Source organism: Neobacillus sp. S1227 (assembly GCF_055385255.1).
Genome location: NZ_AP038276.1, coordinates 1,577,008 through 1,807,693, shown reverse-complemented (window position 1 = coordinate 1,807,693; position 230,686 = coordinate 1,577,008). Strand labels below are relative to the sequence as shown.

Here is a 230,686-nt window from a genome sequence, read left to right as displayed (position 1 = left end):
GACTCTTTGCCCGTTGGTATTCATCCATTGTCTTATGATAATCGAGGTGATCTTGAGTGAGGTTGGTAAATACAGCTACGTCAAAGTCGCACCCATGGACCCTTCCTAAATCTAAAGCATGTGAAGAGACCTCCATGACAGCTGTTTCAACCCCATTATCCACCATTTGTTTAAAGGTTCTTTGCAGGGTTAAGCTTTCAGGTGTTGTATTTTTAGTTTCAATCAGCGTATCAGCTATTTTTGTATACATCGTGCCAATTAATCCGGTAGTCCGCCCATAATCAGCAAAAATCTTTTCAATCATGTGGCTGGTTGTTGTTTTTCCGTTTGTACCTGTAATTCCAATCAGTTGCAGTTTCTTTGAAGGCTGTTCAAAAAAGGTATCAGCCAGAACTGCCATTGCTCTAGTTGTATCATTCACAACGATAACAGGAACATCAAGCTTAAGCGGACGTTCCGCGAGAACAGCAGCGGCACCGCTCGCAGCGGCCGATTCAGCAAAATCGTGACCGTCCACGGTGTAGCCTTTGATGCAAATAAATAAGCTCCCGTTTTGCACCTTACGGTTGTCATTTTCTATTGAAGTGATTTCCCGGTCTTCTCCTTCATAGGAAGTTATCAGATGCAAACTCTCAAGCAGCTTTTTCAGCTTCATGGTTATCTCAAATCCTCTCATTACCTTACCTCTGCTTTTGCCGATGCCCCTTTAGAAGAGACAATTGGGCGAAAGTTTCACTTTATTTTACATGAAAATAAATTTTTTTGCCATTTTGTTCTTTGCATCGGCAAAAACTTGAGGTGAAAAATAATTTAAGGCTTATGATTAATCTCCACTGCCGAAGTATAGTCTAATTTTTGATCCCTCTTTTACTTTCGTTCCAGGTGCAGGAGATTGTCTCACAACAACATCGCCATCGCCGCTTGCATCAACTTTAAGGTTCAAGATTTGTTCCATAAGTTCAACTTTTGTCATGCCGACAAAATCAGGTAATTCGATTGGTGCAGTATCAGGCCATTTGATTTCTTTTTCAATTTGATCTTTTCTTGGTTCTACTCCCATTGCACTTAAACTGTCCTTCATGATATTCCCTACAATTGGAGCACTTACAGTACCCCCAAATGCGGTTACGCCTTTCGGATTATCAACAGCCACATAAACAACAATTTGCGGGTCATCTGCAGGAGCAAAGCCAATAAATGAGACGATAAAGTTATTTTCCAAGTATCTGCCGCCCTGGGCTTTTTGGGCTGTCCCAGTTTTGCCGCCAATCCGATATGAATCAACAAATGCTTTACCTCCGGTTCCTTGGGCAACGACGCTTTCAAGGGCATGGCGAATTTCCTTAGATGTTTCCTCAGAAATAACCCGGCGCTTTTCAACTGGAGTATTTCTCATTACGATTTCTTTTGTTACGGGATCGATTAATTCCTTAGCAATAAAAGGTTTATATAAGATTCCTCCATTTACGGCAGCAGACACTGCAGTAACCTGCTGAATTGGCGTAACAGATACCCCTTGTCCGAACGCAGTTGTTGCCAATTCAACAGGACCGACGCGGTTCATATTAAATAAAATCCCGGTTCCTTCACCCTGTAAATCAATTCCAGTCTTTTGGCCAAAACCAAAATCCTTTACATATTGGAAAAGCTTTTCCTTTCCAAGCCGTTGACCGAGCTCCACGAATCCGGGGTTGCAAGAATTTTGCACAACTTCTAAGAAGGTTTGATCTCCATGTCCGCCTCGTTTCCAGCATTTCAACCTGGCACCGGCTACCTGGACTGAACCGGAATCATGAAAATGTTCTGTCTCTAAGTCTACCTTTCCCTCGTTTAAGGCAGCAGCCAGCGTAATAATTTTAAAAGTCGACCCCGGCTCATACGTCATCCAGACAGGTAAATTCCGGTTGTAAACCTCCTGCGGAACGTTGCGAAAATTTGCAGGGTCAAAGGACGGTCTGCTTGACATCGCTAATATTTCCCCGCTGTTCGGGTTCATCGCGATAGCAATAATTCCATCCGGATTATACTTGGCTTCAGCAATATCCAGCTCTCTTTCGACAATCGTCTGGACCTTTGTGTCAATCGTTAATTTTAGGTCAAGACCATTGACGGGCTTCTCATAATCATCAGCCATATCATTCATTCGTTCACCTTTGGCATTTGCATAAAATTTAACAGAGCCTCTTTCCCCGCTCAGTTCTTTATCATAATATTTTTCAAGGCCCATCAATCCCTGGTTGTCCACTCCTGCAAAGCCAAGAACATGGGCTAGATAGCTGCCATAAGGATAATGCCGTTTAGAGTCTTCCCCGATGTAGACACCTTCAAGACCTAATGCCCGGATCTCCTTTGCTTTTTCATGGGAGATCTTTCGTCCTTCTTTTATCCGGACAATTCTCTCTTTTTGTGTTATCTCGCGATAGGCTGTTTCTTTAGGCATATTTAATACTGAGGCCAGTTTTTCAGCGGTTGCAGCGGGGTCTTTAACCTGCCTTGGGACAACCCAGACAGTTGGGGCACTCATATTTGTCGCTAACGGAACACCATTGCGGTCAACAATTTCGCCTCGCTGGGGCTCAAATGGAATATTCCGGCTCCAAGAATCCTTTGCACGTCCAGTCAACATGTCTCCGAGATAAAATTGTACATAACCTAGCCTGACATCAATAATCAAAAAGATCAAAATTCCGATGATTAGTGCAAGTATTAACCGTTTACGGACCGTTACATTTGAAACGCGCATATTTGAACAATGCCTCCTACTCCTTTACGTTATCGTTCATTTATATGCTTGTACTTCCTTGATTAGAACGGGGTTAAACGGTTTAAACCGCGGAAAAGAGGCTGCCCAATTACAGCCTCTTCCCCTCGTTAATCCTGCACTTTTTCTTCCTGATTGTCCTCTTGATTTGTTCCCTCTTCTTGCTTCTGCCCATTTATTTCCTCTGTCCATTGCTCTTCGGGCGTTTTAAGTTCGACAATTAAGAAATCATCTTTATGCAATAACGCTTGTGGTTGAATGTTTTGACTAACAACATATCCTTTTCCTTTTGGGTTCAAATTTAATCCAGCCAAACTGGCGACCTTCACGACATCCCTTAGTGACCACCCGGTTAGATCTGGAGCAGTCAATTCACCATTTGTTCGAATAACTACCTTTTCACCCTCAAGTATCTCCGTTCCAGCTTTAGGCAGCTGCTTGTCCACCTCGGTCCCGGTTCCGAGAACCACTGCCTCAATTCCCTTGTCTTTTAGACTTTTTACCGCGTCATTTACGTTCAGTCCCTGTAAATCAGGCAATTCGCTGACATTCGTTTTTTCCGTAGTGGACGGCTGAATATTTAAGTAATGCAAGCTGTTTTGCATGACAGGGTTAAAAACGGCCGACACCGGAATGGCGCCTTGGCCTGCATCAAGTCCTTTTAGATCCGGCTGCTGTACGGCCACATAGACAATTAGTCTCGGGTCATCCTTTGGAGCCATACCTAAAAAAGAGAACATGTAGTTGTTTACCCCGCTTAAGTATCTTCCATCCGGACCGGGAATATTAGCTGTTCCCGTTTTCCCTGCCACACTGTAGCCGTCAATTTTATAACGCCCTCCGGTTCCTTTTGGAGAAGAGACCACCGTTTCTAGGTAATCGCGAACCTTGCTGGCTGTTTCAGCAGAAATCGGGTTAGAAACAACCTCGGCAGTTTCTTCTTTTACCGTTTCGCCAGAATCATGATTGACAATTTTCTTAACCACATGCGGCTTTACCATTTTCCCGCCATTGGCAATAGCCGTAGCTGCCTGGATTTGCTGAATTGGTGTTATCGCTGTACCTTGGCCATATGCGGTGGTAATTTTTTCTATTGGATAAGTGTATTGAATTTTCCCAGATGTTTCATTTGGCAATTCAATGCCTGTCGGCTTATCAAAACCAAATTTCGTTAAATATTCTCTGAATTTTTCAAAGCCCAATTTTTCCTTCGCAATTTTTGCAAATGCCACGTTCGAGGAGCGCTGTACACCTTCAAGATAAGTAATGCTTCCCCAGCCAGACCCGTTGTGGTCATGGATGGCTTTATCCTTATCTGTCACCCGATAGGACCCGGACTGATAGAGTTCATTTGGATCGAACTCATTTTCTTGAACGGCTGCAGCAAGTGTAAAGATTTTCATCGTCGAACCTGGCTCAAACGAAGTTTCAATCGCTTCGTTATGCCAGCTTTTATCAATCCCGTCTTTTGTCTTTGGATCAAAGGACGGCCGCTGGCCCATTGCTAATATCTCCCCTGTTTTCGGATCGGCCACAATCGCAATAATTTTCTTAGGCTTATAATCCTTAACCACTTTGTCCATGGCATCCTCTAAAAATGTCTGGATTTTCTTATCAATCGTTAAATAGACATCGTTTCCATCTTTTGCGGGGGTGACTTTTTCCTTTCCAGTAGGAAGAATATACCCCCACTTATCGCTTTCATATTGTATTTTTCCGTCCTGTCCAGTCAAGGCATCATTATACGATTTTTCAACTCCCATTATCCCTTCATATTTGAACGTATCATCCTTTTGTTTAACGCTGTCCGTATACCCTACTAAATGAGAGGCAAAGGTACCATTTGGATAAAACCTTTTCGAATCACGAATAAATGTAATTCCTGGCAGTTTCAATGCCTCTATCTTTGTTTTTGTGTCATGGGAAATATCTTTTCCTGCCTTTCCAAACTCCACCTGAAACCTGCCTTTTATCGATAGTCTGCTGTAAATCTCCGATTCATCCATTTTTATATATTTGGCCAGCGCTTTTGCCGTTTTCTTCGGGTCCTTTACATGCATTGGTTTCTTCGGGTCAGTCGTCATTTTCTTATCAAGAATTGCAACTAACGTATAAGATGCAGTGTCCTCCGCAACCACCTCACCATTTCTATCGTAAATAACTCCCCGGACAGCAGGGATGGTTCCATTTCGGTTATATTTTTCCTGAGCAAGTGCTGATAGCTTCTGGCCTGCTGCTTCACCAGTAACTTGAATATAAAGAAATCTGCACAATAAGACAAAAAAGAGCAGACTGAATATTATAAACAATATCGCTGCTCCGGAATTTATATATGGCTGTTTCTTAATCATTTCTGCTGCACAACCTTGACGTTATTTTCGTTTAAAATTAATCCCATTTGTTTCGCTTTTTCATAAATCCGCTCGTACGTACTTAATTCGCTAACTTGTACCTGCAGGTCACTATTAACTTTCTGCTGTTCCTTCACCTTGGCATCAACCGTTTGAATCTCTTTATTTACGTCATAGATTTTTGCCTGATTATTCAGGAGATGTGCCGCCCCAAAGCAAACAACACCTGCAAAAACAACTCCGATTATTTTTTCCCCTGGAGTTAGCCAGGATTTTTTTATTTTTACCTGTCTTTCGTCGCGTACTGTTTGTTCTGTGCGCTGCTGCTCTTGAACTTTCCTGGCAAGATTACTCAATCTTTTTCCCCTCCGGTTTGATTATTTATTTTCTATATTTTTTCAGCAATACGTAGCTTTGCCGACCGTGCACGATTGTTGTGTTCTACTTCTTCTTCAGATGGAAGAATCGGTTTCCTTGTGATTAATTTTAAAATAGGCTTGTACTCATCCGGAATGACAGGCAAACCTGGCGGCAGCGGTGGTGTTTCACTTGCCTTTTTAAATGTTGCTTTACAAATTCTGTCTTCAAGCGAATGGAAAGTGATGCAGCTGATTCTTCCGCCTTTATTCAGCAAAGAAATCGCCTGGTTTAAAGACTTCTCAAACACACCCAGTTCATCGTTAACTGCAATTCTAACCGCTTGAAAAATTCGTTTGGCTGGGTGACCTCCTTTTCTCCTTGCAGGTGCTGGAATGGCTTCCTTAATCAAATCAACCAATTCAAAGGTCGTTTCAATCGGTTTGACCGCTCTCGCTGCTTCAATCTTACGAGTGATTTGTTTCGAAAATTTTTCCTCACCATAGTGAAAAAAGATTCGAACTAATTCCTCATAAGACCAATGGTTAATGACATCATAGGCAGAGATTGGTGCACCCGTATCCATCCTCATATCGAGAGGGGCATCATGATGATAACTAAAGCCTCTCTCAGGAGTATCAAGCTGCGGGGAGGACACGCCCAAGTCATACAGAACTCCATCAACTTTCTCAATTCCTTGTTTTTCAAGCTCTTCTTTTAAATGTAAAAAATTACTTTTAATAATGGTTAAGCGGTCTCCATATTCGGCTAATTTCTGCTCCGCATTTCGAATGGCTGTATCGTCCTGGTCAAATGCAAACAATTTGCCTTCTGTCCCAAGTTTCGAGAGGATTAAAGAGCTATGCCCTGCCCCCCCCAATGTACAATCGACATAAATACCATCAGGCTTAATATTCAAGCCTTCAACCGCTTCATCCAATAACACAGTTGTATGTTTAAACATTTACGAACCACCTTTTCCAATCTATCGCAAAACATTTGTATACAGAAAATATATTAAGATAACTTATCCATTATATATCAAAGCCAATCATATTTTCTGCAATTTCCGCAAAAGATTCTTCAGACTGTGAAAAATAGTCTTCCCAAATCTGCTTGCTCCAAATTTCGATTCGATTGGAAACACCCAAAATCACACATTCTTTATCTAATTTTGCAAATTGCAATAATGGTGTGGGGATGTTAATTCTTCCTTGCTTATCCAGTTCACTCTCTGTCGCCCCGGAAAAGAAGAATCGTGTAAAGGCACGGGCATCTTTTTTTGTCAGCGGCAAGCCTTTTAATTTTTCTTCAATCAGCTTCCATTCTGACAATGGGTAACCAAACAAACATTGATCCAAACCCCTAGTGATGATGAACATCTCGCCGAGTTCATCGCGGAATTTGGAGGGAACAATCAGTCGGCCTTTGTTATCAATGCTGTGATGGTATTCACCCATGAACATACCCACTACCCCCACTTTCTATTAAAAATGTACCACATTCCCCCACTTTCCACCACCTATTTTTTAACTATTCTTCTTAAAATCCAAAAACCCTTTCAAAATTGGTTATTTTTACAAAAAAAAGAAAACCCCACATAGGCGAAGTTTTCTCGAATTGGAGAAATGGAATTTTTTTAATCAATTGTCCCTGCTCATAGGCCTGTTGATTGGAGCGGAAGGGGCGATACTCCTGCGGGAGTACGGTACAATGGAGACACCGCAGGAGCGAAGCGATGAGGAGGCTCCACTTAACGCCCGCGGAAAGCGAGTCCCTGGAGCGGAAATCAACAGACTCATTTACACAGTCAAATAAAATAAAGAGGGGCTTCCAAAAGTCAGTTACCTGACTTTTTGGAAAGCCCCTAGATTTTGATAACCTTGTGCAGACCGTCAAATTCGAATGGTAATATCATGAGATCTTTGATAAAGGTTAATCCATATTGATTTAAGTAATAGAAAATATTCCAGACTCTTTCCTGTGGGGATCCGTCTGGTCTTAAGGCGAGATTGATCCGGCTGAATTTTTTTAGTTGGATGTCGTGTCTCTGCTTTACTGCATCTTCGAGCTTTGTTTCCATGAATCCAATCTCTTTAAGAAGATAGCTTTCATTTTTCTTTAGCAGCGGCAGGAGACCCCGGTCAATCACAGCTGTTTTTGCTTCAATAAACTGATATTGTTTAAGCAATTCTTCTTTAACTGTAGAAAATAACGCTTCAACTTCCTTATCCTTCACGGTTTCAAGAAATTGTTCTTTTTCTTGATTCGTTCCCCTTTGTAAAACTTCCTCTAGCTTTAAATTTAATTGTGTCACTTCCGCTTCCACTGAGCGGTCCAAAAACGTAATATTTAAACGAGGAACAATCGGCGGCATTTTCATGTTAAAATGTTCAAAGACAAGCTTTAGTTCCGCCCAATATGATATCTCCCCTGGACCCGCAATAAAGGCAAGGGTAGGAAAGAGCCATTCCTGCATGAGCGGCCTGGTCACCACATTATTGCTAAATTTTTCAGGATATTGTACTGCCATCTCCACTAATTCCTGTTGGGTAAAGGTCACTCTTCCACTTTTCCCCACAAAGCGATTGGCGCCCCGGTCATATTCCAGCAAAATGCGTTCATTTAATTTTAGATCATAATAAAATAAATTAGCAGCATATTCCCCGGCTTCAATGGTGATTGGAAATCCTTTCTCTGCTATCTGCTTTTGCTGTTCCAATAGTGAAAAGGTGATTACCTCATGATTGACAATTTGCTCCGTTAGAAAATCCTTTTGAAGCTGCCGGAAGCTTTTATCGCCTGAGTCGACAAGTAATAAACCATAATCCTTAAACAACTCCATGATTATATAAGCGAAAAAATCAACAAAGGTGGCCGATTTTTCAATCTGCCTTTCAGCAAACTCTAATAGCCGCTTCGTATGCTCCGATTCTCCGAAATTCTCAATAATATTCCGAACCCATTCTCGGCAGATTTCCTGATCCAATGGAATATCAGTTACCATAGGTTTGCTATGAACCCTTTTCGGATAGGTCCATTTATCAAGCTTTTCTTCCATCGGAACATAGACATGATTCACTTCTTGATAATCATGGTCTTCACCTGCAATCCAAAACACAGGCACAACCGGAATCCCAAGAAGCTTTTCCTTTTGTTCTGCCAATTTAATGATTGAAATAACCTTATGTATCGAATAAAGCGGACCTGTTAGGATTCCTGCCTGCTGTCCCCCGATTACGACTGCACTGTCCTCACGCTTTAGCTTCTCAAGGGAGTTTTTCACCGCTTCCGAGGTGCCAAATCGCTCCATAAAGCTTTCTATATGCCTGGCAGTCTCAATGCGCGGAAAGCTTCTCTCCTTTAATTCAGCCATCCTCTTTAAATCTTCGTTTAAATCATTGAAGTGATAATGAAAAAAAGGCATAATATCCTTTGATTGTGCCAAGTAATTTGAAGCGAACCGGTTGGCCGCTGGTAAAGAGAGATTTAAAATCTCCATTCATAAACTCCCTTTCTGTAAACCCAAATTATTCTTTTAAGAGTATACCACTCCCCAGCCTATATAAAAAAAACATATGCCTCAATTTTTTTAAGATGCTAACGAAAAGATTATAGCCCGATGAATTAAACCAAATAGTGTCAGGGATATATAGGCAAGAAAAAACAGAAGAAAATTAAACCGCCAAAAACCTTTCATCACCTTAGTTAAAATAATCTCATCTTTTACCTTCCAATGGACAACAACAAAAATAATCGCAATGAAAATCATTATTAGTAGTATTATCCAAAAAAATGAATTCCCCCAAATTGTTTTTACTAAAAAATGAACAGAAATAATAAATAATATGGTTGAATAATCAAGGGCATGATGCACTGATTTCCGAGTATCATTTGTGATGAGTTTAAAGACTAGAAAAACCAATAGAAAGCCTAGGAACGGCATAATGAACAACAGCGTTAACAAAGTCGATAGGATGGCGCTCAAAACTGCTCACTCCTTCCTTCTTGTTCTTTTCCTTTAATAAGAAAATATAGCCCCTGTATTTGCGCAGCCTTTTTATGAAGCCTCTCAGCCTCCTCTATGAGAAACCCTAAAATTGCGTCCACTTCGGTCATTCTGCCCGCTTCCAAATCTTTTAGCATGGACGAACGATTTTCGGCTGTTGATTGACAAACATAATAAATATGCTGCAAATAGGCTTCCTTATCCTCTAAACTAAGCACGTCCGAAATTTCCGCGAATAAGTTGTTCAATGCCTGCAGGTAATATGGATTTTGGATCAAGTCTCCATTTTTGACGCGAAGAATGGCCGTCAGAGGGTTAATGGCTGCATTGACAATTAATTTCTTTAGCAGCATATCAAAATAATTTTCTCTTATTGCAATCGGAAAATCATTCGGTACTTTAGCAGCAAGAAGATACAGCCAATCCGCCATTCCTTTATAAATAGCAGCATTCGTGATTCCTTTGCCATTATGATAAACCGTGTAGGCATTTTCTCTTAAGGCGCCGTGTTCCACAGAGCCTACCGCAATATTTTTTCCCTCAATCGCTTCGAGCAGCTTTAAATGCCCCATACCGTTTTGAATAAAAAGTATATTAGCTGGTGCCGCTAAGCTGTTTACTTTTTCAATAATCGTTTGTAGATGATATTGTTTTACAGCAACAACCGTAACAGTTTCATTCCCTTTCCATTCACTAATTGGCAAGGCTTGTACGATGGTGCTCGTTACAGTATTTCCTATTTTTAGCACGATTCCATTATTGTTAATTTGCTCAGCTTGTGCCGGGGTTCTTGTGTAAATAATAGTTTCAAAAGCCCGGCTCAAATAGGCAGCAAATAATAAACCTAATGAACCCGCTCCAATAATTCCAACCTTCATCGCTATCCCTTCTTTAAATCGTCTTACCCGTATTTTACCAAATGCAATTAATTGTTTGTAAAAAAATAAACCCTTTTCGACAGAAAGTTCGAAAAGGGATATTTTTTTTAGACTGGGTAGACAGGATGTTTCCTGACACAGAAATTCAATTCTTTTGTTTCATAGTAATCAAAGCGCTGGATGAGTACGCTCCTTAATTCGGATGGGGCAACAATTTCATCAACAATAAGCTCAGACGCTAGCTTATAAATGTCAATAGCTTCTTTATATTCCTTTTGCTTCGCCTGAACATAAGCGATTCTTTCTTTTGGATCGTTGATTTCATTTATTTTATTGGAGTAGACAGCATTAACCGCCGCTTCAGGACCCATTACAGCGATTTGCGCGGTAGGCAGTGCGATGCAGCAATCCGGTTCAAAGGCAGGGCCTGCCATCGCATAAAGCCCAGCGCCGTATGCCTTGCGAACAATGACTGAGATTTTTGGCACTGTGGCAGAACTCATGGCAGCAATTAATTTAGCCCCATGGCGGATGATGCCCGCACGCTCGACCTTTGTTCCAATCATAAAGCCCGGCACATCTGCCAAGAACAATAATGGAATATGAAAGGCATCACAAAGCTGAATAAATTTTGCGGCTTTATCCGCGGAATCGACAAACAGGACCCCGCCCTTTACCTTCGGCTGGTTGGCAATGATGCCAACCGGTCTTCCATCTATTCTAGCAAGTCCAGTTATTAACTCAGGTGCAAATAATTTCTTAATTTCATAGAAGCTGCCGGCATCAACCAGTCTATCCATACACTCATACATATCAAATGGGGCATTTTGGTTTTCCGGAATAATCGCTTCTAATTCTCTTCCTTCCTTAGCCGCAGAACCAGCAATCTTTTTTGGCTTTTCTTTAAAATTGGCTGGAAAAAAGCTGATATATCTTTTGGCAGACTCAATTGCTTCCTCCTCGCTGAAAGCTAGAACATCCCCACAGCCCGAAATTGTACAATGCATGCGAGCCCCGCCCATTTCCTCCAGCGTCACTTTTTCGCCGATGACCTTTTCCGCCATTCGTGGCGACCCTAAGTACATGGAGGCATTTTGGTCGACCATGATGACAATATCGCAAAAAGCTGGGATATAAGCCCCGCCTGCTGCGGATGGCCCAAACAAGATACAAACCTGCGGAATCATGCCGGAAAGCTTTACCTGATTATAAAAAATTCTTCCGGCCCCGCGGCGGTTTGGAAACATCTCTAATTGGTCGGTAATTCGCGCCCCTGCCGAATCCACCAAATACAATAAGGGCACCTGCAATTTCTCAGCTGTTTCTTGAATACGAATGATTTTTTCGACGGTCCGAGCTCCCCAGGAGCCTGCCTTAATGGTGGAGTCATTTGCCATTACACAGACAGTCTGGCCATTTATTTTGCCAATTGCTGTTACTACGCCATCAGCAGGCAGGTCACCGGCCGCGAAGTTGGCAAACTTGCCGTCTTCTTCATATTTTCCATCATCAAATATTAACCTTAAGCGGTCACGGACAAACAGCTTATTCTGCTCTTTGGCCTTTTCATGATATTTTGGATGCCCGCCGGCTTCGATTTGTTTCCGATATTCGTTTAATCGGTCATTTAATGTGTTCGTCTGTGCCATAATGCACCTCCTAAACTAGAACAACCAGCACATCGCCTTCATTTACGAAGTCTCCGATGTTAACCTTTACTTCCTTGACCACACCTTCGATACTGCTTTCAATTGGAATTTCCATTTTCATGGATTCGAGCATTAATACCTCTTGACCCATGTTTATTGATTCGCCTGCTGCTGTGAAAATATTAAGTACGGTTCCTGCCATTGACGCTGTAATTTCTTTCATCTTTAAAACACTCCTTAATTTACTAATGTTTTTGTTAAAAAGCTTGTGGTATAATTTCCATTTTGAAAATCTCTATTAGCAAGAATATTTAAGAATAACGGGGCATTCGTTTTAATCCCCTCAATTTTAATTTCCTGGAAGAAATCCTCAGCCGCTTCCAATGCTTTTTGTCGGTTTGCACCATAAAAAATGCATTTTGCTATCATCGGATCATAAAATGGGGTGACCGTTCCGCCTTCTTCATATCCTGAATCGATCCGAACACCTTCTTTTTCTTCCCACCTCAAGGTAGTGATTTTGCCAGGTGAAGGCAAAAAGCGTACAGGATCTTCCGCATACAGACGAAATTCCACAGCATGGCCGGAAGAATGGACTTCTGGCTGCAACAGCGGCAGCCTTTCTCCCCGCGCAACGAGAATCTGCCATTTTACTAAATCAAGACCTGTAATACACTCAGTTACTGGATGTTCAACTTGCAGTCTCGTATTCATTTCTAGAAAATAAAAATTCTCGTTCTCATCAACAATAAATTCAATCGTTCCCGCATTTGTATAATTGACGGCACGAGCCGCTTTAACTGCCGTTTCATACATTTGCTGACGGACTGAATCGGAAAGAAACGGGGATGGAGATTCTTCGATAACCTTCTGGTGCCTTCTTTGGACCGAACAGTCCCGTTCAAATAAGTGAATGATGTTGCCCAATTCATCACCGAAAACTTGAACCTCAATATGTCTGGCATCCGCGATGTATTTTTCAATAAATACCTCATCCGACCCAAAATAGGCTAGCGCCCTTGCTTTGGTGGATGCGTACGACTTAGCGAGCGCTTGCTCATTTTCACATAACACCATCCCGATTCCGCCGCCGCCGCCGCTCGCCTTCAACATAATCGGATAGCCTATTTTTTCTGCTAAGGCAAGGGCCGCTTCAACCGTTTTTAAACCGTTGCCGCTGCCTGGGACGACCGGAACTCCCGCTTTTTCCATTGTTTGCCGGGAAACAATTTTATCTCCCATTAATTCGATTGTTTCGGGCTTCGGTCCGATAAAGATTATGCCTTCGTTTCTGGCTTGCTGTGCAAAGGCTGCATTTTCTGATAAAAAGCCATAACCAGGATGGATGGCATCCACTTTTTCTGCTTTTGCTACCTCTAATATTTTCTCTGCCAGCAAATAAGACTTGTTAACTTGGGCTTCCCCAATATATACCGCCCTCGTAGCAGCCTTTACAAAAGGCATCTCCCTATCTGCCTCGGAATAAACAGCAATTGTCTCAATTCCCATCGCTTGGCACGTTCTAATAATACGAAGGGCAATTTCTCCCCGATTGGCAATTAAAATTTTTTGCACATTTCTTCCCCTTTCCTATCCCAATGTCACTTTCACTATTAAGTTTCTACATCATTCTTCGAATTTCCTGCAATTTTTTGAAACCGCTTCCGATTATTCAATGAGGAAATTTAAGTTTTTTTGTATTATAATGATAGTAATTCAATTGAATAATGAAAAAATAATCCATAACATGTTATTCAGTAAAAAAAAATATATACAATAATACAGAATATAATTTCTAGGAGGAAGAACATGGGGACTAAAGTGGAAAAATTAAAAGTTAATTTCAAAACTCTAGAAGAATTTAAAAAGTTTAAAGAATATGGTCTTCAAGAGCTTTCAATGTTTGAGGATCTAGAAGCCAATATGATAGATAATGATATCGATTCACCGTTTTATGGTATTTACTATGGAGATAAGCTAGTTGCCCGGATGAGCTTATACCAAATTGAAGCTAAATTCGATCGATATTTTTATCCTCCACAAAGTTATTTGGAATTATGGAAACTGGAAGTATTACAAGACTATCAGGGAAAAGACTTTGGTAGACAACTTGTAGATTTCGCAAAAAGCTTTGGACTTCCTATTAAGACAAATGCAAGAATGCAATCTCGCGGCTTTTGGGAAAAGATGGGCTTTACAAGTGTTGAGTACGATATGGAACGAGACCGCGGGGAAAATCCGCTTGTCTGGTATCCAGAAGGTGTGGAAGCACAACCATAAAAATGAAAAAAGCGGACCGGATGTCCGCTTTTTCTATTTCTCTACTCTTTCCAGGTTGCCGTTTTTATCCATCTGGAATCTAACTTTCGATTGACGGTCTTCATCCTGAAGGACAACCATTTTTCGAGCTCTTTCCATAATTTCCAGTAATGAACGGTAGTCCTCTTCGATGGCCTTTAGGTTCTCAGTAAGTCTTTCATTCTCTGCTGCTAAATAATAAGTTTGCTTTTCTAATTCTTTTATTTTTTCGGAAGACTTCCTGCTTCCCTCTTCAAGCTCAGCAAAATTCTCCACTTGTTTATAAATTCCTTCTAAGAATTGAATAACAGTCGGAAATGTCAATGTCCCACCTGGTTCAGTCGAGACAGCTTCCTTTTGGATTATTTCAGAGGCTGAGCCAGCTTCAGCAGGAGCGATATGTTTTTTCAATTCTTTACGCTGCTTCTTCGCAAGCTCTATTCCAGACTTGTATTGCTTTCTTACATAAGAATTCCATCGGAATCCACAGGCCGCAGGTGTCCGCGATAGCTGTTTCCCTACCTCCTCAAATGCTTGAAGCTGTGTCCCGCCTTCTCGAATATGCCTTAATACTACTTCAGCAAGCAGTAAATCCTCATCTTGGCTCCAAGCATCTTGTCGAGTTGGTGACATCATATCCCCTCCTAGTAGTGTTTTTATAAACATATGCATCTACTAGAAAAGATAGACTTAATCTGGAGCTGTGAATTCATCTTATCTGGTGTTTTTCTTAATAAAATTTTTTACATATTGATGATGGGCATCACTTTCCCAAAGGATGGCACAATTTTTAACCTCTTCCTCTATTCTTTCACGTAGACCTGCTTGCTTCCACTTGTTAATCCAGATTCTTTTATAGGATTTGAGAACCTCTAAATCATTGGATAGCATTTTTTCAAGAAAATCTTCACATTGTTGAAGGGAATCTCCGTCGAATAGGTGATGAATAAAGCCGGTTTCCGTTAAATATTCTGCAGTTTCGAGCTCTGCTTCCATCAAAAGCTTCATGGCAGATGGGGATGGAAACTTTTCGACAAGAATAGAGCCTCCACCCCAACCCGTCGTAATGGCTTGTTTCCCTTGAACAAACCCTGCTTTAACGCCTTTTCTAGCGAGCCGGAAATCACAGGCAACTGCAAGCTCACAGCCCCCGCCAACCGCTGGACCGTTCATTAATGCAACGGTAGGAATGGGCAAGGTTAATAAGGAATACAGTATATTGGACATTTTCGAAAGCATTGGATACGCATCCTCTTTGGTGTGCAGGAGATGAAAAACGGATAAGTCTCCGCCAGAGCAAAACGCACTTTCACCGCTCCCGGTAATAACAAGAGCTTTTATGTCGGGTTCACTAGCTTTTTCTAACGCTTCCACTAACCCTTCCATAACATCGTAGTTAATGGCGTTTCGCTTTTCGCTTCTTTCAATAGTAAATAATAAATATCCTGGGTCCCGCTTTTCAATCGAAAAAGCCATTTTTTCTCACCCTCTCAATTAAAAAAGTATGTATGGTTTTGAAATGACAAAAGCACAAGGGCGTTTGCTCCTTGTGCTTTATCTAAGTAGAAATTAGTCGTTTACTACTTCTTTTCCTTTGTATGTTCCGCAAGATTTGCATACGCGGTGAGCAAGTTTCATTTCACCACAGTTTGGGCATGCTACCATACCAGGAACGTTTAATTTAAAATGAGTACGACGCTTTCTCTTCGCAGTTTTAGAAGTTCTTCTAAAAGGTACAGCCATTCTTCCCACCTCCTTATAAGAAATGCGCAGGAGCGCTTGAAGTCAGATCATTTCGATTAGCTTTCCGAAGAATTGTTTTTGTCAAAAAACTTAGCTAGCCCTGCAAGACGTGGATCAATCTTTTTAGATTGTTCCTCCTCCTGAATAACCTCCCAATCCTTTCCGGATTGCGGTGCTGCATCTTCAGAATGGACATCATCGCAGAATACTTGCATTGGAACCTCAAGCAAGAGAATTTCTCTTAAGATTGGTTTTAAATCAATCATATCTCCTTTTACCTGATGGGCTTCCTCTTCAGTTTGGAAAACTGAATTTTGCAAGAGGAAAGTTTCCGTTGTTTCGACATTAATTGGAAATTTGACATCCACTAAGGTTCGCGAACATGGAAGAATCAGATACCCCTCAATTTTTAAATGAAAGGTAACTTTTGATGAATCAATATCCCCACGTCCGGTAATTTGCATTGGAGACACTTCACGAATGGTTGGGTCATCCAGTTTAAGCTCGTCAACCCGAATGGTATCGTCAATCGAAAATTCCTTATTTCGATATTTTTGCAATTGATTTATTGTCCATTTCAATTGAATCACCCCAAGGCAACAAAGGTAATTATAGCTTTCGATAAAATTTTTGTCAATATTTTTTCTTTACACTTCACCTTGTGCTGCATAAATAAAAAATTTTTTCCATTATAGTGTATCCATAAATACCTTTTGCAAACACATGTATCATCATATCATATATTTCGATTGGAAAACGGAATAAATTGCTATAATGATACTAATAAAATTTTCAAGGAGAGAGTTATGAGAGCAGTTGGTGTTATCGTTGAGTACAACCCATTTCATAATGGACATGCCTTTCATTTGCAGGCATCCCGCGAGGCGGCCCAAGCGGATGTGGTTATTGCGGTGATGAGCGGAAATTTTCTGCAAAGGGGGGAGCCTGCACTTGTTTCCAAATGGCAAAGAACGAAAATGGCCTTATTAAATGGCGTGGACATCGTTTTTGAACTTCCCTATCGATTTGCCACACAAAAAGCCGAAACCTTTGCAAATGGGGCAGTGTCCATCCTTGCTGCTGCAGGTTGTCAGTACCTTTGTTTTGGCAGTGAAAGCGGGGATATTGAAGCTTTTCAACAAACGATTCATTTTTTGAAAAGTCAGCAGGATTCCCATGAAAAAAATATAAAGCATTTTATGGAGTCAGGTGTCAGCTATCCGAGGGCTTTAGCATTATCATACAATCAGCTGTCAAATTCGGAAAATTATTTAGATTTGGCCAAGCCGAACAACATACTAGGCTTTCACTACATAAAAGCAATCCACGAGCAAAGAAGCGAGATTACTCCCTTAACTGTTGTACGCAAAAATGCCGACTATCATGATGAACATTTTGCCTCCGAAACCATTGCCAGTGCAACCAGCATCAGGAAAGCGCTTTTCGCCGATATTAACCGACCATCTGAAATTAATCAGTATGTACCAGAACCTACTAGACAATTATTACATGAATATCTAACACAACATGGTCTTTACCACCGCTGGGAAAATTATTGGCCATTTCTTCAGCTTCGTCTCCTCCATTCCTCCCGGGAAGAATTAGAAGAAATATATGAGGCTGAAGAGGGACTTGAGAACAGGTTACAACATGCCGCTATAGAAGCGGAAAGCTTTCAGGATTTTATGGAAAGTATAAAAACAAAACGTTATACTTGGACGAGGCTGCAGCGATTATGTGTTCACATATTGACCAATAGCAAAAAAATAGACATGGAAGGAAGCAAACGAGCGGGCTATTTAAGGCTGCTTGGGATGTCTGAGAGAGGACAAGAATATCTAAATAAAAGGAAAAAGGAATTTGCTTTGCCTCTGGTTGCTAAATTGTCTTCATTTAAGGACGATAAGATTAACCTCGACCTAAAGGCTGCTAGGGTATATGCAATGGGAATCCCGGGCCCAGCAAAAAAATTTTTGATGGAACAGGAATTCAAACAGCCTCCCATTATAGTAAAGAAATAGGACGGCGGCCTCTTCGGCACCATCCTATTTCTTTTTTGGCAATTTTTCTAAATATTTTACAGCATCGTCAAAGTTATCCACCGGAACAATTTTCATCATTGTTTTGATATCTTGTGCTGCCTTTAATGCTGCCCGATAATTGGAGTCCTTCGCACCCTTTTCGTTCGGTGCAAAAAAGATTTCTGCACCGGCATTATCAGCGGCAACAATTTTTTGTTCGATACCGCCAATCGGCCCAACTGTGCCCTCTGGGTCAATCGTTCCCGTTCCGGCAATTTGGTAGCCTTTCGTAAGGTCATTCTTGGTTAACTGGTTATATATCTCCAAGGTAAACATTAAACCCGCAGAAGGCCCGCCGATTTCATCTGTTCTGACCTTTACCTTGGGATCGACGGAGATTTCTTTATCATCCACAAGTGAAATGCCGATGCCTGCCTTCCCAGGCTGATCTTTAAAGGGCTTAAGGATAAGCTCCACACTTTTTTCCTCGTTATTTCTTGAATAGGTTAATATCACTTGATCGCCGGCACTTTTTTTTCCTAAATATTCTATGAAATCTTTTGAAGAGGGAAATGTGTGTCCATCTATTTTAAAAACACGGTCGCCAGCCTGGAGTTGCCCTTCTGCAGGCATTCCCGGAAGGACCTGCATCACATAAATCCCCTTATATTTATAATTTACTGGCAGCCCTGCTTTATGGTATGCTGCCTCAATTGCATTAAGTTTTGATGCTGCCATCAAATGCAGCTGCCTGACATTATACTCTTTTTCCGTTTCCTGTTCATTTAATACCATATCAAGCGGATAGATTTCCTCATATTTCCTCATTTTGGCTTCTATATATGAGTAGATATTAGCCCTTCCCATCCGGACAGTTGTCAGCATAAAATTTCCCTTTTCGGGATAACCGCCTTCAACTGTTATGATTGGAGCAAGTTCTTTTGCCATCCCTGGTTTTGAAACATAATAAGGTAATGAATAATACATTCCGCCAATCAAAAACACTGCAAGGATAAAGAAAATACCAATTGATAGTTTTTTTCGCAAGCTGCCATCACCCCTTCCAATTCTCAATTTCCTTCTTAATTTGCTCCAGATATTTTTTTGCCTCGTCTTCGCCAATTTTAATGATTTCTTCAATGTTAGTAAATGCCCGCGAACTATAGCCCTCGACAGGGGGGCGAATCATTACATTTGCAGATGTTTCGTGGAAATTGATAATCTCAGTCTGCATAATATCAATACTTTGCATGATGACATCATAAATCGAGGTAATTTCAGCGTTTCGCTTAACCCGAGAGACGTCCACGGCAATCACAATATCCGCCCCCATCTCTTGCACAACAGAAATGGGAACACGGTCAGCAACTCCTCCATCCACGAGGATTCTTCCCGCATACTTCTCGGGTACAAAAATTCCGGGTATGGAAATGCTTGCCCTGACAGCCTCTGCCACTGGTCCCTCTTTAAAAACCACTTTTTCTCCGGTTAATAAATCTGTTGCCACAATCCCAAGTGGTATTGACATGTCCTCGATATTTTTCCCATGGGTAAAAATACGAATAAAGTCCTTTACTTTCTTGCCTGTAATAAATCCCATTTTCGGAACAGTAAAATCAAGAAAATACTTTCTCCTAAAAGCAGTTGAATATTTATATAGAAGGTCTAGATCAATCCCTGCTCCATAAAAACAGGCGACCAGGGCTCCCATGCTGCTGCCTGCAATCATATGAATCGGGATGCCGGCATCCTTTAAAACCTTAATAACTCCTAAATGAGCAAACCCGCGGGCCCCTCCAGAGCCAAGCGCCAAGCCAATCTTAGGGTGCTCCATATTAGAACCCTCCTGATATGCATCTAATAAATCCTGTTCAATCTTATGGTCTAAATCAACATTCTATGAGTATATTTATTTTATATTAGGACATGCAGAAAGAAAAGCGGAAGGCGCCCGTCTATCGGAGATATAGGGCGGCTTGTCACTTGCAATCGCAGCGAAGACAGGGATTAGTCGCCCTTAATGTAAAGAAAGCGAAAGCTTTCTGTAGCCAAGCACATGACAAGCCGGCCGAAAGGTTGTTCTTTAGCCTTTTGGACAGACCCGCTTGTGACTCGAGCCGATGGCGCCTGCAGCTGGACAGCTTCACAAGGAAGGAGAACTCTTCGATGTTTCGGTCAAAGCTCAAAACGCTTGCTTTAGCCATCACTGGCATCGTTTTAGCGGCGTCACTTATTTTCTATCCAAAAGAATCATTTGAAGGCTCTGTCCGTGGCCTTAATATGTGGTGGGAAATCGTATTCCCTTCCCTCCTGCCTTTTTTTATTGTTTCAGAAATGTTGATCGGGTTTGGAGTGGTCAAGTTCATAGGAGTTCTTCTTGAGCCTTTAATGAGACCACTTTTCAAAGTTCCCGGTGTTGGGGGCTTTGTTTGGGCCATGGGAATGGCCTCAGGATTCCCGGCAGGAGCAAAATTTACCGCAAGAATGCGGCAAGAAGGACACATAACACAAATTGAAGCTGAGAGACTCGTCTCTTTCACCAATTCCTCTAATCCCTTATTCATCTTTGGAGCAGTAGCTGTCGGTTTTTTTCACAATACCCAATTAGGAATTCTCTTGGCCGTTGCTCATTATTTGGGAAACATATGTGTTGGCATTATGATGCGTTTCCACGGAAAGGAGTCGCCTAATAAAGCGAAAAATACCAAAAAATTTAAAATTCGGGAAGCCTTATCAGCTTTGCACCGCACAAGGATAAAGGATAACCGCCCGATTGGAAAGCTTCTCGGCGATGCTGTTACCTCATCGATTCAAACATTATTGATGGTCGGTGGTTTTATCATCCTATTTTCTGTTATTAATCAACTTCTTTACCATCTACATATAACAGCTGTGCTGGCAAAATTCGTGGAAATGATTTTTTCTGTTTTTAGATTTCCGGAAATGTTAAGCATACCATTTATTTCCGGACTGTTTGAAATCACTCTTGGCAGCGATTTGACCAGTCGAGTAGATGATGCCATACTTCTGCAGAAAGCGATCATAACAAGCTTTATTTTAGCCTTCAGCGGTTTTAGTGTCCAAGCACAGGTTGCTAGTATCTTAGCCCAGACTGATATCCGCTTTCGGCCATTCTTTATTGCGCGAATCTTCCAAGGCATTTTTGCCGGCCTCTTTACGCTTCTATTATGGAATCCCATTTATGTGCGCTTCCAAAGCCATAATCAGCCTGCAGGCGCCCTGCCGGTATTTGGAGATGGCATATGGACAAAGGATATTTATCATAAACTCCTCGAATTGGGTCCGCTCATAACGATATGCTCATTATCATTGTATGTCTTAATCTTATTTGTCAGGCTAAAAGAAACTAATATAAAAAAGAGCTAAAATTAGCTCTTTTTTTATCTGTATTTTTTTTTCAATTCTATTTCTACTGGAGGCGGAACAAGCCCGGAAATATCCCCTTTGTACTTTGCCGCTTCTTTCACAATGCTGGAGCTCAAGAAGGAATATTGATTATTAGTCATCATAAAAAAGGTTTCCACATGATCGTTTAAAAACCTATTCATCGAGGTAATCTGCATTTCATATTCAAAATCGGAAACAGCCCTAAGTCCCCGAAGGATTGCATTTGCGTTCACAGTCTTGGCATAATCGACAAGCAGCCCGGAAAATTGATCGACCGTCACGTTCGGGATGTCCTTTGTAACTTCCTTTATCAGGTCAAGCCTTTCTTCAACAGTAAAGAGTGAATTTTTTGCGACATTATTTAATACCACAACATAAACCTTATCGAAAACCTTAGCACCTCTGCGGATGATATCTAAATGGCCATATGTAATTGGATCAAAACTCCCCGGACAAACGGCTATACTTGCCAACTTGACTCCCCCTTATTCCCCATTAGATTTTAAATATATGGTTATAGCAATAATTCCGTATTTCTCATGTTTTATCTGCGAAAACTGCCCAACAGATGGAGGTAAATCGACATCAAAACTATGTTCACAGACAATAATTCCTTGGTCTTTGACCACATTCTCTTTATCCATCTTTTCCATTAACCGGACCAGCTCTTGAAGCTTGTACGGCGGGTCCAAGAAAATATAGTCAAACATAATTTCTCGTTTAATTAAAGCCTTAAGCGCCCTGTCAGCATCATTCCTGAATACCTCAGTTTTGTCTTCAAACCTGCATGCACTGATATTGTCATGGATTGTCTGAATTGCTTTGGCGTCCCTGTCGATAAATATCACTTTATCCAAGCCTCTGCTAAGTGCTTCCAAACCTAAACCTCCGCTCCCAGCAAAAAGGTCAAGCCCTATACCCCCGTCAAAATAAGGGCCAATCATATTAAAAAGGGCTTCCTTTACCTTATCTGTTGTCGGTCTAGTTGAATTACCAGGGACTGCTTTAAGAGGACGGCCTTTACAGATGCCAGAAACTACTCTCACGTGTTCACCACCACATTTTATCCAAAATCACCTTTTTTTACATCCTACCATAGGCTGCAAAATATAAACAAATTTGTCATAATAATTTTTTCTTTTCTTACATTTTATAAAAAATTTGCGAAAAAAGGAAATTTTAAATTTCGACGTATAAGCTTTTGGGTTGTGGAAATAATGTAAGTAACAACATCAATTCGAGGATGTTGTTGCCAACCGCGGAGAAGACTTACGTTTCCCCATAAGTTCTTCCTCCGGTTTCTCCTCTCCCTTTGCCTTCTGTCCTATATCAGGATTTAGAAGGACCCTGCAAAATTTTTGCAGGGTTTTTTTCTTTTTAAGGCAAAAAAAAAGATGAGATGGTTCTCACCTTTTTATATTCCCATTTTATAGTCATATTCTTTTGCCTTGTCAGGTGCTGAATTTTCGTATTCCATTTTTAAAAAGGGCTTGTATGAAGGCTCTACTTTTTTCACAAACGAAAAGGATTGGAGCTTTTCCATAATTTCCTCAGCGTCGTCTTGGTTACAGTACAACACAACATATTTGAGCTTTTTTGACACAAAATGGACATTTCCAAAACGTCTGAGCATTTTGGCCTGTTTTAATGAATACAGCCAAACAACTAATCCTTGTCTTTGAACAAACATAATTTTTTCCCCTTCATTGCAGGCTTCTTTTAAAATAAGTCTAGCACATGAAAAGGTTTTATTTCAATCCTTACCATTTAGCCCGCATGCTCATTTTTTTAACTGCAGCCGCAGCTTCCTCCGCCACCGCAGCCGCTTGAATGACCGTTATCAAAAAACGGGTTGCCCGTCGGGACTTTTATATGCTCGGAGACGGACCGGCCAACGTGGAGACTGATTTCATCCAACAAGCTTTGCAAATCATTTTCCGCCAATTTAAATTCGGCTACATTTGCGTCCAAGTCCATTTCCCGTTTGTATTGACGAATTTGAGTCATAACATTTTTATAATCAGGATGGTACTTACCAAACCTTTGTACCTCTTCATAAAGGTCTTTAAGCTTCGCAAAACGTTGTATCTTTTGCTGCGTTTCGCGGCTGCTTTGCATTTTATATAAACAACTCCGATAATGTTCAGCAATGTCAGATTCGAGAACCATTTTTGCCAGCTGTTCAGCGCAATCCAGTAATTCAACTCTTTCTGATGTAGCAAGCATGTACGCTCACCTCCACTGACATTTTACCATGAAATCCTCCCGAAAGCGAAAAAATCCATTTTATTAGGGGATATTTACCACAAACTCCTTTTTTAAACCGTAGGAGTTATTTTTTAAATCAACCACTTCCAGCTTCACCTTGTGGTTCCCTGGAGAAAGATCCCTGATAATGAATACGGCCGAGGGGGCTTCGGATTTTTTCTGTCCGTCCACCCAAATGACAATTTTACCGGTTTGTTGTTTTGAATCCTCTGCCTCCCTAAAACTAATTCCCGTTAAAATGCATTCTACCAGCACTTGATTTGCTTTTGTTTCATGATGAACAATCAGCTCGGGTATTTCGTTTGAGATTGCCTTTGCATCGTGAAGCATGGAAGCTCCTAATGACCAGAACAAAATAAAACCAATGAGGATATATTTTTTCACCAATATCACTCCCTCTCATGATTGTATTGTTCGCCTTCTCAATATTTTTTAATCCAAATCGAGTAGAGGGAAAATAACTTAAATTATTTTCGCCCCTCTCACAACACCGTACGTACGGTTCGCGTATACGGCGTTTCAATTTATATTACAGTGTGTACTTTTAAGTAGCGTTCTAAAGCAGAGGGGACTCCCCTCTGCTTTAGTCTTTTGTTTGAGATTGCTCTTTGGACAACTTTCGATAATCCGATATACCGATAACCTTTTCGGCAGAAGGTTAATCCTTTCGCTTCTTCTTCAGGTATCCCTAGTTGAATTAGCGACTTGATTTGTTTTCTAGGAACTTTCCATTGTTTCCAAATGATTACTCTTATTCTTGAGCGTAGCTTCATATCTATTTGGGTCAATACTTTTTTCATGTTTGCGATTCTAAAGTAGTTCACCCAACCGAAGATGACTTGTTTTAGCTTAAGAATTCTGAAATCTAAAGAGACGCTCCCGTTTCGTTTTGTGAGTTGTCGTAGTTTTCTTTGAAATTTTTGTACTGATTTTGGGTGTGGTTTCACTTTGTATTTCTCAGTTTTAAAATCATAGTAAAATCCAAATCCTAAGAATTTTAACTCTTTCGGGCGGGAGATTTTACTCTTTTCTGCATTAACTATTAACCCTAATTTTCCTTCAATAAATCTCACGATTGACTTCATCACTCTGTTCGCTGCTTTCTCGCTCTTCACAAAGATTAGGGAGTCATCAGCGTATCTAACGAAACGCAATCCTCTACTTTCTAGTTCCTTATCTAGTTCGTTTAACATAATATTACTCAATAATGGACTGAGGTTCCCTCCTTGCGGAGTCCCAACGGGAGTGTCTTCATAATTCCCATTTACCATAACTCCACTTACTAAGTATTTTCTGATTAACGAGATGACATCACCATCATCAATCGTGTTGGCAATAATCCGCATTAGTTTATCGTGATTGACTGTATCGAAGAATCTTTCAAGGTCAATGTCTACCACCCAATAGTGTCCATCATTCAGAAATTCCAAGCTTTTTATAATAGCCATCTCACAGCTTCTTTTTGGTCTAAAGCCGTAACTGAATTCGCTGAATTGCTTTTCAAATATCGGACTGAGAACTTGATGAATGGCTTGTTGAACTACTCTATCCACTACTGTTGGTATTCCCAACTTGCGCATCTTGCCATTTTCTTTTGGGATCTCCACTCTTAAGGCAGCTTGTGGTTCGTATTTTCTTGTTCTAATGCGCTGGCGAAGTTCATCCTTGTTCTCTTTTAGATATTGTTTTAGTTCACCGACTGTCACTCCATCGACTCCACTCGCACCTTTATTTCTAAAGACACGCAAGTAAGCTTCGTTCATATTTTGGTTACTTAGAATCCGTTCTAAAAGTTCCACACTCGTTTCTCCTTTCCTCTCACGTAGTAAGTGATATCTCTCATTTTGGTTATCCTTTGAGGTACGCTCATACTTTCCCATTAACACATTCGGAGTACGTCACTTACGCATTCGCGGTGTTGAAACACTATAAATTGTTCAGCCCTTCATGAATTAATTTCACTACTATGGCTTCTGCTGACTTCTTGCGGCTAACCTTTTTCGACTGTACTTATGTACATCCGCAAGACCTCCCAGGGTAAGACAACTATCTTTCCTCTTTTACTCGCCTAATTTACTCTACAAAGTTACGCACATCTTTTTGGACTTTGACTTGTTGTGGAGCCTCATCCCTTTGTAAGGCCTTAGTATCAGGTTTCTGTACGTCGAGCCAAGATTTTATTCCACGCTTCCTCCAACCCTTATCTCACGATAAGTACCTTGCGCTTCCTTAGTGGTTGGTCGATGTGTACCCCCACAGTGGACTTTCACCACCTAGATAGTTGCCATGCCTGGCACACACAAAAAAGGGCCACATCCATTTATGTGTGCCCCTTGTTAATTTTGGTTTTTCATGGCTTGGAACATGGAATACATCATTGAGGCCATTTGCACTCCATTTGTGAATTTCTCCACTTGATCGGGAATGGTTTTTTTGTAATAGTGTAGTGCTGCAATTTCTAGCGATTGAATATCATAAGGATTTCTTGACAGTTTCCGGTACCAAAGTGGCTGCTCCCGAATAAACCGTTTTAAATCCTTTTGTCCTTCTACATATTCTAATATTTCCTTGCGCATATCCCCCACCCTTTAATTTAGTCTTGTCTAAATGAAAATGGATGTTTTGGCCCTTCAGGAGGTTTTACAGGGTTATTAGGTGCATTACCCCCTTGAAACTGGGAAACAAGGCCTTGGATGGCCCCAATCGCCTGGCTGATATTCTGTAGATGGGACTGCATTTGATTGGGATCCATTTTTTTGAAAATGCCCATCACATTGGACATTAAGTCCCCTTTGGTTTCTTTCTCATCTGTTATCTCAGCAGCTTCACCATCCAAACCAATTTTCTCCCAGCGCTGGTCTTCTTCCCCTAATAAGTACCAGTCCTCGTATAATTCCTGCCAGGTGGCGTTCCCCTTGCGGACCTCCTTAATAATTTTGGGATTGTTTTTAACAAATTCTTTAAATTTTTCAACGGATGGGTGCAATTTCTTTTGCGTCATTATCCTCACCTCTGCCCCTATTCATTCCAATAATAAAGTATGAAAAATCATTAGAAATGTGAAACAGCATATTAGGTTCAAAATCATTTATTATTAGGCACACAAGTGGTAAGATGGTCAAAGAAAGAAAGTAAATGAGAACTCGCCGATTGGCGAGTACGATAGGATGGTTCATGAGGCATAGTTGAATTTATCCGTTAGGAAAGTATAAATTGGTGAAAATTTATACTTTCCTATTAGCCAAAAAGAAAGAGGTAAAAAAATGAAACAAGAGTTAAGACACCTTATAGAGGATTGTATCAAGAATGGCTCAGAAACTGATTTGGAATGTCTAGCTTCCCTATTACGGGGGGTTCAACAAAAGATTGATAAGAACAGTGATACCTATATTGGCCATCTTCTCCATATGGACAGAAAAATGGACAAAAATACGTGTGAAATTACCATCCCCATTAATCCAATCATTAACAATAATTTAGACATTGTTCATGGCGGAATAACGGCCACAGTTTTGGATACTGCAATGGGTTCACTAGCAAACTATGTTTTGCCGGAAGGTTTGGGGGCTGTAACCAATCAGCTTAACATCCACTATATTGCCCCTGGAATCGGGGACACTTTGCGCTGCAAGGCCGATATCATTCATCGTGGTACGAAAACAATCGTCGTCTCAGGCACTGCCTACCGAAATGACGGCAAAAAAATAGCCTATGCCACCGGCACATTTTTTATTATAAATAAATAAGAAGGGGGTTAATGATAATGGTTACTGCCATTCTTATCCCGATTATTTGTTTATATTTCTACCTGCTGACAAAAAAAGAGATGAAAGAACACGATGAAAAATGGCTTGCTGCCGGGAATGTAAAAGAAGAAGCGATATTATCAGGTGAAATTAAAAGCATCGAAGAAAGCAAGGAACGATATTATTATCACCGATTTCTTTTAGTTCAGACAATTAAACTTCAAACTGATGCTAAAATAATCACCGCCAAAAGAATGACTCCTGTTACGAAAAACATGGAAAAATGCTTATTTACACCAGGCCAGTTTATTCGTCTATATGGGGGCTGGGAAGGAAGTACGTTTTTATTTAACCAATTTGATTCGAAAACTCCGAAGGGCTAATTGATAAGAAATAAATGAAAACTCGCCGATTGGCAAGTCCGTTTAGTACGAAGGAAGGGCATAGTTGAATATGTACTTTCTTATAAGCTAAAACTAAAAAAAGGGAGAAAAATGCAGGTCCTGCTTCTTCTCCCTTTTATTGTTCTGTTTTTTGGATAAAGTTTTGCGTATAATATTTTTGATACACACCTACGCCAAGATGGGTGAATTCCTTATTTAATAACGAATCCCTGTGGCCCTTGCTGTTCAGCCACCCTTCAACCGCTGCAGGCCCGTCCGTATAATTGGCTGCGATATTCTCACCAGCCGTTTTATAGGCAACTTCAGCTTTATTTAATCGATCGGCAAGATTGCCAAATTTTTTAGATGTATGTGAAAAATCATTATTCAATGCCATATCCTTACTATGGCCAAATGCTGCTTCCGCCGTACTATCGTCCCATTTTAATGGATTTAATTTGTACCTTTGCCTTAACACATTTGAAATATCAAAAATTTCTTGTTCTGCTCCTGTTTCGATTTTTTCCCACATTTCTTCGTCAGGCAAAGGCTGTTCGATCAATTCACCGCGGTACACGAGCTCATATGGGCGCTGTTTGATAAACGTCTCAGCATTTAAAATGCGCACGCTTGAAAGAGTCCCCGTGAATTTATCAATATAAAGCTGAAAAAAAACATCACCCAGCTGAATGATTGGACGAAGGTTTAAATCAGTATCATTTAATTCAAACCGATAGTTATTACCATTCCAATCGATATTGATATTCGTTTCAAAAAATTGCGTGTTAAATATTTCTTCCACCGGCTGCCCGATCTCAAAAGGCGATATATTCAAATTTTCACCAAGGATGAAAATCGTGGCTACATGACTATTTTCAATCCCAACTTGAACATAACGTTTAAAGTCTAAGTTATAAATATACCATTGATAGCCGTATGGAGTTTCATCAATTCGCTGTGGTTCCCCTAGTTCTTTGACAATGTCCGCAGCATTTTTGCCTATCAATAATGACAAACCTTCTTCAGGTTTTTTCAATTTATTGTTTGATTGCAAATCGGGATTTTGCTGATAAGTTTGTTCCATTTCTGATGTACTGTCTTTCTTTATTAAAACCTTATCCTGATTTTTATCATTTATGCCAACATAAAAGCCAATTGTGACGATTACCGCAGAAAGCACTAATATTCTTAAAAGCGTCTTCAGAGGCTCCACCCTCTCTATTACTATTTCAACCATTATATGTACTATTAGAATAATTATAGCATTTATACCTTTTTTAGTAATAGCCGGTTTTCCTAAAATGTCTTAAAATGCTTAATTAAAAAAGAAAACAGGCACCGGGGCGCCTGTTTAGAAATGTATGTCCTATAATAAATTACTATTTTAATGTTGCGCACTATTATAATTTTGTTCAGAAATTTGTGTTAATGCCTGCTTCGCTTGATCATCAGATAGTTCACGGATTGCAAAATCCCCAAGTGATACAATACCGATCAACTTACCACCCTCTACAACCGGCAAACGACGAATCTGATGCTGTGCCATTAGTTTTGCCGCCTCTCTGGTAGAAGCCTCTGGAGAAACTGCAATCAGATCATTGCTCATGATTTCCTCCACTTTGGTTGAGCCGGGATGCTTTTCTGCCACACCTCTAATTACAATATCACGATCAGTAATCATGCCAACAATTTTTTCTTTATCGACAATTGGAATAGCACCGACATTTAATTCTTTCATTTTAACGGCTACTTCATAGATATTATCTAATAGAGTACAACAATCCACATCATCAGTCATAATGTCACGGATTTTTTCCATAAAATCGCCTCCAAAATTTATAGCTCTTTTCGTAAATTAGAATATCCAGCCATTATGTATTTATTCGTGAATGATTTCGTTGCAAGTTACAGAAATTTCATCTATTATTAAAAATGAATTAATCTTGCTTTATTACCAAATAATGAATACAGGCAAGCGTTTCTAGGAGGGATTTATTTATGAAATTCGAAAATACTGGAATTGAGGAGTTCAAAGCAGACATTAACCGGCTTGATGATGTAATGCATCAGCATGGTTTAGTGCGCGCAGGACAATGGGACTATGAACGCGTTACATACGACAAAAAGTTTGAACTAAGAGAGGGAGTATTTTACCTTCGGATTCAAGGCTATTCGGTTGAAGGAGATGTAGATACCTTCAAAGCGGTCATTCAATTGATGACTCCTCTGTTAGGTAAACATTATTACCCACACGGTGTAGAATATGGTGAAGGCGAAAACTTCCCTGCATCGCTTGTGAATCAATGCAAAAAGATTATCGAAGAAGTAAAAAATGAAATCAGCAAATTTGCTGTATAATGCCAAAAAAGCCGCATGAATATGAATCATGCGGCTTTTTTAATCTTAAAAACCTAAAATTGCTTTTATCATGGAAGTCGTTTCCCCGCCTCGGTAAAATACATATAGGAGCAAATAGACAACTACTCCCGTAGCGGCTGAAAAAAACCAGACGATGCTGGTAAAGGGGCCAAGGCGGCGATGGAAGGAGAGTTTATTTTTATATCCTGAAAATAGAGACAATATCCCCAAAACTGCTCCTAACGTGGCCAAGGTAATATGAAAAATCAAAAATACAGTGTAATATATTTTTATATTATCCGGTCCTCCAAAGGATGTGTTCCCAATGAATATAGTTCTAGATGCATAAATAATAAAGAAAATAAGAGCAAAAATAGCAGCAAAAAACATAGTCCGTTTGTGAGCTTCCAATTTTCTTTGTTTAATTTGCCACCAGCCGATGGCAACTGTAATCCCGCTTAAAACGATAAAAGTGGTACTAATCGTGGGTAAAATTGGTATCGAATCCATGCATAAATCCTCTCTTTTTGTGTATTCTCCTCTTATAGTAGAATAAAGCTTCCTAAACTTCAACCAAAAGAAAAAGAGGATGTCATTCGGACAGCCTCTATTTAATAAATGATGGATTTAATTTTTGATTTAAATCACGCTCTGTTTCTGCTTGGTCCTTACGATACCATTCAAAAAAGACGCGGAAAAGGATTACTCCATAAATGATTTCCTGCATGATTTTCATCAATACGCCGCCAAGCTGCTGGTCATGAATTAAGGACATCGAACTAAACAGCTCCGGACCGCTCAAATTTAAGCTGTTAAAATTAGCGGTACCAACACACAGGCTCATCACTTTGCCCCATACATGAGGGTCAGAATAGGTGGCATAAATAGGTGTGTCAGCAAAGATAATCAAAGCACAGGCCGGTGTTAGAAGAATGCCATCTGCAAAAATATACCCCACCTTCTTTAAACCACTAAGGGTCTGATGCTCAGGAAGCTGATTAATTAATGGCCACCACATAAAAATGGCAACTACAAACAATAGAATAGAGTATCCTGCGTGCAGCCAAACATTTTGCATGACATGATCAAAAATGATAGGAACATGGTAAAACGAGAATAACCCATTAAAGATTATTAAAGCCATAAGCGGTTTAGTGAAAAACTTAAAGAGAGACTTAAAAACTCTGATGCGCAAAATCGATCTCCAAAGCCATGAAGGTACACCCAAAATGAATAAAGGCGGGACAATCAAGACAAGTGCAGCCATCTGCATCATATGAACATAAAACATTAGATGGGCCATTAAGTCCAATGGAGATCCTTTAATAGCATACAAAAGGATCATTGAGGTTAGAAATAAAGCCCCTTGCTGCTTTGTTAAGGGATCACTGTCCTGGAAACGGTGCCTAAATCTTGTGGTAAGAAGAAAAAATCCTCCTGTCAAAACAATCATAATCAATAAAAAATACGGGCTCCATAGCGCTTGAAAACCAAATATATCCAAGGTAAGCACTGCAATATCACCTCTAAATTAGTTAAAAGAATTATCTACCTTATTATACCCTTGGCCTTTCGGATAGGCAAAGAAATGATGCTGCATTTGTTTCCCAATTACTAAAAAAGAAAATCGGCTAATAAGCCGATTTTCTTTTTAAATCCTACCACCAGATAATGGTCGAAAATGCCCAAATCATAACCAAGCCAACAAATAATCCTGAAAATAGGAATAAAGTTGGGGCCTCATGACCTTTATGACTCATATGCATAAAATAAAACAATTGGAAAACCACTTGCACGAACGCTAAAAGAACGATAAATGGTATTGTAAACCACGCTGTAAATCCTTTAGCAGCTACAGCAGCAAAAGCAATCAATGTTAAGAAAATCATCAAAGCAAATGAAACGACTTGATATCTCATCTCCTCCGCACTTTTACGGCGGCGATATTCAAGGTCAACTCTTGGGTTCCCTGAATTTAATTGTTGATTTGCCATCAGTTTATCCCACCATTCCCATTAAATATACAACAGTAAAGATGAATACCCATACAACATCAATAAAATGCCAATACAAACTAAATACATAGAATTTTGGCGCGTTGTATAAGTCTAAACCGCGTTTTGAATTACGTAACATTAACGATAAGCACCAAGCTAACCCGAAAGCAACGTGAGCTCCGTGGAAGCCAACAAGTGTGTAGAAAGCCGATCCAAAGGCACTGCTTGTAAATTTATGCCCTTCATGAACATAATGAGTGAACTCATAAACTTCAAGTCCTAAGAAACCAAGTCCTAATAAAACAGTAAGACCTAACCACACCATCATTTTTTTGAAGGCAAAATTTTTCATGTGGTAAATAGCGTAAACACTTGTTAATGAGCTTGTCAATAACAGCATTGTTGCTACAAAGGTCAACGGAAGCTCAAATAAATCCTTTGCCAGAGGCTGAGATGTATTTGGAACCTTATCCTTTAACGAAAGGTAAGTGGCGAAGAGAGAGGCAAAAAGCACAGTCTCTCCCCCTAAGAATAACCAAAAACCTAAAAACTTATTTTTCGCTTCAAGGGTTGATTTCTCCGGCTCTGCAGGCCAAGTTTCATAAGTTAATTTTTCTTCAGCGTGCATTATGCCTTAACCCCCTTATTATCATCATCATTCATTAATTCTTCTTTATGAATATGGAAACCATGGTCGTCTTTAACGGAGCGTAATAACATGGAACCGAATGTCACAAGCAGACCAATAAACAAGACTGGTAATGCCCATCCCTTATCATCCACATGGTACATAGCACCGAAAGCAGCGATGAAAAGACCAAGCGATGTTGTAAATGGCAAGAAAGAAGCGTTTGGCATATGAATATCACCAAGCGGCTCAGCAGGAGTCATTTCTTGCTTTCCTTCCATTTTTTCTATCCAATAAGCATCCAAACCGCGAACAAGCGGAAGCTGTTTAAAGTTATAGAATGGCGGTGGAGATGGAATAGACCACTCTAAAGTACGGCCGTCACCCCAAGGGTCATTTCCAACTCTAACATTTTTAACAGATGTCACAATGATGTTAATCAACAGTACAATAACACCAACAGACATGAAGGCAGCTCCAATAGAACTAATCATATTAGAGGTTTCAAAGCCCTGACCTGGCAGATAGGTAAATACGCGGCGAGGCATACCCCATAAACCAAGGAAGTGTTGGATAAAGAATGTCATATGGAATCCGATAAAGAAAGTCCAGAATGTAATCTTACCCATTGTTTCATTTAACATTGTTCCAAACATTTTTGGCCAATAAAGATGTGTACCAGCTAAAAGCGCTAAGACAACCCCACCAACAATAACATAGTGGAAGTGGGCAACAACGAAATACGTGTCATGGTATTGATAGTCAGCGGCAGCAGAAGCAAGCATAACACCAGTTACTCCACCCATAACAAATGTCGGGATAAAAGCAAACGCATAATGCATTGGTGTTGTAAATTTAACACTTCCGCCCCACATGGTGAACAGCCAGTTGAAAATCTTAATACCTGTCGGAACCCCAATTGCCATCGTAGCGACAGCAAAGATAGCATTAGCCACTGGACCAAGACCAGTTGTAAACATATGGTGGGCCCAAACCATGAATCCTAAGAAACCAATTAACACGGTTGCGAACACCATTGATGAATAACCAAATAGACGTTTTCTTGAGAACATTGCAAAGATTTCCGAGAAAATACCGAAAGCTGGCAAGATCAAGATATATACTTCTGGGTGACCAAAAATCCAGAATAAGTGCTCCCAAATTACGGTATTACCACCTTGAGCAACTTCAAAGAAATTGGCTCCAAATAAACGGTCAAACATCATTAATACTAATCCCACTGTTAATGGAGGGAAAGCAAACAGAATAAGTGCTGATGTAACAAATGTAGTCCAAGTAAACAACGGCATCCGCATATACGTCATTCCAGGTGCACGCATGTTAATGATGGTTACAAGGAAGTTAATACCACCAATCAACGTACCTAAACCAGAAATCTGTAAACCTAGAACATAGAAATCAACACCATGTCCTTTTGAGTGAATAGCGAGAGATGCATAAGAAGTCCAACCAGCATCTGGTGCTCCTCCTAAGAACCATGAAAGGTTTAGAAAAATCCCACCAAAGAAGAACAACCAAAATCCCAATGCGTTAACATAAGGAAAAGCTACGTCCCGAGCTCCTATCTGGAGTGGCATAACGGCATTCATGAACGCGAACACAAGCGGCATGGCAGCTAAGAAAATCATTGTTGTTCCGTGCATTGTAATGATTTCATTAAATGCACCGGCGCTTACAAAATCATTGTTAGGAACTGCAAGCTGGATACGGATGAAGACAGCTTCAATACCGCCAATTAAGAAGAAAAATCCACCTGCAATCAGATATAGGATGGCGATCTTTTTATGGTCAACAGTTGTTAAAAAGTCCCATAAAGTTGCACCAAACCCCTTTTTTTGAGCATAGGTACTCACGTTTTTACCTCCCTTTCAACCAAATCCCCTATTAGTCCTGAACCTTTAAGCCCATCAGATAATCAGCTAAAGCATTCAGCTGGTCTTCTGACATTTCAGGATACTTACCTGTCATTAAGTTCCCTGGCTTATAGGTTTCTGGATTACGAATCCAATTTTTTACTTCTTCCTTATTATGATCCAAAATACCAGCAACACGTGATCTTTCGCCAAAGTTTGAAAGGTTTGGCGCGATACGGGCTGTTTCCGGCATTTTGTTTTCAGGTGTTACAGCATGACAGCCAATACAGCTTTTATTGAAGATATCCTGACCTTGCTGTGCTGAAGCAGTTTGCGCCTTTTCAGGTGCTTTGACGCTTTGCATATCTTTCACCCATGCATTGAAATCGTCTTTGCTCATTGCTTTTACTTTAAAGTCCATTAAAGCATGGGATGGTCCGCAAAGTTCGGCACATTTCCCGTAGAAGAGATTTCCTGCTTCATTAGCCTTTTCTGCATCAAACTCTAACCAAAATTTATTAATATTGTCTGTATTAGTATCAAGCTTTCCGCCTACAGCCGGAATCCAGAAGGAGTGTTTAACGTCCATGGATTTCAAACTAAAATATACCTTTTCATTAGTTGGTACAACCAGTTCTTGGCTGGTTACAATTTTTTGTTTAGGATATTCGAAATCCCACCAATATAAATGGGAACGAACATTAACTACAACTGCTTTAGAGTCTTTGTCATCCATTGTTTTAACATCCGCAAGCTTAAATGTTGCAGAAACAGTTGGAACGGCTAGAACCAAAAGCAAAAGAATCGGAATAACGGTCCAAATAATTTCTAATTTATGACTTCCTTCTACCTGTTTTGGAACACGATCATCCTTCCTTCTAAAACGGAAAAAGACGATAACAAAAATTAACAAAACTACAATAATAACGCCAACCATAATTATCGTACTTAGCCCCATCAAATCGTACTGGATGTCAGCAACTTCACCGGCTGGAGTTAATGTGGATAAATATGGTTTACCACAACCGGAAAGTACTAGCGCTATCATCGCAAACAGCGAGAATAAACGCCAATTTGCAAGCCTTTTCATGCTTAATCAAACCCCTCTTTCACTTTTAGTTTATTAAATTTTAATGATTGACCAAAGAAGTATGTACGACTCATTTCCAGCAAAGAAATTTTCTTTAGGAAAGAAACGTCAGCAAAACTAGATTAATGTAACTATAACCATCGCCACAAAAATAATAGTTAAATATTGCAATGAGTAAACAAACATTAGTTTTGCCCACTTTATGTCGTCTTTGATCTTATATCCATAAATCCCTAATGCAAGCCAGCCAAGATTTAACAAGGTGGCAAGAATTAGAAATGGGATTCCTAATTTAGTAAGAAAAAATGGGATTGGCAAAAGTGCTGCAACCCAGAGTGAAATGTGAATTTTTGTGGTTTTAAACCCTTTTACTACCGGAAGCATTGGGATGTTTGCAGCTTTATACTCCTTCACCCTTCTCATCGCCAAAGCATAGAAATGAGGCGGCTGCCAAACAAACATTAATGCAAATAATGCCCATGCCATGACATCAAGATTTGCGTCTACTGCGGCCCATCCAATCAACGGCGGCACCGCGCCGGAAATACTGCCAATAATGGTATTAGAGACTAGTTGTCTTTTTGACCACAATGTATATAAGAAAACATAACTAAAAACTCCAAGCAGCCCAATTACTGTTGCAGTTATCGTTGTAAACAATAAAAACAGTGTTCCCAGTCCTATAAGTAAAATACCTAATCCTAAAACTTTTACCGGCACCACTTTCCCGGTAACAGTAGGTCTTGATTTTGTTCTTTCCATTAAGTGATCGATATCCCGGTCAACGTAATTGTTTATTGCACAGGAACCGGCAACGATTAAGGCTGAACCTGCCACTGTATAGAAGACAATATCTAAATTATTCAAAAAACTAAGGCCGGAATAATGCAATGCGAGCCAAAGACCTGTAAAGACGGTGATCAGATTGGAATTAACGATTCCAATTTTGATAAGGGCCATAAAGTCTTTCCAAACGGATGTTTTTTCTGAAACAGAATCCAGGCTTGTCGCACCATTTCCAATGGCAGCCTTTGAGTTGGACATTTAATTTCTCCTCCTGATTCTTTATACTGACCTCTATCACTTGTTGAAGCATATTTTCATTATGTATACCGTGATTTATACAACACTTTCTCTGTATATTAAATCACACTTTCAGGAATTTTTGTGAACTTTTTTTGAATAATTTTTGACTAATTTGTGACTAAATAGAATTTCTTCTTATTTTTCCCTTGTTAAGACCATTAAAGTTTTGTAAAAAAATAATAAAGGAGTCTTTTATGTATTTATTTCAACAAGCAGAACACGGGAATGTTGGGATTGGTACAACAGTATACAACCTTTGCCGCTTTCTTGAAAAATTCATCCCTCTATAGTTCTAACAGACTACACCTTAAGTTTCAACGTTTTTCACTATAATAATAGTGATAAATTAACATTATCCATTTTCATGAAAAATCCTTAAAGAAACTAGGCTGAAATTCTGTTCTTTTTTTTGATAATTCGTTATGATGTATAAGTACTTTTAATCTTGCTTCTTTTTTTATCCATTATACTGTCAAGATTTTTTTTTGACAAATTATTGAACTATAGTTAGAGGTGAAATTTTTTGCGACGCTCTTTGAAGTGGCTGGCTGTTGCCACTACCATTGGAATGATACTTATTTTACTTGGCGGGGCACTCGTTACCAAAACGGGTTCTGGAATGGGCTGTGGCAGATCTTGGCCATTATGCCACGGCAAAATTCTGCCTTCGGACATTACTCCGGAACTTATTATTGAACTTGCCCACCGGCTTGTTTCAGGTGCTGTTGGCATCATGGTATTAATATTGTCCGTTTGGTCTTGGAAGGCAATCGGGCATATAAGGGAAACCAAATTTCTTTCCTTCTTGTCTTTTTTCTTTTTGATGCTCCAGGGGTTAATTGGGGCTGCTGCAGTAAAATGGGGACAATCTGATTTCGTCCTTGCTTTGCATTTCGGCATTTCTCTCATTTCATTTGCGGCTGTTTTCTTATTAACGCTGCTCATTTTTGAAATAGATAAAAAGTTCGCCGCCGAGAAACTTTTTATTGATAAACGGATGGGTTTCCATATTATTGGCGTTACCATTTATAGCTATATCGTTATTTATACTGGCGCTCTTGTCCGTCATACAAAATCGAGTCTTGTCTGCAGGGATTGGCCATTTTGTCTAAACGATGCTCCCGGACTTCCAAGCAATCTTTATGAGTGGGTGCAAATGGGCCACCGAACGGCCGCGGGTTTGATTTTCCTCTGGATACTTTACATTACCGTTCTTGCTGTACGCCGTTATAAACACCAAAGAGTCCTCTATTGGGGCTGGATTATTTCGTTAATATTGGTATCATTGCAAGTAACCGCAGGCGCATTTATCATTTTCAGCCGCCTAAACCTTTATATTGCCTTGCTGCATGCTTTTTTTATTACTTGTTTATTTGGTGTCCTAAGCTATTTTGTCCTTTTATATTCAAGATCAAAACGGAATTTTCATTAAAAAGAGGCTGTCTCAAGTTGAGACAGCCTCTTTTTCTTATGCTTTAACTAATTCAATCAATAAGTCACCGGTTTGGATAGAGTCGCCATTTAATGCGTAGATGTCTTTTACGACACCGGAAAATGGCGCTTGAACGGTCGTTTCCATCTTCATCGCTTCCGTAATCATCAAATGATCCCCACGTTCGACCTTTTCACCCTTCTCAACCAATACTTTTATAACTGTTCCTGGCATCGAGGCGGAAATATGGTTTTCATTTTTCGGATCTCCTTTAAGTCTAGAGACAACCTTTGCTTTGATACTTTCATCTTTTATAACCACTTCACGAGGCTGGCCATTTAATTCAAAATAGATGACTCTTGTCCCGTCTGCCTGCGGCTGACCAATCGAAACTAGTTTCACAATTAGCGTTTTCCCTGTTTCGATTTCTACTTCAATTTCTTCGCCCAAGCGCATTCCATACAAGAAGGTTGGAGTATCCAGAACGGAAATATCCCCATATAGCTCTTTTATTTTAGCATATTCCATAAACACTTTTGGATAAAGAGCATACGAAATGACTTCAAAATCCGTTACCTGTCTGCCCAATTCCTGATAAAGCTCTTCTTGTAACGCATCAAAGTCAATTGGTTCTAGCAGTTCTCCAGGTCGCACCTCCAAAGGCTTCTTGCCCTTTAATATCACCTTTTGCAGCTCCTCCGGGAATCCGCCATGCGGTTGACCTAAATAACCTTCAAACAATTCAACAACTGAATCAGGGAAATCAAGCGAATTTCCTTTTAATAATACGTCTTCCTCGTTTAAGTCATTTTGCACCATGAACAACGCCATATCGCCAACAACCTTTGAGGATGGGGTTACCTTGACAATATCACCAAACATTTGGTTAACGCGGGAGTACATTTCTTTTACTTCATCCCAGCGCTCGCCAAGCCCGACTGCCTTTGCCTGCTGCTGAAGGTTGCTGTATTGTCCTCCCGGCATTTCATGCTGATAGATCTCCGAATGCGGTGACACCATACCGGACTCAAAATCTTGATAATATTTACGTACATCCTCCCAATAATGGGAAAGCTTTTCTAGAGCATTGATGTTTACATCAGGCTTTCGCTGATTACCTTCTAAAGCGTAATACAGGGAGTTACCACTCGGTTGGGACGTTAACCCTGCCATTGTACTCATGGCAACATCGACAATATCTACACCTCCGTCGATTGCACGGGCATAAGTATAAATCCCATTACCACTAGTATCATGAGTATGAAGGTGGATTGGTATGTCGATTGTTGCTTTTAATTCTGACACCAGCCTGTAAGCAGCTTCCGGCTTCAATAAGCCTGCCATATCCTTTATGCCAAGAATATGGGCACCTTGATTTTCAAGCTCTTTAGCGAGGTTTTTATAGTATTCAAGATTGTATTTCGTTTTCGTTGGATCCAATATATCCCCCGTATAACAAATTGATGCTTCGGCGATCTTTCCGGTCTGCCTTACAGCGTCAATAGCTACTTCCATTCCCTTAATCCAGTTTAAGCTGTCAAAGATACGAAACACGTCAATCCCAGCTGACGCTGATTGAGTAACAAATTCCCTAATCAGATTGTCAGGATAGTTTTTATACCCCACAGCATTGGCTCCACGAATTAACATTTGGAACAGAACATTCGGAATCTTTTCACGAAGATTTAAGAGTCGTTCCCAAGGGTCTTCCTTAAGGAAGCGGTATGCCACGTCAAACGTAGCTCCTCCCCACATTTCAAATGAAAATAGCTCCGGCAATAGCTTTGCTGTTGGTTCGGCGATATGAGCGATATCAGTTGTGCGCATCCGTGTTGCCAGCAATGATTGATGGGCGTCTCGGAAGGTGGTGTCAGTTAACAACACCTGCTTTTGGTCTTTCACCCACTGGACAAGACCTTCTGCTCCATGCTTTTCTAAAATTTGTTTAGTCCCTTCTTTGTAAGCTAAATCGTATGGCAATGATGGGATTCGCGGTTTAGAAAAAACGGGTCTTTTCTTTTTTTCGATGCCTGGAAAACCATTTACTGTGACAGTGCCAATATAGGACAGCATTTTTGTTCCCCTGTCTTTACGGACTGGGAAAATAAACAGCTCGGGTGTTGTATCAATAAAGGAGGTATCATACTTTCCGTTTAGGAACAATTCATGTTTCACAACGTTTTCTAAAAATGGAATATTCGTTTTGATTCCTCTTATCCTGAATTCCTGCAAATTACGAACCATTTTTGCAGCGGCCTGTTCAAACGTTAACGCCCATGTGGAAAGCTTCACTAATAAAGAATCATAGTATGGTGTAATAACGGCGCCTTGAAACCCATTCCCAGCATCCAATCGTACACCAAAACCACCACCAGAACGGTACGCCATAATTTTGCCGGTATCAGGCATAAAGTTATTTAACGGGTCTTCTGTTGTAACCCTGGATTGAATAGCAAATCCATATAAAAGAATCTTTTCTTGCTCCGGTATCCCAATTAAAGGCCCATGCAGTTCATGTCCCTCTGCAACCAAAATCTGTGTCTGGACAATATCGATACCTGTTACCATTTCTGTAATGGTATGTTCCACTTGAACACGAGGGTTTACCTCTATAAAATAAAAATCATTCTCCGAAACTAGAAATTCCACCGTTCCTGCATTGATGTAATTGACATTTTTCATTAATTTAACAGCGGCATCACAAATCCGCTTTCTTAACTCAGCAGTAAGGGAGACACTTGGAGCAATCTCGACCACCTTTTGGTGGCGCCGCTGAACAGAGCAATCCCTGTCATAAAGATGAACGATATTTCCTTCTTTATCTCCAATAATCTGAACCTCTATATGTTTAGGTTTTTCAATTAATTTTTCTAAATAAACATCATCGTTTCCGAAGGCTGCCTTAGCTTCTGATTTAGCCCGTTCAAAGGCTTCACTAACTTCTTCGCGGCTTCTGACAATTCGCATTCCTCGTCCACCGCCGCCAAGTGCTGCTTTGATGATGATAGGGAAGCTGTGTTCTTCGGCAAATTCCAGCACTTCCTCTATACTGTTTACAGGTCCGCCGCTCCCTGGAATAACTGGTATTCCCGCTAGTTCAGCCTGGTAGCGTGCTTTTACCTTATCGCCAAACATATCTAAATGTTTAGATGCAGGACCGATAAACACGATCCCCTCTTCTTCGCACCGTTTGGCAAAGTGGATATTTTCCGACAAAAACCCATAGCCCGGATGAATGGCGTCTGCACCACTTCTTTTAGCAATCCCAATGATTCCTTCAATATCAAGATAGGCATCAATTGGTTTCTTCCCTTCCCCTACTAAATATGCCTCATCGGCTTTATAGCGATGATAAGAGCCGGAATCCTCCTTTGAATAAATCGCAACAGTTCGAATATTCAGTTCAGTACAGGCGCGAAAAACCCTGATTGCAATTTCCCCACGGTTCGCAACCAATATTTTATTTATTTGTCTTGCCACATAAAACACCTCAATCATGTATTTTTAAAAATGTGGGAGGCTGATGAACAGCCCCCTCATTTTTATTTCATATAAATAATTTTTCCAGTGCCGCTTTGTACTTTAGTATCCACTGTTTGTTTTTTATGTTTATATTTTTTCTCATATTTAACAAACATAGAAACGTTCACAAGGATTCCCATCGCGGCAGCGAGCATTAACAGGGAGGAACCCCCATAGCTGATAAACGGGAGCGGTACACCTGTTAACGGAATAACCCCGGAGATCCCACCAAGATTAATAAATGTTTGAATCCCAACCATACTTGAAATCCCAATCGCAAGGAGACTGCCGAAAGGGTCTTTGCATTGTAAGCCGATATAAATGCCCCGCAAAACAATATAAGCTAGCAGCAGAATAACAAAGCCTACACCCCAGATTCCTAATTCCTCGGCAATTACCGCCATAATAAAGTCAGTATGAGATTCCGGTAAATAGCCTAGCTTTTGAATACTTTTACCTAAGCCCAAACCATTTATTCCGCCCTGTCCAATCGCAATAAAGGAATTTGCAAGGTGAAATCCAGCATTTTGGACATCAGCAAACGGGTCACCCCAGGATGAGAATCGTTCAAGCCGTTTATCAGAAAAGATAACCCCCTTAGCTGCAATAAATAGAGGGAGGATAATGATTAAAGCCATCACAAGCAATTTCCCAATTGTTTTATAATTCATTCCAGAACTAAAAATGACCATGCCGGCAATGAGAGCAATGATGCTTGCTGTTCCGTAGTCAGGCTGAAGAGCAATTAATACACAAACAATAAAAAGAAAGAAAATTGGAGGAAGTACCCCTTTGTTAAATTGGTTGATATAATCTTGCTTTTTCGAATAAACAGCTGCCAAATAAACGATAACAGCCAGTTTCACAAATTCAGAAGGCTGAAATTTAAAGCCGCCAATCTGATACCAGCTTTGTGCACCACCTGCGACTGTACCAAATACGAAAAGTCCCAATAATGTGATAAGGGAGGTCAGAACAATAAATACCATTACTTGCGTAAACTTCATAATTTTATACGGAATGATAGCTGTAAAAAGGAAGATGAAAGCAAACAATAGCAGCCACATTTTTTGCTTTTGATAAAAATAATCACTTGGCACATCATACCTCTGGACAGCCCAAGCCATGCTGGAGCTATAGATCATGATTAATCCAAAAGTACATAAAAGTATAATGGCAATGATTAGAGAATAATCATATGATTTTAATATTTTCTTTACCATGCTTACATCCTCGTTTTCAATTTAGGTTTATACCATTCTATTATAATCGAAATTTCATGTTATGACTTGGGGAATCAATTATTTGTTACAAGATTTTAATAGAGAAAATTCAGAAAAGCACGGTAAAAAATATTAACTCTATATATAACAAAAAACTCAAACAATCGCAAGCATTGTTTGAGTCCATTTGCATTATTTTTTTATGGATGCATCGTGAAGCGCAGATAGTTCTCTTTCTAATTGATCTAAAATCGCTTTCCCATCCTTGCTATCTATTAAGCCCAATCTTACCGCAAAGTCTATTTCTCTAGATAGGCCAAACATTTGAGTATCCAACACCTCTTCATAAAGAGGGCATTGAGGCATCGTGAGATTGTCCATTTGCACTTTGATAAGCTTTAATATTTTTTCAGCGTCTGCCTGCAATAAGGCATAAGCTTTTTCCTGATGATTCACGATCATTTCAGACGCCAACATTGATCCCCCCATTTCAGAGCGAATATTCAACTTATCTATAAATTTTACCTTTTGCAGCGGAAAATTGCAAGAACAATGAGGCTTAGCTGCCGCTCGATTGAATAATTATGACTTTCAAGCAAAAAAAGGCTATACTTAATAATGTAAATGGAAACTCGCCGATTGGCGAGTCCGTTAGGACAAAGACAGGGGCGCAGTTGAATTTATGCGTTAGGAAAGCATAAATTCCGGTGAAATTTTATGCTTTCTTATTAGCTACAAAGGAGGATTGACAATGGAACGCGTTATCAATATAACAGGTAAAGTAAAATATCCAATTACACTTGACCCAAGTGTTTGGATTTTCGATGATCGCCGGCTTGATTTAACTACTTATTTTTCAACTGAAAAAGATAGGACCGATTTAACGGAGGCATATACGAAAGCCGTGTCAAAGCATTGGGACCGTGAAATTATGGAAGGAGCAGTCTTCCCTCCGACATTAAAAACAGAGCGTATATATGAAAAACAAAAGATGCTTACCGGAACCTTCGGTATTTTATTTAAACCATTTCTGAAAAATTCCGAGCCAGCAAGCACTGCCAGTACGCTTGTAATTGAAACAGCAGATGATAATTATGAGCTTCCCTTAAATGAGGCCTATGAATTGATTTTGGGATTCTCATATAAAGGCAAGCAGCTATCCGCTGATGGCCCTGTTCACGTTTATTTTGGCGACGGCTCAAACCAGCAAAACCCTATTAAAAGAGTAACAGGTTTTATCGTAAAATAGGACGGGCTTCTTGCCCGTTTCTCCTTACAATAAATCCGCTGCCAGCCGAGCCAATCCCGACCTTTCCCCTTTTAATAGTTTCACATGACCGGAAATGACTTGATTTTTAAATTTCTCCACGACATAGGTTAAACCGTTATTATAAGCATCAAGATATGGATGATCAATCTGCTCCGGATCCCCCATTAGAACTATTTTACTGTCTTCTCCAACCCTGGTTATAATCGTTTTCACTTCATGTTTGGTCAAATTCTGCGCCTCATCGATAATAATAAATTGCTTAGGGAGACTCCTTCCACGTATATAAGTTAGTGCCTCCACCTCAATGGATCCCATACCGGCTAAGATTGCATCCAGTTCACCAGGTTTTTTTGTATTAAAAAGAAATTCCAAATTATCGTAAATTGGCTGCATCCACGGCCGCAACTTTTCCTGTTTTTCACCCGGCAAAAAGCCTAAATCCTTGCCGACCGGAACAATCGGCCGGGCAACGAGCAACTTTTTATATTCGTGAAAATCTTCTGTCTGCATAAGGCCAGAGGCTAATGCCAGCAAGGTTTTTCCTGTTCCTGCTTTGCCGATTAAAGTTACTAGCGGTATATCCTTTCGCAGCAGCAATTCGATTGCCATTGTTTGCTGTACATTCCGCGAATGAATTCCCCAAACATGTTCTTGGTTCAGCGCTAGCTTCTTGACCTTTTTGGCCGTTATATTTACCATCCCAATCGCCGAGGCCGAGCTTCCGAGAGCATCCTTTAATATCAGAAATTGGTTTGGATAAAAGGTATAATTAGCAATTTCTGCAAGAAGAAGTTCTCCTTTCTCATAATAACGATTTAACTGGTCTTTTGGGATAAAGACCTCAAGAAATCCTGTATATAAAGAATCAACTTCCACCACCCTGTCATTTAGAAAATCCTCTGCAGATAGTCCGATGGCATCCGCTTTTACTCTTACTAATGCATCCTTGCTGACTAGAATAACGGGTTTCCCATTCTCCTTTGTTTGTTCTTCTAAAAACAAATTCTTCGCAACCGCAAGAATTCGATTATCATTCGTTTTTTCAACAAAAATATCCTGAAGCTCATGAAATGATCGGTGATTTAGCTCAATTCTGATGGTCCCCCCATTTTCAAGCGGGATTCTTTCATGGAGCTTCCCCGAGGCTCTGAGACCATCAATTAATCTTGATACATGCCTAGCATTTCTACCGATTTCATCCATGTACCTTTTCTTTGAGTCCACTTCTTCAAGTACGACTGCAGGAATAACTACTTCATTATCTTGAAAGGAATAAATGGAATACGGGTCTTGTAATAAGACGTTTGTATCTAACACGTATATTTTACTCAAAGCGACGCCTCCTGCTTTACTTGGTGTAATGGTTGTTTAACGTTACTATACATGCCATTTTGCCGGTTAGACTTTGGTAAAATATATGTTTATTGGAATAAAGATAGAAGGTGTTCCGCACAATAATTGTTAGTTGGGACCTTCATATCAAAAAGAATATCATGTGAATTTTCCCAGTCTTTTAATTAGTTTTTTGGGAGGGTTTTTTTATGAAGAAGACTTTAGTGACAGCTGCCATTTTCTTATTATTAACGGGATGTAATACGAATCAAGATAACGAGACAGCAAAAAATCAACAAAATAAATTAGTAAATGTAAAAAACAGCTACATAGAAAGTGTTGACCGAAAAACAGGCCAAGAAATATCAAAGCGGTTAGTGGAGTTGGCGACAAGTGTACCGAATGTAAATGATGCTACTGCGGTGGTTTTAGGCCGTTACGCAATCGTTGGTATCGATGTAAATGCCAAAATTGACCGTTCTCAGGTGGGGACTATAAAATATTCCGTGGCAGAAAGCCTCAAAAAGGACCGGTATGGTGCCAATGCCATTGTTGTAGCAGATGCCGATACCACTGAGCGGCTCAAAGAAATACAGGCAGATATAAACAATGGGCGTCCGATCCAAGGGATTATGGAGGAGCTTGCTGATGTTGCCGGGAGGTTAATGCCGGAAATACCTGGAGATTTAATAACCCCTAATCCGAAAAACGCAACGGAAGAACCCGATAAAAAGCTCCCTGCAAAACATGAAAAACAGCTTGAAAAACAGCAGGAAAAACAGTCTAATTATCATAAATGAGAAAAAAGCTTAGCTGCAGGCTAAGCTTTTCTCATTGCATCCATGACCTGCCTGTCCAATCTTTCAGCGGCATTTTTATCATAGGTCTTGTCATATTGGACTTCCTGAACAATTTTAGAGCCATAAAACATGACATCCCTTACTTCCTTAATTTTCACTTCAATAAGGGCTAGTTTTAACGGAACGTCTTTAAGTCTTTCTTCTTTAAGATTAGCTTCTCCCTGGATGGAGTATGTAGACTCATTTGCAATAATATTAATAACGACTTGGTTATTTTTATTTATATTTTCGATGATTCTGGAACGGTTATCAACCGCAAAATAGATGATATCTTCATTTTTTGCAAGCACCCAGGATATAGCACTTACATTTGGTCCTCCTGTTTCATAATCAACGGTAGCCAGCGTAACAAACCTTTCTTTTTGCAATTCGTCATATAATGGTTTAATTAATCTTGGTTCGACTTGATTGACCATTTCTATTTTCAACTCCTATTTCTTCATGCTGTCTTAAAACAGATATTCCCATATTACTACTATCTCTTTTTTTCTTCAACTAATACAACGTCCCCCTACAGACAGCCCTGATACTATAGTATAATAAGTAGTAATCAAGAAATATAAAGAGGTGCATAATGAGAGTTAAATGCGTGCTTTGTGATAAAATTGAAACGATTGATGACGAATCTCTAGAGGCAAAACGTTTAAGAAATCGTCCAATCCATACATATATGTGCGATCCCTGTCAGGAACGGATTACGAATAAAACGAACAACCGGCTGGAAACCGGAAATTTCCGTTTTCTCAGGCCCAAATCAGATAGGGATGAATGGTAAAGAGGCTGACTTTTTGGGTCAGCCTCTTTTTTTAATCTGCAATAGGAAAGTTTTCGTATTTCTCTGGTTCTCTACTGATTTGGTCCAGCATGACTTCAATTAATTCCCGTGGGAAACGTGTTTTCTTACAATCTTCACCCTGCTGATAGGCAACATAATACATTACTTCATCGTGCGTAATTTCAATAATGGTAATATGGTATTCATCCTTGAGCATTCGTTCGAAATGCTTTAGGGTCTCTATCGCAGCAGTATCCTCTGGACGGGCATCACTAACTACTTTGATGGTCAGCCAATTATATAAAACATCCTGAACGGAATTCATCGTATCCCCCCATTACTTTGCCTCAGACTGCTGCTTTTTCGATTGATGCAGCCGGATTTTATATATGATTAAGATTAGCGCAGATACTGCTAATGCTTCGGCTACTGGCAATGCATAAGAAAGGATCAGCAAAACTAAGCATCCAATTACGAGACATGTATAAATGACAACGTTTTTTAAAAGAGGCAGCTTCTTCGCATATCCTAACTTATATACCACGACAGCTAAAATCACGATATATATAAACTGTAGCCAAACAGCCGTTTTAACATCTGTAAGCTGCATGAAAAATCTTAGAGTGGGGGAGAATCCTTCCATTTAAATTGCACTCCTTTTATTAACTCATTTCAGCATATTTTTTCTTTTTAGCCAAACGTTCCCGTTCGTTTTTATCAAGAATTTTCTTACGAAGACGAATTGATTGTGGAGTCACTTCACAAAATTCATCGTCATTTAAATACTCCAAAGATTCCTCCAATGTCAAGAGACGAGGTTTTTTAATAACAGAAGTCTGATCTTTATTAGCAGAACGAACGTTTGTTGCCTGCTTAACCTTCGTAATATTAACTGTCAAGTCATTTTCTCGAGTATGTTCGCCTACGATCATACCTTCGTAAATTTCCGTTCCCGGCTCAACAAAAATGGTTCCGCGGTCTTCCACTTGCATTATGCCATAAGTGGATGCTTTACCCGACTCCATTGAGACAAGAACACCTTGTCTTCTTCCGCCAACCTGCCCCGTAGCCATTGGCTGGTAGCTGTCAAATGTATGATTGATGATTCCGTACCCTCTGGTCAGCGTCAAAAATTCTGTTGTGTAGCCAATTAAGCCGCGGGCAGGAACATTAAATATTAACCGAACCTGACCTGTTCCATTATTAATCATATCAAGCATTTCACCTTTGCGGGCTCCAAGAGATTCCATGACAGAACCGGTATGCTCCTCAGGAACATCAATTTGTACCCTCTCGATCGGCTCACAGCGTACTCCATCAATTTCCTTAACTATAACCTCCGGTTTGGATACTTGAAGCTCATATCCTTCACGGCGCATGTTTTCAATTAAGATGGAAAGGTGAAGTTCTCCGCGTCCGGAAACAATCCATGCATCTGGCGAGTCTGTATTTTCGACACGTAAACTGACGTCTGTTTGCAATTGGGCTTGAAGTCTTTCTTCAATCTTTCTGGATGTTAAATATTTTCCTTCACGGCCGGCAAATGGGCTGTTATTGACAGCAAAAGTCATTTGCAGGGTAGGTTCATCAATCCTTAGCACCGGCAGGGCTTCCTGATGTTCGACTGGACAGACAGTTTCCCCGACATTAATATCCTCCATACCGGAAACAGCCACTAAGTCACCGGCAACTGCTTCTTGAACTTCCTCGCGCTTTAATCCAAAGAAGCCAAAAATTTTCGTAACTCTGAACTGTTTGACTGAGCCATCAAGCTTCATTAAGGCAACTTGCTGTCCTACTTTCATCGTACCGCGGAATACACGGCCAATACCGATTCTTCCTACATAATCGTTATAATCCAGAAGGGCTACTTGGAATTGCAGTGGTTCCTCTCTGTTATCGACTGGAGTAGGAATGTGTTCAATAATTGACTCGTACAATGACTGCATGTTTTCATCCTGTTTATCAGGATCCAAACTTGCTGTACCATTGATGGCTGATGCATAAATAACAGGGAATTCCAATTGTTCCTCGTTTGCATCCAATTCGATGAACAAGTCAAGCACTTCATCTACAACCTCAGCCGGCCTGGCAAAGTCACGGTCGATTTTATTCACTACAACGATTGGAGTCAGATTTTGTTCCAACGCTTTTTTTAACACAAATCTTGTTTGCGGCATAGTGCCTTCATAGGCGTCTACCACGAGTAAAACACCATCGACCATTCTCATGATTCGCTCTACTTCCCCGCCAAAGTCTGCGTGTCCTGGAGTATCGAGGATATTGATTCGTGTATCTTTATATTCAATGGCAGTATTTTTAGCAAGAATTGTTATGCCGCGTTCTCTTTCCAAATCATTGGAATCCATGGCACGTTCTTCAACATGCTCATTTGTACGGAACGTTCCTGCCTGTTTTAATAACTGGTCCACCAAGGTGGTTTTTCCGTGGTCAACGTGCGCAATAATCGCAATATTTCTTATATTATCTCTTTTCTTCAAAGAAGTTCCACTCCTGACTATTTTCGGGTAAAATCTATTTATAGTTTCATTTACAACTAAAACATTATACCATAATAGAAGTGGAAACCTAAAAGTATTTTATTGTAAAATGAAAAATAAAGTTTTGTTAAAGGAGTAAAGATCATGAAAGATGTGAAATGGCCGTTCCTCATTTATGCAATCCTTGCTGCAGCATGCATTATGGGAATAGGTATTGCGATAGCCGAAAAAAGCCTGCTAGGGATAATAGGGTGTATTATTGCTGTTATCGTTATCATGGGACTTGGTTTTAAAACAAGAAAGAAAATGCGTGAAAACGGTACGTTATAAATGAAAACCCGCCGATTGTCGAGTCCATTAGGACGGTTCATGAGGCGTAGTTGAATTTATACATTCTTATTAGCAAAAAAAGAGGCTGACCTTATAAAGTCAGCCTCTTACCATTTTCCGCCCTTTAAATATTCTTGAAGAATTGTTTGATGCAGACCCGGCTTTGCGACAAAAAGGGAGTTCTGTGTAAGGTAATCCAGCTTTTCTCCCCTTAAATTAGAGACAACTCCACCAAGCTCCTCAATAATCACGGCCCCTGCAGCATAATCCCAAGGAGACAAACGCATGGAGATATAAGCGTCTACTCTGCCAGTAGCCACAAATACCATTTCTAAAGCCGCTGATCCATAGGACCTTGTCCCTCTTGCATCCCTAACCAATGGGATTAACAAATTATGATCTATTCGGTGATTTTTCATTACCCATGTTGCGTTCAAGGCAATAATAGACTTATTCACTGAAGTCTCGCTTAAATTCGCAATGGGAGTTTCATTCAGATAGGCACCCTTGCCGGAAAAAGCATGGTACAATTCATCATGAACGACATCATAAACTAATCCAATTCTGCCAACACCGTCCTCATAGACCCCGATAGAAATCGCAAAATTCCTTTGCTGATGAATAAAGTTCATCGTTCCATCAATTGGATCTATCATCCAGACGATTCCTTCAAGGCTGTCCAATTTATCTCCGAAACCTTCTTCACCCATGATTTTATGATGAGGGTAAGCTTCTTTTATTTTTTTGATAAAAAACTGTTCTGTTTCTTTATCAATATTTGTTACCAAATCATTGGCATTTGATTTGGTTTGAATACTTAAGCGCTGATTAAAGGATTGCCGAATACGGTCTCCTGCTTCGTTTACCCATTGTTTCGCCTGGGAATAAAGACTTTCCCAATTCATCCTTCTTCACTCCAATTTATCTTTATTTCTTGTGAGCTTTTGATTTATGTAGTATGAGATTCGGAAAGAATTTCATGTATCTATAGCTTAATCAAAGATAAGCCAATCATCAACTTTTAACCGCCTTTTATTATTTTTCCAGCGTTTTCCCACACAATAATAAACGAACTCCCCCGTCCACATTGGAGTTCGTTTAGAGTATGAAAACTTTTCTTTTCATTCTATTTTGTATCCCCTTAAATTATTAATACAAATTTATATTATAAAACTTTTAGCCGCATTAATTCTAAACGGATTCTTTCAAGCTTCTGTTTGCATTCTTTGATTTTTTTCTCATCTTTTTCTTCAATCGCTTCAAATAAAACTGCTAATTCATAGTCCATTTCCAATCTTAGAACTGCTGCTTTTTGCTTTTCGCCAACTTTTTTAAGAGATGTATTCATCAACTGCTTCACTTTTTCTCCTCCCTTATTGAGTTATTTCGAATTATTTTTTACTGTATAATATGAGGCAGTTTGAAATGTTGGCACAAATATGTGCTTTAACCCAGAATGCTATTCATTTTATCTCGGTTAAGGCATTATGCTACAATGTTTGGGGAAATGCTTGCAGGAGGTATAGGATGGAATTTAAAGGATTTACCGAAAAAGATTTTAATGTGTTTTTAGTCGACGGATTAGAGAATAGAATGGAAGCCTTAAAAACGTCCATTCGTCCAAAATTAGAGCAATTGGGCAATCATTTTGCCCCAGCCCTGAATGTATTAACAGGAGATGAAATGTTTGTTCATATTGCCAAACATGCAAGGCGGACAGTTAACCCTCCAAAGGATACCTGGGTGGCTTTTGCGGGTAATCCGCGCGGTTATAAAATGCTGCCTCATTTTCAAATTGGCTTGTGGCACACCCATTTATTTATTTGGTTTGCGGTTATTTACGAAGCACCACAAAAAGAAGTAATCGCAGAGCGCCTGTCAAAAAAGTTGAATAAGATATATAAAGAAATACCAAAAGAATATGCCTGGTCTGCCGATCATACGAAGCCAGACACTATCACACACAGGGAAATGTCTAAGGAAGAATTAAAGGGGCTAATCGACCGTTTGCGAACAGTAAAAAAAGCAGAACTATTATGCGGCTATACGATAGATAGAGAAGCTGCTATCGCGCTTGGCTCTGAAGGCTTGATAAATGAAATCGAAAATGTTTTTCAAACGGTTGCACCATTATATAAAATTGCTTGTAATTTGAAATAAACAAAGGAGACAATAATTGTCCCCTTTGTTTATTTCATCTTAATCTGGTCACCAGGGGAAGCTTCTTTTGCTTTTTTAATGACCCGATAGGATGAATATCCGCTGATTTCTTCAAATTCACCACAAACGGTCTTTTCCTCTGCTTTACTTGGGACAATTTCCTTAAATCTGCGGTAAAAAGACATCAGCTGATCTCGTTCAATTCCAGACTCATACGCTTTTTCAATGGCTTCAAAGAAATGAATGACATCGACAATCTCCTGAGTCGACCATCTGTAGTCTATTGGATACTGATATTCCATGTGTGATCACCTGCTGTTTTCTCTTGTATTGTTTTTTATTCTTTCCACTTCCGGCGAATTTGTTCAGCTTCAAGGATAATCCGATCAAAAAGCTCAGCAGTAGACGGTACGTCTTTAATGAGTCCCATTACCTGTCCCGCCCAAGCGAAACCTTCATCAACTTCTCCATTATAAATGTACCTTTGATTTGCTTTGCCACTGATAAAATTCTTTAGCTCTTCATAACCACCATGATTCTTTTCAATTTCAAGAATTTTATCTGTCCATGTGTTCGCAATTGCTCTTGCTGGTGCACCGAGCGAGCGCTTAATCACCACTGTATCAGTTTCAGTGCCTTCAATCAATGCATTTTTATACACATCATTAGCATGAACACATTCCTTAGTGGCAATAAATCGTGTACCCATCTCAATTCCTTCAGCACCTAAACTGAGTGCAGCCATCAGCCCTCTTCCATCACCAATTCCACCTGAAGCAATAACAGGTATTGACACTGAATCGACAACCTGAGGAATTAACACCATAGTACCTATATCATCACGGCCGAGATGCCCTCCTCCTTCTTGCCCAACCACCATTACAGCATCTGCGCCAAGTTCCTCTGCTTTCACTGCCTGCCTCCTGGCGGCAACAAGGACAAGCTTTTTAATGGATGTACCCTTTAATTGATCAAAGATAGGAGCTGGATTTCCGCCAGTCATCGAAATAACAGGTACCTCTTCGTCGATAGCAACCTGCAAAAAGTCAGCAAACGGCCTTCCGGTTTGTCCGATTGCAAAGTTTACTCCAAAAGGATTATCGGTTAACTCTCTAACCTTCTTGATTTCTTCCCTAAGAAGCTCAGGACTTGCCAATGACATGGCCGTTATTTGCCCAAGTCCGCCGCTATTGGATACAGCAGCGGCTAAATCTGAATAAGCTAAATACGCAAGACCGCCTTGAATAATTGGATAGCGGATATTTAATATTTCTGTTACTCGTGTCTGCCAATTCATTTGAAAAATCACTCCTTAATTAGTCGTTATTTGTTATTTCGTTTCAAACGGGTAAATTTCCTTTTCTTTTGGGAAACTAAATTTTATAAATCCATACAGATAAAAATTTACAGAATTCCTATGCAGACCACATATTTAATGCTATAATTCAATTTGTTTTTTTGAATTTTTATTTATAAGAGATCTTTAATAAGAGGTGTGTATAAATTGTCCCAAAATCAAACACCGCTCTTTAGCGGTTTATTAGCACATGCCAATAGAAATCCAATTCAATTTCATATACCTGGACATAAAAAAGGAGCCGGTATGGATCCGGAATTCAGAGAGTTCATTGGTGAGAATGCTCTTTCCATTGACTTAATCAATATTGGACCACTTGATGACCTGCATTCACCTAAAGGAATGATCAAGCAGGCCCAGGAATTGGCAGCAGAAGCTTTTGGTGCCGACCATACCTTCTTTTCCGTACAAGGCACCAGCGGAGCCATTATGACAATGGTTATGGCTGTTTGCGGCCCTGGAGATAAAATCATTGTGCCTCGAAATGTCCATAAATCAGTCATGTCGGCGATTGTCTTTTCAGGTGCAATTCCTGTATTTATCCATCCGGAAATTGACATGGAGCTGGGGATTTCCCATGGCATTACACCTGAATCAGTAGAAAAAGCACTTGCACAACACTCTGATGCCAAAGGGGTATTAGTCATTAACCCGACTTACTTTGGAGTTTCCGCCGACTTAAAAAGAATCGTGGAAATTGCTCACTCTTATGAAGTTCCTGTCCTTGTAGACGAGGCCCACGGAGTTCATATTCATTTCCATGAAGACCTTCCAATATCAGCAATGCAGGCAGGTGCGGATATGGCTGCAACCAGCGTTCATAAGCTTGGCGGTTCGATGACGCAAAGCTCCATTTTAAATGTCAAAGAAGGTCTTGTTTCGGTTAAACATGTTCAATCAATCCTCAGCATGCTAACGACAACTTCCACTTCTTATTTATTATTGGCTTCGCTGGATGTTGCCAGGAAACAACTGGTGATGAATGGAAGAGAATTAATTGATAAAACAATTCGCCTTGCTCAGTCCATCCGTCAAAGAGTGAACGAAATTGAACATCTTTATTGCCCTGGTGAAGAAATTTTAGATTCCAAAGCCATATTTGATTATGACCCGACAAAACTGATTATATCCGTCAAAGATTTAGGGCTTACGGGCTATGAAGTAGAAAAATGGCTCCGGGAAAAACACAATATCGAAGTGGAAATGTCTGATCTATACAATATCCTCTGTATAATTACATTAGGAGATACGGAAAATGAGGGGGATCTTTTAGTAACCGCTCTAAAAGAGCTTTCTAAGGAGTTTGAACATCGTTCTGAAAAGATTGAGCCTGTTGAGGTTCTCCTGCCAGAAATTCCTTTGCTTGCCTTAACTCCGAGGGATGCGTTTTACTCTGAAACGGAAATAGTTGCTCTGGAGGAATCTGAAGGCAGAATAATTGCTGAATTCATTATGGTATACCCTCCAGGAATCCCAATTTTTATTCCTGGTGAGATTATTACAAAAGAAAACCTCCACTATATAAAGAAAAACTTGGAGGCCGGACTGCCTGTCCAAGGACCAGAGGACGATGAACTGAAAACGATCCGGGTTATTAAAGAATATAAGGCAATTCAATAGCAAATAAAAAATACAGGATTCCGAATGGAATCCTGTTTATTTTTAAGTAATTATATTTATTTTGCTTCTTTTTCTCCATGGCTTTCGCCGCAGCAGCAGCCGCATTTTGAATAGAGAACCGTTACTTTTTCATCTTCAAAGTGATCAATTGTTGAATTACAAGTTTGGCATACAATTGTACCCATGCTTATTAGTCCCCTTTTTTATGGAATTATCACTAAATTGAAAGCGATTTACTATCCTTGAAACCATAATAATATATCATATTAAAAATTTCAAGCCTAAATTGTATGTCACATTTAAAAAATAATAATTTTAATTAGAAGTTAAAAATGTCCCAATAACAAACATTTTTGCTTCGAACTGAACAAATAAGGAAAAGTTTATAAATATTCCTATTTAAGTTGTCATTATTTTTTATTCAATGCTAGAATAAAAGAGGTGATATTACAGGTATATAAGGGGGATAATGATGGCTTTAAATGCATATATAAAGCTCGTGCCTTCATCAGCGAAGCAAACGATTACAATCGATGAAGTAAAGGATTTATTTCACTACTATAAAGACATAACAAGCAAAACAGGCGATCAGCTGAATTGGCAATTTGAGGATGCAGCACTACCTTATGAGATAAAAGAACCGAATGATGGAAAAGAAAACTGGTTCTATTTACATTCAGACCATGAGCGTTACTTTGCCATTTTAATAGGTGTTGATAAAGAAGTTGTCAAAACAGAAGAAGGCGGGGAATATGAGCAGACATATATTCAGGTAACCCTGCCGGAACAATCTACATACGGAGATAAAGGAAAAGCAAATGAATTTTGCAAATTCCTAGCAAAAAAGCTTCAAGGTGAGCTTCACCTCTTTAACGAAAGAATTATGTACTTTTACCCAAGAAAATAAGCTCCCAAAGGCGCTTCAGATTGTCGAGAAAGTATATTTTTCTCGTCAATTTTTTATTTTATCAGAATCCGGAATTCATTTTTATGAAAAATTGTTCCTGCTAATGGGCCTGTTGATTTCCGCTCCAGATGCTTCGCTTTCCGCGGGCGGTTCGGGGAGCCTCCTCAGCGCGTTCCGCGCCTGCGGGGTCTCCCCTGTCCCGTACTCCCGCAGGAGTCTGCGCACCTTCCGCTCCAATCAACAGGGAGATTATCAACCTAAAGAATTGCAACACACTTTTTCCAGTCTGAATAAGTGTGTTGCAATCTTTTTCATGTTCTGGCAAGCTGCAGTAAGAAGGGCCTGCTCACTTGCTTTTTTTATCCCCTTAAACGGCAGTAGAGAAGCCCGTGCAGCTCTTTTGAGTCTGCGAAGCTTCGCTCAATTTTTTCCTTTCTAAATTTATAAAGCTCTTTTCCTGATTTAGATAATCGATTTATTCTTACCTTCTCTTTGTGCTCCTCCCATACATGACGGGTGATAACTTTCACTTTATTTTTTGATCGTGTGCATTGGGATAAAAACGGACAGCTTTCACATTTCTTTGAATCCGATTTGTAATCTCTATAGCCCTCTCGGGTTGTTGTCTTGTAGGGTAATTCTTGGTTATTAGGACAAATGCAAAGATCCCGTTCTTGTCATATGTAAATTTCCATTTAGGGAATAAGCCGGTAGTAGGATGGAATCTTCTATGGGCAATAACACCAAATATATTACGATCCGAAAGTCCCTTACAAATAGGATTAGTGAGATAGCCTGAATCTAAAGCAACAGCTTCAACCATAAAACCAAACCGTTGGACCTGACGGTCCAATCGATTCAGGTAAGGAACGGAATCATGAACATTACCGGGAGTGACATAGACATCAGTAATGACATTGAATTTCATGTCTGTAGTCCGATGATCAAGATAACAGAACATTTCCTGCTTATTTTCACGGGACATAAAACCACATTCAGGATCTGTTGTGCTTACTCGAATTTCTTTTGTCTCTTTCACTTCCTCTTTTTCCTTTAACGGCTTTTTTCCATGATTAATTCTATCCTCTTCTATAGCTTTATTAAGATCCTCAATATATTCGCGAGTTTCTACTTCTACCTCTTCCTTTGTAAACTTATGTTTATTGGCGTTTGCCTTTAAATGAGTTGAATCCGTAAATAAAACTCGTGCTCCAACCATTTTATGATTCATTGCCTGCAGAACAATCTCATCAAATATTTCCTGAAATATATCGGTATCAATTTCCGTATTGATAACTTTGAAACGATGTTGGCGATTCCAACTGATCGTAGAATGATGTGGAACTGGATCGTGGAATTTTAAACCTAAAAACCAACGGTAGGCAATGTTCATTTTAATTTCTCTTTCTAGTTGTCTTTCAGATCGAATACCAAATAGGTATCCAATAAACATCATTTTAAAAAGAATTAATGGATCAGAGGGGCGGCCGTTATCCTCACTATAAAATGGACGAACTTTTTCTAAAAGAAATGAAAAATCTATATATTTATCAATCAAGCGATGAAGGTGGTTGTCACATTGATTTCACCACTTATTTTATTATTTATTGGTTGAGTTACAGGTCTTTTGATTAACACCTGTTGATTTGCGCGGAAGGCACGAAGACTCCTGCGGGAGTACGGGGCGGGGGGAGACCCCACAGGCGCTTGCGCCGAGGAGGCTCCCCGGCACGCCCGCGGAAAGCGAAGTGCCTGGAGCGCAAATCAACAGACATGTTGAAAAGTCTATGTAAGTAATATTATAACAAATTAACGCGGTGAGTTATTAAAGAATACGAATAAAAATAGAGGCTGTCGAGGGTTTCTCGACAGCCTGAAGCTCCCAAAGGAGCTTTTTTAAATTTTCTTGGTAAATAAATTTACCGAAATTTAAAATGCTAATTTTTAAGATTTGATTTTCCATACTATATGTCCTGTTGAAAAGCTATCGAATCTTTTTTGACAATCTAAGTTCCTTAAAGATCTTTATTAATGTATATAACGTGCCATGGTGTAATGGATGGATGTATAGACTACTAGGCTTAATGTGGTAATAAAAAGTGTTTTGCGGAAGGAATTGGTGATTTTGTTGCCGATAATGAAAGCCAAATAAAAAAAGACGAAAAACATAATAACTTTAAATAGAAGCTGATCATGTTTTGACAGCCATTCGATTAGTGTATAGCCACTCCAAATAATAAATTGCAGCATCATGACGATATAAACCCTCATCTTTGTCACCACGCAGTTACATTTATTAAAATAATTATATTATATGTACAGCAAATTATTTGTAAAATTTTGCGATTCAAACTGCGATATTTGATTTTCCCCAAAAAAAAGTCCCTTTCGTGTTTATGTACGAAAGGGACTTTTTTATTATTTAAGGATGTGAATCGGACTTCCTAGAGCTACTTCTGCTGCTTCCATAGTGATTTCACCGAGGGTTGGGTGAGCATGGATGGTCATGGCCAAATCTTCGGCAGTCATTCCTGCTTCAATTGCAAGGCCAAGCTCAGCGATCATATCAGAAGCGTTTGCACCGGCAATTTGTGCTCCGATTACAAGGCCGTCCTCTTTCCGAGTAACTAATCGTAAGAAACCATCACTAGAGTCAAGCGATAAAGCACGGCCATTTGCTGCAAATGGGAACTTAGCAACCGTTACTTCAATTCCTTCTTCCTTCGCCTCCGCTTCAGTATATCCGACTGCAGCCAACTCAGGCTCAGAGAAGACAACGGCTGGAATTCCTAAATAATCAATTTCAGAAGGATGTCCCGCAATTGCCTCTGCCGCAATTTTAGCCTCATATGATGCCTTGTGGGCTAATTGAGGACCTGCCACGACATCACCGATAGCGTAAATATTACTAATATTAGTTCGACATTGTTTGTCGATTTCAATCAATCCGCGATCTGATAATTTCACACCAGCTTGTTCAAGACCCATTTCATCGGTATTCGGCCGACGTCCAACCATGACAAAAACGTAATCCGCTTCGATTTTCTTTTCTTCACCTTTTGTTTCAAAGGTTACCACAACGCCATTTTCTGTCTCTTCCACACCTTTAGCCAAGGCTTTCGTATAAAACTCGGCACCTTTTTTCTTCATGTTGCGCTTAACCAAGGACGCCATTTGCTTATCAAAAACGCCCATGCCTAAAATTTCCTCGGCACCTTCCAAAATCGTCACCTGACTGCCAAAGTTTGCATAAGCGCCGCCAAGTTCAATCCCGATAACACCGCCGCCAATCACGACAATTTTCTCAGGAATTTCGTTTAGATTAAGGGCACCAGTCGAATTTAAAACACGCTTTGAATATTTAAATGCAGGCAGTTCAATAGGACGGGAACCAGTTGCAATAATAGCATTATTAAATGTATAAGTCTGAGCAGAATCTTCATTGATTACACGAAGCGTATTAGCATCCACAAAGTATGCCTCTCCGCGTACAATGTTCACTTTATTCCCTTTTAATAAGCCTTCAACACCGCCGGTTAATTTTTTTACGATACCAGCTTTAAATTCTTGAACTTTCGAGAAGTCAACTTTTACATTTTCAGCTGTAATTCCGAATCCCTCGGAATGAAGGGCAGTTTCGTAACGATGACCTGCAGCGATTAAAGCCTTCGAAGGAATACAGCCGACATTTAAACATACTCCGCCTACATATTCCTTTTCTACAATTGTTACTTTTTGTCCTAATTGGGCCGCACGGATAGCTGCCACATATCCACCAGGACCAGAGCCGATGACTATAGTTTCTGTTTCAATTGGGAAATCTCCAACTACCATTTTTTTTACGCCTCCATTAACAATAGTTCTGGGTCGTTCAATAATCGCTTGATATGATTTAGTGCATTCTGAGCAGTTGCACCGTCAATCATGCGATGGTCGAAACTTAAGCTGATGGCTAATACAGGGGCTGCAACGATTTCGCCATTCCTTACAATTGGTTTCTCGGCAATTCGGCCAATTCCTAAAATAGCCACTTCAGGATGGTTAATCACTGGAGTAAACCATTGTCCTCCAGCAGAACCGATATTACTGATTGTGCATGAACCGCCTTTCATTTCATCAGGAGCCAGCTTTCCGTTTCTAGCCTTGTCAGCCAATTCATTAATTTCTTGTGAGATTGAGAAAACGGATTTACGGTCTGCATCCTTAACAACTGGAACCAATAGACCTTTTTCAGTATCAGCAGCAATACCAATATTGAAGTAGTGCTTATGAACAATTTCCCCCGCAGCATCGTCAATTGATGTATTTAAAACAGGATATTCACGCAATGCACTTGTTAAAGCTTTTACTACATATGGAAGGAAGGTTAACTTGATGCCTTTTTGGGCAGCAACTTCCTTGAATTTTTTACGGTGTGCAACAAGCTTTGTTACATCCACTTCATCCATTAATGTGACATGCGGAGCAGTATGTTTGGAATTGACCATCGCCTTAGCAATAGCTTTACGGATTCCGCTTAATTTCTCGCGAGTTTCCGGATATTGCCCTTGCGGAATTTGTGCTGCTGTTTTAGGCGCTTCAGCCGTTTCGGCAACTTCAGCTGCAGGTGCTGCTGCTTGAGGTGCTGCTGCTTGTTGTGCACCGCCGTTTATGAATGCATCAATATCTGCTTTTAGAATCCGGCCATTTTTCCCAGATCCAGCCACTAAAGTGATTTCTACACCTTTATCACGTGCATATTTACGAACAGATGGCATGGCAATAATGCGTCTATTAGGATCCACATCAGCCTGGGGTTGTGCCGATGCAGCTTCTTGAGGCTGTACAGGCTGAGCTGGCGCTTCTGCAGGTTTCGTATCTGAAGAAGGTGCCGGCTGAGGAGCTGCTTGTACCTCTGGCTGCGGCTGTTCTTCTGCATGGTCTCCTTTAAATTGTAAGTCTTCGTATCCCGGTGCATCAAAAGTCACAAGAACTTGTCCTACAGTTGCTACCGTTCCTTCACCAACTAATACTTCAATTACTGTTCCTTCAACAGGGGAAGGAATTTCAACTACAGCTTTATCGTTTTGGATTTCACAAAGGACGTCATCTTCTTTTACCTGATCCCCAGGTTTGATAAACCATTTAACAATTTCCCCTTCGTGAATACCTTCACCGATGTCAGGCATTTTAAATTGAAATGACACTGGTATTCATCCTCCTATTTCGCTTATGGTTTGCTTTTAGTTCAAGGACAATAGGGAAACAGTTAAGCCCTATTTCCCTTTTCATTAAAATGTTAATACTTTTTTAGCTGTTTCAATTACATCTTTGTAATTTGGAAGCCAAACAGACTCGGCTTGTGAGAAAGGATAAATAGTATCCGGCGCAGCCACGCGCAGTACTGGTGCTTCCAGGCTTAAAATTGCGCGATCATTGATTTCAGCCACTACATTGGCAGCAACACCGGCCATTTTTTGTGCTTCTTGAACGACAATCGCACGGCCTGTTTTTTCAACTGATGCAATAATCGTGTCGATATCAAGAGGGCTGATTGTACGCAAATCGACTACTTCAACAGAATGTCCTTCCTTCGCTAACTCATCTGCCGCTTTTAAAGATTCATGCACCATTGCACCATAAGTAATAATAGATAAATCAGTACCTTCTCGTTTTACATCAGCTTTACCAAGCGGGATGGTATACTCTTCCTCTGGCACCTCTTGACGGAACGCACGATAAAGCTTTAAATGTTCAAGGAAAATGACAGGGTCATTATCACGGATTGCTGAGAGCAATAATCCCTTTGCATCATATGGAGTAGAAGGAACAACGACTTTTAACCCTGGAGTTTGTGCCATCAAGCCTTCTAAACTGTCAGAGTGAAGCTCTGGAGTGTGTACGCCGCCGCCAAATGGAGAACGTACAGTAATCGGCATATGATAACGCCCGCCTGAACGGTAGCGCATACGGGACATTTGTCCAGCAATAGAATCCATTACCTCGAATACAAAGCCAAAGAATTGAATCTCGGGGATAGGGCGGAACCCTGTCATTGCTAGACCAATTGATAACCCGCCGATTCCTGATTCAGCAAGCGGAGTGTCAAATACACGTTCCTCGCCGAATTCTTTCTGAAGGCCTTCAGTAGCACGGAATACACCGCCGTTGACACCGACGTCTTCTCCGAACACTAAAGTTTGAGGGTCATTTTTCAACTCTGTACGAAGTGCATCAGTAATTGCTTGAATCATTGTCATTTGAGCCATGACTTACTTCGACTCCTTTGCTTGATAAATTTCATTTTGTTCTTTTAAATTAACCGGCATTTCCTCAAACATAATGGATATTAAATCGGTAACCTTTTGTTTAGGAGTCGAATCCGCCTTTTTAATTGCCTCTTTAATATCTTCTTTTGCTTGTTCAATTACTTCATTTTCTTTTTCTTCACTCCATAATCCTTTCTTTTCAAGGAATTTACGGAAACGGACAAGCGGGTCTTTCTTTTCCCATTCATTATCAAGATCAGCAGTACGGTAACGTGTTGGATCGTCACCAGCCATCGTATGTGGTCCATAACGATAGGTTAATGTTTCAATTAAGGTAGGCCCTTCGCCGTTGATTGCACGATCACGAGCATCTTTTACGGCAGCATATACAGCAAGCGGGTCCATTCCATCGACTTGGATACCAGGGATTCCAGCCGCCATCGCTTTCTGAGCAATTGTTTTAGCTGCAGATTGCTTTTCAACTGGAGTGGAAATCGCAAATCGGTTGTTTTGAACTATGAAAATAGCTGGCGCCTTGAATGCACCTGCAAAGTTAATTCCTTCATAGAAGTCTCCTTGGGACGCGCCTCCATCACCTGTATAGGTAATCGCAACAGCCTTCGTGCCGCTCTTTTTAAGTCCTAATGCCACACCTGCTGTCTGCACGTATTGGGCACCAATAATAATTTGTGGAGATAAAACATTAACGCCCTCAGGAATTTGGTTACCATGAAAATGTCCGCGTGAAAACAGGAATGCTTGGTAAAGTGGCAGTCCGTGCCAAATTAACTGAGGAACATCCCGATAGCCAGGTAAAATAAAATCTTCTTTCTCTAACGCAAATTGTGATGCCAACTGGGATGCTTCTTGTCCTGCTGTTGGTGCATAGAAACCCAAACGGCCCTGGCGATTTAGGGAAATGGATCTCTGGTCTAAAATTCTTGTGTACACCATCCGACGCATAAGTTCCTGAAGCTGTTCGTCTGTTAATTCTGGCATTCCGCCTTCATTAACAACTTCCCCTTCTTCATTTAAGATTTGGAATGTTTTAAACTGTTCTTCTGCTGCTTGGAGTGACTTAACTGCATCCAACGGCATATTTTTAGTTTTAGAAGCCATCGTGGTCACATCTTCCTTTCGTTATTTAAATACTTATTATTAAAAATAAAATCCACTACGTTAGGTTACCCAAAAAAGCAGGAAAATGGGGTATTCCAAATTTTTTCAGAAAAAATCATAAACCTAACTCTGCATATATCTGTATTAATATTTCCAATTGAAATTATTAATACAATATCTCATTCCATAACCGAGTTTACACCATCCAATCTGAAGCGTCAAATCCTTTACATCATAATTTTTCAACACATCCATATTAGTTATCCTTCTTCCATTAGGATAACCTGTATTAATTCACAACCTGCATCTGTTATATAAAAAACACCGGTTTTCTGGAGTTGTTATAATATAGAAAAAGCCAGCCTTGTTTTTAGGCTGACTTTTTAGTGTCATTTATTAGATGGTTTTATTCCTGCCTGTTTATAGAAAGAAAGCTTTGTCGCATTGTATTCTTCCGTTAACTTGTTAAAACTTTCGTTTGCGGCAAGAACCTTTTTATACGTCTCATTTACTTTTATAACTTGAGCTTCCAGAGCATCTAGCGGGAGCTCTTTGTTTTTAAACATTTCATACAATTCTTTATCATTTATTAATGCCTCGGAATAATTACTGTACAAGACATCATGAGCCCTATATCTTTGTATCATAATATCATACAGTTCATTTGCTAATTTTTTTTGTTCCGTGTCTTTTATCTGATCTTTTATTTTTTTTACCTTTTGAAATTCTTTTTCAGAGTCTTTTAAGCTGTTTGTTTCCTTTTCTAAAAGCTCTTTTCTTTTATCCGCTGACTCTAATGCCTTATCGGATAGCTTAACAATTTGCTCATATTCCTTCATCCCAAGTTTTATGATTTGGTCATAAAGGTCTTTTTCCTTCTTTTCCAGAGAAACGAGTGGTTCTTGTTGTTCTTCAAACCCTTTCTCTTTTGCAACTACCTTTTCTAGGACATCATACATTTCCTTCGTGGGATCTTTTTCATTTGTGCAGCCCGATAATATCAAAATAAGTGCGAAAATAAACAGAAAAAACCGTTTTCTTCCCATCTTAAAGCACCTTACTTTCCTTCTTATCACCCTATACTATATCTTTACTTTGTTTATTTGATAACATACCACATTATTCAAAAAGTCAAGAACCTTCACCATTAACAAATCCCATAATGTTTGATAGACTAATGAGTACACATGATTATATTCAAACTTAGGAGTGAAGATTTATGCTAACGATGGATGATATCATTCGTGATGGACATCCCACTTTAAGGATGGCAGCTGCGGAAGTTTCCATGCCGCCAAGCGAAGAGGATAAACAGATTCTTTCGAGCCTTCTAGAATATGTTATCAACAGCCAGGACCCTGAAATAGCACAAAAATATGGTCTGCGGCCTGGGATAGGACTTGCAGCACCGCAAATAAATGTATCCAAACGGATGATTGCTGTTCACTGCACAGATGACAAAGGACAGCTTATCAGCTATGCTCTATTTAATCCCAAAATCATCAGTCATTCTGTTGAAAAGGCCTATTTACAATCAGGTGAAGGCTGTCTTTCAGTTGATGAATCGATTCCGGGCTTTGTGCCGAGATATGCCCGTGTTACTGTAAAAGGCACAAGTCTAACCGGCGAGGAAATTAAAATCCGCTTAAAAGGTCTGCCTGCTATTTGTTTTCAACATGAAATTGACCATTTAAATGGCATTATGTTTTATGATCATATTGATAAAAAGGACCCTTTAAAGCCAATTGAAGGGGCAAGCGCGATAGAACGATGATGAGGCTGTTTTAAGGACAGCCTTTATTTTATTTTATTTTATGCCATCATCCTCCCTATTCCAAGTTTATCCATGAAAAATCCAGCCCATTTCACCATATAATAATAGTAAAAAAAGGCTCTCCCAAAAAATTTCAATTATCTGCCATCACCACCTTTACATTGGACAAGGATTGTTTAAAATAAGAAGTAAGGAGATGATCCACTATGTTAAAGAAGCTAAGGAAGAAGCTTTTAAAACAGTGGAAAGATTTACTCAGAAAAAAATCGATTGCCTAACAAGAAAAGCACAAGCGCCTTGGTCAGCCCCGACAAGCACAAGACAAGCAGGCCGAAAGGTTGCTTTTTAACCTTTTGGACGGATTGGTTTGTGACCTCGAGGGGCTAGGAGCTTGTGCTGGATAATAATCCTTGCGAGCCCTTCAAAGTTGCGAAGGGCTCCTTCGTTATTGTAAATTAAATAAAAACTCGCCGATTGGCGATTCTGTTAGGACGGTTCATGAGACGAAGTTGAATTTCTTATTAGCTATTAAAACATGCATTTTTACATACATTTCATAATGAAACTAAGTTTTCCACTGAAAATAATGAAAAAGATGAAAATGTTTTATATAATAGAAAAAGTCATGATGAATTAAGGAGCGAGAATAATGTTATTTAAGGTCTATTATCAAGAAAGCATTAACGAAGTCCCAGTTAGAGAAAACACAAAAACCCTTTTCATTGAAGGTGAATCAAAACGGGATGTTCTTTCAAAAATTGCGGAACGGAAATTTAATGTGGAATATGTTCAAAAGGTAACAGGAGCCTATTTAGAATATGAGCAGCAAAACGAAAACTTTAAAGTATTGGAGATATGATAATTTATGAAATTTGTTAAAAATGATCAAGCAGCTGTTTTTGCCCTGGGGGGATTGGGTGAAATTGGCAAAAACACGTACGGAGTACAATTCCAGGATGAAATTATCTTAATTGATGCTGGAATTAAATTTCCCGAGGATGAATTATTAGGAATAGATTATGTCATTCCTGATTACAGTTATTTAGTTAAAAATGAAGACAAAATTAAGGGCTTATTCGTCACCCACGGCCACGAAGACCACATTGGCGGCATACCTTATTTATTGCGCGAAGTCAATATCCCGATTTATGGAGGGAAGCTGGCGCTTGGGTTAATTAAAAATAAGCTGGAAGAGCACGGTCTGCTGCGGAATGCTAAATTAATCGAAATTAAAGAAGAAGATGTGATTAAGTTCCGGAAAACATCGGTTACCTTTTTCAGGACAACCCATAGTATCCCTGATTCCTATGGTATTGTTGTAAAAACGCCTCCGGGTCAGATCGTCCACACAGGTGATTTTAAATTTGATTTCACACCGGTCGGAGAACCAGCAAATTTAACAAAAATGGCGGAAATCGGCAAAGAAGGCGTTCTTTGTTTATTATCTGATAGTACCAATAGTGAAATTCCTGAATTCACTATGTCGGAACGCCGGGTTGGAGAAAGCATTGATGATATTTTCCGCAAGGTAGACGGACGAATCATTTTTGCCACTTTTGCTTCCAATATTCATAGACTTCAGCAGGTAACAGAAGCAGCCGTTACCTACGGCCGCAAAATTGCTGTATTTGGACGGAGCATGGAAGCAGCGATCAATATTGGTCTTGATTTAGGTTATATTAGGGCACCGAAAGATACCTTCGTTGATGCTGGTCAGATTAATCGCCTGCCGGCTGATAAAGTAACCATCCTTTGCACAGGAAGCCAAGGAGAGCCAATGGCAGCGTTATCGAGGATTGCTAATGGCACACATAGACAAATTCAAATTATTCCTGGTGATACTGTGGTCTTTTCCTCATCTCCTATTCCAGGAAACACTATTAGTGTCTCAAGAACGATTAATATGTTGTTTAAAGCAGGCGCTGAGGTAATCCATGGTAAATTAAGTAATATTCATACATCTGGTCATGGCGGACAAGAAGAACAAAAGTTAATGCTTCGATTAATCAAGCCGAAATTCTTTATGCCAATTCATGGCGAATATAGGATGCAAAAAATGCATGCTAAACTTGCTGTCGATTGCGGTGTGCAAGAAGAAAATTGCTTCATTATGGACAACGGCGAAGTCCTTGCATTATCAGAAAATACTGCCCAGGTTGCCGGAAAGATTCCATCAGGGAATGTATATATTGATGGGAGCGGTGTGGGTGATATCGGCAATATCGTTTTAAGAGACAGAAGAATTTTATCTGAAGAGGGCTTAGTAGTGGTTGTTGTGAGCATCAACATGAAGGAATTTAAAATTGCTTCCGGTCCAGATTTAATTTCACGCGGATTTGTTTATATGCGTGAGTCAGGGGACTTAATCAATGATGCACAAAGTTTAATTACCAAGCATCTTAACAAGATAATGGAGCGGAAAACAAGCCAATGGTCAGAGATTAAAAACGAAATTACCGATACACTGGCTCCATTCCTATATGAAAAAACAAAAAGAAGACCAATGATTTTACCAATTATAATGGAAGTATAAGAAAGGAACCGCTAGCGGTTCCTTTCTTTTCTACCTGTACATCCTCTTTGGCCACTTCTTCTATTGATAAAAGAATTTGATGGAACTTCTCATCCAACTTTTTATCATACTTCTCGATAGACTTTCTCCAGACAAAGGTAACTTTTATGGGCAGCCCCTTTTTTATGTATAGCTCTATTAAATTTGGTTGTTGATTTCCGCTCCAGGGGCGAGCGGTTCGCGGGCGTGCCGGGAAGCCTCCTCAGCGCTAAAGCGCCTGCGGGGTCTCCCCAGCCCCGTACTCCCGCAGGAGTCTTGGCCCCTTCCGCTCCAATCAACAGAGCGTAAAAATTAACGGACTTTCTTCTCAATTGTCGATTTACTTTGCCAAGAAGGACTTCTTAAGCTGGAAGATACTTTTGGGACAGCCTCTTTTTACATCACCTTATGTTCAAATCGGTCTATATCATTGTCAGTGCCAATAACGATCAAGACGTCATTAACATTGATCATCTCTCCTGCTTGCGGAGATACAATGATATCCTCTCCTCTTTTGATTGCCACAATATTTAAACCGTATTTTTTCCGTATATCCAAATCCATAATGGTATGTCCGCCGATTTTACCGTTTGCGACGATTTCGACGATGCTATGCTCATCCGATAACTCAAGATAATCAACAACATTACTGGAGGTCATATTATGGGCGATTCTCCGCCCCATATCCCTTTCAGGATGCACAACATGGTCTGCGCCGATTTTTCTTAAAACTTTTTCGTGATAATCATTCTGCGCTTTTGCGGTTACGCGGCTCACCCCTAATTCTTTTAGAATTAAAGTGGTTAAAATACTTGATTGAATATCATCGCCAATCGCGACAATGACATGGTCAAAATTTCGAATTCCTAAACTTTTTAAGACAGTTTCATCGGTAGAGTCACCGACAACCGCATGTGATGCTATCATTGAAAATTCATTGACCCGTTCCTCGTTTACGTCAATTGCTAATACTTCCATTCCATCATCTGTTAAGGTCCGGCAGATACTGCCGCCAAATCGTCCAAGACCAATGACAGCAAAACTTTTCTTCACAAATAATTCCCCCAGGAAATTCAATTAGTTAACTGGTATTATTTTAACATCCATCATAATTTTTATATAGATAAAGATATCAGGCATTTAATCACGGTTTCTCTGCAGCTTTCTTTTTTTATAAATAACTATGCCAGCTGCCGCTAGGATGATGAATAGTATTATTATCGGTAGATTGCCAAGAATAAAAACGACCACCCCCGAAAAGAAGGATAACAGCATATTGGTACTCTTCATAAACTGTTTTTTCGTTTTTTCCCAAGTATTTAGTTTATCCTTTTCAAGGTCTGGAACAACTATTTTATTTTCGTAGAGAGTAATATTCACAGTAGAAAATGATGTTTGATTTTCGAGATATTTCATCTTCCCTTCAATTGTTTCGATTTCCTCTTGAACAGCCGCTAAATCTGCAGAGATTTTTAAAAGTTCTTCTGTCTTAACTGCCCCATTCATAAAAGAAAGCAGACGCTCCTCCACAACCCGTTTGGATTTTAGCCTTGATTCAAGATCAACATATTCCTCGGTTACATCCTGCCCAGCAATATTTCGCTGTAGGACTTCAACTGCTTGCCCTTCTGCATCGTGTAAAAAATCTTGAAAATGTTTTTGCGGAATTCTTATCATCATGTGTCCGCTAATTTGTTCTTTTCCGGCTCTCGTAACATTCGACTCGGCAATATAACCTCCATATTGGGCTGCTTTTTCTTCAAAAGACCGGACAGTCAAGTCAAATTTCCTTACTCGGAGCTCGAGGTCCGCCTGATAGATAACCATTTTATTTTGAACCTTGAGGCTGCCCGTTTCGGCAGTCTTATTTGCGGTAGAATTATCATTAGCAGATAAAGTTGGTTTCTCTACACTCTCCGCACCTGCTGAGTCCATTTCTGCCATGTTTTCCACATTCATTTTCGCACTTTCACTTTTGCTATTGTTTGAGCTGCAGCCAGACAGGATAACCGTCAATGTCATAATAAAAATGGTGAAAAGTTTCATGACCTTTTTCATAACTTACGACACCCCTTTTCTATCAAATAGTCCATTTATTACACTGACGATTTTATAAGGGGATGGTTACATCTTTTCCTTCTGATAAAAAATAAAATATGCACTTGGTTTAAAACGATGAGACAACATTCAATTTGTCCTTGTATTGGCCCGAAATTGATTAATCTGCAGCATAGCCTCTTTACAAAGATGACAACTGATGGACCAAAAATGAACAAAGTTCGGCATTTCACCAACTAACTCATCTTAAGTTGCTTGACCATTTAAACTCAACCGTCCCCACTAACGTGAGCGTTTCCTTCCAATGAAATAGACCTAACACGAAGGTTAGGTCTAACTAAGCATGCTTTATGAATTATTACCCTTTAAGGCAATATATTTTGTAATCACTCTTACCGCAACATCGATTGCCGCTTCACTTGGTGTTAATTTGGCATGATGCAATCCGTAGGGGGAATCGACACCGAGCCAAAACATAAATCCAGGAATTTCTTTCAGCATGTATCCAAAATCTTCTCCAGTCATGGCTTCTTTACATTCTACCAATTGAACTGCATCATCCTCTTTTATAAAATTTATGAATTCCCTGGTCATTTCCTCGTTATTATACACCTGATGGTACATAGAGCCGTAGTCAATTACCGCCTCACATTCAAAACCGGCTTCAATTCCTTTTACAATCGCTTCAATCCGATGCTTAACCTTTTTCATCGATTCCGGTGACAACGTTCGGATTGTCCCCTCTAACCTTGCTTTCTCGGCAATAATGTTTTGAACAGTTCCTCCGGTGATTTTTCCAATTGTTATGACCGCACTGTCTAATGGGTTAACATTTCGGGAAACAATGGTTTGCAGTTGATTGACAAGCTGACAAGCTGCAATAACCATATCATTGGTTTGATGCGGGTAGGCAGCATGACCTCCCTTTCCCTTCAAATCAATAAACAGTTCAGATGTATTTGCGAATAATAGTCCTTCTTTCACAGCGATGGTTCCGACTGGATATTCAGGTGCAATATGAAGCGCGAGAATCATATCTGGCATCCATTCCTGCATTTCCTCAGACCTTAACATCGGTTCGGCACCGCCAGGACCTTCCTCAGCAGGCTGAAAAATAAATAATAAATCGTCTTCAATTGGGTTCTCTACAAAAAAGGTCAACACTCCAAGTGCAATACTCATGTGAAAATCATGTCCACAAGCATGCATTTGCTCGCTGTGCTGTGAAGAGAATGGAAGGCCCGTTTCCTCAGTAATGGGAAGTCCATCAATGTCGGTCCTATAACCAATTGTTTTTTTCGGGTTCACCCCTGAAACCTTGACAAAGAGGCCAGTTTTCCATTTTTTTATGGCAACCCGTTCTTGGGGTAATGAATGTATGTAAGCTAATAAATATGCTTGAGTTTTGTATTCCTGAAACCCAAGTTCAGGAATTTGATGAAGATCACGTCGGATTTTAACAAACGGATTCATGAATACCACTCCAATCTATACAGAAAGCGTGGAACAATTCCACGCTTTTTTGTCTTAATTATAATTGACGAAGTGCATCTAAAATCTCTGTTTTGGATTTTGTTTGCTCGTCAATATCTTTAATTTTTCTTGCTGGCGTTCCTGCGACCACTGTAAATGGCGGAACGTCTTGAGTAACGATTGCTCCGGCAGCGACAACCGAGCCTTTTCCTACTGTTACTCCTTCAAGAACAACGGCGTTGGCGCCAATTAATACATCATCTTCAATAATAACCGGTTTTGCTGACGGCGGCTCGATTACTCCAGCCAAAACAGCACCTGCACCAATATGACATTTCTTACCTACTGTAGCCCTGCCGCCAAGAACTGCGTTCATGTCAATCATCGTTCCTTCACCAATTACAGCCCCAATATTGATGACGGCCCCCATCATGATAATGGCATTATCGCCAATCTCTACTTGATCACGAATAAAAGCACCTGGTTCAATACGTGCATTAATATGCTTCATATCCAATAAAGGAATGGCTGAATTACGGCGGTCGTTTTCAACAACAAAATCTTCAATTTTTGCCTGATTTGATTCAAGAGCAGCGTTGATTTCAGACCATTCACCGAAGACAACCCCGGTATTACCGTTAATGAATGCTTTTGCATTGGCACCAAAGTCAATGCTTTCAAGCTCGCCTTTTACATAAACCTTTACTGGTGTTGATTTTTTGCTATTTTGGATAAAGGATATAATTTCATGCGCATCCATCATTTTCATTTTCAAAATCCCCCTATACTTGTACTAAAAAATACTTTAGCAAACAAAAGCGCTGAAAACAAGAAAAACATATGCTTTATTTAAGATTCCGTAACATATTCTTTAATCAACTCTACAAACGCTTGTACTTGTTTTAATTGAAAAGCCGACTCATAGCCAAGAAGCCATGTATCACGGCTTAAAGGTTCATTTTTTTCATTCACAAGGGGAATTTTGCTAATATCACTTTCTGCCTTTGTTAAGGTTATTCCAGGCAGGATCGCATAGCCAATCCCATTAAAAGCCATTTGCTTACAGGTTTCAATTTGGTCAACAACAACGGTCCTTTTCGGTGTGGTTTTAAAGTTCCGCATCCACCAATCCTGTATCTCTTGATAATAATTAGAGTCACTCTTAAATTGAATAAACGGGCGGTCTGTTTCAAGGATTTGATCCGGATTGGTGATTTCTCTATCCACCAAATACAGCGGATCGTAAAACAGGTGTACCTTAACCCCCTTCCAATCAGGTGTACCGCGAATAATGCCAACATGGACCTGGTCGTCATACAAACAGTTTAAAATTTCACTGCTCCAGCCTGTCACTAGTGAAAGTTTTACTTGGGGATATTTATCGATAAATTTCTTCAGAACTTGCGGCAGCCAGTTTTGCCCGACAATAGAGGCTACAGCAATTTTTAACGTACCCGATACGCCCTCTTGCAGGGAGTAAATTGTTTCCCGCACCTTTTCCTCCTTTTTCAGGACCTCGTTTACAAATGCTATCACATGTTCACCGGCAGAGGTCAGCGCTAATCCTTTTTGTGAGCGGATAAAAAGCTTAGTTCCCCAATCCTTCTCGATGGTTTGCAGACGCTGTGAGAGGGCCGGTTGGGAAACAAACAGCCGTTCCGAGGCTTTGCGCATATTCATTTCCTGTGCCAAAACAGACAGTAATTGAAATTCCGACAATGATGACACTGTTTTTTCCCCTCCTCTTTTACCTGCAAAAAATAGCCCCCAAAAAGGGGGCCTTGCTTTCCATAAGTTATCTATTACCGCGCTTGATAAACAAATTTAATTGATTTAATACCGTGCTTCTTGGTAAAATCCCCTCAAAAAACCCATCTTCTGTCTCAACGCATAGAAATGGGTGAGTAACGAGCAAATCTAAACATTTATTAAATGGGGAGGATATTGTGACTCTAGGTATAGACTTTTTCATAACTTCTTCTACCCGTCTTTGTTCAAGCTTTTCAAATTCAATTCTTTCAAGACCTAAAATGGAATCCATTATAATGGGTGTACTAATTAAACCTTGAAGCTTATAGGATGGATCCAAAACAGGAATAGCCGTGTAGCCGCTTTTCGTTAAAACCAACAAAGCATGTTCCACACTATTTCCGATTTGTACATGTGCTACCCGCTCAGATGGAATAATCAAGTCCTTTATCATTAATTCCAGAAATTCCCCGCTGGGAAGATTAATCATCACCGAAAACTCCTCATGTTTGTTTTTCTACAGACTTATTTTATCATAGTTTTCGGACCTCATGTTACAATTTAAAACTAGTTAAAAAAGGAACCATTCAGGTTCCTATTGAATCAAGTCAAAAATTTCGATTGTAATCATATCAATATTATCAAATTGATATCGTTTTGGCTTTTCCTTCTCAAGATAGACCTCTAACTCAAATGTTTCTGTTTTTGGATGGAAAGTGACTTGACATTTCCTTTCTCCATTTACCTCAAAATAACGTTGCGCCGGCTCTCCACTAGCGGATTGTTCTTGAAGATTTTTTAATCTTGTTAATATACCTTGAAGCTGTGACATGGGCTTATCTCCTTTCAAACACAAACAAGCATTTCTATAAATTTAGGTTTTGCATTTGACATGTTTCTATCCTAATGAATTATTTTTATCAATAAAAAAGTCATCTTTTAAACATGCCAATATTAAAAGAATAAAATAACGACATCTATTTGTCCAAATAAAAATGAAAAAATTGGCTAAAAAATTTTAAAAACGGAAAAAGAAGGCCCTCATTGACTGAGACCTTCTCAAAAAAATCTGATTGCTATAAAAAGTATGATAAACAAAGCCAGTGCAAAGAAGATGCCGTAGGATAATAAAATAGGGTTTTTAACATATACATTTTTTTGAATTCCTTTGTCTAACTGGGTATCAAATTCACCCTCCACAGCTTTTTGCTGCCTGCCAAGTGCAAGTGTATAAATGAGGGAAACAGCCAAAATACCAACAATAAGAACGGCAACCGTCATTTCAAAAAGAGTCATTGAGCATTTCTCCTTTAAAGATAAACTATATCTTTAAATTGCCACTCCATGACACATTCTATTCTTACAGCAATTGATCGTGTTCAAACAAATATTGGTATGAAATATCTATAAATAAGTATTCACTTCCATTGATGGGAAACGAAAAGGTTCGAATCGGCTCACCGGTTTCAATATCACTATAAAGGTCCGACAAAATGCCTTTTCTTTCATTTCGCATTTTGATGATGTTCTCTAGAAAATACGGTCTCCAGCTCCAGTTTTTATTGATATATTCAGTCTGGATGCTCCAGCCTCCGGCTTCCTTAAAAAGATTGGCCGACTTTTGAAAGCCGTCTTCATCACAAATATATAACCGAAAAACAATGTGATCCATTTCTTTTCCAAGGGCATGCAGGAGCTCTTCATAGCCGGACTTCCGGTTCTTCGTTACAATTTCCTGAACCTTTGCTTGAAAATATTCAGCAGTTGTATAAACAGCTTCCAATTTTCTTTTTTCATATACAATAAAGTCATGGAATTTTTCCTTTAATCGGGGTTTTAAGAAATCCCGGCTGATAAATTCCGCGGCTGGAGGGTGCAAATAGAAACCCTGATAAAAACGGCCGCCATTTTTCCAAGCAAACTGCAGTTGGTAGCTCATCTCAATATTTTCAAACAAGAGCGTTGCTCCAATTTTTCTAGCAAGGATCGACACGGAGAATAAAACATCATTGAAATTGGTACCAGTTGAGGTTGATTTTAACGCTTCTAAGTTAATTTTTAAAATATCCGGTTCAAGCTCCCCGATTCGTTCAAAAAAATGGTTTTCACTGCCAAGGTTTGCAATGGCAATTTTAATTCCATAGGTCCGATAATATTGCAAAAGATTATCAAATTGGTCTAAATCTCCTGAATAGTTATGATCAGAAATTTCAAGGACAATTCGACTTAACTTAAAACCCTTGCTTTCAAATTCTAAAAGCTCCTGCAGAAATGGTTCACCATGTCCATACATAAGCAACTCAGCATTCCGGTTAAGGAATATGCTGACATCTTCATCCAGATCCTCTGCCTTTTCCAGCGCTTTTCGAACTAAAAGCAAATCAACTTCGAATTTATATTCTTCAGGAATTTGTTCATCACAAAAAAAGGGACCTAAGCTTATAACATTTTCTGCTGATTTATATCTTCCTAACACTTCATAGGCGATTACACGCTGTTCATCGGCACTAAAAATCGGCTGGAAATAAGGAAAAACATCATTTAAATTTGAGAGTATTTCCAGTGCATCCATCCAAAGTACCTCCAAAAAATTGTTAATTTTATTATACCATACGCTAATAAATTACCGTCTGTTCTTTGCCAAAAGGATACCATTATAACCCCAAAGAAACAATCAAACAATATGGTTAGCTCTTCAAAAAAGAGGAGGTAAGGATGTGAAAAAGCTATGTCTATTCGCTTTAATCCTTCCATTGCTTGGGTGCAGCCATTTTGATGAAAATAACAAAGTGAGTTCTAAGCAAAACAATATTAAGCAAGAACCTCCGATCATTGAGGATGACAAATCCAAGAACGTCTCTTCTACAAAAGAGGAAAATCGCTCCTATAATTTAAATGACCTAAACAGTCAGATAATAAATATAAACCAAGAAAAAGAAGCAGTAAAACCCTTTGTAAAAAAGGAATCCACTTTATTGGATGTTATCTTGATCCGGCAAACACCAGAGCTTAGAAACGGATGTGAAGTGACCAGCCTAGCGATGATGCTAAACTATGCCGGGGTTCAAACAAACAAAATGGAGTTGTACCGGTTGATAAAAAAAGACCCCGATCCGCTCATCAAATCACCAAAAGGTGATTTCTTGCATTGGGGGAATCCCGATCACGGATTTGTTGGTGATATGACCGGGAAACAACCAGGGTATGCTGCCTTTGAGCAGCCAATGATTGATTTAATAAATCAAAAGCTACCGGGCAGAGCGGTTAATTTGACCAAGCAGCCATTTGAAAAAATATTGGAACATGTTTCAAGTGGGTTTCCTGTCGTAATCTGGACAACAGGTGATTATCGTCTCCCAGATAGGTGGGAAGCCTGGAATCATGGAAAAGAATATATAAAAACACCGCTTGATTTGCACGTCGTCTTGCTCGTCGGCTATGACGCGGGTAATGTTTATCTGAATGATCCACTTTCAGGAAGGAAACAAGTCAAAGTAAACAAAGAGCAATTCATTGCTTCATGGAATGCCCTAGAAAATCGGGCCGTTAGTTATAAATAAACAACAAAGAGCAGCCAACAGGCTGCTTTTTTGTTGGTATCTTTTATGACTTTTCAGAATAAACACTAACATGAGCCTTTATTCTTGCAATAAGCTTTATTTTTTCCGAAATTACATAAGGGACTCTAATAAAACAATAGGCTGGTAATAAAAAATGTTTCATAATCTAACTCGGAGGACATTTATTAAAAGAACTTTTGGTTCCCTGCTAACAGTCTTTGGAATAGGTGCAGGGGGATATTATTATGCAAATCGAATTGAACCATCTCTTCTTGAAATTAAACAATTGGAAATCATCCATGAACGAATACCCAGCAGCTTTAACGGAAAAAAAATAGTCCAATTCAGTGACACCCATCTCGGCTTTCAATATTCCTTGGAAAAGTTTACAGGTTTAGTTGATACCATAAATGACCTCCAGCCGGACATTATTGTATTTACGGGCGATTTAATGGACGAGCCAAATAAATATTTGAAAACGAATCAGCTCGGGCCAATTCTAAAGAAATTACATGCGCCATTAGGAAAGTATTGTATATATGGGAACCATGATCATGGGGGATACGGCTCAGAAATATATCGGGAAATTATGAACACAGCGGAGTTTACTATCCTGTTAAATTCATCAGTTTCAGTTGCCTTAGAGGATAACAGTTTTATCAACCTGCTTGGGATTGATGACCGCATGCTAGGCAGACCTGATATAACCACTGCCATAAAAAATGTTCCAAAAACTTGTTTTAAAATATTATTATCACACGCGCCAGATATGGCCGATACAGCAAGTGAATACCCTATTGAATGGCAGCTGAGCGGACACAGTCACGGCGGTCAGGTTAAACTTCCGTTTATCGGCGCTCTAGTTATTCCACCTTTTGCAAAGATTTATCAGGAAGGTCATTACATTGTCCGCGGCCGCCATGAGCTAAATCTTTATGTAAATAGGGGAATCGGCACAACACGCCTGCCTTTCCGATTTATGGCCAAGCCAGAGCTTACCGTGTTTACTTTAAAAAATTAAAAAGCGCTCTTCCAGCAAGGCTGGCGGGATAGGCTCAGAATAATAAAAACCCTGAATTTTGTGGCAGCCCGCCTGAATTAAAAATTCAGCCTGTTCTTTCCTTTCAACGCCCTCGGCAATCACTTCAAGGCCAAGACTCCTGCCAAGATGGATAATAGTCGATGTGATTGCTGCATCCTTATTATCGTCTAATATTTCCTTGATGAACGATTGGTCGATTTTCAGACAATCAAGCGGGAACCTTTTCAAATAGTTTAACGATGAATACTCTGTTCCAAAATCATCAACTGAAATTAAAAGACCCAAGTCCTTCAGCTTTCTTAGAAGGGGGATTGTTTCCTTCATGTCCCGCATAATACCTTCGGTAATTTCAATTTCTAATGACGAAGGCTGAACTGAATATTTATTAATCATCGATTGAATAAAAGAAACCAAATTAGGCTGTTGAAATTGTTTCGGTGAAATATTTAAAGCAATCCGTATACCCATGATTCCTTTATCATTCCAGCTTTTAATTTGTTTACAGGCATTTTCTATTACCCAGTTCCCTATTGAAACAATGAGGCCTGTATCTTCAGCGATTGGAATAAAAACCCCTGGGGCAATCCAGCCGAACTCTGTATTCTTCCAGCGCAGAAGCGCCTCAAAAGATGCAGCTTTTCCGGTCAAGACATCTATTTGAGGCTGATAATACAATGTAAGCTCGCCTTTGTCTATCGCTCTTCTTAGATGAGTTTCCAAAGTTACAATATTGGAAAATAACGAATTCATATCTGATCGATAAAATTGGTAATGTGCCCTGCCTCTCTCTTTTACGCGAAAAAGCGCTTCATCCGCATTCTTAATTAACATTTCTGCATCTTTCCCATCATTTGGGTACATGCTGATTCCAATGCTTGGAGAGATAAAATACTCATGAGAATTAAAATAAAAAGATTGAGAAAAGGAAGTAAGCAGCTTTCCTATAAATAAATTAGCCCCAGAGCGATTTGTGTTAAGCAATAGAATAGTAAATTCATCCCCACCAACCCGATAAATAAAACAGCATTCATTTTGGAATTGTAATAACCGATTGGAAACCTGCTTTAAAATTTCATCCCCAGCCAAATGCCCAAGAGTATCGTTCAAATATTTAAATCTGTCTAAGTCGATTGAGATTAAAGCAAACTCCTCAGCCTGATAATGATAATGGTCAGCCGGGATACGTTCATTTAAATGATCGAGCAGGGCCCGGCGGTTATATAATCCCGTTAATTGATCATGAAATGCCATGAATTTTATCATTTCCATGTTTTTTGCCTGCTCTGACAAATCTCTTAAAATTATGTAGACCCCGTTTATTTCTCCGTATACGGCAATTGGTACTGTTTTTATATGTACAATGAGCCGTTTCCCTTTATTGTTCAAAATTTTACAATCCAGGGACTCAAGAGAAAAACCGGAACACGTTTTTTCGATAAGACTTTTAAAATTTTCCAAATCATGGTCATCAATTAAATCATAAATCGACCGATTTGAAAGATGCCTTTGCAATGCCCCCGTCAAAACAGCAGCCGCAGGGTTGGCTTCGATTATCTTTCCTTCCGGGCTAATGATAATAATCGCATCCAAGTTATGGTCAACTATAGACCGGTAACGCTGCTCACTTTCGCGGATTCTTTTTCTCTCAAGGGACCATTCTGTAATATCTCTTGTTACTGCTATAATATAACGGATGACGCTATCCTCATCATAGATTGGAGTTAAAATGGATTCCCCGTAAACCTCTTTCCCGTTATCGCCATAAAATACATCGTCAAAAGTAATGATTTCCCTTTTTTTTAATAGTTTCTCATACATTCGCTGAAGCGATTTGGCAAAATCCTTTGGCAGAACATCCTGAAAGGTTCTCCCTATTGCCTCCACATTTAGGTTTGCCTTTCTCATTCCTGCCTCATTGATAAACAAGTATCGAAAGCTAGGGCCTTCTTCCACTTTCACGACAAATACCAAATCCTGTATATATTGAAAAATAATATCGAAGATGATTTCCTGTATTTTTGGCCCGGCTTTCCCGGATTCAATTTCACTTATAAAAAACTGATTGAATTGGGTCATATCATCATCCTCACGAAAAAATAAATTTTTTCATTATCTATACCATATTTCTAAATTTATTTTACAACGAAATAATTTGTTTGGAACTAATTTATAGAAAATAATGACTATTCTACGAAAATTTTTCCTCTTTTACTTATTGTATTTCTATTTTCCTTAAAAAAACGGTATAATATAATTGTCTAATAAAGAAAGGAGATATGATTTTGAATCCCGACCAGAAACCCCCCCATAAAAAAGTAAACCTAACCATCGAAAACCTCTCACAAGCTGTCTTTATCGTGAATCGACATGCAAAGACAGCGCCAAATCCCAAGTTTTTGTATAAACTAAAACAAGAATCATTAAAGAAATTGATTGAAGAAGGTAAAGCAAAAAAAGTCGGTCTTCACTTTTCCGAACATCCAAGAAATAGTCAGCAGCAATCCGATGTTTTAGTAAAATGCGGAAATTACCTATTCCACATTCCGCCTACCAAGAGTGACTTTATGGATCTTCCTCATTTAGGAAAATTGGACGGACATATCCGAAATCCAAAGGCAGTACTGTCCCTTAATGCAGCAAAAGCCCTGTTGCAGGCCTATACTGGGATAACTGAGCTAGATCCTCCGCCAGGCAGCCCTAGAAAAAGGCCTCGGACCTACCAAAAACCGATCTTTAAAAAATTGGGTGAAAGATATTCATAGTGGATTAAAAGCCGGACTTTTCCGGCCTTTTTCATTTGTTCTAAATAGTAGCAACAACTCTAGTATTTATTCTATAATTAAGCAAAAATAACTTTTATTGATTTTATCGCGGGAAGGACGGACAATTTTGGAGCATTTACTTAATAAACGTGTAAAAAATATTGAAATTTCAGGGATTCGAAGGTTTTCCAATATGGTTTCCCATGTTGAGGACGTAATTTCCTTAACAATCGGACAGCCTGATTTCCCTACTCCTGAGCATGTAAAAAAAGCAGGTATCGAAGCAATTACTGATAATTTTACCTCTTATACACATAATGCTGGAACAATAGAATTAAGAAAGGCTGCTTGTGAATTTGTAAAGAAAAAGTATCATTTGGACTACCAGCCGGAATCGGAAGTAATAGTCACTATGGGAGCAAGTGAAGCAATTGATATTGCCTTAAGGACCATCTTAACAGAAGGCACTGAGGTTATTTTACCCGGACCGATATACCCAGGTTACGAACCGGTGATCCGAATGATGGGGGCGCATCCGGTCTATAGCGATATTCGCAAAAATCAGTTTCGGTTCACTCTGGATATGATAAAACCATACATAACAGAAAAGACTCGCTGTATCGTCCTCCCTTATCCATCAAATCCTACCGGGGTAAGTCTAAACGAAGGTGAGTTAAGGGAAATAGCGGATTATTTAAGGGATAAAGATATATTCATTCTTGCTGACGAAATATACAGCGAGCTTTCCTATAACCAGACGCATTATTCGATCGCAAGCTTTCTTAAAGAACAAACAATAGTCATTAATGGATTATCTAAGTCCCATTCGATGACGGGCTGGCGAATCGGCTTTTTGTTTGCTCCTGAAAATATTGCAAAGCATATCTTAAAGGTTCATCAATATAATGTTTCATGTGCAAATTCCATCGCTCAAAAAGCTGCATATGAGGCGCTTACAGCAGGATTTGATGACGCTCTTTCGATGAAACAGGAATATGAAAAGCGTCGTGATTATGTCTATCAGCGCCTTGTGATGATGGGTTTTGAAGTGGTAAAGCCAGACGGTGCCTTTTACTTCTTTGTAAAAATCCCCAGCACAATTGCTTTAAATAGCTTCGATTTTGCATATAAACTTGTGAATGACGCAAAAGTAGCAGTAGTGCCCGGTAGTGCTTTTTCTGAATACGGAGAAGGGTTTTTCCGTTTATCCTTTGCCTGCTCAAGGAATACTCTTGAAGAAGGGCTCAATCGAATCGAACAGTTCCTGAAAAAGTAAAAGAGGCCATCGGCCTCTTTTACTTTTTTAGGGATCTCACCCCTTATATTTTCCGTTGTTTTTCGCTGCTTTTACCTTTTTAGCCTTATCATGATGAATTTTATTTGTATCGGTCGAGCCCATTTCGTGGGCAAATTCTTCATTTAATACTGCAGAATCAAAACCTTTTTTGTTTTTTTGCTGCGGATCGTTTTTCTTTGTTCGCTTTGCCATCAAGCATTCCTCCTATTTTAGTTTCTAGAATAGTTTCATGTAGGCAGGAGGAATTTATGCCTGGCAGTTTGTGGCCGGTCTGCTACTTTTTCCAGTACTTATATAAAGCTTGTGTGCCACTATTTTCTTCACCAAGTAAAGCTAATTTATCATACATGGATTTTGCCAAAGCCAATCCTGGCACTTCCATATCCATACGTTCAGCCTCATCCAAGGCTATTTTCATATCTTTAATAAAATGCTTTATGTAAAATCCAGGCTCAAAATCCCCTTTTAACATTCTTGGCGCCAAATTGCTCAATGACCAGCTTCCAGCAGCACCTGCAGTGATACTTTTTAAAACAGTATCTGGATCAAGTCCCGCCTTTTCTGCATAAATAATGGCTTCACAAACACCTATCATATTAGAAGCAATCGCAATTTGGTTGCACATCTTGGTATGCTGTCCTGCTCCTGCCTTTCCTTGGTAAACAATATTGGTTCCCAACAATTTTAATAGCGGGTGAACAGCTTCAAAGGCATCATAGTCTCCGCCAATCATAATGGAGAGCTTTGCATCCCTGGCACCAATATCACCGCCGGAAACAGGAGCATCAATCGCATGGATGTCTCTTTTTTTAGCCTCATTGTATATTTTTTCAGCGAGAGAAGGTGAAGAAGTCGTCATATCAATATAATAGCTGCCCGGAATTCCTCTTGGAATTAATCCGTTTTCACCCAAATAGACCTCCTCATCATCGTTTGGATACCCTACCATCGTAATGACCACGTTCGCCTTTTCAGCAACGGCCCCCGGGGATTCTGCCCAGAAAGCTCCTTTTTCGATTAATCCTGCAGCTTTTTCTTTTGTTCTCGAATAAACCATTACAGGAAATCCGGCAGCGAGCAGATGACCTGCCATGCTTTTCCCCATCACACCTATTCCAATAAAACCGATTACTGTATTATCTGGTGTTAACAAAAAAATCTCTCCTCTCATCTATTTGTTATTATTTTAGCATTTTCCTTCAATATTATCGTAATAAAAAAGACCGAACTAGTTTATTCCGGTCTTACAGTTCAGACGAAAAATTTGTTAAAAAGGCTCTGCCAAAGACCTTTTTGTTATTGAACACTTCGATAGAGACAGCGTTATTCTGTTCAATCATATTTTGAAGTTCTTGGATATGCAAATCCTTTTGCAGCGGAATCGGTTCCATAAAAATATATTTCTCCTTGTTTCCTTTAACGTCTATATATTCTCCGTTAATAACCTGCTCCTCACCATAGACAATTTCCCGCCTTCCGATGGCAGCCGCCAAGCAGTCATCATGGATGGTTACTTTCACCTTATATAATTGGTGTCCCTCTAAAATTTCATTGTTTATTCGAAAGCGAAATTGGATTTCGTTATTTTTCGTTAGCAGCGCATCCGCATAACGGTTTGCAATTAATTCATTGGAAGTCAGTACTCCACATCCGCCTAATAAAAAAGACCCAATAATGATATAGAGGCCTAAAATAACTTTAAACTTTTTATTCATTTTGACCACTCCTTTATATCTAACACCATCGCCAAAATTTTTTGGTGTTAAACATAAGGAGAAGCATAAATTCTTTCTATCAATTACCGTGTTATTTATTTAGTAATATAGACCTCACAACAGGCCTGTTATCAGAGACAATCAATTCATAATATTATATCCATTCAAAAAAGAGGCTGCCCCTAAAGGATAAACTCTTGGGACGCCTCTGTCATACTTTGCTTTAAAATGTATGGGCTAAATCCTTTGCGCGCGCAATTGCTTTTTCTTTGATTTCCTGAGCCTTGTCAGGCATGGCATTATGCCCTTCCACAAACAGTCCTTCGAAGGAAGGTACACCGAAGAAACTCATCATGACACTAATATAACGGTGCCCCATTTCCATTTCTGCAGCAGGACCTGAGGAATAAAAACCACCTCTTGCTTGGATATGCAAGGCTTTCTTATCAGTTAATAGACCAATTGGACCTTTCTCTGTATATTTAAATGTTTTGCCTGCAACCGCAACCGAATCAAGATATGCCTTCATTACCGGCGGAAATGAGAAATTCCATAAAGGGGTAACAAAAACATACTTGTCTGCAGCAATAAATTGCTCACTTAACTCATTTAAACGTCCTACTTTTGCCTTTTCGTCTGCTGATAAATCATCAAAGGACTGTCCGGAACGAAGCTTACCCCATCCGCTGAACACATCCACATCAATCTGTGGGATTTGTTCGGAATACAAATCCAAATGAATTACTTCATCATTAGGATTAACTTGTTTGTACGTATCGATAAATTCCTTTGCTACTGCCATACTGTATGATTGTGTCTCATCGTGAGGGTGTGCTGTGATGTATAAAACCTGTGTCATATTAGTCACCTTTCTTGTTGAATTCATATGTTTATTGTGAATCAAAATTATTTTTTTAACCAAAAAATATATCTTGGATTAAAATAATTGTAATTCAGGAAAACTTTAAAATAAAAACCTGTACGTATCAAATATTCTGCTTGGATAAAAAAAATGAATTTGTCATTTTTGACAAATCCATTAGTAATTATTATTCATTTACTTCCATTGAATAAGGATTTTTACCTATATTCTTTCTCATTTCTTCGGTCATAAAGAAAGGTTCGTTTCCCACAGCTTCATTTACTGATTGATCAAGATGAAAACTGCCGTCATAATGCACTGGTTTTTGCTCCATAAATTTATCCACCCCTAAAAAGATTTACACTTAAGATGCCCAAATTTCGATCGTATTACTTAGGAGGCCTTTGAATTTTCACCATACTATAGTCACGCTATTCAGGTCTTTATAACTATTATTATAACTGAAAATTCTTGGAAAGAATAGAATTAATTAAAAATAAAAACAGTTAAAAAGGACTAGCCATAAATTAGCCAGTCCTTAAAAATTGTTTTGTTTTAATTTACTTTACAGCAGCATTTACTGCTTCAATTACCTGATCAGTTGTCTGCATGTTCAAGACCTGCTGTGCAAGCTTTTCCATATCAGATTTTTGTAGATTTTTAATCAATGAGCGTGCTTTAAGAATAGAAGTGGCGCTCATTGAGAATTCGTCAAGTCCAAGACCGAGCAGAATTGGAATCGCCGTTTCGTCGCCAGCCATTTCACCGCACATACCGGCCCATTTACCTTCTGCGTGAGCAGCATCGATGACCATTTTTACTAATCGTAAAATTGATGGGCTATATGGCTGGTATAGATAGGATACACGCTGATTCATACGGTCGGCTGCCATTGTATATTGAATCAAATCATTCGTACCAATACTGAAGAAATCTACTTCTTTGGCGAATTGATCAGCCAGAACCGCAGTTGATGGAATCTCAACCATGATACCAAGTTCAATTTTATCAGCAACCTTTTGCCCTTCTGAGTTCAACTTTTGCTTTTCCTCTTCAAGAATATTTCTTGCTGACCTGAATTCGTCTAGAGTGGCAATCATCGGAAACATAATTTTCAAGTTCCCGTATACACTTGCGCGTAACAAGGCCCTAAGCTGGGTCCGGAAAATCCCTTGCTCTTCCAGACATAAACGAATCGCTCGGAAGCCTAAGAATGGGTTCATCTCTTTCGGTAATTCCAAGTATGGAAGCTCTTTGTCGCCGCCAATGTCCAATGTCCGAACTACGACTGGCTTTCCTTCCATTCCTACTAGGACTGCCTTATATGCCTCGAACTGTTCTTCCTCTGTTGGCAGCTGGTCTCGTCCCATATAAAGGAATTCAGTACGATACAGGCCAACACCCTCGCCGCCATTTTCTTTGACTCCTTTTAAATCTTTTGGAGTACCGATGTTAGCAGCCAGTTCAACATGATGCCCGTCGGCGGAAACAGTAGGCTCGTTGACAAGCTTGCCCCATTCAGCTTTTTGCATTTCGAACTCTTCATGAACTTTTTTGTACTGCTCCACGAGTTCAGGAGTTGGGTTAATATGTACTTCACCTTTAAGTCCATCGACAATAACTAAATCGCCATTTTGAATTTCTTCGGTAGCTGTCTTGGTTCCAACGACCGCAGGAATTTCCAATGAACGCGCCATAATAGCGGAGTGGGATGTCCGTCCGCCAATATTTGTCGTAAATCCTTTTACAAATTTACGGTTTAATTGAGCTGTATCCGAAGGGGTCAGATCTTCTGAAACGATAATGACTTCCTCTGCAATCATGCTTGGATTTGGCAACTGCACGCCTAATAAATGAGCCAGTACGCGCTTAGTAACGTCGCGGATATCCGCAGCACGCTCCTTCATGTATTCATTATCCATTTGTTCGAACATCATCACAAACATATCAGCAGTTTCTTTAAGCGCCGCTTCTGCATTTATGTTCTCGGACCCGATCTTATCTTCAATCGGATTATTTAATTCAGGATCACTTAAAACTAGGAGATGAGCTTCAAAAATTGCCGCCTTATCTGCTCCAAGGTCAACCTTGGCACGGTCGCGAATAATTTCAAGCTCTGACTTGGCTTTTGCCATTGCATTACTAAAACGAATAAGTTCTGCTGAAACATCATCAACTTTTTTCTGTTCAAATGATAAATCCGGCTCAACAAGACGGTATGCTTTCGCAATTGCAATACCATTTGATGCAGCAATACCATGTAAAAACGCCATTATTCAGCTAATCCTTCTTTTTTCAATGTTTCTTCTAAGCTGCTAAGAGCATCATTTGCATCGCTGCCTTCAGCCGTAATTTTGATTTCGGCTCCCTTGCCGATCCCTAGGGACATTACGCCCATAATTGATTTTAAATTAACTGTTTTGCCTTTATATTCAAGATTAATTTCAGAATCATATCGGCTAGCAGTTTGTACTAATAGTGTCGCGGGTCTTGCATGAATTCCTGTATCAGCTGTTACTGTAAATTGTTTTTCTGTCATCTTTTATCAAACTCCTTTAATATGTAGATAAATAAAAATTAATGCCCACTTTCATAAAATAGCCAAAATACCTTCTTTAGTCAATTAAGACCTTAAAGAAATTAAAGTAAAAGAATTTAATTATATTTTCCCCTGAAAGTTCTTTAAACATGTAATGATTATTTTCTATCAAGGTAATATAGTTATGGTACAAATGGTAGAATAGCATTTTCTTTAAATTCATTCAAATATTTTGAGTTTTAATTCACAAAAACGTCAAAAACATTAAAAACCATCCAAACGGACGGTTTTATTGAGGTTTATTCTTTAGTTTCCACTCACTGCCTCAAGAGGATTATACTATTCATCGACTGGTTTAACTGCGGACATTAAAGCCTCTTCAACCAATAAGGAGTATTTCGAATTCTCATTGTCGGTCCAATCAAATTTGTCAGACATATATTTTATAACTTGTTTTTTATATTTCTGAACTAAATGTATATCAAATAAAATTGTTCCCGTGCGCCGATTTAAGAAATCAAGTGGGGAAGCAACCATTTCCTGCTCGATCGAATAAACTAGTTTGGCGAATAAATCCAATGGAAGCATGTATTTTGCTGCGTCATCCTTATCCCTGCTTAAGAGTTCAAAGACTGTGTCAATATTTGATCCGTACATTCTCGCTAATTTTTCAGCTTCTATACTCGTCAGGCCGATCTCTATCCCTTTCTGGACTTGTTTTGAAACATAAGTATTTAAATTCGCAGAACCCCCTACATTGCCGCCTGATATCGGCATATTTTTTGTCTGACATGTTGGAAGAGTTCTTCCTTCTTCTAATAGAAATTTATTTACCAGTAAATCAACAACTGTCTCCGCCATTTTTCGGTACCCCGTTAATTTACCTCCGTCGATCGTAATCAAGCCAGACTTAGACTCCCAAATTTCATCCTTTCGGGAAATTTCCGACGGGTCTTTTCCTTCCTCATAGATTAGCGGTCGTACACCAGCCCAGCTCGATTCGATATCCTGTTCCGTAATTTTAACGTCTGGAAACATATAATTAATGGCATTTATAATATACGAGCGGTCTGATTTTGTCATTTGTGGATTTACCGCATCTTCATTATAAAAAGTATCAGTCGTACCTACATAAGCTTTCCCATTTCTCGGGATTGCGAAAACCATCCGGCCATCTGGAGTATCAAAATATATTGCTTGCTTTAACGGGAAGCTCGATTGGTCGATAACAACATGAACTCCTTTTGAAAGCTTCAGTGTTTTCCCTTTTTTAGATTTGTCCATCTCGCGGATGTTATCAACCCAAGGGCCGGCAGCATTAACAATTTTTTTCGCTCTGATTTCATATTTTTCACCAGTTATCTGATCCTCAACAACTACTCCGACAAGTTTTCCATTTTCATAAATAAGCTTGGTTACCTTAGTATAATTACAAGCAATTGCTCCATTTTCAACTGCGGCCTTCATTACTTCAATTGTCAGTCTAGCATCATCAGTCCGATATTCAACATAGTAGCCTCCGCCTTTTAAACCCTCCTTTTTCACAAGGGGCTCCTTGGCTAGAGTTTCTTCTACTGATAACATGGTACGTCGTTCAGATTTTTTTACGTCTGCCAAAAAGTCATATACCCGTAGTGCAATCGAAGTGCTGAACGGACCGAAAGTACCACCTTTATGCATAGGCAAAAGCATCCATTCAGGTGTCGTTACATGAGGTCCATTTTCATACACAATGGCCCTTTCCTTACCTACTTCAGCCACCATCTTCACTTCAAATTGTTTTAAATAACGCAGCCCGCCATGGACCAGCTTCGTTGATCTGCTAGAGGTTCCTGCCGCAAAATCCTGCATTTCGACTAAGGCTGTACTCATTCCTCTAGTCGCAGCGTCTAATGCAATTCCTGCACCTGTAATGCCTCCGCCAATTACTAAAATGTCAAATCGTTCACTTTTTAGTTTAGTAGCAATTTCAATACGATTTAAATTTGAAAATTTCATTATCATTTCCTCCAATTTAATTGCCATATTATATGCAAACTTTTTTTGGGGGAAATAAAAAGAGACCACAAAAGCCATTATCAATTTTTCGATAATGTTTTGTGGTCTCTCCATTTCTCCAGACAAATTAACTTGTTATATCATACCATAATTTACTTAATAGGTATGAATTATTTAAAAACCATCGCTGCTTTTACAGCCTTTTTCCAGCCGGCATACAATCCAGTTCGGATTTCTTCTGACATGGTTGGATTGAATTGATCATCAATAGCCCATTGTTTTGAAATTTCCTCTTGGCTTTGCCAGAATCCGACTGCAAGACCTGCCAAATAGGCTGCTCCAAGTGCAGTCGTTTCATTAATGACTGGTCTTTCAACCGGTACATTGAGGATATTGCTTTGGAAATTCATTAAGAGGTTATTCTTTACAGCGCCACCGTCAACTCGTAAGGTTTTCAATTTAATACCTGAATCGGCTTCCATCGCAGATAACACATCTTTTGTTTGGTAAGCCAGTGATTCAAGCGTCGCCCTAATAAAATGTTCTTTTGTTGTACCTCGTGTCAGGCCAAAAACTGCCCCACGGACTTCACTATCCCAATATGGTGTACCTAATCCAACGAATGCCGGTACAATATATACCCCTTCAGTCGATTCCACCTTTTCAGCATAGATCTCGCTGTCCTTTGCATCCTTGAACATCCTTAATCCATCACGCAGCCATTGGATTGCAGATCCAGCAACAAATATACTACCTTCCAGCGCATATTCAACCGTGCCATTCAATCCCCAAGCAATCGTTGTCAGCAGACCATGGTCTGAACGGACAGCCTTTTCCCCAGTATTCATTAACATAAAGCAGCCTGTGCCATACGTATTTTTGGCCATCCCTTTTACGAAGCATGCCTGGCCAAACAAGGCTGCCTGCTGGTCACCTGCAACACCGGCAATCGGTATTTCTTTTCCAAAAAAGTGATAATCGATTGTGTTGGCATAAACCTCAGATGATGGGCGAACTTCAGGCAACATGGACTTTGGAACATATAATATTTCCAATAGTTCATCGTCCCATTGCAGCTCATGGATGTTAAACATCAGCGTACGGGAAGCATTGGAATAATCCGTCACATGGGCCCGCCTGCCGGACAATTTCCAAATCAGCCAAGTGTCAATTGTCCCGAATAACAATTCCCCTGCTTCCGCTCTTTCCCGCGCTCCAACAACATTGTCCAAAATCCATTTTACTTTCGTTCCTGAAAAATAGGCATCAATCAGCAAACCTGTTTTATTTCGAAAGGTCTCCTGATACCCTTTTTCTTTTAACTCATCACAAACTTCGCTCGTTTGTCTAGACTGCCAGACGATTGCGTTATAAACAGGAACTCCTGTTTCTTTATCCCAAATAACAGTTGTTTCCCGCTGATTAGTAATGCCGATTCCGGCAACCTGTTCGGGTTTCACTTCCGATTCCGAGAGGACAGCAGCTATAACGGCAAGAATAGAACCCCAAATTTCATTTGGATTGTGCTCTACCCAGCCCGGTTTCGGAAAATACTGGGTAAATTCCTTCTGTGCGGAATGAATTATTTCGCCACTTTGATTAAAAAGAATTGCACGGGAACTTGTAGTTCCCTGATCAAGTGACAAAATATACTGTTCCATATTTCCACCTCACATTTAAAAAAGGAGAACCACAAATTAGCTGCATTAAACGAGCACTCTGTGTTACTCCTTATCTGATTAGATATTATTCGTTATGGCCATTCCCTCATCTCCCGGAAAGTTTCTTTTAAATAAGTAACCCTTTTATTTTATCAAATTTCCACACTTTTCTAAACATACCAACAAAAAAGAACCCTATAAATAATGGGTTCGTTCATTTAACTTCTTGGCTCTTTTAAATATTGGTAAAGTACATCTCCATTACGCTGAGCAATGCCGCGGAAATGTTTAAAATCTTTTCTTTTTACCAGCACCTGACGGAAATCCATAAATTCTTCAACTTTAACGTAGTATTCGGAAAGCTCTCCGTTCTTAAGACGATCTAAGATATCGTTAATAGTTTCTTCCCTCATTTTTCTGCACCTCTTTCCACTACCATATTTTAACGTAAAAACCGCTTTTAAAGCTAATTTCACTCCTTAATATGAAAACGTTACCATAATCTAATTTTATTTCCAGAATTTTTTTACAAAAACATATAAGAAATTAACTAAATTGTAACATTAACACCTTTACGAATTTGGAAAAATAGTGCAAACTGTTATTTAAATAGTTTTAAAGTTTGCTAGATAAGGGAGAGAGGAAATTTGAAAAAAGCAGAGGTAGGTAATATCATCGAATTTCGTGGCGGACTGCAAGGAGTTGTTGAAAAAGTGAATGAAAATTCTGTAATAGTTGACTTAACATATATGGATAATTATCGTGATCTAGAATTAGATCAGCGTACAGTTGTTAATCATAAAAATTATAAGGTAATCAAAGAAACCGCTTACTAATTATTTGAAAAGGCAGAATGCACACAAAATGCACACTGCCTTTTCTTCTTTTTATATCAGAAAACCGATTATTTTCCTTGGTCCGCTTCTTTTGAAAGTTCTTTAAATGATTTAACCTTGCCATGAGGATTTTGATCCTGCTTTCTGACCGTCCATTCACGTTCCTTTTGACTTTCTGATTTACTCATTCTCTTCACTCCTTTCTCGATTATATTTTTTTCATTTAAAGATATTCTTATCATCGTTATTGGATAAAATGTATATTGAAATCTTTTCCTATACATATTAAGTTTTGATTTTCGAAGGAGCCTATTATGGAATTAAAAAGAACCCTGGATTTACGTCTATTAACCGGATTGATTATCGCCCATGCACTTCTCTTTTTTTCTTTTCATGATAAGGCGATATTTTGGTACATTTTTTCCGGTTCCATCCTAATACTAATCGCCTTTGCCACGTTTCAGGGAGACGTGGCAGATGAGGCCTCTTTTATCAAATATTTATTTATAGGCGTTATCTCCGGTTTATTATTATATTTGCTTTTTTGGATTGGCTATCAGCTTTTCGAAATGGCCAATTCTAGCTTTAAAAGAGATGTAAGACGTTTGTACCGATGGTTTGCCCCTTCGTTATTCTGGCACTATTTTGCCTTGATTTTAGTGGCGGCACCGGGCGAAGAGATGTTCTGGAGAGGGTTTGTCCAAAATAGACTGTTAAAATACCTGAAACCGAACATCGCCATTATTGCTGGCTCTATATTATATGGGTCAGTTCATATTTATTCGGGGTCTTATTTACTAGTGTTCGCTGCATTTGTCTCCGGCCTTGTGTGGGGGGCTTTATACTTTTGGAAAAAAAGCATGCCGCTCGTAATTGTATCTCATATCATTTTTGACATGATGATGTTTATTTTTCGACCACTAATATAAAAAGCAGCTGACCTGATCAGCTGCTTTTTGAGTTTCTTTCTGGCGGCGTAAATGGCTTCATCCAAAGGAGAATAAAAAAACTCATACAAATATAGCCGAACAATGGATATAGATAGGACAAAAGTGTTCCATAATTCACCAGGCTGATCAAGTAAGATACTGTAAAAATAGCTGTTACAGAAACCAGCGTCGGTACAGACATATATTGCTTCAGTTGGCGGTCGAGACCAAAAACATTGCCAATAACTGAAGTAAAAATCTCTCCATAAATGATAAGTACAAAAATCCAATAAAAAAACGGGGCTAAATTTCTCATAATAACTGCCATCGGAATTTCATATAATTCCAGGTTTGGGAGCATGATTAAGGTAAAGTGACTGGCAATTAATATTACCGTTAATGCCACACCACCAAGAATCCCCCCCCATTTGATTGTCCAATCGTCCTTCACTTCTGATGCAATCGGCACTAGTACCGCTTGAGCAAGTCCAAGATTCAAGGCAGCATATGAAAATGGTGCAATAACGCTTTTCCACCCATCCGAAGCATGAGGTATATACAAAAAATGCTCTAAAAAGTTTGGCATTTGCAAAGACAGAAGCATTAAAATCAGACTAAAGCCAATCATTAAGGGAACAACAAAGGTATTGACAGCAAAAAGTCCCTTAGTACCTATAAGGATTACTAAATAAGATAAAAAAATTGTGATAAACACACCTGCACTTTTAGGTAATCCCAGCTGTTCTTCAAAAACAGCCCCTGCTCCTGCCAGCATGACGGCACTTACCCCCAGCAGCATAAATAGCATAAAAAAATTGATGATGCCTCCCGCCCATTTTCCAAATAAATAATCATTAAATTCCTGGTACGATTTTGCATTAATTTGCGCAGCAATCCGCATTAGTTTTGATCCGATCACAACGAAAAGGTAGCCGCTCATTAATATACTTATAAAGCCAAAGAAACCAAACCGTGAGAAAAATTCCACGATTTCTTTTCCTGTGGCGAATCCTGCTCCTACAACGGTCCCCACATAAACTGCCGCTATTTGAAAGGCTTGATTCCAGCTTTTTTTCACATCATCTCCCCCTTATCACAAATATATGACCAAAGGGACAAACAATGACGAGCTTTTTCTCGTACGCATATTTTCCTATCATGGAAAAAATTTCTCCAAGCAAAAGGCTTGAAAGTCAAAAAAGGTCAGAGTATACTATGGTCGTAAGGTCAAATATAGTCAAAGTCAAATTGATAAAAGCAAATAACAGGGAGGTTGTTTACATGCTTTGTCAAAAATGTAATCAAAATCAAGCGAATGTACAATTAAACATGAATGTTAATGGGCAGCATCATGATTTGAAACTTTGCCATGAATGTTATACAAAGGAGAAAAAAGCATTAGGTGCTGGCTTTGGAATGAATATGAACCCATTCAACAGTTTTCCATTTGAAGAGCTGTTTGCAAACAAGAACTTTTCCCAAGGTCACATTCCAAAGGGTCAATATGCTCCTGCAGCTGAAAATAAAAACGGCCGCGGCGGCTTTATCGATCAATTTGGCCGCAACCTTACACAAATGGCTAAAGCCGGTCTAATTGACCCGGTTATTGGCCGTGATCATGAGATAATACGCGTCATTGAGGTATTAAACAGAAGAAATAAAAACAATCCTGTGTTAATTGGTGAACCTGGCGTTGGTAAAACGGCAATAGCGGAAGGGCTCGCCTTAAAAATTGCCAATGGCGATGTACCAAGCAAGTTGCAAAATAAAGAAATCTATTTATTAGATGTAGCTTCTTTAGTTGCCAATACCGGAATCCGCGGTCAATTTGAAGAGCGGATGAAGCAGTTAATTGCAGAATTACAGGAGCGGAAAAACATCATTTTATTTATTGATGAAATCCATCTGCTTGTTGGTGCAGGCTCTGCTGAAGGCTCTATGGATGCCGGCAACATTTTAAAACCTGCTCTTGCCCGCGGTGAACTTCAGGTTGTCGGTGCTACGACATTAAAAGAATATCGCCAAATTGAAAAGGATTCAGCCTTAGAACGCCGCTTCCAGCCTATCCAGGTTCAAGAGCCTGATACAGATGCAGCCATCGCCATCCTTAAAGGAATTCAGAAGAAATACGAGGACTTTCATGAGGTCAATTATTCAGACGAAGCCATCCGCGCTTGTGTGACCTTATCGCAGCGCTATATTCAAGACCGCTTTTTACCTGATAAGGCGATTGATTTACTAGATGAATCAGGATCAAAGCTAAATCTAACTTCAGATTATCGGAATAATGAACAAATCGAGGCACGACTTAAGGCAATTGCGGCAGAAAAGGAAACAGCATTGAAAAAGGAAAATTATGAACTTGCAGCAAAGCTTCGTGATGAAGAAGCTCAACTTGAAAAGGCATTAAATAGTGCCTCAAAGACGGAGCGGCCAGTTGTTACAGTTTCTGATATTCAAAAAATTATTGAAGAAAAAACAGGCATTCCGGTCGGGAAACTTCAAGAAGACGAGCAACTTAAAATGAAATCACTTGAAGAGAATTTGAATAAGAAGGTTATTGGCCAGGAGCAAGCCGTTCAGAAGGTCGCAAAAGCTGTTCGCCGCAGCCGTGCCGGATTAAAAGCAAAAAACCGTCCGATCGGGTCCTTCTTATTTGTCGGTCCAACAGGAGTTGGTAAAACAGAATTATCTAAGACTCTTGCGGAAGAATTATTTGGTACGAAGGATTCGATGATTCGACTTGATATGAGCGAATACATGGAAAAACACAGTGTCTCAAAATTAATCGGGTCTCCTCCAGGGTATGTCGGCCATGAGGAGGCTGGTCAATTAACCGAAAAAGTCCGCCGCAACCCATATAGCATTATTCTCTTGGATGAGATTGAAAAGGCCCATCCGGACGTCATGCATATGTTCCTGCAAATCCTTGAGGACGGACGCCTTACTGACAGCCAAGGGAGAGTGGTAAGCTTTAAAGACACCGTCATCATTATGACAAGTAATGCCGGCGTTGGACACAAAGACATTCGCGTTGGCTTTGGAACAACTGAAGCGGTTGAAGAAGCAAATATTCTTGATTCTCTTGGAAACTTCTTCAAGCCGGAATTTCTAAACCGTTTTGACTGCATCATTGAATTCAAATCACTTGAAAAAGAGCATATCTTAACGATTGTCGACCTAATGGTTGCCGAATTGCAGGAAACTTTAAAAGAACAAAGCATTGAATTAACCATTTCAGCAGAAGTAAAAGAACAATTAGCTGAGATGGGCTATCACCCTGCATTTGGTGCACGCCCATTAAGACGGGTCATTCAAGACCAGCTTGAAGATAAAATAACAGATTTTATTTTGGATCAGCCCGATGCGAAAAAGCTGGCGGCCATTTTAGAAGACGGCCAATTGAAGGTTATTTCAGAAGCGGCAATAATTTATTAAGGCTCTTTTCGTAAAGTTTGTTGTTTTTGGGAATAACTCTGTCCGTTCCTTTCCGCTACAGGCGCTCAGCAAACCCGCGGGGAGGAAGTCGAGCCTCCTCGACGTTCCGTCTGCAGGGTCTCGACCTTTCCTCTATTTCCCGCAGGAGTCAAGCACCTTTCGCTCCAATCCACTCAGTGTTTTCAATATAGTTAAAAGCAACAATCTCTGAGAAAAGAGTCTTTATTAAAGTGCGAAGCCAAACTGGCTTCGCTTTTTTTAACATTTGTTTTAAAACCTTATGATCGCCCTTTTCAAAAAACTCCTACAAATGTAGGGATTAAATAAATGGAAAAAATTGCTATAAAATTACGATGAAGATGTTAATTCTAAAATTTTCGACTCACAAGTACATCAGCAGAATCCATAAAAAAAGAGCGATGACTGATTAGAGGCCATCGCTCTTCTTCTTTTTACAGCTTTTTATCATCAACTGAATTTAACCACTTTTCAATTTCTCCGACCACTGATTCGACACAGCCGTTCTCAAATGGAGAAATTAAATTCGCTGCCTCCACCAGCTTAGTGAAGGACATGCTGCCGCCAAGCTTACACAGTTTGACATAATCTGCCCATGCCACTGGATGATTCTCCCTAGATCTTTTCCAGAATTGGAACGCACAAATTTGCGCAAGCGTATAGTCAATATAATAGAACGGTGAATTATAAATATGTCCCTGGCGCTGCCAAAACCCACCTTTTTCTAGGTACTCATTGCCGTCATAATCCTTATGCGGCAGATATTTTTTCTCAATTTCCCGCCATTTCAGCTTTCTCTCTTTTGGAGAAGCCCCGGGATTTTCATATACCCAATGCTGGAACTCATCAACAGAAACCCCATACGGCAGGAACAAGAGCGCATCACTAAGATGAGAAAACTTATATTTATCGGTGTCTTCTTTAAAGAACAGCTCCATCCATGGCCAGGTGAAAAACTCCATACTCATCGAATGAATTTCACATGCCTCATACGTTGGCCAATTATATTCAGGTATCTCGAATTGACGGCTCGAATATACCTGGAAGGCATGGCCGGCCTCATGTGTCAGGACATCAATATCACCGGATGTGCCATTGAAGTTTGAGAATATAAACGGCGCTTTATAATTTTCGATGTAGGTACAATAGCCCCCGCTTGCTTTCCCCTTCTTGGCAACAAGGTCCATCAAATTATTTTCCATCATAAAGGAAAAAAATTCTCCAGTTTCCTTTGAAAGATCCTGATACATTTTTTGTCCGTTCTCAATAATCCATTCCGGGCTTCCCTTAGGTACAGCATTTCCGGACTCGAACACAAAGCCTTCATCATAGAATTTTAATTTTTCGAGGCCAAGCCGTTCCCGTTGCCGATCTTTTAATTTAGATGCAATTGGGACAATAAAGTCTTTTACTTGCTGACGGAAATTTGCCACCATTTCGGCGTTGTAATCGGTTCTCATCATGCGATGATAACCAAGCTCGACAAAGTTTTTATACCCAAGCTCCTGGGCAATTTCAGTTCTAACCTTTACCAGTTCGTCATAAATCCGGTCAAAATCCGTTTCATGCTCTGCAAAGAAACCAAACTTCGCAGTGCTGGCGCGCTTACGCGTCTCCCGGTCTGTCGATTCAATAAACGGATCGATTTGCGCAAGTGTACGCTCTTCCCCTTCAAAATCGATTTTCGCCGACGCTACAAGCTTTGTGTATTCTGATGATAATCGGTTTTCCCTTTGCAGCAAAGGGACAATTTCCGGTTTAAAGGTCTTTAACTGACTTTCAGCAAGGGCGAAAAGCTGAGTGCCCCACTTGTTTTCCAATTGCGTCCGGAATTTGGATTCCACCAAAGCCTGATAATATTCTGTAATTAAACCTTCCACCTCAGGTTGGATTTCATCCATGTAATCCTGCTCATTTTTATAAAATTCATCATTCGTATCAATGGTATGGCGAATATTACAAAGATTGAACATCGTCCCCAAGTCATTTCTCAGTTGATTGATTTCATTCATGGCCCCGCTTTGCTTTTCCACTGAATCAGCGTATTTGAAGCGCTCTAATGCTTCATTGAATTTTGCCCGAACCTGGTCTAAGTTAGGTCTTATGTAAGTATACTGTTCAAAGCCCATGAAAAAACCCCCTTTTTTCATTTTTTTCGGCTATATTCATTTCGACACTATTGATTAATATTCCTTTTTGCAAAAAAAATACGACTAAAAGTCGTATTAAAATTTTCCTGCAGGCAGGCCTAATTTTTTTAACAAATCAATTGCCTCCAGCTTTTCCGTATCAGATAAACTTGACATAAGCTTATCAATTTGTTGGGCATGTTCAGGAAAAATATCCTGTATCAAATTTTTTCCCTCATCTGTTATTTGCGCAAAAATTACACGTCTATCTGTCGGGCAGGCGCTCCTTCTCAATAATCCCTTTTGTTCAAGCTTATCGACAACATACGTAATACTTCCGCTCGCAAGCAGGATTTTTGCACCTATTTGTTGCAGCGGCTGGTCGCCTTTGTGGTAGAGAAGCTCTAATACAGCAAACTCAGTTGGGTTTAAACCGCTTGCTTGGATAACTTTATTGACGTGTTCATTAATGGCTTTATAGGCTCTTGAGAGAACAATGAAAAGTTTTAGTGAAACGGCTGTTGAATCTTTTTCCATAACAACTCATCCTTTATCTTTATTGGGAAATTGCCCTCAAAGGCAAAACGCTCACAATATCTCGATTTCAAAATTATTATAAAAAAATTTCGAACCGCTGTCAATTACCGGTAAAGTCATATCCCTTAACCTAAATGTTTTATAGGGCAAAAAAAGTAAAAAAGATGGACTCTGCCATCCTTTTTACTTAATTTCTTGAATCCTTTGATATAATTCTGCCTTTTCCTCATCAGAGAGCATTCGCTCGGCCATTGGGAAGAGGACGTTTTCTTCCTTGTTAAAATGCTCCGTTAAAATATAGTAAGCATTTTGGACGTATCCAGCCAATTTTTTAAATTCATCATGTGAAGACGGGCTGGCGGCTGCCTGCTCAAGAAAAGATTTAATATGGGCTTTTGCTTGGTCATGCTCATACTCCATTACCGCGATTGGTCCAGAAGTTGTCCCAATATAAGTTCCCATCATTGGAAACAGCACACCTTCTTCTCTCTCTGAATGCGGGTCAAGCACTGCCAGAAATTCTTCTACCTTAGTAATTAACTCTTGGAAATTAGCTTCTATATCAATATCTTTATCGATTTTTTGGGTTAGACTGAACAAACCTTCCATTTGGCTTCTTAATGGAGGATGTTCTTCCTTCAACTGACTTAATCCCTTACTTCTTAGCTCAGCATTCGGCATCCCGCCGAAACCACTCATACAACTGCTCATTGCATTCACCTCTTTCAATCTTCTGCTTTTAGTATAAAAGCGCAATTACGATTATGTAGTGACAATCGTCACATCTATACCAAATTTACAACTCCACTTGGAATATTATTGACAACTTTTTGAAAACGTTTTATTTTTTTAAAAAATTATAACATTTATCACTCAAAAAAATCCTTATAGTTTCATATAATTAAGGTAGATATTTTGAAAGGGAGGTAACTATATTGAAAACCCCAAATTATCATGATTTTTATCAAACGGCATTCTTACCGATTGGTACAAATGATCTTGTTTCACTTAAGGATACAGATGCCTACATTCCAGAATCCAATTCCACACATTGGCTAATTGCCGTAGAAGGGGTCCAGCTCCCTCAGCCACGGATTTATTTTCATTGGAAAGTCAGTATATATCCAGCCGCAAATGACGGCGACTTCAATTGGAAAAAGCCGTATTATTGCTCAGAAAATATGGAACAAATGGATCATGCCATAGCCCTTGCATCCTCGCTCGCAGCCTTCTGCAATAAAGATGAACTTTCCTCGGCAGCCTTCTTAGAGAAAATAAGCTGACCTTGTAAATACTTACCTTCTAGCTTCACCCTCTTTTTAAAATCCCTTGTGAAAAAATATACATATAGTGTTAAGTGATTTACGATTAAAAGGATAAAAAAAGGTGCTGCCTGCAATAGCAAACAGCACCTTTTTTTATGCTAACCTGAAGACAATTCCATGACCGCCTTTTGGATATTCCCATTTAATATTTTGGTAAGGGCAGCCAATCCGGCAGCTTCCGCATTCGTGACAGCCTTCATAACCTACCTGCATCCGCGTTCCTTCCCACTTATATACCTCAGCTGGGCAAAATACTGTACAAATTTTATCAGGACATTGGGTCATACATACGTCATGATCAAGAACGGTAAGATGGGACTTTGTGTCACACTTAAACCTGAGAAGATACTGTTTTTCCTCAATATTCTTCGTTGACATTATTTCACCGCCTTCCATGCACGATAGAGATCTTGCAATACGCGCAGTGTTCCTCTTTGTGAGGTCATATTTTTAATAATCTGCTTTTGTTTATCACGTTTTGGAGTGCCGTCAACAGTAAAGAATTTGCTAGCTGCCTGATTCATCATTGGAACATACTCTTTAAAATATTGCGGGTATTTTTCGAATGTATGGGCCGCATCTTTGTACTTTTCCAAATCTTTTATGATAAAGCTATTATAAAGGGCCTCGCGGTAGTTATTTAACATTGATTCGCTGAAATTCCCAAAGCGGTGCGCCTCAATTACAGTCTCGGCAGCCAATAAGCCAGAATGCATCGCCATGTTCGAACCTTCACGATGAATAGCGTTAACAAGCTGGGCAGCGTCCCCAACAACAATAACTCCATTGCCAGCCACTTTAGGAACAGAGCGGTAGCCTCCTTCCGGAATGAGGTGGGCAAGATATTCAGCAGACTCGCCGCCGGCAATGAGAGGTTTGACCATTGGATGATTCTTTAAGTAATCCAGCAGTTCATATGGCTTCATTTTTGCTTTTATCATACTCGATAGTGTTGTCCCCACTCCGATATTCAAACTCTCTTTGTTGGTATATAGAAAAGCCGTACCCAGATTTCCTTTTGTGGAATCTCCAAAGATCTCAATCGTACAGCCTTGGTTGTCCTCCAAATTAAAGCGGTCATTTATTTTGTCTTTTGGAAGATTAACCACTTCCATAACCGTCAGCGCCACTTCATCTGGGCGGAACTCCTTATGGAACCCCAGCTGTTTGGATAAAAGCGAGTTAACTCCGTCAGCAAGGACAACTACATCTGCTAATACCACACCATCCGGCCTATCGGTACGGACACCAACAACCTTGCCGTCTTCGACAATACATTCCGTGACAACTGTTTCGTTAATTAGAAGCGCTCCTGCCTCCACAGCTTTCTTTGCGAACCATTGATCAAACTGAGCCCTTAGAACTGTAAAGTTATTATATGGCTCAACTCCCCATTCGAGGCCCTTATATCCGAACGAAAGAACTGATTCTTTGTCCATCATCCAGAACCGCTGTTCAATGACCGGTCTTTCAAGCGGCGCTTCTTTCCAAAATTCAGGAATTAATTCTTCCATTTGCTGGCGGTACAATACTCCGCCCATAACGTTTTTGGCACCTGGATACTCTCCACGTTCAATCAGCAGCACATTTAGACCATTTTTAGCACAAGTGTAAGCACAAGAGGTTCCTGCGGGGCCAGCCCCTACCACAATCACGTCAAACTTCTCAGGCATAGCTCAGTTCACCGCCCTTTTCAGCTTTAAGCTCTTTAAATTGCTCGATTAGTTTTGGAACAATTTTCACTGCGTCTCCTACAATGCCGTACGTTGCCACGTCAAAAATCGGGGCGTTGGGGTCTTTGTTAATGGCAATTATTAACTCAGAATTCTTCATACCGACCACATGCTGAATCGCTCCAGATACTCCAATGGCAAAATAAATTTTCGGAGTGACTGTCTCCCCGGTCTGTCCAACCTGCTGATCATGCGGCAGCCATCCTGCTTCAACGACATCGCGGGTTCCGCCTACGCTTGCGCCGATTGTTTCCGCCAATTCATGGACTAGCTGGAAATTTTGCAGGTCGCCCATCCCTTTACCACCGCATACGATGACATGGGCATCGGCTAATTTAGCCTTTTTTGTTACGTCATTCACAATTTGCAGTACTTTTGTACGCATATCCTCTTCATTCAGAGCTATTTTCTCTTCAATAATTTTTCCTTGTCTAGATGCATCCGGTTCTAGTGCCTTCATTACTTTAGGTCTTACTGTTGCCATTTGCGGGCGATGCTTCTTACAGAGAATCGTTGCCATAATATTACCGCCGAATGCCGGCCGGCTTGCTTCCAGCAATCTATTATCTACGTCCACATCCAACATCGTTGTATCTGCTGTTAATCCCGTAATTAAATCTGTTGCGACAGCGCTCGCCAAGTCCTTTCCGTTTGGTGTTGCACCGTAAAGAATAATTTCCGGCATATATTTTTGCGCTAACAGCATAACACCTTTCATATATGATTCTGTACGATAATCCTTCAAAACTGGATGGTCAATTACGTAGACCTCATCAGCCCCATAAGAAATAATCAGATTGGCTAATGGACTTATTTGATTGCCCAACAAGAATCCCCCTAATGGAACCTCAAGCTTATCTGCCAGCTTCCTGCCAGCACCCAGCAATTCTAGTGAAACATCTTCAATTTTACCGTCATTTTGTTCAATGAATACCCAGACTCCACGGTAATCGTCAAGCTTCATTCAAGACCCCTCCCTGCTCTATACCCTAAAATTTATTAACATTATTTAGTTGACTGTAATGTAAACAGGTCTTTTTTCTCCATCAGAATATCCATTAGCTGACTTACCTGCTCATCGGCCGAACCATCTAGTTTTTTCCCGCCTTCAGGCCTTGGAGGTGTGAACATCTTACCGACAACCGTAGGAGACCCTTTTAGTCCAAGCTGTGAGCGGTCAACATTTTCAAGATCATCCACTGCCCAAATAATCGGTTCATATCTTGCAGCACTTATCATGTTCGGCATTGGTGAATACTCGATATCATTGATTTCTTTTTCAACTGTTAATAGACAAGGCATTTCCGACTGGATCAGTTCGTATCCGTTGGTTAATTTCCGTTTAATTAAGACCGTTTTCTCATGCTTATTCACCTCTGTTACCTCAATCACATTTGTAACAGGAGGAATATCCAATCTCCGTGCGATACCAGGGCCAACCTGGCCGGTATCTCCATCAATGGCATGCTTTCCACAAATAATCATGTCAATCGGGAGTTCCTTGGCAATTCTTTCTAACGCCTTTGATAAGGCGTAACTGGTTGCAAGTGTATCGGCACCTGCAAAAGCACGATCCGATATTAAATACCCCTGGTCTGCGCCAATTTCCACGCTTTTCTTAATGACAGCAGTTGCCTGCGGAGGTCCCATTGATAAAACCGAGATGGTTCCGCCAGTTTTTTCTTTGATTTTTACAGCTTCTTGAACCGCATGGGCATCATATGGGTTCAAAATAGCCGGGGCACTCCTGCGGTCGAGTGTATTTGTTTTCGGATTAATTTTGATGATTTTTGTATCGGGTACTTGTTTGACACATACGACAATGTGCATGTAGGACTTCCCTCCTCCAAATAAGCTAAAAATGATGATAGCGTTTGACTTTCTGGTTGGTTATTAAAAATGCTTTTATTAACGATATATGAATCGCAAACAAAGCATATTACCCAAAATTAATAGATTTCTTTAATTGAATGAAAAGACAGGAAAATTCATATAAGAGAAAATTTGCTACAAATGCTCCAAGTACGGGTGAAGTTCATGGTGTGGGTATTTTTGATAGAAAATAGTACTAATTTAACTATATGAAATATTGAGATATCGACAATGATAAAAATCACAGCACTGTCTTTACATGCAGAAAAATATTTTTCTCGCTGAGAAATATGTTTTTAAAGGAGGCACTAAAAAGAATGGGCCTTCTGCAACAATGTATAATTGTAACGGAAGGCCTTTTATTTTGAGGTTCTTGGCATTTTAAAGTTAAATAATTTCTAAAGTAGTTTTCATTAGAACAGAGATAAGATACTTTTTGGTTAGACTAATACTTTGGGCCAAATCATGATCATTTGCTTTAAGGCGAATTTGATTTCTTCGGGTGGTTTGGAGGCTTGTCCCATCATTCGGTGATACTCATTGATTAACTCGTCCAATTCTTGGCTGTATTTAACGGTTTGTTCGCTTGTAAACCCAAATGTATTTGCACTTTTTATCATAAGTTCTCGTTTTGCTTTTATCTCTTCAATCATTTGACTATGGATCGGACTTTGACTAGTGGTATTACTATACTCGTACAATGTTATCCTCCTACCTCTTACACACTTACTGTAATTCGCTAAAAAATTAGACTACTTGATGAATTATGACAAGAATTTTTTCAAATGTAAATACATTCGCAAAAGTAGACAAAACATTCTAAAACTTTCTGTTTTCGACAGATAATTTGCTGGCTTCCTTGAAAATTCGACACAAATTTCCAATTAACAAGTATCGAAATAAGATTGTTGGAGAAAACCGCTTTGTTTCAATAATGAAAGCGTATTCATCACCCGGGTAGGATTGTAAATTTTTTTAATATATTTTTTTAGTACTAAAGTCCCTAAGTCTAAAATAAAAAAGCTGGCTCTAATAAAATCTAAGCCAGCTTTATAACTGAATAATTTTAGCTTTTTTTAAATATTTCCAACTCACTGATCCGTTCGACTGCCTCTGTAAGCCGCTCATTTGAGGTCAGCAGACCGATTCGGACATATCCTTCCCCATACGAACCAAAACCAACCCCCGGCGCCGCTACTACTTGAGCCTTTTCCAACAAAATGTTGGAAAATTCCTCAGAAGAAAAACCATTTGGCACTTTTAGCCAGGCAAAGAAAGATCCTTTTGGAGCGGTCACGTCCCAGCCTATTGAACGGAGCCCGTCAATAAGGCAATTTCGTCTGTGCTCATACATCTCATTTAATTCCTTCACGCAGTCCTGAGGGCCTGTCAGCGCTTCTGCAGCAGCCTCCTGGACGGCACCAAACAAGCTGACATATAAGTGATCCTGAATGAGCTCTAGTGCGGAAATTACACTTTCATTTCCTACTGCAAAAGCAACGCGCCAGCCTGCCATATTATAAGTTTTGGAGAGCGTGTATATTTCAATTCCGACATCCTTGGCGCCCTGTGTCTGCAGAAAGCTTGGTGGTTTTACACCATCGAAACCGATGCCTCCATAGGCGAAGTCGTGTACAATACAAATATCATGGTCATTTGCAAGCCTTACAGTCTCTTCAAAAAATTCTAGGTCAGCCACAGCCCCGGTCGGATTATTGGGATAGTTGAGGAACATTAATTTTGCCTTCTCAAGATCCTCTATCCCTAGCTCGCTGTAATCAGGAAGAAAACGATTTTCTTCTTTCAAAGGCATAGTGACCATTTTGGCTTTAGCCAGTGCGACCCCGGACCAATAGTCAGGATATCCTGGATCAGGAACCAAAACAGTATCCCCAGGGTTTAATAAACATTGTGGAATCTCCACCAAACCTGCTTTGCCCCCAAAAAGGATTGCGACTTCCTTTTCGGGGTTGAGTTTTACACTATATTCTCGAAAATAAAAATCTGCAACTGCTTTTTTTAAATAAGGAAATCCTTGAAATGGAGAATATTTATGATTTATAGGATTTGCCGCTGCCTCCTGAAGTTTAGCAACAATATGCCTTGGTGTCGGCTGATCTGGATTCCCCTGGCCTAAATTAATCACATCAAATCCCCGTTCTATATATTCACCAGCTTTTTTGACGAGTGATGCAAAAAATTGCTTTGGAAGACTATCCAATATTTCCGAATGAGGAAAATGCTTCATATTTCTCACCTGCTATTTTCTAAATTTTAAGGTTGAAATTCTAGTCACAAATGATATAACTTTTATAACGGCTTGTAAAGGGAAAATTCCGAAATTTCATAAGGGAGAGAGAATAATGAAATTAAAAATTGCTTGTTTGCAGATGAATATTGCCTTTGGCAACCCCGAGAAAAACTATCAGAATGCAGAAAAATTAATCGAAGCAGCTACTAGCGAACAGCCGGATATCATTGTCCTGCCTGAGCTTTGGACAACAGGCTATGATCTGACACGCCTCGATACAATCGCTGATAAAGGAGCGCTACAAACAATAGAATTTTTACAGAATGCCGCCAAAAAGTATAATGTTAACTTTGTCGGCGGTTCTGTCGCCAATCAGGATGACAAGGGAGTAAAAAATACCCTTCTCATCATAAACCGGGAGGGCGAACTTAGTTCCGAATATAGTAAACTGCATTTATTCAAGCTAATGGATGAACACCTTTATTTAGAAGCGGGCAGTAAAAAAGGACTATTTAAGCTTGATAGCCACGCATTTGCCGGGGTCATTTGCTATGATATCCGCTTCCCAGAATGGATTCGTGCCCATACATCTGAGGGGGCAGAAGCGTTATTTGTAGTGGCGGAGTGGCCAGCTCCAAGATTATCACATTGGAGAAATCTATTAATTGCCAGAGCAATCGAAAACCAATGCTTCGTGATTGCCTGCAACCGTTCCGGAAGCGATCCGAATAATGAATTTGCCGGACATTCACTCGTCATTGATCCATGGGGAGAGATTATCGCCGAGGCGGGCGCAGATGAGGAAATTATAACTGCAGAGATTGATTTAAAGCTTGTCGGAGAAATCCGTAAGCAGATTCCGATTTTTGAAGACCGCAGACCGGATTACTATCAATAATTTTTCACAGCAAATAAGAGGCTGCAAGTCAGCCTCTTTCTCATACTCTTTAAGTTTTAGTGCAGCGGGAGGGTGATATAGAATGTAGTCCCTTTTCCTACTTCGCTTTCAATCCGGATTGAACCTTTATGCTCTTCAATAATTTTATAGCTGACCATTAATCCAAGGCCTGTGCCTCTTTCTTTAGTTGTGAAAAAAGCTTCCCCCAGCCTTTGTAATTTCTCCTTGGATATTCCTACTCCTTCATCCTGGATTGAAATAAGAGCTTGATTATTTTCAAAGGCCTCTATAGTAACCGTAATTGTTCCGCCGTCTGGCATGACTTCAATCGCATTTTTGATTAAATTAATAAAAACCTTTTTCAACTCATTGGGTTCACAAAAAATCTGAGAAAGTCTTTCATCAAATTTCGTTGAGAATTGAACATTATGTAAAACAGCCTGGGCATGTAAAATGTCTAAGGATTCCCTCATTATTTGATTCAGATTCCTCTCCTGAAAGCGGATTTCCTGGGGTTTCGCCAATAGTAAAAACTCGTTAATGATGGTTTCAATTCGCTCTAGCTCACTTGTAATGACTTCATAATACATGGAATGTTCTTGTTTGATACTTCCTTCAAGCAGCTGAATAAAGCCTTTTAAAGCGGTCATCGGATTTCTAATTTCGTGGGCAATTCCAGCCGCAAGCTCGCCTATAACCTTTAACGTTTCTGATTTTCGAAGCTGTTCCTCCATATTCACCTTGTCGGTAATATCCTTTAAAGCAGTAAAATTTAAGTTTGCCATAATCCCCGATTTCGAACTGATTTCAATATGCCTATCCTTGCCAGAAATCATTTCATAAACAATTATAGATGTAAAATATCCCTTATCAATTGCATTCTCTAGATGTTTCTTTAAAACTCGTATTTGGTTGTCAAACTTTGTAAATGGCTCAATTAATAATCTTCCTATTAATTTTTCCTTTGGAAGGCCAAAAAACTTTTCTGCTGCAAAATTTATATCCACTATGCGAAATTGGTAATCCCAAAGGATGAGTCCATCAATGGAATCTTCAAAAATGCGTTTATATTTTTGTTCGTGCTCTAGCAAATTTGCATTTTTTGTAAAAACTACATCAGTCTTACTAGGTAAAGTACCATCCTGTTCCAATTTGATTTTCACTAAATGGCCACCCCGCTATCAACCAAAGTTCAGCACTAAATTAAAAATTTATATTCTATATAAAACTTGTTAATCCCTTTTTTCTTCCAATATTTTTTATTTCCTCCTATATAAAGAAAAACGCAAAGCAAAATTAAATGCTTTGCGTTCTTCTTTTTTATAGCCAAGGGTTGTCATGCTTTGCTTTCAGGCGCTGCCACCTTTTTTCTATTTCTCTTTCAAATTCGTCTACTAGATGTTTGTTTTCTTCTTTGAGGAGATGTTTCGTTTTCCCCATATATTTAAACCATTCGATTACCGGAACGCGCTTTTTCTTTTCTTCAGGGTTATAGGTAATCGAGGTAACACCCTGTTCTACTTCATACAGTGGGAAGAAGCAGGAATTGACGGCCTCTTCAAGAATTTTTGTTCCATAACGGTCCTCAGATTTCCAGTTTAATGGACAGGTAATTAAAAGTTTTCCGTACACTGGTCCGACATTTTGTGCGTACCACTGGGCCTTCGCACCTTTTTTCACCAAATCCTGCGGGAATGCTTCTGACCCGGTAAATACATAAGGGATATTTGTCGCAGCCATAATTTGTACTGTGTCCTTGTGGTGGAAGCTTTTCCCTTGCTGTGTTTTTCCAACTCCAGAGGTACTCGTCATATGACCAAGCGGTGTTGAATAAGACATCTGCGATCCAGTATTCATGTAGCCTTCATTATCGTATTCGAGCATAATCAGCTTATGGCCGCGAAGTGCTGTCCCAATTGCAGAGCCCATACCAATGTCCATTCCGCCGTCACCGGTAATCATGACAAAAGTCGCATCATCAGACACTTGAATTTCCCCGCGCCGCTTTAATTCCATGAAGGCTTCAACAGTTCCAGATAGCGTAGCTGCACCATTCTGGAACAGGTTATGCATCATCGTCTGCTTATGCGAACTATATGGATAGGCAGTTGTTGTAACGTAAGCACAGCCTGTCTGGAATAAGGTTACAATATCTCCTTCAATCCCTTTAAAGAACAACTCCAGCCCGCCGAATATGCCGCATCCTGGACAGGCACCATGCCCGGAAGCAATTCGTTTCGGCTTATTTGTCAGCATCCGCAGCGGTGGAATTTTCACTTTTAATTTATTTGTTTCTTCATCCATTTTTACTTCAATTAAACCAGATTTATAGGCATCACCCTGCTGCGGTGTGATGACAGACTTTAGGATTTTTTCCGGATTTCCCGGTACATGCCCGAAATAATCAAATGGTTTTTCCGCATAGCCTTTCTCCATTGCATCAATCGCCATATTAAAGAATTCATGGGCATCACTTGCATAGAAATCCTTACCGCCCATTCCGAATACACGGCTTAATACGATTGTTTGATTATTCTTGTCATCCTGCAGGGCAGACTTGATCTCATGCATTAAATTGGGACCATGTGCACCATAGGAATCAGCACGCTCACCGACTAATAATGCTTTCACATTTTTAAGAGCTTCACGGATTTCTTTAGCGGGAAAAGGACGAATAATATTTGGACTGATTACCCCTGCTTTAATTCCTTGGGCGCGCAGCTGGTCAACAACATCCTTTGCTGATTCGGCTGCAGAGTTTAATAGGAATAACGCAACCTCAGCGTCCTCCATTTTGTATAAGTCCAAAACAGGATATTCTCTTCCTGAAAGTTTTGTGTATTCGGCAGACACTTCCCTGAATACCTCACCGGCATTATACATAGCCTCGGATTGCTGGAAATGATTGTTCATCAAATCTTCGCCATTCATGTGTGCACCAATCGTTACCGGTTTTTGCGGATCTCTAATAAAATTGTAATCAGTCGGGCATTCGCCGACAAATTGTTGCACAACCCGTCGGTCCTTAAAGTATTGAACTCTCCGTTTTTGGTGGGAGGTCCAGAATCCATCATATGCAACAATGACAGGGAGCCGGACTTTAGCGTGTTCGGCAATTTTCAATGCCATAATATTCATGTCATAGACCGCTTGAGGGGTTCTTGCCGTTAAAATAACCCATCCGGTATTTAGACCAAAGTAAAGATCGGAGTGGTCCCCACGGATATCAAGCGGACCACTGACAGCACGAGTGACCAGATTCATGACCATTGGAAACCGTGTGCCTGCCTGGACTGGAAGCTGTTCAATCATATATAAAAAGCCGTTCGCACTTGTTGCATTGAAGACGCGCGCCCCAGTGGCGGCAGCACCGTAGCAAATACCGGCCGAGCCATGCTCGCCATCTGCTGGAATCAGCTTTATATCATGCTCGCCGCGTGCTTTCATTTGATCTAAAAATTGTGCCACCTCTGTAGATGGGGTAATCGGGAAATAACCCATGATATGATAGTTGATTTGCGCTGCCGCCATCGCAGCCATTTCATTGCCAGATTCAAACGTTGAAATCTGCTCGGCTCCAACTTGTGCTGTTAATTTTTCCTCTAAAATAGCCATTATAAATTCCCTCCCACTGCATAAGGAAAGTTTTGCTTCACACGATTTGCGTCAGCATATCCGATCACTTCGCGAAGATCCGTTAAGGCACTTGTCGGACATGCTTCCACGCATTTTAAGCAGCCCTTGCAATATTGATAGTCAATTCCCTTAAGAAACATTTGCTTTCTGCCGCGCTTGTCCTCTCCCTCTTCCCAGACGAAGCAGAAATCTGGACAAACGTTATCGCAGGCTGCACAGTCTATACACTTATCTCGTTCGAATTGTGGCAAGAAGCCCTGTCTTGAGCCGCTCAAATCTTTTAATATACTATTTGCCTGAGTGGTAATAACACCGCCAAGTTCTTGAGTCATATAGCCCAGCTGTGGAAGCGGGCGGGTAAAGGCTTTACCTTGGGCATCCTCCGGAACATGGTAGGTTTTAAATTCAACTTCATTATAGCCGCGGTCAAACGTCCTTAGGTTTGGTTCAACAAGATGCGGGTATTTTTTCTCAAATGTCTTCCGGATAACTTTTCTCATGGCGCCCGGATCCAAAAAATCACATATGCGGAATAATGCCCCAAGCATCGCTGTATTTACTTTCGTTTTTTCCTCGACGGCAATGGTTAAGGAATCTACAATCGCTAATGTTCCATATTCCAGTTTTAAGTCCTTTTTCACATCATCGAAATCCCTTGATGAGTTGACTAAGACGATACCGTCAGCATTTAAACCGCTTACCACATTAATCGTTTTATACAATGCTTCGTGGAAAACGCCCACAATATGAGGCTGCTCAATTGGGCTGTGATCACGAATTTCAATCCCAGGTTCGCAAAAGCGGATAAAGCTTTTAACCGGGGTTCCTTTTTTCTCCGAGCCATAGGACGAAAAGTGGGAGCCATTTAAACCAAGCCCTAATACCCCTGCTTCTGCCAGCATTTTCCCGGCAAGATTTGCTCCAAGACCGCCGATTGATTCGAGGCGGATTTCAAAAAAACCTAGCTCATTTTTTTGCGGTAAAATAGACATAATGTCCCTCTCCTCCTTTGTTCAATAAAACTATCCGAAAAAGACATAAATAATTAACTTATCTCACCGCTATTGTAGGCCATATTATTTTGTAAATCTGTGACAAAAATCAAACATCCAAACATTTTTTTTAAAACACATTTTAATCGATCGAAAGATTTCTTTATTTATAAAGTATCTTCATTGCTTATTAATTATATAACAGGTTTAATATTGTGCTATAACAGATCGATCGCAATTGATAATCAACTTATCAAAAGCTAAAGCGGCACCGGTTTGTCCCCTGTCCTTTTCGGCTAAAATAAGCTATAATAATATTTTGTTTTATTATAAAGAAAACTCGCCGATTGACGGGCCCCTTAGGGCGGTTCATGAAGCGTAGTAGCACTTATGCGTTAAGAAAGTTTACACTTTCTTAATTGCTGAAAAAGGAGCTTTTTTATGAAAGTCATTTGTTCTACGCTGAACGCGAAATATATTCATACAAATCTCGCCATAAGGTGCTTAAAAGCATATGCCGCACCTGATTTTGATATCATTTTAAAGGAATACACCATCAAAGATCCGGTGATGAACATTGTCTCCGACCTCCACCAGCAAAAGCCGGATGTTATCGGTTTCAGCTGTTATATCTGGAATATTGAAGAGACCCTTAAGGTCGTCAATATGCTTAAGAAAATTGACCCTTCCCTTATCATTGTACTAGGAGGCCCTGAGGTTTCCTACGACACGCGCGAGTGGATGGAAAAACATCCGGAAATCGACTTTATCGTAATGGGCGAAGGGGAGCAAACCTTTAAACAATTGCTGACGGAACTTGATACAAATAAAAATATCGAAAATGTTCATGGAGTTGCATATCGCGACAATGGAAAATTAGCCAGCACACCACAGAGAAATAAGCTTGATTTAAAAGAATTACCTTCCCCCTTCCGTTTTGCTGAGGATATCCCCCAGTTAGGGAAACGGGTTACTTATATCGAAACAAGCCGAGGCTGTCCGTTCAGCTGTCAATTTTGCCTATCCTCCATCGAAGTCGGTGTCCGCTATTTTGACCGGGAACGAATTAAAGAGGATATTCGCTATTTAATGGCGAACGGTGCTAAAACAATTAAATTTGTTGACCGGACCTTTAATATTAGCAGAAGCTATGCAATGGAAATGTTCCGCTTCCTTATTGATGAACATCTTCCTGGAACTGTGTTTCAATTTGAAATTACAGCGGATATCATGCGGCCGGAAGTCATTGAATTTCTTAACCAAGAGGCACCAAAAGGACTTTTCCGTTTCGAAATTGGCGTACAGTCAACGAATGACTATACAAATGAGCTTGTGAGAAGAAAGCAAAATTTTGAAAAACTGAAAAGAACAGTGACGATGGTGAAAGATGGAGGGAAAATTGATCAGCATCTTGATCTTATTGCGGGACTGCCTGAAGAAGATTATGCCTCCTTCCGGAAGACCTTCAACGATGTGTTTGAAATGAGGCCGGAAGAACTGCAGTTAGGGTTTTTAAAAATGCTGCGCGGAACTGGGGTCCGAATACGCGCTGCAGAACATGATTATGTATATATGGATCATTCCCCATATGAGATTTTAAGCAACAATGTCCTATCGTTTAACGATATTGTCAAAATAAAGCAAGTGGAAGATGTGTTAGAAAAATATTGGAATGACCACCGCATGGACCACACAGTTGAATATCTGGTGACACATGTTTTCCCTTCACCGTTCGATTTCTTTCAGGATTTTGGTTCCTACTGGGATGAACAGGGTTGGTCAAGAATCGGCCATCAGTTGGAGGATCTATTTCGGCGATTACATTCATTTTTAGTCAAGAGGGGTGTTCCAAACCTTAATGTTATTTCCGGTTTAATGAAATATGATTATTTAAAGCATCATAAATACAAACCGAGAAAACCTTGGTGGGAAGCAGAGTTGGAGAAAAGTGAACGTTCGAAAATCTACAAATATATTTCCGATACTCCTCAACTTTTAGGGCCGGAATTTCTCAAGCTTGAGCTTGATGAAAAAGAACTTTATAAGCATACCATGCTAGAGCTTCTGTCTTTTGACCTGACAAAGTATTTTCTTACCGGTGAAATAGAACACCAGTCCACAGGTTTATTGGCGTATTTTGACCCAACCAACCTAGAGACAATCTTATTTCCTTTTAATATTTAAGAAATATACCGGTGCTACTGGTTTATTAGGCTGTCGAAAAACTTTCGATAGCCTTTTATTTTACACATATTCTTTTTTAATTTGTAATGATGTTTATTAAAATAAAGACACTTCAACAGGTATGTTGATTAGCGCTCAAAGGCGCTTCGCTTTCCGCGGGGTGCAGGGGAGCCTCCTGTCGCTAAAAGCTCCTTCGGGTTCTCCCCTGCCCCGTACTCCCGCAGGAGTCTTCGCGCCTTCCTCGCAAATTAACAGGTGTACTAAATTAGGATCGTCAACTCACACAAAATAAAAACATATGTAGTAGTGTAATCTATTATGAAGAAATGCAAGTAAACAAGCTCTCTATTCTGCAACCTGCCAAAACATAAAAATTGCAACACACTTGCCAGGTTAGACTTAGTGTGTTGCAATACTAGATGTTGTTTTGCCACCCTGTTGATTGGAGCGGAGGGCACTCGACTCCTGCGGGATATAGAGGTCACTGGAGACCCCGCAGGCGCCTAGCGCCGAGGAGGCTTCAGGACCTCCCCGCGGAAAGTGAGTGCCCGGAGCGGAAATCAACAGGCCTGTTTGCATAGCAGTTAAGCAAGTGCTCCCGGCTTATTTTTCTTTTTAGGTGCGTTTTTTCTTAAATTTGTTTTTTATTTTTTCAACCAATGGAATACCGTTTACCTCACCAAATTCGACACTAAAATCTTCAGTTGGTATTCTTGGCGGGGTCTTGCGACGGCCTTTCATTTTAGCTTCTTCCCTTTTTTCCTAGTTTTGAATTGCGGTTTTGAAATCTGATTGCATTATTGTTATCGGTAAATTCAGCGGAAAATTCACTTTCCTGGACATTCTTCTTTGGTGTTTTAGTATACTTTTCAACTGCATCAAATTCAGCCTTCCGCTTAGCCATCTTGGAAAACCTCCTTAAAATTCATGTTACATAGATAGTTTTAAGCAATTTTTGTCGAATCATTCATTTCCTTATTTTTCATAAATAAAAAAAGCGTTTCCGCAAAAAATAAATGAAAACTCATCAATTGGCGAGTCTACTAGGACGAAGACAGAGGAGTAGTTGAATTATGAATTATTCCTTAAGAAAAACAGGGGGAATGCTGGATGAAACAAGATAATAAGAAGAAAATTGAACAGAAACTAAGCATTGATGAAACTTTACCACATCAAATAAATGCACCAAGCTTTGAAGGAACAGGAATTAAAATGAAAGCGCCATTTGTTAATGAGCACGGAGTAGTCATTGGAGATAGCTTATATGCCTCAGAAAATTCTCCACTAGAAAACTGGTCAGAGGATACGGACCCAGCCATAATGTCCGGTGATGAATGGGTTCACCCAACAAACGATATCGGCTGGAACACAACAGAAAATCGGGAACTGCTAGAAAGCAAAAGAAAGCCGCAAGCTTATCCGTTTATGCATCCCACTAAGGATGTAAGTAAAGGGACAGATTGAAAAGCTAACCAGATTCGATAAACATTTCCACTTATGAATAAAGTCAAAGCAATTAATACTACCCTTACAGAGAAAAAAATCTCTGGATAAATTAAGGAGTGAAAATTATGGCTAATAGCAGAAATAAATTATTAGTGCCTGGTATTGAACAATACCTTGACCAAGTTAAGTATGAAATAGCACAAGAATTCGGAGTGAATTTGGGTTCCGATACCGTTTCTAGAGCCAATGGTTCGGTTGGCGGAGAAATAACTAAAAGACTTGTCCAGCAGGCACAGGCACAATTATCAGGTCGTGAATAACTTCATAAAAATGGCAAAGAGGCAGCTCTTCTGGAGCGCCTCTTTTTATCTGGTTCTATGTTGAATTTGGTTGTCATAATATTGGTATTTACCTTTTGGATCGGGATTTCCATGTAAATTTCCTTGTAGATTCGCTTGCTTTTTAGCTTGCCCTGGATTTTGATTTTGTTGGTTATCATCAATCTTTTTTGCCTGCCCCGGATTCTGCTTTTGTTGGTTATCATCAATCTTTTTTGCCTGCCCCGGATTTTGCTTTTGTTGGTTATCATCAATCTTTTTTGCCTGCCCCGGATTTTGCTTTTGTTGGTTATCATCAATCTTTTTTGCCTGTCCAGGTGGTATTTTATCTTTGACTGGAGATTGGCTTACAGCAGCCTGCGGAGTATTTTCAGCAACATGAGGTTCTTGGGTTACATTTCCCTCCATTTGTTTCTTTAATTGCCCAGGCGGTACCTTTCCTTTCGGCTCAGTAGGATTATTTTGATTTTTGTAATTTTTCCAATTATTCTCCACTTTCTCTTTAGCCACCGGATTATTAACTGCCTTATATTTACCAGCAGTGACACCTTTTTCGTGGGCAGTTTCAAGGTCCTTTTCAGTGCCTGATAAAACAGTAAACGCTAGCTGCTGCTCAGAAACAGCTTTGGTAATCTCCACAATATCCGTTTCAAACTTTTGCTCTTCCTTCTTTTCCATTTGACTAGTCGGAACGGTTGAAATTATAACATGCTTATTCGTTTTGAAATACCCTTCTTTACCTATTTCCGACAAAATTTCTTCCGTCACCTTCGTAACATCTTTTTTCTTCCATTCATCCAAATGGGAAATTATCTTTTTACCTTCAGGATTATAGCCTGTCAATTCCACAACCTGCATTTTTTTATTAATCCCAAGTTCAATGCTCGGATTTACATCTATTGACATATAGGCATAAGCTTTATTATTTTGATACATTGGAATAAATGAACCGGAAAATAGTAAAACTGCTGCCGCTGCAGCCCAAACGGTTTTCAATTTGGCAACTTTCTTTATGGACGATAAATATTTTAATTGATTCTTGCCTTCAACGGGATAAAAAATGATTTCCTCTCCAATTGAATAGGATTGTTCTAGTCTTTTAGCCCGTAAGAACTCGCCTTCAGGGGTTAGAAGCGTGAGAAAAACATCATCCATTTCCATTATTATTCCCTTTTTCATGTATCAAGCACCCCCTTTATATAATCCTTCATATACACATAATCACTTGATAAAATTAAAGCAATGGCAATAATATATTTTCGATTTCTTTCCAGGGTTTTTCTAGAGACATTTACCATTTTTTCAAGCTGATTAATAGGCAGCCGCTTTTTTTCGCGTAATGATTTAAATAATTCTTCATTATCAACCAATGTTTTTGCCGTGATGATAGCATTTTTCCTGGCATCCGCATGCTTAGGGGAATTCTCCACTAAATCGCTAAAGGTTAAATCAAATGAAGCTAATAATGATTGAAAATGAATAATTTCCTCTTTTCTTAGTTGTTCGTCAGTCTTTTTCTGATATTCATCGAGGGAAAGTTCATTAACTATTGCGGTTCCGGGTAATTCCTCATCTTGGAGGGCATTCGCTATATCAATACTGATGTGCTGATTTTTTGTTTGCTTTCGAATATAGTCAATAACTCGTCTTTTAATAATCACTTCTGAAAAGCTTAATAAAGAGCTGCCACGGTCTTTTGAGTATTTTTCAACCGCCTCGTTAAAAGCAATGAGGCCAATGCTAAATTCATCATCGGATTCATAAATATACCGGCGGCAAACTGAAGAAACAACTTTAGCGATAAACGGTTTATAGGCCTGGATAAGTTCATTCAGCAATGACTTATCACCCTGCTGAATCAAGGCAACTGTATCTTCTAATGTTCTTTTATTCTTTTTAGCCATAAACAATAAACCTAGCATTTGCTCACCTCTTATTCGACCAATTATAACATACGAAACAAACATTGGTCTTTACTAGGATAAGCACTGGAAAAGACTGCATTTAAGCTGCAAGCCTTCGTTTATTTGTTATTGTTCATGTCTTACTTTCAATAAATGTTACGTATATAGAAATACTCTTTATGGGGGTTTTTTTAAAAATTTCCCAATAAGAAAAGCGAAAGGCCTTGACCTGGGGCGCAAGGCTACAGACGAGCCCTTAGGCGCTGCTGCTAGACATTAAAAAATATTAAAAAAGGCTGCCTCTTTTGAGACAGCCTTAATTTATTGAGTTTAGTTATGTTGATCCATTGGATTGTAAAGCTTTACATTCGGATTTTTCTCCTGGAACCACCGTAATGCAAAATCATTCTCAAATAAAAATACATAATGCTCATAACGATCCTTCACGAGAAGGCTCCTTGAGCTTGACAGGTTTTCATCAATCTCATCCTGATCAATCCAGCGGGCAATTTTTGAACCCAATCGTTCCATTAAAACCTCGGCGTTATATTCATTCCTCATTCTGTGCTCAAATACTTCAAACTGCAGCTGGCCTACAGCCCCTAACAAATACTCGTCTGTTTTAACGGTTTTAAAGAGCTGTATGGCTCCTTCTTGAACAAGCTGGTGTAACCCTTTATAAAATGATTTCTGCTTCATAACGTTCTTGGCTGATACCCTTACGTAAAGCTCCGGGGTAAACTGCGGAAGCCTCTCATATTGGAAATTGTTCTTACCCGTTGTGAGCGTATCGCCGATTTGATAGGTTCCCGTATCATATAAACCGATGATATCTCCACTGACTGCTTCTTCAACAGTGTTTCGTTCTTCTGCCATAAAGGAAGTAGATTGAGAAAGCTTTAATTGCTTATCAAGCCGTGGAACGTTTACCGTCATTCCTCGTTCAAATTTTCCAGAACAAATTCGTACGAAAGCAATCCGGTCCCGGTGGGCGGGATTCATATTCGCTTGAATTTTAAAAATAAAACCGGAAAACTGTTCAGAAAGCGGATCAATAGCCCCAATGGATGAATTTCTCGCCTTAGGAGGCGGTGCGAATTGCAGGTAGGTCTCTAGAAATGTCTGGACCCCGAAATTCGTCAACGCACTTCCGAAGAACACAGGTGTAAGGCTTCCTGCTGCCACTTTTTCTGCAGAAAAAACATTCCCAGCTTCATTTAACAGCATGATTTCCTCTAATGTCTGTTCATAAAGTCCTGAAGATTTCAGCTTGTGATCACCATCAATTTCCCCAGCATCATTCAAGGGAATATAGCGTGCATTTTCATCAACCCGGAATTGTTCTACCCGATTATAATACCTGTCGTAAATTCCCAAGAACTCTTTTCCCATTCCAATTGGCCAATTCATTGGGTAGGATTCAATACCAAGCACTTCTTCCAGTTCTGCCAGCAGCTCAAGCGGTGGTTTTCCTTGGCGGTCCAGCTTATTAATAAATGTAAAAATAGGAATTCCCCGCATCCGACAAACTTTGAAAAGCTTAATGGTCTGATCTTCAATTCCTTTCGCCGAATCGACAATCATGACGGCACTGTCAACTGCCATTAATGTCCGATACGTATCTTCACTAAAATCCTGGTGTCCAGGAGTATCTAAAATATTGACGCGAAAACCGCTATAATCAAATTGCATGACACTGGAGGTAACAGAAATTCCCCGTTGCTTTTCAATATCCATCCAGTCACTAGTCGCAAATTTCCCTGTCTTCTTAGCCTTTACTGTTCCGGCATCGCGGATTGCGCCGCCAAACAACAGCAATTTTTCCGTTAAGGTTGTTTTTCCTGCATCCGGGTGTGAGATAATCGCAAACGTACGGCGCGATAAAACTTCTTTTTTTAAATCGTTTCCCATTATGTCTTCCTCTCTTTTAACAGCCTAAAATTTTCCCATAACTTCAATCTTATCGCTCTAACGGCTACTTTGCAATATTTCAATATTAGACAATTGAGATTTTCTTTAATCGTGCTGAAATAATGACTATAATAAAAATATACATAAACGATTGTTTCGGGAGGATTTATGGAAATTACAAAAATTGATCGACAAACATTAAATTTATTGCAAAAGGCATTTGAAATCGTTCTGGAACAAAACAAGATTCCCTATAAAAAAATCGGGATTGCCGAAGAAGCCGACCAGCTTGTATTGTTATATGAAGGTAAAGATGAAAAGGTTCATGTATTTAAATGGAAAAAGGCATCGAGCATTGGCGTTAGTATCGGTGTTCTGGCGCAAAGCGTTCTCACGCCCATTATTCCGCATCTTCGCTTGCTATCATAATTTGATCTGCACTTCCTGTATTTTATGGGGAGTGCTTTTTCTTCAATCAGCTTCCATCGATTCCCACATCCATTTTATTGAAAATCCCCTTATAATAGAGGTTGTACTTCTGTTAAAGGAGGATTAGCCCATGAATCAAAGCAAAAAAACCGTTTCAAAAAAGTTCTTTCCGCTGTTCGCAGCATTTATTATAGTTATTGCCGGAATTATTTGGTTCGTTCAATCAACAACTAACCAAGTATCTATACCGTTTTCGTCTGTAGAAAAAATTATTCAAGAGCAAAACGGAAAAACAGTCACTATAACAGAACAATCCGATGGAAGTCTCTATATAAAAGCGGGCCAATCTGAATATGTTTCCCAAGTTCCCCCTAATAGCCAAATGGTGGATAAACTGGTTGAGAAATATAATATTAAATATTCCTTTTCATCTAGCAGCCGTTATGGAAAATGGTTCATGGCTGGAGTCCTTCTTTTATTAGGAGGTGCTGTCTATGCTGTCCAAAAGACAAAAGGCGGCATCGGGTTAGGAAATTCCATGAAAAACAGCGTCGCAAAAGCCCGCCCCCTGCCAAACATTAGTTTAAAGGACGTAGGCGGTCTAGGCGACGAAATGAAAGAAGAGATATTGCAAACCCTGACAACTTTAAAGGATAAGGAAAGAGCGTTAAAGCTTGGGATTAAACCGCCGAAAGGAATTCTGTTATTCGGACCTCCTGGAACCGGAAAAACCCTGCTAGCGCAAGCAATTGCCCATGAGCTGAATGCTTCGTTTTTCTCGGCCAGTGGGTCTGCTTTTAATGAATTATTTGTCGGCGTTGGTGCAAGCCGTGTCCGCTCCTTGTTTCAGGCGGCCAGAAAACAACGTCCTGCTGTCATTTTTATCGATGAGGTAGATGCCCTTGCCGGCAGACGTAAAGCCCATGGCGGCGAAGAAGGCGAAAAAACATTAACTGAACTACTTGTTCAGCTTGACGGCGGCCATTCCAATGACGGGATTTTATTTATTGCCGCTACAAACAGAAAAGATATGCTTGATGAAGCATTCTTGCGTCCAGGGAGAATTGATTTCTCCTTCCATGTTCCTCTGCCTGATACAAAAGGACGCAGGGAAATCATTGACATTCATTCAAAAGGAAAAGCAATCGCCGAAGATGTCCTTGCGTCATTAGATGACTTAGCGGAAAGTACTTCCGGGTTTTCCGGAGCAGAGCTGTTTTCATTATTTGAATCAGCCAGCCGTCATGCAGTCCGTAATGGGCGGGATATGATTCAAAAACAGGACCTCGATTATGCTCTTGACCGAACCATTTTAGGTAGTACATCTCGGTCGTTACAGGACCAAGAGACAAAGCGGCGGGTAGCCATCCACGAAGCCGGGCATGCCCTTGTTGCTTCTGTAACAAAACCGGGTTCAGTCAGAAAAGCGACGATAATTCCACGGGGGGAAGCCTTAGGCTATGTAGCTCCAATTCCGAAAGAATTGAATTTATCTACAACGAGCGACCTTCTTGATCGGGTTGCCATGATATTAGCGGGCGGTACCGCCGAAAGGATGTTTCTTGGAGAACATAGTATCGGTGTATCCGGTGATGTGCAGCAGGCTAAACATATTATCGAACAAATGGTTGAAACCGGAATGCTTCAGGACGGCTTTACGTTAACCTTTAGTAAACCGGATAAAGAAATCAAAATGCAAGAACTGTTTGCAGAGGGTATTGAGAAAGCAGAAAAATTAATTGAAAGCCATCAAGAGGAGTATCTGCAATTGGTGGATGCCTTATTAAAAAAAGAAACTTTGGAAGGGCATGAAGTGGAAGAAATTGTTTGGGCGAATATGAATGCAGCCGGATAAATGAAAACTCGCCGATTGGCAAGTCCGATAGGACGAGAAGAGAGGCATAGTTGAATTAATACTTTCCTATTAGCTAATCGGCAAAACCCGCTTGGGAAACCAAGCGGGTTTTTTGAGCTTATTACCCATTCATTTCTTAATAGTAGCAAGCTGCGCCAACGATGATTAATAGAATGAACAACACGACGATTAAAACAAAACTACCGCCGTAGCCGAACCCACCGCCGTAGCCACAGCCTCCAAAGCCGGAACCTCCAAAACCGCCATAACCAAACATACTTTTTACCTCCTTATATTTTTATATAACCCAAGCAGCACCAACAATAATTAATAAAATGAACAGAACCACAATCAGGGCGAAACCTGCCCCGTAGCCACCTGCTACACCAGACATTTAACATTACCTCCTTTTTTGAATTCCATATATCCTATTCACCTAGATAAAAATGTGCAATAGACACTTATCCCTATTACCCAGATTTGTAAAAAAGGAAAAGCCCATTCTTCTTTGAAAAATGGGGCTAGGGTAAGCAGTTATTTAATAATTACTAAACGAATAGCTTTTACGTCAACCTCTGTTCTATTTTGGGCATTTAGTGTTTTCATGATGTTCGAAATATATTCCCTTACCGTAAATTCACTCAAGTATAGTTTTGCAGCTGCTTCCTGTGTCGAATCTCCATCCGCCAGCAGCTTGATTCTTCAATTTTCCGCGGTGATAAAGAATAGGAAGATCCTTTTAAGCTTTCCGGTTGTTTTATATCTGCCCCGATAAATTTTAATAATCACTCACCGGAACTTCGTCCGAATTTCATCAGTGCCGGAAAAAGACTTCTGTCTACTGTAAAGGACTTTCCGGGTCCTTCATCCAGTATGATACCGCCGATAATTTTCCCTTCTTCCGGAACATAAATAGGTACAATGACCAATATATAATTCAACCCAAATTGACAAAATTCTTCTTAGCTCTAAATAAAAAAGCCACAACTCCCGGTAAAATAGAGAGTGCGGCCCTTCTTACGAGTATATAAACATTTCTGTGCTGTTCCTTTGCTGCTGGTATGCTTGTATTTACTTCACTTTTACTAATTCTTTAAAACTGTTCTTCCCGCGTTCAACTAAATCAAGATGGGTATTCCGAGCCAATTTAACGTATTCCTTCCTAACTTGCACCCACGCATTTCTACGCTCGCGAGCATAATCAATTCCTGCTTCAGTATTTTTCACAAAATTGTCTTCGATTTGTTCGACAAATTGGAAAAAGGTTTTAACTGGAGTTAACGCTAATATTTCTATTTGGCTAGAGACCTCTCTAAGCTGTTTTACAAGCTCTTCCCGATCGTTATTTGGCACAGCCTTTGCCTTTGCATCCTCATTACGTAAATTCACCTGCTGGGCAACTTCAGATACCATTTCTTTATTTGTTTTTCTTGCCTGATCGTATAATTTCGCGACGGATTTTCTATATTGCTTATTAAACTTGATGACTTCCTTTACAGAATTAAGGTAGGCATCCTCCCGGCTCTCCCTTAGCTTCCGTGCCCGATCTTGGGAAAGCTCAAATTGTTCCCAAAAAGTGTTAACAAACGAAACTTCAGTACTAGATTCCTCCGCAGCTTGTGGAACTGTTTTTACGTCTACTTCAGGAATCGCTTCAATCTTCTTCTGCGCCATCGTCCTTCCTCCTCTTACGATTATTTACTTTCTCTATTGCATCCTTCTTTTGGAAAGAAGGAATATAGAGCTCAAGGACACTGGTATACATTTTAAAAAATTGGTCGAGGAGTGATTGATACGTTTCTAGTTGATTAGCATATCCTTTTAAGTATGTAATACCAGCTTTTGTAATGGAATATCTTCTTTTGGCTGGCCCTGCGCCAGTTGTATCCCATTCAGATGAAACCAAATCCTCTTTTTCTAATTGTCTTAACATTCTGTACAGGTTTCCTTGATCCAAAGTTTTAAAGCCAAATGACTCCAGCTTTTGACTCAATTCATACCCGTGCAGAGAAACCCTGCTAAGAAGCAATAAAATAAATGGCAGCACAAAATTTTTTGATGGATTGACTGATTGATTATCTTGGTTTACCATATCTTTATCACCTCACCTATATGTAGTTTACACCTATCAGTAATATTTTGTCAATCTTGTCAATAAATATTACTAAAAGATAAGTAAACCTGTTTACAATTTTACCAACTTGGATATAAACTATTAAAAATGAAAGGTGGTGTAAAATGGAAAAAGCAAAGGTTAGCAAATTTGGTGTTCCTTATTTACATTTAGGTAATGGCGAGCCATTAGTGTTTATTCATGGTCTAGGTGAGATAAAGGAGGGGTGGCAGCACCAATTTGAATTTGCCGATGAATATGAATTAATCATTCCAGACCTGCGAGGCCACGGGGAATGCACCAGGACCGATGGAATCACGATTCAGAATTTTGCTGCAGACATTATTAGCCTATTGAAGGAGTTAAAAATTGAAAACGCTCACATTGTTGGATTATCAATGGGTGGAGCCGTTGCACAGGAAATCTACCGCCAGTCACCCTCTATCTGCCGTTCTCTCATGCTAGTAAGTACATTCCACTACTTCCCAAATAAACTCAAACGCCTATTATTTGAAAATCGAAAAGCGAAGTTTCAAAAAATCTCATCTGCCGGGAAAGAATCAGAATATTTAGCCCGAATGGCCCTGTATTCCTGGGATAATGAAACTGTTGAACAGTTCAACCAACTTTTTCGACCTAAACATGAGGTTTTTATTGAATCTTTGAAAGCTTGCCTAGAAGTGAATAACCTCTCATTACTGCCAACGATTGAAGTGCCGACCCTTATAATTGGCGGACAATATGATTCTGTATTGCCGGTTTGGATACAGGCATGGATGCATAAGTTAATACCAAACTCAAAATTCATTATTTTGAGGAATACCGGTCATCTTGCCAAACTCGAAGCAAAAGACCGGTTTAACCTTGTCTTGCGCGAGTTCCTCTGCCAGCATCGAAATGCCGGATAATTTTTATATTAGCGGGAAGGATGGGGCCCCCCGTTCTTCCCGTTAATAAATTTATTCTCGTCCTCGGAAATTATGAGTGGACTTCTTGTAAATCATGTGAACGAGTGGATAACCATGGGTCCATTATTTCTGCGAAAAGCCCTGTAAGTACAAGAGAAACATGGCCGCCTTCATATACTTCATATGTCTTATCCTCACTTGAAACAAGGTCCATTATCGGTAGACTTTGTTTTTCAGCAATTAAAGTATCGCGTGAGCAAGAGAACACAAACAACGGGCATTTAATATTCTTTAAATCTATTTTTCTGCCATCCATCACTAATTCACCTTTTAACAACTTGTTTTCTTTATAAAAATCATTAAAAAATTGCTTAAAGGCGGCACCCGTAAATGCTTGAGCATCCTTCGTCCACTTGTCCATCCGGCGCCATTTTTCAACATATTTCTCGTCATGGGCGCGGGTAAATAGATTGGCCATTGTGGCCGCGTTTAACGGTGTAATCAGCTTAAACATCAAGTAAAGGAACTCGGATGGAAGGGTTTGATAAGCATTGGCAAAGCGGTCAAAGCTTAGCTCACCATTTTGAATCCCATCCAGCCATTTTTGCGGTACAGTCCCTATGCTAAAATCAATTGGGACTGCTGCTAGGACTAAATTTTTAATTGGCAGACTTGTGATAGAGGCAACAATAGCTGCCATTGTCCCGCCTAAACAATATCCCATTACGGATATTTCTTTTGCACCAGAGTGCCTTATTGCTCGTTTAAGTGCGTTTTCCAAATAATCGATAATATAGTTTTCTATTGTAAGATCAGCATCTTCTAGACCAGGAGTACCCCAATCCAGCAGGTAAACATCATATCCTCTTTCCGTTAATCCACCAACCACGCTGCTGCCTTCTCCTACATCCAAAATGTACACTTTGTTCAAAAGCGAATATACAAGAAAGACCGGTATGGCATGCTTCTTTTCCTTTGCAGGATGATACCATAAAGTCGTTTTGTTTTTTTTCCATACATATTTTCTCGGTGTTGGAATGATATCCGGCTTTGGCTCGGTCATAACTTTATAGAGTTGATTCCATCGTTTCGTTTCCTTCTCAATATTTAAAAGCGGCAAAAAACTTTTTGTCGGAACTCTAACATTCATTTACCAATACCCCCTTCTGTTATTTCGATGTGTTGGCCCCTGGCAGGACTAGCTCTTTTTCCGGTTCCTTTTTTTGTTTTCTATCATTCTCTTTTCCCTTTAATTCCTTTAATGTGGCAATTTCACTTTTGATTTTTGCCAATTGGGCAATCTCCTGCCTTAGTTCTTCCAAAACGCTATCCGTTTTCGGCGGTTCTTGATGGGTAAGAGAATCTTTAAGCTCTGCTTGGACCGCCTTTAATCTTTCAAGTTCCTTGCGCATCTCCTGAATGTTGACCTGGAGGATTTTGATATCAATCATACCCTGTTGTAAATCCTGAAGATCAGTCTTAATTTTTTTCGTTTCAGCAAGCTCTTCTTTTGTTTTCTTTTGTTCATCTTTCATTTGATTGATAATGTTGATTATTTCTTGGAGAAAAGCCAAATTTTCTTTACTAAAACCAGCCAAACCGTCCTGCAAATTCCATACCTGTTCTTCTAAACTATCAAATTTTTCTTCAGCCTGAATCGACATCTTTGCCGCATTTGCAACATCCTTCTTGGTTGGAACGTTCATAAGTGCAGCGACAAACTCCTGGTTTTTTCGCAGCCTTTCCATATATCGCGAATGCAGGTCAAGTCCTATATTTGCCGTGCGGACAAATTCTTTGTTGTCAGTCGCCTTAAATAAAAGATTCATTAATTGCTTTTCCCACATTTCACTTAGCAGCTTATAACCTGCGAATAGATCATATGTTTTTTCTTTTGACATGCTGCCACACTCCTTTGTTTTATGATTTTCTAATCTCACTTGCTGTCTCCAGATATTTGTTCAGCGGAAAGACGAACGTACTGATTTGTTTAGAAAATAAGTTTATAAGCACTTTTTGGTTTTCATAGACTAGATTTCCGGCCTGTTTTATAGTTGTAAGGTATCGGCTTCTTGCCTTATTTTTTAGCGAAATATACTGTTTTATCATTGCAAAATATTTATCTGCTGCCTCCGCATTAGTTATAAACTGGCATGGGCTGTTAAAAAGTGAGAGTGTTTTTTGATGAATGCGATCGAATTGCTCATTTATTTCTTTAAAGGATTGAATCGGAAAAAAGTGTGCTAGACTGGTTGTTGACATAAAAAATTCATCGCGTGCTGTTTTTTCCCATTGTGCAAATTCCTTCGTAAATTTATCGATGATTTCTTTCATATCTGCTTGGCTTCGTCTAACACTATCTGCAAATAGCTTAGCTCTTTTCAAAAATACCTCATCATCGAAATTAGCACGATTTGCCCATTCATCCATTTGCCTAAAAGCTGCACGCCAGATCAGGTCTAGACCGCTGATCTCAAGCTGAATATGTTCTTCCCCTTCAATATTTGATTCCTGTTTATGCTCTATATCCTCCGTCAATATTTTCTCCCTCCCAAGAATGACTTTAATTAGACGCCTTTATATGCCTGAAGATAAATTTCTGCTAATTCACTTACTAGCGGCATTTTTGGATTTGCAATTGTATCCTGATCGTCAAATGCCCGTTCAGCAAGCTCTGATAATTTGTTTTCAAATTCATCTTTTCTAACACCAGATGCTTCGATGCTCATTGGCATATCCAATTCCTCAGCAAGTTTAAAGATTGCTGCGATTAGGCTTTCCACTCCCTCTTCGGTCGTACTTGCAGGCAGGCCAAGCATTTTGGCAATTTCCGCATAACGTACATCTGCAATAAAGTGTTCATATTTAGGGAAAGTCATTAATTTATTTGGCTTCATCGCGTTAAAGCGGATGACATGCGGCAGCATGATGGCATTGGCCCGTCCATGAGGAATATTAAATTCCGCACCGATGACATGAGCAAGGCTGTGATTAATACCTAAGAAAGCATTGCCAAATGCCATACCTGCAATTGTTGCCGCATTATGCATTTTTTCACGGGCAAGTTCATCACTGCCATCCCTGTATGCCCTAGGCAGATATTCAAAGACCAGCTGAATAGCCTTCATTGCAAGTCCATCCGTATAATCATTGGCCAGAACCGAGACATAGGCTTCAATCGCATGTGTTAATACATCCATACCCGTATCAGCTGTTACATAATTAGGAACAGTCATGACAAACTGTGGATCGATAATGGCAACGTCTGGTGTCAGTTGTGCATCAACCATTGGATATTTGATATTTGCCTTTTTATCTGAAATAACGGAAGCGGATGTTACCTCGGATCCTGTACCAGATGTGGTTGGTATTGCAATAAAATTCGCCTTAGTTCGAAGAGCCGGGAATTTAACCACTCGCTTGCTCGGATCAAAGAATTTATGCGTCAGGCTCTTGAAATCTGTGTCGGGGTGTTCATAAAACATCCACATAGCTTTGGCAGCATCCATGACCGAACCTCCGCCAAGGGCGATAATACAATCAGGCTGGAACTTTTTCATCCGTTCTGCACCGGCCATTACTGTTTCAATACTTGGGTCCTGCTCAACCTCCCAGAAAATATCACAAAGAACATTGTTCGGATTCTTTTTTAAATAATATTGCACCTTATCAACGAAGCCATTTTTTAGCGGGCTGGGACTAGTCACAATAAACGCTTTTGAAATACCGGGAACGGCGGCAAGTGTTTGAACCGAATTCTTCTCAAAGAAAATCTGTGATGGAACTTTAAACCACTGAGTCATATTTCTTCTACTGGCTACTTTTTTAATATTGAGTAAATTTGCAGCTCCCACATTTTGTGACACAGAGTTCCCTCCATATGTTCCGCATCCGATGGTTAAGGACGGTAATGATGTATTATAGATGTCGCCGATTGCCCCGTGTGTGGATGGTGTATTGACAATAATCCGGCCGGCTTTCATTCTTAGAGAGAATGTATCAATCACATCCTGATTGGAAGTGTGAATCGCAGCCGAATGCCCGAGTCCGCCATATTCAAGTGTCTCTTCAGCAACAAGGAGTCCTTCCGCAAAACTATCGACTTTGTAGCAGGCTAAAATCGGGCTTAATTTTTCACAGGATAGTGGATACTTCGGTCCCACACCTTCTAACTCGGCAATTAAAATCTTTGTATTGACCGGCACATTGATTCCAGCCATTTTTGCAATTAAATAAGCAGGAAGACCGACAATCATTGGGTTAAGCTCTTTTGTTTTCTGATCGATTGCGGCGCGTTCGAGCAATTGCTTTTCTTCCCCATTGAGAAAATAGCAGTGATTAGCGATCAATTCCCGTCTTACTTCGTCAAAAATTTCTTGATCTATGATAAGAGCTTGTTCGGAAGCACAAATCATACCGTTATCAAAGGTTTTTGACAGAATTAAGTCATTGACTGCACGTTTAATGTTTGCCGTTTTTTCAATATAACAAGGTACATTTCCAGCTCCAACGCCCAGTGCAGGCTTTCCGGAGCTATAGGCTGCCTTCACAAGATTCGGGCCGCCGGTTGCAAGGATGAGTGATATCTTCGGATGTTTCATTAGGGCCTGAAAGGCTTCATGAGAAGGCACCTCTATCCACTGGATTGAATTCTTAGGTGCTCCAGCCCTTTCGGCAGCTTCCCTAAGGAGCTCGGCTGCAATTGTACAGCATTTTTGAGCAAATCGAGGAAATGCAAAGATGATTGGGTTTCTGGTTTTAAGTGAAATCAACGATTTAAAAATGACTGTTGATGTCGGATTAGTAATGGGGATAACACCGGCAATGACACCAACCGGCTCAGCCATTTCGACCATACCTTCATGATCATTTTCGGAAATCACACCAACCGTTTTCATATTTTTAATGTTGTTGTAAATCATTTCAGTTGCAAACATGTTTTTAAAAACTTTGTCTTCGTAAACCCCTCTTTGTGTTTCTTTTACTGCAAGTTTGGCTAAATACTTATGGTTTTCAAGTGCGGCAAGAGCCATCTGTTTAACAATTTCGTCCACCATTTCCTGTGTATAACAGCGGTATTCTTTCAGTGCTTTCGCTCCGTTATTGGCTAATTCGTCAATCATTGCATAAACCTGATTTTTCTCCTGCAAAATTTTTTCTTTTACAGCCATGTAGACATCCCTCCGGTAATATGAATTATGGAATCACTCCTTTTCCCCTCAAAATAAATATAGCACGTGACTTTTTTTGATTTTGTCGAATTTTGCGATAAAATGAATGAACAGCCATTCATTTTATAAAAGTTCACAAAAAATTCAAAAAAGCCACATACCTTAAATAGGTCTGTGGCCCAAAAATCAACCTGTATTACGCAAACCGGCCGAGATCCCGCTAATGGTTAAGAGAACTTCCGTCAAAATAGCAGCGTCAGGCTCGTCCTGTTTTCTAAGTTCTTTTATTAATTCGACCTGAAGGAAATTAAGTGGGTCGACATACGGATTACGGCGGAACACCGATTCTTTTATGTTCGGAGTATGGTCGAGTAATTCTTGGTCCCCTGTAATTTTCAAAAGAATCGCTTTTGTTTTCTCATATTCCTCGAATATATTTGTAAAAATTCTTTCAGCAATCGTTTTATCTTCAACAAGTGTTAAATATTCTTTAGCAGTTGTAATATCAGCCTTCATAAGAGCCATTTGAAGATTATCAATCGTTGATTGGAAGAAAGGCCAGTTCAGATACATTTCCTTTAGGAGCTTTAGGTTTTGCTCACTGCCTGAAGCAAAAGCTTCCAGACCTGTTCCTGCAGCATACCACCCCGGAAGAAGCTGTCTGCTTTGGGTCCAAGCAAAAACCCACGGAATAGCTCGCAAGTCCTCAAAGCGCCCTTGGTTTTTGCGGCTCATTGGTCTTGAGCCGATGTTTAGAGCACCTACTTCCCTTAGTGGTGTTGCAGATTGAAAATAGGTAAGGAAATCAGGATCCTCAAAGACAAGAGATTGATATTTAGCAAGAGCAGCATTTGATATTTCTTCAATTGCTGTTTCCCATGAGACCTCCCGCACTTCTCCCTCTTCCCTAACATGGGCTGCTGCAAGTATCAGGGTCGATACAGCCTGCTCCAAGCTTCTGTAGGCGATGTCCTCAAGCAGGTATCGGGAAGACAAAACCTCACCCTGCTCGGTTATTTTCACGCCGTCACCTATAGTTTCAGCCGGCTGTGATAAAAGGCTCTTATTTAAAGGACCGCCGCCGCGGCCTAAAGAACCACCGCGGCCATGAAAGAATTTCAGGCTGATTTGATATTTTTTCGCCATTTCATGAATTTCAACCTGTGCCTTGTAAAGCTTCCAGTTGGCCGTCAGCGTGCCCCCGTCCTTACTGCCATCTGAATAGCCAAGCATAATCTCCTGCTGATTGCGCAGGCTTTGTAAATGATTGCGGTAAACTGGCATATTGAAAAGTTTCTCCATGATGAGTGAACCAGCGGTTAGATCATCAATAGTCTCCAATAGCGGCGCAACATTTAAATGGCTTGTCAATGTCCCGTCCGCATGAAGACGATATAGTCCAGCTTCTTTCGCTAAAACTAAAACCTCTAATAAATCGCTCGGTGATTGGGTCATGCTTACCAGATATACAGTAATCGCTCTTTGTCCAAATTCCTCATGAGCGTCTTTAATCATCTGAAACACTTTAATCATTTCCTGTGTTTCGATAGAGTAATCCTCATGTAATAATAGGAGCGGCCGAGGATCGAGGAGAATCTTCTGCAGTATTTCCAATTTTTCAGTTTCACTGAGGGCTGCATAGGTTTCAGTTATGCCGACTTTTCCAAGTATTTCAGTTATTGCGGACTCATGCTCTCCGCTATGATTTCGAATATCAAGTGTGGCTAAATGGAAACCAAACAGTTGGACCTGACGAATCAATTTTTCAATGATGCCTAGTTCATGGCGGGCAGGATGATGCTGCTTTAAGCTTCTTTTTATTAAATACAGATCATCAAGCATTTCTTCCGCCCTGCCGTAGCCTATTTCTGATTTCCCGGTTTGCTTTACCCGCTCAATCATAATAGCGAAGGCGCGTCGGTAAACCTCAGCTTGAACAGGCCATTTTTTATCTTCTGTCAAATAGAGATCTTCTTTTTCCCCAATATATTTCAGCAGTTCTTCGCTGACCTTTACCCTTGAGGTGGAATGGCTGTAGCGTTTCATTAAATCTACTAAAACATTTTTATATTTTTTCAAGACAAGACGCCTTTGCCGGCCTAATGTTTCCCAGGTTACATCATGGGTCACATTCGGATTCCCATCCCGATCCCCGCCAATCCATGAGCCGAACCGCAAGAAATTTGGAACATCCCAAGAGGTTTCAGGATAATACTTCTCCAAACTATCTGATACTTCTTTATGGATATCAGGTAGGACCTCAAATAATGTTTGATCAAAATAATACAGCCCATTTCTTACCTCATCCATTACGGTTGGTTTATTTTGCCGCAATTCATCAGTTTGCCAAAGAATGGCGACTTCATTAAACAAGCTTTCTTCGAGCTTTTTTTGCTCTCTGTTTGAAAGCAGTGGATGATCAAGTTTTTTTAGAATTTCAGCAATTCGCTGTTGTATTTCAAGAATGGAGCGCTTTGCAGCCTCTGTTGGATGTGCTGTAATAACAAGTTCAAGTGATATGCTTTGCAGCACGTTTTGGATTGTTTGCAAGTTAATTTTATTTTCTTTCAGTGAAAGGATTGCACTTTCAATCGAAGCAGGTTGGACGATATCGTCACTTTGAAGGTGATATTGTTTACGCCTGCGGATTCTATGGTTTTGCTCTGCGGCGTTGATTAAATGGAAATACATCGAAAATGCTCGAATTACCTGTTTCCGCATCGGCGGGCTCAAGGTAACGATTTCCTGTTTTAACGCTGAATAAGTTTCTTCGTCAAAATGGGTTCTAAGAGATTTGGACATAAGTCTTATTTTTTCCACTTTCTCATATAGTTCCTGACCGCCATGGTTTACCAGAATCTCACCTAGCATTTTGCCAAGTAGTTTAACATCGCGACGTAACGGAAGACTGCTGTCTTTTTTCATCAAATCTGCTGCCATACTCTCACCTTCCCTTTAATCTTATGATGTACTAAAATTTTTATTTATAAATATATCATATTTTCAGAAATTTGTTAAAAAATAAATTTCCTTTTTAATGGGAAAATTCCAGAAAAATAAAAAACCTGCGAATACAGGCTTTTTAGGAAATTTATTTGTCAAAGACAAGTACATAGGTTTTACGGTCACTATCGCTATAGGTGACGACTACGGAAATAATTGTTTTATTATCATTATCAAGCTGGATTGTTTTGTTAGTTCCGCCTTCAATAGTTATTGAGGCACCTTGAGATGCGGCGGCTGGGTGAATCGTTACGGCTGTTGTATCGCTTGGAACAGCAATATGGTATGTATACTCATCAGAAGTAAAAGAACTATCCCATGTGCCTTCGGAGACCCTTAAAGTAGACAATTTAGCCTTGCTTACAGTTTGCGTTGTTCCACTCATTGCTTGTGTGGAAGATTGAGAAACAGGATTTGCATTTGCATTCGTACGTGTAAGGCCTGACTTAAAACTGGAATTAGCGCTGCTCAAAATGGTTGTTTCATTAACACTGCCAGCAGAAATGTCTGACGAATTAGCTGCAACGGCTGGAGATACTGGCGCAACCTTTGCGGACCTTGTTACATAAACAGTATAGGTAGTTTCTATATCATTAGCATCATAGATGATAACCTGAAAAATATTCTCGCCAGACTGAAGTGAAAAAACAGCTGGTGTCCCGCTAAGAACTGATTGACCATTTATAGTGATGGCAGAGGCTGATTCATTCCCTTCTGCTAGCATTTTAATGGTATCAACCTCATTTACAACGGAAGCTGAGTACTCCTTTACATCTGCTGAAAACTCCTTGTCAAACTTTACTCCTTCGATTTCCAGTTTTGTTAATGTAGAAGACGTCTGGGTTTGTTGGGTTGTTTCGGTTGTTTCGGTTGTTTCGGTTGTTTCGGCATAAACAGCAGGTGTAAAATTGACCGAACCCATACCTGCCATGGCGGTAACAAGGAATAGATTTATACCTCTTTTTAGCACTTTGCTTAACATACACTAATCCCCCTGTCTACTATCTGCTTGATAGTGGATTCGGGACTAACTTACCATGCCAAGCTTAAGATTATCTTAACTTTTATATATGGCGAATTCCTTGTTTAATCGAAATGGATGCCTCCATTAAACAGATTTAACTTCCACCAGCTTTTCCGAAATCGCCTCCGCCATTTCTTTCACCGCTTCTGGGAGGGCAGTTTCCAGCTTTGAGTTCAACGCTCCGGCCATCTTCCCAATAACGTTCACTTCAAGAAAGCCTGTTAATCTTGTTCTTTTTACGTTTATTGCCTTCGCTTCGAAAAATCCTTCGCCAGAATATTTTTCACTTTTGCCTTTTAAGGCAAAGCTGACTCTGATTGGTTCTTTCCATTCATTAATATCAATTATTAAGCTGATTTTCTTCTTCATTATGCCAATATCGCTTTTAAACTCCCATGTGGACGTATACTCATTTAGCTTTTCGTGTCGAATATAGTTGGGCACAAGCGGTGCCCAATTGTCCATATCCTTTACAAAGTCCCAAATCACATCAATTGGCAAATCAAGTTCGACCTGATGCATTCCACTAGGCATAATCTCCCTCTTCCCCTTCAAAGTAAAAGACCTTCAGTCTTTTGAAGGCCTTTTGTTAAAGATATATGTTAAGAAAGGTTTAAATAGAATTAATCTTGAGTTTCCCTAAGGAATTCTTGAATGCGCTCTGCCGCCTCGGAAAGCCGTTCAGGAGGCTGAACCAAGGCGATCCGGACATAGCCTTCACCAAGCTTTCCAAACGCATCTCCAGGAATAACCGCTACTCCTTTACTGTCAATCAATTCAAAGGTAAAGCGACGGGATGTCCAGCCTGTTGGAATCTTTGCCCAGACAAACATTGTCGCCGGGGATGTTGATGCCTGCCACCCGCCTTTTGATAAGCCTGATAGCAATGCATCACGGCGCTTCTCGTATTCTCTCACTTGAGATTGCAAAAAGGAGAAATCCGAAGTCAAAGCAGTTATGGCTGCTTTTTGGATTGGATAAAACACACCATAATCGATATGAGATTTTAATGAAGCCAAGGTGGCAAGAGCTTGTTCATTCCCAACCGCATAGCCAATCCGGCAGCCAGCCATATTAAATGTTTTGGAAAGTGAATTAAACTCAATCCCAACCTCCTTTGCTCCCGGAATCGACATGAAACTAATCTGCGGATTGTTATCAAAAATTAACTCAGAATAGGCAAAATCATGCAAAACTAGGATTTCATGCTTTTTGGCAAAACGTACCACCTCTTGGAAAAAGTTTTTGTCTGCGAGAGCCGTAACCGGATTACCTGGATAACTGATAATCATCAATTTGGTTTTCTCTAGAACCACTAAAGGAATTTCCTCTAGTTGAGGAAGAAACCTGTTTTCCTCCAATAACGGCATTGGATAAATATTTCCGCCTGCAATCGTCACACTTGCCTCATAGATTGGATATCCAGGGTCAGGAACCAGAACATAATCGCCAGGGTTAATAACCGCCATCGCTAAATGAGCAAGTCCATCCTGCGAACCCATTAGCTGAATTACTTCAGATGCGGAATTAAGTTCAACACCGTAACGCTGTTTATAAAAATAACTGACTGCTTCATTAAATTCAGGAATCCCTTTTAAAGTGTAACCATATTTACTTCGGTCCATTGCAGCTGCTGATAATGCCTCGGCCACAAAAGCTGGCGGTGCAAAATCGGGACTGCCGACACTCAAATCGATGACATCAATTCCGTTTATTAATGCCTTTTGCTTTTGATCGGACACCTCTTGAAAAATACTCGATGACATTTTTTGAAGTTTATCCGATGCCAAGATATTCATAATCTTCCCCTCAATCTTTATTTATTCAAAATTTTTCGTAAAAATATTTTTTTATATTGTAACATATTTTTTGTTGATCAAGGCCATACCTCGTCAAGTATGTCCCTAAATAGTTCATCCAACATTGGGGAAATGTCCTGTTTTGGTAAAGACGTATTCCTTGCGTATTCTTCAAGACGATTTATTTCATTCTCCAAAAATACATTAATTAAAACAACCTTTGGCTCTAAGTTAAGTTCATCGCCCCTTATTTTCCTGTCGAGCAAGATATTAATTACATTTTTAAGAGGGCCGTCCATAATGAGGTCCGCCACTAATGACTGGAATTCAATAGGAGGGACACTATTATATTTTTCAATCCATTTACAGGCTAAAATTGGCCTTAGCACGTAAAAATATTTCTTAATTTTCACTTCATTTGCTTGAAGATAGTCACGGTAATTCCTCTTGGCCATATTGAGGTAATGATGAATGGCCGACTGCGGCCGAAACACTTGGTTTTGGATGGCCTTCATTTTATCCACTAAGGAATAGGCTTGATAATATACAATTCCCGAATGAAGCCATTCCATTAGGGGCGGGTTTGATTTTTTATAAAGCCTAAGTGCTTTACGAAGTTCCCATCCATTTATATCCAAGGAATTATTTATTGGAAGTTCTATGACATCCCGTTTTTCTTCAATGGAAAGATACCATTCTTTTTTGGGGACATAAATAAACCTAACATCATAGTCGCTGTCCTTTGAAGGAAATCCCCAAGCCCTGCTGCCGGACTCAACAGCATAGCAAATTTTTACGGCATATTGCTCTTCGATTTTTTTTAATTCCTCAATAATTTTCTCTTTCACTACAAACCGCCCCCGATTCCTTTTCTTTATCATACAAAAAAAGAGTATGGGGTCCAAACGAAACTCTCATAGAACGGCCAAGAAGCCCCATCCAAAGTGGATAGGGCTTCTTTTTCAAATTTGTCATAATGAAATTAGGTTGTTCGGAACTAGCTAATTTTCTTCAGTTCTTCTGTCAATTGAAGAAATAATTCCTTGTTCCCCTCTTGTAACGTTTTGTCGATTTCCTTCCGGATCTTCTCCCTTTTAAATTCAAGCAGGGCGTTGTTTAAAAACATCTCAGCAATGGCAGAATCAGTATTTTCATCCGAATGTTGCGGGGAATTTAGTAACTTCTTTTCCATGGAAATCAACTCCTTGAGCTTTTTTTTATTATACAGGTAGTTTTCTAAAAATTCAAACACTTTATTTTGGAAATTTTAAAAAAATTAGGAATTAAGAAATGCTCTATTTAAAATTATTGTTGTATGGATTAGTAAAAGGGGGAATATTAATTTCATCTATCTTGATTTAATGGGAGGAAGGATGATGGAGCGGAATGTTGTAGCTGGATATAAGCCGCTAAATAACATTAATGTTTATTATGAATTTTATCCTAATCCAAACGCAGAAAGAACCTTTGTTTTATTGCACGGTTTTCTTTCTTCCACCTTCACCTATCGTCATTTAATTTCATTATTAAAGAATGAGTATCAGGTACTATCTATTGATCTTCCCCCTTTTGGGAAAAGTGCAAAATGCAGCCGATATATCTACTCCTATAAAAATATAGCCGTTACTGTCATACAGCTTATTGAATCACTGGGCTTGAAAAAAATGATTTTTATCGGCCATTCTATGGGTGGACAAATTGTCTTAAACATTCTTCACTTAAAACAGGAACTTGCCGATAAGGCAATTTTACTCTGCAGTTCAGCGTATTTAAAACGCGCGAAACTACCGCTCATTCTTACCAGTTACCTGCCTTACTTTCATCGCTTCGTTAAGTATTGGTTTGCCAGAACTGGGGTAGAGAAAAACCTTCAAGAAGCCCTTTATAACCATTCCATTATTAATGAAGAGATGATAAATGGCTATCTGCAGCCCTTTTTACAGGATGAAATATTTGTTGCCTTAACACGGATGATTCGCGACCGCGAAGGCGATCTTCCACCAGAAATTTTAAAACAAATCAAAACTCCATGCTTATTAATCTGGGGTGAACAAGATAAATCAGTGCCTTTAAAAATTGGGCAGAAATTAAACAAGGACCTGGCAAACTCGGAATTGATTATCTTAAAAGAAACCGGCCACGCTCTGCCAGAGGAACGTCCTATGGAAGTATTCGAATTTATAAAAAACTATATTGGCAAATTTCCAACAACTATATCGAGCTGAAATTCTTATGATCATGATGAAATAAACCCGCCAGGTAACTGGCGGGTTATCCTTATTTATATCGGTTATCTGCATTTTGGTATTTTTCATCATGAAGATGATCAATAAACTCATTGGAGATTTCACCCAAATGAATCATTTGTTCTCCTTTGTCAATTGTTTCTCCAGTTTGGAAATATGAGCCTGGTATTGTAAAGTCAATTAAAGGTTCACCTGCAATACTAGATACACCAATATACAAATTATCAGGCGCCTCCTTCATTTTTAGCAGTTCTTTTAAGGAGATATTCTGATTATTGACTTTAAATTGAACCTTGATTTCATAAGTCTCAATGGTTTCAGTGAGTATTTGCACCAATTCATCCAGCTGTTCTTCTGTAAGGTCGGTGTGATCATCAAGCCCTGTAAACTTTTCCAAAAGAGAGTCGTACAAATCCAATTGGTCCAGCTGAAATTTGTTTTTCTCTTCTACCTGCCCAAGATAATTGAAAAACTTCTCAGACTCTTCTTCAGTAATCCCAATTTCATTTAATTCACTTTCTATATTTGCCATATACTCATCATGATTGACATAAAAGTCTAATACGGAGTCTAAATCCTCGATGAACTTATACTCCCCCAGCGAATCACCAAAATGACTCATCAAATCATCCAGTTCTTTCTGGGAGAGGTTATACTTCGTTAACAGTCCCTGCAAATTTTGTTCATTGATAGGAGTTCCGAGGAACTCACGAAGTTCATCAATTGAAGCAAATTCATTTAAAGGAATTTCATAAAAGTCAAGATAATTCTGAAGATCTTGTTTCGTCCAGCCAATTTCCTGCAAATACTGGTTTAGTTCTGTTTCTGTTGGCGCTGCTGATGCAAAAGGAACACTAAACAAAAACATGAACAGGATGAGAGAAAAGCTAATGATTCTCTTTATATTCAAATATATTTCCCTCCTCAGAACTTTGTTCAATATTAATGTTCCCTTTGTAAAAAAGTTAAGAAATGAAAATTATTGGCTGATTTGGTTAAATAAAAAATTGTTTAAAAAAAGAATGCCTTATCGGCATCCGTTTCGATTAATAATAAGTAAGCAGGAAAACCTATTTGAACCAGCCTTTCTCCTTTGATTGGGTTATGGCTTCAATCCGGTTTTTCACCTCCAGTTTATCGAGAATAATGGAGATGTAATTCCGGACCGTCCCTGTTTTGATGCTAAGCTCTTCCGCTATTTCTTTTGTGTTTTTGCCGCCTGCTACCAGTTCTAATACCTCACGTTCCCGGTCTGTTAATGGATTTTCTTCGGCGTATACATCATCCATTAATTCTGGCGCATAGATTCGTCTTCCTGCCACAACACTTCGGATGGAACTTGCCAATTCTTCACTTGGACTATCCTTTAAAAGATATCCTCTTACCCCGGCCTTTAAAGCACGCTGAAAATACCCTGATCTGGCAAAGGTTGTCAAAATGATCACCTTACAGCTCAGACCCTTAATTTCCTCTGCAGCCTCAAGTCCGCTTTTACCGGGCATTTCAATATCCATTATACAGACATCAGGACTTAGTTTCTTGACAAGTGTAACGGCATCTTCTCCATTTGTGGCCTTCCCCACTACTTCCATGTCCTCTTCCAAATTAAGTAATGACCCAAAAGCACCGAGTAGCATTTGTTGATCTTCGGCGATGACAATCCTAATCATTTCCAACGCTCCTATCCTGGCGAGGTTTTAAGTCTACAGGGACTTTAATAATTATCACAGTACCATTGCTTGTCAATAGCTCTAAACTGCCGTTGATAAATTCCAGCCTTTCCTGCATTCCTCTCAAACCATGTCCATCAGAAAATTTCCCTTTGGCAGTTTTAAAAGAACCATTATCATGTATCGTCATCACGACTTCTTTCCACGTTTGATCAATAGAGATTAAACAGCTGCTAGCCCCGCTGTGTTTAACAACATTATTAATCGCTTCTTTTAAGCACATGCTTAAAATATTCTCAGTAAAAGGAGAGACATTTGTTAAAATAAATTCTCCGCTGCATTCCAGACCGATTTGAGCGGCTGCAAGCATTTGTTTAATACGCTGAATTTCATCCTTTAAACGAATTCCCCGCATAGAGGAAACCATTTTTCTCACTTCACTTAATGCAGTTCGTGCCGTAGCTTGAACATCTTTTAGCTCGTTTCGGGCTTGTTCGGGGTCCTTAGAGATTAATTTTCTAGCTAAATCAGACTTTAGCCCAATCATGGAAAGCTTTTGCCCCAGTGTATCATGAAGGTCGCGGGCAATCCGTTCCCTCTCCTCGAGTTTAATTAATTCAGAAATCCGTTTGTTAGCATCCTCGAGTTTTTCTTCAAGCTGCCCCCTCTCCTTGCGGTTATGGATACTAAATGGAAGGAGAATAACACTAATCCAAATAATGATGACAAACGGGAGTTGCTGCAAAAATAATTTCTCATGGATAACAATGCTGTAATTGATGGAAGCGGAAGTGCTTAGCAAATGGATAAAGTACAACGTAAAGAAAGCAACCCGATCCTTGATATTTCCTAAAAAGTAAGCAAGAAAAAAAGCGAAATAGACATAGCTGAATAGGCTTGTTGCAGTTATGGAAATCGCAATCAAAATCAAGGTCCAAACATATACAAGCCAGCCTTTAGAAATAAAGGCAATTCGATAGAAAATAAAGAAAGCCAGTGTCAGCGCAATCCCGACAACAATTTGCAGTGTAGTTGGGGCCTGAAATATAAAATAAAATGGCAAAATACAGAGAACAGTCCAAATATACGGTGCTATCCCGTTCGCTTTTTGGAATGTCAGTAAACTCTTTAGCATAGCTGAACCTCTTTTTTCCTGAAATCCTTTACTTTCTATCATAGCCGAAAATGATTAAATTTTCCTCTTTATACTCTATATTTTATGAAAACAAAACAGCTTTAAAGCCAACGAGAAAAAAATAAAAACACCGCTATCCAAATGGACAGCAGTGTTTAAAAGCATTATTTTGCATTTACAAATACTTTTACACTTTCTTCAAGGCGACTAACCACTTGTTGATGGCTTTTTCTTGCGGCTTTTACATAACCATCTGTAACTTGCTGCCAGCTGCCTCTGCGCGCTCTTGAGTACTCAACATATTTTTCACTATTCTCAATAAAGCTATTTTCGGTGCGGGCAACCAAATCAAGGCCCGCAGCGATCGGAGCTGCCACCAATTGTTCGAGCCGGCCATTAACTTCTTCAATTTGTTCTTTTAATTCTGGGCGAACAACTTTTTTAGCTTCTGCTTCTTTTACAAGTCCCTTTGAAACACCCTTGACTATTTCACTATTGGTATTTCTAAAAGTACGATATAGATTTCCAAGCGAAAATCTAAATTCTTGATTAAACTTTACTACCTCTTTAACTGCATTTAAATAAGCATCTTCCCTGTTTTCACGAATCTTTCTGGCACGGTCTAAGGATTGTTCATATTGATTCCAAAGTGTGTCAACTAATTGGTTGGTCTGAAGAGATTCTTCAGCTTGTCCATTTTTCTTTGTTGTACTCATATTTCTTCCTCCTCTTTAAAATTAATCCAGTCGTTAAATGCTGGCATCTTCTTTATGTTAATTCATTGCTAGTCTATATATGTAATTTACACCTATGTGTTATATTTTGTCAACAATGAATATATAATAAAATAGTCAGAATTTTATAAATGTATATATTATAGAAATGAGGGAAACAAAGATTATTAAAAATCATAGGGAGGAATGCAATTTGCGTAATTTTTTTAAAGTCACCCATGAGATTCCTTATTTACGACTCGGTGTCGGTGAGCCTTTAGTTTTTATTCATGGACTTGGGGAGGTAAAAGAAGGTTGGTTACATCAGTTCGAATTAGCAGATCAATATGACTTAATTATTCCAGATTTACGAGGACACGGTGAATATCAAAAGCCGGGTGAGATTTCAATAAAGGAATTCGCAGCCGATTGTATAAGTCTTATAAAAGGGCTAGGCTTTGAAAGCGCACACATATGCGGCTTATCCATGGGCGGTATGGTTGCACAAGAGATTTACCGGCAGGCACCAGAAGTGTGCCGTTCCTTAATGCTGGTGAGTACGTTCCATTATGCTCCAAAAAATTTCGGAAAATTATTTTTAGCCTATAGAAAGGCCCGTGCAGCAAATAAATCTCCTGAGTTAACAAGGGAAACCGCAGCAAAGGTTTGCCTGTATACTTGGTCAGATGAGAATTTTGAAAAATTTTACGAATTTTACCGGCCAAACAAGGAATATTACTTTAAAGCAATGGAAGCGTGTCTTAAGGTAAATAATGTAACACTCCTTCCAAAAATCGAGGTACCTACGCTTATTATTGGCGGTCAATATGATTCCGTAACACCTGTTTGGATTCAATATTTAATGCATAAGCAAATCCGCCACTCCGAGTTTGTCGTTTTTAGAAATACCGGCCATGTTGCTAAACTTGAAGCAAAAGACGCGTTTAATGAGGTGCTTCGCAATTTTTTGAATAAACATCAGGCTGCAAGTTAAGGGGAAGGAAACTATTCCTTCCTCTTTTATGCAACACTATTTACTATATATGTCCTTGTACCGTATTTTATGCCTATTTCTTTGTTATAGGGGATTAGAACGGCTGGATGCCCATTGATCAACAATTTTGCCAAATAATCCAGAAAGCGCCAGGCCTACATGCCCCGTTTCAACAACGACATACGTTTTATCCTCGCTGGAAACTAGGTCCATGATTGGTTTACTTTGATCTTCTAGGATTAATTGGTCTCTAGAACCAGAAATAACATATAAATTGGCTTTAATATTTCTTAAGTCTGCCTTTTTATTGCCAATAACTAACTCACCTTTAACAAGTTTATTTTGTTTAAAAAGATCATTAGCTAATTGACGGTAAGCTTCGCCTGCAAATGGAACCTGATCAACTGTCCATTTGTTCATCCGCTGCCATTTATCAACATAACGCTGGTCATGTGCCCTTGCAAGCAGCATTGTATAGTTAGTAAAATAAACAGGTGCTTGCATTGCCCTGAACATGCCTTCGACCATTTTAGGCGGGATGTTGCCATAAACATCAATAATGCTGTCTATGTTAATATCACCGTTTCTCATGGCTTCTGTCCATTTATCCGGACCGATAGCCGGTTTGAAATCAATTGGTACAGTTGCAACGATTAAATTTTTAATCGGCTCATCGGCAATTGACGCATAAATGGAAGCAATCGTTCCGCCCAGGCAATAGCCGACCACGGTAATTTCATCCGCTCCGGAATGGCGGATTGCACGCTTAACCGCAGTTCTTAAATACTTGTCGATATAAGTATCGAGACCAATTTTTTTGTCCTCATAGCCTGGTGCACCCCAATCTAACAAATACACCTCATAGCCTAAATTTGTGAGACCCTCGATCACGCTGGTCTTGGGAGCAACATCTAAAATATATGGCTTATTAAACAAGGAGTAAACAAAGAATAATGGAATTTCATATTTTTTTTGTTTAGCAGGGTAATGCCATAATACCGATTTATTTTTCCGCCATACTTCGTTTCTTGGCGAGTGTCCCATTTTTGGTGCAGGTCCGTTTAATGCTTTTACAACATTCTTCCAACGATTCGTTTCTTTCTCATAATTTAATTCTGGAATCAAATTCTTAAAAGGTGTATCTACTGCCACTGTTAACTTCCCCTCCTTTTAAAATTATTTAGATGATCCTGCACTAGATAGGACAGGCTGCTCCGTTTTTTCCTTTTCAATCAGACCCTTAATAGCATCAAGTTCTTCTTTAAAGTTACCTAACTTCAATAGTTCAAATTTCATTTCCTGAAGTTCATCGTGAAGGCTCTTTGTATCGGCCAGTTCCTTTTTGGACTTAACCAGTTCCTGTTTAAGCTGTTTTGTCAGTTTAATGATTTCTTTAGAAACTTCTACGACACTTTCAATCTCTTTACTCTGTGATTTAACAGAATCCTGCAAATCCCAAATTTGCTCTTCAAGAGCCTCCATTTTCTCCTCTGCCTGAATCGTTAAGTTTGCCACATTTGTAACGTCGCTCTTCGTCGGTAAATTTAGGACACTAGCGAAGGCTTCTTGATTTTTTTTCAATTGTTCCATATAGCGGGTTTGCACTTCAGTTCCGAGATTGGACATTTTGACAAACTCATTGTTATTTGTCCACAGGTAGATAAAATCATTGATTTGCTTTTCCCACAAAAGACTTAGCTTATGAAAGGATTCATACGGATCATATTTTTTCTCCGACATTTACATTCACCTCGTTATGATTTTGTTGATTCAACAGCGTTTTTCATGAATTTTTGAAAAGGAAAAATAGCTGCTTTTAATTGCTTTGAGAATAAATCCACAAATATTTTTTGATTTTCATATAAAACATTAGTAGTTTTCTTTACACTATCAATATATTTTTCACGGGCTTTTTTCCTGAAGGCCAGATATTGCGCGACGGCATCAAGATACTTGTCTAGTGCCTGGCCGCCGGTTAACGCCTTTACGGGAGTTAACAGCAGAGCTGCTGTTTTTTGTTGAATGTCATCTACAACTTTATTGATTTCCTCATAAGATTTAACAGGGAAGAAATGCTGTAAAGTGGTGGTTGTCACAAGTAATTCTTCACGCGCTGCTTTTTCCCATTCCTTAACTTCCCGGTTAAATTGCTCAGTGACTGCTTTTAGATTGTCCTGATTGCGCTTTACACTTTCAACATAGTTCTTAACCGCTGACAAGAATAGCTCATCGCGTTTATTAAAACGATTAGCCCATGCATCTAATTCATCAAAGCCAATCTTCCAAATTAGTTCAAGGCTTGACAATTGGTTTTCAACATTTTCCTCAACCTCTAACTCTTTTTCATTTTTCTCAGTCATTGGTTATTCCTCCATTTCGAATTCTATTTGAAATAATCGCTTTAGTTCTTTTAATTCAGTTTCAAGCGATGTAAAATTACCTGCTTTTAATTCTTTTTCTTCCGTCCGCAAAACAACCAGCAGTTCTTCCCATGATTGTCGAACCATTTTTAAATGCGTTAAATTTATTTGCTGCATTTTCTTAAAACTATAGATGGTGTCGTCGAGCAGGTCGATTTTCTCCACACAATCTACCAATCTTATTGAAAGCTCAGCTATTTCATCCTTATTAGGAAGGTCTAATCGTTTTAACCATCTAGTTGTTAATCTTCTGTGAATTTTTAACTGAGCCAAATGGGCATCCAATGCCCTCCCCCATGCGCAGGTAAACCTACGGCTATTGGTGAGGACATGGATTCTCCTATTCATTCTTAATTCTAATTCCTTGTATAAAGCCTCTAAGTCTTGTTGAGTGCTTTCCATCAAAATCCCTTCTACTGACCGGTTGGTATGTAGTGAATTCACATACTCTAGTATGTTAATCTAAACATATTTATTGGAAGCCTTCAAGACTATCACTTAAAAATTCAGAAAAATTATTAAAACGTGGCGGCCTTATTCAACACTTGCTGTCGTTCCACCATCAACAACCAGTACATGACCGATTACATAATCGGAAGCTGACGATGCTAAAAATAGTGCCGGCCCCTTAATATCTTCATCGGATCCAAAACGTCCTGCAGGTGTACGACCAAGAATACTTTCACCAGAATAGCCCAAAATAGCTTTGGTCATTTTTGTTGGGAAAAATCCCGGTGCAATGGCATTCACATGGACATTATGCGGTGCCAATTTGACTGCTAAATCTTTCGTTAATGTAATGACTGCACCCTTGCTGACAGAATAACCAATGGCATCCATTACTTCTGGTTTCTGACCGCCCATACCGGCAATTGAAGCAATATTAATGATTTTTCCTGAACGCTGCTCGACCATAATTTTTCCAACAGCCTGAGAAAATAAAAATACTGCCTTCAAGTTGATATCCATTACCTTATCCCATTTATCTGCGGGCATTTCAAGCGCAGGGGCTCCCCAACTTGTGCCGCTGTTATTAACCAAGATATCAATAGAGCCAAATTCTTTTAGCGTTTCGTCCACAACATGCTGGATATCTTCAGGATTTGATACATCACATTTAAATGCGAGTGAACGGACGCCTTTTTCCTTAAGAGCATCGCTTAATTGCTGACACGCTTCAACATCTCTTGAACAAACTACAACATTAGCTCCTGCTTCTGCATATACAGTGGCAATTTGCTGTCCTAGGCCTCTTCCGCCACCTGTAACAATTGCTGTTTTTCCTTGTAAACTGAATAACTCTTGCAAACTCATCTTAAATTCCTCCTAGTTGACTATTAAGCTTTTACTTTTTGTTTTTCTTGGTCTCTTAATACTCTTCTTAGCAGTTTCCCGACTGAAGATTTTGGCAGTTCTGGAAGGATTTCCACATCCTTTGGCGCCTTATATGGTGCTAGGTTTTCCTTTCCAAACTGTTTGATTTCTTCTTCGCTAATAGAATAACCCGCTTTTAGTTTTACATAAGCCTTTACGGTTTCGCCGCGGTAAGGATCCGGGACGCCCACTACGACTACTTCTTCGATTTCTTCCAACTGATAAAGAACCCCTTCAATTTCAGCTGGATAAACATTGTAGCCGCTCGCAATAATCATATCTTTCTTGCGGTCAACTATATAGAAGTATCCATCTTCGTCCATTTTTCCCATATCGCCAGTAAACAGCCAGCCATCCTTTATGACTGCTTCTGTATCTTCAGGACGATTCCAGTATCCTTTCATAACTTGAGGCCCTTTGACGATTAACTCCCCAGCCTCACCAACTGGTGCATCAACAAAGCCATCTTCTGTTTCATGAACGATTCTGGCAACTGTACTTTGAACAGGAATACCGATGCTTCCGTGCTTTCTTGGCACAAATGGAGGACTAAAAATAACTGTTGGTGCTGCTTCAGATAAACCGTATCCATCACGCAGCTGTTTCCCTGTCCTCTTTTCAAACACTTTGGCCGCTTCTATTGGAAGTGGTGCACCACCGCAGTTCACGTAGTAGAGTGAATCAAAACCTGCATCCTCTAGTCCCTCTTGGCTGTTTAATGCAAAGAACATGGTTGGAACGCCTGAAAATTGGAATGGTTTTTCCCGTTTGACAATTTCCATTACTTCCTTTGGATCGAAGCGCGGCAGGATAATTTGGTTGGCACCTTCTCTGATTCCGCAAAGCGCAACACTTGATAATCCATAGACATGGAACATCGGCAATACAGTTATGATTTTAAAATCCTTAGGTTTGTCATCACATGTTTTATAAGCAAAATCACAAACCTGTGTTAAATTGGCTAAAAGATTCGTATGGGTAAGCATTACCCCTTTGGAGAGACCCGTTGTTCCACCAGTATATTGAAGTACAGCGACATCTTCATCACGGTCAATGTCTACCTCTGGAAGACTGACCTCCTTATCAAGGAATTCATCGAAATAAACATCTCCATCTGCAAGATCAATTTTGGCACCGCCAAAATTAACAACGATTACTTTTTTTAACGAAGTATTTGACTGGATTTTTTTCACTTTTGGGTAAAGAGCATCGAGGACCACCATGTACTCTGAACCGGAGTCATTTAAAACATGCTCTATTTCTCTTTCAACATACATGGGATTTACTTGGACATTGATTCCTCCAAGGCGAAAAGTCCCGAATAAAGTAAATATGTAATGAGGGGAATTGGGCAGCATTATGGCTAAACGGCTGCCTTTAACAAATCCAGCTCTATGTAAGGCTGAGGCAACACGGTCGACAAATGATTTGGTATCATTGAAGCTAGTTACATTTCCCAAAAACGTCATTGCCGGTTTCGTATTATAACGATTTACCGATTCCTCCAAAAAGTGATAAAGAGAATTATACTTAATCTGAAGATGCTCATCCAACCTTGAATCATAAACTTTAAGCCACGGCTTTTGCTGATAAACCATAAAAAACTATGCCTCCTCTTGATATTAACAAAAACTAAGATTGTTAGAATATTAATATAATTTTAATTATTGAAGGAAAGTTTAGATTTGTAAACCAATGCTTATCGACAAAATTCCACAAATACCTACAATTGCAATGAATGAGCGATATATTAATTTCCTTCCATACTTAATTCATAGGATTTTTCAAATGAAATCCCTTTCACTTAAAAGAATTCTTTGTCGAATATTGTTGGAATTTTTCCCCAACCCCTCATTGCAGAATCTATCCACCTGCTGAAGTCACCCGAATGACACTATCTCAGGAAAACGCTTTCATTTTGAGGTGAATAACAAAAGGTGTCAGGCACAAAAAAAGATATTTGTCCATGTGCAGTGGACAGTTTATGTGTAGGCAATCAGTCCTTTTTAATTGCTGGATAATAGATTTTCCATACATGTCCTTATAGCTATGGTCATATATATTAATATTATGATTAAAGGAGTTGTGCTTGCGTGCCCATTACGAATGCAAATGGAATTGATATTTATTATGAGGTTCATGGTGTAGGGGAGCCGCTTTTATTGATTATGGGGTTATCCCTTGATTCTAGGTCTTGGCATAGAACTTTGCCAGCTCTTTCGGAACACTATAAAGTAATTATTTTTGATAATCGCGGTGTTGGCCAAAGCGATAAGCCCAATACCCCGTATTCTATTGAATTAATGGCAGAAGATGCACGGGCAGTCCTCAATGAGGCAGGAGTTGAAGCTGCACATGTTTATGGGATTTCTATGGGAGGGATGATTGCCCAAAGGCTGGCGATAAAGTATCCAGAGCGGATTAAATCCCTTATCCTTGGGTGTACCACTTCCGGCGGTACAAATCATGTTCAGCCAGGGGCGGAAGTCTCCATGCTTATGCTGTCTAGAGCTTCTTCTACTGCGACTCCTGAGGAAATGGCTTGGGCCACTGCCCCCATCTTATACAGCCAATCATTTATTGAAAATCACCGCAATCTCGTAGCAGAGGATATTAAAATAAGAATTGAAAGGCCGATTCTTCCATACGCATATATGCTTCAGCTCCAAGCATGCCTTGCTCACGACACTTACAGTGAACTGGAACAACTTAAAGTACCAACTTTAGTTATTCACGGCGATGAAGATCGTTTAGTCCCATTTGAAAATGGCGTTACCCTGGCAGAAAATATTGAAAATGCCGAATTCCTGACCATTAAAGGCGCAGGGCATATCTATGTAACCGAAGCCACGGAGCTTGTTAATCAAAAAGTACTGGAATTTCTAAAAAAACAATAAAAACAATAATACAGAAAAATGCCCTATCGATTACGATTGGGCATTTTTCTGTGCAGCTAAAAATATTAAACTTTATTTATAAAAACAAATGAATACAAAGATATTAAACCTTCGCTTTTGCAATCTCTTCATCCTGCAAAACTCTTCTAAGCAGTTTTCCAACTGATGATTTTGGCAATTCCTCTAGTATTTCTACCTCTTTAGGAGCCTTATAAGGTGCCAGGTTGGCTTTGGCAAACACAATAATCTCATCTATAGAAAGTCCACAGCCCTCTTTTAGCTTAATATACGCCTTCACCGTTTCCCCACGATATCTATCAGGGACACCGATTACGATCGCCTCTTCCACACCCTCGAGCTTATAGAGGACTTCTTCCACCTCGCGGGGATAAACATTGTAACCGCTGGCAATAATCATATCCTTCTTCCGGTCAAGAATATAAAGATAGCCATCCTCATCCATTTTTGCAATGTCACCAGTGAACAGCCAGCCATCCTTCATTACATCTGCTGTATCTTTCGGACGGTTCCAATATCCTTTCATGACCTGAGGCCCTTTAACAATTAATTCTCCTGATTCACCGGCAGGGACATCCACATATTCTCCGTTTTCAATCTCTCGAACAATTCTAACAACTGTACTTGGTACTGGTATGCCGATACTTCCATACTTTCTAGGCAAAAACGGTGGATTGAATGCAATCGTTGGAGATGCTTCAGATAGCCCGTAGCCATCCCGGAGGGTTGAACCTGTAATGTTTTCAAATAATTTCGCCTGCTCCACTGGTAACGGCGCCCCGCCGCTTCCCGCATAATATACATCTGCAAAACCGCAATCCTTTAATGCTTCAGGCAAACTATTCAAAGCAAAATACATGGTTGGAACTCCAGCAAAGATAAATGGCTTTTCCCGTTTAATAGTTTCCATTACCTCTTTTAAATCAAAGCGAGGCAGGATAATCTGGTTAGCGCCTTCGCGAATTCCGCAAAGAGCTACACTTGAAAGTCCATAGACGTGAAACATTGGCAGAACAGTAATCATTTTAAAAGAGTCTGGAACATTATCACAGGTATTATAAATAAAATCGCAGACTTGATTGAAATTGGCTAAAAGATTGTAGTGGGTCAGCATAACGCCTTTTGGTATACCAGTTGTTCCGCCAGTATATTGCAGCACCGCGACATCCTCATGCGGGTCTATTTCCACTTCAGGAAGATTGACATTACCTTGAAGTGCTGCTTCAAAATAATAATCTCCTTCGCCGAGCTCGCCCCGGTTACCAGTTAAGTTCACTGCTACAACCCTTTTTAGAGATGTGCGCGGCTGGACCCTTTTAACCCTAGGATAGGTAGAATCCATCACTATCATATATTTAGCACCTGAATCCTCCAATACGTATTCGATTTCCCTTTCGACATACATCGGATTCATTTGGACAACAATCCCGCCTAAACGAAAAACTGCAAATAAGCTGAATATATAGTGAGGGCAATTAGGAAGCATAATTGCAGCTCTGTCGCCTTTTTTAAAGCCTTCTTTATGTAATGCAGACGCAAGTCTGTCGACCATCCTTTTTGTTTCCGTATAGCTGAAAACTTTTCCATAAAAAGTGAATGCTGATTTTTCGCTAAAACGCTCAACGGCACTTTCCAAAAAATCATACAGGGACTCGTGCTTTACACTTACATGCTCTTCTACTCTCGGATCATACCATTTCAACCAAGGCTTTTGCGGATACACCATTACACATCCTCCTCAATAATTTAATGAATGGTCATACTCCACCAAGCAATTTCCATAAAAAATTACTTATTGGAATATAATTCAATTTAAATTATTGATAGGTTTAGATAAATTGTAAACGTGATAATCTCGACACATTTCGGCATGGATTCTATTATTTATAGACTAAAACTTCGTTAATTATCTACCTAGGCAGCTGTCAACGACTGAAAAATGTCGAAATTCAGCAATTAATAAGAATTATTTCACAAAACTTTAACAATTTTTTGTGAATAACTTTTGACAACAAAAAAAGGACGACCTGTTAAAAGGGCCATCCTTCATTACATTATTTTTTTAACATCTGAAATACCTGCTCAACGTCTTTATCCCCGCGTCCTGAAAGATTTACAATTAACACATCGTCCGATGATAATTCTTTGGCAAGCTTCACTGCATGGGCAACCGCATGAGAACTTTCAAGCGCCGGAATTATGCCTTCTGTTTTACTCAAAAGTTGAAACGCTTCTAATGCTTCCTGGCCGGTTGCTGTAACATACTCCGCCCTGCCGCTCTCTTTTAAATAGCTGTGTTCTGGACCAACACCTGGATAGTCCAGCCCTGCCGCAATGGAATAGGTTGGCTTTGGCTCTCCTTTTTCATCGATTAGCGTCAAGCATTTAAAACCGTGAATAACAGCCGGCACCCCCTCCGTCAAGGTCGGAGCCTCTGCTGGTTCAACACCGATTAACCGGACATTTTTTTCATTGATATAGTGAGCAAATGCACCGATGGCATTGCTGCCACCACCTGCACAGGCAATCACGGCTGTTGGGAGCTTTCCTTCTTTTTCAAGAATCTGGCGCTTTGATTCCTCACTGATAATCGCTTGGAAATGCTTCACCATGGTTGGGTATGGATGTGGGCCAACTGCTGAACCAAGCAAATAAAAGGTATTTTGATAGTTTTGGACAAGGTCCCCCAAAGCCTCATCTACAGCATCCTTTAAACGTCCTTGTCCTTTTGTTACCGGGATCACCTTTGCCCCCAATAATTCCATACGGAAAACATTTAACGCTTGGCGCTCTGTGTCCACTTTTCCCATATAGATGATACATTCCATGCCAAACATTGCACAGGCGGTTGCGGTTGCTACACCATGCTGGCCAGCGCCCGTTTCTGCAATAATCCGCTTTGCACCCATCCGTTTGGCCAGCAAAATCTGCCCTAAGGCGTTATTAATTTTATGAGCTCCGGTATGATTTAAATCTTCCCGTTTCAAATAGATTTTCGCACCGCCAATTTGCTTTGTTAAATTTTCGGCGAATGTTAATGGATTTTCTCTTCCAATGTACTCCCTGAGATAATATTTATATTCTTCAATGAATTCAGGGTCATCCTTGTATTTTAAAAATTGCTGTTCCAATTCGTTTAGAACTTCTTGTAAATCCTCTGGAACAAAACTGCCTCCGAATTCGCCAAAATACCCTTTGCTTGCTACGCTCATATTTTCCATACTCATCTCTACTCGTCTCCTTCAAAAACAATTTATAAAGCAAAATATTAACTGAATACTAAAATATTAGCACTACTTTAATATTCTGCCAATAATCAGCTTTAGGCCTGTGAGGTAAGTGGATGTTTAAACCCATTTGGCAATGAAACACCGGTAAGATTTTTGATAAATAAAACATTACTAGACTTATCAACCTCAGTCTTAAGCGGCAGCCCGTCATCCGCAGGCTGGAAGTGAAAAACAACTTTTGTAGTATTCTTATTAACAAGTTTCCTTAAGATAGTTATTAATTCTACTTTCTCCTTACTAATAACATCATAAAGGTGAAGCGTATCCTCTTCATGCTGCATAATAACCACAGCCTGTTCATCCTGGACATAATAGAGGTCTTGGTTAAAGACCATCAAACAATAAAACATTAGCAGCTCCTCTGTTCCGCGTGTCCCAAAGGCTGCTGTTCCTGATATCCGATCAGCTGCCAATCTATAAATAAATGCTAAATCTTCAACGCTTCCTCCGTTTAATTTTCGTATACTGGTTTCGTTTTTTGCCTCGGTTGCAAGTTCCATTGAAAATTGGACTTCTTCATATTCCTTAAAACCAAACTTTGGGTAAAAATCCAGCACAGATTGATTGGCGAATAAATACATTAAATCTATATCCTTGTAATCTTCCAAAATCCGATCCATCAGTTTTTTGGACAAACCTTGATTTCGATAATCCGGATGCGTCATAACAGTACCGATTTGAACAGACTGTTTTTTTTCGTTATCAATGATCAAATCCACAAGATTTACTGATACATTTGCTACGACTCTACCATATTCAATATACGAATATGGTATATATTTTTCTGTCCAGAAGCCGTGCTTATACCAAACTTCGAAGTCAATGCCAAAGATAGAGGACGCTAATTCATTAAAACTTTTTCTTAAGAGTTCGTTTTCTTGATAGCCCTTTAAAAATACCAATTCTTTCATACCGATACCATCCCTTCTAGCTAAACCATATTATACCATTTAATATAGTGTATGAATTCTAAAAAATATTAAAGGATTTTCGAATATGATATAGAAGAGGTAAATGTTGGATTATTTTCTTATAAATGAAACTCGTCGTTGGCTAGTTCATTTGGACGGCTCATGGAGGCGCAGTTGAATTTATGTGTTAAGGAAGTATAAACTTTGGAAAATTTAATACTTCCTTATTAGCTAAAAAAGTCTATTTAGGGAGGAACGAAAAATGCGTAACGAAGAAATGCTGCTTATCCCCGGCCCGACACCTGTTGTTGATTCCATTTATGATGCGCTTGCACAGGAAACCCGAGGTCATACTGACCCAAGATTTGTGAAAATATTTAAGAGTGCAATTGAAAAAACAAGAGAGATGTTTAAAACAGATGGAGAAGTGTTTGTTGTTTCCGGATCCGGAACCCTTGCGATGGAAATGGCCCTTGTAAATACAGTGGCTGCAGGAGAGAGAATACTTGTCATCAGTCAAGGTTACTTTGGTGACCGCTTTATCCATTTAGGAAAAGCATTTGGAATTGAGGTTGACGTCCTTCAGTCAGAATGGGGCAGCCAGGTTCAGACAAAGGATGTAGAGGAAAAATTGACTGCGGGGAATTACAAAGCGGTTACCATTACCCATGCCGATACTTCAACAGGTGTCGCCGCAAACTTGGATGCACTTGTACCCGTCATTAAAAAACACGGGGCATTGGTTATTCTGGATGGTGTTTGCGCCACTGCAGCGATGGAAGAAGACATGAGTAAGGCATACGGCCATCCGGATTATAAAATCGATGTTGTGTTAACAGGATCACAGAAAGCAATCGGAGTACCTCCAGGCCTGGCTGTTGTTGCATTTAACCAATCCGCATTGGCCGCACGTGAAAAGATTGGGCGTGTACCAGCCTACTATTGTGACATCCATAATTGGATCCCCATTATGAATGATCCGGGCAAATACTTTGCAACACCGCCGGTAAACCTCATTTACGCCTATGACGAGGGAATGAAATTAGTGCTTTCAGAAGGAATGGAAAATCGCTATAAACGTCACAAAGCTTACGGACGAGCAGTCCGGTCCGCTCTAGCCGAATATGGCATGAAGGCAATAGCCGATGAGGATGTCGCTGCAACTACTCTTAGCTGTATACTTTACCCAGAAGGCTTGAACGATGCCGCCTTCCGCTCTGCTCTAGCCGAAAAAGGTGTCATCGTCGCCGGTGCGCTTGCGCATCTGGCAGGAAAGGCGTTCCGAATCGGCCATATGGGCAACACCACAAATGAAATGCTTGAGAAAGCAGTTGTTTTAATCGGGGAAACGATGAAGGAAATGGGCTTTTCAGTAAACCCGGATAAGGCATCTGAAATTTTTCAGCAGTGCCTGACACCATTGAAAATTTAGCGGAGAAAAGACCTGTTCCAAAGGGGCCAGGTCTTTTTAGCTTACCTTATTTCCGCTTCATTGTTAACACTTTGAAAGACATATAAAAAGTTGGATTTATTCTAGTTATAAGTTAAGGCACAATATTTCCCGCAGCCTTATAAATTTGATACCATTCTTCTCTAGTTAATTTGATTTCAGACCCTTTACAGGCATCTTTTAATCGTACCGGATTGGTCGTTCCAAGTACGACCTGGATATTGCTTGGATGGCGAGTAATCCAAGCAACCGCAATTGCAGTGTTGGTGACACCGTATTTATCAGCAATTCCGTCAATAGTTTTGTTCAATTCAGGAAAACGCCCCAAATCCCCGAGGAATGAACCTTCAAAAAAGCCGTGCTGGAATGGGGACCATGCTTGAATGGTTAAATCGTTCAAACGGCAGTATTCTAAAATGCTGCTATCCCGATTAATTGCCTGGTCAATTTTCATATTTAATGAAATTCCAGAGTCAATCATCGGAGTATGGGCTACGCTAAACTGGAGCTGGTTGACCACCAGTTTAAAAGGTATGTATTTTTGCAGCAGTTCTATTTGGGCCGGATTATGGTTCGACACACCAAAATATTTTACCTTTCCACTTATATGAAGCTTTTCAAAAGCTTCTGCAACTTCCTCAGGCTCCATAAGCGGGTCAGGGCGATGCAGGAGGAGAATATCAAGATAGTCTGTTTTTAAACGTTTTAAGATACCTTCAACAGAATTCAGGATATGATCCTTTGAAAAGTCAAAAAAGCCTTCCGGCAAACGGATCCCGCACTTGCTCTGCAAAATCATGTTTTCACGAATTCCGGAATTCATTTGAATGGCCCCAGAAAAGATTTCTTCACATTTACCTCTTCCATAAATATCGGCATGGTCAAAGAAATTGATACCTTCTTCCAAAGCGGTACGAATTAACTTTTCTGCCTCTGGAACCGATAACAAGGTTAACCGCATATTGCCCATAATCATGTTAGAAGCTTTTAAATCTGTATTGGCAATGTTTATAAATTTCACACTCAATTCCTTCTTTCATGGTCTAGTTCCTTCTTACATATTAATTGAAAACTTGCCGAGTGGCGAGCCCGATGGGACGAAGACATAAACGCAGTTGAATTTCTTAATAGCTAATAAAGCCATTGCAAAAGGCAATGGCTTTATTGAAGCATTCATACTATTTCTTTAATCGAGAAATCATATTCATAACATACACGATATAATTGTTCAATTTCTTGCTGTGTGGGGACTTTTGGATTATTGGCTGGACTGCCGCTATCTAATGCATCTTTAGCCATTTTACTGATGGCACAGGTAAATTTATGTCTGTCGATTCCCCACTCCATTAAATTCGGTATTTTTAAAGCAGAACATAGCTGTTTGACCGATTCCACTGCAAATTTTGCCCTTTCTTCATTTGAACAATTTGTATGGTTTGGGGCAAAGATATCCCCTACATCGGCTAGCCTGTCAATGCAGGAATCCATACTAAATTCAAGTACAGCCGGAAGCAGCATGGCATTGGAATACCCATGCGGAACATGAAACAGCGCCCCAATCGGTCTCGACATTCCATGTACGAGACATACAGACGCATTGGAAAACGCCATTCCTGCCTGAAGGGCTCCTAGCGACATAGCTTCCCTTGCTTCAAGGTTTTCTCCATTCGTATATGCTTGATAAAGATTTTGGACAATGAGTTTCATGGCTGATAATGCCAGCGTATCTGTCATAGAATGCGCTTTTTTGGAAAGATAGGCTTCGATGGCATGGCTTAATGCATCCACACCTGTTGCGGCGGTTACATGCTGCGGTGAGGAGATGGTTAAGAGCGGGTCGACTATAGCTATTGCTGGCATGAAATCCGGTTGTTTGACCATGATTTTTACATTCGTCAAAGGGTCGGTAATGACCGTGACATCCGTTGCTTCCGAACCTGTCCCGGCAGTTGTAGGAACCGCGATATGCGGGATTGGCTTCACTTCGGCAATTTTTCTGCCGCCTGCATAGTCTCCAATTTCCCCTCCGTTTGTTACTAAAACAGCAGCTGCTTTGGCAGTATCGATACAGCTGCCGCCGCCAATGGATATAAGTAAGTTACACTTCTCCAAACTGAACTGTTCAAGTACTTCAGAAACATAATTGACTGTCGGTTCAGAGTCCACACCTAGAAATACACTGCTTTGAACACCATAAATTGCTAATAACTGTATACATTTATCAACAAACCCAAGATGATTCATGACTTTGTCTGAAACAATTAACGCTCTATCCCCTAATCGCGCTGCTTCCACTCCAATTTTATTAAATGCCTGTTTTCCATAAATGATACTTTGCGGAGTCCTAAAATAAGCAATATCCCCCATCAATAAATCCTCCTTCCTATGTAAACGATTACATAATACCAAAAGGAGAAAAAGAATTGTGTTGAAAATTGTTATATTTATTCAATTTTTTTAAACCTTTTTGTTTAAGCGCCAATAAAAAATTATTGAACCGCACCTAATTGTTTGTCATATTCCATGATAATCCGGGACAAACTGATTAGTACGATATATGTTTACTTTAGAAATGGGCATTAAGCCCTAAAAGTATATCCTTGGAAGGGGAAGTTGGCTTGACAAATCCAATTGAAAAGTTATTTTGGAGCATTGCCCTTCCAGGGTTTGGGCAATTATTAAATAAAAAATATCTTAAAGGTTTCTTGTTTGTTTTTTTAGAAATTCTGGTGAATACACAAGCAAATTTCAATACCATCATCATGCTAAGCTTTCACGGCGAGATTGAAAAGGCAATTGCACTAGCGGACTATCAGTGGCTGATGTTTTATCCTTGCCTATATTTCTTTGCGATGTGGGATGCGTTTAAGGATGGCGGCGGCGGCAGTGAAAGATATTCTTTTCTTCCGTTTGTATTTGCCGCTTATTTTGTCACGGTCGGCTGTATTTATTCCTCGAAATTAAAAATCTTTGGTGTCTTGTTTGGACCAGTCTGGCTGCCGATGCTGTTTGTCATACCTGGTGTGGCAGCAGGTTTTATTATTAAAGCAATTATTAAAAAGTTCACTAAATCAAATAAGCAAACTTATGATTAAAGTTTGCTTTTTAATATTTATTTCTCCACCGTTCCCACGGCAAATAAAAATCCTAACATCAGCAGATGTTAGGATTTATGATGACCTGTGAGGGGTTCGAACCCCCGACCTCAACCCTGTCAAGGTTGCGCTCTCCCAGCTGAGCTAACAGATCAATCTTTACGCTACAAATATTATTATAGTAAAAAAAACAAAAAAGTCAATAACATTTTCTAATAATTTATTCCTCTAACAACAGAACGTATATTCTATTTTTATTGATTAAAGAACTAGTGTTCGGTTATAATGACTTATAGAAAGGAGGAGTTTTTAAATGGATGGTCTATTTATTCGTTCCATCGAAGAAAATATTCCTTTAGAGATGATTTATCTTGCCGAAAACCAGGAAATTACCCAGCGTAGATTAATAATTAAAGAGGTAACTGACGAATACATTCGCGCCTACTGCCTGCTGCGCAAACAAATCCGCACTTTTAAACGGGACAACATTCTTTCCATCATGCCTGATCAGCATAATAAAAGCCGTTTCCTGCATTAATCCTCCACCTAGCCCCCTTATCGTTACACTAGCATTTCTGCATTTTCACTTTCATTATGGTAAAATTCTTTTTATAAAAAGTTGAACTCGGGGGGATTTTTCAATATGGATTATCCAAGAGGTACCATTACAGAACAAACATTTTACAGCAATGAACTTGGAGAAGAAATACAGCTGCTCATTTACCTTCCATCCAATTTCTCACCGCTATATAAATACTCGCTGCTGGTTGCTCAGGATGGCCGTGATTATTTTCAGCTTGGCCGAATTGGTCGAGTAGCAGACGAGTATCTTTCAATTAAAGAAGTGGAAAATTTAATTATTGTTGGGGTACCCTATAAGAATGTAAAGGATCGCCGCAGAAAATATCATCCTGCCGGGGATCAAAACCGGCAATACGTACGCTTTCTTGCTCATGAATTAGTCCCCTTTTTAGACAGTGTTTATCCAACGTACCAAGTTGGGACAACCAGAGCACTTATTGGGGACTCACTGGGTGCAGCGGTTTCCTTAATGACTGCATTGCAATATCCGCATACGTTTGGGAAAGTGCTGCTTCAATCTCCCTATGTGGACGATATTGTTTTAGAAGCTGCCAAGCATTATACAGAGCCATTATCACTGGAAATTTATCATGTTATAGGAAAACTCGAAACTGAAGTAAAAACAACAGATGGAAAAATCAGCGATTTTCTGACACCCAATCGTGAGCTTTCAAAGGTCCTTTCCAAAAAACCTTTTAATTATTTTTATGAAGAATTTAATGGAAATCACACTTGGACCTATTGGCAGCCAGACTTAAGACGCGCTCTTAAATTGATGTTCTAGTAATGCATTTGTATTATTTATTATATTTAGAAAATTTGTTATAATAAAAAGTGTCCATTTTTCACTCGCTGTTTTCCTTGTCATTCCTTGACTTATAATAGAACCAACTACTTAAACGGAGGTACCAACATGAAATTTGGAGTTGTTATTTTTCCATCGAAAAAGCTTCAAGACTTGGCAAATTCCTATCGCAAGCGCTATGATTCGCATTATGCTTTAATAACACCACATTTGACATTAAAAGATGCCTTTGAAGCAACTGAAGAAGATGTGAAAGAGTTTGCCGATAAACTGCGGAAAATTGCCGGCAATACGCAGCCTTTTACTTTAAAAACTACTAAAGTGAGTTCTTTTCATCCAGTTAACAATGTTATTTACTTCAAAGTTGAGCCGACAGAAGAACTAACTTCCTTACATGCCGAAGTTAATAAAGAATTTAGCGAACAAAATCCGGAATACGCATTTGTTCCCCATATTACAATCGGCCAGAACCTATCTAATGATGAACACTCCGATGTATACGGGTCACTGCGTATGAAAAAAATTAACCACGAAGAAACGATTGACCGTTTCCATCTCCTCTACCAGTTGGATAACGGCTCTTGGACCGTTTCAGAAACATTTCGGTTGGAAAGGAATAATTCTAAGTGACAGTAAAAGTTGTTGAAACCCCAAAAGAGCTCGAGGACGCATACACAGTTCGGAAAACAGTTTTTGTAGATGAGCAAAACGTCCCCATTGAAGAGGAAATTGATCAATTCGAAAATGATTCCACTCATTTCGTGATGTACCATGAAAGCCGTCCAGTGGGGGCTGGAAGATTCCGCAATGTTGAGGGATATGGAAAAGTAGAACGAATTTGTGTCCTCAAAGAGGCTAGAAACATTGGTGCCGGTAAAGCCATAATGGAAACAATCGAATCCCATGCACGGGAAAAAGGCTTCCAAAAGCTAAAACTTAATGCCCAGACGCAAGCCATCCCCTTTTACGAAAAATTGGGCTACGGGGCAGTTTCAGAGGAATTCATGGATGCAGGAATTCCTCACAAAACAATGGTAAAGAATTTATAGTAAATGCACTTGCCAATATTATGGTTGGCAGGTGCTTTTTATTGGTATTCTTCAAAACATCTTTCCCACCATTCCAGGTTTTGATATGATAATACATGTCTTATTTCAAAATAGAGGGTTATAAAAATGAAAACAGCAGTTTATCGAAATCGGAATATTGTGATTGACGAGCTCAATCGTGAGGAATTCCAGTCTATTTACATCGCAGGCAAAAGAGGAGAACTATCTTGTCCTACTTGTAAAGAAAAGGTGCAGCTTTATCTGGGAATCCTGGGTGACCCCCATTTTTTCCACCATTCATTACCGGAATTGAAATGTCTGGTACCTGAAAGCCATGAAAGAGGAAACCAGCCACAAACAGAAAATCACTATATTGTGCAAAACGGGTTTAGAATTCCCCAAGGCAGAACCATTACAAAAGAAAATCCTGCTTCTGTAAAATTTAAAACAGCAAAACCTATCGAATATAAAGTTCCGTTTAAGCCAACACAGACAAATTCTCCAGAAAGCCTTCCCCCATATCTGCAGCAGCTATCATCAAATGGAGTTATTTTAGACGATAGTCAGACGGAAGCAGTAATAGATACGGAAGGCCCCTTATTAGTGCTTGCCGGTGCCGGAAGCGGCAAAACAAGAGTGCTGACTTGCCGGACCGCGTTCATGCTCGAGGCTAAACAAACCGATCCTCGAACCATCATGCTGGTTACTTTCACCACCAAAGCAGCAGCGGAAATGAAAAATCGTCTTCTTTCCTATCCTAATATGAAGCGTGAAAAAATCCAGCAGCTCATAACAGGTACGTTCCACAGTATCTTTTACCGGATTCTCATGTTCCATGACCCCGCCAGTTGGTCCTCTGATAAGCTATTAAAAAAAGAGTGGCAGCGGGACAGAATTTTGAAAGAAATCGGGAAAGAACTCGATTTGTCCGAAAAGGAATTTGCTTATGATCTAGCGCTGCAGCAGATTGGACTATGGAAAAATACGATGCTCCTTCCCGCAGAGATCAGACCGGCATCAGAATGGGAAGAAAAAACCTCAATTTTATATAAAAAATATGAGGATTATAAAAAGCGTGAAGGGTTGTTTGATTTTGATGACATGCTGATTGGCTGTTATTGGCTGTTGAAAAACACTCCTGCCATATTGGAGTATTATCAAGACAGATTTCAATATTTTTTAATCGATGAGTTCCAGGACATCAACAAAGTTCAATATGAACTGATTAAACTACTATCGAAAAAACACAAAAATGTTTGTGCTGTCGGTGACGATGATCAGGCAATTTACTCCTTCAGAGGAAGCGACCCAAATTTTCTGCTTGAATTCGAAACGGATTTCCATTCATCAAAGACTATAATTCTGGAACAAAATTACCGTTCATCTCATGAAATTGTTTCGGCAGCCAATCAAGTCATTTCCGCTAATAAATTGAGAAAAACAAAAATAATGCATGCGCAATTTTCTAGCGTTGAAAAGCCACTTACTTTTTTCCCTTTTGATGAAGAAGAGGAAGCCACTATGATTGTCACTGATATATCTGAGCGGATTACAAACGGAGCAAATCCCGCTGACTTTGCGATTTTATATCGGACAAATGCTGCTTCAAGGGCAGCGTTTGAACGGCTGGCAGGTTCGAACCTCCCTTTTAAAATCGACATGGACGCTGAAGCCTTTTATGACCGTTATATCGTCAGATGCTCATTAGCCTTCTTAAAGGTCAGCTTAAATGAAGAAGATCCAAAAAGCATAACAGAAATATTGCCATTATTATTTTTGAAACAATCAGCCCTGAAGGACATGAAAGCACTTAGTATCCTTCAGGACTGCAGTCTTCTTGAAGCACTGATGCATTTAAAAACATCACATGCCTTTCAGGAAAAAAAATTAAAAAAAGCGGTTCCGCTAATTCGCTCCCTTAAAACCTTGCCGCCGGCAAAAGCAATTGAAAAGATTGAAAAGGAAATAGGTTTCCTGGATTTTCTTAAAAAAAGAGGCAACGAAGCAAATCAAATCGAAAAAGGATCAGATGATTTAAAGGATTTAAAAGTGGCAGCAAAAAGCTTTGACTCGATTGATGGATTTTTAGAACATGCCGAACATATGGCAGCAATGAATAAGGAAATAAAAAATCTAAGCAAGCATTTTCGCGACGCTATCACCTTAAGCACCATTCACAGGGCTAAAGGACTTGAGTACAAATATGTATATTTGCTTGGCGCAGTCGACGGAAGCCTTCCCCACGATTATGCTCTGGAAACCAGTCGTAGCGGTGATTTTCTCGGCCTTGAAGAAGAAAGACGGTTGTTTTATGTAGCAATGACCCGAGCCAAAGAAGGACTATTTATCTCCGTTCCCGAAAATAGACGAGGAAAAAAAGCCAATCGGTCTAGGTTTCTTGCACCACTTCTAAAAATAAGCAAAAAGGCCATTTTCCATTAAGGAAAGCGGCCTCTTGGCTTATTTTTTATTATTCATCATGTTTGAAATGGTATTGAAATCCAGACTTTTTCCATCTTTAATGATCGTATTGCAAATTTGATCTTCTAGTTCCTTACTAATCGGTTTGTTAGCAAGCTGAGATACTTTACGAATGACACCCCGGACGGTCTTTTCGTCTTTAAAATTGGCATTCTGAAGGGAATTAGCCAAATCAAAAATATCTTTCATATTTACGCCAGTCTTCTTCTCTATGTTTTTAAAGAAACCGTTATCCATGCTCAAGTTTCACACTCCTTCATAAACTACTTTATTGTATGAAGGAATGAAAAAATGGTGAAAAAAGAAAAGGATAGCCTATAATTGGCCATCCTTTCCAGCAGTGCGTTCACCTATTAATACCAGCTAGCACCTACAATGATTAATAGGATGAATAGTACAACGATTAAAACGAAGCTGCCGCCATAGCCAAAACCGCCGCCGTAACCGTAACCTCCGTAACCAAAGCACATAGATAAGTTCACCTCTCTTTAGTAATTTCATTAATACAATATGAAATTACTAAAAAAAGTGTATAGGCACGAATAAGCTATTCATTCATTTAAGCAAAAAATCAGCATTTACCCTTTTGGCTTAAACACGAGTGCTCCGATAAAACCAAAAATAATGGCGGCTGATACACCTGAACTGGTCACCTGAAACATCCCGGTTAACACGCCTATCAGCCCATGGTTGTTTGCATCATCAAGCGCTCCGTGGACCAATGCATTACCAAAGCTGGTTATCGGTATGGTCGCTCCTGCTCCGGCAAAATTAATAAGTGGCTCATACAACCCAAATCCCGCTAAAATCGCCCCGGCTACAACCAGTAAGCTTAATGTATGTCCTGGAGTAAGCTTGACAACATCAAATAATAGCTGTCCAATGACACAAATCAGTCCGCCTATGACAAAGGCCCAAAAAAACATCGCAAACATAATCGTCACCCCTTTAATTGTTCATTTCTATACCAACTGCATGAGCAATACATGGAATTGATTCATTTTGTTGAAAGGTGAGCGGCGATAACAGTGCACCGGTAGCGACAAGCAAAATCCGTCTGTATGTACCCTTTCTCATTTCATTCAGCAAATGTCCATATAACACTGTCGCTGAACATCCAGCTCCGCTTGCTCCAGATTGAACGGGCTGGTCATCCTTATAGATGAGGATCCCGCAATCCTGAAATTGCTTTCTTTCAAGCTTAAGGCCGCTTTTGTTAATTAATTCAAAAGCCGTGTCATGGCCGACTCTCCCTAAGTCACCAGTAATAATTAGATCATAATAAGATGGATCAATGTCAAGATCCCGAAAATGGGCCATAATCGTATCTGCTGCTGCAGGAGCCATCGCACCTCCCATATTGAAAGGATCTGTTAACCCCATATCAATGACCTTTCCAATGGTTGCGGAGATTGTGACAGGGTTTTTCATCCCCGGTTCGTTTGGCTGAATGATTCCAACACCAGCGCCTGTAACCGTCCATTGAGCTGTCGGAGGCTTTTGGCTTCCATATTCTGTAGGATAGCGAAACTGTTTTTCAACCGCTGCATTGTGACTAGATGCTCCGGTCACCACATTTTTTGCTCCCTGATAATTGACGATAAATGAGGCAAGCGCTAAGCCTTCCATTGAAGTGGAACAGGCCCCGAATAACCCGAAATAGGGGATCTGCATAGTCCTTGCGGTAAAGCTGGTCGGCGTTATTTGATTAATTAAATCACCGGCTATTAAAAATTGAATTTTTTCTTTCTCAATATTTGCCTTATCCAGTGCAATTTTTACTGCTTCTTCTAGCAAGATTCGATGGGCTTTTTCATATGAATCCTGGCCCATCCATAGGTCTTCATACAACAAATCAAAGTCATTTGCCAAATTTCCGTTAGCCTCAAAGGGGCCCCCTGTTACTCCAGTTGCCGATATCATCGGTTTATTTTGAAAGACCCACGATTGATGTCCTTTTAGCAATTACAAAACCCCCCAAATGCTTAAAACCGTTCTAATCAGTGCTACCACAAAGGCCGCAAAGACACCAAAAAGAAGAACTGAGCCTGCAAGCTTAAACATATTGCCGCCGACCCCTAATACAAACCCCTCTGTGCGATGCTCAATGGCTGCAGAGATGACGGCGTTGCCAAAACCAGTGACCGGCACCGCGCTCCCCGCACCGGAAAACTGCCCCAGCCGGTCATAAACACCGAAGCCGGTCAAGAGCATGGAGAGAAACACCATTGTGGCCACCGTTGGATTCCCGACACTTTGTTCCGTAAAATTAAAAAAGTAAATGTAAAAATAACTGATCGCCTGGCCGATTGCACAAATCAGTCCGCCAACAAAAAAAGCCCTGATACAATTTTTTAAAACTGGCCGTTTCTTTTCGTGCTTTTGCTGTAGCTGCTGGTATTTTTGCTGTTCAGGTGTCATATTTTTCTGTTTGCTTGCCATCATTAAATCCCCTTTCCTACTTCATATCCTCTGTCATTTTAACAATTTCATTAAAACGTTTTTCTGCATCTCGATGTTTAAACTTAGACGAGGACCTCATCTTTTCATCAAGTCGTACGACTTCCAGAAATATTTTATAATCACTTGAGACGGTAAATTTCTCTTTTGGATATTTTTTCTCAAGCATCTTGGTAACATTTTTTTCAATCTTTTTCATGTTAAAGCGATGCAAATGCTTAACCTTGTATGCAACAAGGATTGCTTCTTTTCCTTTGACGACAGCAACATCATACAATTCTGGAAAAGAACTTACATCATGTTTAATTTTCTCTACTTGGTCATTTCCTTTATGCCCATCAGTGATAACTGGTGGTGGATTTGTGGTTTTAACGAGCGCGAGATGGCTGTCTTTTGCTTTTTGATCCTGATTGCAGGAAACCAGTAAAATTACGCACAACAATATAATGAAACGGTATGTATTACGCATAGCGGTATTCATCCCTTTTTTTCTAAATATGACTGTCATTCCTGTCATTAGTTTTTTCTACATTGACTAAAAATATGACTAAGTTAAAGAGCCGATTAAAGAAAAAAATAAAACTGCCAGTAACCTAGCAGTTTTTCACTTCTACCTATTTGTCTTCTTCCCACAGCCGCAGCCCTGTTTTTTTATAGCATTTGATGGCTGGTAAACCTTTGTTGTCTGAGACTGCTTCTTTTTCTTTGTCACGTTTTTCCCCCCACTCAAATACAATTCATTAGTTACTAATCATCCTATGAAAAATGCGTAGGTCTTGTCTCAGGCAAAAACCTTATTTCCCATTAAAATATTGAATAATTGTTTCGATGATGGCCGCCATACCAGCAACAGCCAGGATAAGTATAATCGGCTCCGCCCAAACAGGGAAAAGGAAGGATATTCCTATCATAATGGCAGAAGACCATATTCCTGTACACCAATAACAACTTAGCAATTCACCCATAAATCGCCTTATTCCAAATTTTTTTGGAATATAATAAATTTCCACTTCACCTTCTGCATTTACTTCCTCTACCTCATCAAAAAAGGGATTTCGTATAAATTCAGTAATTTTATCAAAAACAATTAACCTCGTAAACCGAAAGCTTGCCAATGCTAAGAGGAGCAGTTGCATAAGACTTATCTTCATGTTAAAAAATCCTTTCATAATTGGACTAATGACTGTGTATGGAAATAGCCTAATTTTGGTAAATAAGGCAATTGTCCGTAACCCATAAGGCTCTCGTTAAATATGTTAGTAATGTAAGATATATTACGGATTAAGGAGGAAAAATAAATGGGTTGTGGGAGCTTTAGAGATAATCACGACAACGGCAATTGCGTATGTCAAGTAGTTCGCGCGATTAAAGATATCCAAGATAATGCTGTTGAAGCAGCAGAATGCCAATCCTGTACCAGCTGCTTTAATGAGCCGCTTGGTTCATTGGTCTCACCGGTTCAAGAAACAGTTGATACGCGCGTATTCGTTTTAAAAACAGCTGATGGTACACCTTTCCACGCATTCTTCAATGACGATTATAATGCATGCGTCTCCATCTATTTCCGCGTAGAGGATGTGTTCGATAACTGCTGTGCCACACTTCGCGTATTAGTTCCTGGCAAAAAGGACGGCGGAAACTTTGTTCCAGTCAACTTCGTAAAAGGCGATGACAAATGCTGTATAAACCTTTCTAAGCATTGCCAAGTCACTTGCTTCAAGGCGAGCAACGATTGTGTAACAGTTGACTTAAGCTGCTTCTGTGCCATTCAATGTATTGCTGACGTAAACCTTGGAATTTGCAGTTAAATAAATTAGCCAGTCGGTGAATCGGCTGGCCTTTTTTTTATTTATTCATTATCGCTTTATTCCGATCATGATGACATTTGTGATTTCATCAACTAGGAATGTTCTTTGAGTTTTATCATGATATTCAATGGTTATTTGATTGTCCTCATAACTTATCAGGTAGCCCAAATGTTTCTCATCAACGGTATTAAAAACACACGGAACAGGCGGAAGCACCTTTGGAAAATTAATTAAATATTCCAGTCTTTCCTTTACCGTCATTTCCTTAAATGGCTTTACTCGATTAAAGGAAGATCGGTTATTCTCCACAGGTACTGAAGATGCTGCTTCTTTTTTTTCAGTTTCCATCCCATATGAATCTTTCTCCATCCTCGCACGAGGGGCATCCTTTTTACTTTCATCTGTCCTTGTATTCACTTCCGTTGCCGGCTCAGTTTCAAGCTTACTTCTGAAGATTTCCTGCATATGATAGTTTGAGGGATTCCTTGAAAATGGCTGTTTAATAAAGAAAAGCGGTCCCTGATTTTTTGTATTTGGCATATAAGCACCTCCCTTTCGGCATCCTACACTTTTATATATATGTGAATGGACTATTGGCGTTAACTGTTTTTTTCCATACAAAAAAGCCCGCAGTTCATTTTTAACGGGTTCACTTTAGAGGTGCGAGGGTGTGTGAATTTTTAAACTCCCCCAACGCATTGAAACATAAGAAGTCTTATCCTTAATCGAGTAACTAGTGGTAATAAAATAAGCGAAAATTTTTCCACTAAATGGAGAATAGGTCTCATTCCGGAGTAAATAAGGGAAGGTTTTTCGCTTAAACAAAGCAAAAGCCCCAATACTGAAGTTTTTTGAGTCAATAGGGGAAATTTCTCCGCCTATTTAAGTTATTCTTGATCTTAATTGCTAATTAAGGGAAATTTCTCCCCTTATTTATCAAACTCTGTCTAATGAACTTGTACACTTACGGTTGCTTTAGTCCAATAAAGAAAATAAGGCTTAGAGATATTTTCATCTCAAAGCCTTATGGACTGTGCAATATACTGTGATTTGTGTTGTGAAAGGTTATGTGATTTGCTATGTGGTTAGGGTTGTGATTTACCGTTTTGCACCTCACAAGTAAACCTGTTAAGTTCATTTTGCGGGCTTTTGTATACTACATAATATGATATCCTGAGTCTACGTGAATATTTTCCCCTGTGATTCCACGGGAAAGATGGCTGAAAAGGAAAACTGCGGTATCGCCTACTTCCTCAGGCGTTGTTGTTCTACGTAATGGTGCCTTTTCTTCAATTTCCTTTAAGATCGTGTTAAATTCACTGATTCCTTTCGCGGAGAGTGTTCGAATTGGACCGGCAGAAATGGAATTTACGCGTATATTATCTTTTCCTAGGTCCGCAGCTAAATAGCGAACGCTTGCATCAAGGGAAGCTTTTGCAACCCCCATAACGTTGTAATTTTTGATAGCTCTCTCTCCCCCTAGGTATGTGAGAGTAACGATGCTTCCGCCTTCTGTCATGAGGCTTCGTGCTTCCTTCGCTACTGCCGTTAAGGAATATGAGCTGATATTATGTGCCAGCAGGAAGCCGTCCCTTGTTGTATTCAAGTATTCGCCAGATAATTCTTCCTTATTAGCGAATGCAATACAATGAGCCACTCCATGAATAGTTCCAACCGCTTCTTTTATTTCACCAAAACAATTGGCAATTGCTTCATCACTAGTGACATCACATGGCAGCACTAAAGTTCCCTCCGCATTTAAGGACTCCGCTAATTCCCGTACACTGCTCTCCAATCTTTCCCCGGCAAACGTAAATACTAACCGTGCCCCAGCGTCATGAAGTGAGCGGGCAATCCCCCAAGCGATACTCCGCTTATTAGCAACACCCATTACGACAAATGTTTTTCCAGTTAAAGATAAATTCATTTTAAAAAAATCCTCCTACATGATAACTGATATTAGTACTTGGTACTAATTCTACACTAATTCTGAATAAATGAAAAGTACTAGCCTTTTCTAATAATAGCTTTTGCCTGTTTCTGAAAATTCAAGCTCTCTTTTCAGTTCATCCACATATTCCTTTGAACCTGTGACAATCAGGCGGTCATTCATTTGCAGCTCTGTATCTCCATGAGGGACGATAGAATCCATTCCACGGAAAATCCTGACAAAAATGACATCCCCAGTAAACGGGAATCTTCTTAATGACATTCCATCGAATAAGTCATTTTTCATCACAATTTCATAAAGTCCTGTTTCCTGATTAGTCAATAGATTTATGACTGCAGGAGACTCAATCATCGCTCGAAGCAGTGCCTTTGTTGACATAAAGGAAGAAAAAACCTCTACCCCATGTTCGCGAAGCCTCGATTCTAATTCAGGACTTTCAATCCTGGCGATGACCCTTGGAACTCCTTTTTCTTTCGCAGCTATAGCCAGGTCTGCATTTACTTCCTGGTTACCAGTTAAAATTACCACAATTTCAGATTCGAACACTTTTGCATTTTCAAGGGCCTCCTGCGAATAATCCGGGATTTCCTTTATTTCAAATACCGAGTCAGCAAATGTTTTTTCGGCTTTTTCAATTTTTTGATGATAGAGAACCGGGTTGTAGAGCCCGGACTTTAATTCTAGGGAAACAGGCAAAGTAATCTGGTTAGCACCTAAAAATGCAATGGACACCTTCCTGCCCTCTGCTGCTTCTCGAGGGAACAGCTTCTTAAAAACGATAGGTGTAAAAATAGAGGTAATCACAGCAACAAGAATTAGTGTTCCTTTCATTTGCTCTGTTATAACCCCAATTCGTTCTCCAATCGTCGCTGCTGCAATAACCAGTGACAATGTGGAGGTAAGCAGAAATCCCGCGGCAATTACGGTTTTCATATCGTACCAAATTTTTAATAGGTATACTGGAATTAGCTTCGACAATAAAAGCCCAATCATTAATAGAGGAATTAATAACAAAAGTTTCTTTTCACTTAATAATGACCAAATGTTCAGTTCTACACCTACCATTACAAAGAAAATAGGAATTAGAAAACCGTAGCCAAACGAATCAAGTTTATGAACCAGTTCCTGGTTTGGCGCCAACAAGGAAACGAGGACACCTGCCAAAAATGCACCTAAGATATTTTCTGCCCCGACAGTTTCAGATAATCCCACCAACACAATAATTAGCATGAAGACAGCCCGCGTGCCGATTTGGACCGTCCCAGTTGACAGTGTTTCAATAAAGCTGCGATTTTTAAATCTTTTCCCAATAAAATAAAGGATAATTCCTGCTCCAAATAAAATCAGCAGAAGCCATGTATCTCCCTGGCCTCCTTCATTCAACGACACAAAGAGGGCAAGCAAAATCATTGTAGCTAAATCAGCGATTACCGCCACCAATAAGATAATCTGCCCAATCACCGTTTTCATTAAGTGGGCTTCTTTTAAGGTGGGCACGACTACTCCCAATGAAATCGTCGAAATAATCAGTGTCATTAGAAAAGCATTATCAATAAAGCCTGCGAAAACAAAGAGATACGATAAGCCGAGTGAGAGAATGAAGACACCGGCAAAGATAACGGATGAAACCAGAAAGGAGTTAGGTTCTTTTTTCCCGTTTTGAAGCGTCTCACGTTTTTTCCCACGTGAAAAAGCCGTGAAGTCAATTTCAAGCCCGCTTAAGAACATAAGAAAAATAAATCCAAGTGTAGACAAGGTAGACAGCCAAATATCTTCATGAACGATATTGAATCCACTCTTGCCAATAATGAGGCCCATAATAATTTCTGCAACGACAACTGGGATTACATTTAATTTAAATCGATGCAAAAGAATTGGAGTTAAAAATGCCATTGTGACAACAATCAGTAATGAAATAATGGATACGTGTTGTTCCATAATACTCCTCCCTTACGGATAGTTATAAATGCTCACAAACCGACAAAAAATAAGGAACGGAAAGGGGCAAAAATTATGAAAATAGATATTATCGGTGATATCCATGGATGTTTCACAGAATTCTCGGAGTTAACCGCAAAATTAGGTTACGATTGGAAAAGCGGGATTCCACTCCATCCAGAAAACAGAATACTCGGGTTTGTCGGTGATTTAACCGATAGAGGGCCAAATTCTCTCAAAGTAATTGAGATTGTATGGAAACTGGTCATCGAGCAAAAGGCTGCCTGCTATACGCCTGGTAACCATTGCAATAAGTTGTATCGCTATTTCCTTGGCAACAAGGTGCAAATTTCGCACGGACTTGAAACAACCGTGGCGGAATATGAATCATTATATAAAAAAGATCAAGAATCCATTCGTAAAAAATTTATTAAACTTTATGAAATGGCTCCTATGTACTTAGTATTAGACCATGAACAATTAATAATCGCACACGCAGGAATTAAACAAGAATTAATTGGCAAGCAGAATAATAAAGTGAAAACATTTGTACTTTACGGTGATATAACAGGCGAAAAACATCCAGATGGATCCCCTGTAAGGAGAGATTGGGCTAAACATTATCATGGGGATGCTCATATTGTCTATGGACATACGCCTGTTAAGGAGCCTAGAATTATTAATAAAACGTATAATATTGACACAGGGGCTGTATTTGGCGGCAAACTTACAGCCTTAAGATATCCAGAAATGGAGCTGGTCTCTATTGCCTCTACTATGCCATACATTAAAGAAAAATTTAAACAATTTGACTAAAAACAAAATAGCTGGCCAATTTTTAATCATAGCCAGCTTCTAATATTTTCTTCATGTCTTCAGGCAGCGGTGCTGTAAAAGACATTTCCTGCTTTGTAAAAGGATGAATAAAGCTAATTTCTTTGCAATGCAGGGCCTGCCTTTTGATTAACGAAATGTCTCCCCCGTATAAATCATCTCCAAGAAGAGGATGACCTAAATAGGACATATGGACCCTAATTTGATGGGTCCGTCCAGTTTCCAGGTTCAGCTCAACCTGGGTAAATTCCCTATGCCTTGAGATGACTCGGTATTGGGTACAGGCATATTGACCATCCTCACGAACCTCCCTTTCGATGATGCTTTCCGTTTTACGTCCGATTGGGGCGTTTATCATGCCTTTATCCTCTGGCAACATACCACCTGCAAAAGCTTCATAAGTTCGTTTCACTTGAGATTTTCGCTGCATCAAACTAAATAAATGATGGACATGTCGGTGTTTGGCTACCAAAACTATCCCAGAGGTATCCCTGTCCAACCGAGTCACAATGTGGGCTGTAGCAATCAGCCCCGTTTTTTCGTAATACCCTACAAGGGCATTTGCAAGGCTCCCGGACGGATGTTCCCTTGACGGAATTGTATTCATACCGGCAGGTTTAACTACCACCAGCAAAAATTCATCCTCAAACAGAATCGTCAATGGGCGATTTTCTCCCGGAAAACTTGGGCTCTCGAAGGGGAATATAACTGTCAGTGCATCCCCTTCGACGAGCTTATACCTAACATTTACATCTTCACTGTTGACAAGGATTCTCCCGCCCTTGAATTTAATATCGGTCAAAGCAGTCCGAGAGATTTCTTCCATCTTTAAAAACTCTCTAATAAGCAATCCGGCACTATTTTCATCAATACTCCACTTAAGTTGAAAATTTTTTGTCATCAATATTTTCCTTTATTTAGTCCGAAATAAATGAATCATGTACTCTTTTCCAGAAAGGAAACGGACGGAACCTAGCAAAACGGATTTTTTCCTCTGGAACCCGGAACTGGATTGACTTCACATCCTTATGGAGCAGGGTTAAATGATCAATGGTAATCTGAAAATCCGTCCGGTTTACGGGCTTTAACATACAAGTGTGGTGTGCAGGCAGAATAAGCGGTGACCCCACTGTTCTGAAAACCCTATTGTTAATGGATGCCATCTCCGCAACTTGAAGAGCTTGAATGGAAGGGTGAATAATGGCTCCGCCAAGCGCTTTATTATAGGCTGTGCTGCCGGAAGGGGTAGAGATACAAAGACCATCACCACGAAATCTTTCAAAATGTTGGCCGCGTATTTCTACATCCATGACCAGCGTTCCCTCCACACCTTTTACGGTAGATTCGTTCAATGCTAGGTACCTGGATTCCTTCCCCGCATGGGAATAACGAATAATGACCTCCAAAAGTGGATATTCAATAACCTGAAACGGTGTCTTTGCAATGGCAATCACCAGCTTTTCGATTTCCTCAGGGGTCCAATCCGCATAAAAACCGAGGTGACCAGTATGGATCCCAACAAATGCTGTTTTATCCAAACGGCTGCTATAGCGGTGGAAAGCATATAGGAGCGTGCCGTCTCCTCCTATGGAGATGACGATATCCGGCTGGTCTTCATCGTATTTTAACTCAAAATCTAGCAAATAGGTCCTCATTTTATGCATTAGGATATTTGATTTTTGATCCCCTTTAGACGTTATCGCAAATTTCATCTTTTTTACCCCTTGTATTGGAATAATCTATATAAACAACGGCTCATTTTTTTTCTTCTTGGGCTGTTTCTTTTTTTCTCGTAAAAAAAGCCTGTGCTTCTTTAATTTCACCCCGAATAAGTGACATTTCCTCATCTAAACGGAAAGCCGCCTCTGCAGCACGCTGGAGGCGCATTTTTATATCTGTTGGAAAGGCACCTTTATACTTATAGTTTAATGAATGTTCAATGGTTGCCCAAAAATTCATGGCTAATGTACGAATTTGTATTTCTGCTAGAATCTTCTTTTCTCCGTGGATGGTTTGCACCGGATATTGAATGACAACGTGATAGGAACGGTATCCACTGATTTTTTCATGAGATATATAATCCCTTTCCTCCACTATTTCAAAATCATTGCGGTTTCGGAGCAACGAAACGACCCGATAAATATCCTCCACAAACTGGCACATTATCCGAAGGCCGGCAATATCCTGCATTTCCTCTTCAAGTCTATCTAACGGTATACCTTTTTGGTTTGCTTTATCTAAAATACTGGCAATTGGCTTAACTCGGCCGGTAACAAATTCAATCGGTGAATGTGTCGAATCGAGTTCAAATTGACCTCTCATTCCCTTTAATTTTATCTTGAGCTCATCAATTGCCTGCTTATAAGGGGTTAAAAATTGGTCCCAATGCTTCATGACTCCACCTCGACAAGAACAAATTATGTATGAAAAACTGTTTCTGCTTTTTCAACCATTTCTTTACCGTAATTGCTATTTCCTTTTATGTTATTAATAATAAAATCAAACTCTTCATTAAAACAAAGAAGTTCTATTTTTTCGTTTCCGTCGGTAATCCAAACCGGAAGTTTGGCAGCCATTTTCATGTCGGGCCAGATTGGTTCCGGAAGCACGATGTATGTATAGTCATCTGAATCTTCCATTAGATAAATAAATGAATAATGTTCAGAATCCACTAGGATTTGTTCGGCTGGAACTAAACCATTTATTGTTTCCGACACTTCTAAAATAAGTGCATTTTCCATTACATTTGCTGCTTGGACTATTAGTTTCTTCTTCATCTTTTACCTCCATCTTCCATACCCACTATTTTAACATAATTCCTCATTTCTCCCAAGGATTGCAGTTTTCAATGAAGATGAGATAATGTAAATAATTTTATCGGAAAGGAAGACAAACGATGTCTCAAAATATTGAAATAGAATTTAAAAACATGCTGACAAAAGAGGAGTACTCAAGATTATTAAATGATTTTCAAATTAACGAAATAAACATTTTTGCCCAGGAGAACCATTACTTCGATACGAATGATTTTGCTTTAAAAGATAGGGGTTCAGCTTTAAGAATTCGCTTAAAACAAAATAGCTGGGAAATGACGTTAAAGCAGCCTGCGGAAATCGGCCTTCTTGAAACAAATCAAATACTTAGCGAAAAGGAAGCTCTAGAAGCAATCCAATTTGGGAGACTTCCTTCGGGTCAAATAAAGCTTATCATTGAAGAAATGGACATCCCCTTTTGTAAATTGGTTTATTTCGGAGCTTTGGCAACAAGACGTGCAGAGGCAGAATTTAAGAAAGGCGTACTTGTTTTTGACCACAGTATTTACCTAAATCAAGAGGACTTTGAACTAGAATATGAGGCTGAAAACTTTCAGGAGGGGCAGGAAGTCTTTTTACAGCTGTTAAATAATTATCAAATTCCTGTCAGAAAAACAGAAAACAAAATTCGCCGCTTTTACAGGCAGAAATACAACTTATAAATTAGTTTCGTAAGAAAAGCCATATTGGACACATTAATAATATCCTTTTTCCGGAGCAATTCATTTGAGATAAAAATTAGGCATTGTTAAAATGAATGTAAACTTGATAATGACGAGAGGAGGAGTTGTCAACATGATGAAAAATCAGCTAACACCATTTGAGGTTATTGGAGAAGAAACGCTCCATCGTCTTGTGGACAATTTTTATGGCCTTGTTGCACAACATCCTGACCTTGCTCCTATATTCCCAAATGATTTTTCTGAAATTGCTCGTAAACAAAAGCAATTTTTAACCCAATATTTAGGCGGCCCTCCACTTTATACTGAGGAACATGGACACCCGATGATGCGTGCCCGTCATCTGCCCTTTCCGGTTACGCCAAAGCGTGCCAAAGCCTGGCTTTCATGCATGACCAAAGCAATGGATAAAACCGGCTTAGAAGGACCAATTAGGGATGAGTTTTATTCTAGGCTTTTTCTAACTGCCCAGCACATGATTAATACACCTGATGATCAAGAAAATTCCGGTGAGCCATTGTGAATAATTTTGATTACTCGAATTCTTTGCAACCAATCAATAGCAGCGATAAAAAACCGATAGAAATTTATTTATTTATTGATCCGCTTTGTCCTGAATGCTGGTCACTTGAGCCTATCATGAAAAAGCTTCAGATTGAGTATGGACGTTACTTTTCTATTAAACATGTGTTAAGTGGAAAATTGACCAATTTAAATGTAAGCCGAAAAAAAAATGACCTTGCTCAGGTTGTGGAGAAAACAACGAGCAGGTCGGTAATATCTTGTGAAGGAAATCATGGGTCTGAATACCCTGTAGATACTCCCTATAATGTATCGATCGCGCTAAAAGCAGCTGAACTTCAAGGGAGACGTGCAGGAATACGCTTCCTCCGCGCAATTCAAGAAGTATTATTTTTGAAAAAGAGGAATATTTCAGATTTAGGAGTATTAAGAGAGTGTGCGGATAAAGCAGGACTTGAAATTCAAGAATTTCTTCAAGACATGCATTCGGAGAGTGCTGCAAAAGCCTTTCAGTGCGACCTGCAAATTACTTCTGAAATGGAAGTCCGCGAAATTCCTACCCTTGTCTTCTTCAATGAAAACGTTGAAGAAGAAGGAATAAAAATAACAGGAACATATCCATATGAGGTTTATGTTCAAATTCTGGAGGAAATGCTCGCAGAAAGACCGATTAAATCTCCGCTGCCTCCACTGGAAACATTTTTAAAGAATTTTAAATTTGTCGCCACGAAGGAAATTGCTCTTGTATATAATATGACCATTTCGCAAATTGAACGGGAAATGAAAAAATTGCTCCTTAAGCAGGTGGTGCAGCAAATCCCTGCAAAGTTCGGGACTTTTTGGAAGTATATTGAGTAGCTTAAGAATGTATAACAGAAATGCCCTGCAGCCATCAACTGCAGGGCATTTCTGTTAATACGAACAAAGGGGATGGGAGAAATTTTTCACGGTCAAACAAAGGGGTATATGTTTGTTGTGATCAACTTCACGTATTAAATATAGCATGGGCTAAAAAGGGTGACAATAAATTTGTGCTTTATTTCACATTATTGTCAAATATCATAAATTCATAGGGTAGACCATAAATATAAAAGAAAGATTTTGAATAAAAAAGGGGTGGATTAAGAAATTGAAAAAGTTTTCCATTACACTGATGATTTTTTTCTTTGTTTTTTCCTTTTTTTTACACGTACTGGCACTCTTGAAAATTTTCCCGATTATAATTAGCATCCCCGTATTGTTTCTTTCCATCTTAATCCCCAGTATCTCCCTCAATGACAGAAAAAAATTTAAGGGATTTTAAAGGGATGGCTGCCATGCCATCCCTCATTCTTTATTTTTTTAACAATAGTTGTTCTAATTCACCTAGTTTTTCTTCAAATACCTTGCAGGCATCCTTGATTGGCTCAGAACTTGTCATATCCACTCCGGCTTTCTTTAACACTTCGATTGGATAATCGGAGCTTCCCGCACTGAGGAATTCAATATACCGTTTTACTGCAGGTTCGCCTTCCTCTAAAATCTGCTTGCTTAATGCAGTTGCAGCGCTGAAACCTGTAGCATATTGGTAGACATAATAGTTGTAATAGAAATGCGGGATGCGGGTCCATTCAAGGCCGATTTCCTCATCAATGACAATATCCTCTTCACCGAAGTACTTTTTATTTAATTCATAATAGGTTTTTGTTAATGAATCAGCCGTTAATGCCTCATTATTCTGCGCCATCTGGTGGATTAAATGCTCGAATTCGGCAAACATCGTCTGACGGAATACCGTCCCCCTAAAGCCCTCCAAATAATGATTTAAAAGATAAATCCGTTTTTGTTCATCGTCAATGGTTTTTAACAAATAGTCATTCAGCAGCGCCTCATTACAGGTAGAAGCAACTTCAGCAACAAATATCGAATAGTCTCCATATGGGAACGGCTGATTCTTCCTTGTGTAATAGCTGTGAACAGAGTGTCCAAATTCATGTGCTAAGGTAAATAAGTTGTTTACGTTATCCTGCCAGTTCATCAGGATATATGGATGCGTTCCGTACGCACCTGAGGAGTAAGCCCCGCTGCGCTTGCCCTTATTCTCATGGACATCTACCCACCGATTTTCAAAACCTTCTTTTAGGATCTGAGCATACTCATCACCTAACGGAGCCAGCCCTTTTATAACAAGGTCTTTTGCTTCTTCATAGTTAATTTCCATTTTCACATCTTTAACTAGTGGTGTGTACAAATCATACATATGAAGCTCCTGAACCCCTAACACTTGTTTACGAAGCTTTACATAACGGTGGAGCAGATGCAGATTCTCATTAACAGTATTCACTAAGTTATCATAGACCGTTTCAGGAATATTATTAGCAGCAAGGGCTGATTGTCTTGCTGAGTCAAAGTTCCGGACTCGCGCATTAAAATTATCCTTTTTTACATTACCGCTTAAGGTACTTGCGAATGTATTTTTAAACTGACCATATGTTTGATATACCCCTTTAAACGCGTCATGCCTTACCCTCTGGTCTTCGCTTTCAAGAAAACGGATATAACGGCCATGAGTAATTTCAACCTCATTGCCATTTTCATCCTTAATGGATGGGAACTCCAAATCCGCATTATTCAGCATGCCAAATGTATTACTAGACGCATTCATTACTTCACTAGCCTCAGCAAGCAGTGCTTCCTGCTCCGCACTCAATACATGCGGCCGTTGCTGATTAATTTCTTCAAGAGCATGTTCATAAAGCTTTAATTCCGTTTTTTCATTTAAAAAGCCAGTTACTTTACTTTCGTCAATTGCAAGAATTTCTGGAACAATAAAAGCAAATTGGCTCGCAGCTTGAGAATAAAGATTTTTCATTCGATCATCCAAGCCTTGATAAAAAGAGTTTGTCGTATCTTGGTCATACCTCATATGTGAATATGTATAGAGCTTGCCGATTCTTTCAAAAAGCTGGTCCTGAAATTGAAGGGCTTTATAAAGTGTCTCTGCACTTTCTCCCAATTTTCCTTCGAACTGCTTAATTCCTGGAATTTGCGCCTTCACCTCTTGGAATTCCTTTTCCCATTCCTCATCACTCGCAAAAATATCCTCCAACTTCCACGTATCTTCAACTGGAATTTCACTTCTTGCCGGGAGTGACTTTACAGCCGTTTCATTTGTCATAGTAGAGCCTCCATTTCCATTCGATAATCCAATTCACTTTATTATATTCCATTTTTTCTTCATTTTTCCTCCTTTACGCTTATAAGCAGTAAAGCCTCTCTTATATTATGTCCAGTCACCTAATTTCATTTATTATTTTGATAAAATAATGACATTGCCTCATCCTTCTCTCGGTTTGATTGAGGAATCGCTATTTTTCGGTTTATTTCACATATCCAGTCGCCTTTTCGAATTAAAACACCCAATTCAATCAGCCTACGGAAATATTCTATGACCGGTATCATCGGATTAATAGTTTCTTGTAAAGGAAAAGTTCGGATAGTAATATCTTTTTTGGAGATCCTTTTCTGCACCTGGTTATGAATCTCCTGATACGAGATCAATTCTCCAGGATTTTTAGCTGCTAGACAATCAAGGAATAAATAGGTTTGCCATACAATTGGAGAGGTTTGAATGTATATCGTATGAGGAACTGGCAAGCCTATTTCTGGTGGCAATAAAAAGGGATTTAAATTTCGCTGATAAATTTCTTGAAGAAAGGGATTCTTTTCGGCACCGGAATGAAGGACCCAACTTATTTGATAATTTTCTGCTGCTTCCTTCCACTTTAAGAGGTCAATCTTCCATATATCGGGCTTTGGATTGAGTAAATCCTCAAGTCGTAAACTGTCAAGGGAATTGAATGATTGCTCTGCAAAAGCATTTTTAATGGAATACGGAGTAATAGAACTAATTAATTGGAAGGCTTTCTTTTCAGGAGAATAGCAGGGTATATACAACTGACCTGCAATGCCCGTTCGTAAAAATAAGTAGTGAAAATTTGAAAATGAAAGGATGTGGCGGTTTTTTTGATGAATGTGATTTCTGGAGATAATCCATAGAGGTGTATAATGATGTTCAAGATAGTTTTTTGTCCTTTTCCAAAATGTTCCTTCTGATAGTGTGGAGCACTGAAACTCTAGGGCAAATCTCTGACCATTATGTTCAAACATAATATCGGGACGCTGTCGGATCCTCCGATCATAAAATTCAAGGATACAAGGAATATTTTGCATACATAGCCAATTATAAAGCTGAAGCTTTCCCTCAATATGATTGATGGACTCTGATTCGTATAAATCGCAGCAGGTGCTTCCTTTTTTATGAGCAAAATGGAATATTCGCTGTGCACCAAGCTTTAATGAAACGTTTTCCCCACAGACAGGACATATAAACTCCTCCGTTTTTCTAAGGCTTAGTAGTACTTCTTTCGAGTAACAATTTCCAAGCGAAATTTGTTTTCCTGTTTTCGTCTGGGCTGTTAACAATTAGAATCCCCCTCCTTCTTTTCTTATCAAATTCGACTAAACGCGCCAAGATCCCTTTACAAAAAAATAAAAACCCGCCGTTATCGACGAGTTTTAACAAAATTTTCACAATAACGGTGAGAGCAGTCTTGCAGTGGATTCAAGCAACCGATACCCCAAATGCCGCTGTTGGAATGTTTTTAAATCTAATTGTGTTGCAAATTCCAAATCGTTTAGGTATTCTGCAACAAGCTTTTGGGTACTTTGCGTCCGGAAAAGGAACGCATTTACCTCAAAATTCAAATGGAAGCTTCGCATATCCATATTAGAGGTTCCTATTGAGGCCAATTCCCCATCAACAATGACAATTTTGCTGTGCATAAACCCTCTTTCATATTCAAACACCTTTACTCCTGCCTCTAAAAGCTCAGGAAAATAGGATCTTGAAGCATGAAAGACAATCCGCTTATCCGGGCGGTTTGGAACTAGAAGCCGAACATCAATTCCGCTTAAAGCGGCAACTTTAATGGCGGAGAAAATATCCTCATCTGGAATAAAGTAAGGTGAAGCAATCCAAACTGATTTTCTTGCCGATCCAATCATGGAGAAAAATATATTCTTGATGACACTCCATTCGTTATCCGGACCTCCTGCGATTAACTGAACTCCACCGTGGCTTTTGTGGTCAATTTGTGGAGATAAGTATTCTGCCGTCAGAAAACTATGATTCGTCATATAATACCAATCCTGAAGAAAAATCAACTGCAGAGTTCGAACTGCTTCGCCCCGAAGCATCAAATGGGTATCCCGCCAGAATCCGATATCCTTATTTCGTCCCAAATATTCATCGCCAATATTTAATCCGCCGACAAACCCAATATTCCCGTCTATGACAATTATTTTTCTGTGGTTGCGGAAATTAAACTTATTATTCAAAAAAGGTAATTTTACCGGTCCAAATGGAACAGTTTCTATTCCGGCATTCTTTAAATCATTGATATAAGCTTTTGAAAGCTGCCAGGACCCAACGGCATCGAACATAAACCGAACCTTTACACCTTGATTCGCTTTTTCAATTAATATATTCTTTATTTCTTGACCAATCTGATCATGCCTAATAATATAATATTCCAGATGAATATGGTGCCTCGCCCTTTTTAGCTGTTCTATTATATGATAAAAGGTTTCCTCACCATTTGTTAAAACCTTGGTTGCTGTATCAAAAGATATTGGACTATTCCCCAGCTTTTGAGCAAGCATAAATAATTTGCCTTGATGCTCCCCCATTAACTGCAGCTTTTCTTCACCTCTAGGATCATTTTCACCCTCAACGGTTAAAAAAGCCTGTTTATCAAGAAAATATTTTTTTCTAAACATCCGTTCCTTTCGATAATTCCTGCCAAACAGAAGATAAAAAATAAACCCCACCAGCGGAAAGCTTCCAAGAACAACCAGCCACGTTATGGTTTGTGTAGGATGTCGGTTTTCCAAAAATATAACAAAACCGATAAAAATGACGGAAAGAGAAATCATTACACTTAAAAACCCTAAAATGCCACTCTCCAACTGATTTTTAAAAGCGAACAGAAGAATTGAAAGAACCAACAAAAATAAGATAACCCGAACCGTATTCTTCAGTGTCCTCACCTGCTTTGAAACACCAATATTTAAAGTTTGATAAATGAAAACTCGCCAATAGGCGAGTCCGATAGGACGAAGACAGAGGCATAGTTGAATTTATCAGTAAGGAGATTATATAAATTTTGAAAAAATTCATATAATCTCTCATTAGCTAAATAATACCGATTTCAAATGTGAAATCGGTACATTTTTTAGCTGAAATGGTTTCGAATAACTTCAAAAACATTCTCAGCAATTATTACTTTACCGTACTCCTGAATCCGGTGAATCGTTAACTGTGTCTCATACCCATATTCCAGCAATACGCTTAAAACATCATCAATCTCATCTTCCCCGAAAACATCTTCCGGAAATTCAGTATATAAGTAATACTTACCTTCAAAGTGATATAGTGTTGTGACCAAGTTATCAAGACCCGGCCGTTTCGCTAAACTGATCACATCTTCAAAATCTTTAAAAGCAAGAATAAACTCTAAATTATCTTCCTCAAGGAGGACTTCCTCATCATCTGAATAATTTGGATTAAAATGCTGATCTAAAAGTTCTTCAATCTTATCATCAGCTGGTAAATCCTTTATTTTATCATTAGGAATAGGAAGTTCAAATTTCTGGCCATCTTTAGAAAGCTGCGCTTTGGTCACTAGTACCTCTAACCCTTTATCCAAGGCTTGAACCTGAATCCATAACGGACCTTCAACCACAAACTCTTCCTCTCCATGGACTTCGTCCATCATTTCCCAAAAGAGTTCTTCACTTCGTTCGCGATTGTACCAAATCTCTTCCCGATCAAAGCCTCTTTCTTCTATATCACCATATGAAATATAAAATTTAACCGTATTTTCATTGATACGTTCAATCTCCATTATAACCTCTCCCTTCCATTGTTCATATTGAAGGGACTAAATACCCCCAAGCAGATAACTCCCTTATCATTCACTCTAAAAATAAGTTTATTCAATGAAACTTTAAATAAAAAAGCAAATACTCTCGTACATTCATTTTATGATAAATGAACCAATAAGGGAAATAAAAAAGCGCAAATTCACAAAATCCATAAATCCGCCCAATTACCAATACGAACAGTAGTACATTCAACATTCAGAGGGAAAATTTTCAATATAGATATTCCTTTAATCATAACAAAATTCAATAAAAATTTCAAACAATAAAAACGAAAAAAAGACCTTCATAAAAAAGGTCTTTACTCAAAATTAATTTACCATCCGCTGTGCTTCACGCAATTGATACGTTCTGACCTTTCTAGGCAAGAATCTGCGGATTTCATCTTCATTATAGCCAACTTGCAAACGTTTCTCATCAATGATGATTGGGCGGCGAAGCAGTCCAGGGTTTTCTTTAATTAATTTGAATAAATCCTGAAGAGGCATTGTATCCAAATTCACTTCTAACTTTTGAAAGGTTTTAGATCTCGTTGAAATAATTTCATCTGTTCCATCTTCAGTCATACGAAGAATTTCTTTGATTTCTTCCATAGATAAAGGTTCAGAGAAGATATTTCTTTCCTTGTATGGAATCTCATGCTCTTCTAACCATGACTTTGCTTTTCGACATGATGTACAGCTCGGTGAGGTGTATAGTGTTACCATCTGTGTTTCACACTCCTCTATTATTTGCAAATCTATCATATATCAATCCGAAATAAGGGAAATTAACACAACTCAATGTATTAACAGTTTATATTTTAAAATTAAAATTATTATAAATAAGGAATTTATATCACCTATTATACACTACAATATTGAAAAAAGGTATCCCTTTTTCAAAAATAATCACTTTCAGAATACCCCACTAAATTAAAGATTCGCTATTATATTAGACGAATGATTTCTTCAAAAGTTTCAAAAATTTATTTAATTTTTTATTTTTTTTTACGTTTTACTGTTAATCATATTAAAATGTTCGTATCTTTGTTTATACTTTATAAGGGAAAGGCATTGTTAGGTTAAGTCTCTTTTTAATAACATATAGTCTGCTAGGATTTTTTCTGAAAAAACCATTCTCAATTAAAGTCACAAAATGAAAACGTTAACAGTATTTAAATATAGCTTTTCATTAGTTTTTTATTTTTCTCTTTTCTTAAACGTAAAGTTCTTTTACAATAAGTGTAGTGAATAAAATAAAATCAATTCTTTGATTCATCAAATGGAGGGACAATCATGGCTGGGTACATAACTGATTTAACAGTTGTTGCACTGTTAGTGATCGGGATTACAGCTTTTATGGGAGTCATCACAAACGGTATTGGTGAAAAGGTATTTGGCGGAAAACGCCGCAGCGAATTTGTCGACCAAAGTGCCAGATTTCAAACTGGCTGGAAAACCGTTGGCGGTAAGAAAAAGTAAAATAGGAACAAAAGCACAAGCGCCCTGTTCAGCGGCGTATGGCCTGGAGCTCTCCAACTGAGATAAAGGAAACACGAAGAGCGTAAGCGATTCGATGTTGACTTATTGTAGGGAGGAGAGCGAAGGACACTAGCCGCTAGGGCGCTGGAGCTGGACGAGTCTATACCTGATAATAAATTATCCACAATGACTTAATCTGTAATTTCCTAGACAGTAAAAAAACGATCTCGACATCTGAGATCGTTTTTTTTATTATTGTTTGGATTGTGCTTGGTATTGTTTAAATTCTTTTTCTGAACAAAGGACAAAGTGTCCTGGTGTAACTTCACGGAACTCAACTGACTCATTGTTCTGGTAATTATGACTTGCTGGATCATATGTTTTACGTTTTCGAGCCCGCTCACTAATTGGGTCTGGAGCGGGAATCGCTGATAATAGTGATTGCGTATAAGGATGAAGTGGATTTCGGTAAAGTTCATCTGACGGTGCAAGCTCTACCATTTTACCAAAATACATAACACCAATACGGTCACTAATGTATTTAACCATTGACAAGTCGTGCGCAATGAACAGATAAGTTAACCCTTTTTCATGCTGAAGCTTTTTCATTAGATTTACTACCTGCGCTTGAATTGAAACGTCCAATGCTGAAATAGGCTCATCCGCAATGATGAACTCCGGTTGAACCGCAAGCGCACGGGCAATCCCGATCCGCTGACGCTGACCGCCAGAAAATTCATGCGGATAACGATTCGCATGTTCCTTGTTCAATCCAACAGTTTCGAGCAATTCATATACCTTTTCCATTCGCTCTTGTTTTGATTTAGCCAAACCATGAATATCGATTCCCTCGGCAATAACATCTGCTATTTTTAAGCGAGGATTCAAAGATGCATATGGATCTTGGAAAATCATTTGCATCTTACGGTTGAATTGTTTAAGTTCTTTCTTGGACTTTTTTCCATGAACATTAACACCATCATAAAGGACTTCTCCTCCTGTGGCATCGTATAGACGAATAATTGTCCTGCCCGTTGTAGATTTACCGCAGCCTGATTCACCTACAAGCCCCATAACCTCTCCTTTATAAATATTAAAGGAGACATTATCAACCGCTTTTACCTCGTTAGGTTTGCCTTCATTAAAATATTGTTTTAAATTCTTTATTTCTAATAATTTTTTTCTTTCACTCATTTATTTTCCCACCTTTACACCAGGGAGTTGACCTTGACGCCTTTTCACAGCCTCAGGCGGTTCCACCTTTGGAGCATCCGGATGCAGCAGCCAAGTGGCTGCATAATGTGTGTCAGATACCTTGAAGAATGGAGGCTCCTGTTCTAGGTCGATTTTCATCACATAAGGGTTACGGGGCGCAAATGCATCACCCTTAGGCGGATCTAATAAATCAGGCGGTGTTCCCGGGATTGAGTATAATTCCTCATCATCTGTTTCCATATCTGGCATGGAACTGATCAATCCCCATGTATATGGATGCTGCGGATTATAGAAAATTTCATCAGCGGTTCCAACTTCAACGATTTTGCCGCCGTACATTACCGCAACACGGTCAGCAACATTCGCCACAACACCGAGGTCATGAGTGATGAAAATAATTGACGTATCGATTTTCTTTTGTAAGTCCTTCATTAGCTCCAGAATTTGGGCTTGGATTGTTACGTCTAATGCTGTAGTCGGTTCATCGGCAATCAAAACCTTAGGATTGCAAGCCAAAGCTATGGCAATAACAACCCTTTGTCTCATACCGCCTGAAAATTGGTGCGGATACTGATTTACGCGAAGCTCAGGCTTAGGAATTCCGACTAGTCTTAACAGTTCAACCGCTCTTTCTTTAGCCGCGCTTTTGCTCATGTTTTGGTGTTTAATAAGCGGCTCCATTATTTGGCTGCCAATTTTCATAGTTGGATTTAAAGAAGTCATTGGATCCTGGAAAATCATTGATATATCTTTTCCACGAATTTTTTGCATTTCCTTATCCTTTAACTTGGCCAAATCTTTCCCGCCGAAAAGAATTTGACCTCCTTTAATTTCCGAGTTGTGCTCTGGAAGTAAACGCATAATTGATTTGGTTGTTACAGATTTACCAGAACCTGATTCACCTACAATAGCTAATGTTTCACCTTTATATAAATCAAAGCTTATTCCACGAATCGCCTTAACCTCACCAGAAAATGTATGAAATGAAATATTTAAATCTTTAACCTCTAATATTTTCTCCATTTACAACCACCTGCCTTTTAATCACGCATTTTTGGATCAAACGCATCACGTAAACCATCTGCTACAAGGTTGAAGCATACCATGATTAACGCAATCATAATGGAAGGAATAATCATTTGATACGGAAAAGCAATCATCGATTTAAAACCCGTATTGACCAATGTTCCTAAAGATGCGTGAGGTTCCTGTAATCCTAGCCCAATAAAGCTTAAAAAAGCTTCAAAGAAAATAGCATTCGGGATGGAAAACATCGTATTAATAATAATAACACCGAACATATTCGGAATCATATGTTTAAATATAATAGAAGCATCTGAAGCTCCTAGTGTTTTTGAAGCTAAAACAAATTCTTGGCCTTTAAATTTTAATACCTGTGCACGTACAACACGCGCCATACTCGTCCAACCAGTAATGGTTAATGCAATAATAATCGGGATAATTCCTGGCTTTAATACTAAAATCATCAAAACCACGATAATTAAGTTTGGTATTCCGACAATAACCTCGATGATCCTCTGCATGACACTATCAGTACGGCCGCCCAAATAACCGGAAATTGCTCCATACGCTACGCCAATAACCATATCAATTAACGCAGCCATAAAAGCAATAAATAACGATACTTGAGTACCTCTCCAAACACGTGCAAATTGGTCACGACCAAGGTTATCAGTTCCAAACCAATAATAGTTATCGATTTTACGAACCTCATAAGCGTTATATTCGGTTCCATTTCTTCTAGTCAGAGTGCCGTCAAACGGAAGCCAATGAACATTTTCTAAACCTTGAATACGAGGTGGTAAATTATTATGTTTAGTGTTTTGCGTATCGTAGGAATACGGAGTAATTAATGGTCCAACGAAGGCCATGATAATCAAAATGACCAGGATAACCATGCTAACGACAGCACCTTTATTTTTCCGAACCCTTAGCCATGAATCCTGCCAGAAATTCAAACTCTGTTTCGCAATTTTTTCACTTTTTGATGGATCAATATGGGCAGGAGCAAACATATCCTTTGAAATTGCTATGTCCTTGTTGCTCATTTAGTTTTCCCCCCCGATACACGAATTCGTGGGTCGATGATTCCATAAAGAATATCAACAATCAAGATCACTACGATAAATAATACAGCAAATAAAATATTTGTTCCCATAATAACCGGGTAATCGTTCATATTTATGGATTTTACAAACTGCTCACCTATACCAGGTATACCAAATATTTGCTCAATCACAAGCGAACCAGTCATTAAACTAACTGCTAATGGCCCTAAAACTGTTACAACTGGAATTAATGCATTTCTTAAGGCATGCTTAAAGCTAATTTGCCAGCGGCTAGCTCCTTTAGCTCTTGCCAAAGTAATATAATCAGACCCTAACACTTCAACCATTTCAGTACGCATAAAGCGGGCTGCGATTGAGATTGGGAACATGGCAAGTGCTATCGTTGGAAGAATCGTATATTCCGGTCCTTTCCATAACATTACCGGAAGCCAACCTAATTTAACTGAAATAAAATATTGCATTAAACCAGCAAAAATAAATGATGGTATCGATTTACCTACAACAGCAATAAATGTAGAACCGTAGTCAATCCAAGTGTTTTGTTTAAGAGCAGCGATTACTCCTAATAAGATACCTAAAATTGAACCTACTATCATTGCTTGCAGACCTAATTGAGCTGAAGGTCCAAGACGGTTAGCAATAAGTTGTGTCACAGGGGTATTATCAAACTGAAAGGAAACTCCTAAATCCCCTTTTACCAAGTTCACCATATAGTTTGCATATTGAACAGGCACAGGGTCGTTCAAGCCATATTTATCCAGCAAAATATTACGCTGAACTTCAGTTAGCTTTTCGAAGTTATTAAAAGGGCTACCAGGAATTAGCTTCATGAGGAAAAAGGTAAGCGATGTTACAATAAAAAGTGTAATAATCATATAGCCAACACGTTTGAGTATATATTTGACCATGCCTACACCTCCTAATTAATTAAATTTTCGACTTTTTACGACAATTCTCACACAGGTAAAAAGAGAGTATATTTTGCCAATATACTCTCTTTTTATTTGATTAGTTATAGTTACTTATCTAAGATTTTAATCCATTGGTAACTATAGTCAGGACCAAATGCATGGTGTGCAAAGCCTTTGACTTTTGGATTAATCAAGATGTTAACAGAACGTTGGTAAAGTGGTGCAATTGCTGCATCATCCTCTAACAAGATTTTCTCTGCATCTTGAAGTGCTTTCCAGCGGTCTTGCGGCTTAGCAACTAATTCTTCGCTAGCTGATTTGATTAATTTATCAAATTCAGGGTTGCCGTAGCTCATGTGGTTTTGGCCGCCGCCAGTAACCCATAGATCCATGTATGTCATTGGGTCAGCATAGTCTGGTCCCCAACCACCCATTAATAAATCATAATCTTCAGCATCTTCACGAGCAATACGGATTTTGAATGGTACTGCTTCAATTGTAATCTTTAATCCTGGTAAGTTCTTTTCTAATTGGTCTTTGATAAAAGCATCAGTTACTTTTGAAGTTTCTGTATCTTGACCAACATAAGTAAAGTTCACTTCTTTTAGACCTGTTTCTTCAAGTCCTTTTTTCCAAAGTTCTGCTGCTTTTTCTTTGTTAGTTTTTAGGTAAGTTCCAGTTGTTTCACGGAAATCTTTATTATTTTCGTCGAAAGAGAAACCTTTTGGAACAAGGAAGTCTGCAGCGATTGAACCATTTGCTAATACATCTTCAACTAAAGCCTTTTTATCCACTGAAAGTGCAATAGCTTTACGGATGTTAACATTTTTCAATGCTGGGTTCTTTTCATTCATTTTTAACCACCAGATAGATGGTTCTTGGTAACGAAGTAAATCATCTGCTCCTTCAAATTGTGAAAGGATCGCAGCTTGTGCAAGTTTTGGCGTAATATCAGCTTCACCAGCAGTATATGCGTTTGCAGATGCTTGTGGATCTTTAGAAACGTTGAAGTTGATCTTTTCTAGAGTAACTTCTTTTGCATTCCAGTAATCCGCATTCTTTTCTAATACCCATTCAGTTCCAGTTGGCCCAGCCCACTTCGTCATTTTAAATGGACCATTGTAAAGAATGTGATCAGCATCTTTTGCATAGTCAGCGCCTTGTGCTGTAACATACTTTTCGTTTTGTGGGTAGAATAATGGGAATGTTAAGTATGATTCGATATAAGGAAGAGCTCTTACTAAAGTGATCTCAAGTGTATTATCATCTAGAGCTTTAATCCCTAAAGTTTCTAAATCTGCATCAGTTACTTTATCGCCCTTTTCAACTATTTCACTAGCGCCTTTGATTTTACCTTCCATGAAGTAAGCACCATATGGAGCAGCTACTCTAGGGTCGATTGCACGTCTCCATGCAAATACGAAGTCATTGGCAGTAACAGGGTCACCGTTAGACCACTTAACATCTTTTTTCAATTTGATTGTGATAACAGATTTGTCATCATTATAGGCTGGCTCGCCGTCAGCAACACCAGGAATAACTTTTTGATCTGGATCTAAACGATATAGACCTTCGTTTGTTGCATTTAGAGTTGTAAAACTTAATGTGTCTTGAGACATTACGCTGTCCATAGACGGAATTTCAGCAGACTCCAAAACATTTAGTTCTTGTTTGGCTGCTAATTGCTCTGTATCACCAGTGCTTTTACCATCTTTAGAGCTTGTGTCTTTCTTATCGCCGCCGGAACATGCTGCCAGGAACATGCTAAGCACTAGCGATAATACTAAAAGTAGTGAAAGTTTTGATTTCTTCACTAGTAGACCTCCCTTTTCTATTATTCTGAAAAATTACTACATTCTCTATTATACATATTTTCATTCTCTTGTACATTACTTTTTGAAAATTAATTTACATTTCCGAGACAATTCTTACATATGAATTACAAACAACTATGTTATAATTTATATTTATTAAGGTTTTTCACGTTATAAAACCTTACAAATTCAACGTTTCGGAGGAATAAAAGTGAAATTTTTCCCTAAAAAGAGTGTATTTTTGGTAGCGTTTACACAACTTTCCATTTTCATTTTATCCTTTATTTTTTATGGTGAAATATCTATTGTTAGCTATATCAATATATCTTTTTATATCTCATTTGCTCTTCTCCTTTCTTTTTTGCTCATTTTTACCATTCAAAGTGGTTTTTATGATGCGATTTTCAAGTCCTTCAACTTTACACTATCATTTAGGACTAATAAGAGGAGATTCGAGGATGTTCCCGGTTTATCAGAACTTGTCACGATTAATAAAAACCCCTTCTTTTTTTATGCAATTATAAATGGCCTTTTTATGGTCATTGCCCTTGTTGTTTATTATGTTTTACTGACTTGAAATGAAATATGTAAATCATTTATAATGGAAATAATTAAATAACTGCAAAATAAGCATTGAAAAAGAGTAGTACGTATCGTCCTTTGTTTTAGAGAGTTTGTGGGTGGTGGAAACAAACACAAAGAAATACGGAATGGACTTTGGAGCTTCTTTCTGAGCCTTATAAAAGGAAAAGTAGGAGTAGACGTTCCCCGCGTTAAAGGGGTTTAAAGTGACTCATTTTTTTGAGTAATTAGGGTGGTACCGCGAGCCATTCGTCCCTATCTTTGGGGATGAATGGCTTTTTATATATATTTGTTTAGGAGGACTATTATATATGAAGACAATATTTTCAGGAATTCAGCCAAGTGGAACAATCACACTTGGTAACTATATTGGTGCACTTAAGCAGTTCGTGGACCTGCAGAATGAATATAATTGCTACTTCTGCATTGTCGACCAGCATGCAATAACTGTCCCGCAAGATCCCGCAACTCTAAGAAAGAACATCCGCAGCTTGGCTGCCTTATATATTGCAGTCGGAATCGATCCGGAAAAAGCGACTTTGTTTATCCAATCAGAAGTTCCCGCCCATGCTCAAGCCGGATGGTTGATGCAATGTGTGTCATATATCGGAGAACTAGAGAGAATGACCCAATTTAAGGATAAATCAGCAGGTAAAGAGGCTGTATCTGCTAGTTTATTAACCTATCCGCCATTAATGGCCGCAGATATTTTATTGTATAATGCTGACCTTGTTCCAGTAGGAGAAGACCAAAAACAACATTTAGAGCTTACTCGTGATCTTGCAGAAAGATTTAATAAAAAATATAGAGAAATACTCACGATACCAGAAGTCCGCATTCCGGAGGTCGGTGCCCGTATTATGTCCCTGCAGGACCCGACAAAGAAAATGAGCAAGTCTGATCCGAATCAAAAAGCATTTCTTGCATTGCTTGATGACCCAAAACAAATTGAAAAGAAAATTAAAAGTGCTGTGACCGATTCAGAAGGAATTGTTAAGTATGATAAAGAAAATAAACCAGGTATTTCAAATCTTTTATCCATATACTCTATCTTAGGAAATAAGACTATTATTGAACTTGAAGAGATGTACCACGGAAAAGGTTATGGAGACTTCAAGGGTGATTTGGCCAATGTTGTTATTAATGCATTTAAACCAATCCAAGATAAATACCATGAATTAATGGAATCAAATGAATTAGATGAAATACTAGACCTTGGTGCGGAGAAAGCAAATAAAATTGCTAGAAAAACCTTAAAGAAGATGGAAAATGCAATGGGACTTGGAAGAAAACACAAATAGCTAATAAATGAAACCACGCACCTTGGCAAGTCAGAAAGGACGAAGACTGAGGCGTAGTTGAATTTATACTTTCCTATTAGCAAAAAAAGCCTGAACCACAAAAGGAATTAATATATTCCTTTTGGGTCAGGCTTTTAGTTTACCTTTGGACCGTGTTCCATTTCCCAAAGCTTCTCAAAAAATGGCTGTCCCTTTATTAAATTTTCACAAAAGATTTCATGTTTTTTCGACCAGCCAAATTTGATTTCATCATAAAGCTGTTCCCAGGCATCAGCAAAATTTAGTTCTTGGATTGTTTGGTAGCGTTCTGGGCACCATTCAGTAAACCAATACCGAATCTCAGCTTCATTATTCGATGAAAACAACTGATCTAAAGCCATAAACAGAAGCTGCTTTATCTGCCGTTCTTTTCTTGTCAAGCCCAGCATTAACGTAGGCTCTGGTGAAAGAATATGGAAGTTCTTTTTACTCGGCTGATTATAAAATACATATTCTTTTGGTTCATGATTGCTGATCATTTCATACACAAGCTGTTCCTGTCTAGGTATTAACCGGCTTTTTCGAATCGGAATATTATAGCCAATCGTATCAACAGCAAGAATTCCTACCCCATCAGTTACCACAAAGCAGTAATCCAATTGGATCCGTTCATGGTTTTTTCGCAAGTATGCTTTTTGAAAAATATCATCTAGAAGCTGCTGTGGCAATTCAGATAAATCATTTTCGATATAGTTAAAAAGAATTGGCTCCACTTTTAGCAGCGGTACTTGGTCAAGCAGCTCAACTCCGTCATCCTTGCGCCATTCGTGGAAGTGGCAGACATTATAACCGTTTTCTTCTCCTTCAAACCAATTCACCCATACATCATGAAGATATAACATTGTATAATCCCTCACTTCAAGAAACTGTTTGTCAATCAGTATGGGCAGGCAGCAGTTAAATTATTCCTTAATATACATTTTGCTCCGTTCCTTTCATATTAACGGGAATTTTGTCCTATAAAGCATTGGATAACTTGTTGTTTGAAGCGATGATATTAAAAATTTGTCTATGCTATTGGGCCTGTTGACTTCCGCCCCGTGCACTCGCTTTCCGCGGGGAGGTCCTGAAGCTTCCCGCGGAAAGCGAAGCGCCTCGGGACAGGCAAAGTGCAGCCTGTCCCTGCGATGAATATTCAAGGAAGCTTTCCTTAGTGGAGCGCAAATCAACGAACTTGTTAAACAGCCTATTTTTTAATAAGGCATTTCGAAAAGTTTATTATAGAATAAAAAAAATCTACCATGTTTGGATGGCAGATTTCTATCTTCTTGATTTAGGATTGAAAGCGTCTTTTAGGCCTTCACCGATAAAGTTGATGGATAGAATGGTCATGGTAATGATGAATGCCGGCGGCATCCATATCCAGAGCTTAAATTGAAGAACATCAGGTTCATTTGCAGAGTTCAGCATATTTCCCCAGCTCGGCGTTTCTTGAGGAACACCAAATCCTAGGTAACTCAATGCGGATTCAATGACAATCATCGAGGCAAATGTGATTGTTGCCTGAACAATTATTGTTGACAAAACGTTAGGCAACAAATGTTTAACAATTACCTTTGCTGGTGAACACCCGATGGAAATTGCGGCAATGATATACTCGTTTTCTTTTTCTGCAAGAATCTTACTGCGGACAATCCGGGCAATCCCCCCCCAGTAAAGAAGACTGATAACCGCAATTAAAACCCATAATCCACTTACTTTTCCAAAGAAAATGGCATTAATAACAATGACAAAAACCAAGAACGGAAAGTTTAAGATAAAATCAGTAAATCTCATTAACAGATTATCAACGGCTCCGCCAAAATATCCTGCTACAGAGCCAATCAAAGTCCCAATAAAAATAACAAAAAGCGTACAGCTTAATCCAACCAATAGCGAAATCCTTCCGCCATAAAGCAGTCTTGTAAACACATCCCGGCCTGATTTATCCGTTCCAAGCCAGTGTTTACTCGAAGGCTCTAACGACATTTCTCCAATATTTACCCTGGTTATATCCGCCGTCGTGATATAAGGAGCCAAAAAGGAGATAATCGCAACAATAACTAAAAAAATGAAACTAATCATTGCGAGTTTATTCTGAACGAATTTTTTTCTTGCGATTGCCCATGGGGATAAGCTCTTTTTCGGGGGTACTGCCGATATATTGGTATCCTTTTTTGTAACGATTTGCATCTTTCTCCCCCCTAATCCAACCTGATTCTCGGATCTACTACACCGTATAAGACATCAGCCACAAGGTTGCCGATCAGTGTTAAAAATGAGAACAACATGGTCAATGTCATTAAAACTGGATAATCCCTTGTTCCAACTGATTGCAGGAATAGCTGTCCAAGACCCGGATATGTAAAAATTGTTTCCGTAATGATAGCACCGCTAATAATCGCAACAAGGTCAAATCCCAAAAAGGTAATCAAAGGAATAATCGAATTCCTTAAAATATGAACATTATAAATTTTTCTTTCAGGCGTCCCTTTAGCGCGTGCCGTCCGAACAAAATCCTTACGGCTGTTTTCGATAATATCGTTCCGTAAGAATTGTGTATAACTAGCTGTACTTAATAAACCTAGTACAATGGCTGGTAAAAATACATGATGAAGACGGCTTATCCAATATTCCAATGTTCCATCGGTAACTCCAATATCAACTGATCCATTAGAAGGAAACCATCCTAAAGTAAAGGAAAATAAGTATATCGCAAATACACCTGCGATAAACGATGGAATGGATAAACCTAAATAGTTTAACCCCCCTATTAGATTATCTCCAAATGTATACGGTTTTCGACCTGCATATGATCCCATAAAAAATGCGAGAATATAAGTTATTAGTATGGATGTAATACCTAGCATAAGAGTATTAGGAAGGCGTTCGGATATAACATCTGCCACAGGAATTTTAAAGCGCGTTGACTTGCCAAAATCCCCTTGTACAAAATTTTCGATCCAGCGTAAATATTGCTGAGGCATCGGATCATTATAGCCCAACTTTTCCCTCATCTCAGCGATATATTGAGGATCAGTATTCCGTGGGTCGATTTCTCCACTGATGCCGTCACCCGGCATTAATTTTGCTAAAGTAAAAACGACGATGGAGATGAGGAATAACATTGGAATCATGCCCAAAATTCTTCGAAATGAGTACTTCAGCATGTGCATTCTCCTTGTCTATAACGATGGTAAATACATTGTTGGAATAACCCTTCGATTAAACTGGGAGAGTCATCGGAGGATTCTTCAGTCTTCCTCTGTTGACTCATCCCATTAATAAATCAAAAGGTTTTCATTTTCAAAAGTTTAAGGCATTTAACATAGTTTATTGCTGTTAATCTGCTGTTATTATTGCTTAATCCACCATTCATTTGGACGGTTCATACCAGACACATCAAATTTAACCCCATTTACCCGCTTGCTGACTGCCATTGTTTCTTCAAGTTCAGCAATCGGTAAAACTGGAAGGTCCTTCATGAATAGCTTTTGCCATTGGACATATAGATCTTTCCGTTTGTTGTTATCAGTACCAACAACATTAATATCAAGGGCTTGATCCAATAATTTATCGCTTTCTTCATTTACCCAGCGAGGGTAGTTCCAAATAGCTTTTGATCCCCAAAGTGGAGTTGGGTCTGGATCAGCGCCAGTTGACCAGCCGCCGAAGAATACCTCCATGGACTTATCCGCTTTTTCAAGTTGATCATAGTAAAGGTTGAAGTCAACCATAGAAACCTTTGTCTTTAAGCCAACTGCTTCCCAATATTGTCCCATTGCTTTCGCACGTGCTTCAAATGTTGGGTTTTGTGTTGCATAGTGAGAGAAGTTCACAACAAATTCCTTACCGTTTGGATCTTCACGGAAGCCATCTCCGTTTACATCCTTATATCCTGCTTCATCTAACAATGCTTTTGCTTTCTTCGGATCATATTTGTATTGCTCTAATTGATCATTTGGTGCTGAAATCCAGTGGTTAGTTGGAATTGGCCGGTTAACCGGCTTACCTACACCGAAGAAGAACGCTTTAACCCACTCTTCACGGTTAATCGCGTAGTACATCGCTTCACGAAGCTTCTTTTCTTGGTATTTCGGTTCATTCATGATGTTCTTTTCACCATCCCAAGTACCTAAGCGGAAACCAACATAGTAGAAGCTTACACCTGGGTAAGTGATGGTATTTACATTATCAAGCGCTTTTACTTGATCGATAATGCTTGGGTGGAATGAAGTCATGTCAAGTGTACCGTTTTTAAGTTCTCCAACAGATAGAGATGGGTCGATTACTTTTACAACTAACTTTTCAATATGCGGTTTGCCGCCAAAGTAATCATCAAATCGTTCCATTTCAACGGACTCACCTGGAACAATTTTTGTTACTTTAAATGGTCCAAGACCTACTGGCTTAGTGCGGACTGTTTCAGCGCTCATCATATCTTTAACTGCTACACCTTTAAAAGCAGTACGGTTCATTGGATATGTCCAAAGATTATCCAGGTTGTTTACGCGTGCTTTGTCAAAAGTGATTTGGATATGATAATCGTCAACGACTTTAATACCTTCGATTTTGTCAGTTTTTCCATCATGGAAATCCTGAGCGCCTACGATATTTCTAACGTTATCGAAACGAGGACCTTCATAATCTTTGTTAGCGATTGTGTATAGTGCGAATTCCCAGTCCTTCACTGAAAGTTCGTCACCATTGTGCCATTTAACACCCTTTTTAATTTCAAAATCAAATACTTTGTTATCGGACGTTTTCCAAGAAGCAATATGCGGCTGTGCTTTTAATTGCGCATCATAGTCAATTAAATTTTCGTCAAAAAGATCGATTACTTGAGCATCGACTGCATCGCCATAGAAGGAATAGTTAAATACTCCTTTTGGAGATGAATCAAGCGCATATACTAATGTACCGCCATCTTGAGGTTTATCCGCGGATTCACCAGATTTCCCCCCGTTTTCTTCTTTCTTAGTGCCGGCTTTTTCACCGCCGGAGCATGCTGCTAAAAATACTGATAACACGAGCATTAAAGCTGCAAGCCAGAGCATACTTCTCTTCCTCATTTGTTTCCCCCCTAATAAAATTTTTGCTGCTTCGGTAGTTGTCCAGCTTCAGCGCCTAGGGGCTTCCGCTTTTCTACTACTAATAAAGGTGGCAAGCTACTCGGTGAGAAGGCTTCACCTCCTTTAATACAGGTTTACTTTTAGAACATTCCTCCATTGCCTTTGGGCAGCGAGGATGGAATGGACAGCCTGCAGGAGGATTGATTGGGCTTGGCACATCGCCGGTTAAAATGATCCGCTCCTTTTTATGCCGCGGGTCCGGATTTGGTATCGCGGAAATTAACGCCTGGGTATATGGATGCAAGGGTTCGGCATAAAGGCTTTTTTTATCGGAAATCTCTACCATATTCCCTAAATACATAACCCCAATACGGTCACTCATATGTTTGACAACACTTAAATCGTGAGCAATAAAAAGAAAAGTCAGGTCAAATTCTTCCTGTAAATCCTTTAATAGATTTAATACTTGAGATTGTACGGATACGTCTAAAGCAGACACCGGTTCATCCGCTATTATCAATTTCGGCCGCAGCGCAAGGGCTCTGGCAATTCCAATCCGCTGGCGCTGTCCGCCAGAAAATTCATGCGCATATTTATAATAGGCATCTTGCGGCAAGCCTACCTTTTCTAACAAATCCATTACTTCATTTTTTAATTCAGATTTGCTTTTTTTGTGAAAGTTATAAATTGGTTCGGCAATAATATCACCTACCATTTGCATCGGGTTCAAAGAGGCGTAGGGGTCTTGGAATACCATCTGCATATCTTGGCGGATTTCCCGTAAATGTTTTCCAGAAATTTTCGTAATGTCTTTTCCGTCAAACAGAATACTGCCTTCCGTTGGTTTTAGCAGCCTTAAAATGGTCCTGCCCGCCGTGGATTTTCCACAGCCAGATTCCCCTACAAGTCCTAGCGTTTCCCCCTTTTTAATCTCAAAGGAAATATTATCAACCGCTTTGACATGACCGACAGTCCGCTTAAAAAAACCACCTTTTACAGGATAATAGGTTTTTAGATTTTGAATTTGTAATAGTGTTTCAGATTGAGAGGAAATTGCTTCATGGTTGTTATGTACAGAAGTGGTTCTCATTACCTCACCCCGTCTCTTGGTTTACTTGTTTCATAGAGCAGGCAGGCAACTTCGTGGCCAAAATCAGATTCAGCGAGAATTGGGGTTGTTGCCAGACATTCTGGCATCGCCTTTGGACAGCGGTTCGCAAACCGGCAGCCGACCTTAGGCATATTGGTTAAAGAAGGTACGATTCCCTGAATAGAGCTAAGTCTTTCTTCCTCTTGTTCCATTTTTGGAACCGCTCCCAAAAGTAAAGTCGTATAAGGATGTTTTGAATTATAAAACAATGTTTCAACATCAGTACGTTCAACGATTTTGCCCGCATACATAACGATGACTTCGTCACACATCTCGGCAACAACACCCAAATCATGGGTAATTAAAATAACGGACATATCATTTACTTCCTGAATACTTTTTAATAATTCGAGTATTTGTGCCTGAACCGTCACATCAAGGGCTGTAGTCGGCTCATCAGCAATTAACAATTTTGGCTGGCAGGCAATCGCAATTGCAATCATAACCCGTTGTCTCATACCGCCTGACAATTGATGCGGATATTCTTCAACGATTTTTTCCGGACGGGAGATTCCTACGCTTTTCAACAACGCAATAGATTTCTGCCTAGCTTCCCTTTTTGATATTTTCGTATGGTTAAAAAAAACCTCTTCAAGCTGATATCCTATTGTGAAAACAGGGTTTAGAGAGGTCATTGGTTCTTGGAAGATCATTGAAATATCTTTTCCGCGAATTTTATTAATTTGTGCTTCATTCATTTTTTCAAGATTTATTCCATCAAAAATGATTTCACCGGCATTGATTTTCCCTATTCCTTTAGGAAGCAGCTGCATGACCGACAAACTCATGACAGATTTACCGCAGCCTGATTCACCGACAACCCCGACAATTTGCCTCGGTTTAACACTAAATGAAACATTATCGACAGCATTATGGAAAGTCCCGTCAATATCGAAGGCTGTTTCTAAATTTTTTACTTCTAGCAATGGTGCCTCTTTGAGTGATAATTTATTTGCGCTCATGCTACACCTTCTTACTTTTTTGTATTATTCTGTTAATTAGTTATATTTAAATAGAATTTTATTACAGAATTATTACAATTGCAAGACTTTTATGCCAACTTAGTAAATTCAAAATTCACTAAAAATGAAAAAGCCCGAAAAATCAGGCTCTACCTGGAAAAACCAGTATTCTCTTTTAAATATTTTGAAGCGGGCTGAGTAAAACTTAGTTTCGTAGAATAATTTTGTTGCTCGTAGAATTTTCGGATAATATTATATCCTGCAGCATATCCGAGCAGCTGCGGAAATCTTCCCCCGCCATATAAAAGTTCATCATGGAGTTTTTGATTTTTACTTATATCTAGCTGATTTTTTATATACCGATCCCAAAAATAATAGATTTCCCTATCTGTATACATACGGCACCAGTTTGCTAAATATTCCTTGCCACAATGTTTATAAACAGCATATTCGGCAAGGCCCTCAATGATTAGGGAGTCCAAAAGGGTGTATTCTTTAAAATTTTTATTAAGTGCACGAAGCCGGCAGACATGATGATATTCATGTACAAATAGGGCCTCAACTTCTTTTAAATCGTCGTAGCTGGAAAGAAAAAGGAACATCTTATCAGGGAAAGATACGCCTGCCTTCCGTCTCTCATCTCTCCTAATAAATAACCCTCCCCTTTCATTTAATGGAAAAAGGAAAATGGGTATATTCGGTCCTGACCATTTCTTTACATAGATATTGAACAATTCTTCCACCCTGTCCCAGGCGTTGTATTCCTTCATTTCACTGAAATTATTTCGGGATTTCCAAGATGGACGGTACATTCCAAAGTTTTGCAGCTGATTATATATTTCACTGGCTTTTTGCCCCTTAAAATATGGGAGCAGCCGTTCACAGATTTTTATTGGACGATCAAAATCTTTTTCAAGCCATTGATCAGTTCTGATGATCCCCATTATTGCACCCCATTTAAGTGTTCATTCTAATTTATAGTTTATGATGGCTTTTTAGGGGTGGTTCTCGGTTGTCTAGGCGATGTAACATAAAAAGAATCGAGACCAAGATATTCTTGGTCCCCATTTCGTATTATTGAAATTTTTTAAAGACTATGGTTGCGTTATGACCGCCGAATCCTAATGAGTTGCTCATGGCAACGTTGATTTCTTTTGGTCTTGCTTCATTGACAACATAATCCAAGTCACATTCCGGATCTGGTGTCACATAATTCATTGTAGGCGGAAGAATGCTCTCCTGAATAGCCCTAACGGTAATAATCGCTTCTACCGCCCCTGCTGCGCCAAGTAAATGTCCCGTCATCGATTTTGTTGAACTCATGGCTACCTTATAGGCATAATCTCCAAAAACATCTTTAACAGCCATTGTTTCAAATTTGTCGTTATATTCAGTACTTGTTCCGTGAGCGTTGATATAGTCGATATCCTCAGGTCTCAACCCGGCATCTTCGATTGCCATTTTCATTGCCCGGGCACCGCCTTCTCCTCCTGGCGCCGGAGCAGTGATATGATAGGCATCTCCAGTTGCTCCGTAACCGACAATCTCTGCATATATTTTTGCTCCGCGGGAGAGCGCATGCTCTAACTCTTCCAGAATTACGATTCCTGCACCCTCGCCAATCACGAAGCCGTCACGGTTTTTATCAAATGGACGGCTGGCTGTTTTTGGATCTGGGTTTGTCGATAAAGCTGTATTCGCACAGAAGCCTGCTACCGCCATTCTCGTAATCGGAGCCTCTGCACCACCTGTTACCATGACATCCGCATCCCCGCGTTGAATGACTTTAAATGCATCCCCAATAGAATTTGTCCCTGTCGCACAAGCGGTAACGGTACAGGAATTAAAACCTCTTGCACCAAGTGTGATGGAAACCTGGCCCGTGGCCATGTCAGGAATCATCATCGGTACAAAGAACGGGCTGACCCGCTTGTATCCTCTTTTTTGGAACATCTCGAATTGATTTTCAAAAGTTTCCATGCCGCCGATACCGGAGCCAATCCAAACTCCGACACGGTGGGAGTTTTCTTCATTTATTGTTAAGTTCGCATCCTTTACAGCCATTAATGCACTGGCTACTGCATAATGCGTAAAACGATCCATTTTTCTTGCATCTTTTTTGTCAATAAAGGTTTCCGCATTAAAATCCTTGACTTCTGCCGCTACCTTCGCCGGATATTCATCAGCATTTAAGCGGGTAAGCGGCCCGACTCCTGATTTGCCTTCGATAATGCCTTTCCAAGTTGTTTCAGCATCATTCCCGAGTGGTGTTACCGCTCCAATGCCTGTCACAACTACCCTGCGTCTATTCATTCTTCCATCTCCTTTTTTTAGGATTTCCTTTTCCTATAGATCAACCTAAATCTATTATTAGCTAAACTGACAATTATTTGCCCCAGCGGATGGCAATGGCTCCCCAGGTTAAACCGCCGCCGAATCCAACCATCACGATTATATCATCGTCTTTTATTTTTCCTGCTTCCAACTCTTCAACTATTGAAATTGGAATAGAAGCCGCTGAAGTATTTCCGTATTTATGAACTGTTTTGGACATTTTCTCGACCGGCAGCTCCAATCTTTGTCTTGAGGCCTCCATAATCCTGATATTCGCTTGGTGTGGAATCAGAAAATCTACGTCTTCTTTGTTTAGCCCTGCTTTTTCAAGGACATTTATGCAGCTTTCTCCCATTTGTCTTACTGCAAATTTAAATACTTCACGGCCATTCATAATGATATATTCGTCTTGGTACAAGTGCTTACCTCCTGTACCATCTGCCCCCAGCTCAAAAGAAAGGATTCCTCTGTTTTCTGATACCGGTCCAATGATCGCAGCACCGGCCCCATCTCCGAAAAGAACTGCCGTATTACGGTCATTCCAGTCAGTAATTTTGGAAAGCTTTTCGACACCAACAACAAGTACATTTTTATAAACTTCGGACTCAATAAATTGTTTAGCTGTCACAATTCCATACATAAAACCTGCACATGCAGCACTGACATCCATTGCAGCAGCTTTAAATGCACCTAATCTTTCTTGAATTTTACAAGCTACTGATGGGAAAGGTGTATCCGGAGTAACCGTTGCTACTAAGATTAAATCCAGATCCTCCGCACGTATTCCTGCATCACTAATTGCTTTTTCGGCCGCAAAAAAGGCCATATCTGACGTATTTACATCATCTGCTGCGATTCTCCGCTCTTCAATACCTGTTCTTGTGCGAATCCATTCATCAGAGGTGTCCATCATTTTCTCTAAATCAAAGTTGGTTACCACTTTTTCCGGTAAATATCTTCCAATACCAACAATGCCTGCTCGCATAATTCCATCTCCTTTGGATTGATCCAAATACATTTAATATCAATTATTATGACTTGGTACTAATATTATCAAATTAGAGGTTTGTTTAGCAATAGTTTCTTCCCGGATATCTCCGCTAATGTACATTCCATTTATTGGCTTATTCATAAGGTAATACTAAACGAATTATTTATGAAGGGAGCTAACTTAGCAGTGGACGATCAGGAACTGAATGAACTGAGGGATTTTGGTAATGAAGAGGCGGAAGATTTTGAGGGTTTTGCTAACCATGATAGAGCTGAGGAAGAGTGGGAGGACGACCCATTTACTGAATTAATGTTTGGACATGGACGGGGGCGTAAGGGCAAGGGGACGGTCCAACATGACCATCTTTTCCGGCACCCGCAATATCAGCCGCCGAATATTGATTACAACCAGATTATGGGGCATGTTGATACTTTAATGGAATCTGCCCGGGGATTAAAGCCCTTATTTCAAAAAATTTATCCCTTTGTCGAACAGATTTGGAAAAAAAAATAAAGCTGCCTCTTAAAAAGGGCAGCTTTTATTATTTAGGCAGATTCCCGGAATTTTTATAGGTCTCGACATAATTATCCATTTTATGGATAAATCCCTTGTCTACTAAAGGGCTGTATTTGCCTAAGGAAATGACATCATCTTGAAAATCAAACGAAAGATTCCCTGACTTTAGTTTCTGGTTATTAAACTGTTCAGCCACCTTAACATACAATTTATCAACCTGTTGAATGGTGCTGGTTAAGACTGTTGACTCTCCAAAATCCGATTGTTCAGAAACGTAACCAATAACATATACCCCTCTGTCCTTTACCCTTTCTAAAACAGGTACGTTAAACCCATCTCCGGCAGGATAAACGACATCCACGCCCGTATCAAGCATGTGATCTACTAATTCGGTAGCTTTATTACCATCATCCCAATTTCCCACATACTCAATACTTACATGGGTATTTCTATCTTCTGCCATGGCTCCTTGGTAAAATCCTTCGATTTCCGGCTGCCATTCATAGGCGGCCAAGACACCAACTTTATGCTGTTTTGACATATGAGCTGCAACCATTCCTCCAAAAAAGCCCATCGCATGCCCCTTGAAGTTTAGGCTGGTAGAGTTGGCTGTTTTAGCATCACCATTAAAACTAACAAAGTGAATATTAGGGTAATCCTTTGAGATTTCATTAAAAAATTCAGCGTACTCCGCCCCATGACCGAAAATAAGGTTTACCCCTTTTTGATCAAACTCTTTTACAGCCTTTTCCACTTTATCCTCTGAATTCATGCCCTCTTTATAAAATACATCGATATTAAATTTGGATTGAATTTTTAACAGTCCATTAAAGCCTTTCGTGGCCCATACTTGATCATTAACGGTATCGGGCACTAATAAGCCAGCCTTTTGCAGGTGACCTTGTGCTTTTGTTTCCCCGCAGGCACTTAGTAAAAAAAGGCATAAAAAAATGATGCCGAAGCGGCTAAGCATTAAATGCAACTCCTTCGTACGGCGGCGGCCTAGCTCTAAAACCTAAACTAACCTGCCCTTTTAGTAAATCTTGTTAATTATTATTCTACCTGTTCAATAAATAATTGAAAAGTAAATTTCTTAGCTTCACCCGTACGAAAGAGCCTATTGTCAATCATTTTCAAAATAATTGAGATACAGCATCCAAGTATGCTGCTTTTGTCTGTTCAGTGATTCAGCTGGATCAGTTATTTTTTTAACAGGTACCTTTACAGCAGAATGGTTTGAGAAATGCGGCACTCTCCGACTTTTGGGCTGTTCCCAAGGTTCCGTAATATTTAAGGAAGTGACACATTTCTCCCAATAATTCTCCTGACCGCTTTCTACAATAAATGACCCTGAACCCTCTTTTTCAATTAGTTCAAGTATAGATTCAGCAGCATCTTCGACATATACTGCATCTTCAGTCCATTCTCTATCATTAATCGAAATGGCTATATCTGTAATAGCTGCGATAATGGCTTGTTGAATAAAAAAAACGTTCGGCTGCCATGGTCCGTAAGCAGAGGGCAGGTAAATCATTTTGAGGTCTCTCACCAGATTTTTTATTTGCTTTTGGAAATCTAAAACAGCAGTTTCTGCGTTGGTTTCCAACATTTGAATAGGCAAAATAAAAAGTACCTCTATATTCCTATTATATTTTTTAAGATAATCCAATATTGTTTCTTTAACCTGCACATTTAATAAGAGATGTTCTTGCCGGAGCATGTAAAGATCATAAATAGAAAAAATAAACAGTTGGTTTTCATCTGATTGATTCTGTATTTTTTTTCTCCATTGTGAAAAGGAGTACTCCTCGAAATTAGCATTTCTCCCCACTTCAAGCCTTTTTTCATCAAAATAAGGGATTTTGCCTGTATCCTCTAAATGGATGCCGGTAACCTCTATGCCTTTATTTAATAACGTTTTACAAACGTGAAAATTGACAAATTCGAAAACGCCCCAAATGACAGCCTTGTCCATTTCATCACCCTCCTCAAACTACCCTTACTGAATCCTATGCTCTTCAATAAGGAATTATTTCACTTGAGGAGGGGTGGTCACAAGACCGATTCGTGGCTGCTGAGAAATTTGACACACATTTTACCTAGCTGTTGCTTTTTTTCAAGAAGAATAAATGTTGGATTTATTTTTGAGGGACCGAGGATCTGTTGATATTGTTTCGACTGGTTATAAGATCTTCCGCCTGCCAAGATATGGATGATATGAATCGGGCAGTCGTAATTAAGATTTACTGTATCGTCCATTTTAGAAATTGCATTTTCAAGGTCTTGTTGATTGGTTTGATAAGCTGCAACTAATTCCTTGATTAATTTTTTATAAAAAAATTTATGTTCCTTTTCTTGCTGGAGATGATGTTTTAAAGAAAGCACAGGATTTAAGAGGATAACCGATCTAATGTTGTCTTTCATTTTTTCCATTAATTTTAGAGCAACTAGCGCTCCCATACCCTCTGCTAAAATATGAATTTTTTGATTAAGAATTTCACTTCGAATGACATGCTGATACAAGCTTTGCGCTAGCTCAACCGCATTATCACTGCCCCAGTTCCGCCCATAAAGATTTGAGGAAAAAATGGTGTACCCTTTTTCTTTTAAATCGTTAATTATGATTTGCTTTCCTTCATTTTGAGTCCAAAAGCTTTTACTCTCGTCCACAAAATGCCGTTCATCTCCGATTACTAAGACCCCAAACCCGGTAGGCTTTTCAGGATAATAAATAATGTTCCATTGGGAATCCATTTGAAAACTCCGACATTCCATAGATAAAACTCCTTTTTCCATATTTCCTCATGATAATGTATGTCACTTCACAAAAGATGAATGGGGCATTGCCTATTTTTTATTCCTCCTTAACTAAAAGAAACCCTTTCATTAATTTCATATCATGTGGTAATATAAGATAGGATGTAAAATAGGCAGGTGAGAAAATATGCGTTTCTTTTGGACTTTTTTCTGGGCTTTTCTTTTAACGGAAATGCTTACATATGTAGTCAGCTCGATGTCCGGTGCGGCATTTGATTTCAAGCTTGGTGCCATTTTATCGGTAGGAATCACCATTTTAATTTTCGTTATTTCGACAGTTATTCCAAATGAGCCTGTTGAAAAACACTAGACTTTTTAAAAAAGGTCCTTCCCCAATTGGAGGACCTTTTTTCATTGGTTAATTGGATTCCTTTTATGAAATGATTTTTAAAGCCACTGCCCCGTCTTCAACTGTAATCTCTACGTTTGTCCCATCATGAATTTTTCCTGCTATAATATCACGGGCAAGCTTTGTTTCAAGATTTCGCTGAATATAACGTTTCAGCGGTCTAGCCCCGTATACAGGATCAAATCCATGTGCGGCGATGAATTCCTTCGCTTGTTCATCAATCGTGATATCGATTTGTTTCTCTTTTAACCTTGCCTTAAGTTCTTTTAATAGTTTGACGACAATATTCTTAATATCGTCCATAGACAATGGCTTAAAGAGAATTGTTTCGTCTATACGATTTAAAAATTCAGGCCTGAAGTGGGCTCTCAGTAGATTCAACACTTTTTCTCTCGTTCCTTCTGAGATTTCTTGTTCATTTTCATTTCGTTCGAGTAAAATGTTTGATCCAATATTGGATGTCATAATTATGACAGTATTTTTAAAGTCAACAACCCGGCCTTGGGAATCTGTAATTCGTCCATCATCAAGTGCCTGCAGAAGAATATTGAATACTTCAGGATGCGCCTTTTCAATTTCATCCATCAATATAACCGAATACGGTTTTCGACGAACTGCTTCTGTTAATTGGCCTCCTTCCTCGTACCCTACATAGCCGGGAGGTGCACCAATTAAGCGCGAAACAGCATGCTTCTCCATATACTCCGACATATCAATTCGGATTATATGTTCTTCACTATCGAATAAGCTTTCCGCTAGTGCCTTCGCTAGTTCTGTTTTGCCGACTCCAGTCGGTCCTAAAAACAAAAATGAACCAATTGGTCTGTTCGGATCTTTAATCCCTGCGCGTGCCCTTAAAACAGCGTCAGCGGTTAAATTTACTGCTTCATCCTGCCCTATGACCCGTTCATGCAGGATTGATTCCAGTCTTAATAGCTTTTCCCGCTCACCTTCGACAAGCTTAGAAAGCGGAATCCCTGTCCATCTTGAAACAATATTGGAAATCTCTTCGGATGTTACCTCTTCACGTAGAAGCCGGTCGTCACTTTCAGCCTTTTCCTCAAGTGCCAATAGCTCTTTCTCCGCTGCGGGTATAAGACCGTGACGAAGTTCTGCGGCCTTGTTTAAATCATATTTATCTTCTGCCTGCTCCAGTTCTCGGCGAAGTTTTTCAATTTGCTCCCGTTTTTCCTGTAACATAGTAATGGTTTGTTTTTCCTCAAGCCACTTTGCCTTCATAGCATTTGTCTGTTCCTTCAAATCTGCCAGCTCTTTTTGCAAGGACTGAAGTCTTTGCTTACTTATCTCATCCTGCTCTTTTGTTAGCGCCGCTTCTTCTATTTCCAATTGCATCACCCTGCGCGTCACTTCATCGAGTTCAGTTGGCATGGAGTCAATTTCGGTCCGAATCATCGCACAAGCTTCATCAACTAGGTCGATTGCTTTGTCAGGCAAAAAGCGGTCCGTAATATAGCGGTCAGATAAGGTAGTTGCAGCAACTAAGGCCTGGTCGTGAATTTTCACCCCATGATGGACTTCAAATCGTTCCTTTAATCCCCTCAAGATGGAAATTGTATCCTCTACGTCCGGTTCTTGAACAAGGACCTGCTGAAATCTCCTTTCAAGTGCAGGGTCTTTTTCAATATATTTACGGTGCTCATCAAGCGTGGTTGCCCCGATACAATGCAGCTCTCCCCGGGCCAGCATTGGTTTTAACATATTTCCAGCATCCATCGCTCCATCAGTTCTTCCTGCACCTACAATCGTGTGGATTTCATCGATAAATAACAATATTTGCCCTTCACTTTTTTTAATTTCATTCAATACTGCCTTTAATCTTTCTTCGAATTCACCTCTAAATTTCGCACCGGCAATCAGCGCACTCATATCCAAGGCAAAAATAGTCTTATCCTTCAAGCCCTCTGGTACATCTTTTCTGACAATCCGCTGGGCCAATCCTTCAACAATGGCGGTTTTCCCCACACCAGGCTCACCGATTAGAACGGGATTATTTTTGGTTTTCCTAGAAAGAATGCGGATAACATTTCTTATTTCTGTATCTCTGCCAATGACAGGGTCCATTTTCCCAGCTCTTACTTCTGCTACAAGATCCCGCCCGTATTTTTTTAAAGCATCATAGCCCGCTTCAGGATGTTGTGTTGTCACCCTTTGATTCCCCCTTATTTCTTTTATAACCTTTAAAAGATCCTCCGAGGTACGGCCAAATGAATGAATTACTTTTTTAAATTCCGTATCATTCGCATTTGCTGCGGCAAGCAGAATATGCTCGATGGAAAGATATTCATCAGCGAATTTTGCCGCGTATTCTTCAGCACTTATCATTAATTTTTGCAATTTGGCTGTGATATAAAGCTTTCCCTGTTCAATTCCACTGCCGGTGACCTGTGGTTTTTTTTCGAGGGCATCCGATAAACTTTTTTCAACTGTTTTAGAGGAAATTCCCGCTCTTTCCAACACGGATGCAACAAGGCTGTCTTCTTGGTTTAATAGTGCCAATAACAAATGGGGTTCATCTATCTCTTGGTGGTTATATTTAATGGCGATACTTTGAGCATCCATTAAACCATTTTGCAATCGTTCTGTCATTCGGTTTAAATCCATTAGTTTTCACACCCTTTGACCTTTTTTGACCTATTACTTATATTATAATTCATCCTTCATTTAAAAGTAAAATTTGAAAGAGCCATCCGGTTCGGGACAGCTCTTTCTCAGCAAGTTTATATTAATCATGGCTTTCTTTGGTAAGTCCATACACGATCATCATTTGAATTTTCCGGAAATCTGTCGCCGGCTTTTAACTTTATTTTTTTCGGATTTACAACATTATCACCTGTATCCCCTACTTCAATATAAACACCATTATTCGGTGCTTTTTTTCCCGGCCCGAATTGACGGCTTTGTCCCATGCTTTTCCCTCCTTATCTATTTCGATTTTATTATTCCCTTTAAGCATTGGTTCATTAAAGGAAGTTCCTTCAATTTCACATTGTTCGACAATATTTCCTAAAGAATATTGCTTTTGCCTGAATTTTGACGATTATATGAACTTATGCACCCATTTATTGCGATTGTTTCATTATTAACAATATAATTACAGTAATATCTTTTTAAATTTTTACTGAGCGATTCATCGCTTTTTAGTTCCCATTAAAGGGGGTATCGGCATGCAGTCCATTAAAGAAATGCCTGTCACATTGTCGCGTCTATTCGAAACAGTACAACATACAAAGAAAATGGAGAAAGGCTCCTTTCTGTTTCAAGAAGGAATGCCGGCAAATGAGTTATATATAGTTAAAAGTGGGATTATTCATGTTAGTAAAATTATTCCTGATGGTAGGGAGCTTACCTTAAGGATGTGTTCGAGCGGAGATTTTGTGGGAGAATTACATTTATTCTCTCCCCAGCCAAAATATCTTCTAAGCGGTCGAATTATTGAAAGCGGTGAAGCAGCTGTTATAAAGAGAGAGTTTCTGGAGGAAAAATTATCGCAAAATCTTCCTCTTTCATTTGAATTCATTCAATGGATGAGCCTTCAATACCGAAAAACTCAGACAAAATTTCGGGACTTGGTTTTACACGGAAAAAAAGGCGCCTTATATTCAACCTTAATTCGAATTAGCAACAGTTTTGGTGTCAAGTCAAACAAGGGAATCCTAATTGAATTGCCTTTAACCAATCAGGAATTGGCAAATTTTTGCGGAACCTCCAGGGAGGTTGTCAATCGATTATTGGCTGACTTGAGGAAGACAGGGGTAATTTCCATAAATAAAGGCACGATTAACATTCATGACATTGATCATTTAAAAAATGAAATTGATTGCGAAGATTGTCCTCAGGATATTTGCAGGGTAGATTGATGATCCGGCGGCTGACTCAGTTTTTCGAGTCAGCCGTCTCTCTTTCATGCATCTCTTTTAACAACTTAACAATCTGATGCTCAGCTTTTGCATCGCCAATATGAAAGCATGGAACTTTCAAAACCTCACTTACTGTCCCCATCAGCCCATCCTTCCAATAAACAACCGCTGCAATATTTTTCAGTTTTGTTATCAGGGAAAGGTCACTCTTATCCCGCAGCAGGACCATCTTTGGAAAAGATTCTTGTTTATGACCTTCAACCAAGATAATATCCGGATTGAATAAACTAAGCAGCTTTATTTGTTTATCCAATTTGAACTCTAACTGTTCGGTTTGCAGCAGCAACCTTCCTTCTCCCTCCACGATGGAAGCAACCGCACCTGCTGCAAGATGCCTGATTGAGTCCTTTTTAGGCAAAACATCCGGTTTACCTCCATGACCATGATGTTTAATAACTGCCGTCATTAATCCCTCTGCATTCAAGCCATGAAGCAGCTTTTCAATAAATGTTGTTTTCCCGCAATTCTGGTAACCGGTAACTTGAAAAATTACCGGCCTTACCAAGGCCATTCACTGCCGGTTTGATCTTCAAGCATAAGAACATCTACCTCAGTTCCGGCTACGAACCCACGTGTGCCGCCCGGGAGGATGGTTAATGAATTGGCACCGGCAAGACTCATGATAATGTTGGATTTATCTTGACCGCTGGGCGTCACCTTTAACCGGCCGTTCTCGATAGAAACAGAACTGCGCACAAATCTTGTAAATGGATTGGCTTTAAGAAAATCCATCTCAAGGATTGCCTTCTCCTTCCTTAAATGAGGTTTTTCAGAAAAAAGCATTCTGCGCAAAATCGGCCTTGCAAACAATTCAAATCCGACATAGCAAGCAGACGGATTACCGGATAAACCAAAGAGAAGCTTTCCGTTATGGCTGGCCACTGTTGTTACACTTCCAGGGCGCATTGCCACTTTATTAAATAAAACCTCTGCACCAAGCTTTTCGTAAATCTCTGGCAGGTAATCAAAATCACCAACTGAAACCCCGCCAGTGGTAATCAACAAATCAACCTTGTTTACTGCATTTTTTACAGCCTCGAAGCAGGTATCAAATTCATCTGGAAGCTTTCCAAAATAGTGAACGATACCACCAACCCTCTCAATCTGGGCGGCAATCATATGAGAATTGCTATTGCGGATTTTACCAGGAACTAAAGGATCACCAACATCCAATAATTCCGTACCAGTTGCAAACAGGCCAACAATTGGTTTTTTGGCTGCGGGAACATTCTTATAGCCAAAAGTGGCAAGCATCGCTTGAATGCCAGGGTTAATTAGTGTCCCCCTTTTAACTAATACCTCTCCCTCTTTCGCATCCTCCCCACGAAAGGAAACGTTATCTCCCTTTTTAAAACTGCGCTTAATGGACATAAACGGCTTCCCATCTTTTTCGTAGGTTTTCGATACTTCGAACATCACAACAGCATCAGTTCCTTCAGGCATAATTGCACCAGTCATAATTCTGACTGCCTGATTTTCTGTTACAGTCATGTTGGAAACCATCCCCGCCCCAATATGGTCAATTACCTCAAATTCCACCGGATTATCTTGGGATGCATTTTGTGTATCTACTGCTCTGACAGCAAAACCATCATAGGGTGCCCTGTCAAAGTGAGGGACATCGCAGGTGGCAACTAAATCCTTAGATAAAAATCGGCCAAAGCTTTCTTCAATTTTGATATATTCCGTTTCACCGGACAATTGGTATTGCATTATTTTTTGAACTGCATCTCCGATTGGAATGGGTTGTCGTCTTTCAAACAAATTCATCGGCTCCTATCATTTTAGAACGTTATGTATTTTAACTGTATCCATTATAAGCCTACAAAAAACTTATAGACATATCAAAAGTCACAAAATCGAAACTTTTCTGCTCAGGGAAAAATCAAAATCACGCAGATAGTGTGATTTTAGTCACCATTTTTTATTTCATTTTCAATTATGCTTATTTTAAATAGAAAAACCCTTTTTACCAAGGAGGAATATTCATGATAATTTTTCCATTTTCAGCAAATTCATTAGTTAAAGATATTGTTAACGAACTACCAAAAACAAGTGACGTATTTAAACGTTATCGAATTGATTTCTGCTGCGGCGGTAATATCCCGCTTTCCGAAGCTGCAGCCCAAGGCAATCTTGATATCGAATCTATTTTAGAGGATTTAAAAGGGGTTTATGAAAAAAATGAATCAAAAGAAACCGATTTAGAAGTTTGGACTAATACTGATTCTCACACCATCATTGACCATGTGATCGATAACTACCACCGGGCAACGGAAGAAGAATTTAAAATGCTTAGTCCTTATGTTACAAAGGTGTCGCGCGTCCATGGAGACAACCATCCGGAATTGCTAAAGGTCTATGAGCTCTACCAGGAATTGAAAAAGGAAATGTTAGAGCATATGGCAAAAGAAGAAGAAAATGTATTCCCAATCATTAAAAAACTGGCAGATGGAACAGTGGAAAATCGCCAAGAAGCGATCAACATGATAATCGACCTTGAAAAAGAACATGACCATGCCGGCGCCATATTGAAAGAGCTTCGGAAGATTACCGGGGACTTTACGCCGCCGCTTGATGCCTGCGGTACATACCGGCTAGTCTATAACCGTTTAGAAGATCTCGAAGGACTAACCTTTATGCATGTTCATTTGGAAAATAACATTCTATTCCCTAGATATATATAAGAAAAGAAAACAGCCTTCACTGGAGGCTGTTAGGCTGTCGGAAGAAATTTCGATAGCCTTTTATTTTTCTAAAGCTTTCAACAGGTGTATCCAAATAGAAACTTACAAGATGAAGGATAAAATCGAAGGAATCTAAAAGGAAATGCTCCCTCATAAACCAATGAAGGACAAATTGATTGAATCCATAAGTGAAATATCCTTCATAAAAGCAGATGAAATTAAAATTTTCAAAATATCGAAAAATTAACACGCTTAGCAAGCGTTAGAATAAATGTGTTGCAATACATGAGGTTGATTTGCCTCCCTGTTGATTGGAGCGGAGGGCACTCGACTCCTGGGGATATAGAGGTCACTGGAGACCCCGCAGGCGCCTTCAGCGCCGAGGAGGCTCCAGGACCTCCCCGCGGAAAGCGAGTGCCCGGAGCGGAAATCAACAGGCCCGTTAGCAGGGATAATCATAAGAAAACAGCCTGCAATGCAGGCTGTTTTCTTTTTTGTTTGGGGTTTGTTTAACCGCCGATATAAGACATTTCGATTTTTTTTCGATTTATATTTGTTTCGGCCGTTCTTTCATCTGAATATCTATCATTTCGGCCATTCCAAATCTCCGCAATTCTTCCGGCTAGTTGTTCATCTGATGCACCGTTTCTCATGAAATTACGAAGATCATGGCCATTACCATTAAATAAACAAGTAAAAATCTGGCCATTTGCAGAAAGACGAGCCCGAGTACAGCTGGAACAGAACGATTCAGAAACAGAGGTAATAAATCCAACATTGACATTGGTACCTTTATAGCGGTAATGCTTTGCTACCTCACCATAGTAAGCAGGGTCAATCGGTTCCAAATCAAATTGCGCCTTTAGCATTTCATAAATTTCCTTTTTTGTCACAACATCATCCATTTTCCAGCCATTGGTGGAGCCGACATCCATATATTCAATATACCTGAGCTCCAGTCCTTTTTCTTTACAGAATTCAGCCATTGGAATAATGTCTTGGTCGTTTAAGCCCTTTTTGACGACCATATTTAATTTTACACCTAATCCTGCATCTTTAGCGGCTTGAATTCCTTCAAGAACAGGACCGGTCCCAATTCCCCTGCCATTGATTTTGCCAAATAATTCATCATCAAGACTATCCAGGCTGATATTCACACGCTTCAAGCCTGCTTCCTTCAATTTCGCAGCCAATTTAGGAAGAAGGACGCCATTTGTTGTTAAGCCAATATCACTTAGGCCTTCAATTACGGCCAGCTTTTCAATGAGAATCGGTAAATCCCTTCTTAACAGGGGCTCACCACCTGTCAAACGGATTTTTTTCACGCCAAACTGCACGAAGATTTTTCCTAATCGTTCAATTTCCTCATAAGTCAGGAGAGCGCTCCTTGGCAGGAATTCAAAATCCGGCCCAAATTGATCGGCTGGCATACAGTATTGACAACGAAAATTACATCTATCGATAACGGAAATTCTTAAATCCCTTAATGGTCTATTAAATTTATCTGTAATGATAGGTTGTTCCATTTAATCCACTCCAATAAATAAGAAGCTCATTTTAATACCATTGTAACAGATGGTTTAAAAAAATACTGTTACTTTCTTCATTATCCATATTTCCCTCAAAAAAATTGTCCAGTTTTCACTATATTGTCATTGTTTACTACTTCTACCTTGCTAATCTTGATATAAAATGTTACTAACGAATCCATTTATTTAAGTTTATTTATATAGAAATGTACAGGGGTGGCGAAAAATGATTACGACAATAAAACCAACTCATTCAATTGAAATAAAAGAACTGCTTAATTTTGCTGATCGGAAGTTTAAAAGCGAACGGGGAAGATTTCTATTTCAGGAAGGGATGCTCGCTGATGAATTATATGTCATCATCTCAGGTAAAATTCAAATTAGCAAAATTACAGCAGATGGGCGGGAACTGTCACTAAGAATTTGCGGAGAAAACGATATTTGCGGAGAATTAACCCTTTTCACTGATAGTCCAAAATATTTATTAAGTGCCAAGGTTCTTGAAGAAGGTGAAATTGCGGCAATTAAAAAAGAAGTACTTGAAAGTGAAATTTTCCAAAACAGTAAGCTTGCCTTTGAATTTATGAAATGGATGAGCGACCACTTCCGTAAAACCCAAACAAAATTCCGTGATCTTGTCTTAAATGGAAAGCGCGGCGCTCTATTTTCAACCTTAATCCGGATGACCAACAGCTATGGGGTGCCAAAAGGCGATGCTATTTTAATCGATCTTCCATTAACCAACCAAGAGCTGGCGAACTTTTGCGGCACTTCAAGAGAAAGTACAAACCGTATTTTAAGTGAATTAAAGCATGATAACATCATTTCCATTAAACGCGGTAAAATTACCGTCTTGGATTTGCAATATTTAAAAGATGAAATTGGCTGTGAAAATTGTTCCACTGTTTATTGCAACATTGAATAGTTTTAGAAAGGAGGCAATCGAAAATCGATTGCCTCAAACAATTTACTGTGTTTGTTTTTCTCTTAAAGCCTTAGGAATATAAACGCAGAATGGTTCGCTTTCTAAATAATCCCCAGTCATGGCGTAAGCTCTTGATCTTGAGCCGCCGCAAACATATCTGAATTCGCAGACACCGCATTTCCCTTTAAATCCATCCGGATTCCTAAGTGCCTTAAAGATTGGCGACTCGCGGTAAATTTCCGCAAGAGGGGTTTCCCTAATATTTCCGGCCTTAACCGGAAGCAGGCCGCTTGGATAGACATCCCCTATATGAGAAATAAATACAAAGCCATTGCCGTCATTTACACCCTTTGGTGCACGGCCCAGGCCATCAATCGAGCCGGTTAAGCCTTTTTCTGTCAACGCAGATAAATAGCTGATCTCATCTGTCTGTTCTTTGGCTGCACGCATTTTTTGCTGGATTACTACACGGCGGTAATGCATCGCCTCCGTGGTTTTAATATCAAAAGGAACCCTTTTGCTTAAACCATAGAGCCATCTAAGTACCTTTTCATGCTCCACAGGAGATATCATATCAGATACCTGCCCCCTTCCGGTTGGAACGAGGAAAAAGACACTCCACAGAACACATTTTAATTCTTCAACCAATTTCGCCATTTCTTCAAGATGTTCATAATTGTATCTGGAAACAACGGTATTAATCTGGATTGGCATTTCAAGCTCATGTAAATATTTAATTCGTTCCATTGTTAAGTCAAAAGAGCCCGCTGTCCCGCGAAAATGATCATGGATCTCTGCAGTAGGACCATCAAGGCTGAACGCCCAACGAGAAAGTCCGACTTCTTTAGCCTTGCGCATCGCATCAATTGTTACGTTAGGAGTGGCGCTTGGTGTCATCGAAACACGTACCCCTTTTGAGACAGCGTATTTGGTAATTTCAAAAATATCCTCTCTCATCAGCGGATCTCCGCCGGTAAATACAAGCAGCGGATTATTCATTTCGTATATCTGATCAATCAAATGCTTGCCTTCTTCAAGCGTAAGTTCTCGAGGGTCCCTCGTATACTGTGCATCCGCGCGGCAGTGCAGACATTTTAATTGACATGCTCGAGTGAGTTCCCATATCACAATAAACGGATCTTTATTAAAGTCTCGGCTAAAATCCATCTTGAAACGCCTCCTATAAAACGGCCAGTTCAAACTAAATAGCCTTATTACTTCGTATTATAAAGTTGTTTATGTTTGAAAAAAGTGAACTACCTCACAATCAGCTTTCATTATATGGACGATTTGTGAATATAAAAAACAGAGCTTAGCGCCCTGCAAGCGAGTGCCTGGAGCGGAAATCAACAGGCCCGTTAGCAAGGATAATCAATAAAAATTTGATAATTTACGTTTGGATAAAACAAAAAAATTGCCGAGAAAAATTCCCCTTTCTCGGCAATCTGAGTAGACCAATAACGCTCTGCTTTTATGAGATGGTTAAAACTTCGTATTTTGAGGACAGTTCAACAAAGTCAGCCATTCCGCTTATTTTGCCAACTGTCAATTTTTCGCTAACACCATAGTGATCGGCACAAGTTTTACATGCAAAAACATTAACACCCTTATCCTCTAACTCTTTTAAATGAACGGATACAAAGGAATCCTCAGTCAAGGTTAATACCCCGCTGTTCATGCAAAAAACAGCTGCTGGGAGATCCTCTCTTTGTTTTAATACAGTAAAGAAAGTCTCTAAAACATTCTCTCCTAAAACCTGATCGCCTTTTCCCAACTGATTTGAACTAACTAAAATGACTTTATTTTTCATCCTCCTGGAGGTCCTCCTTAACGAATTCCCAGTGCAATTTTGGCATAACGGGACATCATGTCCTTATTCCAAGGAGGATTCCAGACGATATTAACATCTACATCCTTGATTTCCGGAATATCAGCCAATGCTCTTTTTACCTGATCAACAATTGTTCCGGCTAGTGGGCAGCCCATTGCTGTTAATGTCATAGTAACCGTCAGTCTTCCCTCGTCGTCCATTTCAGTATTATATATTAAACCTAAGTTGACGATATCGACGCCAAGCTCAGGGTCAATAACAAGCTCAAGGGCGCCCATTATATTTTCTTTTAAATCTTCATTCATTTTATCTTCACTCCTGTCAGTTTTATTGTAACCATTATAACAAAAGGTATTTCGAAAACCAGTATAGCGCTTTTTAGAAACATTTGAAGTGAATTTTTTTACAGTTTAAATATAAATTGATAACATATTGATAATAGAAACAAATACTTCCAAAGAGAGGTTTCAAATGACAGAAAGACATTTAATCGCATTGGACTTAGATGGAACTTTATTAAAAGATGATAAAACGATTTCGGAAAAAACAAAGGAAGTTTTAAGAAAAGCTAGAGAAGATGGCCATATCGTGATGATAGCCACAGGCAGGCCATATCGTTCCAGTGAAATGTATTATCGCGAGTTAAATTTAGATTCCCCGATCGTTAATTTCAATGGGGCCTTCATGCACCATCCTCGAGACCCGAAATGGGGCTTTTTCCATGAGCCGCTTGACATTAGCGTGGCAAAAGATATCGTGGAGGCGTGCCGCAGCTTTTATTTTCATAATATCATCGCTGAAGTAATGGATGATGTCTATTTTCATTATCATGACCAAAAGCTGATTGAAATTTTTAATTTTGGGAATCCCAGTATTACTACAGGTGATTTAAGTAATTATTTGAAGGATTCACCGACAAGCCTGCTCATCCATACAGAGGAAGACCAATTAAAAAAGATCCGCGACCATCTATCTGACGTCCATGCCGAAGTCATCGATCACCGCAGCTGGGCTGCCCCCTGGCATGTGATCGAAATTATTAAGTCCGGCCTAAATAAGGCTGTCGGGTTGAAAAAGGCGGCTGATTATTACCGTATCCCCTCCCAAAGAGTCATTGCTTTCGGCGATGAGGATAATGATTTGGAAATGCTTGAATATGCTGGTTATGGAATTGCGATGGGAAATGGCATTGACCAAGTGAAAAATATCGCCAATGATGTTACTCTAACCAATGAAGAAGATGGAGTCGCTGAATATTTGACAGATTTGCTACGTTTAAAATAATTTCATCTATTCACCATTGTTTACCTATATGAACCCGCCAATGTTGGAGCATACTATTAACGAGGCAGCGAAGCTGTTTCAATCCGAGCTTTTTAGCATATTGGAGGGATTCGAATGGGTAGATCAAACAAATCAAAACGCTTTGTCCAGCAAGGAAAGGATTCGGTCACCAAGCATTCAGAACGGATTCCTTATCACATGACATACGCTGAAGCAGAAGCTCAGAAAATGGCCAATGTGCAAGAATCCTCGCTTGGAGGAATTTAACGATGGGTAACCGTTTATTCCAGGAAGCACGTAGATTTGTTGAATCGGCAAAAGCTGCCGGCCCAGGTGAACGCGATACTGCATTGGCAAAAGCAAAGAATGCATTAAGTTCTGCTTATGCCAACTCGACGGTCGCTGAGCAAAGACAGCTCCAAGAAATGCAACAAGAGCTTGACCAGATCCAGTAATAAATGAGGAAAGCGGAAGTACCTAGGGAGGCGACTTCCGCTTTTTTCATTCAAATTTTTCTAATAATGCAGGGTAAGGATTACTTCTCACGCCCTCAGCATTTTTTTCGTAAAAATTTAGAAAGACCCCGCCATGGTTTGGAAGCTTTTCAGCTGGAATTTGAATATCTACTTTAAAAGGTCTCCACTGGTCAGCCTTTCCGGCAACATCAAGCTTTTGCTCCCCCAGGAATTCTCTATGCCCATCCTCTAATGTATAATAAACCACCATGCATTTTGACTTTACTTCACCGCTAACTTGGTAGTTTCCCTTTGTACCTGATACTTTTATATTTCGGAAAACTGCGTTTTCCACAGGTACATATATTTTTTGCGTTATAGTCAGTTTCAGGCGGTCAGTTTCGGGCTTCCCGTTCAAGCTTGCTGCCCTTAATACAGCTTGGATGGTATATTCCCCCGCTGGAACTCTTTCCCCCTTTAGATGATAGTCCCATGTCTTCAGCCATTTCTTGCTGCCATGTGCTTTAAGACTAATGGTTTGAAACGCCTGAAGGAAAAACTTCCCTTTTGAGTAGTTATATACTTCACGGCCTGTAGTATCGAAAATTTTAATTTCATAAAATTGTGAAGTAGGAAATTCAAAATGGAGCGGAAAATCCTCCTCATTTTTCAAGAACATTTCGATCGTTAATTGCTCAGGCATGCTTGTTGGGATTACATAATATTTGTATGCCAATTGGTCCACCCCATTTGCATCTGCTTTTATTGCCATCAGCAAGAAAAGTAACATGATACAACATAATATGCGCATATTGAGCTCCTTTTTCCTTTAGTCTCTGCGAAAGAAACCGTAAACTCCAGTTGTTTGAATAATATTTGTAAACGCGTGGGGGTCAATTTCTTTAATCACTCTCTCTAAATCAAATAATTCATAGCGCGTAATGACAATCATTAACATTTCCCTTGTTTCGTTAGAAAAGGCCCCCTTCGCCGGAAGCATCGTGATTCCTCTAACCAGTTTCTTATGAATCGCTTTCTTAAGCTCATCCGCATTTTTCGTGATAATAAAGGCGGTAAGCTTAGCATGCCTGGTATGAATCGCATCAATCACCCTTGTTGAAGTGTATAAAAAAACAAGCGTGTACAAAGCTTTTTCCCAGCCATACAGGAAACCTGCCGTAATAATAATAATACCATTTAAGAGAAGCATATATGGACCGATCGGTTTATCCTTCATTCTTGAAAGCACCATCGCAATAATATCAAGCCCTCCGGTAGAAGCGCCCCATTTTAAGGTGATCCCGACCCCCGCCGCAATTATGACCCCGCCAAAGACAGCATTAAGCAAAATATCATGAGACATCCTATAGATTGGAATAAGCTCTAGAAATAATGATGAAAGAACAACACTAAGAAAACTATAAATTGTAAAGGACTTCCCTACCTTTTTCCATCCCAGTATCGCAACCGGGATATTTAATAATAATAGCAAGACCCCCATTGAAATATTCAACGGAGTATATTCTGTTAATACTTTAGAAAGCAGCTGAGCAATTCCGGTAAAACCGCTTGAATAAACATTGGCGGGAATAAGAAATAAATTCATTCCAAGGGCAGTTAAAAAAGCACCCGCAATGACGATGACGACTTTTTTTGTTTGCTGCCAAACCATTGATAAATCCCCCTTTATTTTTGCTTCATCCTTAACAATTTAATTGTTTTTTCCAGATGAAACCGATACACTTATAACGAGTATGATAAGATTTTGAATGAGGTGAGCTTCATGCAGGTAAAAATACTAGCTGACAGCGCATGCGATTTACCCAAAAGTTTTTATGAAGAAAACAACGTCACATTACTTCCCTTAAAGGTCCTCATTAACGGTGAAGAATATGAAGATGTCAAAAGCATAGACTCAAAAGCTGTTTACGATTCTATCAGGAATGGATTAGTACCGAAAACCTCTCAGGTTTCACCACTTCTGTTTGAAGAAGTATTTACAAAAATGGCGGAAAATAATGAAGACGGAATATACATAGCCTTTTCATCCGAACTATCCGGAACATATTCAACCGCTGTTATGATTCTTGACCAAGTCAAGGAAAAATATCCAAATTTTAATTTAACCATTGTCGATACCAAATGTGCCTCTCTCGGCCAAGGCATAATTGTGATGGAAGCGGCGAAACTTGCATCACAAAATGCAGCAAAGGAAGAAATCTTAAGGGATGTCCAGTTTAGAGCGAACCATATGGAGCATCTTTTTACGGTTGAAGATTTGGATTATTTAGCTAAAGGCGGCCGTGTCTCAAAAGCTTCAGCATTTCTTGGGGGCTTATTAAATATTAAACCTGTTTTAAATGTGGAAGACGGCAAACTGGTTCCAATTGAAAAAATCCGCGGTAAGAAAAAGGTGCTCCGCCGCCTAATTGAACTTGCATATGAACGTGGCGAGAACTTGTCTAACCAAATTATTGGCATCAGCCATGCGGATAATGAAGAGACGGCACTTGAAGTAAAAGCTATGCTTGAGAAGGAGTTCCAGCCCAAAGAAGTTTATATTTCCTCTATCGGCTCAGCCATTGGAGCCCATACTGGAGCAGGGACCATCTCCATTTTCTTCTTAAATAAAGTTCCTTCGTAAACAAAAAACAGAGCCTAAAGCTCTGTTTTTTGTTTATTTATGATCTGTCTTCTTTGAATACTGATTTTTTCCTGCTTGGCGATTTTTTTCCCGCATCATATTTTTTTCATGGTGCAGCGCATTATTGTCTTGTGCCTTTTTATCATTATCGGATGTGTGCGGCATTTTCTTACCCCTTTCCATCTGCTTTCGCTTAATAGTGTCTGTCAATTTGGAAAAGAGTATGTACGCTAAAATCTACTCCTTTTTGGCATAGGTCCAAAAGTCTTCCTGGTATACCTTTCCTTCTTTGATAAGCTTGCCCAGTGCTCGCTTAAAGGCTGCTTTACTTAAGCCAAACCGCTCTTGAATGTCTTCTGGCATGCTTTTGTCACTGTATGGCATGGCACCATTTCTGCTCATCAGATATTCATATAGTTTGGCTGCATCAGTATCCTGTGACTCCTGTTTTCTGGCAAGTAAGGAAACGTTTATCGTTCCGTCCTCCTTAACATCAATGACTCGCCCCTCAACCTTCTCACCTAGGCGAGGCTCAATCCGACGCTGCGATTCATGAATGAACCCTTTGAAGCCTTCAATCGTGTAAAGCCAGCTGCCGACTTTGGCGGTTCGGTAAATATACCCTTGCACATTTTTATTAAATTCTTGTCTCGATGCTTTCACCGCAATTGATTGGATAACCTGGTCACTGGCAAGCTTGGCGTACAAAAGATAATTCCGGTTGACCCTTAAGGTTATATAAACCATATCCCCTTCCTTGGGCCAAACCGATTTATGCACCGGTAAATCTTCGGCACCTAACAGAATGTCTTTCTTTAACCCGATATTTAAAAAGACACCAATCTCCTCTTTTACATCGGTCACCTTTATCCATGCGTAGCGGCCGACGGCCACTTCAGGTATCGTCGTGGAGGCAGCAGGACGTCCCTGAGAATCCACATAGATAAACACTTCTATTTCGTCGCCTTCCGCAACCTCTCGATTCACTTCATTATTATGAAGCAATACATCTTCATCGCCATCTGTTAAAAAATAGCCGAACTCAGCTTGACGGGCTACCGTTAAAGTTGTTGTTTGTCCTATAAGTTCTTTTATTGCCATTATCTTATACTCCCCTTTTCCATCTCGGAGTTTTCCTTTATGTTGTTTGAACTGCTATATTTTACTATAATGTAGACATAAAGGGAAACTTTAGCAAATTCGGAGGTTTTGTCATGTCAAAAGATAGCTCATTTGATATTGTATCCAAAGTTGAATTTTCAGAAGTCACCAATGCCATTACTCAAACGATGAAGGAAATTACTACACGCTATGATTTTAAAGGAAGTAAAAGTGAAGTCTCGTTAGATAAAGAAGAACTGGTACTTATTTCCGACGATGAATATAAAATGGACCAGCTAAAAGACGTGTTGCTCAGCAAATTAATTAAACGGGGTGTACCGATTAAAAATCTTGATTACAGCAAAATCGAAAAGGCCTCAGGCGGGACGGTCCGTCAAAGAGCGAAGCTTGTTCAGGGCATTGATAAGGAAAACGCAAAAAAAATTAACACAATTATTAAAAATAGCGGACTGAAGGTGAAAAGCCAGGTCCAGGATGACCAAGTCCGGGTCAGCGGCAAAAGCCGAGATGATTTGCAAAAAATCATTTCCCTTGTTCGTGAAGCAGATCTCACCATTGATGTTCAATTTATTAATTATCGGTAATGAAAAAAGAGGCTGCTCTTAGGCAGCCTCTTTATTCTACTATGTTCGTTTTTCTCCGTCTAAAAACTAACAGAAGAAACCATACCGCAAGGATTGCCGGTACAACTGCTGCAGCAATAAATTTCACGTTCAGGCCTGTTTTTTCCGCCAGTACATAAATTTCAGAATGGTCCCTGTCAAGAATCAGAATATATTGATGATCCCCGCTGCGGATAAGATCTCCTCCTAGAAGGCCGCGCAGCTCTTTACCGCTTTCCACCTGGTCACCTGTTAGGGTAACTTTTTGGGATTTGTTTGTATTATTAATTGCAATTATCGACGTTTCCCCTTTATAGACCCGCTTATAAACAGCCATTCCGGACTTTTCATAGAGCGTTTCCATAGTTCCCCTGGTTAAGGAAGGCAGCTGATTTCTCAATTCACCAAGCTTTGTAATATACTCGATTAAGTCTTTTTCCGTCCGGAAATTCATCAGCCTGCGGTTATCGGGGATATCTCCCCCAGTCAAGGCAATTTCAGTCCCATAATAAATAACAGGAATCCCCGGTGTCGTATAAAGATAAGTTAGGGCGGTTTGCCAGCGTGCGCCCGGGAATTGTCTTTCATTTACAATATCTGCAGTAAATCTTTTGGTAAATTCATTATCGAAAAAATGAGCATCTACATTTGAATTTGCCTTATCCTCATCAGGACGAATCGATTGAAAGGAGCGGTCTGTAGTGGCAAACACCTGCCGCATCTGTTCACTCTGGTTATAATTAAATAAGCTTTCAATACCCGCTTCATGATAAAGCTCTATGTCCTCAGTTGTGTTTCCGGTTAGAACTCCCATCAATAAAAAGTCTTTTTTCTCCCGCTTAACGGCAGCCGAAAACTCCTTCCAAAAGCTGATTGGAACTTTATTGATTTCCGGAAGGGTATACCCATCGATATTTGTTTTCTTGATCCACCATGTAGCAGCATCAATTAGGTTTTGCCCTTTAACCTCTGTATACGCAGGAAAATCAATTAATATCCTTAATTTTCTTTTATGCGCTTCGTTGACGAGCTTTTTAAAATCTTTCATAGTTCCAAAATGCTCGTCCACTTTATAATAATCCTTCACCCAATACCCGTGATAACCATTTTCCTTGTTATCAAATATAGGTGTCAGGCGGATGGTTGTAAACCCCATATCTTTTATGTAATCAAGCTTATCTGTAATCCCTTGCAAATCCCCGCCATTGTATTTTTCGGGATTCTTTGTATCCACATCGAAATCATTTTGGGTATTTCCATTATTAAACCGGTCAATCATGATGGAATAAATAGTTTCATCCTGCCACTTGCGGTCATCTTTGGTTACCTTTGCATAGGCCGGTGCCGATGCACAAAGCAGCATTACAATTAAAATGAGTACAATCCTTTTCATCTGGTTTCCTCCTCATAAAAAGAGAAGAGGTTTCCCTCTTCCCTACACTATCATTTTAATCGAAATATGCGTTTATTCCAAATTAAATAACTCTAATTTACGATGTTTATATTATAATCTTTAAACCAAGTGTGAAGCTGCACAAAGTAAGCCAATAATTGCGGTCCTGTCATCAACTGGCCGAACCAAGGCTCTTTGAATGATTTTCCTCCAGATTGAGTTAATTTTTCCAATTGCTCTCTGTCAAAGAACTCATGAATAGCTGAAGACTTATCCTGTAAAATAGCCAACATTTGTTTTTGAACAGCTATCGTATATTCCGGATTATGTGTTTTGGGATAAGGGCTTTTTTTCCGGTACAATACTTCCTCAGGCAAAATGCCTTCGAATGCCTTACGCAGAAGTCCTTTTTCCCTGCCGCGGTACATTTTCATCTCCCACGGGATATTCCAAACATATTCTACTACTCGATGGTCTGCAAATGGTACTCTGACCTCGAGGCTTGCCCCCATGCTCATTCGGTCTTTCCGATCTAGCAAAGTGGTCATAAACCATATCATATTAATATAGAATAACTCTCTTCTCTTTGATGCCTCCAAGCTTTCCCCATCCAATTTAGGAGTTTCGGAGATGGCTTGACGATATTGTTCCAAGCTATATTCACTTAAATTTAACCGTTTCTTCCAAATCGGCTTTAATAAATTTTCCCTTGCCTTAACCGAACGCATCCACGGAAATCCTTGGCGCTCTAGGTCTTCCTTGCGATGAAACCATGGGTATCCGCCAAAAATTTCATCCGCACATTCACCTGACAGACTAACAACAAAATCCTTTTTTATCTGTCTGCAAAACCATAGCAAGGAAGAGTCGATATCGGCCATACCTGGCAGATCCCGAACGTGAACAGCTTCCACTAATTCATCAACTAATTGCTGCTGCGAAATAATTTCATTTTGGTGTTTCGTTTGAAACGTATCTGTCATAAGATTAATAAATTTTTCGTCCGAATCCGGCTGAAATTCATTCGCAGTAAAAAATTGCTGATTTCCCTCATAATCAATCGAATACGTTTGAAGCTGCCCTTTCCCCTGCTCTTCTAAACCTTTAGCGGCAATGGCTGTAATGATACTCGAATCCAAACCTCCTGACAAAAAGGTACATAATGGTACATCCGAAACCAGCTGTCTTGTGATGGCGTCGCTGACTAAAAAACGTACCTTTTCCGCTGTTTCCTCCACATTATCCTTATGCTCCTCACTTTTTACATTCCAATAACGCCAGATTTTTAAGCCATTTTTGGAAAAGGTAAGGGCATGAGCGGGCCTTAATTCGTTAATCCCTTTAAAAACACCAGATCCTGGCGTCCTCGATGGCCCAACACCCAAAACCTCTGCCAGACCCTCACGATTAATCTCTGTTTTCACCTCTGGGTGTGCAAGGATGGCTTTAATCTCTGATGCAAATAACACCCCATCCTGATGTTCTTTGTAGAATAACGGTTTTACCCCCAAACGGTCGCGTCCGATAAAGAGCTGCTCTTTTTTGCTATCCCAAACCGCAAAGGCATAGATCCCATTTAAATAGTTCACACACTTTTCCGCCCATTCTATATAGGCAGTTAACAGTACTTCAGTATCAGAATGACCATTAAAAGAATATCCTTTAGTAAGGAGAATTTTGCGCAAATCTTCGGTGTTGTATAATTCTCCATTGTAGCAAATTGTATATGTTGAGCCATCCTTTTGTTTGGACATGGGCTGACGTCCCCCGGCAGGGTCGACGACGATAAGCCTCTTATGACCGAAACCAACATGAGTATCTGTCCAGAGATTCGTTTCATCAGGACCTCTTTTTGCCAATGTTTGCGTCATCTTTTCGATTTCATGCTGCTGGTTACCAATCCATTTTTTAAAATCAACCCATCCTGATATGCCACACATGTAATTTTGTTCTCCTCTCTGTAGTTGCGGTTAATTCACTGCCTAGATGGTGATTATTCTATTCAGCCCAGATGAATTGGTTAATTGTCCATAACAGAAATGGTATCAGTTAGTTGTCTATATACTTACGAAAAATTGATTTTTTTTAAAATAATTGGGGTTATAAAATCCCTTTAAGATGTCAAAAAAGAAAAATGAAAGCATCTGGCATGGAGGTTAACAATGAATCGACAACAACGAATCTACCTATACGATATTCAAGAGCGGTCTTATACGGAAGGGACCGTTGAACAAATAAATGATCAATGGATATTTTTTGATGAGGAAACAGAGGAAGCTTCTATGTTAGAGGAATATCTTCACCAGGAAATTGAAATCTTTCGGATGAACCGCTGGAAAAAGGGAATATTGTATGAACCAGGCAATATCCGGATTGGAAACGAAGTTACTATGCTGCGTGACCATGATACTGTAAGAATTAGAAAGCATTTAATCTACTCTCTCGAACGGCTTTTAGATGGAATTAATGATGATGCCTTTTTCCAATTTGTAACGACCCTGAATTCTTTGGATTTTTCCATTTATGACTGTATTTACTGTTATAATCATTTGTCCTTTCTTTCGGATGAGAATCGTAAAGATGGGGTCAACTTTATGGTTTTTGATAATCAAGAGATCATTTGCAATGTCCAGCATCATTTTTGTTATTACGAAAAGGTCAACGACCGGTTTGAGTTTACAATTAACACTGGAAAGCGATTAATTATTGAAAAAATGATTTCATAATTAAAAAGGCTGAGTCGTCAGCCTTTTTTATTTAATCTCCAATATATTTAGAATAAAGTGATTTGGCTTTAATGATATCGTTTGTTCCATGGATTAGGACCCTTGCATCTTTGAAGATGACAATGGAAATCCCTTGTTCGGGGGAAAATCGGACGAGAAAGTCATTTCCTGCAGCTTGAGTGCTGTTTACAAGCCTTTCACGAACTTTTTTTAAATTTAGCTCCCGTTTCCTTCTAGGATTGACCTGGACTGTGTTCCGCCCGCATAACGATGTATAGACATCCTGATGCTCTGAGGAGCGGTCCAGAAACTCAAATCTCCTTTCCACGCAGGAAGGGCAATTGGGATTTCGACCCTGTGAAATATCCATTTGCATCGTCGTCATATCCCAGATGTCGATTTGTTCAAGATTAGGAGTTGTCTCTGCTCCAACTAAATATTTGATGGCCTCCATCGCCTGAAAGGAACCAATAATATCTGTTAACGGAGATAGAACGCCTACTGTATCACAGGTTTCCCCCAATCCTGCTGGAACATCGGGAAATAGACAGCGATAACAAGGAGTAATCCCTGGTTTGATGACGGCAAACATTCCTCTTGAACTGACTGCAGCACCATGGACCCAGGGAATGTCATATTTAATGGCCACATCATTGATTAAGAAACGAGTCAAAAAATTGTCCGTTCCATCCACGATTATATCCATCCCACTTATCAGCTCTTCTGCATTTTCCAAATTAACATCGGCAATAACAGCATCAACCTGGACTGTTGAATTTATTTTATTCAGCCTTTTTTGCGCTGCAATCGCTTTTGGAAGATTTAATTCCGCATCACTTTCATCAAATAGCGTTTGACGCTGAAGATTGGACAGTTCCACTACATCCCGGTCAATCAGCTTAAGATAGCCGACACCTGAGCGGACTAGATGATTAGCAATAACCGTCCCAAGCGCACCTGCTCCGATCACAACCACTCGGGCTTTCAGCAATTTCTTTTGTCCCTCTTCCCCAATGGCCCGATACAGAATTTGCCTCGAATACCGCTCCAAGTTACTCATTCAACCGCCCCATTTCTACAAATAAATCAATCGGAATTATATCTATTTTATCAAATTCTTAATCTCTTACTATCACGTAAATTTTAATTTTAAAAATATTTCAAAAATGGTACAATAAATATTGGATTAAAAGATAATTTTTGGGAGAAATCTCTTATTAAAAAAATAAGAGATGTTGCTATACATTTTTATAGGAAGAGGGGAATTAGCTTGAATTTAGGTGGTTTTAAAAACAAAGAAGTAGTTGTCGATTTATCATCTCGTACTATTGATTACCGAACCATCAACGAAGCAGATGCGAAAAAGTATATTGGCGGACGGGGGCTTGGCGTTAAATATGTTCTAGATAACGGCCCCGATGTGGAACCGTTCTCATCCGAGAACCTGCTTTGCATCATGACCGGTCCAGTTACCGGTTCACGCTCCTCGATGAGCGGACGCCTTTGTGTTGTCACAAAATCCCCGCTTACAGGGACCGTAACCGATTCCCACATGGGAGGATGGACGGCAGCACGCCTTAAATGGGCAGGTGTCGATAATATTCTCATCAAAGGAAAAAGTGACCAGCCTGTTTATCTTTATATCGAAGAAGGCAAAGCCGAGCTTCGCGACGCTTCCGGCCTGTGGGGAACAAGCGCCAGACAATTTGTTAAAGCGATGAAGGACCAATACGGCGAGAAGGACCTGAGCGTCATGACCATTGGCCAGGCCGGTGAAAATACCGTCCGCTTCTCATGCTTCATCAACGAGCATGACCGGGCTGCAGGTCGCGGCGGAACAGGAGCGGTTGCTGGTTATAAAAAATTAAAAGCAATTGTCATTAAAGCAACGCAAAAAGGCAATATGCCTGCGCCAAAGCTTGAAACCGAATATAAAGAAGCCAATAAAAAGGCTGTTAAAGCGATTTTAGACGGCGGATTGACAGCTCCAAATAAAGGCGGCTTATCTGTATACGGAACGAACGTATTAACCAATATCATCAATGAGGTTGGTGCGCTTCCAACAAAGAACTCCCAATTCTCTCACTGGGAAGAAGCCGAGAAGCATAGCGGTGAATATGTAAACACACACCTTCGTGTTGCTAACAACACCTGCCATGCCTGCCCAGTCGGTTGTAAAATTGAAGTTGAAGTAAAGGATGGCAAGTATAAGACGCGGGTTGAAAGCATCGAGTTTGAATCGGCTTGGTCGCTTGGTTCCAACTGCTTATTAAGCGATTCCGAAGCGATCTCCTACTTAATTGACCGCTGTAATGAGTACGGTCTTGATACCATTGAGCTTGGCCATGCGTTTTCAGTAACAATGGAAGCTTACGAAAAAGGGATAATTACCGACAAGCTCAACTGGGGCGATGCAGATGCTATGATTGAATTGACAAGAAAGATTGCTCTGCGTGAAGGTTTGGGCGGCATTCTTGCTGAAGGTCCTGCCCGCGCTGCAGCCCATTTTGGAGCACCTGAATTATCTATGTCCGTTAAAGGACAATCGATCCCTGCCTATGACCCACGCGGTATTCAGGGTATTGGTCTTGGGTATGCGACAAGCAATCGTGGTGCCTGTCACCTGCGCGGTTATACCGTGGCAAGTGAGATTGCCGGAATTCCAGAACCAACTGACCGCTTAAAGCCAGAAGGCAAGGGAGAATTACTTAAGGTATTCCAGGATATGCTTGCATTCGGTGATTCTATGGATATTTGTAAGTTCTCCTCCTTCTCTGAAAATGCTGAGCATTATGCCGAGCAATATAGTGCAATGACAGGTATATCACTCACAGCTGAAGATGTCATGAAGGCAGGGGAAAGAATTTACAATCTTGAACGCTATTATAATAACCTGGCCGGCTTTAACAAGCGGGAAAACGATTTCCTTCCAAAACGCTTTACGGAGGAACCTGCATCAGGAAATAGTGCCGGGGTTGTCAGCCGCATGGATATTATGCTTGAAGAATACTACCAGGCACGCGGGTGGAAAGATGGGGTTGTACCTGAAGAAAAACTTCGTGAATTAGGGATTATCGACCATGAGGGTCAATTAGTTTAATTAGAAAAGCGGAATCGCAATTAACCAGGGGCGGACGGCTGCAGATTAGCCGTCAAGAAGGCTGCATTTTTGCCTTCTTGACGGATTGGCTGTAGACCTTCGAGCCCCTAAACGCTGCATCTAGACAATAGCATAAAAAGAGGCTGACTTTATTACAGACAGCCTCTTTTCTTATCCACCAACTCTGTTGGTTTTATACCGATATTGTTTGATTAATTTTTCTAGCTCCTCTTCCCTCTTTGCCCTAAAACGAAGATAGACGGAATTTACCTTAAACGTTGAAGTAATGGAAATGATGTTTTCGGAGAGTATTTCACCAGTCCAAGATTCTGAACAATAAATATAAGGAAAGGAATCCGTCACCTTTTTAGCGCCAAGCTCTTCGAAATATATACCAAGATGTTCCTTCTTGATGCCACGAAACTCTAATTCTTTTTCCGCCATGTTATCCACCAGCAACGGGC

The 230,686-nt window shown here is 39.6% G+C and carries 240 protein-coding genes, 1 tRNA gene, 2 pseudogenes and 1 other annotated feature (2 of these 244 running past the window's edge); of the genes and pseudogenes, 63 read left to right on the top strand and 180 right to left on the bottom strand.

The features are described 5' to 3' along the window. From ACZ5AE_RS09315 to mraZ, 6 genes are all read right to left on the bottom strand, one after another. Positions 1-655, bottom strand: the start of a protein-coding gene (locus ACZ5AE_RS09315; RefSeq protein ID WP_464571588.1) for a UDP-N-acetylmuramoyl-L-alanyl-D-glutamate--2,6-diaminopimelate ligase. Its footprint begins 815 nt before the window's first position; 655 of the gene's 1,470 nt are visible here — the first part of the coding sequence; its start codon is at positions 653-655; its stop codon lies beyond the left edge, outside the window. A gap of 168 nt (positions 656-823) precedes the next feature. Next, positions 824-2,743, bottom strand: coding sequence for a stage V sporulation protein D (locus tag ACZ5AE_RS09310; RefSeq protein ID WP_464571586.1), 1,920 nt, complete (start codon positions 2,741-2,743; stop codon positions 824-826). Between the two features lie 128 nt (positions 2,744-2,871). Then, a complete protein-coding gene (locus ACZ5AE_RS09305; protein ID WP_464571584.1) occupies positions 2,872-5,112 on the bottom strand; it encodes a penicillin-binding protein in 2,241 nt (746 codons plus the stop codon). Beyond that, positions 5,109-5,468, bottom strand: a complete 360-nt coding sequence (ftsL, locus tag ACZ5AE_RS09300; protein WP_213140842.1) for a cell division protein FtsL — start codon at positions 5,466-5,468, stop codon at positions 5,109-5,111. The genes ACZ5AE_RS09305 and ftsL overlap by 4 nt, the downstream gene beginning before the upstream one ends. A gap of 32 nt (positions 5,469-5,500) precedes the next feature. Beyond that, positions 5,501-6,433, bottom strand: coding sequence for a 16S rRNA (cytosine(1402)-N(4))-methyltransferase RsmH (gene rsmH, locus ACZ5AE_RS09295; protein ID WP_464571582.1), 933 nt, complete (start codon positions 6,431-6,433; stop codon positions 5,501-5,503). A gap of 70 nt (positions 6,434-6,503) precedes the next feature. Next, entirely contained in the window at positions 6,504-6,935 is a 432-nt protein-coding gene (gene mraZ / locus ACZ5AE_RS09290) for a division/cell wall cluster transcriptional repressor MraZ (RefSeq protein ID WP_464571580.1), read from the bottom strand. A 154-nt stretch (positions 6,936-7,089) separates the two neighbouring features. Here mraZ and ACZ5AE_RS09285 point away from each other — a divergent pair, with 154 nt between their 5' ends. Continuing rightward, a complete protein-coding gene (locus ACZ5AE_RS09285; RefSeq protein ID WP_464571578.1) occupies positions 7,090-7,287 on the top strand; it encodes a hypothetical protein in 198 nt (65 codons plus the stop codon). Between the two features lie 49 nt (positions 7,288-7,336). Here ACZ5AE_RS09285 and bshC read toward each other — a convergent pair whose 3' ends face one another. The 6 genes from bshC to ACZ5AE_RS09255 form a co-directional block, all read right to left on the bottom strand. Then, positions 7,337-8,971 carry a bacillithiol biosynthesis cysteine-adding enzyme BshC gene (bshC, locus tag ACZ5AE_RS09280; protein ID WP_464571576.1) on the bottom strand — a complete coding sequence of 545 codons (1,635 nt, stop codon included), beginning with the start codon at positions 8,969-8,971 and terminating at the stop codon, positions 7,337-7,339. 90 nt (positions 8,972-9,061) lie between these two features. Continuing rightward, positions 9,062-9,415, bottom strand: a complete 354-nt coding sequence (locus ACZ5AE_RS09275; protein WP_464573583.1) for a DUF3397 domain-containing protein — start codon at positions 9,413-9,415, stop codon at positions 9,062-9,064. 38 nt (positions 9,416-9,453) lie between these two features. Next, positions 9,454-10,356, bottom strand: a complete 903-nt coding sequence (locus ACZ5AE_RS09270; RefSeq protein WP_464571574.1) for a 2-dehydropantoate 2-reductase — start codon at positions 10,354-10,356, stop codon at positions 9,454-9,456. A 107-nt stretch (positions 10,357-10,463) separates the two neighbouring features. Beyond that, on the bottom strand, positions 10,464-12,005 hold the full coding sequence (locus tag ACZ5AE_RS09265) for an acyl-CoA carboxylase subunit beta (protein ID WP_464571572.1): 1,542 nt from the start codon (positions 12,003-12,005) through the stop codon (positions 10,464-10,466). A gap of 10 nt (positions 12,006-12,015) precedes the next feature. Then, positions 12,016-12,228, bottom strand: a complete 213-nt coding sequence (locus ACZ5AE_RS09260; protein WP_464571570.1) for a biotin/lipoyl-containing protein — start codon at positions 12,226-12,228, stop codon at positions 12,016-12,018. A 14-nt stretch (positions 12,229-12,242) separates the two neighbouring features. Further along, entirely contained in the window at positions 12,243-13,580 is a 1,338-nt protein-coding gene (locus ACZ5AE_RS09255; protein WP_464571568.1) for an acetyl-CoA carboxylase biotin carboxylase subunit, read from the bottom strand. Between the two features lie 234 nt (positions 13,581-13,814). Between ACZ5AE_RS09255 and ACZ5AE_RS09250 the strand changes: the two genes are divergently transcribed. Further along, a complete protein-coding gene (locus ACZ5AE_RS09250; protein ID WP_464571566.1) occupies positions 13,815-14,285 on the top strand; it encodes an N-acetyltransferase in 471 nt (156 codons plus the stop codon). A gap of 33 nt (positions 14,286-14,318) precedes the next feature. On the opposite strand, the gene ACZ5AE_RS09245 is transcribed toward ACZ5AE_RS09250, so the two are convergent. The 4 genes from ACZ5AE_RS09245 to ACZ5AE_RS09230 all read right to left on the bottom strand — a co-directional run bounded on the left by ACZ5AE_RS09245 (position 14,319) and on the right by ACZ5AE_RS09230 (position 16,627). Continuing rightward, positions 14,319-14,936 carry an RsfA family transcriptional regulator gene (locus ACZ5AE_RS09245; RefSeq protein WP_464573582.1) on the bottom strand — a complete coding sequence of 206 codons (618 nt, stop codon included), beginning with the start codon at positions 14,934-14,936 and terminating at the stop codon, positions 14,319-14,321. A gap of 81 nt (positions 14,937-15,017) precedes the next feature. Beyond that, positions 15,018-15,779, bottom strand: coding sequence for an enoyl-CoA hydratase/isomerase family protein (locus ACZ5AE_RS09240; protein WP_464571564.1), 762 nt, complete (start codon positions 15,777-15,779; stop codon positions 15,018-15,020). A gap of 93 nt (positions 15,780-15,872) precedes the next feature. Next, complete coding sequence (rpmF, locus tag ACZ5AE_RS09235; protein ID WP_213116438.1) at positions 15,873-16,046, bottom strand: 50S ribosomal protein L32; 174 nt, start codon at positions 16,044-16,046, stop codon at positions 15,873-15,875. Positions 16,047-16,102: 56 nt separating this feature from the next. After that, a complete protein-coding gene (locus tag ACZ5AE_RS09230; RefSeq protein ID WP_464571562.1) occupies positions 16,103-16,627 on the bottom strand; it encodes a YceD family protein in 525 nt (174 codons plus the stop codon). A gap of 225 nt (positions 16,628-16,852) precedes the next feature. Between ACZ5AE_RS09230 and ACZ5AE_RS09225 the strand changes: the two genes are divergently transcribed. After that, entirely contained in the window at positions 16,853-18,067 is a 1,215-nt protein-coding gene (locus ACZ5AE_RS09225) for a nucleotidyltransferase (protein ID WP_464571560.1), read from the top strand. A gap of 24 nt (positions 18,068-18,091) precedes the next feature. Here the strand turns inward: ACZ5AE_RS09225 and ACZ5AE_RS09220 are convergent, their stop codons facing one another. Together ACZ5AE_RS09220 and ACZ5AE_RS09215 are read right to left on the bottom strand one after the other, a co-directional pair. Next, on the bottom strand, positions 18,092-19,114 hold the full coding sequence (locus ACZ5AE_RS09220) for a SepM family pheromone-processing serine protease (protein ID WP_464571558.1): 1,023 nt from the start codon (positions 19,112-19,114) through the stop codon (positions 18,092-18,094). A gap of 7 nt (positions 19,115-19,121) precedes the next feature. Then, positions 19,122-19,901, bottom strand: a complete 780-nt coding sequence (locus ACZ5AE_RS09215) for a patatin-like phospholipase family protein (protein ID WP_464571556.1) — start codon at positions 19,899-19,901, stop codon at positions 19,122-19,124. A gap of 332 nt (positions 19,902-20,233) precedes the next feature. On the opposite strand from ACZ5AE_RS09215, the gene ylbJ reads away from it, so the two are divergent. Next, positions 20,234-21,454 (top strand): sporulation integral membrane protein YlbJ, encoded by a 1,221-nt coding sequence (gene ylbJ / locus ACZ5AE_RS09210; RefSeq protein ID WP_464571554.1) that lies wholly within the window; start codon positions 20,234-20,236, stop codon positions 21,452-21,454. A gap of 14 nt (positions 21,455-21,468) precedes the next feature. Here ylbJ and coaD read toward each other — a convergent pair whose 3' ends face one another. The 8 genes from coaD to ylbD form a co-directional block, all read right to left on the bottom strand. Beyond that, the gene (gene coaD / locus ACZ5AE_RS09205; protein ID WP_464571552.1) at positions 21,469-21,948 is read right to left on the bottom strand and encodes a pantetheine-phosphate adenylyltransferase; all 480 of its coding nucleotides are present in this window, start codon (positions 21,946-21,948) and stop codon (positions 21,469-21,471) included. A 12-nt stretch (positions 21,949-21,960) separates the two neighbouring features. Then, positions 21,961-22,521: a 16S rRNA (guanine(966)-N(2))-methyltransferase RsmD gene (gene rsmD / locus ACZ5AE_RS09200; protein WP_464571550.1), complete on the bottom strand. Its 561-nt coding sequence runs from the start codon at positions 22,519-22,521 to the stop codon at positions 21,961-21,963. A gap of 368 nt (positions 22,522-22,889) precedes the next feature. Further along, entirely contained in the window at positions 22,890-23,165 is a 276-nt protein-coding gene (locus tag ACZ5AE_RS09195) for a YlbG family protein (protein WP_464571548.1), read from the bottom strand. Positions 23,166-23,263: 98 nt separating this feature from the next. Next, on the bottom strand, positions 23,264-23,701 hold the full coding sequence (locus tag ACZ5AE_RS09190; protein WP_464571546.1) for a YlbF/YmcA family competence regulator: 438 nt from the start codon (positions 23,699-23,701) through the stop codon (positions 23,264-23,266). Positions 23,702-23,764: 63 nt separating this feature from the next. Then, positions 23,765-24,127, bottom strand: coding sequence for a hypothetical protein (locus ACZ5AE_RS09185; RefSeq protein ID WP_464571544.1), 363 nt, complete (start codon positions 24,125-24,127; stop codon positions 23,765-23,767). Between the two features lie 140 nt (positions 24,128-24,267). Beyond that, positions 24,268-25,542 (bottom strand): group II intron reverse transcriptase/maturase, encoded by a 1,275-nt coding sequence (gene ltrA, locus ACZ5AE_RS09180; RefSeq protein WP_464571542.1) that lies wholly within the window; start codon positions 25,540-25,542, stop codon positions 24,268-24,270. Positions 25,543-26,079: 537 nt separating this feature from the next. Then, positions 26,080-26,319, bottom strand: a complete 240-nt coding sequence (locus tag ACZ5AE_RS09175) for a YlbE-like family protein (RefSeq protein ID WP_423801622.1) — start codon at positions 26,317-26,319, stop codon at positions 26,080-26,082. A gap of 17 nt (positions 26,320-26,336) precedes the next feature. Beyond that, positions 26,337-26,744: a spore coat protein YlbD gene (ylbD, locus tag ACZ5AE_RS09170; protein ID WP_464571540.1), complete on the bottom strand. Its 408-nt coding sequence runs from the start codon at positions 26,742-26,744 to the stop codon at positions 26,337-26,339. 262 nt (positions 26,745-27,006) lie between these two features. Here ylbD and ACZ5AE_RS09165 point away from each other — a divergent pair, with 262 nt between their 5' ends. Continuing rightward, entirely contained in the window at positions 27,007-27,489 is a 483-nt protein-coding gene (locus ACZ5AE_RS09165) for a PaaI family thioesterase (RefSeq protein WP_464571538.1), read from the top strand. A 17-nt stretch (positions 27,490-27,506) separates the two neighbouring features. Beyond that, entirely contained in the window at positions 27,507-27,872 is a 366-nt protein-coding gene (locus ACZ5AE_RS09160) for a hypothetical protein (protein WP_464571536.1), read from the top strand. A 136-nt stretch (positions 27,873-28,008) separates the two neighbouring features. Here the strand turns inward: ACZ5AE_RS09160 and ACZ5AE_RS09155 are convergent, their stop codons facing one another. Both ACZ5AE_RS09155 and ACZ5AE_RS09150 read right to left on the bottom strand, forming a co-directional pair. Further along, entirely contained in the window at positions 28,009-29,109 is a 1,101-nt protein-coding gene (locus ACZ5AE_RS09155; protein ID WP_464571534.1) for a CAP domain-containing protein, read from the bottom strand. A 147-nt stretch (positions 29,110-29,256) separates the two neighbouring features. Beyond that, positions 29,257-29,691 carry a CBS domain-containing protein gene (locus tag ACZ5AE_RS09150; RefSeq protein ID WP_464571532.1) on the bottom strand — a complete coding sequence of 145 codons (435 nt, stop codon included), beginning with the start codon at positions 29,689-29,691 and terminating at the stop codon, positions 29,257-29,259. A gap of 179 nt (positions 29,692-29,870) precedes the next feature. Here ACZ5AE_RS09150 and ACZ5AE_RS09145 point away from each other — a divergent pair, with 179 nt between their 5' ends. Beyond that, positions 29,871-30,230 carry a YugN family protein gene (locus tag ACZ5AE_RS09145; protein WP_464571530.1) on the top strand — a complete coding sequence of 120 codons (360 nt, stop codon included), beginning with the start codon at positions 29,871-29,873 and terminating at the stop codon, positions 30,228-30,230. Between the two features lie 45 nt (positions 30,231-30,275). Here ACZ5AE_RS09145 and ACZ5AE_RS09140 read toward each other — a convergent pair whose 3' ends face one another. The 7 genes from ACZ5AE_RS09140 to cyoE form a co-directional block, all read right to left on the bottom strand. Then, positions 30,276-30,740: a DUF420 domain-containing protein gene (locus ACZ5AE_RS09140; RefSeq protein WP_464571528.1), complete on the bottom strand. Its 465-nt coding sequence runs from the start codon at positions 30,738-30,740 to the stop codon at positions 30,276-30,278. A gap of 97 nt (positions 30,741-30,837) precedes the next feature. After that, complete coding sequence (gene ctaG, locus ACZ5AE_RS09135; protein WP_464571526.1) at positions 30,838-31,743, bottom strand: cytochrome c oxidase assembly factor CtaG; 906 nt, start codon at positions 31,741-31,743, stop codon at positions 30,838-30,840. Between the two features lie 145 nt (positions 31,744-31,888). Continuing rightward, the gene (ctaF, locus tag ACZ5AE_RS09130) at positions 31,889-32,224 is read right to left on the bottom strand and encodes a cytochrome c oxidase subunit IVB (RefSeq protein WP_464571524.1); all 336 of its coding nucleotides are present in this window, start codon (positions 32,222-32,224) and stop codon (positions 31,889-31,891) included. Between the two features lie 4 nt (positions 32,225-32,228). Next, a complete protein-coding gene (locus tag ACZ5AE_RS09125) occupies positions 32,229-32,855 on the bottom strand; it encodes a cytochrome c oxidase subunit 3 (RefSeq protein WP_464571522.1) in 627 nt (208 codons plus the stop codon). Beyond that, complete coding sequence (ctaD, locus tag ACZ5AE_RS09120) at positions 32,855-34,729, bottom strand: cytochrome c oxidase subunit I (RefSeq protein ID WP_464571520.1); 1,875 nt, start codon at positions 34,727-34,729, stop codon at positions 32,855-32,857. The genes ACZ5AE_RS09125 and ctaD overlap by 1 nt, the downstream gene beginning before the upstream one ends. A gap of 31 nt (positions 34,730-34,760) precedes the next feature. Continuing rightward, on the bottom strand, positions 34,761-35,819 hold the full coding sequence (gene coxB, locus ACZ5AE_RS09115; RefSeq protein ID WP_464571518.1) for a cytochrome c oxidase subunit II: 1,059 nt from the start codon (positions 35,817-35,819) through the stop codon (positions 34,761-34,763). Between the two features lie 117 nt (positions 35,820-35,936). Continuing rightward, positions 35,937-36,863 (bottom strand): heme o synthase, encoded by a 927-nt coding sequence (gene cyoE / locus ACZ5AE_RS09110; RefSeq protein ID WP_464571516.1) that lies wholly within the window; start codon positions 36,861-36,863, stop codon positions 35,937-35,939. 565 nt (positions 36,864-37,428) lie between these two features. Here cyoE and ACZ5AE_RS09105 point away from each other — a divergent pair. Then, positions 37,429-38,337 carry a COX15/CtaA family protein gene (locus tag ACZ5AE_RS09105; RefSeq protein ID WP_464571514.1) on the top strand — a complete coding sequence of 303 codons (909 nt, stop codon included), beginning with the start codon at positions 37,429-37,431 and terminating at the stop codon, positions 38,335-38,337. Between the two features lie 36 nt (positions 38,338-38,373). Here the strand turns inward: ACZ5AE_RS09105 and pyc are convergent, their stop codons facing one another. From pyc to ACZ5AE_RS09090, 3 genes are all read right to left on the bottom strand, one after another. Beyond that, positions 38,374-41,835 carry a pyruvate carboxylase gene (gene pyc, locus ACZ5AE_RS09100; RefSeq protein ID WP_464571512.1) on the bottom strand — a complete coding sequence of 1,154 codons (3,462 nt, stop codon included), beginning with the start codon at positions 41,833-41,835 and terminating at the stop codon, positions 38,374-38,376. A 44-nt stretch (positions 41,836-41,879) separates the two neighbouring features. Continuing rightward, on the bottom strand, positions 41,880-43,082 hold the full coding sequence (ftsW, locus tag ACZ5AE_RS09095; protein ID WP_464571510.1) for a putative lipid II flippase FtsW: 1,203 nt from the start codon (positions 43,080-43,082) through the stop codon (positions 41,880-41,882). Between the two features lie 192 nt (positions 43,083-43,274). Then, positions 43,275-43,556 carry an Fpa/YlaN family protein gene (locus tag ACZ5AE_RS09090; RefSeq protein ID WP_464573581.1) on the bottom strand — a complete coding sequence of 94 codons (282 nt, stop codon included), beginning with the start codon at positions 43,554-43,556 and terminating at the stop codon, positions 43,275-43,277. 277 nt (positions 43,557-43,833) lie between these two features. On the opposite strand from ACZ5AE_RS09090, the gene ACZ5AE_RS09085 reads away from it, so the two are divergent. Then, the gene (locus ACZ5AE_RS09085) at positions 43,834-44,331 is read left to right on the top strand and encodes a peptidyl-prolyl cis-trans isomerase (RefSeq protein ID WP_464571508.1); all 498 of its coding nucleotides are present in this window, start codon (positions 43,834-43,836) and stop codon (positions 44,329-44,331) included. A 24-nt stretch (positions 44,332-44,355) separates the two neighbouring features. Here ACZ5AE_RS09085 and ACZ5AE_RS09080 read toward each other — a convergent pair whose 3' ends face one another. Beyond that, positions 44,356-45,684, bottom strand: a complete 1,329-nt coding sequence (locus tag ACZ5AE_RS09080) for a PhoH family protein (protein WP_464571506.1) — start codon at positions 45,682-45,684, stop codon at positions 44,356-44,358. Between the two features lie 209 nt (positions 45,685-45,893). Here ACZ5AE_RS09080 and ACZ5AE_RS09075 point away from each other — a divergent pair, with 209 nt between their 5' ends. After that, the gene (locus ACZ5AE_RS09075) at positions 45,894-46,484 is read left to right on the top strand and encodes a YhcN/YlaJ family sporulation lipoprotein (RefSeq protein ID WP_464571504.1); all 591 of its coding nucleotides are present in this window, start codon (positions 45,894-45,896) and stop codon (positions 46,482-46,484) included. Between the two features lie 20 nt (positions 46,485-46,504). Here ACZ5AE_RS09075 and ACZ5AE_RS09070 read toward each other — a convergent pair whose 3' ends face one another. Then, positions 46,505-46,960 carry a pyridoxamine 5'-phosphate oxidase family protein gene (locus tag ACZ5AE_RS09070; protein WP_464571502.1) on the bottom strand — a complete coding sequence of 152 codons (456 nt, stop codon included), beginning with the start codon at positions 46,958-46,960 and terminating at the stop codon, positions 46,505-46,507. Between the two features lie 158 nt (positions 46,961-47,118). On the opposite strand from ACZ5AE_RS09070, the gene ACZ5AE_RS09065 reads away from it, so the two are divergent. Beyond that, complete coding sequence (locus tag ACZ5AE_RS09065; protein WP_464571500.1) at positions 47,119-47,319, top strand: YlaI family protein; 201 nt, start codon at positions 47,119-47,121, stop codon at positions 47,317-47,319. Between the two features lie 31 nt (positions 47,320-47,350). On the opposite strand, the gene ACZ5AE_RS09060 is transcribed toward ACZ5AE_RS09065, so the two are convergent. From ACZ5AE_RS09060 to typA, 3 genes are read right to left on the bottom strand one after another with little or no spacing between them, the layout of a single operon-like run. Next, positions 47,351-47,644, bottom strand: coding sequence for a hypothetical protein (locus ACZ5AE_RS09060; protein ID WP_464571498.1), 294 nt, complete (start codon positions 47,642-47,644; stop codon positions 47,351-47,353). 12 nt (positions 47,645-47,656) lie between these two features. Next, positions 47,657-47,962: a YlaH-like family protein gene (locus ACZ5AE_RS09055; RefSeq protein WP_213116469.1), complete on the bottom strand. Its 306-nt coding sequence runs from the start codon at positions 47,960-47,962 to the stop codon at positions 47,657-47,659. 19 nt (positions 47,963-47,981) lie between these two features. Further along, entirely contained in the window at positions 47,982-49,820 is a 1,839-nt protein-coding gene (gene typA, locus ACZ5AE_RS09050; RefSeq protein ID WP_464571496.1) for a translational GTPase TypA, read from the bottom strand. Between the two features lie 144 nt (positions 49,821-49,964). On the opposite strand from typA, the gene ACZ5AE_RS09045 reads away from it, so the two are divergent. After that, a complete protein-coding gene (locus ACZ5AE_RS09045) occupies positions 49,965-50,150 on the top strand; it encodes a YlaF family protein (protein ID WP_464571494.1) in 186 nt (61 codons plus the stop codon). A gap of 107 nt (positions 50,151-50,257) precedes the next feature. On the opposite strand, the gene ACZ5AE_RS09040 is transcribed toward ACZ5AE_RS09045, so the two are convergent. Together ACZ5AE_RS09040 and ACZ5AE_RS09035 are read right to left on the bottom strand one after the other, a co-directional pair. Then, positions 50,258-51,055, bottom strand: a complete 798-nt coding sequence (locus ACZ5AE_RS09040) for an inositol monophosphatase family protein (RefSeq protein ID WP_464571492.1) — start codon at positions 51,053-51,055, stop codon at positions 50,258-50,260. 260 nt (positions 51,056-51,315) lie between these two features. Then, positions 51,316-51,510, bottom strand: a complete 195-nt coding sequence (locus ACZ5AE_RS09035; RefSeq protein ID WP_464571490.1) for a hypothetical protein — start codon at positions 51,508-51,510, stop codon at positions 51,316-51,318. Between the two features lie 167 nt (positions 51,511-51,677). Between ACZ5AE_RS09035 and ACZ5AE_RS09030 the strand changes: the two genes are divergently transcribed. Beyond that, positions 51,678-52,310: a YktB family protein gene (locus tag ACZ5AE_RS09030; protein WP_464571488.1), complete on the top strand. Its 633-nt coding sequence runs from the start codon at positions 51,678-51,680 to the stop codon at positions 52,308-52,310. A gap of 29 nt (positions 52,311-52,339) precedes the next feature. Here ACZ5AE_RS09030 and ACZ5AE_RS09025 read toward each other — a convergent pair whose 3' ends face one another. Both ACZ5AE_RS09025 and ACZ5AE_RS09020 read right to left on the bottom strand, forming a co-directional pair. Continuing rightward, a complete protein-coding gene (locus ACZ5AE_RS09025) occupies positions 52,340-52,612 on the bottom strand; it encodes a UPF0223 family protein (protein ID WP_464571486.1) in 273 nt (90 codons plus the stop codon). Between the two features lie 35 nt (positions 52,613-52,647). Further along, positions 52,648-53,607 carry an NAD(P)H-dependent flavin oxidoreductase gene (locus ACZ5AE_RS09020; protein ID WP_464571484.1) on the bottom strand — a complete coding sequence of 320 codons (960 nt, stop codon included), beginning with the start codon at positions 53,605-53,607 and terminating at the stop codon, positions 52,648-52,650. 207 nt (positions 53,608-53,814) lie between these two features. Here ACZ5AE_RS09020 and ACZ5AE_RS09015 point away from each other — a divergent pair, with 207 nt between their 5' ends. Then, positions 53,815-55,287: an aminotransferase class I/II-fold pyridoxal phosphate-dependent enzyme gene (locus ACZ5AE_RS09015; RefSeq protein WP_464571482.1), complete on the top strand. Its 1,473-nt coding sequence runs from the start codon at positions 53,815-53,817 to the stop codon at positions 55,285-55,287. 56 nt (positions 55,288-55,343) lie between these two features. Here the strand turns inward: ACZ5AE_RS09015 and ACZ5AE_RS09010 are convergent, their stop codons facing one another. Then, entirely contained in the window at positions 55,344-55,472 is a 129-nt protein-coding gene (locus ACZ5AE_RS09010; RefSeq protein WP_464571480.1) for a GapA-binding peptide SR1P, read from the bottom strand. 287 nt (positions 55,473-55,759) lie between these two features. On the opposite strand from ACZ5AE_RS09010, the gene ACZ5AE_RS09005 reads away from it, so the two are divergent. After that, on the top strand, positions 55,760-56,194 hold the full coding sequence (locus tag ACZ5AE_RS09005; RefSeq protein ID WP_464573580.1) for a DUF1885 family protein: 435 nt from the start codon (positions 55,760-55,762) through the stop codon (positions 56,192-56,194). Positions 56,195-56,446: 252 nt separating this feature from the next. On the opposite strand, the pseudogene ACZ5AE_RS09000 reads toward ACZ5AE_RS09005, so the two are convergent. The 7 genes and pseudogenes from ACZ5AE_RS09000 to ACZ5AE_RS08970 all read right to left on the bottom strand — a co-directional run. Further along, positions 56,447-57,767: pseudogene (locus ACZ5AE_RS09000) on the bottom strand (IS1182 family transposase); the annotation flags it as partial. A 455-nt stretch (positions 57,768-58,222) separates the two neighbouring features. After that, positions 58,223-58,465 carry a hypothetical protein gene (locus tag ACZ5AE_RS08995; RefSeq protein WP_213116480.1) on the bottom strand — a complete coding sequence of 81 codons (243 nt, stop codon included), beginning with the start codon at positions 58,463-58,465 and terminating at the stop codon, positions 58,223-58,225. A gap of 147 nt (positions 58,466-58,612) precedes the next feature. Then, positions 58,613-60,028, bottom strand: a complete 1,416-nt coding sequence (gene lpdA, locus ACZ5AE_RS08990; protein ID WP_464571477.1) for a dihydrolipoyl dehydrogenase — start codon at positions 60,026-60,028, stop codon at positions 58,613-58,615. Positions 60,029-60,033: 5 nt separating this feature from the next. Then, positions 60,034-61,380, bottom strand: coding sequence for a dihydrolipoamide acetyltransferase family protein (locus tag ACZ5AE_RS08985; protein ID WP_464571475.1), 1,347 nt, complete (start codon positions 61,378-61,380; stop codon positions 60,034-60,036). 84 nt (positions 61,381-61,464) lie between these two features. After that, positions 61,465-62,442: an alpha-ketoacid dehydrogenase subunit beta gene (locus tag ACZ5AE_RS08980; protein WP_464571473.1), complete on the bottom strand. Its 978-nt coding sequence runs from the start codon at positions 62,440-62,442 to the stop codon at positions 61,465-61,467. A gap of 3 nt (positions 62,443-62,445) precedes the next feature. Further along, on the bottom strand, positions 62,446-63,561 hold the full coding sequence (pdhA, locus tag ACZ5AE_RS08975) for a pyruvate dehydrogenase (acetyl-transferring) E1 component subunit alpha (RefSeq protein ID WP_464571471.1): 1,116 nt from the start codon (positions 63,559-63,561) through the stop codon (positions 62,446-62,448). 389 nt (positions 63,562-63,950) lie between these two features. Then, positions 63,951-64,607: a YkyA family protein gene (locus ACZ5AE_RS08970; RefSeq protein ID WP_464571469.1), complete on the bottom strand. Its 657-nt coding sequence runs from the start codon at positions 64,605-64,607 to the stop codon at positions 63,951-63,953. 173 nt (positions 64,608-64,780) lie between these two features. Here ACZ5AE_RS08970 and def point away from each other — a divergent pair, with 173 nt between their 5' ends. From def to rnjA, 4 genes are all read left to right on the top strand, one after another. Then, positions 64,781-65,335 carry a peptide deformylase gene (gene def, locus ACZ5AE_RS08965; protein WP_464571467.1) on the top strand — a complete coding sequence of 185 codons (555 nt, stop codon included), beginning with the start codon at positions 64,781-64,783 and terminating at the stop codon, positions 65,333-65,335. Positions 65,336-65,531: 196 nt separating this feature from the next. Further along, positions 65,532-65,684: a hypothetical protein gene (locus ACZ5AE_RS08960; RefSeq protein ID WP_464571465.1), complete on the top strand. Its 153-nt coding sequence runs from the start codon at positions 65,532-65,534 to the stop codon at positions 65,682-65,684. 300 nt (positions 65,685-65,984) lie between these two features. After that, positions 65,985-66,194 (top strand): DNA-dependent RNA polymerase subunit epsilon, encoded by a 210-nt coding sequence (locus tag ACZ5AE_RS08955; RefSeq protein ID WP_464571463.1) that lies wholly within the window; start codon positions 65,985-65,987, stop codon positions 66,192-66,194. A gap of 6 nt (positions 66,195-66,200) precedes the next feature. Continuing rightward, positions 66,201-67,868 carry a ribonuclease J1 gene (gene rnjA / locus ACZ5AE_RS08950; protein WP_464571461.1) on the top strand — a complete coding sequence of 556 codons (1,668 nt, stop codon included), beginning with the start codon at positions 66,201-66,203 and terminating at the stop codon, positions 67,866-67,868. A gap of 414 nt (positions 67,869-68,282) precedes the next feature. On the opposite strand, the gene ACZ5AE_RS08945 is transcribed toward rnjA, so the two are convergent. The 10 genes and pseudogenes from ACZ5AE_RS08945 to ACZ5AE_RS08900 form a co-directional block, all read right to left on the bottom strand. Further along, positions 68,283-68,939, bottom strand: coding sequence for a potassium channel family protein (locus ACZ5AE_RS08945; protein ID WP_464571459.1), 657 nt, complete (start codon positions 68,937-68,939; stop codon positions 68,283-68,285). A gap of 87 nt (positions 68,940-69,026) precedes the next feature. Beyond that, on the bottom strand, positions 69,027-69,944 hold the full coding sequence (locus ACZ5AE_RS08940) for a DUF4349 domain-containing protein (protein ID WP_464571457.1): 918 nt from the start codon (positions 69,942-69,944) through the stop codon (positions 69,027-69,029). A 118-nt stretch (positions 69,945-70,062) separates the two neighbouring features. Next, a pseudogene (locus ACZ5AE_RS08935) lies at positions 70,063-70,190 on the bottom strand (TlpA family protein disulfide reductase); the annotation flags it as partial. Positions 70,191-70,292: 102 nt separating this feature from the next. Further along, entirely contained in the window at positions 70,293-71,417 is a 1,125-nt protein-coding gene (locus ACZ5AE_RS08930; protein WP_464571455.1) for an N-acetyldiaminopimelate deacetylase, read from the bottom strand. 58 nt (positions 71,418-71,475) lie between these two features. Further along, positions 71,476-72,186, bottom strand: a complete 711-nt coding sequence (gene dapD / locus ACZ5AE_RS08925) for a 2,3,4,5-tetrahydropyridine-2,6-dicarboxylate N-acetyltransferase (protein ID WP_464571453.1) — start codon at positions 72,184-72,186, stop codon at positions 71,476-71,478. 80 nt (positions 72,187-72,266) lie between these two features. After that, positions 72,267-73,145, bottom strand: coding sequence for a LysR family transcriptional regulator (locus ACZ5AE_RS08920; RefSeq protein ID WP_464571451.1), 879 nt, complete (start codon positions 73,143-73,145; stop codon positions 72,267-72,269). A gap of 67 nt (positions 73,146-73,212) precedes the next feature. After that, complete coding sequence (gene cbpB / locus ACZ5AE_RS08915; RefSeq protein WP_464571449.1) at positions 73,213-73,656, bottom strand: cyclic-di-AMP-binding protein CbpB; 444 nt, start codon at positions 73,654-73,656, stop codon at positions 73,213-73,215. Positions 73,657-73,761: 105 nt separating this feature from the next. Beyond that, a complete protein-coding gene (locus tag ACZ5AE_RS08910) occupies positions 73,762-73,998 on the bottom strand; it encodes a YkuJ family protein (protein ID WP_464571447.1) in 237 nt (78 codons plus the stop codon). Positions 73,999-74,225: 227 nt separating this feature from the next. Beyond that, positions 74,226-74,462 carry a hypothetical protein gene (locus ACZ5AE_RS08905; protein WP_464571445.1) on the bottom strand — a complete coding sequence of 79 codons (237 nt, stop codon included), beginning with the start codon at positions 74,460-74,462 and terminating at the stop codon, positions 74,226-74,228. Positions 74,463-74,526: 64 nt separating this feature from the next. Further along, positions 74,527-75,738 carry an EAL domain-containing protein gene (locus ACZ5AE_RS08900; RefSeq protein ID WP_464571443.1) on the bottom strand — a complete coding sequence of 404 codons (1,212 nt, stop codon included), beginning with the start codon at positions 75,736-75,738 and terminating at the stop codon, positions 74,527-74,529. A gap of 145 nt (positions 75,739-75,883) precedes the next feature. On the opposite strand from ACZ5AE_RS08900, the gene ACZ5AE_RS08895 reads away from it, so the two are divergent. Together ACZ5AE_RS08895 and ACZ5AE_RS08890 are read left to right on the top strand one after the other, a co-directional pair. Further along, on the top strand, positions 75,884-76,726 hold the full coding sequence (locus ACZ5AE_RS08895) for a C39 family peptidase (protein ID WP_464571441.1): 843 nt from the start codon (positions 75,884-75,886) through the stop codon (positions 76,724-76,726). 154 nt (positions 76,727-76,880) lie between these two features. Beyond that, a complete protein-coding gene (locus tag ACZ5AE_RS08890; RefSeq protein WP_464571439.1) occupies positions 76,881-77,747 on the top strand; it encodes a metallophosphoesterase in 867 nt (288 codons plus the stop codon). Here ACZ5AE_RS08890 and ACZ5AE_RS08885 read toward each other — a convergent pair. Further along, the gene (locus ACZ5AE_RS08885; RefSeq protein WP_464571437.1) at positions 77,736-79,844 is read right to left on the bottom strand and encodes a sensor domain-containing protein; all 2,109 of its coding nucleotides are present in this window, start codon (positions 79,842-79,844) and stop codon (positions 77,736-77,738) included. The genes ACZ5AE_RS08890 and ACZ5AE_RS08885 overlap by 12 nt on opposite strands. A 200-nt stretch (positions 79,845-80,044) precedes the next feature. Between ACZ5AE_RS08885 and ACZ5AE_RS08880 the strand changes: the two genes are divergently transcribed. Beyond that, positions 80,045-80,530 (top strand): YkyB family protein, encoded by a 486-nt coding sequence (locus tag ACZ5AE_RS08880; RefSeq protein ID WP_464571435.1) that lies wholly within the window; start codon positions 80,045-80,047, stop codon positions 80,528-80,530. Between the two features lie 127 nt (positions 80,531-80,657). After that, a complete protein-coding gene (locus ACZ5AE_RS08875; protein WP_464571433.1) occupies positions 80,658-81,806 on the top strand; it encodes an aminotransferase A in 1,149 nt (382 codons plus the stop codon). A gap of 36 nt (positions 81,807-81,842) precedes the next feature. Here the strand turns inward: ACZ5AE_RS08875 and ACZ5AE_RS08870 are convergent, their stop codons facing one another. The 10 genes from ACZ5AE_RS08870 to ACZ5AE_RS08825 form a co-directional block, all read right to left on the bottom strand. Continuing rightward, on the bottom strand, positions 81,843-82,019 hold the full coding sequence (locus ACZ5AE_RS08870) for a hypothetical protein (protein ID WP_464571431.1): 177 nt from the start codon (positions 82,017-82,019) through the stop codon (positions 81,843-81,845). An 82-nt stretch (positions 82,020-82,101) separates the two neighbouring features. Then, on the bottom strand, positions 82,102-82,980 hold the full coding sequence (locus ACZ5AE_RS08865; protein ID WP_464571429.1) for an NAD(P)-dependent oxidoreductase: 879 nt from the start codon (positions 82,978-82,980) through the stop codon (positions 82,102-82,104). A gap of 91 nt (positions 82,981-83,071) precedes the next feature. Then, positions 83,072-83,542 (bottom strand): hypothetical protein, encoded by a 471-nt coding sequence (locus tag ACZ5AE_RS08860; protein ID WP_464571427.1) that lies wholly within the window; start codon positions 83,540-83,542, stop codon positions 83,072-83,074. Positions 83,543-83,765: 223 nt separating this feature from the next. Then, positions 83,766-84,401 carry an FMN-dependent NADH-azoreductase gene (locus ACZ5AE_RS08855; RefSeq protein ID WP_464573579.1) on the bottom strand — a complete coding sequence of 212 codons (636 nt, stop codon included), beginning with the start codon at positions 84,399-84,401 and terminating at the stop codon, positions 83,766-83,768. Between the two features lie 190 nt (positions 84,402-84,591). Continuing rightward, a complete protein-coding gene (locus ACZ5AE_RS08850) occupies positions 84,592-84,738 on the bottom strand; it encodes a hypothetical protein (RefSeq protein WP_464571425.1) in 147 nt (48 codons plus the stop codon). Between the two features lie 226 nt (positions 84,739-84,964). After that, on the bottom strand, positions 84,965-86,677 hold the full coding sequence (ptsP, locus tag ACZ5AE_RS08845; RefSeq protein ID WP_464571423.1) for a phosphoenolpyruvate--protein phosphotransferase: 1,713 nt from the start codon (positions 86,675-86,677) through the stop codon (positions 84,965-84,967). Then, positions 86,677-86,943 carry a phosphocarrier protein HPr gene (locus ACZ5AE_RS08840; protein WP_464571421.1) on the bottom strand — a complete coding sequence of 89 codons (267 nt, stop codon included), beginning with the start codon at positions 86,941-86,943 and terminating at the stop codon, positions 86,677-86,679. Before ACZ5AE_RS08840 ends, ptsP begins: the two co-directional genes overlap by 1 nt. A 339-nt stretch (positions 86,944-87,282) precedes the next feature. Next, on the bottom strand, positions 87,283-88,941 hold the full coding sequence (locus ACZ5AE_RS08835) for a glycerol-3-phosphate dehydrogenase/oxidase (protein ID WP_464571419.1): 1,659 nt from the start codon (positions 88,939-88,941) through the stop codon (positions 87,283-87,285). A 170-nt stretch (positions 88,942-89,111) separates the two neighbouring features. Next, positions 89,112-90,602 (bottom strand): glycerol kinase GlpK, encoded by a 1,491-nt coding sequence (gene glpK, locus ACZ5AE_RS08830; RefSeq protein ID WP_464571417.1) that lies wholly within the window; start codon positions 90,600-90,602, stop codon positions 89,112-89,114. Positions 90,603-90,820: 218 nt separating this feature from the next. Next, positions 90,821-91,015 (bottom strand): hypothetical protein, encoded by a 195-nt coding sequence (locus ACZ5AE_RS08825; RefSeq protein ID WP_464573578.1) that lies wholly within the window; start codon positions 91,013-91,015, stop codon positions 90,821-90,823. A 234-nt stretch (positions 91,016-91,249) separates the two neighbouring features. Here ACZ5AE_RS08825 and ACZ5AE_RS08820 point away from each other — a divergent pair, with 234 nt between their 5' ends. Continuing rightward, complete coding sequence (locus tag ACZ5AE_RS08820) at positions 91,250-91,438, top strand: YkvS family protein (protein ID WP_464571415.1); 189 nt, start codon at positions 91,250-91,252, stop codon at positions 91,436-91,438. Between the two features lie 68 nt (positions 91,439-91,506). Here ACZ5AE_RS08820 and ACZ5AE_RS08815 read toward each other — a convergent pair whose 3' ends face one another. Further along, on the bottom strand, positions 91,507-91,626 hold the full coding sequence (locus tag ACZ5AE_RS08815; protein ID WP_464571413.1) for a DUF6254 family protein: 120 nt from the start codon (positions 91,624-91,626) through the stop codon (positions 91,507-91,509). Between the two features lie 126 nt (positions 91,627-91,752). On the opposite strand from ACZ5AE_RS08815, the gene ACZ5AE_RS08810 reads away from it, so the two are divergent. Then, complete coding sequence (locus tag ACZ5AE_RS08810) at positions 91,753-92,367, top strand: lysostaphin resistance A-like protein (protein WP_464571411.1); 615 nt, start codon at positions 91,753-91,755, stop codon at positions 92,365-92,367. A 16-nt stretch (positions 92,368-92,383) separates the two neighbouring features. Here ACZ5AE_RS08810 and ACZ5AE_RS08805 read toward each other — a convergent pair whose 3' ends face one another. Beyond that, positions 92,384-93,445 (bottom strand): YkvI family membrane protein, encoded by a 1,062-nt coding sequence (locus ACZ5AE_RS08805; RefSeq protein ID WP_464571409.1) that lies wholly within the window; start codon positions 93,443-93,445, stop codon positions 92,384-92,386. Between the two features lie 203 nt (positions 93,446-93,648). On the opposite strand from ACZ5AE_RS08805, the gene ACZ5AE_RS08800 reads away from it, so the two are divergent. Further along, positions 93,649-95,805, top strand: coding sequence for an ATP-dependent Clp protease ATP-binding subunit (locus ACZ5AE_RS08800; protein ID WP_464571407.1), 2,157 nt, complete (start codon positions 93,649-93,651; stop codon positions 95,803-95,805). Positions 95,806-96,257: 452 nt separating this feature from the next. On the opposite strand, the gene ACZ5AE_RS08795 is transcribed toward ACZ5AE_RS08800, so the two are convergent. From ACZ5AE_RS08795 to ACZ5AE_RS08785, 3 genes are all read right to left on the bottom strand, one after another. Then, the gene (locus ACZ5AE_RS08795) at positions 96,258-97,952 is read right to left on the bottom strand and encodes a M3 family oligoendopeptidase (protein WP_464571405.1); all 1,695 of its coding nucleotides are present in this window, start codon (positions 97,950-97,952) and stop codon (positions 96,258-96,260) included. Between the two features lie 96 nt (positions 97,953-98,048). Then, complete coding sequence (locus ACZ5AE_RS08790) at positions 98,049-98,489, bottom strand: MarR family winged helix-turn-helix transcriptional regulator (protein WP_464571403.1); 441 nt, start codon at positions 98,487-98,489, stop codon at positions 98,049-98,051. Positions 98,490-98,672: 183 nt separating this feature from the next. Next, complete coding sequence (locus tag ACZ5AE_RS08785; protein WP_464571401.1) at positions 98,673-99,200, bottom strand: hemerythrin domain-containing protein; 528 nt, start codon at positions 99,198-99,200, stop codon at positions 98,673-98,675. A 224-nt stretch (positions 99,201-99,424) separates the two neighbouring features. On the opposite strand from ACZ5AE_RS08785, the gene ACZ5AE_RS08780 reads away from it, so the two are divergent. Continuing rightward, positions 99,425-99,772, top strand: a complete 348-nt coding sequence (locus ACZ5AE_RS08780) for a hypothetical protein (RefSeq protein ID WP_464571399.1) — start codon at positions 99,425-99,427, stop codon at positions 99,770-99,772. A 135-nt stretch (positions 99,773-99,907) separates the two neighbouring features. Here the strand turns inward: ACZ5AE_RS08780 and ACZ5AE_RS08775 are convergent, their stop codons facing one another. The 6 genes from ACZ5AE_RS08775 to ACZ5AE_RS08750 all read right to left on the bottom strand — a co-directional run bounded on the left by ACZ5AE_RS08775 (position 99,908) and on the right by ACZ5AE_RS08750 (position 105,667). After that, a complete protein-coding gene (locus tag ACZ5AE_RS08775) occupies positions 99,908-100,192 on the bottom strand; it encodes a ferredoxin family protein (RefSeq protein ID WP_040204690.1) in 285 nt (94 codons plus the stop codon). Continuing rightward, positions 100,192-101,487 carry an FAD-dependent oxidoreductase gene (locus ACZ5AE_RS08770; RefSeq protein WP_464571397.1) on the bottom strand — a complete coding sequence of 432 codons (1,296 nt, stop codon included), beginning with the start codon at positions 101,485-101,487 and terminating at the stop codon, positions 100,192-100,194. Before ACZ5AE_RS08770 ends, ACZ5AE_RS08775 begins: the two co-directional genes overlap by 1 nt. Next, positions 101,480-102,511, bottom strand: a complete 1,032-nt coding sequence (locus tag ACZ5AE_RS08765) for an electron transfer flavoprotein subunit alpha/FixB family protein (RefSeq protein WP_464571395.1) — start codon at positions 102,509-102,511, stop codon at positions 101,480-101,482. The genes ACZ5AE_RS08770 and ACZ5AE_RS08765 overlap by 8 nt, the downstream gene beginning before the upstream one ends. A gap of 41 nt (positions 102,512-102,552) precedes the next feature. After that, positions 102,553-103,377: an electron transfer flavoprotein subunit beta/FixA family protein gene (locus ACZ5AE_RS08760; RefSeq protein WP_464571393.1), complete on the bottom strand. Its 825-nt coding sequence runs from the start codon at positions 103,375-103,377 to the stop codon at positions 102,553-102,555. A 482-nt stretch (positions 103,378-103,859) separates the two neighbouring features. Further along, positions 103,860-104,120, bottom strand: coding sequence for a Spo0E family sporulation regulatory protein-aspartic acid phosphatase (locus tag ACZ5AE_RS08755; protein ID WP_464571391.1), 261 nt, complete (start codon positions 104,118-104,120; stop codon positions 103,860-103,862). A gap of 365 nt (positions 104,121-104,485) precedes the next feature. Continuing rightward, positions 104,486-105,667, bottom strand: coding sequence for an aminotransferase class I/II-fold pyridoxal phosphate-dependent enzyme (locus ACZ5AE_RS08750; protein ID WP_464571389.1), 1,182 nt, complete (start codon positions 105,665-105,667; stop codon positions 104,486-104,488). 115 nt (positions 105,668-105,782) lie between these two features. Between ACZ5AE_RS08750 and ACZ5AE_RS08745 the strand changes: the two genes are divergently transcribed. Continuing rightward, positions 105,783-106,568, top strand: coding sequence for a carbon-nitrogen family hydrolase (locus ACZ5AE_RS08745; RefSeq protein ID WP_464571387.1), 786 nt, complete (start codon positions 105,783-105,785; stop codon positions 106,566-106,568). Between the two features lie 56 nt (positions 106,569-106,624). On the opposite strand, the gene ACZ5AE_RS08740 is transcribed toward ACZ5AE_RS08745, so the two are convergent. The 3 genes from ACZ5AE_RS08740 to ACZ5AE_RS08730 all read right to left on the bottom strand — a co-directional run bounded on the left by ACZ5AE_RS08740 (position 106,625) and on the right by ACZ5AE_RS08730 (position 111,196). Then, positions 106,625-107,731, bottom strand: coding sequence for an ATP-binding protein (locus ACZ5AE_RS08740; protein WP_464571385.1), 1,107 nt, complete (start codon positions 107,729-107,731; stop codon positions 106,625-106,627). A gap of 157 nt (positions 107,732-107,888) precedes the next feature. Beyond that, the gene (locus tag ACZ5AE_RS08735; protein ID WP_464571383.1) at positions 107,889-110,183 is read right to left on the bottom strand and encodes a thiamine pyrophosphate-dependent enzyme; all 2,295 of its coding nucleotides are present in this window, start codon (positions 110,181-110,183) and stop codon (positions 107,889-107,891) included. Further along, positions 110,183-111,196 carry a 2-oxoacid:acceptor oxidoreductase family protein gene (locus ACZ5AE_RS08730; RefSeq protein ID WP_464571381.1) on the bottom strand — a complete coding sequence of 338 codons (1,014 nt, stop codon included), beginning with the start codon at positions 111,194-111,196 and terminating at the stop codon, positions 110,183-110,185. The genes ACZ5AE_RS08735 and ACZ5AE_RS08730 overlap by 1 nt, the downstream gene beginning before the upstream one ends. Before the next feature lie 441 nt (positions 111,197-111,637). Here ACZ5AE_RS08730 and ACZ5AE_RS08725 point away from each other — a divergent pair, with 441 nt between their 5' ends. Continuing rightward, on the top strand, positions 111,638-113,380 hold the full coding sequence (locus ACZ5AE_RS08725) for a B12-binding domain-containing radical SAM protein (protein ID WP_464571379.1): 1,743 nt from the start codon (positions 111,638-111,640) through the stop codon (positions 113,378-113,380). 615 nt (positions 113,381-113,995) lie between these two features. Here the strand turns inward: ACZ5AE_RS08725 and ACZ5AE_RS08720 are convergent. After that, positions 113,996-114,121 carry a hypothetical protein gene (locus ACZ5AE_RS08720; RefSeq protein WP_464571377.1) on the bottom strand — a complete coding sequence of 42 codons (126 nt, stop codon included), beginning with the start codon at positions 114,119-114,121 and terminating at the stop codon, positions 113,996-113,998. Between the two features lies 1 nt (position 114,122). Continuing rightward, positions 114,123-114,284 (bottom strand): hypothetical protein, encoded by a 162-nt coding sequence (locus tag ACZ5AE_RS08715; RefSeq protein WP_213116533.1) that lies wholly within the window; start codon positions 114,282-114,284, stop codon positions 114,123-114,125. Positions 114,285-114,490: 206 nt separating this feature from the next. Between ACZ5AE_RS08715 and ACZ5AE_RS08710 the strand changes: the two genes are divergently transcribed. Together ACZ5AE_RS08710 and ACZ5AE_RS08705 are read left to right on the top strand one after the other, a co-directional pair. Beyond that, positions 114,491-114,844, top strand: coding sequence for a DUF3905 domain-containing protein (locus ACZ5AE_RS08710; RefSeq protein WP_464571375.1), 354 nt, complete (start codon positions 114,491-114,493; stop codon positions 114,842-114,844). A gap of 107 nt (positions 114,845-114,951) precedes the next feature. Continuing rightward, positions 114,952-115,146, top strand: a complete 195-nt coding sequence (locus tag ACZ5AE_RS08705) for a small, acid-soluble spore protein, alpha/beta type (RefSeq protein ID WP_464571373.1) — start codon at positions 114,952-114,954, stop codon at positions 115,144-115,146. Positions 115,147-115,191: 45 nt separating this feature from the next. On the opposite strand, the gene ACZ5AE_RS08700 is transcribed toward ACZ5AE_RS08705, so the two are convergent. The 3 genes from ACZ5AE_RS08700 to ACZ5AE_RS08690 all read right to left on the bottom strand — a co-directional run bounded on the left by ACZ5AE_RS08700 (position 115,192) and on the right by ACZ5AE_RS08690 (position 118,979). Next, complete coding sequence (locus tag ACZ5AE_RS08700) at positions 115,192-116,343, bottom strand: anti-sigma factor domain-containing protein (protein ID WP_464571371.1); 1,152 nt, start codon at positions 116,341-116,343, stop codon at positions 115,192-115,194. Beyond that, on the bottom strand, positions 116,340-117,086 hold the full coding sequence (gene sigI / locus ACZ5AE_RS08695) for an RNA polymerase sigma factor SigI (RefSeq protein WP_464571369.1): 747 nt from the start codon (positions 117,084-117,086) through the stop codon (positions 116,340-116,342). The genes ACZ5AE_RS08700 and sigI overlap by 4 nt, the downstream gene beginning before the upstream one ends. Before the next feature lie 312 nt (positions 117,087-117,398). Then, the gene (locus ACZ5AE_RS08690; protein WP_464571367.1) at positions 117,399-118,979 is read right to left on the bottom strand and encodes a peptide chain release factor 3; all 1,581 of its coding nucleotides are present in this window, start codon (positions 118,977-118,979) and stop codon (positions 117,399-117,401) included. 168 nt (positions 118,980-119,147) lie between these two features. Between ACZ5AE_RS08690 and ACZ5AE_RS08685 the strand changes: the two genes are divergently transcribed. After that, complete coding sequence (locus tag ACZ5AE_RS08685) at positions 119,148-119,408, top strand: hypothetical protein (protein WP_464571365.1); 261 nt, start codon at positions 119,148-119,150, stop codon at positions 119,406-119,408. Positions 119,409-119,538: 130 nt separating this feature from the next. Then, the gene (locus tag ACZ5AE_RS08680) at positions 119,539-121,263 is read left to right on the top strand and encodes an AAA family ATPase (protein WP_464571363.1); all 1,725 of its coding nucleotides are present in this window, start codon (positions 119,539-119,541) and stop codon (positions 121,261-121,263) included. 136 nt (positions 121,264-121,399) lie between these two features. On the opposite strand, the gene ACZ5AE_RS08675 is transcribed toward ACZ5AE_RS08680, so the two are convergent. The 6 genes from ACZ5AE_RS08675 to phaQ form a co-directional block, all read right to left on the bottom strand. After that, on the bottom strand, positions 121,400-121,540 hold the full coding sequence (locus ACZ5AE_RS08675; protein WP_464571361.1) for a YjcZ family sporulation protein: 141 nt from the start codon (positions 121,538-121,540) through the stop codon (positions 121,400-121,402). Positions 121,541-121,561: 21 nt separating this feature from the next. Continuing rightward, complete coding sequence (locus tag ACZ5AE_RS08670) at positions 121,562-121,657, bottom strand: YjcZ family sporulation protein (RefSeq protein WP_464571359.1); 96 nt, start codon at positions 121,655-121,657, stop codon at positions 121,562-121,564. A 140-nt stretch (positions 121,658-121,797) separates the two neighbouring features. Continuing rightward, positions 121,798-121,908: a hypothetical protein gene (locus ACZ5AE_RS08665; RefSeq protein ID WP_464571357.1), complete on the bottom strand. Its 111-nt coding sequence runs from the start codon at positions 121,906-121,908 to the stop codon at positions 121,798-121,800. 140 nt (positions 121,909-122,048) lie between these two features. Beyond that, a complete protein-coding gene (locus tag ACZ5AE_RS08660; RefSeq protein WP_464571355.1) occupies positions 122,049-122,204 on the bottom strand; it encodes a hypothetical protein in 156 nt (51 codons plus the stop codon). A 130-nt stretch (positions 122,205-122,334) separates the two neighbouring features. After that, on the bottom strand, positions 122,335-122,937 hold the full coding sequence (locus ACZ5AE_RS08655) for a hypothetical protein (protein ID WP_464571353.1): 603 nt from the start codon (positions 122,935-122,937) through the stop codon (positions 122,335-122,337). Then, positions 122,918-123,355: a poly-beta-hydroxybutyrate-responsive repressor gene (phaQ, locus tag ACZ5AE_RS08650; RefSeq protein WP_213140945.1), complete on the bottom strand. Its 438-nt coding sequence runs from the start codon at positions 123,353-123,355 to the stop codon at positions 122,918-122,920. The genes ACZ5AE_RS08655 and phaQ overlap by 20 nt, the downstream gene beginning before the upstream one ends. Positions 123,356-123,501: 146 nt before the next feature. On the opposite strand from phaQ, the gene ACZ5AE_RS08645 reads away from it, so the two are divergent. Beyond that, positions 123,502-124,284 (top strand): alpha/beta fold hydrolase, encoded by a 783-nt coding sequence (locus ACZ5AE_RS08645; RefSeq protein WP_464571351.1) that lies wholly within the window; start codon positions 123,502-123,504, stop codon positions 124,282-124,284. Positions 124,285-124,354: 70 nt separating this feature from the next. Here ACZ5AE_RS08645 and ACZ5AE_RS08640 read toward each other — a convergent pair whose 3' ends face one another. The 10 genes from ACZ5AE_RS08640 to ACZ5AE_RS08595 all read right to left on the bottom strand — a co-directional run bounded on the left by ACZ5AE_RS08640 (position 124,355) and on the right by ACZ5AE_RS08595 (position 136,473). Continuing rightward, a complete protein-coding gene (locus ACZ5AE_RS08640; RefSeq protein WP_464571349.1) occupies positions 124,355-125,434 on the bottom strand; it encodes an alpha/beta fold hydrolase in 1,080 nt (359 codons plus the stop codon). Positions 125,435-125,453: 19 nt separating this feature from the next. After that, a complete protein-coding gene (locus ACZ5AE_RS08635) occupies positions 125,454-126,185 on the bottom strand; it encodes a hypothetical protein (RefSeq protein WP_464571347.1) in 732 nt (243 codons plus the stop codon). A gap of 19 nt (positions 126,186-126,204) precedes the next feature. Further along, a complete protein-coding gene (locus ACZ5AE_RS08630; protein WP_464571345.1) occupies positions 126,205-126,822 on the bottom strand; it encodes a hypothetical protein in 618 nt (205 codons plus the stop codon). A gap of 29 nt (positions 126,823-126,851) precedes the next feature. Next, entirely contained in the window at positions 126,852-129,455 is a 2,604-nt protein-coding gene (adhE, locus tag ACZ5AE_RS08625; protein WP_464571343.1) for a bifunctional acetaldehyde-CoA/alcohol dehydrogenase, read from the bottom strand. 186 nt (positions 129,456-129,641) lie between these two features. Further along, positions 129,642-132,395: a phosphoenolpyruvate carboxylase gene (gene ppc, locus ACZ5AE_RS08620; RefSeq protein ID WP_464571341.1), complete on the bottom strand. Its 2,754-nt coding sequence runs from the start codon at positions 132,393-132,395 to the stop codon at positions 129,642-129,644. Between the two features lie 151 nt (positions 132,396-132,546). Continuing rightward, the gene (locus ACZ5AE_RS08615) at positions 132,547-133,440 is read right to left on the bottom strand and encodes a cadherin-like beta sandwich domain-containing protein (protein WP_464571339.1); all 894 of its coding nucleotides are present in this window, start codon (positions 133,438-133,440) and stop codon (positions 132,547-132,549) included. Positions 133,441-133,566: 126 nt separating this feature from the next. Then, entirely contained in the window at positions 133,567-134,004 is a 438-nt protein-coding gene (locus tag ACZ5AE_RS08610; RefSeq protein ID WP_464571337.1) for a CoxG family protein, read from the bottom strand. A 101-nt stretch (positions 134,005-134,105) separates the two neighbouring features. After that, a complete protein-coding gene (locus tag ACZ5AE_RS08605) occupies positions 134,106-135,281 on the bottom strand; it encodes an aminotransferase class I/II-fold pyridoxal phosphate-dependent enzyme (RefSeq protein ID WP_464571335.1) in 1,176 nt (391 codons plus the stop codon). 77 nt (positions 135,282-135,358) lie between these two features. After that, positions 135,359-136,129, bottom strand: coding sequence for a nucleotidyltransferase domain-containing protein (locus ACZ5AE_RS08600; protein WP_464571333.1), 771 nt, complete (start codon positions 136,127-136,129; stop codon positions 135,359-135,361). A 149-nt stretch (positions 136,130-136,278) separates the two neighbouring features. Further along, complete coding sequence (locus ACZ5AE_RS08595; RefSeq protein WP_464571331.1) at positions 136,279-136,473, bottom strand: IDEAL domain-containing protein; 195 nt, start codon at positions 136,471-136,473, stop codon at positions 136,279-136,281. A 184-nt stretch (positions 136,474-136,657) separates the two neighbouring features. On the opposite strand from ACZ5AE_RS08595, the gene ACZ5AE_RS08590 reads away from it, so the two are divergent. Next, entirely contained in the window at positions 136,658-137,506 is an 849-nt protein-coding gene (locus tag ACZ5AE_RS08590; RefSeq protein WP_464573577.1) for an alpha/beta fold hydrolase, read from the top strand. A gap of 52 nt (positions 137,507-137,558) precedes the next feature. On the opposite strand, the gene ACZ5AE_RS08585 is transcribed toward ACZ5AE_RS08590, so the two are convergent. The 4 genes from ACZ5AE_RS08585 to ACZ5AE_RS08570 form a co-directional block, all read right to left on the bottom strand. After that, positions 137,559-138,437 (bottom strand): processed acidic surface protein, encoded by an 879-nt coding sequence (locus tag ACZ5AE_RS08585; protein WP_464571329.1) that lies wholly within the window; start codon positions 138,435-138,437, stop codon positions 137,559-137,561. Positions 138,438-138,597: 160 nt separating this feature from the next. Beyond that, positions 138,598-139,197 (bottom strand): response regulator, encoded by a 600-nt coding sequence (locus tag ACZ5AE_RS08580; RefSeq protein WP_464571327.1) that lies wholly within the window; start codon positions 139,195-139,197, stop codon positions 138,598-138,600. Continuing rightward, positions 139,190-140,332: a sensor histidine kinase gene (locus ACZ5AE_RS08575; protein WP_464571325.1), complete on the bottom strand. Its 1,143-nt coding sequence runs from the start codon at positions 140,330-140,332 to the stop codon at positions 139,190-139,192. Before ACZ5AE_RS08575 ends, ACZ5AE_RS08580 begins: the two co-directional genes overlap by 8 nt. A gap of 164 nt (positions 140,333-140,496) precedes the next feature. Next, positions 140,497-141,048, bottom strand: a complete 552-nt coding sequence (locus tag ACZ5AE_RS08570) for a hypothetical protein (RefSeq protein ID WP_464571323.1) — start codon at positions 141,046-141,048, stop codon at positions 140,497-140,499. A gap of 211 nt (positions 141,049-141,259) precedes the next feature. Here ACZ5AE_RS08570 and ACZ5AE_RS08565 point away from each other — a divergent pair, with 211 nt between their 5' ends. Then, on the top strand, positions 141,260-142,039 hold the full coding sequence (locus ACZ5AE_RS08565; protein WP_464571321.1) for an alpha/beta fold hydrolase: 780 nt from the start codon (positions 141,260-141,262) through the stop codon (positions 142,037-142,039). A gap of 84 nt (positions 142,040-142,123) precedes the next feature. Here the strand turns inward: ACZ5AE_RS08565 and ACZ5AE_RS08560 are convergent, their stop codons facing one another. From ACZ5AE_RS08560 to ACZ5AE_RS08535, 6 genes are all read right to left on the bottom strand, one after another. Continuing rightward, positions 142,124-143,191, bottom strand: a complete 1,068-nt coding sequence (locus ACZ5AE_RS08560) for an alpha/beta fold hydrolase (RefSeq protein ID WP_464571319.1) — start codon at positions 143,189-143,191, stop codon at positions 142,124-142,126. Between the two features lie 24 nt (positions 143,192-143,215). Beyond that, positions 143,216-143,779: a polyhydroxyalkanoate biosynthesis repressor PhaR gene (locus tag ACZ5AE_RS08555; RefSeq protein ID WP_464571317.1), complete on the bottom strand. Its 564-nt coding sequence runs from the start codon at positions 143,777-143,779 to the stop codon at positions 143,216-143,218. 14 nt (positions 143,780-143,793) lie between these two features. Beyond that, positions 143,794-144,399, bottom strand: a complete 606-nt coding sequence (locus tag ACZ5AE_RS08550) for a hypothetical protein (protein WP_464571315.1) — start codon at positions 144,397-144,399, stop codon at positions 143,794-143,796. A gap of 3 nt (positions 144,400-144,402) precedes the next feature. Continuing rightward, positions 144,403-144,861: a hypothetical protein gene (locus tag ACZ5AE_RS08545; RefSeq protein WP_464571313.1), complete on the bottom strand. Its 459-nt coding sequence runs from the start codon at positions 144,859-144,861 to the stop codon at positions 144,403-144,405. A 132-nt stretch (positions 144,862-144,993) separates the two neighbouring features. Further along, positions 144,994-145,773, bottom strand: a complete 780-nt coding sequence (locus ACZ5AE_RS08540; RefSeq protein ID WP_464571311.1) for an SDR family oxidoreductase — start codon at positions 145,771-145,773, stop codon at positions 144,994-144,996. A gap of 23 nt (positions 145,774-145,796) precedes the next feature. Continuing rightward, positions 145,797-147,431 carry a long-chain-fatty-acid--CoA ligase gene (locus ACZ5AE_RS08535; protein ID WP_464571309.1) on the bottom strand — a complete coding sequence of 545 codons (1,635 nt, stop codon included), beginning with the start codon at positions 147,429-147,431 and terminating at the stop codon, positions 145,797-145,799. 495 nt (positions 147,432-147,926) lie between these two features. Here ACZ5AE_RS08535 and ACZ5AE_RS08530 point away from each other — a divergent pair, with 495 nt between their 5' ends. Next, complete coding sequence (locus tag ACZ5AE_RS08530; protein ID WP_464571307.1) at positions 147,927-148,730, top strand: alpha/beta fold hydrolase; 804 nt, start codon at positions 147,927-147,929, stop codon at positions 148,728-148,730. 103 nt (positions 148,731-148,833) lie between these two features. Here ACZ5AE_RS08530 and ACZ5AE_RS08525 read toward each other — a convergent pair whose 3' ends face one another. The 3 genes from ACZ5AE_RS08525 to ACZ5AE_RS08515 all read right to left on the bottom strand — a co-directional run bounded on the left by ACZ5AE_RS08525 (position 148,834) and on the right by ACZ5AE_RS08515 (position 152,949). Next, entirely contained in the window at positions 148,834-150,474 is a 1,641-nt protein-coding gene (locus ACZ5AE_RS08525) for a long-chain-fatty-acid--CoA ligase (protein ID WP_464571305.1), read from the bottom strand. A gap of 328 nt (positions 150,475-150,802) precedes the next feature. Continuing rightward, a complete protein-coding gene (gene trpB, locus ACZ5AE_RS08520) occupies positions 150,803-151,969 on the bottom strand; it encodes a tryptophan synthase subunit beta (protein ID WP_464573576.1) in 1,167 nt (388 codons plus the stop codon). 101 nt (positions 151,970-152,070) lie between these two features. Further along, entirely contained in the window at positions 152,071-152,949 is an 879-nt protein-coding gene (locus ACZ5AE_RS08515; protein WP_464571303.1) for a GNAT family N-acetyltransferase, read from the bottom strand. 262 nt (positions 152,950-153,211) lie between these two features. On the opposite strand from ACZ5AE_RS08515, the gene ACZ5AE_RS08510 reads away from it, so the two are divergent. Then, positions 153,212-154,381 carry a pyridoxal-phosphate-dependent aminotransferase family protein gene (locus ACZ5AE_RS08510; RefSeq protein ID WP_464571301.1) on the top strand — a complete coding sequence of 390 codons (1,170 nt, stop codon included), beginning with the start codon at positions 153,212-153,214 and terminating at the stop codon, positions 154,379-154,381. Positions 154,382-154,493: 112 nt separating this feature from the next. Here the strand turns inward: ACZ5AE_RS08510 and ACZ5AE_RS08505 are convergent, their stop codons facing one another. Then, entirely contained in the window at positions 154,494-155,420 is a 927-nt protein-coding gene (locus ACZ5AE_RS08505) for an aldo/keto reductase (RefSeq protein WP_464571299.1), read from the bottom strand. 152 nt (positions 155,421-155,572) lie between these two features. Beyond that, positions 155,573-156,766: an iron-containing alcohol dehydrogenase gene (locus ACZ5AE_RS08500; RefSeq protein ID WP_464571297.1), complete on the bottom strand. Its 1,194-nt coding sequence runs from the start codon at positions 156,764-156,766 to the stop codon at positions 155,573-155,575. A gap of 251 nt (positions 156,767-157,017) precedes the next feature. On the opposite strand from ACZ5AE_RS08500, the gene ACZ5AE_RS08495 reads away from it, so the two are divergent. Continuing rightward, positions 157,018-157,494: a hypothetical protein gene (locus ACZ5AE_RS08495; RefSeq protein WP_464571295.1), complete on the top strand. Its 477-nt coding sequence runs from the start codon at positions 157,018-157,020 to the stop codon at positions 157,492-157,494. Positions 157,495-157,575: 81 nt separating this feature from the next. Here the strand turns inward: ACZ5AE_RS08495 and ACZ5AE_RS08490 are convergent. Then, positions 157,576-157,648: transfer RNA gene (locus ACZ5AE_RS08490), tRNA-Val, on the bottom strand. 159 nt (positions 157,649-157,807) lie between these two features. Between ACZ5AE_RS08490 and ACZ5AE_RS08485 the strand changes: the two genes are divergently transcribed. From ACZ5AE_RS08485 to ACZ5AE_RS08465, 5 genes are all read left to right on the top strand, one after another. Next, positions 157,808-158,032 carry a hypothetical protein gene (locus tag ACZ5AE_RS08485; RefSeq protein ID WP_464571293.1) on the top strand — a complete coding sequence of 75 codons (225 nt, stop codon included), beginning with the start codon at positions 157,808-157,810 and terminating at the stop codon, positions 158,030-158,032. 105 nt (positions 158,033-158,137) lie between these two features. Further along, on the top strand, positions 158,138-158,860 hold the full coding sequence (locus ACZ5AE_RS08480; protein ID WP_464571291.1) for an alpha/beta hydrolase: 723 nt from the start codon (positions 158,138-158,140) through the stop codon (positions 158,858-158,860). A gap of 129 nt (positions 158,861-158,989) precedes the next feature. Next, on the top strand, positions 158,990-159,511 hold the full coding sequence (locus ACZ5AE_RS08475) for a YjcG family protein (RefSeq protein WP_464571289.1): 522 nt from the start codon (positions 158,990-158,992) through the stop codon (positions 159,509-159,511). Then, positions 159,508-159,930 (top strand): GNAT family N-acetyltransferase, encoded by a 423-nt coding sequence (locus ACZ5AE_RS08470; RefSeq protein WP_464571287.1) that lies wholly within the window; start codon positions 159,508-159,510, stop codon positions 159,928-159,930. Before ACZ5AE_RS08475 ends, ACZ5AE_RS08470 begins: the two co-directional genes overlap by 4 nt. Before the next feature lie 126 nt (positions 159,931-160,056). Beyond that, on the top strand, positions 160,057-162,372 hold the full coding sequence (locus ACZ5AE_RS08465; RefSeq protein ID WP_464571285.1) for a UvrD-helicase domain-containing protein: 2,316 nt from the start codon (positions 160,057-160,059) through the stop codon (positions 162,370-162,372). A gap of 18 nt (positions 162,373-162,390) precedes the next feature. On the opposite strand, the gene spoVIF is transcribed toward ACZ5AE_RS08465, so the two are convergent. The 7 genes from spoVIF to ACZ5AE_RS08430 all read right to left on the bottom strand — a co-directional run bounded on the left by spoVIF (position 162,391) and on the right by ACZ5AE_RS08430 (position 166,022). After that, a complete protein-coding gene (spoVIF, locus tag ACZ5AE_RS08460; RefSeq protein WP_464573575.1) occupies positions 162,391-162,648 on the bottom strand; it encodes a sporulation-specific transcription regulator SpoVIF in 258 nt (85 codons plus the stop codon). Positions 162,649-162,764: 116 nt separating this feature from the next. After that, the gene (locus ACZ5AE_RS08455; protein ID WP_173065130.1) at positions 162,765-162,881 is read right to left on the bottom strand and encodes a YjcZ family sporulation protein; all 117 of its coding nucleotides are present in this window, start codon (positions 162,879-162,881) and stop codon (positions 162,765-162,767) included. Positions 162,882-162,989: 108 nt separating this feature from the next. Continuing rightward, positions 162,990-163,346 carry a stage V sporulation protein AE gene (gene spoVAE, locus ACZ5AE_RS08450; RefSeq protein ID WP_464571282.1) on the bottom strand — a complete coding sequence of 119 codons (357 nt, stop codon included), beginning with the start codon at positions 163,344-163,346 and terminating at the stop codon, positions 162,990-162,992. A gap of 13 nt (positions 163,347-163,359) precedes the next feature. Further along, positions 163,360-164,376 carry a stage V sporulation protein AD gene (gene spoVAD / locus ACZ5AE_RS08445; protein WP_464571280.1) on the bottom strand — a complete coding sequence of 339 codons (1,017 nt, stop codon included), beginning with the start codon at positions 164,374-164,376 and terminating at the stop codon, positions 163,360-163,362. After that, the gene (gene spoVAC, locus ACZ5AE_RS08440; RefSeq protein WP_464571278.1) at positions 164,377-164,856 is read right to left on the bottom strand and encodes a stage V sporulation protein AC; all 480 of its coding nucleotides are present in this window, start codon (positions 164,854-164,856) and stop codon (positions 164,377-164,379) included. A gap of 13 nt (positions 164,857-164,869) precedes the next feature. Next, on the bottom strand, positions 164,870-165,340 hold the full coding sequence (locus ACZ5AE_RS08435; protein ID WP_464571276.1) for a YhcN/YlaJ family sporulation lipoprotein: 471 nt from the start codon (positions 165,338-165,340) through the stop codon (positions 164,870-164,872). 325 nt (positions 165,341-165,665) lie between these two features. Beyond that, positions 165,666-166,022, bottom strand: coding sequence for a DUF1360 domain-containing protein (locus ACZ5AE_RS08430; protein WP_464571274.1), 357 nt, complete (start codon positions 166,020-166,022; stop codon positions 165,666-165,668). A 147-nt stretch (positions 166,023-166,169) separates the two neighbouring features. Between ACZ5AE_RS08430 and ACZ5AE_RS08425 the strand changes: the two genes are divergently transcribed. Then, positions 166,170-166,679: a CotY/CotZ family spore coat protein gene (locus ACZ5AE_RS08425; RefSeq protein WP_464571272.1), complete on the top strand. Its 510-nt coding sequence runs from the start codon at positions 166,170-166,172 to the stop codon at positions 166,677-166,679. A gap of 48 nt (positions 166,680-166,727) precedes the next feature. Here ACZ5AE_RS08425 and ACZ5AE_RS08420 read toward each other — a convergent pair whose 3' ends face one another. From ACZ5AE_RS08420 to ACZ5AE_RS08410, 3 genes are all read right to left on the bottom strand, one after another. Further along, a complete protein-coding gene (locus tag ACZ5AE_RS08420; protein WP_464571270.1) occupies positions 166,728-167,219 on the bottom strand; it encodes a CotO family spore coat protein in 492 nt (163 codons plus the stop codon). A 616-nt stretch (positions 167,220-167,835) separates the two neighbouring features. Next, positions 167,836-168,606 (bottom strand): enoyl-ACP reductase FabI, encoded by a 771-nt coding sequence (fabI, locus tag ACZ5AE_RS08415; RefSeq protein WP_464571268.1) that lies wholly within the window; start codon positions 168,604-168,606, stop codon positions 167,836-167,838. Between the two features lie 90 nt (positions 168,607-168,696). Continuing rightward, positions 168,697-170,568 (bottom strand): monovalent cation:proton antiporter family protein, encoded by a 1,872-nt coding sequence (locus tag ACZ5AE_RS08410; RefSeq protein ID WP_464571266.1) that lies wholly within the window; start codon positions 170,566-170,568, stop codon positions 168,697-168,699. A 75-nt stretch (positions 170,569-170,643) separates the two neighbouring features. On the opposite strand from ACZ5AE_RS08410, the gene prpE reads away from it, so the two are divergent. After that, complete coding sequence (gene prpE / locus ACZ5AE_RS08405; protein ID WP_464571264.1) at positions 170,644-171,384, top strand: bis(5'-nucleosyl)-tetraphosphatase PrpE; 741 nt, start codon at positions 170,644-170,646, stop codon at positions 171,382-171,384. 22 nt (positions 171,385-171,406) lie between these two features. Here the strand turns inward: prpE and ACZ5AE_RS08400 are convergent, their stop codons facing one another. Genes ACZ5AE_RS08400 through ACZ5AE_RS08385 form a run of 4 tightly spaced genes read right to left on the bottom strand, consistent with a single transcriptional unit; the run spans position 171,407 to position 174,179 of the window. Beyond that, a complete protein-coding gene (locus ACZ5AE_RS08400) occupies positions 171,407-172,303 on the bottom strand; it encodes an RluA family pseudouridine synthase (RefSeq protein WP_464571262.1) in 897 nt (298 codons plus the stop codon). A 16-nt stretch (positions 172,304-172,319) separates the two neighbouring features. Continuing rightward, positions 172,320-173,114 carry an NAD kinase gene (locus ACZ5AE_RS08395; protein ID WP_464571260.1) on the bottom strand — a complete coding sequence of 265 codons (795 nt, stop codon included), beginning with the start codon at positions 173,112-173,114 and terminating at the stop codon, positions 172,320-172,322. A 43-nt stretch (positions 173,115-173,157) separates the two neighbouring features. Then, positions 173,158-173,796, bottom strand: a complete 639-nt coding sequence (gene yjbM / locus ACZ5AE_RS08390; RefSeq protein WP_464571258.1) for a GTP diphosphokinase — start codon at positions 173,794-173,796, stop codon at positions 173,158-173,160. A 23-nt stretch (positions 173,797-173,819) separates the two neighbouring features. Further along, positions 173,820-174,179: a UPF0738 family protein gene (locus ACZ5AE_RS08385; RefSeq protein WP_464571256.1), complete on the bottom strand. Its 360-nt coding sequence runs from the start codon at positions 174,177-174,179 to the stop codon at positions 173,820-173,822. A gap of 119 nt (positions 174,180-174,298) precedes the next feature. Here ACZ5AE_RS08385 and ACZ5AE_RS08380 point away from each other — a divergent pair, with 119 nt between their 5' ends. From ACZ5AE_RS08380 to ACZ5AE_RS08370, 3 genes are all read left to right on the top strand, one after another. Beyond that, positions 174,299-174,877, top strand: a complete 579-nt coding sequence (locus tag ACZ5AE_RS08380; RefSeq protein ID WP_464571254.1) for a CYTH domain-containing protein — start codon at positions 174,299-174,301, stop codon at positions 174,875-174,877. A 136-nt stretch (positions 174,878-175,013) separates the two neighbouring features. Beyond that, entirely contained in the window at positions 175,014-175,418 is a 405-nt protein-coding gene (locus tag ACZ5AE_RS08375) for a globin domain-containing protein (protein ID WP_464573574.1), read from the top strand. Next, the gene (locus ACZ5AE_RS08370) at positions 175,415-176,275 is read left to right on the top strand and encodes a ClpXP adapter SpxH family protein (RefSeq protein ID WP_464571252.1); all 861 of its coding nucleotides are present in this window, start codon (positions 175,415-175,417) and stop codon (positions 176,273-176,275) included. Before ACZ5AE_RS08375 ends, ACZ5AE_RS08370 begins: the two co-directional genes overlap by 4 nt. A gap of 475 nt (positions 176,276-176,750) precedes the next feature. Here ACZ5AE_RS08370 and pepF read toward each other — a convergent pair whose 3' ends face one another. From pepF to spxA, 5 genes are all read right to left on the bottom strand, one after another. After that, entirely contained in the window at positions 176,751-178,574 is a 1,824-nt protein-coding gene (pepF, locus tag ACZ5AE_RS08365; protein WP_464571250.1) for an oligoendopeptidase F, read from the bottom strand. 125 nt (positions 178,575-178,699) lie between these two features. Next, on the bottom strand, positions 178,700-179,881 hold the full coding sequence (locus tag ACZ5AE_RS08360; protein ID WP_464571248.1) for a competence protein CoiA: 1,182 nt from the start codon (positions 179,879-179,881) through the stop codon (positions 178,700-178,702). Positions 179,882-179,986: 105 nt separating this feature from the next. Continuing rightward, the gene (cls, locus tag ACZ5AE_RS08355; RefSeq protein WP_464573573.1) at positions 179,987-181,498 is read right to left on the bottom strand and encodes a cardiolipin synthase; all 1,512 of its coding nucleotides are present in this window, start codon (positions 181,496-181,498) and stop codon (positions 179,987-179,989) included. 194 nt (positions 181,499-181,692) lie between these two features. Continuing rightward, complete coding sequence (gene mecA / locus ACZ5AE_RS08350; RefSeq protein WP_464571246.1) at positions 181,693-182,364, bottom strand: adaptor protein MecA; 672 nt, start codon at positions 182,362-182,364, stop codon at positions 181,693-181,695. Between the two features lie 348 nt (positions 182,365-182,712). Continuing rightward, the gene (spxA, locus tag ACZ5AE_RS08345) at positions 182,713-183,108 is read right to left on the bottom strand and encodes a transcriptional regulator SpxA (RefSeq protein WP_464571244.1); all 396 of its coding nucleotides are present in this window, start codon (positions 183,106-183,108) and stop codon (positions 182,713-182,715) included. A 570-nt stretch (positions 183,109-183,678) separates the two neighbouring features. On the opposite strand from spxA, the gene ACZ5AE_RS08340 reads away from it, so the two are divergent. Then, positions 183,679-183,864, top strand: a complete 186-nt coding sequence (locus ACZ5AE_RS08340) for a hypothetical protein (RefSeq protein WP_213116605.1) — start codon at positions 183,679-183,681, stop codon at positions 183,862-183,864. A 252-nt stretch (positions 183,865-184,116) separates the two neighbouring features. On the opposite strand, the gene ACZ5AE_RS08335 is transcribed toward ACZ5AE_RS08340, so the two are convergent. From ACZ5AE_RS08335 to ACZ5AE_RS08315, 5 genes are all read right to left on the bottom strand, one after another. After that, on the bottom strand, positions 184,117-185,058 hold the full coding sequence (locus tag ACZ5AE_RS08335) for an ABC transporter ATP-binding protein (protein WP_464571242.1): 942 nt from the start codon (positions 185,056-185,058) through the stop codon (positions 184,117-184,119). Then, on the bottom strand, positions 185,059-186,102 hold the full coding sequence (locus tag ACZ5AE_RS08330) for an ABC transporter ATP-binding protein (protein WP_464571240.1): 1,044 nt from the start codon (positions 186,100-186,102) through the stop codon (positions 185,059-185,061). A gap of 17 nt (positions 186,103-186,119) precedes the next feature. Next, positions 186,120-187,148, bottom strand: coding sequence for an oligopeptide ABC transporter permease (opp3C, locus tag ACZ5AE_RS08325; RefSeq protein ID WP_464571238.1), 1,029 nt, complete (start codon positions 187,146-187,148; stop codon positions 186,120-186,122). Further along, entirely contained in the window at positions 187,145-188,077 is a 933-nt protein-coding gene (gene opp3b / locus ACZ5AE_RS08320) for an oligopeptide ABC transporter permease (protein WP_464571236.1), read from the bottom strand. Before opp3b ends, opp3C begins: the two co-directional genes overlap by 4 nt. 110 nt (positions 188,078-188,187) lie before the next feature. Beyond that, a complete protein-coding gene (locus ACZ5AE_RS08315) occupies positions 188,188-189,894 on the bottom strand; it encodes a peptide ABC transporter substrate-binding protein (RefSeq protein ID WP_464571234.1) in 1,707 nt (568 codons plus the stop codon). Between the two features lie 624 nt (positions 189,895-190,518). Next, positions 190,519-190,736, top strand: a binding site (T-box leader). 51 nt (positions 190,737-190,787) lie between these two features. Here ACZ5AE_RS08315 and trpS point away from each other — a divergent pair. Further along, complete coding sequence (trpS, locus tag ACZ5AE_RS08310; protein WP_464571232.1) at positions 190,788-191,777, top strand: tryptophan--tRNA ligase; 990 nt, start codon at positions 190,788-190,790, stop codon at positions 191,775-191,777. Between the two features lie 134 nt (positions 191,778-191,911). Here trpS and ACZ5AE_RS08305 read toward each other — a convergent pair whose 3' ends face one another. The 9 genes from ACZ5AE_RS08305 to ACZ5AE_RS08265 all read right to left on the bottom strand — a co-directional run bounded on the left by ACZ5AE_RS08305 (position 191,912) and on the right by ACZ5AE_RS08265 (position 202,298). Continuing rightward, positions 191,912-192,658, bottom strand: a complete 747-nt coding sequence (locus ACZ5AE_RS08305; RefSeq protein ID WP_464571230.1) for a DUF3603 family protein — start codon at positions 192,656-192,658, stop codon at positions 191,912-191,914. Between the two features lie 418 nt (positions 192,659-193,076). Continuing rightward, positions 193,077-193,988, bottom strand: coding sequence for an oligopeptide ABC transporter permease (opp4C, locus tag ACZ5AE_RS08300; protein WP_464571228.1), 912 nt, complete (start codon positions 193,986-193,988; stop codon positions 193,077-193,079). Between the two features lie 11 nt (positions 193,989-193,999). Then, positions 194,000-194,965, bottom strand: coding sequence for an oligopeptide ABC transporter permease (opp4B, locus tag ACZ5AE_RS08295; RefSeq protein ID WP_464571226.1), 966 nt, complete (start codon positions 194,963-194,965; stop codon positions 194,000-194,002). Between the two features lie 186 nt (positions 194,966-195,151). After that, positions 195,152-196,867 carry an oligopeptide ABC transporter substrate-binding protein gene (gene opp4A / locus ACZ5AE_RS08290; protein WP_464571224.1) on the bottom strand — a complete coding sequence of 572 codons (1,716 nt, stop codon included), beginning with the start codon at positions 196,865-196,867 and terminating at the stop codon, positions 195,152-195,154. Positions 196,868-196,946: 79 nt separating this feature from the next. Further along, complete coding sequence (locus ACZ5AE_RS08285) at positions 196,947-197,957, bottom strand: ABC transporter ATP-binding protein (RefSeq protein WP_464571222.1); 1,011 nt, start codon at positions 197,955-197,957, stop codon at positions 196,947-196,949. Next, positions 197,957-198,979: an ABC transporter ATP-binding protein gene (locus ACZ5AE_RS08280; RefSeq protein WP_464571220.1), complete on the bottom strand. Its 1,023-nt coding sequence runs from the start codon at positions 198,977-198,979 to the stop codon at positions 197,957-197,959. The genes ACZ5AE_RS08285 and ACZ5AE_RS08280 overlap by 1 nt, the downstream gene beginning before the upstream one ends. 149 nt (positions 198,980-199,128) lie before the next feature. Beyond that, positions 199,129-199,923 carry a DUF2268 domain-containing putative Zn-dependent protease gene (locus ACZ5AE_RS08275; protein WP_464571218.1) on the bottom strand — a complete coding sequence of 265 codons (795 nt, stop codon included), beginning with the start codon at positions 199,921-199,923 and terminating at the stop codon, positions 199,129-199,131. 130 nt (positions 199,924-200,053) lie between these two features. After that, positions 200,054-201,292, bottom strand: coding sequence for a beta-ketoacyl-ACP synthase II (gene fabF / locus ACZ5AE_RS08270; protein WP_464571216.1), 1,239 nt, complete (start codon positions 201,290-201,292; stop codon positions 200,054-200,056). Positions 201,293-201,365: 73 nt separating this feature from the next. Beyond that, entirely contained in the window at positions 201,366-202,298 is a 933-nt protein-coding gene (locus tag ACZ5AE_RS08265) for a beta-ketoacyl-ACP synthase III (RefSeq protein WP_464571214.1), read from the bottom strand. A gap of 171 nt (positions 202,299-202,469) precedes the next feature. On the opposite strand from ACZ5AE_RS08265, the gene ACZ5AE_RS08260 reads away from it, so the two are divergent. Further along, positions 202,470-202,817 (top strand): hypothetical protein, encoded by a 348-nt coding sequence (locus ACZ5AE_RS08260; protein ID WP_464571212.1) that lies wholly within the window; start codon positions 202,470-202,472, stop codon positions 202,815-202,817. Positions 202,818-202,845: 28 nt separating this feature from the next. Here the strand turns inward: ACZ5AE_RS08260 and ACZ5AE_RS08255 are convergent, their stop codons facing one another. The 3 genes from ACZ5AE_RS08255 to ACZ5AE_RS08245 all read right to left on the bottom strand — a co-directional run bounded on the left by ACZ5AE_RS08255 (position 202,846) and on the right by ACZ5AE_RS08245 (position 205,595). After that, positions 202,846-203,793 carry a BMP family ABC transporter substrate-binding protein gene (locus ACZ5AE_RS08255; RefSeq protein WP_464571210.1) on the bottom strand — a complete coding sequence of 316 codons (948 nt, stop codon included), beginning with the start codon at positions 203,791-203,793 and terminating at the stop codon, positions 202,846-202,848. 150 nt (positions 203,794-203,943) lie between these two features. Further along, entirely contained in the window at positions 203,944-204,795 is an 852-nt protein-coding gene (locus ACZ5AE_RS08250) for a hypothetical protein (protein ID WP_464571208.1), read from the bottom strand. 77 nt (positions 204,796-204,872) lie between these two features. Next, positions 204,873-205,595 carry a serine aminopeptidase domain-containing protein gene (locus tag ACZ5AE_RS08245; RefSeq protein WP_464571206.1) on the bottom strand — a complete coding sequence of 241 codons (723 nt, stop codon included), beginning with the start codon at positions 205,593-205,595 and terminating at the stop codon, positions 204,873-204,875. A gap of 169 nt (positions 205,596-205,764) precedes the next feature. On the opposite strand from ACZ5AE_RS08245, the gene ACZ5AE_RS08240 reads away from it, so the two are divergent. Then, positions 205,765-205,947 carry a YjzD family protein gene (locus tag ACZ5AE_RS08240; RefSeq protein WP_213141324.1) on the top strand — a complete coding sequence of 61 codons (183 nt, stop codon included), beginning with the start codon at positions 205,765-205,767 and terminating at the stop codon, positions 205,945-205,947. A gap of 63 nt (positions 205,948-206,010) precedes the next feature. Here the strand turns inward: ACZ5AE_RS08240 and clpB are convergent, their stop codons facing one another. Continuing rightward, a complete protein-coding gene (clpB, locus tag ACZ5AE_RS08235) occupies positions 206,011-208,608 on the bottom strand; it encodes an ATP-dependent chaperone ClpB (RefSeq protein WP_464571204.1) in 2,598 nt (865 codons plus the stop codon). A 125-nt stretch (positions 208,609-208,733) separates the two neighbouring features. Next, the gene (locus ACZ5AE_RS08230) at positions 208,734-208,913 is read right to left on the bottom strand and encodes a YjzC family protein (RefSeq protein WP_213116628.1); all 180 of its coding nucleotides are present in this window, start codon (positions 208,911-208,913) and stop codon (positions 208,734-208,736) included. Between the two features lie 258 nt (positions 208,914-209,171). Between ACZ5AE_RS08230 and ACZ5AE_RS08225 the strand changes: the two genes are divergently transcribed. Next, the gene (locus ACZ5AE_RS08225) at positions 209,172-209,864 is read left to right on the top strand and encodes a Crp/Fnr family transcriptional regulator (RefSeq protein WP_464571202.1); all 693 of its coding nucleotides are present in this window, start codon (positions 209,172-209,174) and stop codon (positions 209,862-209,864) included. A gap of 16 nt (positions 209,865-209,880) precedes the next feature. Here the strand turns inward: ACZ5AE_RS08225 and mobB are convergent, their stop codons facing one another. Further along, positions 209,881-210,435, bottom strand: coding sequence for a molybdopterin-guanine dinucleotide biosynthesis protein B (gene mobB, locus ACZ5AE_RS08220; protein ID WP_464571200.1), 555 nt, complete (start codon positions 210,433-210,435; stop codon positions 209,881-209,883). Next, a complete protein-coding gene (locus tag ACZ5AE_RS08215; RefSeq protein ID WP_464571198.1) occupies positions 210,423-211,688 on the bottom strand; it encodes a molybdopterin molybdotransferase MoeA in 1,266 nt (421 codons plus the stop codon). Before ACZ5AE_RS08215 ends, mobB begins: the two co-directional genes overlap by 13 nt. A gap of 224 nt (positions 211,689-211,912) precedes the next feature. Here ACZ5AE_RS08215 and ric point away from each other — a divergent pair, with 224 nt between their 5' ends. Beyond that, positions 211,913-212,611, top strand: a complete 699-nt coding sequence (gene ric, locus ACZ5AE_RS08210; protein WP_464571196.1) for an iron-sulfur cluster repair di-iron protein — start codon at positions 211,913-211,915, stop codon at positions 212,609-212,611. A 509-nt stretch (positions 212,612-213,120) separates the two neighbouring features. Here ric and moaA read toward each other — a convergent pair. Beyond that, positions 213,121-214,137: a GTP 3',8-cyclase MoaA gene (gene moaA / locus ACZ5AE_RS08205; protein ID WP_464571194.1), complete on the bottom strand. Its 1,017-nt coding sequence runs from the start codon at positions 214,135-214,137 to the stop codon at positions 213,121-213,123. 229 nt (positions 214,138-214,366) lie between these two features. On the opposite strand from moaA, the gene ACZ5AE_RS08200 reads away from it, so the two are divergent. Continuing rightward, positions 214,367-215,065, top strand: coding sequence for a Crp/Fnr family transcriptional regulator (locus tag ACZ5AE_RS08200; RefSeq protein ID WP_464571192.1), 699 nt, complete (start codon positions 214,367-214,369; stop codon positions 215,063-215,065). 42 nt (positions 215,066-215,107) lie between these two features. Here the strand turns inward: ACZ5AE_RS08200 and ACZ5AE_RS08195 are convergent, their stop codons facing one another. The 3 genes from ACZ5AE_RS08195 to ACZ5AE_RS08185 all read right to left on the bottom strand — a co-directional run bounded on the left by ACZ5AE_RS08195 (position 215,108) and on the right by ACZ5AE_RS08185 (position 217,201). Then, entirely contained in the window at positions 215,108-216,232 is a 1,125-nt protein-coding gene (locus ACZ5AE_RS08195; RefSeq protein WP_464571190.1) for a TIGR04053 family radical SAM/SPASM domain-containing protein, read from the bottom strand. A 304-nt stretch (positions 216,233-216,536) separates the two neighbouring features. Beyond that, the gene (locus ACZ5AE_RS08190) at positions 216,537-216,875 is read right to left on the bottom strand and encodes a DsrE family protein (RefSeq protein WP_464571188.1); all 339 of its coding nucleotides are present in this window, start codon (positions 216,873-216,875) and stop codon (positions 216,537-216,539) included. A 17-nt stretch (positions 216,876-216,892) separates the two neighbouring features. Continuing rightward, entirely contained in the window at positions 216,893-217,201 is a 309-nt protein-coding gene (locus ACZ5AE_RS08185) for a metal-sulfur cluster assembly factor (protein WP_464571186.1), read from the bottom strand. A 166-nt stretch (positions 217,202-217,367) separates the two neighbouring features. Between ACZ5AE_RS08185 and ACZ5AE_RS08180 the strand changes: the two genes are divergently transcribed. The 3 genes from ACZ5AE_RS08180 (at position 217,368) to ACZ5AE_RS08170 (ending at position 218,635) form a co-directional block, all read left to right on the top strand. Next, positions 217,368-218,180 carry a Cof-type HAD-IIB family hydrolase gene (locus ACZ5AE_RS08180; protein ID WP_464571184.1) on the top strand — a complete coding sequence of 271 codons (813 nt, stop codon included), beginning with the start codon at positions 217,368-217,370 and terminating at the stop codon, positions 218,178-218,180. 114 nt (positions 218,181-218,294) lie between these two features. Further along, on the top strand, positions 218,295-218,447 hold the full coding sequence (locus ACZ5AE_RS08175) for a hypothetical protein (protein ID WP_464571182.1): 153 nt from the start codon (positions 218,295-218,297) through the stop codon (positions 218,445-218,447). A gap of 2 nt (positions 218,448-218,449) precedes the next feature. Then, the gene (locus ACZ5AE_RS08170) at positions 218,450-218,635 is read left to right on the top strand and encodes a DUF3813 domain-containing protein (protein ID WP_464571180.1); all 186 of its coding nucleotides are present in this window, start codon (positions 218,450-218,452) and stop codon (positions 218,633-218,635) included. 46 nt (positions 218,636-218,681) lie between these two features. Here ACZ5AE_RS08170 and ACZ5AE_RS08165 read toward each other — a convergent pair whose 3' ends face one another. Then, entirely contained in the window at positions 218,682-219,446 is a 765-nt protein-coding gene (locus tag ACZ5AE_RS08165; protein WP_464571178.1) for a BsuPI-related putative proteinase inhibitor, read from the bottom strand. Positions 219,447-219,464: 18 nt separating this feature from the next. Beyond that, positions 219,465-220,307 (bottom strand): YitT family protein, encoded by an 843-nt coding sequence (locus tag ACZ5AE_RS08160; protein WP_464571176.1) that lies wholly within the window; start codon positions 220,305-220,307, stop codon positions 219,465-219,467. Between the two features lie 111 nt (positions 220,308-220,418). Here ACZ5AE_RS08160 and ACZ5AE_RS08155 point away from each other — a divergent pair, with 111 nt between their 5' ends. Continuing rightward, positions 220,419-221,279 carry a DegV family protein gene (locus ACZ5AE_RS08155; RefSeq protein ID WP_464571174.1) on the top strand — a complete coding sequence of 287 codons (861 nt, stop codon included), beginning with the start codon at positions 220,419-220,421 and terminating at the stop codon, positions 221,277-221,279. Between the two features lie 33 nt (positions 221,280-221,312). On the opposite strand, the gene ACZ5AE_RS08150 is transcribed toward ACZ5AE_RS08155, so the two are convergent. Both ACZ5AE_RS08150 and ACZ5AE_RS08145 read right to left on the bottom strand, forming a co-directional pair. Continuing rightward, positions 221,313-221,444 (bottom strand): DUF3941 domain-containing protein, encoded by a 132-nt coding sequence (locus ACZ5AE_RS08150; protein WP_213116644.1) that lies wholly within the window; start codon positions 221,442-221,444, stop codon positions 221,313-221,315. Between the two features lie 72 nt (positions 221,445-221,516). After that, a complete protein-coding gene (locus tag ACZ5AE_RS08145; protein ID WP_464571172.1) occupies positions 221,517-222,380 on the bottom strand; it encodes a CvfB family protein in 864 nt (287 codons plus the stop codon). Between the two features lie 113 nt (positions 222,381-222,493). Between ACZ5AE_RS08145 and ACZ5AE_RS08140 the strand changes: the two genes are divergently transcribed. Continuing rightward, positions 222,494-222,985 carry a YajQ family cyclic di-GMP-binding protein gene (locus ACZ5AE_RS08140; RefSeq protein WP_464571170.1) on the top strand — a complete coding sequence of 164 codons (492 nt, stop codon included), beginning with the start codon at positions 222,494-222,496 and terminating at the stop codon, positions 222,983-222,985. 31 nt (positions 222,986-223,016) lie between these two features. Here ACZ5AE_RS08140 and ACZ5AE_RS08135 read toward each other — a convergent pair whose 3' ends face one another. Next, a complete protein-coding gene (locus tag ACZ5AE_RS08135; protein ID WP_464571168.1) occupies positions 223,017-224,396 on the bottom strand; it encodes an alpha-amylase family glycosyl hydrolase in 1,380 nt (459 codons plus the stop codon). 92 nt (positions 224,397-224,488) lie between these two features. Next, positions 224,489-226,336, bottom strand: a complete 1,848-nt coding sequence (gene asnB, locus ACZ5AE_RS08130; RefSeq protein WP_464571166.1) for an asparagine synthase (glutamine-hydrolyzing) — start codon at positions 226,334-226,336, stop codon at positions 224,489-224,491. A 222-nt stretch (positions 226,337-226,558) separates the two neighbouring features. On the opposite strand from asnB, the gene ACZ5AE_RS08125 reads away from it, so the two are divergent. Further along, complete coding sequence (locus tag ACZ5AE_RS08125; protein ID WP_464571164.1) at positions 226,559-227,122, top strand: DUF2777 domain-containing protein; 564 nt, start codon at positions 226,559-226,561, stop codon at positions 227,120-227,122. Positions 227,123-227,153: 31 nt separating this feature from the next. Here ACZ5AE_RS08125 and ACZ5AE_RS08120 read toward each other — a convergent pair whose 3' ends face one another. Then, positions 227,154-228,182 carry a ThiF family adenylyltransferase gene (locus tag ACZ5AE_RS08120; RefSeq protein ID WP_464571162.1) on the bottom strand — a complete coding sequence of 343 codons (1,029 nt, stop codon included), beginning with the start codon at positions 228,180-228,182 and terminating at the stop codon, positions 227,154-227,156. Positions 228,183-228,392: 210 nt separating this feature from the next. Here ACZ5AE_RS08120 and ACZ5AE_RS08115 point away from each other — a divergent pair, with 210 nt between their 5' ends. Further along, positions 228,393-230,222, top strand: coding sequence for an aldehyde ferredoxin oxidoreductase family protein (locus ACZ5AE_RS08115; RefSeq protein WP_464571160.1), 1,830 nt, complete (start codon positions 228,393-228,395; stop codon positions 230,220-230,222). Positions 230,223-230,393: 171 nt separating this feature from the next. Here the strand turns inward: ACZ5AE_RS08115 and ACZ5AE_RS08110 are convergent, their stop codons facing one another. Next, positions 230,394-230,666, bottom strand: a complete 273-nt coding sequence (locus ACZ5AE_RS08110) for a MoaD-like domain-containing protein (RefSeq protein ID WP_464571158.1) — start codon at positions 230,664-230,666, stop codon at positions 230,394-230,396. A gap of 1 nt (position 230,667) precedes the next feature. Next, positions 230,668-230,686, bottom strand: partial view of a ubiquitin-like small modifier protein 1 gene (locus tag ACZ5AE_RS08105; RefSeq protein WP_464571156.1) — the end only. Its footprint extends 254 nt past the window's final position; only the last 19 of its 273 coding nucleotides appear in the window; its start codon lies off the right edge, out of view; the stop codon is at positions 230,668-230,670.

Excerpts from the sequence above, each read along its gene's own strand:
- ACZ5AE_RS08810 (WP_464571411.1), top strand. The coding sequence starts at position 91,753 with ATGGAATTAAAAAGAACCCTGGATTTACGTCTATTAACCGGATTGATT.
- ACZ5AE_RS08595 (WP_464571331.1), bottom strand. The coding sequence starts at position 136,473 with ATGGAAAAGAAGTTACTAAATTCCCCGCAACATTCGGATGAAAATACT.
- ACZ5AE_RS08140 (WP_464571170.1), top strand. The coding sequence starts at position 222,494 with ATGTCAAAAGATAGCTCATTTGATATTGTATCCAAAGTTGAATTTTCA.
- mobB (WP_464571200.1), bottom strand. The coding sequence starts at position 210,435 with ATGGCCTTGGTAAGGCCGGTAATTTTTCAAGTTACCGGTTACCAGAAT.
- ACZ5AE_RS08590 (WP_464573577.1), top strand. The coding sequence starts at position 136,658 with ATGGAGCGGAATGTTGTAGCTGGATATAAGCCGCTAAATAACATTAAT.
- prpE (WP_464571264.1), top strand. The coding sequence starts at position 170,644 with ATGAAAATAGATATTATCGGTGATATCCATGGATGTTTCACAGAATTC.
- ACZ5AE_RS08775 (WP_040204690.1), bottom strand. The coding sequence starts at position 100,192 with ATGTCAACGAAGAATATTGAGGAAAAACAGTATCTTCTCAGGTTTAAG.
- mecA (WP_464571246.1), bottom strand. The coding sequence starts at position 182,364 with ATGGAGATTGAACGTATCAATGAAAATACGGTTAAATTTTATATTTCA.
- ACZ5AE_RS08790 (WP_464571403.1), bottom strand. The coding sequence starts at position 98,489 with ATGGAAAAAGATTCAACAGCCGTTTCACTAAAACTTTTCATTGTTCTC.
- ACZ5AE_RS08250 (WP_464571208.1), bottom strand. The coding sequence starts at position 204,795 with ATGGACAAGGCTGTCATTTGGGGCGTTTTCGAATTTGTCAATTTTCAC.
- def (WP_464571467.1), top strand. The coding sequence starts at position 64,781 with ATGCTAACGATGGATGATATCATTCGTGATGGACATCCCACTTTAAGG.
- ACZ5AE_RS09150 (WP_464571532.1), bottom strand. The coding sequence starts at position 29,691 with ATGGAAAAAATCCGTGACATTATGACTGATGATGTGGATTGTTGTACT.
- ACZ5AE_RS09305 (WP_464571584.1), bottom strand. The coding sequence starts at position 5,112 with ATGATTAAGAAACAGCCATATATAAATTCCGGAGCAGCGATATTGTTT.
- ACZ5AE_RS09275 (WP_464573583.1), bottom strand. The coding sequence starts at position 9,415 with ATGCCGTTCCTAGGCTTTCTATTGGTTTTTCTAGTCTTTAAACTCATC.
- ACZ5AE_RS08340 (WP_213116605.1), top strand. The coding sequence starts at position 183,679 with ATGGCTGGGTACATAACTGATTTAACAGTTGTTGCACTGTTAGTGATC.
- ACZ5AE_RS08170 (WP_464571180.1), top strand. The coding sequence starts at position 218,450 with ATGGGTAACCGTTTATTCCAGGAAGCACGTAGATTTGTTGAATCGGCA.
- ACZ5AE_RS08905 (WP_464571445.1), bottom strand. The coding sequence starts at position 74,462 with ATGACTCTTTTTGAAATGACGGTTGCCGTTCTTATTGTTGGTATTTTG.
- spoVAC (WP_464571278.1), bottom strand. The coding sequence starts at position 164,856 with ATGATGGCAAGCAAACAGAAAAATATGACACCTGAACAGCAAAAATAC.
- ACZ5AE_RS08735 (WP_464571383.1), bottom strand. The coding sequence starts at position 110,183 with ATGGCTATTTTAGAGGAAAAATTAACAGCACAAGTTGGAGCCGAGCAG.
- ACZ5AE_RS08400 (WP_464571262.1), bottom strand. The coding sequence starts at position 172,303 with ATGACAAAAAATTTTCAACTTAAGTGGAGTATTGATGAAAATAGTGCC.
- ACZ5AE_RS08995 (WP_213116480.1), bottom strand. The coding sequence starts at position 58,465 with ATGAGGGTTTATATCGTCATGATGCTGCAATTTATTATTTGGAGTGGC.
- ACZ5AE_RS08655 (WP_464571353.1), bottom strand. The coding sequence starts at position 122,937 with ATGGCGCAGAAGAAGATTGAAGCGATTCCTGAAGTAGACGTAAAAACA.
- ACZ5AE_RS09225 (WP_464571560.1), top strand. The coding sequence starts at position 16,853 with ATGAGAGCAGTTGGTGTTATCGTTGAGTACAACCCATTTCATAATGGA.
- ACZ5AE_RS09175 (WP_423801622.1), bottom strand. The coding sequence starts at position 26,319 with ATGCGCAAGGAAATATTAGAATATGTAGAAGGACAAAAGGATTTAAAA.
- ACZ5AE_RS08760 (WP_464571393.1), bottom strand. The coding sequence starts at position 103,377 with ATGCACATTGTCGTATGTGTCAAACAAGTACCCGATACAAAAATCATC.
- rnjA (WP_464571461.1), top strand. The coding sequence starts at position 66,201 with ATGAAATTTGTTAAAAATGATCAAGCAGCTGTTTTTGCCCTGGGGGGA.
- ACZ5AE_RS08485 (WP_464571293.1), top strand. The coding sequence starts at position 157,808 with ATGGATGGTCTATTTATTCGTTCCATCGAAGAAAATATTCCTTTAGAG.
- ACZ5AE_RS08525 (WP_464571305.1), bottom strand. The coding sequence starts at position 150,474 with ATGGTGTATCCGCAAAAGCCTTGGTTGAAATGGTATGATCCGAGAGTA.
- ylbJ (WP_464571554.1), top strand. The coding sequence starts at position 20,234 with ATGTTTCGGTCAAAGCTCAAAACGCTTGCTTTAGCCATCACTGGCATC.
- ACZ5AE_RS08675 (WP_464571361.1), bottom strand. The coding sequence starts at position 121,540 with ATGTTTGGTTATGGCGGTTTTGGAGGTTCCGGCTTTGGAGGCTGTGGC.
- ACZ5AE_RS08680 (WP_464571363.1), top strand. The coding sequence starts at position 119,539 with ATGAATCAAAGCAAAAAAACCGTTTCAAAAAAGTTCTTTCCGCTGTTC.
- ACZ5AE_RS08335 (WP_464571242.1), bottom strand. The coding sequence starts at position 185,058 with ATGAGTGAAAGAAAAAAATTATTAGAAATAAAGAATTTAAAACAATAT.
- fabI (WP_464571268.1), bottom strand. The coding sequence starts at position 168,606 with ATGAATTTATCTTTAACTGGAAAAACATTTGTCGTAATGGGTGTTGCT.
- ACZ5AE_RS09245 (WP_464573582.1), bottom strand. The coding sequence starts at position 14,936 with ATGTCACCAACTCGACAAGATGCTTGGAGCCAAGATGAGGATTTACTG.
- ACZ5AE_RS08500 (WP_464571297.1), bottom strand. The coding sequence starts at position 156,766 with ATGGGGGATATTGCTTATTTTAGGACTCCGCAAAGTATCATTTATGGA.
- rpmF (WP_213116438.1), bottom strand. The coding sequence starts at position 16,046 with ATGGCTGTACCTTTTAGAAGAACTTCTAAAACTGCGAAGAGAAAGCGT.
- ACZ5AE_RS08750 (WP_464571389.1), bottom strand. The coding sequence starts at position 105,667 with ATGAAGCATTTTCCTCATTCGGAAATATTGGATAGTCTTCCAAAGCAA.
- lpdA (WP_464571477.1), bottom strand. The coding sequence starts at position 60,028 with ATGGTAGTTGGAGATTTCCCAATTGAAACAGAAACTATAGTCATCGGC.
- ACZ5AE_RS08475 (WP_464571289.1), top strand. The coding sequence starts at position 158,990 with ATGAAATTTGGAGTTGTTATTTTTCCATCGAAAAAGCTTCAAGACTTG.
- ACZ5AE_RS08900 (WP_464571443.1), bottom strand. The coding sequence starts at position 75,738 with ATGGATGCACTGGAAATACTCTCAAATTTAAATGATGTTTTTCCTTAT.
- ACZ5AE_RS08615 (WP_464571339.1), bottom strand. The coding sequence starts at position 133,440 with ATGTTAAGCAAAGTGCTAAAAAGAGGTATAAATCTATTCCTTGTTACC.
- ACZ5AE_RS08150 (WP_213116644.1), bottom strand. The coding sequence starts at position 221,444 with ATGCCGCACACATCCGATAATGATAAAAAGGCACAAGACAATAATGCG.
- ACZ5AE_RS08285 (WP_464571222.1), bottom strand. The coding sequence starts at position 197,957 with ATGAGAACCACTTCTGTACATAACAACCATGAAGCAATTTCCTCTCAA.
- ACZ5AE_RS09140 (WP_464571528.1), bottom strand. The coding sequence starts at position 30,740 with ATGGATTCGATACCAATTTTACCCACGATTAGTACCACTTTTATCGTT.
- ACZ5AE_RS08970 (WP_464571469.1), bottom strand. The coding sequence starts at position 64,607 with ATGGGAAGAAAACGGTTTTTTCTGTTTATTTTCGCACTTATTTTGATA.
- ACZ5AE_RS08705 (WP_464571373.1), top strand. The coding sequence starts at position 114,952 with ATGGCTAATAGCAGAAATAAATTATTAGTGCCTGGTATTGAACAATAC.
- pepF (WP_464571250.1), bottom strand. The coding sequence starts at position 178,574 with ATGACAAATGAAACGGCTGTAAAGTCACTCCCGGCAAGAAGTGAAATT.
- ACZ5AE_RS08715 (WP_213116533.1), bottom strand. The coding sequence starts at position 114,284 with ATGGCTAAGCGGAAGGCTGAATTTGATGCAGTTGAAAAGTATACTAAA.
- ACZ5AE_RS08570 (WP_464571323.1), bottom strand. The coding sequence starts at position 141,048 with ATGAGTACAACAAAGAAAAATGGACAAGCTGAAGAATCTCTTCAGACC.
- ptsP (WP_464571423.1), bottom strand. The coding sequence starts at position 86,677 with ATGGCGTTTTTACATGGTATTGCTGCATCAAATGGTATTGCAATTGCG.
- ACZ5AE_RS08195 (WP_464571190.1), bottom strand. The coding sequence starts at position 216,232 with ATGGATTTTAGCCGAGACTTTAATAAAGATCCGTTTATTGTGATATGG.
- ACZ5AE_RS09065 (WP_464571500.1), top strand. The coding sequence starts at position 47,119 with ATGAGAGTTAAATGCGTGCTTTGTGATAAAATTGAAACGATTGATGAC.
- ACZ5AE_RS09310 (WP_464571586.1), bottom strand. The coding sequence starts at position 2,743 with ATGCGCGTTTCAAATGTAACGGTCCGTAAACGGTTAATACTTGCACTA.
- ACZ5AE_RS08610 (WP_464571337.1), bottom strand. The coding sequence starts at position 134,004 with ATGCATCAGGTCGAACTTGATTTGCCAATTGATGTGATTTGGGACTTT.
- ACZ5AE_RS08180 (WP_464571184.1), top strand. The coding sequence starts at position 217,368 with ATGACAGAAAGACATTTAATCGCATTGGACTTAGATGGAACTTTATTA.
- ACZ5AE_RS08800 (WP_464571407.1), top strand. The coding sequence starts at position 93,649 with ATGCTTTGTCAAAAATGTAATCAAAATCAAGCGAATGTACAATTAAAC.
- ACZ5AE_RS08435 (WP_464571276.1), bottom strand. The coding sequence starts at position 165,340 with ATGCGTAATACATACCGTTTCATTATATTGTTGTGCGTAATTTTACTG.
- opp3b (WP_464571236.1), bottom strand. The coding sequence starts at position 188,077 with ATGGTCAAATATATACTCAAACGTGTTGGCTATATGATTATTACACTT.
- ACZ5AE_RS09145 (WP_464571530.1), top strand. The coding sequence starts at position 29,871 with ATGAAATTCGAAAATACTGGAATTGAGGAGTTCAAAGCAGACATTAAC.
- ACZ5AE_RS08385 (WP_464571256.1), bottom strand. The coding sequence starts at position 174,179 with ATGAAGAAGAAACTAATAGTCCAAGCAGCAAATGTAATGGAAAATGCA.
- ACZ5AE_RS08640 (WP_464571349.1), bottom strand. The coding sequence starts at position 125,434 with ATGAATGTTAGAGTTCCGACAAAAAGTTTTTTGCCGCTTTTAAATATT.
- ACZ5AE_RS08185 (WP_464571186.1), bottom strand. The coding sequence starts at position 217,201 with ATGAATGAAGATTTAAAAGAAAATATAATGGGCGCCCTTGAGCTTGTT.
- ACZ5AE_RS08455 (WP_173065130.1), bottom strand. The coding sequence starts at position 162,881 with ATGTGCTTTGGTTACGGAGGTTACGGTTACGGCGGCGGTTTTGGCTAT.
- ACZ5AE_RS08145 (WP_464571172.1), bottom strand. The coding sequence starts at position 222,380 with ATGGCAATAAAAGAACTTATAGGACAAACAACAACTTTAACGGTAGCC.
- cyoE (WP_464571516.1), bottom strand. The coding sequence starts at position 36,863 with ATGTCCAACTCAAAGGCTGCCATTGGAAATGGTGCGACAAGCCTGGAT.
- ACZ5AE_RS08245 (WP_464571206.1), bottom strand. The coding sequence starts at position 205,595 with ATGGAATGTCGGAGTTTTCAAATGGATTCCCAATGGAACATTATTTAT.
- ACZ5AE_RS08515 (WP_464571303.1), bottom strand. The coding sequence starts at position 152,949 with ATGAAAGAATTGGTATTTTTAAAGGGCTATCAAGAAAACGAACTCTTA.
- ylbD (WP_464571540.1), bottom strand. The coding sequence starts at position 26,744 with ATGACGCAAAAGAAATTGCACCCATCCGTTGAAAAATTTAAAGAATTT.
- moaA (WP_464571194.1), bottom strand. The coding sequence starts at position 214,137 with ATGGAACAACCTATCATTACAGATAAATTTAATAGACCATTAAGGGAT.
- ACZ5AE_RS08890 (WP_464571439.1), top strand. The coding sequence starts at position 76,881 with ATGTTTCATAATCTAACTCGGAGGACATTTATTAAAAGAACTTTTGGT.
- ACZ5AE_RS08535 (WP_464571309.1), bottom strand. The coding sequence starts at position 147,431 with ATGGTTTATCAGCAAAAGCCGTGGCTTAAAGTTTATGATTCAAGGTTG.
- opp4B (WP_464571226.1), bottom strand. The coding sequence starts at position 194,965 with ATGCTGAAGTACTCATTTCGAAGAATTTTGGGCATGATTCCAATGTTA.
- ACZ5AE_RS08255 (WP_464571210.1), bottom strand. The coding sequence starts at position 203,793 with ATGCTTAGCCGCTTCGGCATCATTTTTTTATGCCTTTTTTTACTAAGT.
- ACZ5AE_RS08850 (WP_464571425.1), bottom strand. The coding sequence starts at position 84,738 with ATGGAGCAAAAACCAGTGCATTATGACGGCAGTTTTCATCTTGATCAA.
- yjbM (WP_464571258.1), bottom strand. The coding sequence starts at position 173,796 with ATGAAGCATTGGGACCAATTTTTAACCCCTTATAAGCAGGCAATTGAT.
- ACZ5AE_RS08910 (WP_464571447.1), bottom strand. The coding sequence starts at position 73,998 with ATGTCACAGCTTCAAGGTATATTAACAAGATTAAAAAATCTTCAAGAA.
- ACZ5AE_RS08425 (WP_464571272.1), top strand. The coding sequence starts at position 166,170 with ATGGGTTGTGGGAGCTTTAGAGATAATCACGACAACGGCAATTGCGTA.
- trpB (WP_464573576.1), bottom strand. The coding sequence starts at position 151,969 with ATGGAAAATATGAGCGTAGCAAGCAAAGGGTATTTTGGCGAATTCGGA.
- ACZ5AE_RS08305 (WP_464571230.1), bottom strand. The coding sequence starts at position 192,658 with ATGTTATATCTTCATGATGTATGGGTGAATTGGTTTGAAGGAGAAGAA.
- pyc (WP_464571512.1), bottom strand. The coding sequence starts at position 41,835 with ATGATTGAGGTGTTTTATGTGGCAAGACAAATAAATAAAATATTGGTT.
- ric (WP_464571196.1), top strand. The coding sequence starts at position 211,913 with ATGATAATTTTTCCATTTTCAGCAAATTCATTAGTTAAAGATATTGTT.
- fabF (WP_464571216.1), bottom strand. The coding sequence starts at position 201,292 with ATGAATAGACGCAGGGTAGTTGTGACAGGCATTGGAGCGGTAACACCA.
- sigI (WP_464571369.1), bottom strand. The coding sequence starts at position 117,086 with ATGCTAGGTTTATTGTTTATGGCTAAAAAGAATAAAAGAACATTAGAA.
- mraZ (WP_464571580.1), bottom strand. The coding sequence starts at position 6,935 with ATGTTCATGGGTGAATACCATCACAGCATTGATAACAAAGGCCGACTG.
- ACZ5AE_RS08770 (WP_464571397.1), bottom strand. The coding sequence starts at position 101,487 with ATGCCTGAGAAGTTTGACGTGATTGTGGTAGGGGCTGGCCCCGCAGGA.
- ACZ5AE_RS08540 (WP_464571311.1), bottom strand. The coding sequence starts at position 145,773 with ATGAGTTTGCAAGAGTTATTCAGTTTACAAGGAAAAACAGCAATTGTT.
- ACZ5AE_RS08480 (WP_464571291.1), top strand. The coding sequence starts at position 158,138 with ATGGATTATCCAAGAGGTACCATTACAGAACAAACATTTTACAGCAAT.
- ctaF (WP_464571524.1), bottom strand. The coding sequence starts at position 32,224 with ATGGCAAATCAACAATTAAATTCAGGGAACCCAAGAGTTGACCTTGAA.
- ACZ5AE_RS08710 (WP_464571375.1), top strand. The coding sequence starts at position 114,491 with ATGAAACAAGATAATAAGAAGAAAATTGAACAGAAACTAAGCATTGAT.
- ACZ5AE_RS08645 (WP_464571351.1), top strand. The coding sequence starts at position 123,502 with ATGGAAAAAGCAAAGGTTAGCAAATTTGGTGTTCCTTATTTACATTTA.
- ACZ5AE_RS09265 (WP_464571572.1), bottom strand. The coding sequence starts at position 12,005 with ATGGCACAGACGAACACATTAAATGACCGATTAAACGAATATCGGAAA.
- ACZ5AE_RS08110 (WP_464571158.1), bottom strand. The coding sequence starts at position 230,666 with ATGGCGGAAAAAGAATTAGAGTTTCGTGGCATCAAGAAGGAACATCTT.
- ACZ5AE_RS09045 (WP_464571494.1), top strand. The coding sequence starts at position 49,965 with ATGAAAGATGTGAAATGGCCGTTCCTCATTTATGCAATCCTTGCTGCA.
- ACZ5AE_RS08165 (WP_464571178.1), bottom strand. The coding sequence starts at position 219,446 with ATGCGCATATTATGTTGTATCATGTTACTTTTCTTGCTGATGGCAATA.
- ACZ5AE_RS08605 (WP_464571335.1), bottom strand. The coding sequence starts at position 135,281 with ATGAATATCTTGGCATCGGATAAACTTCAAAAAATGTCATCGAGTATT.
- ACZ5AE_RS08880 (WP_464571435.1), top strand. The coding sequence starts at position 80,045 with ATGATTTTGAATCCCGACCAGAAACCCCCCCATAAAAAAGTAAACCTA.
- cbpB (WP_464571449.1), bottom strand. The coding sequence starts at position 73,656 with ATGATTAATCTTCCCAGCGGGGAATTTCTGGAATTAATGATAAAGGAC.
- ACZ5AE_RS08745 (WP_464571387.1), top strand. The coding sequence starts at position 105,783 with ATGAAATTAAAAATTGCTTGTTTGCAGATGAATATTGCCTTTGGCAAC.
- ACZ5AE_RS08260 (WP_464571212.1), top strand. The coding sequence starts at position 202,470 with ATGAAGGGAGCTAACTTAGCAGTGGACGATCAGGAACTGAATGAACTG.
- ACZ5AE_RS08190 (WP_464571188.1), bottom strand. The coding sequence starts at position 216,875 with ATGAAAAATAAAGTCATTTTAGTTAGTTCAAATCAGTTGGGAAAAGGC.
- ftsW (WP_464571510.1), bottom strand. The coding sequence starts at position 43,082 with ATGGTAAAGAAAATATTAAAATCATATGATTATTCTCTAATCATTGCC.
- ACZ5AE_RS08720 (WP_464571377.1), bottom strand. The coding sequence starts at position 114,121 with ATGAAAGGCCGTCGCAAGACCCCGCCAAGAATACCAACTGAAGATTTT.
- opp4A (WP_464571224.1), bottom strand. The coding sequence starts at position 196,867 with ATGAGGAAGAGAAGTATGCTCTGGCTTGCAGCTTTAATGCTCGTGTTA.
- ACZ5AE_RS08700 (WP_464571371.1), bottom strand. The coding sequence starts at position 116,343 with ATGAAAAAGGGAATAATAATGGAAATGGATGATGTTTTTCTCACGCTT.
- ACZ5AE_RS09075 (WP_464571504.1), top strand. The coding sequence starts at position 45,894 with ATGAAGAAGACTTTAGTGACAGCTGCCATTTTCTTATTATTAACGGGA.
- dapD (WP_464571453.1), bottom strand. The coding sequence starts at position 72,186 with ATGAAAATGATGGATGCGCATGAAATTATATCCTTTATCCAAAATAGC.
- ACZ5AE_RS08840 (WP_464571421.1), bottom strand. The coding sequence starts at position 86,943 with ATGACAGAAAAACAATTTACAGTAACAGCTGATACAGGAATTCATGCA.
- spxA (WP_464571244.1), bottom strand. The coding sequence starts at position 183,108 with ATGGTAACACTATACACCTCACCGAGCTGTACATCATGTCGAAAAGCA.
- ACZ5AE_RS08870 (WP_464571431.1), bottom strand. The coding sequence starts at position 82,019 with ATGGCAAAGCGAACAAAGAAAAACGATCCGCAGCAAAAAAACAAAAAA.
- ppc (WP_464571341.1), bottom strand. The coding sequence starts at position 132,395 with ATGGCAGCAGATTTGATGAAAAAAGACAGCAGTCTTCCGTTACGTCGC.
- ACZ5AE_RS09025 (WP_464571486.1), bottom strand. The coding sequence starts at position 52,612 with ATGGAATATCAGTATCCAATAGACTACAGATGGTCGACTCAGGAGATT.
- ACZ5AE_RS08225 (WP_464571202.1), top strand. The coding sequence starts at position 209,172 with ATGCAGTCCATTAAAGAAATGCCTGTCACATTGTCGCGTCTATTCGAA.
- ACZ5AE_RS08430 (WP_464571274.1), bottom strand. The coding sequence starts at position 166,022 with ATGAAGATAAGTCTTATGCAACTGCTCCTCTTAGCATTGGCAAGCTTT.
- ACZ5AE_RS08555 (WP_464571317.1), bottom strand. The coding sequence starts at position 143,779 with ATGTCGGAGAAAAAATATGATCCGTATGAATCCTTTCATAAGCTAAGT.
- ACZ5AE_RS08825 (WP_464573578.1), bottom strand. The coding sequence starts at position 91,015 with ATGAGGGAAGAAACTATTAACGATATCTTAGATCGTCTTAAGAACGGA.
- ACZ5AE_RS08275 (WP_464571218.1), bottom strand. The coding sequence starts at position 199,923 with ATGGGGATCATCAGAACTGATCAATGGCTTGAAAAAGATTTTGATCGT.
- ACZ5AE_RS08395 (WP_464571260.1), bottom strand. The coding sequence starts at position 173,114 with ATGAAATTTGCGATAACGTCTAAAGGGGATCAAAAATCAAATATCCTA.
- asnB (WP_464571166.1), bottom strand. The coding sequence starts at position 226,336 with ATGTGTGGCATATCAGGATGGGTTGATTTTAAAAAATGGATTGGTAAC.
- ACZ5AE_RS09165 (WP_464571538.1), top strand. The coding sequence starts at position 27,007 with ATGAAACAAGAGTTAAGACACCTTATAGAGGATTGTATCAAGAATGGC.
- ACZ5AE_RS08980 (WP_464571473.1), bottom strand. The coding sequence starts at position 62,442 with ATGGCTCAAATGACAATGATTCAAGCAATTACTGATGCACTTCGTACA.
- ACZ5AE_RS09260 (WP_464571570.1), bottom strand. The coding sequence starts at position 12,228 with ATGAAAGAAATTACAGCGTCAATGGCAGGAACCGTACTTAATATTTTC.
- ACZ5AE_RS08835 (WP_464571419.1), bottom strand. The coding sequence starts at position 88,941 with ATGAAATTTTCAAATTTAAATCGTATTGAAATTGCTACTAAACTAAAA.
- ACZ5AE_RS09195 (WP_464571548.1), bottom strand. The coding sequence starts at position 23,165 with ATGTTTGTTCAAAGACAAGGATTAGTTGTTTGGCTGTATTCATTAAAA.
- ACZ5AE_RS08580 (WP_464571327.1), bottom strand. The coding sequence starts at position 139,197 with ATGATTAGGATTGTCATCGCCGAAGATCAACAAATGCTACTCGGTGCT.
- ACZ5AE_RS08725 (WP_464571379.1), top strand. The coding sequence starts at position 111,638 with ATGAAAGTCATTTGTTCTACGCTGAACGCGAAATATATTCATACAAAT.
- ACZ5AE_RS08155 (WP_464571174.1), top strand. The coding sequence starts at position 220,419 with ATGCAGGTAAAAATACTAGCTGACAGCGCATGCGATTTACCCAAAAGT.
- ACZ5AE_RS09190 (WP_464571546.1), bottom strand. The coding sequence starts at position 23,701 with ATGCTTGCTACATCAGAAAGAGTTGAATTACTGGATTGCGCTGAACAG.
- spoVIF (WP_464573575.1), bottom strand. The coding sequence starts at position 162,648 with ATGGATAACGGTTTCTTTAAAAACATAGAGAAGAAGACTGGCGTAAAT.
- ACZ5AE_RS09125 (WP_464571522.1), bottom strand. The coding sequence starts at position 32,855 with ATGCACGCTGAAGAAAAATTAACTTATGAAACTTGGCCTGCAGAGCCG.
- rsmH (WP_464571582.1), bottom strand. The coding sequence starts at position 6,433 with ATGTTTAAACATACAACTGTGTTATTGGATGAAGCGGTTGAAGGCTTG.
- ACZ5AE_RS08410 (WP_464571266.1), bottom strand. The coding sequence starts at position 170,568 with ATGGAACAACACGTATCCATTATTTCATTACTGATTGTTGTCACAATG.
- ACZ5AE_RS08785 (WP_464571401.1), bottom strand. The coding sequence starts at position 99,200 with ATGAGCAGTTGTATGAGTGGTTTCGGCGGGATGCCGAATGCTGAGCTA.
- ACZ5AE_RS08230 (WP_213116628.1), bottom strand. The coding sequence starts at position 208,913 with ATGGGACAAAGCCGTCAATTCGGGCCGGGAAAAAAAGCACCGAATAAT.
- ACZ5AE_RS08575 (WP_464571325.1), bottom strand. The coding sequence starts at position 140,332 with ATGCTAAAGAGTTTACTGACATTCCAAAAAGCGAACGGGATAGCACCG.
- ACZ5AE_RS09055 (WP_213116469.1), bottom strand. The coding sequence starts at position 47,962 with ATGGAAGGATTCTCCCCCACTCTAAGATTTTTCATGCAGCTTACAGAT.
- ACZ5AE_RS08380 (WP_464571254.1), top strand. The coding sequence starts at position 174,299 with ATGTCTCAAAATATTGAAATAGAATTTAAAAACATGCTGACAAAAGAG.
- ACZ5AE_RS08930 (WP_464571455.1), bottom strand. The coding sequence starts at position 71,417 with ATGAATCCGTTTGTTAAAATCCGACGTGATCTTCATCAAATTCCTGAA.
- ACZ5AE_RS08795 (WP_464571405.1), bottom strand. The coding sequence starts at position 97,952 with ATGGGCTTTGAACAGTATACTTACATAAGACCTAACTTAGACCAGGTT.
- ACZ5AE_RS08160 (WP_464571176.1), bottom strand. The coding sequence starts at position 220,307 with ATGGTTTGGCAGCAAACAAAAAAAGTCGTCATCGTCATTGCGGGTGCT.
- opp4C (WP_464571228.1), bottom strand. The coding sequence starts at position 193,988 with ATGCAAATCGTTACAAAAAAGGATACCAATATATCGGCAGTACCCCCG.
- ACZ5AE_RS09240 (WP_464571564.1), bottom strand. The coding sequence starts at position 15,779 with ATGGCTTTTTCGATTGAAAAGCGGGACCCAGGATATTTATTATTTACT.
- ACZ5AE_RS08685 (WP_464571365.1), top strand. The coding sequence starts at position 119,148 with ATGGAAATTACAAAAATTGATCGACAAACATTAAATTTATTGCAAAAG.
- ACZ5AE_RS09010 (WP_464571480.1), bottom strand. The coding sequence starts at position 55,472 with ATGGGTACAATTGTATGCCAAACTTGTAATTCAACAATTGATCACTTT.
- ACZ5AE_RS08635 (WP_464571347.1), bottom strand. The coding sequence starts at position 126,185 with ATGTCAAAAGAAAAAACATATGATCTATTCGCAGGTTATAAGCTGCTA.
- ACZ5AE_RS08860 (WP_464571427.1), bottom strand. The coding sequence starts at position 83,542 with ATGAATAAAAAGTTTAAAGTTATTTTAGGCCTCTATATCATTATTGGG.
- ACZ5AE_RS08730 (WP_464571381.1), bottom strand. The coding sequence starts at position 111,196 with ATGTCTATTTTACCGCAAAAAAATGAGCTAGGTTTTTTTGAAATCCGC.
- ACZ5AE_RS08420 (WP_464571270.1), bottom strand. The coding sequence starts at position 167,219 with ATGCCAAATACAAAAAATCAGGGACCGCTTTTCTTTATTAAACAGCCA.
- phaQ (WP_213140945.1), bottom strand. The coding sequence starts at position 123,355 with ATGGTAAACCAAGATAATCAATCAGTCAATCCATCAAAAAATTTTGTG.
- ACZ5AE_RS09040 (WP_464571492.1), bottom strand. The coding sequence starts at position 51,055 with ATGAATTGGGAAAGTCTTTATTCCCAGGCGAAACAATGGGTAAACGAA.
- ACZ5AE_RS09060 (WP_464571498.1), bottom strand. The coding sequence starts at position 47,644 with ATGAATTCCGTTCAGGATGTTTTATATAATTGGCTGACCATCAAAGTA.
- ACZ5AE_RS08815 (WP_464571413.1), bottom strand. The coding sequence starts at position 91,626 with ATGAGTAAATCAGAAAGTCAAAAGGAACGTGAATGGACGGTCAGAAAG.
- ACZ5AE_RS08120 (WP_464571162.1), bottom strand. The coding sequence starts at position 228,182 with ATGAGTAACTTGGAGCGGTATTCGAGGCAAATTCTGTATCGGGCCATT.
- ACZ5AE_RS08545 (WP_464571313.1), bottom strand. The coding sequence starts at position 144,861 with ATGGAAAGCACTCAACAAGACTTAGAGGCTTTATACAAGGAATTAGAA.
- ACZ5AE_RS08940 (WP_464571457.1), bottom strand. The coding sequence starts at position 69,944 with ATGAAAAAGGTCATGAAACTTTTCACCATTTTTATTATGACATTGACG.
- ACZ5AE_RS08960 (WP_464571465.1), top strand. The coding sequence starts at position 65,532 with ATGATCCACTATGTTAAAGAAGCTAAGGAAGAAGCTTTTAAAACAGTG.
- ACZ5AE_RS08885 (WP_464571437.1), bottom strand. The coding sequence starts at position 79,844 with ATGACCCAATTCAATCAGTTTTTTATAAGTGAAATTGAATCCGGGAAA.
- ACZ5AE_RS08175 (WP_464571182.1), top strand. The coding sequence starts at position 218,295 with ATGGGTAGATCAAACAAATCAAAACGCTTTGTCCAGCAAGGAAAGGAT.
- ACZ5AE_RS09020 (WP_464571484.1), bottom strand. The coding sequence starts at position 53,607 with ATGAATTGGCAGACACGAGTAACAGAAATATTAAATATCCGCTATCCA.
- ACZ5AE_RS08465 (WP_464571285.1), top strand. The coding sequence starts at position 160,057 with ATGAAAACAGCAGTTTATCGAAATCGGAATATTGTGATTGACGAGCTC.
- ACZ5AE_RS08670 (WP_464571359.1), bottom strand. The coding sequence starts at position 121,657 with ATGTCTGGTGTAGCAGGTGGCTACGGGGCAGGTTTCGCCCTGATTGTG.
- opp3C (WP_464571238.1), bottom strand. The coding sequence starts at position 187,148 with ATGAGCAACAAGGACATAGCAATTTCAAAGGATATGTTTGCTCCTGCC.
- ACZ5AE_RS09070 (WP_464571502.1), bottom strand. The coding sequence starts at position 46,960 with ATGGTCAATCAAGTCGAACCAAGATTAATTAAACCATTATATGACGAA.
- ACZ5AE_RS09250 (WP_464571566.1), top strand. The coding sequence starts at position 13,815 with ATGGGGACTAAAGTGGAAAAATTAAAAGTTAATTTCAAAACTCTAGAA.
- ACZ5AE_RS08690 (WP_464571367.1), bottom strand. The coding sequence starts at position 118,979 with ATGGGAAACGATTTAAAAAAAGAAGTTTTATCGCGCCGTACGTTTGCG.
- adhE (WP_464571343.1), bottom strand. The coding sequence starts at position 129,455 with ATGGCTGTAAAAGAAAAAATTTTGCAGGAGAAAAATCAGGTTTATGCA.
- ACZ5AE_RS08265 (WP_464571214.1), bottom strand. The coding sequence starts at position 202,298 with ATGCGAGCAGGCATTGTTGGTATTGGAAGATATTTACCGGAAAAAGTG.
- ACZ5AE_RS09005 (WP_464573580.1), top strand. The coding sequence starts at position 55,760 with ATGGCTTTAAATGCATATATAAAGCTCGTGCCTTCATCAGCGAAGCAA.
- ACZ5AE_RS09030 (WP_464571488.1), top strand. The coding sequence starts at position 51,678 with ATGGAATTTAAAGGATTTACCGAAAAAGATTTTAATGTGTTTTTAGTC.
- glpK (WP_464571417.1), bottom strand. The coding sequence starts at position 90,602 with ATGGAACAGTATATTTTGTCACTTGATCAGGGAACTACAAGTTCCCGT.
- spoVAE (WP_464571282.1), bottom strand. The coding sequence starts at position 163,346 with ATGTTTGCGATGTTTTTTTGGGCCTTTGTCATAGGCGGACTGATTTGT.
- ACZ5AE_RS09160 (WP_464571536.1), top strand. The coding sequence starts at position 27,507 with ATGGTTACTGCCATTCTTATCCCGATTATTTGTTTATATTTCTACCTG.
- ACZ5AE_RS08955 (WP_464571463.1), top strand. The coding sequence starts at position 65,985 with ATGTTATTTAAGGTCTATTATCAAGAAAGCATTAACGAAGTCCCAGTT.
- coxB (WP_464571518.1), bottom strand. The coding sequence starts at position 35,819 with ATGAAAAGGCTTGCAAATTGGCGTTTATTCTCGCTGTTTGCGATGATA.
- bshC (WP_464571576.1), bottom strand. The coding sequence starts at position 8,971 with ATGGAGATTTTAAATCTCTCTTTACCAGCGGCCAACCGGTTCGCTTCA.
- ACZ5AE_RS08240 (WP_213141324.1), top strand. The coding sequence starts at position 205,765 with ATGCGTTTCTTTTGGACTTTTTTCTGGGCTTTTCTTTTAACGGAAATG.
- ACZ5AE_RS09215 (WP_464571556.1), bottom strand. The coding sequence starts at position 19,901 with ATGGAGCACCCTAAGATTGGCTTGGCGCTTGGCTCTGGAGGGGCCCGC.
- ACZ5AE_RS08550 (WP_464571315.1), bottom strand. The coding sequence starts at position 144,399 with ATGACTGAGAAAAATGAAAAAGAGTTAGAGGTTGAGGAAAATGTTGAA.
- ACZ5AE_RS08375 (WP_464573574.1), top strand. The coding sequence starts at position 175,014 with ATGAAAAATCAGCTAACACCATTTGAGGTTATTGGAGAAGAAACGCTC.
- ACZ5AE_RS08330 (WP_464571240.1), bottom strand. The coding sequence starts at position 186,102 with ATGGAGAAAATATTAGAGGTTAAAGATTTAAATATTTCATTTCATACA.
- ACZ5AE_RS08125 (WP_464571164.1), top strand. The coding sequence starts at position 226,559 with ATGAATCGACAACAACGAATCTACCTATACGATATTCAAGAGCGGTCT.
- ACZ5AE_RS08135 (WP_464571168.1), bottom strand. The coding sequence starts at position 224,396 with ATGAAAAGGATTGTACTCATTTTAATTGTAATGCTGCTTTGTGCATCG.
- clpB (WP_464571204.1), bottom strand. The coding sequence starts at position 208,608 with ATGGATTTAAACCGAATGACAGAACGATTGCAAAATGGTTTAATGGAT.
- trpS (WP_464571232.1), top strand. The coding sequence starts at position 190,788 with ATGAAGACAATATTTTCAGGAATTCAGCCAAGTGGAACAATCACACTT.
- ACZ5AE_RS08280 (WP_464571220.1), bottom strand. The coding sequence starts at position 198,979 with ATGAGCGCAAATAAATTATCACTCAAAGAGGCACCATTGCTAGAAGTA.
- ACZ5AE_RS08855 (WP_464573579.1), bottom strand. The coding sequence starts at position 84,401 with ATGACACAGGTTTTATACATCACAGCACACCCTCACGATGAGACACAA.
- pdhA (WP_464571471.1), bottom strand. The coding sequence starts at position 63,561 with ATGGCTTCTAAAACTAAAAATATGCCGTTGGATGCAGTTAAGTCACTC.
- ACZ5AE_RS09155 (WP_464571534.1), bottom strand. The coding sequence starts at position 29,109 with ATGGTTGAAATAGTAATAGAGAGGGTGGAGCCTCTGAAGACGCTTTTA.
- ACZ5AE_RS08200 (WP_464571192.1), top strand. The coding sequence starts at position 214,367 with ATGATTACGACAATAAAACCAACTCATTCAATTGAAATAAAAGAACTG.
- ACZ5AE_RS08510 (WP_464571301.1), top strand. The coding sequence starts at position 153,212 with ATGCGTAACGAAGAAATGCTGCTTATCCCCGGCCCGACACCTGTTGTT.
- ACZ5AE_RS08765 (WP_464571395.1), bottom strand. The coding sequence starts at position 102,511 with ATGAAGCTTGACGATTACCGTGGAGTCTGGGTATTCATTGAACAAAAT.
- ACZ5AE_RS09085 (WP_464571508.1), top strand. The coding sequence starts at position 43,834 with ATGGAACGCGTTATCAATATAACAGGTAAAGTAAAATATCCAATTACA.
- ACZ5AE_RS09270 (WP_464571574.1), bottom strand. The coding sequence starts at position 10,356 with ATGAAGGTTGGAATTATTGGAGCGGGTTCATTAGGTTTATTATTTGCT.